203 protein-coding genes, 1 tRNA gene, 1 other RNA gene, 1 pseudogene and 1 riboswitch (2 of these 207 only partly in view) are annotated in these 230,686 nt (G+C 34.4%); of the genes and pseudogenes, 97 read left to right on the top strand and 109 right to left on the bottom strand.

Annotated elements, in window-relative coordinates; translation table 11 throughout:
• Together EKM02_RS00500 and EKM02_RS00505 are read right to left on the bottom strand one after the other, a co-directional pair.
• A protein-coding gene (locus EKM02_RS00500; protein WP_126451524.1) for a thiol-disulfide oxidoreductase DCC family protein crosses the window boundary here: on the bottom strand, positions 1-334 show its 5' portion. 83 nt of this gene lie to the left of the window's left edge; 334 of the gene's 417 nt are visible here — the first part of the coding sequence; its start codon is at positions 332-334; its stop codon lies off the left edge, out of view.
• A 93-nt stretch (positions 335-427) separates the two neighbouring features.
• On the bottom strand, positions 428-2,593 hold the full coding sequence (locus tag EKM02_RS00505; RefSeq protein ID WP_126451525.1) for an endonuclease MutS2: 2,166 nt from the start codon (positions 2,591-2,593) through the stop codon (positions 428-430).
• Positions 2,594-2,740: 147 nt separating this feature from the next.
• On the opposite strand from EKM02_RS00505, the gene EKM02_RS00510 reads away from it, so the two are divergent.
• Complete coding sequence (locus tag EKM02_RS00510; RefSeq protein ID WP_126451526.1) at positions 2,741-3,409, top strand: uracil-DNA glycosylase; 669 nt, start codon at positions 2,741-2,743, stop codon at positions 3,407-3,409.
• A 147-nt stretch (positions 3,410-3,556) separates the two neighbouring features.
• Here the strand turns inward: EKM02_RS00510 and EKM02_RS00515 are convergent, their stop codons facing one another.
• From EKM02_RS00515 to EKM02_RS14720, 6 genes are all read right to left on the bottom strand, one after another.
• Positions 3,557-3,931, bottom strand: coding sequence for a DUF4258 domain-containing protein (locus EKM02_RS00515; protein ID WP_126451527.1), 375 nt, complete (start codon positions 3,929-3,931; stop codon positions 3,557-3,559).
• A gap of 36 nt (positions 3,932-3,967) precedes the next feature.
• Positions 3,968-5,167, bottom strand: a complete 1,200-nt coding sequence (locus tag EKM02_RS00520; protein WP_197037185.1) for an alanine dehydrogenase — start codon at positions 5,165-5,167, stop codon at positions 3,968-3,970.
• 94 nt (positions 5,168-5,261) lie between these two features.
• A complete protein-coding gene (locus EKM02_RS00525; protein WP_126451528.1) occupies positions 5,262-5,735 on the bottom strand; it encodes a GNAT family N-acetyltransferase in 474 nt (157 codons plus the stop codon).
• 8 nt (positions 5,736-5,743) lie between these two features.
• A complete protein-coding gene (tsaE, locus tag EKM02_RS00530; protein ID WP_126451529.1) occupies positions 5,744-6,151 on the bottom strand; it encodes a tRNA (adenosine(37)-N6)-threonylcarbamoyltransferase complex ATPase subunit type 1 TsaE in 408 nt (135 codons plus the stop codon).
• A gap of 61 nt (positions 6,152-6,212) precedes the next feature.
• Positions 6,213-7,766 carry a PglZ domain-containing protein gene (locus EKM02_RS00535; RefSeq protein ID WP_126451530.1) on the bottom strand — a complete coding sequence of 518 codons (1,554 nt, stop codon included), beginning with the start codon at positions 7,764-7,766 and terminating at the stop codon, positions 6,213-6,215.
• A gap of 203 nt (positions 7,767-7,969) precedes the next feature.
• The gene (locus tag EKM02_RS14720) at positions 7,970-8,143 is read right to left on the bottom strand and encodes a hypothetical protein (protein ID WP_158614711.1); all 174 of its coding nucleotides are present in this window, start codon (positions 8,141-8,143) and stop codon (positions 7,970-7,972) included.
• 214 nt (positions 8,144-8,357) lie between these two features.
• On the opposite strand from EKM02_RS14720, the gene EKM02_RS00540 reads away from it, so the two are divergent.
• The 8 genes from EKM02_RS00540 (at position 8,358) to EKM02_RS00575 (ending at position 15,085) form a co-directional block, all read left to right on the top strand.
• Entirely contained in the window at positions 8,358-9,488 is a 1,131-nt protein-coding gene (locus tag EKM02_RS00540) for an XdhC family protein (protein ID WP_126451531.1), read from the top strand.
• 2 nt (positions 9,489-9,490) lie between these two features.
• The gene (gene moaA, locus EKM02_RS00545) at positions 9,491-10,471 is read left to right on the top strand and encodes a GTP 3',8-cyclase MoaA (protein WP_126451532.1); all 981 of its coding nucleotides are present in this window, start codon (positions 9,491-9,493) and stop codon (positions 10,469-10,471) included.
• The gene (locus EKM02_RS00550) at positions 10,471-11,058 is read left to right on the top strand and encodes an NTP transferase domain-containing protein (protein WP_126451533.1); all 588 of its coding nucleotides are present in this window, start codon (positions 10,471-10,473) and stop codon (positions 11,056-11,058) included. Before moaA ends, EKM02_RS00550 begins: the two co-directional genes overlap by 1 nt.
• The gene (gene glp, locus EKM02_RS00555; protein WP_126451534.1) at positions 11,055-12,233 is read left to right on the top strand and encodes a gephyrin-like molybdotransferase Glp; all 1,179 of its coding nucleotides are present in this window, start codon (positions 11,055-11,057) and stop codon (positions 12,231-12,233) included. The genes EKM02_RS00550 and glp overlap by 4 nt, the downstream gene beginning before the upstream one ends.
• 56 nt (positions 12,234-12,289) lie before the next feature.
• Positions 12,290-13,024 (top strand): sulfite exporter TauE/SafE family protein, encoded by a 735-nt coding sequence (locus EKM02_RS00560; protein ID WP_126451535.1) that lies wholly within the window; start codon positions 12,290-12,292, stop codon positions 13,022-13,024.
• A gap of 285 nt (positions 13,025-13,309) precedes the next feature.
• A complete protein-coding gene (locus EKM02_RS00565; RefSeq protein ID WP_126451536.1) occupies positions 13,310-13,537 on the top strand; it encodes a MoaD/ThiS family protein in 228 nt (75 codons plus the stop codon).
• A 1-nt stretch (position 13,538) separates the two neighbouring features.
• A complete protein-coding gene (locus EKM02_RS00570) occupies positions 13,539-14,645 on the top strand; it encodes a HesA/MoeB/ThiF family protein (RefSeq protein WP_126451537.1) in 1,107 nt (368 codons plus the stop codon).
• Entirely contained in the window at positions 14,645-15,085 is a 441-nt protein-coding gene (locus EKM02_RS00575) for a molybdenum cofactor biosynthesis protein MoaE (RefSeq protein WP_126451538.1), read from the top strand. Before EKM02_RS00570 ends, EKM02_RS00575 begins: the two co-directional genes overlap by 1 nt.
• A gap of 46 nt (positions 15,086-15,131) precedes the next feature.
• Here the strand turns inward: EKM02_RS00575 and EKM02_RS00580 are convergent, their stop codons facing one another.
• From EKM02_RS00580 to EKM02_RS00595, 4 genes are all read right to left on the bottom strand, one after another.
• Positions 15,132-16,271: a cysteine desulfurase family protein gene (locus EKM02_RS00580; protein ID WP_126451539.1), complete on the bottom strand. Its 1,140-nt coding sequence runs from the start codon at positions 16,269-16,271 to the stop codon at positions 15,132-15,134.
• A gap of 181 nt (positions 16,272-16,452) precedes the next feature.
• Positions 16,453-18,618, bottom strand: a complete 2,166-nt coding sequence (locus tag EKM02_RS00585) for a xanthine dehydrogenase family protein molybdopterin-binding subunit (protein WP_199878450.1) — start codon at positions 18,616-18,618, stop codon at positions 16,453-16,455.
• Between the two features lie 41 nt (positions 18,619-18,659).
• Complete coding sequence (locus EKM02_RS00590) at positions 18,660-19,238, bottom strand: hypothetical protein (RefSeq protein ID WP_199734571.1); 579 nt, start codon at positions 19,236-19,238, stop codon at positions 18,660-18,662.
• Between the two features lie 118 nt (positions 19,239-19,356).
• The gene (locus tag EKM02_RS00595) at positions 19,357-19,824 is read right to left on the bottom strand and encodes a (2Fe-2S)-binding protein (RefSeq protein WP_126451541.1); all 468 of its coding nucleotides are present in this window, start codon (positions 19,822-19,824) and stop codon (positions 19,357-19,359) included.
• Between the two features lie 377 nt (positions 19,825-20,201).
• On the opposite strand from EKM02_RS00595, the gene EKM02_RS14725 reads away from it, so the two are divergent.
• Positions 20,202-20,357, top strand: a complete 156-nt coding sequence (locus tag EKM02_RS14725) for a hypothetical protein (RefSeq protein ID WP_158614712.1) — start codon at positions 20,202-20,204, stop codon at positions 20,355-20,357.
• Between the two features lie 285 nt (positions 20,358-20,642).
• On the opposite strand, the gene EKM02_RS00600 is transcribed toward EKM02_RS14725, so the two are convergent.
• Genes EKM02_RS00600 through EKM02_RS00615 form a run of 4 tightly spaced genes read right to left on the bottom strand, consistent with a single transcriptional unit; the run spans position 20,643 to position 26,878 of the window.
• Positions 20,643-22,055, bottom strand: coding sequence for an efflux transporter outer membrane subunit (locus tag EKM02_RS00600; protein WP_126451542.1), 1,413 nt, complete (start codon positions 22,053-22,055; stop codon positions 20,643-20,645).
• Positions 22,045-25,215, bottom strand: coding sequence for an efflux RND transporter permease subunit (locus EKM02_RS00605; RefSeq protein WP_126451543.1), 3,171 nt, complete (start codon positions 25,213-25,215; stop codon positions 22,045-22,047). The genes EKM02_RS00600 and EKM02_RS00605 overlap by 11 nt, the downstream gene beginning before the upstream one ends.
• Positions 25,216-25,248: 33 nt before the next feature.
• On the bottom strand, positions 25,249-26,355 hold the full coding sequence (locus EKM02_RS00610; RefSeq protein ID WP_126451544.1) for an efflux RND transporter periplasmic adaptor subunit: 1,107 nt from the start codon (positions 26,353-26,355) through the stop codon (positions 25,249-25,251).
• A 13-nt stretch (positions 26,356-26,368) separates the two neighbouring features.
• Positions 26,369-26,878 carry a GbsR/MarR family transcriptional regulator gene (locus tag EKM02_RS00615; RefSeq protein WP_126451545.1) on the bottom strand — a complete coding sequence of 170 codons (510 nt, stop codon included), beginning with the start codon at positions 26,876-26,878 and terminating at the stop codon, positions 26,369-26,371.
• Positions 26,879-27,114: 236 nt separating this feature from the next.
• Between EKM02_RS00615 and EKM02_RS00620 the strand changes: the two genes are divergently transcribed.
• The 15 genes from EKM02_RS00620 (at position 27,115) to EKM02_RS00690 (ending at position 42,770) form a co-directional block, all read left to right on the top strand.
• Positions 27,115-27,909 (top strand): DUF1080 domain-containing protein, encoded by a 795-nt coding sequence (locus tag EKM02_RS00620; RefSeq protein ID WP_126767341.1) that lies wholly within the window; start codon positions 27,115-27,117, stop codon positions 27,907-27,909.
• A gap of 120 nt (positions 27,910-28,029) precedes the next feature.
• A complete protein-coding gene (locus EKM02_RS00625) occupies positions 28,030-29,259 on the top strand; it encodes an HD domain-containing protein (protein WP_126451546.1) in 1,230 nt (409 codons plus the stop codon).
• A gap of 39 nt (positions 29,260-29,298) precedes the next feature.
• The gene (gene lpxD, locus EKM02_RS00630) at positions 29,299-30,342 is read left to right on the top strand and encodes a UDP-3-O-(3-hydroxymyristoyl)glucosamine N-acyltransferase (protein ID WP_126451547.1); all 1,044 of its coding nucleotides are present in this window, start codon (positions 29,299-29,301) and stop codon (positions 30,340-30,342) included.
• The gene (locus EKM02_RS00635) at positions 30,335-31,723 is read left to right on the top strand and encodes a bifunctional UDP-3-O-[3-hydroxymyristoyl] N-acetylglucosamine deacetylase/3-hydroxyacyl-ACP dehydratase (protein ID WP_126451548.1); all 1,389 of its coding nucleotides are present in this window, start codon (positions 30,335-30,337) and stop codon (positions 31,721-31,723) included. The genes lpxD and EKM02_RS00635 overlap by 8 nt, the downstream gene beginning before the upstream one ends.
• Before the next feature lie 70 nt (positions 31,724-31,793).
• Complete coding sequence (gene lpxA / locus EKM02_RS00640; protein ID WP_126451549.1) at positions 31,794-32,579, top strand: acyl-ACP--UDP-N-acetylglucosamine O-acyltransferase; 786 nt, start codon at positions 31,794-31,796, stop codon at positions 32,577-32,579.
• A 30-nt stretch (positions 32,580-32,609) separates the two neighbouring features.
• Entirely contained in the window at positions 32,610-33,176 is a 567-nt protein-coding gene (gene efp / locus EKM02_RS00645; protein WP_126451550.1) for an elongation factor P, read from the top strand.
• A 72-nt stretch (positions 33,177-33,248) separates the two neighbouring features.
• The gene (locus EKM02_RS00650; protein WP_126451551.1) at positions 33,249-34,178 is read left to right on the top strand and encodes a UDP-3-O-(3-hydroxymyristoyl)glucosamine N-acyltransferase; all 930 of its coding nucleotides are present in this window, start codon (positions 33,249-33,251) and stop codon (positions 34,176-34,178) included.
• Between the two features lies 1 nt (position 34,179).
• Positions 34,180-34,542 carry a nuclear transport factor 2 family protein gene (locus EKM02_RS00655; protein ID WP_126451552.1) on the top strand — a complete coding sequence of 121 codons (363 nt, stop codon included), beginning with the start codon at positions 34,180-34,182 and terminating at the stop codon, positions 34,540-34,542.
• Between the two features lie 94 nt (positions 34,543-34,636).
• The gene (gene sucD / locus EKM02_RS00660) at positions 34,637-35,509 is read left to right on the top strand and encodes a succinate--CoA ligase subunit alpha (protein ID WP_126451553.1); all 873 of its coding nucleotides are present in this window, start codon (positions 34,637-34,639) and stop codon (positions 35,507-35,509) included.
• 215 nt (positions 35,510-35,724) lie between these two features.
• Positions 35,725-36,147: a hypothetical protein gene (locus EKM02_RS00665; RefSeq protein ID WP_126451554.1), complete on the top strand. Its 423-nt coding sequence runs from the start codon at positions 35,725-35,727 to the stop codon at positions 36,145-36,147.
• A gap of 126 nt (positions 36,148-36,273) precedes the next feature.
• A riboswitch (SAM-I-IV-variant riboswitch) is annotated at positions 36,274-36,370 on the top strand.
• Between the two features lie 54 nt (positions 36,371-36,424).
• Positions 36,425-37,747, top strand: coding sequence for a Na+/H+ antiporter NhaC family protein (locus EKM02_RS00670; protein ID WP_126451555.1), 1,323 nt, complete (start codon positions 36,425-36,427; stop codon positions 37,745-37,747).
• Positions 37,748-37,928: 181 nt separating this feature from the next.
• Complete coding sequence (fabG, locus tag EKM02_RS00675) at positions 37,929-38,675, top strand: 3-oxoacyl-[acyl-carrier-protein] reductase (protein ID WP_126451556.1); 747 nt, start codon at positions 37,929-37,931, stop codon at positions 38,673-38,675.
• A 98-nt stretch (positions 38,676-38,773) separates the two neighbouring features.
• Positions 38,774-40,801, top strand: a complete 2,028-nt coding sequence (locus EKM02_RS00680) for a hypothetical protein (protein ID WP_126451557.1) — start codon at positions 38,774-38,776, stop codon at positions 40,799-40,801.
• A gap of 19 nt (positions 40,802-40,820) precedes the next feature.
• Positions 40,821-41,717 carry a LysR family transcriptional regulator gene (locus tag EKM02_RS00685; RefSeq protein ID WP_126451558.1) on the top strand — a complete coding sequence of 299 codons (897 nt, stop codon included), beginning with the start codon at positions 40,821-40,823 and terminating at the stop codon, positions 41,715-41,717.
• A gap of 96 nt (positions 41,718-41,813) precedes the next feature.
• Positions 41,814-42,770 carry a YeiH family protein gene (locus EKM02_RS00690; RefSeq protein ID WP_126451726.1) on the top strand — a complete coding sequence of 319 codons (957 nt, stop codon included), beginning with the start codon at positions 41,814-41,816 and terminating at the stop codon, positions 42,768-42,770.
• Here EKM02_RS00690 and EKM02_RS00695 read toward each other — a convergent pair.
• Positions 42,754-43,503 (bottom strand): YoaK family protein, encoded by a 750-nt coding sequence (locus EKM02_RS00695; RefSeq protein ID WP_126451559.1) that lies wholly within the window; start codon positions 43,501-43,503, stop codon positions 42,754-42,756. The two genes, EKM02_RS00690 and EKM02_RS00695, sit on opposite strands and share 17 nt — an antisense overlap.
• A gap of 98 nt (positions 43,504-43,601) precedes the next feature.
• On the opposite strand from EKM02_RS00695, the gene EKM02_RS00700 reads away from it, so the two are divergent.
• Entirely contained in the window at positions 43,602-44,600 is a 999-nt protein-coding gene (locus tag EKM02_RS00700; RefSeq protein ID WP_126451560.1) for a zinc dependent phospholipase C family protein, read from the top strand.
• A 56-nt stretch (positions 44,601-44,656) separates the two neighbouring features.
• On the opposite strand, the gene EKM02_RS00705 is transcribed toward EKM02_RS00700, so the two are convergent.
• The gene (locus EKM02_RS00705) at positions 44,657-46,756 is read right to left on the bottom strand and encodes an alkaline phosphatase family protein (protein WP_126451561.1); all 2,100 of its coding nucleotides are present in this window, start codon (positions 46,754-46,756) and stop codon (positions 44,657-44,659) included.
• 372 nt (positions 46,757-47,128) lie between these two features.
• Here EKM02_RS00705 and kdsB point away from each other — a divergent pair, with 372 nt between their 5' ends.
• On the top strand, positions 47,129-47,866 hold the full coding sequence (gene kdsB / locus EKM02_RS00710; RefSeq protein WP_126451562.1) for a 3-deoxy-manno-octulosonate cytidylyltransferase: 738 nt from the start codon (positions 47,129-47,131) through the stop codon (positions 47,864-47,866).
• A gap of 13 nt (positions 47,867-47,879) precedes the next feature.
• On the opposite strand, the gene EKM02_RS00715 is transcribed toward kdsB, so the two are convergent.
• Positions 47,880-48,545 carry a spermidine synthase gene (locus tag EKM02_RS00715; protein WP_126451563.1) on the bottom strand — a complete coding sequence of 222 codons (666 nt, stop codon included), beginning with the start codon at positions 48,543-48,545 and terminating at the stop codon, positions 47,880-47,882.
• 62 nt (positions 48,546-48,607) lie between these two features.
• On the opposite strand from EKM02_RS00715, the gene EKM02_RS00720 reads away from it, so the two are divergent.
• Both EKM02_RS00720 and EKM02_RS00725 read left to right on the top strand, forming a co-directional pair.
• Positions 48,608-49,162 (top strand): 1-acyl-sn-glycerol-3-phosphate acyltransferase, encoded by a 555-nt coding sequence (locus EKM02_RS00720; RefSeq protein WP_126451564.1) that lies wholly within the window; start codon positions 48,608-48,610, stop codon positions 49,160-49,162.
• Positions 49,163-49,241: 79 nt separating this feature from the next.
• A complete protein-coding gene (locus tag EKM02_RS00725; RefSeq protein WP_126451565.1) occupies positions 49,242-50,243 on the top strand; it encodes a hypothetical protein in 1,002 nt (333 codons plus the stop codon).
• A 69-nt stretch (positions 50,244-50,312) separates the two neighbouring features.
• Here EKM02_RS00725 and EKM02_RS00730 read toward each other — a convergent pair whose 3' ends face one another.
• A complete protein-coding gene (locus EKM02_RS00730; protein WP_126451566.1) occupies positions 50,313-50,789 on the bottom strand; it encodes a helix-turn-helix domain-containing protein in 477 nt (158 codons plus the stop codon).
• Positions 50,790-51,099: 310 nt separating this feature from the next.
• Here EKM02_RS00730 and EKM02_RS00735 point away from each other — a divergent pair, with 310 nt between their 5' ends.
• The 4 genes from EKM02_RS00735 to EKM02_RS00750 all read left to right on the top strand — a co-directional run bounded on the left by EKM02_RS00735 (position 51,100) and on the right by EKM02_RS00750 (position 56,015).
• Positions 51,100-52,254, top strand: a complete 1,155-nt coding sequence (locus EKM02_RS00735) for a M14 metallopeptidase family protein (RefSeq protein WP_126451567.1) — start codon at positions 51,100-51,102, stop codon at positions 52,252-52,254.
• 76 nt (positions 52,255-52,330) lie between these two features.
• Positions 52,331-52,810 (top strand): Lrp/AsnC family transcriptional regulator, encoded by a 480-nt coding sequence (locus EKM02_RS00740; RefSeq protein WP_072943262.1) that lies wholly within the window; start codon positions 52,331-52,333, stop codon positions 52,808-52,810.
• A 93-nt stretch (positions 52,811-52,903) separates the two neighbouring features.
• Positions 52,904-55,489: a phosphoenolpyruvate carboxylase gene (locus EKM02_RS00745; protein ID WP_126451568.1), complete on the top strand. Its 2,586-nt coding sequence runs from the start codon at positions 52,904-52,906 to the stop codon at positions 55,487-55,489.
• Positions 55,490-55,499: 10 nt separating this feature from the next.
• A complete protein-coding gene (locus tag EKM02_RS00750; protein ID WP_126451569.1) occupies positions 55,500-56,015 on the top strand; it encodes a DinB family protein in 516 nt (171 codons plus the stop codon).
• 1 nt (position 56,016) lies between these two features.
• On the opposite strand, the gene EKM02_RS00755 is transcribed toward EKM02_RS00750, so the two are convergent.
• The 6 genes from EKM02_RS00755 to aroB form a co-directional block, all read right to left on the bottom strand.
• Positions 56,017-56,493 carry a DNA-deoxyinosine glycosylase gene (locus tag EKM02_RS00755; RefSeq protein WP_126451570.1) on the bottom strand — a complete coding sequence of 159 codons (477 nt, stop codon included), beginning with the start codon at positions 56,491-56,493 and terminating at the stop codon, positions 56,017-56,019.
• An 8-nt stretch (positions 56,494-56,501) separates the two neighbouring features.
• Positions 56,502-58,607 (bottom strand): DNA helicase RecQ, encoded by a 2,106-nt coding sequence (recQ, locus tag EKM02_RS00760; RefSeq protein WP_126451571.1) that lies wholly within the window; start codon positions 58,605-58,607, stop codon positions 56,502-56,504.
• An 87-nt stretch (positions 58,608-58,694) separates the two neighbouring features.
• A complete protein-coding gene (locus EKM02_RS00765) occupies positions 58,695-59,114 on the bottom strand; it encodes a DNA primase (protein ID WP_126451572.1) in 420 nt (139 codons plus the stop codon).
• A gap of 8 nt (positions 59,115-59,122) precedes the next feature.
• Entirely contained in the window at positions 59,123-60,094 is a 972-nt protein-coding gene (locus EKM02_RS00770) for a deoxyhypusine synthase family protein (protein ID WP_126451573.1), read from the bottom strand.
• Between the two features lie 84 nt (positions 60,095-60,178).
• A complete protein-coding gene (locus tag EKM02_RS00775; RefSeq protein WP_126451574.1) occupies positions 60,179-61,579 on the bottom strand; it encodes an arginine decarboxylase in 1,401 nt (466 codons plus the stop codon).
• A gap of 289 nt (positions 61,580-61,868) precedes the next feature.
• Positions 61,869-62,936 (bottom strand): 3-dehydroquinate synthase, encoded by a 1,068-nt coding sequence (gene aroB, locus EKM02_RS00780; RefSeq protein ID WP_126451575.1) that lies wholly within the window; start codon positions 62,934-62,936, stop codon positions 61,869-61,871.
• A 92-nt stretch (positions 62,937-63,028) separates the two neighbouring features.
• Between aroB and EKM02_RS00785 the strand changes: the two genes are divergently transcribed.
• On the top strand, positions 63,029-64,198 hold the full coding sequence (locus EKM02_RS00785) for a proline dehydrogenase family protein (RefSeq protein WP_126451576.1): 1,170 nt from the start codon (positions 63,029-63,031) through the stop codon (positions 64,196-64,198).
• A gap of 105 nt (positions 64,199-64,303) precedes the next feature.
• Here EKM02_RS00785 and EKM02_RS00790 read toward each other — a convergent pair whose 3' ends face one another.
• Positions 64,304-66,091 (bottom strand): ABC transporter ATP-binding protein, encoded by a 1,788-nt coding sequence (locus EKM02_RS00790; protein WP_126451577.1) that lies wholly within the window; start codon positions 66,089-66,091, stop codon positions 64,304-64,306.
• Between the two features lie 210 nt (positions 66,092-66,301).
• Here EKM02_RS00790 and EKM02_RS00795 point away from each other — a divergent pair.
• Positions 66,302-66,379: transfer RNA gene (locus tag EKM02_RS00795), tRNA-Val, on the top strand.
• 207 nt (positions 66,380-66,586) lie between these two features.
• On the opposite strand, the gene EKM02_RS00800 is transcribed toward EKM02_RS00795, so the two are convergent.
• Positions 66,587-67,951: a HAMP domain-containing sensor histidine kinase gene (locus tag EKM02_RS00800; RefSeq protein ID WP_317124968.1), complete on the bottom strand. Its 1,365-nt coding sequence runs from the start codon at positions 67,949-67,951 to the stop codon at positions 66,587-66,589.
• Positions 67,923-69,272 carry a sigma-54-dependent transcriptional regulator gene (locus tag EKM02_RS00805; protein ID WP_126451578.1) on the bottom strand — a complete coding sequence of 450 codons (1,350 nt, stop codon included), beginning with the start codon at positions 69,270-69,272 and terminating at the stop codon, positions 67,923-67,925. The genes EKM02_RS00800 and EKM02_RS00805 overlap by 29 nt, the downstream gene beginning before the upstream one ends.
• A 140-nt stretch (positions 69,273-69,412) precedes the next feature.
• Between EKM02_RS00805 and EKM02_RS00810 the strand changes: the two genes are divergently transcribed.
• From EKM02_RS00810 to EKM02_RS00845, 8 genes and pseudogenes are all read left to right on the top strand, one after another.
• Positions 69,413-70,651, top strand: a complete 1,239-nt coding sequence (locus EKM02_RS00810; RefSeq protein WP_126451579.1) for an efflux RND transporter periplasmic adaptor subunit — start codon at positions 69,413-69,415, stop codon at positions 70,649-70,651.
• A 50-nt stretch (positions 70,652-70,701) separates the two neighbouring features.
• Positions 70,702-71,403 carry an ABC transporter ATP-binding protein gene (locus EKM02_RS00815; protein WP_126451580.1) on the top strand — a complete coding sequence of 234 codons (702 nt, stop codon included), beginning with the start codon at positions 70,702-70,704 and terminating at the stop codon, positions 71,401-71,403.
• A 112-nt stretch (positions 71,404-71,515) separates the two neighbouring features.
• Entirely contained in the window at positions 71,516-73,957 is a 2,442-nt protein-coding gene (locus tag EKM02_RS00820; protein WP_126451581.1) for an ABC transporter permease, read from the top strand.
• Between the two features lie 44 nt (positions 73,958-74,001).
• Complete coding sequence (locus EKM02_RS00825) at positions 74,002-76,419, top strand: ABC transporter permease (RefSeq protein WP_126451582.1); 2,418 nt, start codon at positions 74,002-74,004, stop codon at positions 76,417-76,419.
• Positions 76,412-77,725 carry a TolC family protein gene (locus EKM02_RS00830; protein WP_126451583.1) on the top strand — a complete coding sequence of 438 codons (1,314 nt, stop codon included), beginning with the start codon at positions 76,412-76,414 and terminating at the stop codon, positions 77,723-77,725. The genes EKM02_RS00825 and EKM02_RS00830 overlap by 8 nt, the downstream gene beginning before the upstream one ends.
• A gap of 595 nt (positions 77,726-78,320) precedes the next feature.
• Positions 78,321-79,160: pseudogene (locus tag EKM02_RS00835) on the top strand (HAD-IC family P-type ATPase); the annotation flags it as partial.
• A gap of 41 nt (positions 79,161-79,201) precedes the next feature.
• A complete protein-coding gene (locus EKM02_RS00840; protein ID WP_126451584.1) occupies positions 79,202-79,750 on the top strand; it encodes a K(+)-transporting ATPase subunit C in 549 nt (182 codons plus the stop codon).
• A 241-nt stretch (positions 79,751-79,991) separates the two neighbouring features.
• Positions 79,992-81,068 carry a porin gene (locus EKM02_RS00845; protein WP_126451585.1) on the top strand — a complete coding sequence of 359 codons (1,077 nt, stop codon included), beginning with the start codon at positions 79,992-79,994 and terminating at the stop codon, positions 81,066-81,068.
• 136 nt (positions 81,069-81,204) lie between these two features.
• On the opposite strand, the gene EKM02_RS00850 is transcribed toward EKM02_RS00845, so the two are convergent.
• From EKM02_RS00850 to EKM02_RS00885, 8 genes are all read right to left on the bottom strand, one after another.
• Complete coding sequence (locus EKM02_RS00850; RefSeq protein WP_126451586.1) at positions 81,205-83,463, bottom strand: acyl-CoA dehydrogenase; 2,259 nt, start codon at positions 83,461-83,463, stop codon at positions 81,205-81,207.
• 212 nt (positions 83,464-83,675) lie between these two features.
• Entirely contained in the window at positions 83,676-84,608 is a 933-nt protein-coding gene (locus tag EKM02_RS00855; protein ID WP_126451587.1) for a transglutaminase, read from the bottom strand.
• A gap of 20 nt (positions 84,609-84,628) precedes the next feature.
• Positions 84,629-85,495, bottom strand: a complete 867-nt coding sequence (locus tag EKM02_RS00860; protein ID WP_126451588.1) for a substrate-binding domain-containing protein — start codon at positions 85,493-85,495, stop codon at positions 84,629-84,631.
• A gap of 70 nt (positions 85,496-85,565) precedes the next feature.
• Positions 85,566-86,021, bottom strand: coding sequence for a GNAT family N-acetyltransferase (locus EKM02_RS00865; protein WP_234423126.1), 456 nt, complete (start codon positions 86,019-86,021; stop codon positions 85,566-85,568).
• Between the two features lie 75 nt (positions 86,022-86,096).
• Positions 86,097-87,221 (bottom strand): SDR family oxidoreductase, encoded by a 1,125-nt coding sequence (locus tag EKM02_RS00870; RefSeq protein ID WP_126451589.1) that lies wholly within the window; start codon positions 87,219-87,221, stop codon positions 86,097-86,099.
• A 94-nt stretch (positions 87,222-87,315) separates the two neighbouring features.
• Entirely contained in the window at positions 87,316-88,185 is an 870-nt protein-coding gene (locus tag EKM02_RS00875) for a nucleoside phosphorylase (protein ID WP_126451590.1), read from the bottom strand.
• 125 nt (positions 88,186-88,310) lie between these two features.
• The gene (locus tag EKM02_RS00880) at positions 88,311-88,640 is read right to left on the bottom strand and encodes a translation initiation factor (protein ID WP_126451591.1); all 330 of its coding nucleotides are present in this window, start codon (positions 88,638-88,640) and stop codon (positions 88,311-88,313) included.
• 242 nt (positions 88,641-88,882) lie between these two features.
• Positions 88,883-89,833, bottom strand: a complete 951-nt coding sequence (locus EKM02_RS00885) for an isopenicillin N synthase family dioxygenase (RefSeq protein WP_126451592.1) — start codon at positions 89,831-89,833, stop codon at positions 88,883-88,885.
• A gap of 171 nt (positions 89,834-90,004) precedes the next feature.
• Between EKM02_RS00885 and EKM02_RS00890 the strand changes: the two genes are divergently transcribed.
• Positions 90,005-91,981, top strand: coding sequence for a thiamine pyrophosphate-dependent enzyme (locus tag EKM02_RS00890; RefSeq protein ID WP_126451593.1), 1,977 nt, complete (start codon positions 90,005-90,007; stop codon positions 91,979-91,981).
• Between the two features lie 192 nt (positions 91,982-92,173).
• Here the strand turns inward: EKM02_RS00890 and EKM02_RS00895 are convergent, their stop codons facing one another.
• The gene (locus tag EKM02_RS00895; RefSeq protein WP_126451594.1) at positions 92,174-93,718 is read right to left on the bottom strand and encodes a hypothetical protein; all 1,545 of its coding nucleotides are present in this window, start codon (positions 93,716-93,718) and stop codon (positions 92,174-92,176) included.
• Between the two features lie 154 nt (positions 93,719-93,872).
• Here EKM02_RS00895 and EKM02_RS00900 point away from each other — a divergent pair, with 154 nt between their 5' ends.
• The 18 genes from EKM02_RS00900 (at position 93,873) to EKM02_RS00985 (ending at position 116,302) form a co-directional block, all read left to right on the top strand.
• Positions 93,873-95,048: a 2-isopropylmalate synthase gene (locus EKM02_RS00900; protein ID WP_126451595.1), complete on the top strand. Its 1,176-nt coding sequence runs from the start codon at positions 93,873-93,875 to the stop codon at positions 95,046-95,048.
• A 38-nt stretch (positions 95,049-95,086) separates the two neighbouring features.
• Complete coding sequence (leuB, locus tag EKM02_RS00905; protein WP_126451596.1) at positions 95,087-96,205, top strand: 3-isopropylmalate dehydrogenase; 1,119 nt, start codon at positions 95,087-95,089, stop codon at positions 96,203-96,205.
• 61 nt (positions 96,206-96,266) lie between these two features.
• On the top strand, positions 96,267-97,940 hold the full coding sequence (gene ilvD, locus EKM02_RS00910; RefSeq protein ID WP_126451597.1) for a dihydroxy-acid dehydratase: 1,674 nt from the start codon (positions 96,267-96,269) through the stop codon (positions 97,938-97,940).
• Positions 97,941-97,997: 57 nt separating this feature from the next.
• Complete coding sequence (ilvB, locus tag EKM02_RS00915) at positions 97,998-99,692, top strand: biosynthetic-type acetolactate synthase large subunit (RefSeq protein WP_126451598.1); 1,695 nt, start codon at positions 97,998-98,000, stop codon at positions 99,690-99,692.
• Positions 99,693-99,843: 151 nt separating this feature from the next.
• Entirely contained in the window at positions 99,844-100,365 is a 522-nt protein-coding gene (gene ilvN / locus EKM02_RS00920) for an acetolactate synthase small subunit (RefSeq protein WP_126451599.1), read from the top strand.
• A gap of 108 nt (positions 100,366-100,473) precedes the next feature.
• Positions 100,474-101,943, top strand: a complete 1,470-nt coding sequence (gene ilvC, locus EKM02_RS00925; protein WP_126451600.1) for a ketol-acid reductoisomerase — start codon at positions 100,474-100,476, stop codon at positions 101,941-101,943.
• 528 nt (positions 101,944-102,471) lie between these two features.
• Positions 102,472-104,379: an acetate--CoA ligase gene (acs, locus tag EKM02_RS00930; protein ID WP_126451601.1), complete on the top strand. Its 1,908-nt coding sequence runs from the start codon at positions 102,472-102,474 to the stop codon at positions 104,377-104,379.
• 256 nt (positions 104,380-104,635) lie between these two features.
• A complete protein-coding gene (locus EKM02_RS00935; RefSeq protein ID WP_126451602.1) occupies positions 104,636-105,910 on the top strand; it encodes a mechanosensitive ion channel family protein in 1,275 nt (424 codons plus the stop codon).
• 128 nt (positions 105,911-106,038) lie between these two features.
• A complete protein-coding gene (locus EKM02_RS00940; RefSeq protein ID WP_126451603.1) occupies positions 106,039-107,169 on the top strand; it encodes an NAD(P)/FAD-dependent oxidoreductase in 1,131 nt (376 codons plus the stop codon).
• Positions 107,170-107,880, top strand: a complete 711-nt coding sequence (locus EKM02_RS00945; protein ID WP_126451604.1) for a methyltransferase domain-containing protein — start codon at positions 107,170-107,172, stop codon at positions 107,878-107,880.
• On the top strand, positions 107,877-108,929 hold the full coding sequence (locus EKM02_RS00950; protein WP_126451605.1) for a type III polyketide synthase: 1,053 nt from the start codon (positions 107,877-107,879) through the stop codon (positions 108,927-108,929). The genes EKM02_RS00945 and EKM02_RS00950 overlap by 4 nt, the downstream gene beginning before the upstream one ends.
• A 26-nt stretch (positions 108,930-108,955) precedes the next feature.
• Complete coding sequence (locus EKM02_RS00955; protein WP_126451606.1) at positions 108,956-109,429, top strand: 3-hydroxyacyl-ACP dehydratase FabZ family protein; 474 nt, start codon at positions 108,956-108,958, stop codon at positions 109,427-109,429.
• 124 nt (positions 109,430-109,553) lie between these two features.
• Complete coding sequence (locus EKM02_RS00960) at positions 109,554-110,828, top strand: beta-ketoacyl-[acyl-carrier-protein] synthase family protein (protein ID WP_126451607.1); 1,275 nt, start codon at positions 109,554-109,556, stop codon at positions 110,826-110,828.
• A 90-nt stretch (positions 110,829-110,918) separates the two neighbouring features.
• Entirely contained in the window at positions 110,919-111,194 is a 276-nt protein-coding gene (locus EKM02_RS00965) for an acyl carrier protein (protein ID WP_126451608.1), read from the top strand.
• Entirely contained in the window at positions 111,191-111,676 is a 486-nt protein-coding gene (locus EKM02_RS00970) for a 4'-phosphopantetheinyl transferase superfamily protein (RefSeq protein ID WP_126451609.1), read from the top strand. The genes EKM02_RS00965 and EKM02_RS00970 overlap by 4 nt, the downstream gene beginning before the upstream one ends.
• Positions 111,677-112,111: 435 nt before the next feature.
• Positions 112,112-113,779, top strand: a complete 1,668-nt coding sequence (locus EKM02_RS00975) for a tetratricopeptide repeat protein (RefSeq protein WP_126451610.1) — start codon at positions 112,112-112,114, stop codon at positions 113,777-113,779.
• A 1-nt stretch (position 113,780) separates the two neighbouring features.
• Entirely contained in the window at positions 113,781-114,110 is a 330-nt protein-coding gene (locus EKM02_RS00980) for a nucleotide pyrophosphohydrolase (protein WP_126451611.1), read from the top strand.
• Complete coding sequence (locus tag EKM02_RS00985) at positions 114,107-116,302, top strand: DNA/RNA helicase domain-containing protein (RefSeq protein ID WP_126451612.1); 2,196 nt, start codon at positions 114,107-114,109, stop codon at positions 116,300-116,302. Before EKM02_RS00980 ends, EKM02_RS00985 begins: the two co-directional genes overlap by 4 nt.
• A gap of 189 nt (positions 116,303-116,491) precedes the next feature.
• On the opposite strand, the gene EKM02_RS00990 is transcribed toward EKM02_RS00985, so the two are convergent.
• Positions 116,492-117,088 carry a 3'-5' exonuclease gene (locus tag EKM02_RS00990; protein WP_126451613.1) on the bottom strand — a complete coding sequence of 199 codons (597 nt, stop codon included), beginning with the start codon at positions 117,086-117,088 and terminating at the stop codon, positions 116,492-116,494.
• A gap of 2 nt (positions 117,089-117,090) precedes the next feature.
• Positions 117,091-119,007, bottom strand: coding sequence for a DUF294 nucleotidyltransferase-like domain-containing protein (locus EKM02_RS00995; protein ID WP_126451614.1), 1,917 nt, complete (start codon positions 119,005-119,007; stop codon positions 117,091-117,093).
• 183 nt (positions 119,008-119,190) lie between these two features.
• Between EKM02_RS00995 and EKM02_RS01000 the strand changes: the two genes are divergently transcribed.
• Positions 119,191-119,697: a DUF2911 domain-containing protein gene (locus EKM02_RS01000; RefSeq protein WP_126451615.1), complete on the top strand. Its 507-nt coding sequence runs from the start codon at positions 119,191-119,193 to the stop codon at positions 119,695-119,697.
• 208 nt (positions 119,698-119,905) lie between these two features.
• Here the strand turns inward: EKM02_RS01000 and EKM02_RS01005 are convergent, their stop codons facing one another.
• From EKM02_RS01005 to EKM02_RS01080, 16 genes are all read right to left on the bottom strand, one after another.
• Complete coding sequence (locus tag EKM02_RS01005; protein ID WP_126451616.1) at positions 119,906-120,781, bottom strand: sugar phosphate isomerase/epimerase family protein; 876 nt, start codon at positions 120,779-120,781, stop codon at positions 119,906-119,908.
• 19 nt (positions 120,782-120,800) lie between these two features.
• Entirely contained in the window at positions 120,801-121,694 is an 894-nt protein-coding gene (locus EKM02_RS01010; protein ID WP_126451617.1) for a hydroxypyruvate isomerase family protein, read from the bottom strand.
• Between the two features lie 9 nt (positions 121,695-121,703).
• Positions 121,704-122,936, bottom strand: coding sequence for a nucleoside permease (locus tag EKM02_RS01015; protein WP_126451618.1), 1,233 nt, complete (start codon positions 122,934-122,936; stop codon positions 121,704-121,706).
• A gap of 57 nt (positions 122,937-122,993) precedes the next feature.
• Entirely contained in the window at positions 122,994-123,731 is a 738-nt protein-coding gene (locus tag EKM02_RS01020) for a DUF1080 domain-containing protein (protein WP_126451619.1), read from the bottom strand.
• 32 nt (positions 123,732-123,763) lie between these two features.
• The gene (locus tag EKM02_RS01025) at positions 123,764-125,218 is read right to left on the bottom strand and encodes a Gfo/Idh/MocA family protein (RefSeq protein ID WP_126451620.1); all 1,455 of its coding nucleotides are present in this window, start codon (positions 125,216-125,218) and stop codon (positions 123,764-123,766) included.
• 101 nt (positions 125,219-125,319) lie between these two features.
• The gene (locus EKM02_RS01030; protein ID WP_126451621.1) at positions 125,320-125,694 is read right to left on the bottom strand and encodes a c-type cytochrome; all 375 of its coding nucleotides are present in this window, start codon (positions 125,692-125,694) and stop codon (positions 125,320-125,322) included.
• Between the two features lie 18 nt (positions 125,695-125,712).
• Positions 125,713-126,765, bottom strand: a complete 1,053-nt coding sequence (locus tag EKM02_RS01035; protein ID WP_126451622.1) for a sugar phosphate isomerase/epimerase family protein — start codon at positions 126,763-126,765, stop codon at positions 125,713-125,715.
• Between the two features lie 39 nt (positions 126,766-126,804).
• Positions 126,805-127,965, bottom strand: coding sequence for a Gfo/Idh/MocA family protein (locus tag EKM02_RS01040; RefSeq protein WP_234423127.1), 1,161 nt, complete (start codon positions 127,963-127,965; stop codon positions 126,805-126,807).
• Between the two features lie 10 nt (positions 127,966-127,975).
• Positions 127,976-129,679, bottom strand: coding sequence for a GMC oxidoreductase (locus tag EKM02_RS01045; protein WP_126451623.1), 1,704 nt, complete (start codon positions 129,677-129,679; stop codon positions 127,976-127,978).
• Between the two features lie 53 nt (positions 129,680-129,732).
• Positions 129,733-130,296, bottom strand: a complete 564-nt coding sequence (locus EKM02_RS01050; protein WP_126451624.1) for a gluconate 2-dehydrogenase subunit 3 family protein — start codon at positions 130,294-130,296, stop codon at positions 129,733-129,735.
• Between the two features lie 468 nt (positions 130,297-130,764).
• The gene (locus EKM02_RS01055; protein ID WP_126451625.1) at positions 130,765-131,955 is read right to left on the bottom strand and encodes a hypothetical protein; all 1,191 of its coding nucleotides are present in this window, start codon (positions 131,953-131,955) and stop codon (positions 130,765-130,767) included.
• A 12-nt stretch (positions 131,956-131,967) separates the two neighbouring features.
• Positions 131,968-132,798 carry a type 1 glutamine amidotransferase gene (locus EKM02_RS01060; protein WP_126451626.1) on the bottom strand — a complete coding sequence of 277 codons (831 nt, stop codon included), beginning with the start codon at positions 132,796-132,798 and terminating at the stop codon, positions 131,968-131,970.
• A 40-nt stretch (positions 132,799-132,838) separates the two neighbouring features.
• A complete protein-coding gene (locus EKM02_RS01065) occupies positions 132,839-133,948 on the bottom strand; it encodes a carboxylate-amine ligase (RefSeq protein WP_126451627.1) in 1,110 nt (369 codons plus the stop codon).
• 68 nt (positions 133,949-134,016) lie between these two features.
• The gene (locus EKM02_RS01070) at positions 134,017-134,958 is read right to left on the bottom strand and encodes a RimK family alpha-L-glutamate ligase (RefSeq protein WP_126451628.1); all 942 of its coding nucleotides are present in this window, start codon (positions 134,956-134,958) and stop codon (positions 134,017-134,019) included.
• Between the two features lie 18 nt (positions 134,959-134,976).
• Entirely contained in the window at positions 134,977-135,690 is a 714-nt protein-coding gene (locus EKM02_RS01075) for an esterase family protein (protein ID WP_126451629.1), read from the bottom strand.
• 290 nt (positions 135,691-135,980) lie between these two features.
• Positions 135,981-136,385, bottom strand: coding sequence for a glyoxalase (locus tag EKM02_RS01080; RefSeq protein WP_126451630.1), 405 nt, complete (start codon positions 136,383-136,385; stop codon positions 135,981-135,983).
• Between the two features lie 69 nt (positions 136,386-136,454).
• Between EKM02_RS01080 and EKM02_RS01085 the strand changes: the two genes are divergently transcribed.
• Positions 136,455-136,844, top strand: coding sequence for an acyl-CoA thioesterase (locus EKM02_RS01085; RefSeq protein ID WP_126451631.1), 390 nt, complete (start codon positions 136,455-136,457; stop codon positions 136,842-136,844).
• 34 nt (positions 136,845-136,878) lie between these two features.
• On the opposite strand, the gene EKM02_RS01090 is transcribed toward EKM02_RS01085, so the two are convergent.
• Together EKM02_RS01090 and EKM02_RS01095 are read right to left on the bottom strand one after the other, a co-directional pair.
• A complete protein-coding gene (locus EKM02_RS01090) occupies positions 136,879-138,135 on the bottom strand; it encodes a mechanosensitive ion channel family protein (protein WP_126451632.1) in 1,257 nt (418 codons plus the stop codon).
• On the bottom strand, positions 138,128-138,406 hold the full coding sequence (locus EKM02_RS01095; protein ID WP_126451633.1) for a DUF3817 domain-containing protein: 279 nt from the start codon (positions 138,404-138,406) through the stop codon (positions 138,128-138,130). Before EKM02_RS01095 ends, EKM02_RS01090 begins: the two co-directional genes overlap by 8 nt.
• Before the next feature lie 102 nt (positions 138,407-138,508).
• Here EKM02_RS01095 and EKM02_RS01100 point away from each other — a divergent pair, with 102 nt between their 5' ends.
• The 3 genes from EKM02_RS01100 (at position 138,509) to EKM02_RS01110 (ending at position 142,179) form a co-directional block, all read left to right on the top strand.
• Positions 138,509-139,036, top strand: a complete 528-nt coding sequence (locus EKM02_RS01100) for a DUF6155 family protein (protein ID WP_126451634.1) — start codon at positions 138,509-138,511, stop codon at positions 139,034-139,036.
• A gap of 106 nt (positions 139,037-139,142) precedes the next feature.
• Positions 139,143-140,687: a DEAD/DEAH box helicase gene (locus tag EKM02_RS01105; protein WP_126451635.1), complete on the top strand. Its 1,545-nt coding sequence runs from the start codon at positions 139,143-139,145 to the stop codon at positions 140,685-140,687.
• Between the two features lie 142 nt (positions 140,688-140,829).
• A complete protein-coding gene (locus EKM02_RS01110; RefSeq protein ID WP_126451636.1) occupies positions 140,830-142,179 on the top strand; it encodes a DEAD/DEAH box helicase in 1,350 nt (449 codons plus the stop codon).
• A gap of 21 nt (positions 142,180-142,200) precedes the next feature.
• Here the strand turns inward: EKM02_RS01110 and EKM02_RS01115 are convergent, their stop codons facing one another.
• Together EKM02_RS01115 and EKM02_RS01120 are read right to left on the bottom strand one after the other, a co-directional pair.
• Positions 142,201-143,427: a multidrug effflux MFS transporter gene (locus EKM02_RS01115; protein ID WP_126451729.1), complete on the bottom strand. Its 1,227-nt coding sequence runs from the start codon at positions 143,425-143,427 to the stop codon at positions 142,201-142,203.
• A 187-nt stretch (positions 143,428-143,614) separates the two neighbouring features.
• Positions 143,615-144,334 (bottom strand): sulfite exporter TauE/SafE family protein, encoded by a 720-nt coding sequence (locus EKM02_RS01120; RefSeq protein WP_199878451.1) that lies wholly within the window; start codon positions 144,332-144,334, stop codon positions 143,615-143,617.
• Between the two features lie 105 nt (positions 144,335-144,439).
• Here EKM02_RS01120 and EKM02_RS01125 point away from each other — a divergent pair, with 105 nt between their 5' ends.
• The gene (locus EKM02_RS01125) at positions 144,440-144,856 is read left to right on the top strand and encodes an Lrp/AsnC family transcriptional regulator (RefSeq protein WP_126451637.1); all 417 of its coding nucleotides are present in this window, start codon (positions 144,440-144,442) and stop codon (positions 144,854-144,856) included.
• Between the two features lie 137 nt (positions 144,857-144,993).
• Here EKM02_RS01125 and EKM02_RS01130 read toward each other — a convergent pair whose 3' ends face one another.
• Positions 144,994-145,440, bottom strand: coding sequence for a peptidylprolyl isomerase (locus EKM02_RS01130; RefSeq protein WP_126451638.1), 447 nt, complete (start codon positions 145,438-145,440; stop codon positions 144,994-144,996).
• A 469-nt stretch (positions 145,441-145,909) separates the two neighbouring features.
• Positions 145,910-146,905 carry a phytanoyl-CoA dioxygenase family protein gene (locus EKM02_RS01135; protein WP_126451639.1) on the bottom strand — a complete coding sequence of 332 codons (996 nt, stop codon included), beginning with the start codon at positions 146,903-146,905 and terminating at the stop codon, positions 145,910-145,912.
• Positions 146,906-147,060: 155 nt separating this feature from the next.
• Between EKM02_RS01135 and EKM02_RS01140 the strand changes: the two genes are divergently transcribed.
• Positions 147,061-147,897 (top strand): AraC family transcriptional regulator, encoded by an 837-nt coding sequence (locus EKM02_RS01140; protein ID WP_126451640.1) that lies wholly within the window; start codon positions 147,061-147,063, stop codon positions 147,895-147,897.
• Between the two features lie 44 nt (positions 147,898-147,941).
• On the opposite strand, the gene EKM02_RS01145 is transcribed toward EKM02_RS01140, so the two are convergent.
• The 20 genes from EKM02_RS01145 to EKM02_RS01240 all read right to left on the bottom strand — a co-directional run bounded on the left by EKM02_RS01145 (position 147,942) and on the right by EKM02_RS01240 (position 167,294).
• Positions 147,942-149,597, bottom strand: a complete 1,656-nt coding sequence (locus tag EKM02_RS01145; protein ID WP_126451641.1) for a M1 family metallopeptidase — start codon at positions 149,595-149,597, stop codon at positions 147,942-147,944.
• A gap of 59 nt (positions 149,598-149,656) precedes the next feature.
• Positions 149,657-150,703: an alkaline phosphatase D family protein gene (locus tag EKM02_RS01150; RefSeq protein ID WP_126451642.1), complete on the bottom strand. Its 1,047-nt coding sequence runs from the start codon at positions 150,701-150,703 to the stop codon at positions 149,657-149,659.
• Between the two features lie 146 nt (positions 150,704-150,849).
• Positions 150,850-152,064, bottom strand: coding sequence for an acetyl-CoA carboxylase biotin carboxylase subunit family protein (locus tag EKM02_RS01155; protein ID WP_126451643.1), 1,215 nt, complete (start codon positions 152,062-152,064; stop codon positions 150,850-150,852).
• Between the two features lie 3 nt (positions 152,065-152,067).
• A complete protein-coding gene (locus tag EKM02_RS01160) occupies positions 152,068-153,501 on the bottom strand; it encodes a leucyl aminopeptidase family protein (protein ID WP_126451644.1) in 1,434 nt (477 codons plus the stop codon).
• Positions 153,502-153,596: 95 nt separating this feature from the next.
• Positions 153,597-154,742: an alpha/beta hydrolase gene (locus tag EKM02_RS01165; protein ID WP_234423128.1), complete on the bottom strand. Its 1,146-nt coding sequence runs from the start codon at positions 154,740-154,742 to the stop codon at positions 153,597-153,599.
• A 121-nt stretch (positions 154,743-154,863) separates the two neighbouring features.
• Positions 154,864-155,469, bottom strand: coding sequence for a bifunctional phosphoribosyl-AMP cyclohydrolase/phosphoribosyl-ATP diphosphatase HisIE (gene hisIE / locus EKM02_RS01170; protein WP_126451645.1), 606 nt, complete (start codon positions 155,467-155,469; stop codon positions 154,864-154,866).
• A gap of 83 nt (positions 155,470-155,552) precedes the next feature.
• Positions 155,553-156,308, bottom strand: a complete 756-nt coding sequence (gene hisF, locus EKM02_RS01175) for an imidazole glycerol phosphate synthase subunit HisF (RefSeq protein WP_126451646.1) — start codon at positions 156,306-156,308, stop codon at positions 155,553-155,555.
• Positions 156,309-156,331: 23 nt separating this feature from the next.
• The gene (locus EKM02_RS01180) at positions 156,332-156,637 is read right to left on the bottom strand and encodes an NIPSNAP family protein (protein WP_126451647.1); all 306 of its coding nucleotides are present in this window, start codon (positions 156,635-156,637) and stop codon (positions 156,332-156,334) included.
• A 20-nt stretch (positions 156,638-156,657) separates the two neighbouring features.
• Positions 156,658-157,383: a 1-(5-phosphoribosyl)-5-[(5-phosphoribosylamino)methylideneamino]imidazole-4-carboxamide isomerase gene (gene hisA, locus EKM02_RS01185; protein ID WP_126451648.1), complete on the bottom strand. Its 726-nt coding sequence runs from the start codon at positions 157,381-157,383 to the stop codon at positions 156,658-156,660.
• Between the two features lie 80 nt (positions 157,384-157,463).
• The gene (gene hisH, locus EKM02_RS01190; protein ID WP_126451649.1) at positions 157,464-158,045 is read right to left on the bottom strand and encodes an imidazole glycerol phosphate synthase subunit HisH; all 582 of its coding nucleotides are present in this window, start codon (positions 158,043-158,045) and stop codon (positions 157,464-157,466) included.
• A gap of 89 nt (positions 158,046-158,134) precedes the next feature.
• Positions 158,135-159,271 carry a bifunctional histidinol-phosphatase/imidazoleglycerol-phosphate dehydratase HisB gene (gene hisB, locus EKM02_RS01195; RefSeq protein ID WP_126451650.1) on the bottom strand — a complete coding sequence of 379 codons (1,137 nt, stop codon included), beginning with the start codon at positions 159,269-159,271 and terminating at the stop codon, positions 158,135-158,137.
• Between the two features lie 23 nt (positions 159,272-159,294).
• Entirely contained in the window at positions 159,295-160,344 is a 1,050-nt protein-coding gene (hisC, locus tag EKM02_RS01200; protein ID WP_126451651.1) for a histidinol-phosphate transaminase, read from the bottom strand.
• Positions 160,334-161,626 (bottom strand): histidinol dehydrogenase, encoded by a 1,293-nt coding sequence (gene hisD, locus EKM02_RS01205; RefSeq protein ID WP_126451652.1) that lies wholly within the window; start codon positions 161,624-161,626, stop codon positions 160,334-160,336. Before hisD ends, hisC begins: the two co-directional genes overlap by 11 nt.
• 73 nt (positions 161,627-161,699) lie before the next feature.
• Positions 161,700-162,557 (bottom strand): ATP phosphoribosyltransferase, encoded by an 858-nt coding sequence (gene hisG, locus EKM02_RS01210; RefSeq protein ID WP_126451653.1) that lies wholly within the window; start codon positions 162,555-162,557, stop codon positions 161,700-161,702.
• 652 nt (positions 162,558-163,209) lie between these two features.
• A complete protein-coding gene (locus EKM02_RS01215; protein ID WP_126451654.1) occupies positions 163,210-164,652 on the bottom strand; it encodes a DUF3570 domain-containing protein in 1,443 nt (480 codons plus the stop codon).
• A gap of 43 nt (positions 164,653-164,695) precedes the next feature.
• Positions 164,696-164,908, bottom strand: coding sequence for a DUF4266 domain-containing protein (locus EKM02_RS01220; protein WP_126451655.1), 213 nt, complete (start codon positions 164,906-164,908; stop codon positions 164,696-164,698).
• Positions 164,909-164,923: 15 nt separating this feature from the next.
• A complete protein-coding gene (locus EKM02_RS01225; RefSeq protein ID WP_126451656.1) occupies positions 164,924-165,907 on the bottom strand; it encodes an FAD:protein FMN transferase in 984 nt (327 codons plus the stop codon).
• Positions 165,907-166,341: a thioredoxin family protein gene (locus EKM02_RS01230; protein WP_126451657.1), complete on the bottom strand. Its 435-nt coding sequence runs from the start codon at positions 166,339-166,341 to the stop codon at positions 165,907-165,909. Before EKM02_RS01230 ends, EKM02_RS01225 begins: the two co-directional genes overlap by 1 nt.
• A gap of 250 nt (positions 166,342-166,591) precedes the next feature.
• Positions 166,592-167,035, bottom strand: coding sequence for a ubiquinol-cytochrome c reductase iron-sulfur subunit (locus EKM02_RS01235; RefSeq protein ID WP_126451658.1), 444 nt, complete (start codon positions 167,033-167,035; stop codon positions 166,592-166,594).
• A 61-nt stretch (positions 167,036-167,096) separates the two neighbouring features.
• The gene (locus EKM02_RS01240) at positions 167,097-167,294 is read right to left on the bottom strand and encodes a hypothetical protein (protein ID WP_126451659.1); all 198 of its coding nucleotides are present in this window, start codon (positions 167,292-167,294) and stop codon (positions 167,097-167,099) included.
• A 440-nt stretch (positions 167,295-167,734) separates the two neighbouring features.
• Here EKM02_RS01240 and EKM02_RS01245 point away from each other — a divergent pair, with 440 nt between their 5' ends.
• The 12 genes from EKM02_RS01245 to EKM02_RS01300 all read left to right on the top strand — a co-directional run bounded on the left by EKM02_RS01245 (position 167,735) and on the right by EKM02_RS01300 (position 181,496).
• Positions 167,735-168,622 (top strand): AraC family transcriptional regulator, encoded by an 888-nt coding sequence (locus tag EKM02_RS01245; protein ID WP_126451660.1) that lies wholly within the window; start codon positions 167,735-167,737, stop codon positions 168,620-168,622.
• 281 nt (positions 168,623-168,903) lie between these two features.
• Positions 168,904-169,470, top strand: a complete 567-nt coding sequence (hxlB, locus tag EKM02_RS01250) for a 6-phospho-3-hexuloisomerase (protein ID WP_126451661.1) — start codon at positions 168,904-168,906, stop codon at positions 169,468-169,470.
• A gap of 42 nt (positions 169,471-169,512) precedes the next feature.
• Positions 169,513-170,154 carry a 3-hexulose-6-phosphate synthase gene (gene hxlA / locus EKM02_RS01255; RefSeq protein WP_126451662.1) on the top strand — a complete coding sequence of 214 codons (642 nt, stop codon included), beginning with the start codon at positions 169,513-169,515 and terminating at the stop codon, positions 170,152-170,154.
• 77 nt (positions 170,155-170,231) lie between these two features.
• Positions 170,232-171,638, top strand: coding sequence for an NADP-dependent phosphogluconate dehydrogenase (gndA, locus tag EKM02_RS01260; RefSeq protein ID WP_126451663.1), 1,407 nt, complete (start codon positions 170,232-170,234; stop codon positions 171,636-171,638).
• 17 nt (positions 171,639-171,655) lie between these two features.
• Complete coding sequence (zwf, locus tag EKM02_RS01265) at positions 171,656-173,266, top strand: glucose-6-phosphate dehydrogenase (RefSeq protein ID WP_233592221.1); 1,611 nt, start codon at positions 171,656-171,658, stop codon at positions 173,264-173,266.
• Positions 173,250-173,969 carry a 6-phosphogluconolactonase gene (pgl, locus tag EKM02_RS01270; RefSeq protein WP_126451664.1) on the top strand — a complete coding sequence of 240 codons (720 nt, stop codon included), beginning with the start codon at positions 173,250-173,252 and terminating at the stop codon, positions 173,967-173,969. Before zwf ends, pgl begins: the two co-directional genes overlap by 17 nt.
• 863 nt (positions 173,970-174,832) lie before the next feature.
• Positions 174,833-175,636 carry a LytR/AlgR family response regulator transcription factor gene (locus EKM02_RS01275; RefSeq protein ID WP_234423129.1) on the top strand — a complete coding sequence of 268 codons (804 nt, stop codon included), beginning with the start codon at positions 174,833-174,835 and terminating at the stop codon, positions 175,634-175,636.
• A gap of 83 nt (positions 175,637-175,719) precedes the next feature.
• The gene (locus EKM02_RS01280; RefSeq protein WP_126451666.1) at positions 175,720-176,130 is read left to right on the top strand and encodes a response regulator; all 411 of its coding nucleotides are present in this window, start codon (positions 175,720-175,722) and stop codon (positions 176,128-176,130) included.
• A gap of 478 nt (positions 176,131-176,608) precedes the next feature.
• Positions 176,609-177,151: a DUF4402 domain-containing protein gene (locus EKM02_RS01285; protein ID WP_126451667.1), complete on the top strand. Its 543-nt coding sequence runs from the start codon at positions 176,609-176,611 to the stop codon at positions 177,149-177,151.
• Between the two features lie 76 nt (positions 177,152-177,227).
• The gene (locus EKM02_RS01290) at positions 177,228-178,094 is read left to right on the top strand and encodes a molecular chaperone (protein WP_126451668.1); all 867 of its coding nucleotides are present in this window, start codon (positions 177,228-177,230) and stop codon (positions 178,092-178,094) included.
• 507 nt (positions 178,095-178,601) lie between these two features.
• A complete protein-coding gene (locus EKM02_RS01295) occupies positions 178,602-178,874 on the top strand; it encodes a hypothetical protein (protein ID WP_126451669.1) in 273 nt (90 codons plus the stop codon).
• Positions 178,875-178,961: 87 nt separating this feature from the next.
• The gene (locus EKM02_RS01300; protein ID WP_234423130.1) at positions 178,962-181,496 is read left to right on the top strand and encodes a hypothetical protein; all 2,535 of its coding nucleotides are present in this window, start codon (positions 178,962-178,964) and stop codon (positions 181,494-181,496) included.
• A 186-nt stretch (positions 181,497-181,682) separates the two neighbouring features.
• Here the strand turns inward: EKM02_RS01300 and EKM02_RS01305 are convergent, their stop codons facing one another.
• Entirely contained in the window at positions 181,683-183,104 is a 1,422-nt protein-coding gene (locus EKM02_RS01305; protein ID WP_126451671.1) for an ATP-dependent RecD-like DNA helicase, read from the bottom strand.
• 167 nt (positions 183,105-183,271) lie between these two features.
• Here EKM02_RS01305 and EKM02_RS01310 point away from each other — a divergent pair, with 167 nt between their 5' ends.
• Complete coding sequence (locus EKM02_RS01310; protein ID WP_126451672.1) at positions 183,272-184,078, top strand: DUF3822 family protein; 807 nt, start codon at positions 183,272-183,274, stop codon at positions 184,076-184,078.
• Positions 184,075-184,668 carry an RsmD family RNA methyltransferase gene (locus EKM02_RS01315; RefSeq protein WP_126451673.1) on the top strand — a complete coding sequence of 198 codons (594 nt, stop codon included), beginning with the start codon at positions 184,075-184,077 and terminating at the stop codon, positions 184,666-184,668. Before EKM02_RS01310 ends, EKM02_RS01315 begins: the two co-directional genes overlap by 4 nt.
• 15 nt (positions 184,669-184,683) lie before the next feature.
• Here the strand turns inward: EKM02_RS01315 and EKM02_RS01320 are convergent, their stop codons facing one another.
• Together EKM02_RS01320 and rnpB are read right to left on the bottom strand one after the other, a co-directional pair.
• Entirely contained in the window at positions 184,684-185,601 is a 918-nt protein-coding gene (locus EKM02_RS01320) for a ketopantoate reductase family protein (RefSeq protein ID WP_126451674.1), read from the bottom strand.
• 128 nt (positions 185,602-185,729) lie between these two features.
• Positions 185,730-186,061: RNase P RNA component class A (gene rnpB / locus EKM02_RS01325), an RNA gene on the bottom strand.
• A 121-nt stretch (positions 186,062-186,182) separates the two neighbouring features.
• On the opposite strand from rnpB, the gene EKM02_RS01330 reads away from it, so the two are divergent.
• The 3 genes from EKM02_RS01330 (at position 186,183) to EKM02_RS01340 (ending at position 188,424) form a co-directional block, all read left to right on the top strand.
• On the top strand, positions 186,183-186,491 hold the full coding sequence (locus tag EKM02_RS01330) for a hypothetical protein (protein ID WP_126451675.1): 309 nt from the start codon (positions 186,183-186,185) through the stop codon (positions 186,489-186,491).
• 167 nt (positions 186,492-186,658) lie between these two features.
• Positions 186,659-187,744, top strand: a complete 1,086-nt coding sequence (gene dnaX, locus EKM02_RS01335; protein ID WP_126451676.1) for a DNA polymerase III subunit gamma/tau — start codon at positions 186,659-186,661, stop codon at positions 187,742-187,744.
• Positions 187,745-188,049: 305 nt separating this feature from the next.
• Positions 188,050-188,424, top strand: coding sequence for a DNA polymerase III (locus EKM02_RS01340; RefSeq protein WP_231507343.1), 375 nt, complete (start codon positions 188,050-188,052; stop codon positions 188,422-188,424).
• Between the two features lie 23 nt (positions 188,425-188,447).
• Here EKM02_RS01340 and EKM02_RS01345 read toward each other — a convergent pair whose 3' ends face one another.
• From EKM02_RS01345 to EKM02_RS01360, 4 genes are all read right to left on the bottom strand, one after another.
• Positions 188,448-189,338 carry a Ppx/GppA phosphatase family protein gene (locus tag EKM02_RS01345; RefSeq protein ID WP_126451677.1) on the bottom strand — a complete coding sequence of 297 codons (891 nt, stop codon included), beginning with the start codon at positions 189,336-189,338 and terminating at the stop codon, positions 188,448-188,450.
• A gap of 81 nt (positions 189,339-189,419) precedes the next feature.
• Complete coding sequence (ppk1, locus tag EKM02_RS01350) at positions 189,420-191,495, bottom strand: polyphosphate kinase 1 (RefSeq protein WP_126451678.1); 2,076 nt, start codon at positions 191,493-191,495, stop codon at positions 189,420-189,422.
• Positions 191,492-191,977: a SixA phosphatase family protein gene (locus EKM02_RS01355; protein ID WP_126451679.1), complete on the bottom strand. Its 486-nt coding sequence runs from the start codon at positions 191,975-191,977 to the stop codon at positions 191,492-191,494. Before EKM02_RS01355 ends, ppk1 begins: the two co-directional genes overlap by 4 nt.
• Positions 191,978-193,313: 1,336 nt before the next feature.
• Positions 193,314-193,982, bottom strand: a complete 669-nt coding sequence (locus EKM02_RS01360) for a DUF4294 domain-containing protein (RefSeq protein WP_126451680.1) — start codon at positions 193,980-193,982, stop codon at positions 193,314-193,316.
• Positions 193,983-194,065: 83 nt separating this feature from the next.
• On the opposite strand from EKM02_RS01360, the gene EKM02_RS01365 reads away from it, so the two are divergent.
• Complete coding sequence (locus EKM02_RS01365; RefSeq protein WP_126451681.1) at positions 194,066-195,154, top strand: M42 family metallopeptidase; 1,089 nt, start codon at positions 194,066-194,068, stop codon at positions 195,152-195,154.
• 158 nt (positions 195,155-195,312) lie between these two features.
• On the opposite strand, the gene EKM02_RS01370 is transcribed toward EKM02_RS01365, so the two are convergent.
• The 3 genes from EKM02_RS01370 to EKM02_RS01380 form a co-directional block, all read right to left on the bottom strand.
• The gene (locus tag EKM02_RS01370; protein ID WP_126451682.1) at positions 195,313-196,266 is read right to left on the bottom strand and encodes a phosphoribosylaminoimidazolesuccinocarboxamide synthase; all 954 of its coding nucleotides are present in this window, start codon (positions 196,264-196,266) and stop codon (positions 195,313-195,315) included.
• Between the two features lie 98 nt (positions 196,267-196,364).
• Complete coding sequence (locus tag EKM02_RS01375; RefSeq protein ID WP_126451683.1) at positions 196,365-198,713, bottom strand: S9 family peptidase; 2,349 nt, start codon at positions 198,711-198,713, stop codon at positions 196,365-196,367.
• Between the two features lie 49 nt (positions 198,714-198,762).
• Positions 198,763-199,575, bottom strand: a complete 813-nt coding sequence (locus EKM02_RS01380) for a Cof-type HAD-IIB family hydrolase (protein ID WP_126451684.1) — start codon at positions 199,573-199,575, stop codon at positions 198,763-198,765.
• Between the two features lie 193 nt (positions 199,576-199,768).
• On the opposite strand from EKM02_RS01380, the gene hmpA reads away from it, so the two are divergent.
• Both hmpA and EKM02_RS01390 read left to right on the top strand, forming a co-directional pair.
• Positions 199,769-200,971: an NO-inducible flavohemoprotein gene (gene hmpA, locus EKM02_RS01385; RefSeq protein ID WP_126451685.1), complete on the top strand. Its 1,203-nt coding sequence runs from the start codon at positions 199,769-199,771 to the stop codon at positions 200,969-200,971.
• An 11-nt stretch (positions 200,972-200,982) separates the two neighbouring features.
• Positions 200,983-201,408: an Rrf2 family transcriptional regulator gene (locus EKM02_RS01390; protein ID WP_126451686.1), complete on the top strand. Its 426-nt coding sequence runs from the start codon at positions 200,983-200,985 to the stop codon at positions 201,406-201,408.
• A 47-nt stretch (positions 201,409-201,455) separates the two neighbouring features.
• Here EKM02_RS01390 and EKM02_RS01395 read toward each other — a convergent pair whose 3' ends face one another.
• A complete protein-coding gene (locus EKM02_RS01395; RefSeq protein ID WP_126451687.1) occupies positions 201,456-202,406 on the bottom strand; it encodes a PhoH family protein in 951 nt (316 codons plus the stop codon).
• Positions 202,407-202,589: 183 nt separating this feature from the next.
• Here EKM02_RS01395 and EKM02_RS01400 point away from each other — a divergent pair, with 183 nt between their 5' ends.
• From EKM02_RS01400 to dnaN, 5 genes are all read left to right on the top strand, one after another.
• A complete protein-coding gene (locus EKM02_RS01400; protein ID WP_126451688.1) occupies positions 202,590-203,417 on the top strand; it encodes an S-adenosyl-l-methionine hydroxide adenosyltransferase family protein in 828 nt (275 codons plus the stop codon).
• Between the two features lie 67 nt (positions 203,418-203,484).
• The gene (locus tag EKM02_RS01405; protein WP_126451689.1) at positions 203,485-203,781 is read left to right on the top strand and encodes a putative quinol monooxygenase; all 297 of its coding nucleotides are present in this window, start codon (positions 203,485-203,487) and stop codon (positions 203,779-203,781) included.
• Positions 203,782-203,849: 68 nt separating this feature from the next.
• Positions 203,850-204,575, top strand: a complete 726-nt coding sequence (gene gldF / locus EKM02_RS01410) for a gliding motility-associated ABC transporter permease subunit GldF (RefSeq protein WP_126451690.1) — start codon at positions 203,850-203,852, stop codon at positions 204,573-204,575.
• On the top strand, positions 204,575-206,260 hold the full coding sequence (gldG, locus tag EKM02_RS01415; protein WP_126451691.1) for a gliding motility-associated ABC transporter substrate-binding protein GldG: 1,686 nt from the start codon (positions 204,575-204,577) through the stop codon (positions 206,258-206,260). Before gldF ends, gldG begins: the two co-directional genes overlap by 1 nt.
• A gap of 103 nt (positions 206,261-206,363) precedes the next feature.
• Positions 206,364-207,482 (top strand): DNA polymerase III subunit beta, encoded by a 1,119-nt coding sequence (gene dnaN / locus EKM02_RS01420; protein WP_126451692.1) that lies wholly within the window; start codon positions 206,364-206,366, stop codon positions 207,480-207,482.
• Positions 207,483-207,695: 213 nt separating this feature from the next.
• Here the strand turns inward: dnaN and EKM02_RS01425 are convergent, their stop codons facing one another.
• The 3 genes from EKM02_RS01425 to EKM02_RS01435 form a co-directional block, all read right to left on the bottom strand.
• Entirely contained in the window at positions 207,696-209,468 is a 1,773-nt protein-coding gene (locus tag EKM02_RS01425) for a MutS-related protein (RefSeq protein ID WP_126451693.1), read from the bottom strand.
• 116 nt (positions 209,469-209,584) lie between these two features.
• Positions 209,585-210,418: a universal stress protein gene (locus tag EKM02_RS01430; RefSeq protein ID WP_126451694.1), complete on the bottom strand. Its 834-nt coding sequence runs from the start codon at positions 210,416-210,418 to the stop codon at positions 209,585-209,587.
• Between the two features lie 74 nt (positions 210,419-210,492).
• Positions 210,493-211,323: a universal stress protein gene (locus EKM02_RS01435; protein WP_126451695.1), complete on the bottom strand. Its 831-nt coding sequence runs from the start codon at positions 211,321-211,323 to the stop codon at positions 210,493-210,495.
• Positions 211,324-211,500: 177 nt separating this feature from the next.
• Here EKM02_RS01435 and mnmE point away from each other — a divergent pair, with 177 nt between their 5' ends.
• Positions 211,501-212,889: a tRNA uridine-5-carboxymethylaminomethyl(34) synthesis GTPase MnmE gene (gene mnmE, locus EKM02_RS01440; RefSeq protein ID WP_126451696.1), complete on the top strand. Its 1,389-nt coding sequence runs from the start codon at positions 211,501-211,503 to the stop codon at positions 212,887-212,889.
• 232 nt (positions 212,890-213,121) lie between these two features.
• Complete coding sequence (locus EKM02_RS01445) at positions 213,122-213,388, top strand: hypothetical protein (protein WP_126451697.1); 267 nt, start codon at positions 213,122-213,124, stop codon at positions 213,386-213,388.
• 406 nt (positions 213,389-213,794) lie between these two features.
• Here the strand turns inward: EKM02_RS01445 and EKM02_RS01450 are convergent, their stop codons facing one another.
• From EKM02_RS01450 to EKM02_RS01475, 6 genes are all read right to left on the bottom strand, one after another.
• On the bottom strand, positions 213,795-214,895 hold the full coding sequence (locus tag EKM02_RS01450) for a Fic family protein (RefSeq protein ID WP_234423131.1): 1,101 nt from the start codon (positions 214,893-214,895) through the stop codon (positions 213,795-213,797).
• Between the two features lie 1,412 nt (positions 214,896-216,307).
• A complete protein-coding gene (locus EKM02_RS01455; protein WP_126451698.1) occupies positions 216,308-217,363 on the bottom strand; it encodes a phytase in 1,056 nt (351 codons plus the stop codon).
• Between the two features lies 1 nt (position 217,364).
• A complete protein-coding gene (locus EKM02_RS01460; RefSeq protein ID WP_126451699.1) occupies positions 217,365-218,351 on the bottom strand; it encodes a metallophosphoesterase in 987 nt (328 codons plus the stop codon).
• Positions 218,352-218,417: 66 nt separating this feature from the next.
• A complete protein-coding gene (locus EKM02_RS01465; protein ID WP_126451700.1) occupies positions 218,418-221,231 on the bottom strand; it encodes a TonB-dependent receptor in 2,814 nt (937 codons plus the stop codon).
• Positions 221,232-222,249: 1,018 nt separating this feature from the next.
• Positions 222,250-223,104: an EamA family transporter gene (locus tag EKM02_RS01470; protein ID WP_126451701.1), complete on the bottom strand. Its 855-nt coding sequence runs from the start codon at positions 223,102-223,104 to the stop codon at positions 222,250-222,252.
• A 150-nt stretch (positions 223,105-223,254) separates the two neighbouring features.
• Positions 223,255-224,154 (bottom strand): MBL fold metallo-hydrolase, encoded by a 900-nt coding sequence (locus EKM02_RS01475; RefSeq protein WP_126451702.1) that lies wholly within the window; start codon positions 224,152-224,154, stop codon positions 223,255-223,257.
• A 173-nt stretch (positions 224,155-224,327) separates the two neighbouring features.
• On the opposite strand from EKM02_RS01475, the gene EKM02_RS01480 reads away from it, so the two are divergent.
• Positions 224,328-225,323 (top strand): metal-dependent hydrolase, encoded by a 996-nt coding sequence (locus tag EKM02_RS01480; protein ID WP_126451703.1) that lies wholly within the window; start codon positions 224,328-224,330, stop codon positions 225,321-225,323.
• Between the two features lie 18 nt (positions 225,324-225,341).
• Here EKM02_RS01480 and EKM02_RS01485 read toward each other — a convergent pair whose 3' ends face one another.
• The 7 genes from EKM02_RS01485 to EKM02_RS01510 form a co-directional block, all read right to left on the bottom strand.
• Positions 225,342-225,935: a 2OG-Fe(II) oxygenase gene (locus EKM02_RS01485; RefSeq protein WP_126451704.1), complete on the bottom strand. Its 594-nt coding sequence runs from the start codon at positions 225,933-225,935 to the stop codon at positions 225,342-225,344.
• A 210-nt stretch (positions 225,936-226,145) separates the two neighbouring features.
• Positions 226,146-227,609, bottom strand: a complete 1,464-nt coding sequence (locus tag EKM02_RS01490; RefSeq protein ID WP_126451705.1) for a magnesium chelatase — start codon at positions 227,607-227,609, stop codon at positions 226,146-226,148.
• Positions 227,610-227,690: 81 nt separating this feature from the next.
• The gene (locus tag EKM02_RS01495) at positions 227,691-228,809 is read right to left on the bottom strand and encodes a vWA domain-containing protein (RefSeq protein WP_126451706.1); all 1,119 of its coding nucleotides are present in this window, start codon (positions 228,807-228,809) and stop codon (positions 227,691-227,693) included.
• Positions 228,810-228,898: 89 nt separating this feature from the next.
• Positions 228,899-229,279, bottom strand: coding sequence for a YchJ family protein (locus EKM02_RS01500; protein ID WP_126451707.1), 381 nt, complete (start codon positions 229,277-229,279; stop codon positions 228,899-228,901).
• A 17-nt stretch (positions 229,280-229,296) separates the two neighbouring features.
• On the bottom strand, positions 229,297-229,539 hold the full coding sequence (locus EKM02_RS01505) for a hypothetical protein (RefSeq protein WP_126451708.1): 243 nt from the start codon (positions 229,537-229,539) through the stop codon (positions 229,297-229,299).
• Between the two features lie 12 nt (positions 229,540-229,551).
• On the bottom strand, positions 229,552-229,701 hold the full coding sequence (locus tag EKM02_RS14860; protein ID WP_199878452.1) for a hypothetical protein: 150 nt from the start codon (positions 229,699-229,701) through the stop codon (positions 229,552-229,554).
• A gap of 705 nt (positions 229,702-230,406) precedes the next feature.
• A protein-coding gene (locus EKM02_RS01510) for an IS4 family transposase (protein WP_158614715.1) crosses the window boundary here: on the bottom strand, positions 230,407-230,686 show its final stretch. Its footprint extends 635 nt past the window's final position; the window shows 280 of its 915 coding nt (coding positions 636-915); the start codon falls outside the window, past its right edge; the stop codon is at positions 230,407-230,409.

A 230,686-nucleotide genomic window follows, 5' to 3' on the forward strand; every position in this document is an offset into this window, starting at 1 on the left:
CGATATAATCATAAAAGAAATTGTTGAACGATGTGGGGAATATCGAAAATATAGTGACGAAATAAAATAGTCCGCCTAGGTTTTTAGCTATTTCTAAAGCAGCTTCTGATTTATAATAATAAGCAAAATCCGGCTGATATAGAATAATACTATCCATTTTTTGCGTATCAATTCCAAGTTGTTTGATAATTTTTTGACCCAAATCAGATTGTAAGGCGACAAATCGGAAAACATCTTTAGTGTCATGTTTAATAATCATTTGTACTGCCGAATTACACAGATTACAAACACCGTCAAAGAGTATAATTTTTTTGTCTTTAGGAATATGGAGCATAATTTAAAATTTAAAATTCAACCGTATTGAGATTTCTCCTTCGTCGAAATGACAAAACATGAGATGAGACTGAAAACTGCAAACTGAATACTTTTATTTTTTCCCGGCTTCCACAAATTCCAATGCTTCCAGACTGATTTTTGAAGTAAATATACCATAGTTTATGGTTGCTTTATTTTTTTCAATAAGATCAATAGTTCCCACCGCTTTTCCATCAAACATTCGCACGCGATCGCCTACTTTTAGGATTGGTTTTAGTTTTTCAATTACAACTTTTAATTTCTTGTCTTTCTTTTCTTTTCTTATTTCCTCCACCTGAACCGTAACTTCTTCAATGATTTCTTTTTTCTTTTCAATCAGCGCTTTCGACTCTTTGGTTGTGGCTTTCTTACGCTTTGAATTTTCAATTTCAATGATTTTCAAAAATTCGCCGAGCAGTTCTTTCTTATTTTTATTATTGAAATATTTCTCTGAAATATCTTCGATTTTTTGCCCAATGTATATCGTTTTCTGATTGCTGTCGTATAATTCCTGATAGCTTTCTAGTTTTTGCTTGATCTTTACATTGATAGTCTCCATTTTCTTGCCTTCTTCACGTGCTTTTATTTCCTCTTCTTTCAGTGTTTGCGATGTTTTTTCCATCTTAGAGCGCTCTTTCTGAAGGGTAGCAATTGTTTTATCGAAACGTACTTTTCCAACTTCAATTTTCTTTTTGGCTCGATTGATTAAGCTGAAAGGAATTCCGTTTTTCAGAGCGACTTCAAAGGTAAATGAACTTCCGGCTTGTCCCAAAGCCAATTTGTACATGGGTTCCAATGATTTTTCATCAAAAAGCATATTAGCATTAGTGGCAAAAGGCAATTCATTAGCAAGAATTTTTAGATTTGAATAATGCGTTGTAATAATCCCGAAAGCTTCCCGATGGTAGAACTCTTCAAGAAAAATTTCGGCTAAAGCACCTCCTAATTCAGGATCTGAACCCGTACCAAATTCATCAATAAGAAACATAGTTTTTCTATTACATTTCTTCAGAAAATAGTTCATGTTCTTTAATCGGTAACTATACGTACTCAAATGATTTTCAATAGATTGATTGTCTCCGATATCTGTTAAAATCCGATCAAATAAAAACGTTTCACTGCGTTCGTGTACTGGAATTAGCATTCCGGATTGCAGCATTAATTGCAGTAATCCAACGGTTTTTAAGGAAATGGTTTTTCCTCCGGCATTTGGTCCGGAAATTACAATAATTCTGTTTTCTTGGTCTAATTCAATAGTTTGCGGATGCGTGCTTGCGTTTTTCTGTTTGTTGTTCAAATATAAAATAGGGTGATAGGCTTCTCTAAAATAAAGACGGCGGTTTTCTGTAATGGTTGGTAAAATTCCATTGATTTTATTCGCATATTTTGCCTTTCCAGCAATGACATCAATATCACTCAGAAAATCCTGATATTTGATTAACAGCGGTAAATAGGGACGTATATAATTGGATAATTGTTTTAATATTCTGGTGATTTCTTCTTTCTCTTCGTATTCTAAATTACTCAATTCACGAGAATATTGTAAGGTAGCTTCCGGTTCAATATAAGCGATACTTCCAGTTTTTGAACTGCCCATAATAGAACCTTTAACTTTACGACGGTACATGGCTAAAACGGCCAAAACACGTCTGTTTTGAACAAAACTTTCTTTTATATCGTCTAAATATCCTAATGAGTTGTATTGTGTCAATGCTGTTCCAAAACTTTGATTCACTTTCCCGCGAACCGCATTCATATTCCTCCGGATGTTTAATAAATCCGGTGATGCATTGTCTTTTATTTCACCATATTTATCGACTACTTCATCGACCATCGTAATAATTTCTTTGGTCAGTTCAACTTGGTTTGCTCTCGCGTTTAAATTTGGATAATAATCCTCGAATTTTCTCAAAAAACTCAACAGGAAATTTACCGTTGATGAAATGGTGGCAATTTTTCTAAAACTCCCCACTTCCAGAAAACTGTCTTCAATAGCCAGAAATTTAATTTCATGCGTTATAGCGTCAAAACCATGATTGGGAATGGCATTGTTATTTTGGAAAGACGAAACATATTCTGAGGTTTGCATTAATGCTTGCATCAACGTTTCCTTGTCTTTAAATGGAGTGATTTCTAATGCTTTTTGTTTTCCAATGTCAGTATTACAAATAGTCGAAATTGTTTCGAGAACAGTTGGAAATTGTAAATCTTGTAATGTTTTTTCAGTGATGGATATCATTTATGGTTTGGTTGTTTTCTAGACAAAAATAGCTAATAGTTAAGACTATTTAACAGACTTTCACAAAGAATTAATGAATGTTTATTGTACTTTGCATGATTCAAAAAGAATATTCTCTCAGTATCTTTGCTTTGTAAATACTTAACTATGCAAATCAATCTGAATCCCGTTTGGCAATTCATTTTATCTGATGAAATCAATAAACCCTATTTTCAAGAACTAATGGAAATTGTTGATGAGGAATATAAAAATTATACTTGTTACCCCCCGAAAGAATTGATTTTTGCTGCATTTAATTATTGCAGTTTCAAAGATGTAAAAGTGGTTATTATTGGTCAGGATCCCTATCACGGCAGAGGCGAAGCGAATGGCTTGTGCTTTTCTGTGAATGATGGTGTCCGAATTCCGCCTTCGTTACGCAATATTTTTCGAGAAATAAGCGATGATTTAGGAACTGTTTTAATGCCTGTATCCGGTAATTTAGGAGCTTGGGCTAAACAGAGTGTTTTATTGTTGAATGCCTCACTGACCGTTAGAGAAGACAGTGCCAACAGCCATAAACATTTGAAATGGAATATTTTTACCGATGCAGTTATCCAAAAAATTTCGGAACAAAAAGAGCATGTTGTTTTCTTACTTTGGGGAAATTTCGCCCATAAAAAAGGACTTAAAATCGACCGAAATAAACATTTGGTTTTAGAATCTGGACATCCTTCGCCTATGAGTGCAAATCAGGGAAAATGGTTCGGGAATAAACATTTTAGTAAAACAAATTCTTATTTGAAAAGAAATGGTTTAGAGCCAATAGAATGGTAGTAGTCTTTTAAACTATTCTTAAATTATATTTTTCTGAACCAGTAAGAAATTACGGATTTAAAACTTAATTTTCTAAATTTTTTAATGGTTTAAAAGATTTTAATAGTACTGGTTTTAGAATTTGTTTTTGTTTGTATAAAAGAGTAATTATTTTTTTATTATATCTTCCAGAACGGCTCTGTCAGCATAATTAATGACTTTCAAAGTAACTTCTTGGTTTTTGATTGTTTTACCTTCTATAAGGTAGAGTTTTCCTTTCTTAAGATCAATATTACTTTGGTCAAAATCAACATCTCCAAATTGCAATGTATTTTTTATATCGGCAGTATCAATCCATTTTTCAGCTAAAATAAGTGAAGCTTTATCGGAATAATAAAAGGGTTTGTTTCTTAAATCATTTAGTACTCTTGCGTTTGGAAAATAATTGCAGCGGGTGTCTTTGCCGCTGAAAACTAACGCTACAAAAAACAGTCCTATAACTAAACCTACAAGATAATAGGCAAAACGATGTATAAACTTCATGAATTATATTTTTGGCAAAGGTAGCAGAAAGTTTTCTTAAAAAACAATTAAATTAATGTCGTTATTGGGTAAGTCAAACCAGTCACTAATAGCATTGTTTGTGAGGATTCCGTGGTACATATAGACGCCATTTTTTAACCCTTTATCACAACGGATAGCGCTCTCGATGCCTCCATCCTCAGCAATTTTCATTAGGTAAGGCGATATGATATTGCTTATGGAGAGCGAAGCGGTTTTAGAATAGCGGGACGGAATATTGGGTACGCAATAATGCAATACATTGTTTTTGATAAACGTTGGTTTTTCATGGGATGTCACTTCTGAAGTTTCAAAACATCCTCCGGTATCAATGCTTACATCTACGATTACGGCTCCAATTTTCATGTGTTCGACCATGGTTTCTGTCACTATCACGGGACAACGATCTTTACCTCGCATGGCGCCAATGGCGACATCACACCTTCTCAATGCTTTTAGCAAAGCTTTTGGTTGTATGGTAGAAGTAAAGATTCGTTGGTTCAGATTATTCTGCAAACGACGTAGTTTGGTGATAGAATTATCAAAAACTTTGACATTGGCTCCTAATCCTATAGCGGTTTTGGCAGCAAATTCCCCCACCGTTCCTGCACCCAGAATGACCACATCAGTAGGAGGGACGCCGGTAATATTACCGAATAATAGTCCTTTTCCAAATTCATTAGTAATCATCAATTCGGCAGCAATTAGGATAGAAGCAGTTCCAGCTATCTCGCTCAGGGATTTTACTGCAGGATAGGTTCCGTCTTCGTCTTTGATGTATTCAAAAGCCAATGCGGTAATTTTCTTTTTGGTTAAAGCCTCAAAATAGTTTTTTTTACGCGTTTTTAATTGGATGGCTGACAACAGAATGGTTTGCGGATTCATCATTTCAATTTCGGTAAGTGTGGCAGGTTCCACCTTCAAAATCATAGGACAACTGAATACTTTTTTGGTGTCATTTGTGATTTCGGCACCTGCATCACTATATTCTTTGTCGGTATAACTCGAACTCAATCCCGCACCCGCTTCAATCATTACGCGATGTCCGTGATACGTAATTGAAGTAACAGCATCTGGTGTAAGACAAATCCGGCGTTCCTGATAACTCGTTTCCTTGGGAATACCAATAAAAAGTTCACTTTTTTGTCTTGCAATTTCCAGTTTTTCCTCCTGAGGTAAAAGCTGTTGTTTTGTGAATGGTGTTATAGTTATTGACATTGATGTTATTAAATTAAGGGTACAATTTACGTAAAAAGTTTTATAAACGATACGAATTCAATCTTGATAAATTCGTTTATAAGACAACTAAATCTCAGTGAATGATTCTTTCCATTTTTATATCGGCTCGCTCATAAACGCCATCTTCTAACAGTACTTCTACGAAATCAAATTTTTTATACAAATGAATAGCCGATAGTAATTTCCGGTTCGAATATAAAATCAGTTTCTCCATTCCTTTTGTTTCGGCAACAGCAAGGCAATGCAGCATTAATTTTTTGCCAACTCCCAGTCCTTGTGCGCTATCAGTAACAGCCATTTTACTCAGTTCAAAAGTGGCATTATCAATTTTCATTAAGGAAACTGTTCCTACTATGGTATTCTTGTATTTTGCATAAAAAATCATTCCGCCTTTGTCAATTATCTGACCTTGCGGATCCGAAAGTATTTTTTCATCTTTGGGTTCAACCCAAAAATGTTTTTGTAACCATTCCAGATTTAATGTTTTTATCGCTTCTTTGAAAGCAGGGGCAAATGGTATTATTTCAACGGTATTATCTACACTCATATTTACTTTTAACTTAAGGTTAAAGAACGTTTTCCGTCAGGAAGCAGTGAAATAGTTATAACGGAATGTGTTTCCGGAATCAAATTTGGGATCTTCTCAGCCCATTCTATAAAGCACCAATTACCAGAATACAAATAATCATCAATCCCCATATCCAGCGCTTCGAATTCAGTATTTAATCTGTAAAAATCAAAATGATAAACTAACTGATTGTCAAATGCTTCGTATTCATTAACTAAAGAAAAAGTTGGGCTACTCGTTGCTCCGGTTACGCCAAGCGTTTTACACAATTGCTTGATCAAAGTTGTTTTACCAACGCCCATTTCCCCATGAAAAAGAATCACTTTTTTAGGATTCTTTGTAATGATTTTTTGTGTCACTTCCTCGAGTTCGTCAATAGAAAAAATGATATTCATTCTTGTGAAATTGTTTAAAGTTTAAGGTTCATGCTATACGTTAAAAACGGATACTGACTACTTATTTTGGGTTAAAAACCAAAAATGGAATAATCATTTCTTCTAATGAAATACCCCCGTGCTGATACGTATTTTTGTAATAACTCACATAATGATTGTAGTTGTTGACATAGGCCAAAAATAAATCATTTTTTGCAAAAATATACGAACTGCTCATATTTATGGTAGGCAAACCAATATTTTTTGGTTCTTTCACAGCATAAACATCTTTGTGTTCGTATGTCAAACTGCGTCCGGTTTTATACCGCAAGTTCAAACTAGTGTTTTTGTCACCTACCACTTTCGATGGGTTTTTTACGTTTATCGTTCCGTGATCCGTGGTCAAAATCAATTTGAAACCCATTTTTTGAGCTTGTTGAATGATTTCTAAAAGTGGAGAATTCTTAAACCAGCTCAAGGTCAGCGAACGATACGCTTTATCATCAGAGGCCAGTTCTTTTACGACATCCATCTCTGTTTTGGCATGGGAAAGCATGTCTACAAAGTTATATACAACAGTTACTAAATCATTATCTTTTAGTGCTTTAAATCCCTCTGATAATTTTTTTCCGCTGGCAAGACTTGTTATTTTAAAATAATCTTCCTTGATATTCAAACCCAATCTTTTTAGTTGCGCCGTCAAAAATTCGGCTTCAAAAAGGTTCTTTCCGCCTTCTTCCGGGTCGTTTTTCCAGTATTTCGGAAACTGTTTTTCCATTTCCAGCGGGGTTAAACCGGAGAAAATAGCGTTTCGCGCATATTGTGTCGCCGTAGGAAGAATAGAATAGTAAGGCACTTCTTTTTCCAGTTTATAGTAATTTCCTACTACACTTTCAAAGGTTTTCCACTGGTCATAGCGCAGGTTATCAATTACGACAAACAAAATAGGCTTGTCTTTTTTCTGGAGTTCAGGAAGCACTAATTCTTTGAATAAGGTGTGCGATTGAACCGGTTTATCGGCCTTTGGAGCAAACCAATCCTCATAATTGCGCTCTATGAATTTTCCAAACTGGGAATTGGCTTCTGTTTTCTGGGATTCCAAAATTTCAATCATACTCTGATCATCGATATTTTCCAATTCCAGTTCCCAAAAAATCAATTTTTTGTATAACTCAATCCAGTCTTCATAGGAATTCACCATCGCCATTTCCATGGTGATTTTTCTAAATTCTTTCTGATAATCCAGCGTTGTTTTTTGAGAAATCAATCGGGAATGATCCAGATTTTTCTTCAAACTCAACAAAATCTGATTTGGATTCACGGGTTTGATCAAATAATCGGCAATTTTTGACCCTATGGCTTCCTCCATAATGTATTCTTCCTCGCTTTTCGTAATCATAATCATGGGAACCGAAGATTTTTTCTCCTTCATTTCTGACAGCGTTTCCAAACCACTCATTCCAGGCATATTTTCATCCAGAAAAATAATATCAAAATTGTTTTCTTCAAAAATTCCAATGGCGTCAAGTCCGTTGTTACAGGTCGTAACCTCGTAATTTTTCTTTTCCAGAAATAATATATGTGGTTTCAAAAGGTCGATTTCATCATCTACCCAAAGTATTTTTATTTTATCCATAAGTTGTAGTAACAGGTGTTCGAAAGAACTAAATTAAAGTGGCAAATTACATTTTTTTGGAATTGCTATCTGCTAATGTTATTATAATTTTTTAACATATTTACGTTATAATTTTTAAAATTACAATTCACTTTAATTCTGTTTTAAGTTAATTTTTTGGGGTGCCTCATCGTTCGTAAACTCCGTCCGGGTCTGACTGTACGCTATATTTTAGATGAAATTTGAACTATATAATACATGTGTTTGGTATTGTTTTCGCCTAATCTAATGGCAAATTTATCATTTAAAACCAGCACACCACTTACCGTGTTATCTAAAAACTCCTTCGTGACAGGCTTTTTTAACCTAGATTCGTTGTGAATAGGTTTGATATCCATAATAAATTGATTAAATTTCAGAATTGATTAGTCAATCGGAGCGGTACATTCGGCTCGTATTGCTAAAAAATTGAAACTGATGGTTATACAATTGAATGTGATATTCTGTTGTACGATACTCCATTCATGTTGTGTATCGCTTACTCTGTTATTTCTTTTATTTTTAAGAGAAAATATTTTAAAAACAGAATCTAAGCCGTTAAAAAAAAGACTAATGAAAGAAGTTACAGATATTTTAAAAGCCTATTCAGCAGCCAAAGCGAGTGGAAAAAAAACAGCATTGGCAACAGTGGTCAAAGTAGAAGGCTCTTCTTACCGTCAGCCGGGCGCACGAATGCTTGTAACAGAAGACGGTATTTTGACCGGTGCTATTAGCGGCGGATGCCTTGAAGGCGATGCCTTGCGAAAAGCACTGCTGGCCATACACCAAAAACAAAATAAGCTAATTACCTACGATACCAGTGATGAAAGCGATTCTGATTTTGGAGTGCAATTAGGATGCAACGGAATTGTCCATATTCTTTTTGAATACATCGATGAATGTGCAGTATGTAATCCGATTTACTTGTTGGAACAATCGGTAGCAGAACGCAAAGAAGCCGTGGTTTTGACCTTGTTTTCCTTGGAGCGGAATACTGTACAAATAGGGACTGTATTAGTGTACCGAGAAGATCTGGTGATTAGTCAAAGAACTGATTTAAAGGCATTGCATGTAGCTTTCAAGGAAGTACTTTATAGCAAATCATCGATTATAAAAAAAATACAGCTAGAAGATCATGAACATGAAGCTTTAATCGAATACATCCCACTCCCAGTTTCGCTAGTACTTGCCGGTGCAGGAAATGATGCGCAACCATTAGTAAAAATGGCTAATTTATTAGGTTGGGAAGTACTTGTAGGTGACGGAAGAGCAACGCATTCAACCGCAAAACGTTTTCCAGAAGCCAAGCAAATACTTGTAACCAAGCCACTGCAATTAGTAGAAAACAGCAGCATTGACTCCCGGACTTTCTTTGTCCTGATGACGCATAACTACAAATATGATCTGGAAGTTTTAAAATTGCTTTTGGAAACTGATTGTATGTACATCGGAATATTAGGTCCAAAGACAAAACTGAACCGCATGTTTGATGATTTGAGCGCCGAAGGAATTGTGGTAACTAAAGCACAGCTGGATCGAATCTATGGTCCGATAGGCCTTGATATTGGTGCGGAAACATCAGAAGAAATAGCGCTTTCTGTTGTAGCAGAAATAAAAGCAGTGATGGAAGGAAAAACGGCGAACTCGCTCAAACACAAAAAAAATAAAATACACCCTGCTACGAATGGGATTAAAAATACTTGATTATGATAAAAGACACATTCGGACGCGTTCACGACTATCTCAGGATTTCACTGACTGATAATTGCAATCTACGCTGTTTTTATTGCATGCCAGAAGAAAATTATGCCTTTGCACCAGCCTCTAAATTAATGCAGGTTGAAGAGATCGAAACCATCGCCAAATTATTCGTGGCCAATGGCGTAAAAAAAATTCGCCTGACCGGAGGCGAACCTTTGGTACGAAAAGACGCTCCACGGATTATAGAATCTTTAGGAAAATTAGGGGTTGAACTCGCTATTACTACCAATGGCGTGCGGATAAATGAAATGCTAGACGAGCTTTTAGCGGCAAATATTAAGGCGATAAATATCAGCTTAGATACTTTGCAAGCCGATAAATTTTTGAAAATTACCCGAAGAGATTTGTATCATCGTGTCAGAAGTAATATCGAATTGCTGTTGCAGCACGGGATTCGTGTGAAAATAAATGTGGTTGTGATGAAAGGCCTCAACGAGAACGAAATTCTGGATTTTATAGCACTGACCCAACACAATACAATCGAAGTACGGTTTATCGAATTCATGCCTTTCAGTGGTAATAACTGGACGAGTAACCAAGTTTTTACCCTGCAAGAGATTTTGTTGAAAGTCGCTTCAAAATATGATGTCCTTCCGGTGCAGCCCGAACCCAACGATACCTCAAAAAAATATATGATTCCGGGTCATGTGGGTTCCTTTGCTGTAATTAGTACAATGAGTTCTCCTTTTTGTGAAACTTGCAACCGCATGCGACTGACGGCTGATGGAAAATTAAAAAATTGCTTATTCTCTAAAGAGGAAACCGATTTGCTTGGCGCTTTACGTTCCGGTCAAGAAATTTTGCCTTTGATAAAAGACACTATTATGGCTAAGGCCAAAGCTTTAGGAGGACAATTTAGTGGTGTTTTTGAAGATATAGATGCCAGTAAACTTAAAAATAGAAGTATGATTACAATAGGCGGCTGATGGAAAATAAAACAGGAATAGTACTATTGGCAGCGGGGGGGTCCTCGCGCTTGGGTCGGCCCAAACAGTTACTTGAATTTAATGGTAAAACCTTACTTTTTCATACTGTAGAACAAATACTCGAAGTAAGCACTAAAGCGATTGTTGTAATGGGTTCAAAGAACACCGCTATTGAAAAAGAAGTTAATTCGGTTTTAATTTGCCGAAATCCCGATTGGCAAAAAGGTATGGGGTCTTCGATAAGCAAAGGCTTGGAGATGTTGCTGCTTGTTAATTTGGACATTGAACACTGCATTTTGGCCGTTTGTGACCAGCCTCATATTGATGCTGCTGTTTTTGAGAGTTTAATTGAAAAGCAAAAAGAAACCGGAAAAGGTATTGTCGCCTCTTGCTATGCCAATACGCTGGGAACTCCCGTTTTGTTCAGCAGAAAATACTTTGCTGAACTAATGCAGCTTTCCGGTAATGCCGGAGCCCGGAAAATGATTGAAAAATACAAAAAAGATGTGGCTAGCATTCCCTTTGAAAAAGGGGCTGTTGATATCGACACTATAGAAGATTACGAACAACTGATCCATCCCAAATGATTTCTGTAAAAGAAGCAAAACAACTAATTATGGGAGCAGCTTTGACAAAAAAAAGTGAGCTCGTCGCACTCCAATATGCTCATGGACAAGTGACCGCAAGAGACATTCGAGCCATGATAGACATTCCAAATTTTCATCAATCTTCCATGGATGGTTATGCTATGAAATATGAAGATAAGGACAGTCTTCTTACCATTATAGGAGAAATGGCGGCTGGTACGAGTAGACAACTGGTACTTAATAAAGGTGAGGCTACGAGAATATTTACCGGCGCTCCTTTGCCGGAGGGAGCTGATACCGTAGTAATGCAAGAACGGATATGCCTTGAAAACGGGAAACTACTAGTTGAAGACCAGACGCTTTTCAAAGGAGCAAATGTAAGACTAAAAGGAGCAGAGGTTGAAAGCGGAGTCATTGCCATGGCGGCTGAAACTTATCTTTCCCCGGCAGCAGTAGGCTTTCTAGCCGGAATAGGCTGTGCGGAAGTTTGGGTATATTCACCTCCAAAAGTGGCTATTATCCTTACCGGAAATGAATTGCAAGAACCAGGTAGGCCTTTAGATTTTGGTCAGGTTTATGAAGCCAATTCCGTTCAGTTAAAAGCAGTTTTAAATAAAATTGGCGTCAGAGATATTACAGTGCAAACTGCTGAAGATCAGATTGAAGTATTACAGGACGTTTTGCAAAAAGCGCTTGACACTCATGATATTGTTCTTTTGAACGGTGGCGTTAGTGTGGGCGATTATGATTTTGTGCCTCTTGTGGCGCAGCGGTGTGGTGTCGAGCAACAATTTCACAAAATCAAGCAGAAGCCCGGGAAGCCTTTGTTTTTTGGATCAAAAAAAGACAAATTGATTTTTGGACTTCCTGGAAATCCTTCGTCTTCGCTGACTTGTTTTTACGAGTATGTGTTACCAGTACTTGAAAATCGTATGGGCTTGACTAATAGCTTGACGGAAATTACCGCTAGGGTTACACATGATTATCCTAAAGCTTCGGGATTAACACATTTTCTAAAGGCCTCGTATAGCAATGGAACAGTAACTCCCTTGCATGCACAAGAATCTTTCCGTTTGCACTCTTTTGCTCAGGCGAATTGCTTTATTGTTTTGCCGGAAGAATCAAAAGGTTGCCTAGCCGGAGAAGAAGTTACCGTTCATCTCCTGCCCAGATAGTACTTGCTTTTATAAAAACAGTACTTTTACTATTTATCCCTAATTCATTAAATAGAATGTCTATAGAAGTATTTTACATAATTCTTTTTTTTGTTGCTTTCTTATATGCTTCGGTCGGTCATGGTGGTGCCAGCGGCTATCTGGCGCTAATGGCACTTTATGGTATTGCTCCTGAAGAAATGAAACCGACTGCTTTAGTGCTCAATCTTTTCGTTTCTATAACTTCTTTTTCACACTATTATCGCGGTGGGTTTTTCTCAAAGAAAATATTTATTCCAATTGCAGCAATGTCGATTCCCATGGCCTTTATTGGCGGAATGATTACCGTTGAAGAAACGGTTTACAAGCGAATTTTGGGAGTGTTATTGCTTTTTCCTATTCTTCGTTTTTTCTTTTTCAAAAATGTAGAAGATTGTCAATTGAGGCCCCATACTGTTTCTGTAGCAATTATTAGTGGAGGAATCGTGGGCTTGCTGTCGGGAATGATTGGTATTGGAGGAGGTATTTTGCTTTCACCCCTTTTATTACTGTTGCAATGGACCAATCAAAAACAGACTGCGGCCATAAGTGCGGCATTCATATTTGTGAATTCTCTAGCGGGGCTAGGTGGTATGCTCACACGAGGTATTACATTCACGGGAGATATGGCTCTGTTTGTTGGTGTAGCTTTGGTCGGAGGATTTTTGGGTGCTTATTTAGGTTCTAAGAAATTTAATGCTACTATTCTGAAATATGTACTGGCTGTAGTTTTACTGTTGGCTTCCTATAAATTAGTGTTTTCAAAAGCTTAGTTATGTGTAAATTAGGAGTAATTATATTCTTAATAGGTTTAAGTATAGATATAGGATTTTTAAAATTAATTTTGCTTAAATTTAGACATTAGTATTAATGATGATTTATGGCTCATAAATGTTTGATAATTCAGAATCACAACGCGTAATTAAAAAAATATTCAGAACGTTTAGCGGAATTTTGCATTAAGATGTTTTGGATAAAGATAGATTTATTGTAATTTCCCCAAACGCCCGTATTTGAAAAAATCATAAAAAATCAGACTTAGCAAATATTATCTACATATGAAAATTAAAATTATAGCATTTGGTTCGATTACAGCGATTATGGGAAAAGAAATTTGCCTGCACGCTACTGACATCGTATCTATGAAAGAAGCTTTAGAGCAACTTTTTCCAGAATTGTCGGATCGTAAATATGCGGTTGCAGTCAACATGAAATTAGTAGGAACAAATGTTTTATTTGGTCAAAATGATATGGTAGCACTTATGCCACCTTATTCAGGAGGATAATATGGAAAACTATAACGCCCGATATGCCCGCCATTATTCACTTCAGGATTTTGGAACTAAAGGACAGGAAAAACTGGAGAAAGCCAAGGTGCTTGTGATAGGAGCAGGCGGTTTAGGATGTCCCGTCTTGCAGTATCTTGTTGCCTCTGGGATTGGTACCATTGGCATTGTAGATCATGATATCATATCCTTAAGCAACCTACAACGACAGGTTTTATACACGACGGATGACATTGGTAAAGACAAAGCCACAGTTGCATGCAAAAGACTACTAAGCCTCAATCCTGAAATTAGTATTACGGGCTATGCCATTGCACTTAGTTCTAAAAATGCAATAAAACTAATCCGTGCCTATGATATTATAGTGGATTGCACTGATAATTTTGCATCCCGCTATTTGATAAACGATGCCTGTGTCTTGTTAGAGAAGCCTTTGGTTTTTGGTGCTATTTATCAATATGAAGGGCAAGTGGCTGTTTTTAATATTGAAGATGAAAATAAGAACAAGACGAACTACCGCCATTTGTTTCCTAAACCTCCAAAACCGGATGAAGTTCAAAATTGCAATGAAGCGGGTGTTTTAGGCGTTTTACCCGGGATCATCGGGTTGATGCAGGCTGGGGAAGTGATTAAATTACTTACAGGAATAGGGGAGGTATTAATTAATAGACTCCTTACATTCAGTTTGCTTAATTATGAACTGTATGTCATTGAAATTAATATGGAAGTTTCCGTTTCTGATTTGATACCTCAAGATCAAAGTGGCTTTGAAGCGACAGATTATAATTGGCTTTGTGGATTTTCAATTTCTGAAATTGAAACCCTTTCTGCTATTGATTTTTTAGACCAAGTTTCCAACAATGACACTATTGTAATCGATGTCCGGGAAAAGGACGAGCTTCCTAAAGCGGATTTTAAATATTGTGCTCTTCCCTTATCCGAGCTGCGTGAAAAAATTCCAGAAATTAGTGAACGTACGATTCTATTATTCTGCCAAAGTGGAAAGCGAAGCTTGATAGCAGGGGCACTTTTATTAGAAAAATTTGGAACGACCAAAAAAATAAGCCACTTAAAAGACGGCATCAATGCATTAAAAGAACTTAAATAATGATCAAAAAAATCAAAAATATTTTCATTGAAGGAGCTATTCCTCCATTATTTATAGCAGATAGCATTGCAAAACATGCGACTAAAAAAGATATTGGAGCGCACAGTATTTTCCTGGGTCAGATTCGGGAAGATGTTGTTGATGGCAAAACAGTGAAAGCTATTGAATATAGTGCTTATGAAGCGATGGCGTTAGAAAAAATGCAGGAAATCAGGGAAGAGCTATTTTCTAAATATGAGTTGAGCTGTATGCATGTGCATCACAGTCTTGGAGTGGTCAATGCGGGTGAAATATGCCTGTTTGTTTTCACTTCTTCTAAGCACAGAAACATTGCCATGGAAGCCTGTAATGAAATTGTAGAACGCGTGAAAGCAGAACTTCAGATTTGGGGAAAAGAAATTTTTAATGACCAATCCCATCAGTGGAAAATAAATAGCTGAATTTAATTTTCGTACTTGGATTAAATCCGATTTAGAACATACTATTTTATGACTTTAATAGCCGTGTTAATTCGGAAACGGCAGCAATTGTCAATTCAATTTCTGCTAAAGTGGTGAATTTTCCTAAGCTAAATCGGATCGAAGATAAGGCATTTTCATCTGTAAGACCCAATGCTTTCAAGACATGTGAAGGTTCTGATGTAACAGCCGAACAGGCCGAACCATTAGAAACGGAAATATTTTGCAAAGCAAGAATAAGATTTTCAGAATTCACGCCTGGAAAGCAAATATTGGTCGTATTGTAAAGACGATTTGTTTGCGAACCATTGACAAAAGATGCGGGTATTTTCAATAGTTCCCTTTCAAGTAAGTCTCGCATTATTGTTATCCTATCTCTGTCCTTTTCCATTTCTAAGCTTGCAATTTCGCAGGCTTTGCCAAGTCCGATGATTCCCGGAACATTTAAAGTACCACTTCGTTTGCTGTTTTGCTGACCACCTCCAGTGATTTGACTCGTTAATTTTGCTTTTATTTTTTTGGAAACAAATAATGCACCGATGCCTTTTGGTCCATAAAATTTATGTGCAGAAAGAGACAGAAGGTCAATGCCTAAATCAACGACATTAATTGGAATTTTTCCTATAGCCTGAGTGGCATCGCACAGGAAATAGGCTTCTTTAGATTTAGCAATTTCCCCGATTTTTTTAATATCCTGGAGTGTTCCCGTTTCGTTATTTGCCATCATGACAATTACTAGTGCAGTTTCTTCGTTCACGGCTGCTGTAAGAAGGTCTAGGTCTAAAATACCATCCTTATTGACGCCCAAATAGCTGACTTGGTATCCGATGGTTTCTAGGTGAAGGCAAGTATCTAAAACGGCTTCGTGCTCAGTAATTACAGTAACAATATGTTTGCGTTTTTCGTTTGCAAGTCCTTTGATTGCAAGATTTATTGCTTCTGTTGCACCTGAGGTAAAAATAATATCGTTTGGTTTTGCTTGAATTAGTTCCGCTGTTTGCCATCTGGCCTGTTCGACTGCTTCTTTCACCGTTAATCCAGCCAGGTGGCTACTGTTTGCATTGGCATAAAAATTAGTGAAATAGGGAAGCATGGCATCAAGCACCCGATCGTCAATACGCGTTGTTGCATTATTATCTAAATAGATTTTTTCTTGGATAAGTGACATTTAAACTAGTGTTGTAAAGTAGGTTTTATGCTTATTTAGTTCTTTTGTGAGTTTTTAAGAATCTGCTTTTGCGGAGCATAGGAATTAAAAAAGAGCTTGTAATTGCCATCACCTTCAAAGGTAGAAAATTTAACCAGAATCATTTTGAAGTTTTAACGATTCTGGCTAAAAAAATAGGGCATTATACCGTTGCCAGACTAAACGGTAATTTTCGTATTCTTTTGCCTGTCAGGTCAAAAATGGCATTTGTCAACGCTGGTGCAAAAGGAGGAAGACCGGGTTCTCCAACTCCGCCTGCATCTTCTTCATTGTCTATAATATACACTTCTATTTGTGGAATATCCGTAATACGAGGCATTGGGTAATCATAAAAATTATTTTGTTCTACTATACCATCCTTAAATGTTATTTCATGTATTGTTGCCGCACCCAGACCCATGACGATGGAACCTTCAACCTGCGCGCGAATAATATCCGGATTTACATACCAGCCACAATCTATGACGGCCCAAACATTATCTATTTTTACACCTCCAGAGGCATTTTTTGAAACTTTTACAATGTGTCCTACCGTTGATTTGAAACATTCAGTGATGGCTACACCATAGCCTTCATTTTTACTTCTTTTTTTCCAGCCGGAGACTTCTTCCATTTTGTCAATTAGTTTTTGGCATCTTTCATCCTGTAGATGAGCTCTTCTAAAATCCAGCGGATCCGCGCCAGCTTCTACAGCCATTTCATCCATAAAACTTTCAAACGCAAATCCGTTTGTAGAAGCATACACTGAACGCCACCACATTGTTGGTAGTGGTGTTTCAAAGGGAACATCTGAAATGCTTAAATTTTTGATACTCGCATAATAGGGTTCAAGGAATCCTTCGCTGGTACTATCATTAGGAACGTCTTTCTTTCCTCCACTCCAGTGGTCGTTATTTTGGCCTGCCATTCTAAATTTAAGCGCTTCAATTTTCCCGCCTTTTACTGCACCTTCACAACGATAAGAGATTCCTGGTCGGTAAGGGCCCTGCTTAAGGTCATCCTCTCGTGTCCAAACTACCTGAACCGGAGCTCCAATTTCTTTTGAAATCAATACCGCTTCATGAGGATAATCGGTAAAGGCTTTTCTTCCAAAACCACCACCGAGGAAAGTCATATTTACAATTACCTTTTCTTTTGCAATTCCCATTTGGGTGCTTATAAAATCCTGAACCCATCCAGGTGCTTGAATCGGACCCCAAATTTCTACAGTATCTCCTTGGAAATTGGCAATACAATTCAGCGGTTCCATACAGCTATGGGATTGGTATGGGGTCTGGTAGATTACATCCAGTTTCTTATTTGATTTTTCTATGATTGCAGTAGGATCACCTTGAGATTTAAGAGGCAATCCTTCCTTCGTTTTTATAAATTCTTCCTGGCGTTTGAATATTTCGGGACTGTTTACATGTTCAAATCCAGTATCATCCCATTCAACTATTAAAGCCTTTTTTCCCTGCATCGCTGCCCAAGTCGAATCAGCCACAACGGCGACTCCTTCGCGAATGGTATTGTGCACCACCATTTTTACCACAAAAATCTGTTTTACCCCAGGAATTTTTTTTGCCACGGAATCGTCGAAGCTTTTTACAGTTCCACGAAGTCTTGGATTTCGTTCTACGGCTGCATAGAGCATGCCTGGAATCTTTTTATCGAGGCCAAAAATAGCAGTCCCATTTGTTTTCATGGGCGTATCCAAACGGTGTAATGGCTGGCGGATAAGCTTATATTCGGATATTTTTTTGAGTTTAGGATTTTTAGGAGCTTCTAATTTTGAAGCTTGGGTTGCCAGTTCACCATAGTGTTTATTTTTGCCAGAAGGCCTGTGAATAACATGTCCTGCTTCGGCATAGCAATCGTCAACGGATACATTCCATTGGAGTGCAGCTGCGGCAATCAGCATTTCACGTGCCGTGGCGCTCAATTTTAGTAATTTTTTGTACGCGGATCTTATGGTTGAGCTACCACCAGTAATCTGGTTTCCGTATTTTTTTTCATTTCCTTGGGCAAATACTACGTCTATATCTTTTAAATTTACTTCTAGTTCTTCGGCTATAATTTGCGGAATGGAATGATAGGCACCCTGACCCATTTCGGCACGGTGACTCACTATGGTTACTTTTCCGGAGGTATTGATGAGTATCCAGGCGCACATTTCAATATCAGCTGCTGTTAAATCGGATGGTTTTATTAAAGTTGGAACTGTATCGCCGGGTAAATAAAACCCCATACAAAGAGCAGCCCCACCCAAACCAGTAAGTTTGAGAAAGCTTCGTCTTGTATTTACTAAATTGTTTTTTGAATCCATCATACTTTAGAAATTATTTATTTTACAATACTCTGGTTTAGAAATTATTTGGCGGGAGCATATGCACCGTTATTTAGCCATGTCAGCCATTCTTTTTTAAACTCTGCATGGGTCAGTGGCGGTAGGCTGCGCCCTTCGCCCGGATTCCATCCTGCAAGAACAAAAGCATCATCAGCATGTTTTTTGAGTTTATTAATATCCATATGTCCGTTTTTAGATGGATCCATTAATTGTTTTGCCAGCTGGTGTGCTGTTCTGCCTTCAAAAACCATTTTCATATCAGCAGGTGGCAAGTGCCAGTCTGAATTTCCTGGTGGTGTATGTAATCCAGGTGTATTTTGAGTTTGGTGGCAATTCGTACATTTCATGGCATATAATCCTCTTCCGTCACTACCGCGTTTAGGAGCCATGACATGTAAATGACTGTCTTCTCCTTGCAACGGAACGTCACCAATAGGGTGGCAGTTCACGCAGCGGGGGCTCATTAAAACTTTATAAACCTTTTGGAATGCTTTTACAGAGGCAATGCTGTCCTTGATGATTACAGTAGGATTAATATTTATATATTCACTTTCATCCTCGGGTTTTAATGTCCAGCCTAATGCAACTGCACTAACGAGCAAAAAAAAGAGAATAGCAGCCGTTTTATTTTTTTGGAATGAAGCCATAGTAAATTGATTATGTTAAGAAAGGATTATCTTATAATAAGTTGATTTAGTATATTGAAGTATCTTTTATCTTTTATCTTTTATTTTTTTCTTGTAATTGCGCGGCTAAATGAATGGCTTTTCTTACACGTGGATAGGTTCCGCATCGACAAATATTTCCTGACATCGCGTCATCAATATCCTTATCAGTCGGTTTTGGATTTTCTCTCAATAACACTGCAGCTGACATGATTTGGCCGGAATGGCAGTATCCGCATTGGGGTACATCCATTTCATTCCATGCCAGTTGCGCTGGATGGTCATTATGTAAAGACAAGCCTTCAATTGTGGTTATTTTTTTTCCTTCGGCCCTGCTGACTTTTGTTACGCAGGATCGAACTGCTTCTCCATCAAGATGCAACACGCATGCTCCGCACTGTGCAACACCACAACCAAATTTTGTTCCAGTCAGGCCCAGTGTGTCCCTTACTACCCATAGTAGAGGCATGTCCGGACTTACATCAACTTGATAGGTTTTATTATTTACGTTTAATGTTATCATAAGTACTTGAAATTAGATTAAAGATCAATAGACAGTTTCATGAAAATAGGTAAAAAAATATCTAATGTCTAAACTTACTAAAAAAAATAAAGGGTTTCTAATATTAACACTAAATTTAACGAAAATTAAATACAGTATTATTATTATTAACTCGCTTTTACTATTGTAAAAACAGGTTTTATACCTGATAATGAGCTAATAAGTGTATTTTTTAGTTTTATGTTATGGTTTTGTTAATCCAAATTATGATTTAAAGGCGCAGTGCTAATTTATTGCTTGTATAATTAGTTACTTTTACCCAACAACAGATATTTATAAAACTTTGAAAGGGCGTATTTAAATACTAAATTCTATAAAATTTTAAAACAAATTGAACAATGAAGTTTACAACAATCACACTTGGTACTAACAAAATTGAAGTTTTTAATTCTTTCATCGGAAAAGAAACTATCGTATTGAACGGAAAAGTAGTTTCGGAAAAAAATTCGATAACCGGAGCTACACATCATTTTAAAATGATTGAAAATGAGTAAGAAGTAGCCTGTAAATTTATTTTTGGGTACGGTGCTAATGGAGTGGTGATGAGTTTATACAAAGACAACAAACCAGTAATTGAGTCCCAAAGAAGTATGTTCTTTGGATTCGTATTAATTACGCTTCTTACTTTTGGGTTTGTATTTTTTTATACTTTACTCTTTCACTGAGAAAGTCCACTACTTAAATATTGGAATCCGAATTAAAAGACAAAACCACTGCTTATACAATAAACAGTGGTTCTGGAACTAACAGAAATCAATTCTAATTAGTCAAGTAAATCTTTATTGCCACCCCCCACCAAGGGCTCTGTACAATTGAATTATGGCTTTGTATTGTTGGAATTTATTGTCTATCAAGCTTAATTCTGCATTCAAAGCATTGTCTTTTACAGTTAAAACTTCTAAATAATTCGCTAGTCCGTATGTCAATAATTCATCTGAATAATCAGTGGCTTTATTCAACGCAGCTACTTGTTTTTCCCTCACGGTGAGTTTGTAGGTTTCATTGTTGTATTGTGCCAATGCATCCGAAACTTCTTTTCCGGCGGTCAACAAAGACTGCTCAAACTGAAGATAGGCTTTTTCCTGATTTGCTTTTGCAATTTCAAATCTGGTTTTAATCTGTCTTTGATTGAAAATAGGTTGTGTCAAACCTGTAATTACATTAGCAAAAAGGGAATTAGCGCTAAACCATTCTTTCAAATCAATACTCTGAAGTCCACCTGTTGCGGTAAGTTTTAACGTTGGATAAAAATTACTTTTAGCTACATTGGTTTGCTCAAAACTTGAAATAAAGTTGTATTCTGCTGCAATCACGTCAGGTCTGTTTCTTAGTAACGTAGCAGGTACACCAAGTGTAATGGTTGGTTGTAAGGATTGTGTTTCAAAAGTGCTTCTTTCAATTTTGGCAGAAGCTTCACCCATAAGAATGCTCATCGTGTTTTCAAGAATGATACTATTATTCTTTAAATCAGCAAGGATAATTTCGGTAGCATATTTTTGCGCCTCGGTTTGCTTCACACCAACTTCGGTAACATTTCCTGCCGCCTTTAATGCTACAATTGTTTCAATACTTTGATTTCTGTTAATCAAGGTCCGTTCTGCTAATTTTATTTGTGCGTCAACAGAAAGCAATTGATAATAGGTTGCGGCAAGGGTAGCAATTAATTGTGTTTTGACCACTTGATTCGCTGCTGTAGTTTGAAGATAAGCCGCATTTGCTGCGCGCTTGTTGCTTCGTATTTTTCCCCAAATGTCTGCTTCCCAAGAGAGATTTCCTGTAAACTGGTATTGATCCACATTAGTTGCACCACCACCACGGCTTATTAAGTTACCTAATTGACTGTTTTTAGAAAGCTCTTGATGCGTCCAGTCGGCACCTACAGAAAGGGAGGGGAAATACCCGGCTTTTCCCTGTCGCATGGCAGCCTCGGCAGCTTGGATATTTTGCATTGCAATTCTGATATCCAAGTTATTGTTTAACCCTTTTTTGATATACCCTTGCAAAAGAGGATCGGTAAAAACGACGTCCCAAGCAACATTAGCAAGTGAAGTACTATCATTTGAAACAACTTCAGTTCTGTAAAGATTCTCGGTTTTTAATTCTGGCCTATCGTATTTTTTAGCAACAAAGCACGACTGCATTACGGTAGCGGTTATAACAACTACTGCTATTTTAATTAACTTATTCTTCATTTTCTTTATTTAAAAGTGCGATATCAGTTTCCTGATTTGTTATCGGAAGTGGTTTTGTAGAAATTTTTTCTTGTAAGGTTTGGAAAACGATAAACAATACCGGTATTACAAAAATCCCAAAAATGGTTCCTATTAACATACCGCCAATTGCTCCAGTTCCAATAGCATTATTCCCAACAGCTCCAGCTCCTTTAGCTAACATTAAAGGCAATAATCCGAAAATAAATGCAAATGATGTCATCAATATAGGACGTAAACGAGCAACTGCACCATGAATAGCCGCTTGGGTGATACTCATTCCTTTTTTTCTGGAATCTACGGAAAACTCGACGATTAAAATGGCGTTCTTAGCGAGTAATCCAATAAGCATAATAAGTGTTATTTGTAGGTAAATATTATCACTAACATTGAAAAAATAAGCAAATAAGTATGCTCCTGCTAAACCAATTGGTAACGAAATTAGTACCGCAAAAGGCAACATATAACTCTCATATTGAGCGGCTAACAAGAAATATACAAAAACCAAACACAATAGGAAAATATACAATGTTTGACCGCCAGCACTTATTTCCTCACGAGTCATTCCTGAAAACTCATAACCATAACCAATCGGTAAGGTTTGACTTGCCACTTCTTCAACTGCTTTAATGGCATCACCTGAGCTGAAACTTTCATTTGGAGCCCCTGTGACTTTTACAGAAGTGAATAAATTGAAACGCTCTATCGCTTGAGGGCCAAATACTTTTACTAAAGTCACAAATTGTGAAATAGGAGCCATCTGACCAGTATTATTTCTTACCAATACTTGATTTAACGATTCGGGATTACTTCTAAATTCGGGTTCAGATTGGTAAACCACCCGAAATTGTTTTCCAAATTTGTTGAAATTAGAAGCATAAACGCCACCATAATATCCTTGCATCGTGCCTAAAACATCCGTGACAGTTAACCCTGATTTCTTTATGGTAGCAACGTTCAAATCAATTCGGTATTGCGGATAATTTGGAGAAAACGAGGTAGTTGCATATTTGATTTCGGGACGACTATTTAAGGCTACTAAAAATTTACTTTTTACTTTATCCAATTCCTCAATTGTTCCTCCTTTTTGATCTTGTAATTGAAATTCAAAACCATTGCTATACCCAAAACCAACAAGTGTAGGACGAGCAAAATAGAGGACTTTTGCATCTTTAACAGAAGCCGTACGCTTAAACAATTCAGCTATTACTGCATTTATTTCCTGATTCGCATCTTTACGTTCAGCCCAAGTTTTTAATTTTACAATTACCATTCCGTAATTACTACCTGTACCACTTATTAAACTACGACCTGAAATACGAAGTACTTCTTTTATTTCAGGAATATCTTTTACTTTATTTTCAATTTGCAATAATACATCCTCGGTTCTTTCTAATGAAGTACCGGGCGGAAGAGAAACGTCTGAAAGAATTGCTCCTGTATCCTCACCCGGAACAAAAGCCTTTGGCGTAATATTTAATAATAAGATAAAAATCCCTGCAAAAATGGCAATTCCTAAAAAAGCCAACCATTTACGTTTTATAAAAAACTCAACAGATCTTTTATACTTAGCGGTTGTTGTTTCAAACCCAACATTGAATGCCGTATAAAAGCGTTCTGCAAAACCTTTTTTCTTTGAGTTTTTATCGTGTTCTTTCAAGAAAATGGCACACAAAGCAGGAGAAAGTGTTAGGGCATTAATAGCTGATAATACAATTGCAACAGCCAAAGTTATTCCAAACTGCTTGTAGAAAACGCCAGCTGAACCACTAATAAAAGAAACAGGAATAAATACCGCTGACATAACAAGTGTAATAGAAATAATTGCACTACTAATATCTTGCATGGCACTATGAGCTGCTTTTTTGGGATCATGTTCCCCAGCTTCCATTTTGGCATGGACGGCCTCAACTACTACAATAGCATCATCGACCACAATTCCCACGGCCAATACTAAGGCAAAAAGAGTTAATAAATTAATGGTAAAGCCAAATAAACTTAGGAAAAAGAAAGTACCTACAATTGCAACAGGTACGGATATTGCTGGTATAAGGGTAGATCTCCAGTCTTGTAAAAAGATAAAAACCACAATAAAAACCAATAAAAAGGCTTCAATCAAAGTATAGATCACTTTAGTGATAGATTCTTCTAAGAAGTCATTTGCATTAATTAAGGTGGCATATTTTACCCCTTTCGGGAAATTTACTTCCGCTTCATTTAACACTTTTAAGGAACCTTCAATTACTTCTTGTGCATTAGATCCTGCAGTTTGTGCAATAGCAATTGCAATAGATTTGTTTCCATTTGTGTACGCATTACTGGCGTAATTTACAGCCCCCAATTCAATTTTTGCAACATCCCCTAATTTAAGGATTTCTCCGTTTTGGGTTGAACGGATAATAATTTCTTCGAACTCTTTTACATCTTGCAGACGCCCTTTGTATTTTAATGTATATTGAAAAGATTGGTTACTACTTTCACCTAACTGACCGGGAGCGGCTTCAATATTCTGCTCAGCCAATAAAGCTGTAATATCCGAAGGAACAAGTCCATAAGCTCCCATTACATCTGGCTTGAGCCAAATACGCATCGAGTAGTCTTTTTGTCCAAAAATCATTGCTTCTCCAACTCCTGCAACACGTTTTATTTTTGGTAAAATATTGATGTTAGCATAATTTTGAAGGAAAGTATCATCATAATCCGGGTTGTCGCTGTATAAAGATAAAATCAAAATATTGTCGCTTTGTCTCTTTGAAGTAGTTACACCGGCTCTTGTAACTTCTTGAGGCAACAAAGGTGTAGCACGTGAAACACGATTTTGCACATTCACAGCTGCTAAATCTGGATTTGTACCTAATTTAAAGTAAATATTAATAGCTGCTGAACCGTCATTATTTGATGTAGAAGTCATGTAAGTCATGTCTTCAACACCGTTGATTTGTTCTTCTAATGGAATTACTACCGAGCTCATTACAACTTCGGCACTGGCGCCTTGATAGTTTGCTGCTACAGTTACCGTAGGTGGCGCTATTTCTGGATACTGTGAAACAGGGAGTGAGATTAACCCTAAAACTCCTAAAATTACGATGATAATAGAGATCACCGTTGACAATACCGGTCTGTCAATGAATTTTGAAAACATATTTTGTTATTTATTCAATAATTAGTTTCTGAATTATTTTTTTGTTGGATTGATGATAGTTTTAAAATCAATAATTTCAGCCTTAATGAGGGTTCCTTCAGTTACTATCCCCACTCCTTCAACAAGTATTTTATCGTTTACATTTAATCCGCTATCCACTACAAAAAATTGACCTCCAGGAATTGCGCGAACTTCAATTGGGATTGCTTGCACTTTGTTGTTTTTATCCACAACAAGTGCAATGCGTTTGTCTTGTAATTCTAATGTTGCATTTTGAGGAATGACAATAACATCCACTAAATGTGTAGGGATTTGTATCGTCCCACTTTCTCCAGAACGCAACAATTTGTTTCCGTTTGTAAAACGTGCTCGTACATTAAACGATCCTGTTTGTGTGTTGGCTTGTCCGCTAAAGGTTTCAATTTTACCCTTTAGTTCATATTGCATCCCATTGCTTAAAATTAAATTTACCGCTCCCATTTTGTTTATTTTTTCTTGAAATGACTTTCCTGGAGTATTCATCATGATATCCAATTGTTCTTTTTCATTTACTGAAAAATAAGCATAAATCGTGCTCACATCCGAAATTCGGGTTAAAGGTTCAACAGTTTGGCTGCTTACATAACTTCCAAGTCTTAAAGGTAAAGTTCCTACAATTCCGTTAACAGGACTTTTTATAGTAGCATAATTAATTCTGGCAACGATACTTTGATACGTGCTTTTAGCACTAGCTAAATTTGCTTTAGCCGTTTCTAATTGCACATCACTGATGATGTCACGCTCTACCAAAGGGATTAAACGATTTACCTCCACTTGAGCAGCCGCAACTTTTGCTTTTGCAGCACCAGCTTCCTGGGTTGCTGTTTGAGTCTCTAATTTAAAAAGCAATTGCCCTTTTTTAACTTCTTGTCCTTCTTGCACATATATTTTTTGAATATATCCATCTACTTTTGCACGAATATCTATATCGGTAACGCCTTCTAAACTCGCAGGATATTCAGCTAATAAAGTTGTATTAGAGGTTGCTATCTCAACCACTTTGTATGACATAACAGAAGGAGCCGTTTGAGCCGTTTCTTTTTTACAAGAAAGCAAGCTTATTGATAATAAAATTACACTTATAAAATATTTTTTTTTCATCTGGGACTATTTACTAAAATTGATTAATTATTATTTTACTGTTATTATTTTCTATTTCTTTGAATTTATGAATGGTTTTAATCAATAATTCTTCGACTTCTATTACATGTTTTTTGTATGCTTTTGTATTTTCCAGATTGCACTGCTCTTCAGGACATGAAATGTTTTTTTCACGGTACGACTGCAATTTTTCGATTATTTGTTTTTCAAAATTAAGTATTTTTAGATAATTAGTCAGTCTTTCGCTAAATGGACTGGATTTGAAATATTTTTTCCGATCACCAGTCAACGTATAATAATTTATTTTGTCCATTTTTAGCAGTAGATTCAAGTTTGTAGAAATCGAACTTTTACTGGCGCCCAGTTTTTCAACTATTTCTTCAAAGGTTAATCCTTTTTTGCAGCCATCAATTATTAATAGTCCCAGAATTCTGGAGCCAAGCGGAGATAAATTATACAGTAACTCAAAATGAATTCCGAACATTTCAATAAGTTCTTCTCTTTCTTTAATGATATTGTTCATAATTTTTTTTGCAAAAGTACTATTTAGTTCGGCATTTACCGAACTAAGCGAACTTAAATCTATGTTAATTTATTTAACAAATTGTAGTTAATGAAGTTACTGCTTCTACAATAAAAATCTAAAGTTTATTCCTCATTTAGTTATAATTAGATTAAAAGTTAGTTGCTGAAAAAAAAATGCTTAATATTGAAAAGCGAACATTTATCCGTATTTTATTAAACCAAATGAATTTTATTATGAAATCTAAAAACTTCAAGAACTCTTTATTAATGATTTCTTTATTCTCTGCAACAGCAGTTATGGCGCAACACAACTATGTAAATACTCCGCCAGAGGTTTCCCCAATGTCAATGAAACCAGAAATGACTGAAATTTGGGAACCAGAAGTAAAAGGTATTACCCCGGCTAAAACCCTTGGAAATGCGCCTTCGGATGCGATTATTTTATTTGACGGTAAAAATTTAGCGCAATGGGTGAGCCAGAAAGATATAAATAAGCCAGCCGGATGGAAAATTGTTGATCAAGATTATATGGAAGTTGTTCCAGGTACCGGAGCCATTCAAACTAAAATGGTTTTTGGGGATTGTCAGCTGCACCTGGAATGGAGCGCGCCGGATGTTGTTTTAGATGGGGGACAGGCAAGAGGAAACAGTGGTGTATTTTTCCAAAACAGATATGAATTACAAATATTGGATTCCTATAATAATAGAACCTATAGCAATGGCCAGGCCGGAAGTATTTATAAAGATCATCCACCTTTAGTAAACGCCGTGAAAACACCATTAGAATGGAATGCTTATGATGTAATATATACGGCACCTCGCTTCAAAGCAGATGGTAAAATTGATGCTCCGGCAAGAATTACCGTGTTTTTGAATGGTGTTTTAGTCCAAAATAATACTACAATAAACGGGTTGACACTTTACATCGGTTTGCATAATTATCCCTCGGCTCATGGAGAGGATGTTATTTCGCTTCAGGATCATGATTCTAAAAATCAATTCCGAAATATTTGGATCAGAAAACTATAAAATTAAATACCAACGGAGTGCTAAAACGCTCCGTTTTTTTTAGCGCTACAGCACAATTAGCATTGTTCTGTTTTTGAAATCTAAATTACTTATATTTGTTGACCTAAAAAAAAACTTATAGTGAGTCAAATCAATAAGCTAAAAATATTCAATGATCCCATTTATGGGTTTATTACCATACCCAATGCCTTAATTTACGATTTAATACAGCATCCTTATTTTCAGCGTTTGCGCCGTATTTCCCAGATGGGCTTGTCGTATTTAGTATATCCCGGTGCCAATCATACCCGTTTTCATCATGCTTTAGGTTGTATGCATTTAATGCAAAAAGCGGTTGATGTATTGCGTTTTAAGGGAGTTTCAATATCTCCTGAAGAAGAAAATGCACTCTATATTGCCATTTTGTTACACGATATAGGACATGGCCCTTTTTCGCATGCTATGGAAAGAAGTATCGTTGAGGATGTACATCATGAGGAAATTTCCTTATTGTTCATGAATCAGTTAAATGTGGAATTCAAAGGCCAGTTGAGTCTAGCCATTCAGGTTTTCAAGGGGGAATATGACCGGAAATTTATGCTGCAACTTATTTCGAGCCAATTGGATATGGATCGTATGGATTATTTGAAACGCGATAGTTTTTATTCGGGTGTTTCAGAAGGCAATGTCAATTCAGAACGATTAATCCAAATGATGAATGTTGCTGATGATGTTTTGGTTATTGAAGAAAAGGGAATTTACTCTGTTGAAAAATTCTTAATGTCCAGACGATTAATGTACTGGCAGGTTTATTTACACAAAACCAGTTTAGTGGCCGAGTTAATTTTGACGAAAGTCCTAAAAAGAGCTAAAGAATTGACCTTAAAAGGAGTACAGTTGCCTTGCAGCAAGCCGTTGTCCTTTTTTATGGAAAATAAAGTTACGATGGACACATTTGATGCCGGGAGGTTAGATTTATTTGCACAATTAGATGATTTTGATATTATTGGGGCTTTAAAAGCTTGGCAAAAAGAGGATGATTTTATTCTGTCGTCTTTGAGTAAAATGATTGTCAACCGTGATTTATTAAAGATAAAATTAACGAGTGAAAAAGTCACTTTGGAAGAATTACAGCCGTTGAAAGAACGTTTTGCAGCAGAGCATCATATTTCTTTACAAGAAACAAACTATTTTATTTTTAGAGGAAAAATAAAAAATCAGGCTTACAGTAAACAGGCAGAACCCATACGAATTTTGAATAAAGACAAAACTATTGAAGACGTAGTCGATGCCTCTGACCAATTGAATTTGAAATCATTATCTAAATCCGTTACCAAATATTACATATGTTTTCCAAAACAACTGTTATAAATTCAGTATTTAAAACCTATTTTTTATATTTTTGTCGGGATGAAATTTACAGCAGAACAAATAGCAGGGATTTTAGAAGGTGAAGTTGTAGGAAATCCAATGGCAGAAGTTTCTAGATTATCAAAAATCGAAGAAGGCATCGAAGGATCACTAACATTCTTGTCAAACCCCAAATATCAGAATTATATTTATTCTACTAAAGCATCTGTAACAATTGTTAATGATACTTTTATAGCAGAGGCACCAATCACTACAACTTTGATTAAAGTGATTGATGCGTATTCCGCATTTTCAAAATTATTAGAATTTTACAATCAGGTAAAATTAAATAAAAGTGGGATAGAACAACCCTCTTTCCTTTCGGACAGCGTTAAATATGGAGAAAGTTTATATTTAGGGAGTTTTAGTTATGTAGGTCAAAATGTTGTTTTAGGAGAAAACGTAAAAATTTATCCCAATTGTTTTCTGGGTGATAATGTAGTAGTAGGGGATAATGTAATTCTATTTGCTGGTGCAAAAATTTATTCAGAGACCATAATAGGGAATAACTGTACGATACATTCCGGAGCTATAATAGGTTCAGATGGTTTTGGTTTTGCACCTAATCCAGACGGAACCTATACGAAAATCCCGCAAATAGGAAATGTTATTATTGAAGATAATGTTGATATTGGGTCTTGTACTACAATAGATAGAGCCACAATGGGTTCAACTATTATACGCAAAGGCGTGAAGCTGGACAATCAAATTCAAATTGCGCACAATGTTGAAATTGGGGAGAATACGGTAATAGCGGCACAAACCGGTGTTGCGGGTTCAACTAAAATTGGCAAAAACGGGATGATTGGTGGCCAAGTTGGAATTTCTGGACACCTAACCATTGGCAATAATGTACGAATTCAAGCGCAATGTGGTGTAGGAAGGAATATTAAAGACAATGAAATCTTGCAAGGAAGTCCCGCATTTGGGTACAATGATTTTAGTAAATCGTATGTTCATTTCAAAAATCTACCCAAAATTGTTGCGGAAATTGAAGAATTAAAAAAACAAATTTTAAACCAAAAAAATGGAAAAAATGGTTAAACAGAAGACCATCAAAACAGAAATCTCTCTAACTGGGGTTGGATTACACACAGGTAAAGAAGTGAAAATGACTTTTAAACCTGCTCCAGTTAATAATGGTTTTACTTTTGTTCGTGTAGATCTAGAGGGACAACCTATTGTGGAAGCTGATGCAAATTATGTAGTAAATACACAAAGAGGAACCAATTTAGAAAAGTTAGGTGTCAAAATTCAAACACCAGAACATGTTTTAGCGGCATTGACGGGTTGTGACTTAGATAATGTCATCATAGAATTGAATGCTTCTGAACTACCAATAATGGATGGCTCCTCTAAATTCTTTGTTGAAGCTCTTGAAAAAGCGGGTATCGAAGAACAAAGTGCAAAAAGGAATGTTTATGTAGTAAAAGAAGTAATTTCATTTACTGATGAAGCCACAGGCAGCGAAATTTTAGTGATGCCAAGTGATTATTACTGCGTTACTGCGATGGTTGATTTTGGGACTAAAATTTTAGGAACTCAAAATGCGACTATGAAAAATATTTCTGATTTCAAAACGGAGATATCTGAGTCAAGAACCTTCAGTTTCTTGCATGAATTAGAATCTCTTTTAGAGAACGGTTTGATAAAAGGAGGTGATTTAAATAATGCTATCGTATATGTTGATAAAGAAATATCAGCCGCTACAATGGAAAGTTTGAAACTCGCTTTTGGAAAAGAGCAAATAACGGTTAAACCAAATGGTATATTAGACAATCTGACTTTACATTATCCAAATGAAGCGGCAAGACACAAACTACTTGATGTGGTAGGGGATTTAGCTTTAATTGGAACTAAAATACAAGGTAAGGTAATAGCTAATAAACCAGGGCATTTTGTCAACACACAATTTGCGAAGAAAATGGCTAAAATCATAAAAATTGAACAACGGAATTATGTTCCTGTTTTTGATTTACATCAGGAACCACTGATGGACATTCATAAAATCATGGCAGTCCTGCCTCATAGACCCCCATTTTTATTGATTGACAGAATTATAGAAATGTCTGAAACTCATGTGGTGGGAATGAAAAATGTAACTATGAATGAAAACTTTTTTGTAGGTCATTTTCCTGAAGCTCCGGTTATGCCAGGTGTTTTAATTGTGGAAGCCATGGCACAAACAGGGGGGATTCTTGTTTTAAGCACGGTTCCGGATCCGGAGAACTATTTGACTTATTTTATGAAAATAGATAATGTTAAATTTAAACACAAAGTATTACCAGGCGATACTTTGATTTTTAAATGCGATTTAATTACGCCTATCCGACGAGGTATTTGTCATATGCAAGCAAATGCGTATGCAAATGGAAAACTGGTTGCTGAAGCAGAATTGATGGCCCAAATTGCTAAGAAACAGTAATTTTTTTGTTGATTTGGTTAATCGTGTATTCGGTTAATCGATTAAACAGTTAAACGATTAAACAAAGAATATGAATCAACCACTAGCATATGTTCATCCTGGCGCTAAAATCGCTAAAAATGTTGTCATTGAACCGTTTACAACCATCCATAATAATGTAGTTATTGGGGATGGTACTTGGATAGGATCTAACGTTACCATAATGGAAGGCGCAAGAATAGGAAAAAATTGTAATATATTCCCTGGTGCAGTAATTTCAGCAGTTCCACAGGATTTAAAATTTGGCGGAGAAGATTCTTTAGCAATTATTGGAGATAATTGTACCATAAGAGAATGTGTGACCATCAATAGGGGAACAATAGCATCCGGACAAACTACCTTAGGTAATAATTGTTTGGTAATGGCAACGGCGCATATTGCCCACGATTGTCACATAGGTGATAATGCTATTATTGTAAACGGAGTCGCTCTGGCCGGTCATGTAACCGTTGGTAAATATGCCGTTATTGGAGGATTGGCTGCCATTCATCAGTTTATCCATATTGGAGATCATGCCATGATTTCTGGTGGATCTTTAGTAAGAAAAGATGTTCCCCCTTTTACCAAAGCCGCAAAAGAACCTTTGTCGTATGTAGGTATTAATTCTGTGGGATTGAGAAGACGTGGTTTTACAACAGAAAAAATCAGAGAAATTCAAGATATTTACAGAATTCTGTACCAAAAAAATTACAATACCACGCAAGCTTTGGGTATTATTGAAGCTGAAATGGAGGCCACGCCGGAAAGAGATGAAATCATTGATTTTATTCGAAACTCTTCAAGAGGTGTAATGAAAGGCTATTCAGGAAATTATTAAGAATCAACAAATCAACAAATAAAAATAAAAATGGCATCTACATCAGACATTAAAAACGGATTGTGTATTAAATACAACAACGATATCTACAAAATCATTGAATTTCTTCATGTAAAACCAGGAAAAGGACCAGCTTTCGTAAGAACTAAACTAAGAAGTTTAACAAACGGAAAAGTATTGGACAACACTTTTTCTGCGGGTCATAAAATCGAAGAAGTTCGAGTTGAAAATCATAAATTTCAATATTTATATCCGGAAGGTGATGAATTCCATTTTATGAATACAGAAACCTTTGAGCAAATTTCCTTGAATAAAAATATTTTGGATTCCCCAGGATTATTAAAAGAAGGCGAAAATGTAATGGTAAGCATCAATACAGAGACTGATTTACCTCTTTCTGTAGATATGCCGGCATCTGTAATTCTTGAAGTGACTTATGCGGAACCAGGTATCAAAGGAAATACTGCTACAAATGCAACAAAATCAGCAACTGTTGAAACAGGAGCCAATGTAAATGTACCTTTGTTTATCAATGAAGGAGATAAAATTAAAATAGATACTGCATCAGGTTCTTATATGGAACGAGTTAAAGAATAGTTTGCAGTAATTAGTGTTCAGTAATCAGATATACTGGACACTGGACACTGAACACTCAATACTAAATAATAAATGAAATTCCAAAAAGTTTACTCTTTAGAAGCAATTGCAAATATCATCGGCTGTGAATATGTTGGTGATAAAAATTTTCCAGTGACTGGAATGAATGAAATACATGTTGTTGAATCTGGAGATATTGTTTTTGTAGATCACCCTAAGTATTATGATAAAGCGTTAAACTCAGCGGCAACTATAGTTTTAATTAATAAAAATGTAGCTTGTCCTGATGGAAAAGCATTACTGATTTCTGATGATCCGTTTAGGGATTTCAACAGATTAACAAAACACTTTAGACCTTTTCAGCACTCAAATGTATCAATCCCTGCTTCAGCTTCAATAGGTGAAGGAACTGTAATACAGCCCAATACATTTATTGGAAATCATGTTGTTATTGGAGAAAATTGTGTGATACATTCTAATGTTTCTATTTATGATTATACCGTAATTGGTGATAATGTAATCATTCACGCAGGAACAATTTTGGGTGCCGATGCTTTTTATTATAAAAAACGTCCTGAAGGATACGATCAATTACTTTCCGGTGGAAGAGTGGTTATCAAAGACAATGTGGGAATTGGAGCGCTTTGTACAATTGACAAAGGTGTTACTGGCGACACTATTATTGGTGAAGGCACAAAAATTGATAATCAGGTGCATGTAGGTCATGACACCGTGATTGGGAAAAAATGTTTAATTGCTTCACAAACCGGAATTGCCGGATGCGTTATTATAGAAGATGAAGTTACAATATGGGGGCAAGTAGGAACTACCAGCGGAATCACAATAGGAGCAAAGGCTGTTATTCTAGGGCAAACCGGAGTTACAAAATCGGTAGAGGGAGGTAAATCCTATTTTGGAACGCCAATTGAGGAATCAAGAGAAAAATTGAAGCAACTGGCCAATATTAAAAAGATACCAGAAATTCTTACTAAACTAAAATAATATGTCTGCAAAAGAAATCGTTCAACAATTTTATAAATCAGATGCTTTAATTGACAGCGAAGTCATCAAAGATTATTTGCACCCGGAAGTAATAGTAGAATGGAATAGCAGCAAAGGATTCATTCAGTTGGATTATAATTCTTTATTAAATTTATCTAATGATTTAAGCAAAGCGTATGTTCGTTCTAAAGTTCGAATAAGCCATATTATTGGTGAAAATAATTTAATTTCCGTGCGCTATTCTCATTTTGTCAAAACAATTGAAAATCCTAGAGAAGAGATGTTATTAGCACATTTTATAGCTATTTGGGAAATAAAAGACAATAAATTATACAGAGGGTATCAAATGAGTCAATTATCCTAATTTAGTGTCAAAAAACTGAACACTGAACACTGATTACTGCTTACTATTTTATACTTTTGCATAACAATTTTAAAAACTACATAAAAAATATATCATGAGTGTTTTAGTTAATAAAGATTCCAAAATAATTGTTCAAGGTTTTACAGGAAGTGAAGGAACTTTCCATGCTTCTCAAATGATTGAGTACGGTACTAACGTTGTTGGTGGTGTAACTCCAGGAAAAGGAGGGACAACTCACTTAGACAGACCCGTTTTCAATACTGTAAAAGATGCTGTAGAACAAGCAGGAGCTGATACAACTATCATTTTTGTTCCACCGGCTTTTGCTGCTGATGCAATAATGGAAGCTGCAGATGCAGGTATAAAAGTAATTATTGCAATTACTGAAGGAATACCTGTTGCTGACATGATAAAAGCAAATAGTTACGTAAAAGAAAGAAATGCTCGTCTAATAGGACCTAACTGCCCAGGAATAATTACTCCGGGTGAAGCTAAAGTTGGCATTATGCCAGGTTTCGTTTTCAAAAAAGGAACTGTTGGTATTGTTTCTAAATCGGGAACATTAACCTATGAAGCAGCAGATCAAGTAGTTAAACAAGGATTGGGAATTACTACTGCTATTGGTATTGGTGGAGACCCAATTATTGGAACTACAACAAAAGAAGCTGTTGAATTATTGATGAACGATCCTGAAACAGAATGTATTGTAATGATAGGTGAAATTGGCGGACAATTAGAAGCTGATGCAGCTCACTGGATCAAAGCTGATGGTAATCGTAAACCAGTTGTAGGATTCATTGCAGGAGTTACCGCTCCAGTGGGACGCACAATGGGACATGCAGGTGCAATCGTAGGTGGGTCTGACGATACTGCTGAAGCAAAGAAGCAAATCATGAGAGAATGTGGTATTCACGTAGTAGATTCTCCAGCTGAAATTGGTAAAAAAGTAAAAGAAGTTTTAGGTTAATCTAAACTCTAACTAAATATTATAAAAGCCTCGCATTTTGTGGGGCTTTTTTTATTATAAATTCAATTAAAGAAATATCTTTGCACTTTAGTAAATAAATCTGTTTTTCAGATGTAATCCTAATAAAAGTAAACATAAACGAATGGTTTCTAATGGACTTCGCGGTATTGCTGGGTATTTTTTTGCTGAAGCCAATTCAAATTAAAATAAAAAAAATGTATAAAGAGTTAAAAAAATTCAAAGTTACCAATCAGTTTTCATTCACTACAGAAGATAGTTTAGCCGAAGTTTGTAATGCTTCAGAAGGATCTGGAATATTTTTAGTATATGCCGTAGCAGAAGAGAAAGAGTTGATTATGGTGGGTTCTACCGGAACTGTCCAAAATAACGGAACTTTGAAAATCAAAAATGGAGGTCTAAAAGAAAAGATTGTTGAAGGACACCAATTTGCTAAAACAGGAAGAAAATATTCTTGGCCAGCGCAAATGAAAATTGAAGAGATCAGCACGCTAGAAGTGGTTTGGTATGAGACATTCAACGATAAAACTAAAGTGATTCCAACATTCATAGAAGGACAAGTTTTACAAAACTTCCTAGACGAAAATGGAAGATTGCCAAAATGGAATGTAGCTTTTTAATTATTTAAAGACTGTTTTTCAATATCTTACTTATAATTGCGTCACATTTTTATGTGGCGTTTTTTTTGTTTTATTATTTTTTAGAGTAAAATTCAAAATATTTCATAAATAATTAATTACTTTTGCACCCGTTATCACGAATCCTTCAATAGGATAGCAACCTGCAGCAACAAGCAAGGTGCTAAAACGATAAGCCAAATCCTTTGGAAAAAATGTTGTCTACATTCCCATTTTTAGCTTTGTTTTTCGTCGTAATTTTTAATTTTAAATTATTTTTATGACTTTATTTTCAAAAGACAAAGGAAATGCCTTTGCATTAATTCCTTTATTTGTTTTTATTTTTACTTTTTTGGGAGCGGGAATTATTCTAAATGATTTTTATGCTTTTCCATCGCCAATAGCTGTTTTAGTTGGTATCATTGCTGCTTTTTTATTATTTAAATCTTCTACTGAGGATAAAGTGGCTACATTAATTGCAGGGTGTGGTGAGAGTAAAATCATAACGATGTGCTTAATATATTTGCTGGCGGGAGCTTTTGCTGTGGTAAGTAAAGCCATGGGCGGGGTAGATGCTGTTGTGAATCTTGGAATAAATACCATTGACGTTGCTTATTTTCCATTAGGAATTTTCTTGATAGCTTCTTTTTTATCAACTGCTACAGGTACGTCAGTAGGTGCAATTGTAGCGATTGGCCCGATCGCGGTGGCATTAGCTGATAAAAGTGGAGCTTCATTACCGCTCATAGCTGGCGCTCTTTTAGGTGGTTCTATGCTAGGTGATAATCTTTCCATGATTTCTGACACTACAATTGCCGCTACACAATCATTAGGGTGTGATTTAAAAGACAAGTTCAAAATTAACTTGTTTATTGCCTTTCCGGCTGCGGTTTTGACTATTTTGGTTTTCTTTTATCTTGGTTTAAACTCGGATATTATTACCGTTGCCATTGCAAAAAATAATTTTTCCTGGATCGCGATTGTACCCTATATTTTAGTAATAGTATTGGCGGTTGTGGGTGTTAATGTTTTTTCAACATTGCTTATTGGTACTTTATTAGCTGGTATTATTGGATATTTTAGTGGTTTATTTACGCTCATGGAGTTCACTCAAAAAATATATGAGGGATTTACCAGCATGACAGATATTTTTTTATTGTCAATGCTTACGGGAGGTTTAGCTGCGATGGTAGATAAAGCGGGCGGAATAACATATTTATTAGTCCAAATAAAAAAAAGAATTAAAAACAAAAAATCAGCACAGGCCGGAATTGGCGCTATAGTTGGATTTGCTAATTTGGCTATCGCCAATAATACTGTTTCTATTGTAATTACGGGACCTATTGCCAAAGAAATTAATGATGAATACAATTTAAATCCAAAAAAAACAGCAGCAATTCTGGATATTTTTTCGTGTGTAATTCAGGGGATCTTACCTTATGGCGCTCAAATATTACTTATATTGAGTTATGCCAATGGTAGCTTAAATTTCTTTGATTTAATTAGTAATGCCTGGTATCATTTGTTTTTATTAATTTTCACATTAGTGGCTATTTACAGTTCGTTTTGGGACAAATGGACTAAGCGTTTCTTTAAAATTTAAGAGTTGAATTTGACTGTTATTGCTTTTGAATTTTTTTTAAAAAGGGAAATATTATATATTTGACCATTGTAAGATAGCCCTGATAGTAGTGGAAATCCTTTTATGTGAGCGATAGCGGTCATAAAAGATTGAAGCGGATAGCAGGAATAGCTCCAAATAAAATTTAAACTAATTTTTGAATATGAAATTACTAGAAGGAAAAGTTGCCATAATTACTGGTGCGAGTCGCGGAATTGGAAAAGGAATTGCGGAAATTTTTGCAAAACACGGTGCAAACGTTGCCTTTACGTATAGTTCATCTGTTGAATCAGCTTTGGCTTTGGAAAATGAATTGAACGCTTTAGGGATTAAAGCCAAAGGATATCAATCGAATGCAGCTGATTTTAATGAAGCACAAACTCTTGTAGATGCGGTTTTAGCTGAATTCGGAACAGTCGATATTCTGATAAACAATGCCGGAATTACTAAAGACAACCTATTGATGCGAATGTCTGAAGGTGATTTTGATCAAGTTATTGATGTTAACCTGAAATCGGTTTTTAATATGACTAAAGCCATTCAGCGTACTTTCCTGAAACAACGTTCGGGTTCAATTATCAATATGAGTTCAGTAGTAGGAGTGAAAGGAAATGCAGGACAAACGAATTATGCGGCTTCTAAAGCGGGAGTTATTGGTTTTTCGAAATCTGTAGCATTGGAATTAGGATCTCGTAACATTCGTTGTAATGTAATTGCTCCGGGATTTATAGAAACGGAAATGACGGCTAAATTAAACGAAGATGTTGTAAAAGGATGGAGAGATGGAATTCCATTAAAACGTGGCGGAACAACTGAAGACGTTGCCAATGCGTGCCTTTTCTTTGCTTCAGATATGAGTGCATATATAACCGGACAGGTTATGAATGTTTGTGGCGGAATGCTTACTTAAAATTCAATTAAAAGATTAAAAAATCAAAGATTTAAAGATTTAAAGATTTTTAAATTATAATTTATTATTTAATCTTCGAATCTTTTAATAAAGAATAAATGACCACAAACATGCTACTATTATTATTGCTTTCATTACTAATAGCTGGTGGTTTGTCATTTTTTCAATATATCTACAATGCCAAAAACAAATCGAAAGTCGGTTGGTTTTTGGCTTTTTTACGTTTTTTATCCATTTTTGGAATTTTAATGTTGTTGATTAATCCAATACTCACCAAAAATACCTTCGAAACGGTAAAAACGCCTTTACCGATTGTTGTTGATAATTCGAGCTCTATTTCTTTTTTGAATGCTAATGAAAATGCTTTAGAATTGTATAAAAGAATACACTTAAACTCAGATTTAAAAGAGAAATTCGACGTGCAAACGTATCAGTTCTCAGATGATTTTGAACCTACGGAAATTTTTGATTTTAAGGGAACTCAAACCAATATCGATGTTGTTGCCAAAAATCTAAAAAGCATTTATAAAAACACCGTATATCCAACAGTTTTAATCACAGATGGAAACCAGACTTCAGGTAATGATTATGTATTTAGTTTTGACCCATTAAATAAAGTTTATCCGGTAATATTAGGCGACACGACAAAATTATTTGACTTAAAAATCAATCAAGTGAACGTTAATAAATATGCTTTTCATAAGAATAAATTTCCTGTAGAGGTTTTTTTGCAGTATTCAGGAACTAAAAGTATAAAAGCGAATTTTGTTATTTCACAAGGAAATTCAGTATTCAGTACACAATCCATTACCTTATCACCATCCAAGAAGACAGCAACTGTACCCGTACTTTTGCCGGCTGATAAAATAGGATTACAGGTTTTTAAAGTTACAATTTCATCAAAAGAAAAAGAAAAAAACACATATAACAACACCAAGAATTTTGCAGTTGAAGTTATTGATCAAAAAACAAATATTGCCATAATTTCAGCTATAAATCATCCCGATTTAGGGGCTATGAAAAGAGCTATTGAATCGAATGTACAGCGTAAAGTAATAATTGTTAAACCAAATGAAATCAAAACATTACAAGATTATAATGTTTTGATTTTATACCAACCAACGACTGAATTCAAAACTATTTTTGAAAGTAATAAAGTTGCCGGAATTAATACATTTATTATTACTGGAAACAACACTAATTTCAATTTTTTGAATCAGCAACAGGATAATTTAAGCTTTAAAATGAGCGGACAAAAAGAAGACTATTTGTCGGTTTTTAATGCGCAATTTAATTTGTTTGCAGCGGACAATATTGGGTTTGAAGATTTACCGCCTTTGCAAAACGCTTTTGGAACCGTAACTACAAAAGGAGTTGTGTCAGTTTTGCTTTCATCTAAAATCAGAACAATAGATACGAATGCGCCTTTACTGGTTTTTGCAGAAAATCAAGGCAGGCGAGCCACTTATCTTTTGGGTGAAAATAGTTGGAAATGGCGCTTGCAAACACATGTAAATAATCAATCTTTTGAAAAATATGACGTTTTCATGGATAAGATTATTCAATTTCTGGCTTCTAATAATTCTAAAAAATCATTGGTTGTTGAACATGAAAGTTTTTATAATTCCGGTGAAGCCATTGAAATAACGGCACAATATTTCAATAAAAATTATGAGTTTGATGAAAAAGCCCGTTTGACTATAGCGGTAAAAAATACCCAAACCAAGCAAACGAAAAATTACGATTTATTGAAAGAGAGTAATTCCTATAAAGTTAATCTTGACGGATTAAAAGCGGGTTCTCATACTTTTACGGTAAAAGAATTAAATTCTAAAACTACGTATTCCAATAGTTTTGAAATTCTTGATTTTGATATCGAAAAGCAATTCGTAAATCCAGATGTGGATAAATTGACGCAATTAGCCACGCAAACACAAGGAAAAGCGTATTTTTCAGATCAAGTAGACGTATTGATTAAAACGCTTTTAGAAAATGAGGAATACAAGACGATACAAAAGAGTAGTGTTACCAAAACTCCTTTGATAGATTGGATGTGGTTATTGGTTTTAATTTCAATTTTACTGACAACCGAATGGTTTGTTCGAAAACACAACGGATTACTTTAATAAAACACAATTAAACAACATGGATTTTAGACTGAAAGTATTTTATACTGTTGCCAATCGGTTGAGTTTTACAAAAGCGGCAACCGAATTGTTTATTTCACAACCTGCGATTTCCAAACACATTAAGGAATTAGAAGAGGATTATAAAATCAAACTGTTTGACAGAAATGGATCTAAAATAGCATTGACAACTGCTGGAGAAGTATTATTGAAACATACTAAAAACATTTTTGAAGTGTATCGCGAAATTAATTTTGACATGAGCACGCTGATTAATCAACGTTCCGGATTGTTGCAATTAGGTGCCAGTACTACAATTTCTCAGTATATAATTCCACCACTTTTAGCTCGTTTCCATCAAAAATTGGAAGATATAAAAGTGAGTTTACTCAATGGAAACACGGAACAAATAGAAAACGCTCTATTAAAAAAAGAAATTGAAATAGGAATTGTTGAAGGACAATCTAAAAATAAATCTATTAAATATACCGAGTTTTTAAAAGATGAATTGGTTTTGGTGTGTAAGAGTACCAATCCATTAGTAAATCGTGATGAAGTGACTCAGGATGATCTTAAAAAGATGCATTTTTTAATGCGAGAACAAGGTTCAGGAACACTTGAAGTAATTGAACATGCGTTGAAACCATTTGACATTAAAATATCCGAACTACAAATTGAAATGCAATTGGGAAGTACGGAAAGTATAAAATCCTATTTAATGCACTCGGATTGTGTCGCTTTTATATCGATTCATGCCATCAAAAAAGAACTTAAAAACAATGAATTGGCTATATTAGATATTGAAGACCTGATTATAGAACGATACTTTTATATTATTACGCTACAAGGAAAAACAGATTCATTATCCGATTTGTTTATCCAGAATATTTCCAATTATTATAATTTAAAGTTATAGCAGATTATAATTTGCGATTGGCATAAATAGTTTTATCGTTTCACCTTTGTACTGTATTAATTCAACAACTTTACATTGGAAACGAATCGAAAAGCAATTCAGAAGGAATCTTTTATTTTTTTTAAACTAAATGCCAAATTGCAGCAACTCATTTTCGTTGCATTGCTTTTGTTATGCACCACAATTTTTATTTCTCCGCCTTTTGCTTTGGTACTAGGATTGATTGTTGCTAACCTTTTTGGACATCCTTTTTTAGAATTGAATCATAAAGCCACTAATTATCTGTTGCAGTTTTCGGTAGTTGGTTTAGGATTTGGAATGAATGTTGACAATGCTATTTCTGTTGGAAAAGAGGGATTTTTTTTTACAATTGCTTCTATTGTGAGCACTGTAGTTTTAGGAACTTTTTTAGGAAAATGGTTTAAAACGGACACAAAAACATCTCATTTAATTTCTTGTGGAACTGCAATTTGTGGAGGAAGTGCTATTGCCGCTATCGCTCCCGTAATCCAATCGAATGAAAAACAAACCTCAGTTGCTTTAGGAGTGATATTTATTTTGAATTCGGTAGCACTGTTTTTATTTCCTGCAGTAGGTCATTGGCTGGATTTATCGCAAAAAGAGTTTGGATTATGGTGCGCCATTGCTATTCATGATACGAGTTCTGTGATAGGAGCAGCGAGTAAATTTGGTCCTGAAGCCATGCAAATAGCCACAGCAGTAAAATTAGCACGTGCGTTGTGGATTATTCCTGTAGCATTGATTACCGCATTTATTTTCAAAAATAAATCCGGAAAAATAAAAATTCCGTATTTTATAGGATTGTTTATTTTGGCAATGATCGCCAATACCTATCTGCCACAAATGAAGAGTGCAGGACCACATTTAGTTTCATTTGCCAAAATAGGTCTGACGGTAACTTTGTTTTTAATTGGTACCGGATTAAATAGGAATGTATTGAAATCAGTAGGATTAAAACCGCTTGTGCAGGGAGTTTTACTTTGGACATTCATTGCAGTTGCAACTTTAATTTCAATTATTTATTTAAAATAGTTTTATGACGGAAGGTTTTTCGTTTGATCACATGAAATTGTAATCTGATATAATCATACAAAAGTGCAAACAATAAAAAGGTTGCGGCAACAAAAAGTGTTTTCATGCCTAGTAAATTATACAAAAAACCACCTAGAATACAGCCCATGAAAAAGAATATAATAATAGACAATCTCAAATAAATACTAATCTTTAATTTTTTATTTTCTTCGGGTTTTTTATAAAAAAATAATTGTGACAGTTCGATTCCCAAATCAGTAAAAAGCCCCGTTAAATGGGTTGTTCTAACCGTAGATTGAGATATTTTTGTAACCAAAGAGTTTTGTATTCCCATGGCAAAAAGCATCGAAAAAGCAATCCATTTTCCTTCAATGCTGGATAATTCAGACGCTAATCCAAAAATACCAATACCAATCAAAATAATCATTTCCAGTGAAATAGGAATGACATGAGATAAATCAGGATGTTTTTTAGAAATTAATTCTGCCAAAAAATTAGAGGTAAAAGCGCCCAACAAGAAGAAAATAGTAAATACAAAAAAGGTAATAGCTGCTATATAATTCTGTTTCATTATTTCTTCGGCAAAATAGGCAAAATGTCCCGTAACATTTGTGGTCAACGTGTGTACGGATAAAACTCCAGTAACATTTACAATTCCGGCAACAAAAGATAGTAAAGTGGCTAAACGCAGGTTATGAATAAAAGTTCTGTTTTTTCCTTGATGTCGAAACATAGTTGTACTTTTCTTGTTTTAATTAACAGAATCTTAAACTCAATTTTTTCTAATAACGATTTAAAGAAATACATTTGTACTTCAAAAAAATAAATTTAATGAAAAATTTTAAAATTAGACCTACACTTATCACTTTATCTGCTCTTGGAGTTGCACTTTTTCTTTTGTCGTGGGGCGTTATTGGTCATGAACGAATCAATAGAGCGGCGGTAATGGCACTTCCAAAACCATTGCAGACCTTTTTTTACAATCACATTGATTTCATTACCCAAGAATCTACTGTTCCGGATTTGAGAAGAAATGTTTTGAATGATAAAGCAGAGCCGCCCCGTCATTATTTTGACATGGAGAATTTTGGAGCTGTGGAAACGTTTCCTAAAACTATGGAAGAAGCGAAGCTGAAGTACGATGAGAAGTTTTTGACTAAAAACGGAATTTTACCGTGGTATATTCAAGATATGATGGTCAAATTGACTAAAGCGTTCAAGGATAAAAGAAAAAATGAAATTCTTTTTATTGCGGGGGATTTAGGTCATTATTTAGCTGATGCGCATATGCCGTTGCATACATCAGATAATCACGATGGACAAAACACAAATCAAAAAGGAATTCATTCCTTATGGGAAAGCCGTTTGCCGGAGTTGTTTGCTAAAGAGTATAAATTAAATGTACCAGAAGGAAAATATTTAGAAAATGTAGAGAAAGCTACTTGGGATATCATTTTGGATACGCATGGTCTAGTGGAACCTTTATTGGCTGGCGATAAAAAACTAAGAACTTCAACTGCTGAAAGCAAAATGTACGTAACGGATACCGCTGGAAATGTTGTCAAGAACAAATACGGAGGAATGTTATATTCCGACGAATATGCTGCTAAATTGCACACGGAGTTGAACGGAATGGTTGAACAACAAATGAAAAAAGCCATTACAGCCACTGCAAGTTTTTGGTACACGGCTTGGGTTAATGCCGGAAAACCAGATTTAAGTACTCTTGATACTGCCGAACTTACAAAGCGCAATAGCAAAACTTTAAAAAAGGATTTGAAAACTTTTGAAAAAGGAAATCTTTTTGGTTTAACAAACGAAAAAGAGTAACGATATATTTCCAAATAAAAAACGGGTGAGACTTCAATTTCACCCGTTTTCTTATGCTAATTAATTTTTTGATATTTCTTTTTTTTCAACATATCCGAGGCAGTTTGATAATACGAAATCGTTTCGTTTACTAAATCCGTTCTTTCTTTTGTGAGCGGTATTTGATCATAAAATATTTGAAAATCAGAAGCTACTTTTTGATTGGGTTTCAAAGTTAATCGAAATTGTTTGACGGTTTTTTTGGGTGAAATAATTGTCAACACATTGTCTTTAATCAATCCTAAATCCTGATAAGTAGCTATCAAAGCTCTTGGTTTATAGTCCGGTTTTAAAACATTCTGACCAAAGAATTTACTTTGGTAATCAAAATTTAATAACCCAAAAACTGTTGGCATAATATCAATTTGTGACATGAGATTAGTGTATTTTCTTGGTTCAACTAATTCTGGACTGTAAATCATTGCTGGAATTCTGTATTTATCTGCCGGAAGTTCTGTTTTTCCTGCACTCGAAGCACAATGATCGGCAATAATAACAAAAACGGTATTGGTAAACCATGGTTGTCTTTTGGCCATTTCAAAGAATTTTTTTAGGGAATAATCTGTGTATTTTACACCGCCGTCACGAGATTTTGCATCTCCGGGAATGTCAATTTTCCCATTTGGATAAGTAAATGGTCTGTGATTGCTCACGGTCATAATGTGATTAAAAAACGGTTTATTTGCGGCTGCTTCTTTGTTCATTTCCTTGATCGCTTTGTTATACATATCCTCATCGCAAACGCCCCAAATATTAGCAAAGGTGATTTCGTTGGGTTCAAATGTTTTTTTGTCCACAATTTCATATCCATTTCCTGAAAAGAAATCGCCCATATTATCAAAAAAGGAATCGCCGCCATACATGAATTTTACAGTATAGCCTTTTTGTTTAAAGAGCGTTCCGGTAGAGAATTTATTTTTATTGTCTTTCCTTTTTATAACACTTTCGCCGGGAGTAGGGGGAAAACACAAAGTAACAGCTTCAAGACCGCGAACTGTTCTGTTTCCCACGGCATAGAGATTTGTAAATACTAAACTTTTAGTGGCCAGACTGTCTAAAAACGGAGTGATATTCTTCTCGTTTCCATACATTTTCATAAACTCCGCACTGTAACTTTCAATAGTGATCAAAACTACATTTTTATGATTCTCGGGAGCTTCATTCTTTATTTTTCTCCAAGTTGATTCTCCTGAAATAGAAGAAATTTGTTGTTTTAATTGGGCAAAGGCTTCACTGTTAGGAACTGTTCTATAGAATTTAAAATAATCCAATTCACTTTTCATAAATGCAACATAAAATTTATAGAGCCCATTGGCTTGCAATTCATTGGCAAACATATTTTGAGAATTTTCTTTAGTCGATAAAGCGGGAATTGCCAATAATGAAAGTGCGAAGAAAAGCAGGTAAATTCCTGAAATTTTGATTTTTTGTACAAAAGAGGGAATGCTTTCAATATAGTTTTTTGATTTCTTTACAATAAAATAAGTGACTAATCCTGCACAAATAAATAGTGCAGAAAATAAGGGAATCACAGGATAAGACTGCATAATATTACCTATCACTTCATTAGTGTACACTAGATAATTTACTGCGATAAAATTGTATTTGACCCCAAATTCATTCCAAAAAAAGTATTCACTGATTCCATTTTGTAAAATTAAAACAACATACAAGAAGATGACGAAGGAAAATAACCAGTACCTGATTTGGTTTCGGTATTTTGGTAAAAAAAGTAATAATCCAAATAAAATTGCTTTTATGGAAATAAAAGCTGTTGCAATTTTTGGCAAAGCACTGCCATATTCGTTGAGTATCGTGTTTCCAAATGATACATAAAGTAATAAGGCTACTAATAATCCAAAAATAATGTACCCGTAAGGTTTAAAGTATTTTGTGTTGGAGATCAAAATAAGATAGAGCCACAAAAAGCCACTGACCAAAACAAAAACAAAAAAATCAGATAAAAATCCAAATATAAATAAGTTTAACGTATCAATCCAAGTAAATGAGGCTTGTGTGATGGGATGAAAAAAAAGTATAATTCTTAAAATAAAACTTATACTAACGTAAAACGCCACTAAATATAAGAATGGCGAAACTTTTTTTATAACCTCCATAGATTTTTTTGAACAAATATAGAGTTTATTAGTGCACTTTAATTTTAAGATTCACTTAAATTTCAGATTTAGATTCCGTTTATAATGTAATTATTTTAAATTTTTTTATTGTGATAAAACACCCAATTTCAGAATAAAATGCTTTAAAAATTGGAGATTTAAGAGGAAAAGATTAGTTGTTTATTGAAAAAGAACACACTACAATTAAGCACTGAGATTGTAGTACCGTTTTCCTAATTCATAAAAACAGACTAACTTAGTAGCCTGTTAGCAAGACTGGATTAGGATAATGGAGTAGTTTTATACTATAAAGAGCCTAGCTGTAGTGGTTATGAAAGTTTTAAACGCAAATAAAAAAACAAAAACAAAAAAATGAAAATAATAGCAGTCATTCCCGCGCGATACGCCTCTACACGATTTCCTGCTAAACTGATGCAGGATTTAGGCGGTAAAACGGTAATCTTAAGAACTTATGAAGCAGCTGTAAATACTAAATTATTTGATGCTGTATTTGTAGTAACTGATTCCGATTTAATTTATGACGAAATACGTACTCACGGAGGAAACGTTATTCGAAGCATCAAAGAACACGAATCCGGAAGTGATCGAATTGCAGAAGCAATAGAAAATCTTGATGTTGATATTGTAGTTAATGTACAAGGAGATGAACCTTTTATTGATGCGGAACCTTTAGCTAAAGTGATTGAAGTTTTTAGAAATGATTTGGATAAAAAAGTAGATTTAGCTTCGTTGATGCGCGAAATCACAAATGAAACCGATATTAATAATCCCAATAATGTAAAAGTTGTAGTGGATCAAAACGAATTTGCATTATACTTCTCGCGATCCGTTATTCCATATCCTAGAGACAAAAGTGTAGGCGTACGGTACCTGCAACATATTGGTGTTTATGCATTTAGAAAACAGGCGTTATTGGATTTTTATAGTTTGCCCATGCAATCATTGGAAGCATCTGAAAAACTGGAGCAATTGCGTTATCTTGAATTTGGGAAACGCATCAAAATGATTGAAACCACTCATATTGGTATTGGTATTGATACCCCAGAAGATCTAGAAAAAGCAAGGAAAATGTTGAAAATTGAAAGCTAAAAAATCCTTTTAATTAGGCAATTTTCTCGATAACAATAAGTTCGTTATGCACTTCAACTCTTGGAATAGTTCTAATTTTAAATTGATTTTTGTAAAATTCGGTCACATATTTTTTATTTCTTTGATTTTGATTCTCATCTAATAACATCGTATTAAAAAGAATAAAACCATGACTTTTTAAAAGCGAGCAGACCCTATTGGTAAAAAAAGGTTCAAATAAGAAATTAGGCATTGTAGTGTCCTGAAAAATATCAATGATAATCAAATCGTATTTAGTAGGGGTTTTTAACACAAATACAAAAGCATCCTCAATTACAATTGTAAGATTTTTTGTTTTATTCAAGTCAAAATAAGCATTGGCTATTGTAATTATTTCAGGATCAATTTCAACACCGGTAATTTTTCCTTTGTATTTTATTTCTTCCACCAATGTTTTGATGACACTTCCACCTGCAACGCCTAAAACTAAAACATGCTCCATGGACATAATTTTTTTGTATCCAATGTTTTTTAAGCCTAACCTCAGAATCCGTTGCAAACTGCCATAGGAATAATTTGTGCTTTGCGAATCCATGACCAGTTCCCCATTTGTCCAAGTCACCTCAATCGATTTGCTCAAAGCAGATTTGGTTTGATAAATAGTTAAAGGAATTATGTAGCTGAATATTTTTTTTAGCATTAGTCACTGTTTTACCCAAAAATAAGATATTAATTATTTATTTTGTACGAAAGCAAGCAAGAATGAAGAAAAAATTATACAAATGGATATTTACCAGACTAATGAGTTGGAAAGTAGTGGGTAGTATTGATCCCAATATCACGAAATGTGTCATGATGGTTCTGCCACACACCAGCGCTCATGATTTTTATTTAGGGATTTTTATCAGAGGAATAACCGGTTTACAAATGAATTGGGTAGGCAAAAAGGAGTTATTCCGTTTTCCTTTGGGATTTTATTTTCGATACATGGGTGGAGAACCGCTTGATAGGACAGGAGGGTTGAATAAAGTGGATACTATTGCGGCTATTTTTCAAAGAAAAAAGGTTTTTCGTCTGGCAGTAGCTCCGGAAGGAACCCGTAAAAAAATTAGCGAACTTAAAACAGGATTTTATTATATCGCTTTAAAAGCAAAGGTTCCTGTAATTCCTATTGCATTTGATTTTGGAAAAAAAGAAATTAATTTAGGAAAACCTGTTTTTCCTTCGGGAGATATTGAGGCTGATATAACCGTTTTGAAAAAACATTTTATTGGAGTAAAGGGTAAAATTCCAGAACTAGGATACTCATTTGAATAACTCTTAAAAAAAACTTAAAAATGTTAAAACCAATATAATTGATTTCTCGTAAGTGTATTAAAACTCTAAAACATACAACATGAAACATTTAGTTATTAGTACCACATTTTTAGTTTTATTTTTCGCTTCATGCGATAATAATGACTCTGATACTAGCCCGGCAGAATTAAATTTGGTGACATCCAGCAATACCTCTGGGAAAATTACGCTGACCAATTTATTAGCTACATCACCAATGGTCAAATCGTTTGCCATTGCTTCTTTGGATGCTGAAGGAGTTTCATACGATGCCGAAACCGATGCAGTCACTATCGCTTCAAGAACCAACAATCAATTAGAAACCTATTCCGGAATAAAAACAGCATTTACAGCCGGATCAACTAGTTTAACTGTTGCATTAAGCAGTGCAACTGGGGAATTTACAAATGCCAGAGAAACCGCTGTTTCAGGTAACTTAGTTGTAGTAGCCCAAGACCAATTGGCATCTAATGGCCTAATCAACAAGCTTTTTGTTTATCAAAAAAGTACCACAGGCTTTTCTTTGATAAAAACCTTTACTACTACATTTAAACTTTGGGGAATACACATCGATGGTGCTGATTTGTATGCAGTAGCGGATCTGACTGGTGATCTTGTACAGTTCAAAAATTTTATGACTACTGTTTCGGGTACAATTACGGCAACTAAGCGTGTGACTATTGCAGGGTTGATTCGTACTCATGGGATTACATATTCTCCAGCAGATGATGTTATGATTTTAACAGATGTTGCCAGTGCCGCTTCGGCCACTGATGGTGGACTAATTATAATTAAAAATTTCTCAACTGTTTTCGCTTCAACTGCTGCTGCGGGAACAATTGCAGTAACGAATCAAGTACGGATTTATGGTTCTAATTCACTTTTAGGCAATCCTGTGGATGTGGCTTATGACAGTGTTACAAAAAACATATATGTTGCTGAAAGATTAAATGCAGGAGGACAAGTGCTAACGTATAGTTTTCCTGTTGCTTCGGGTGATTTTGCTCCCGTAAATGCGAGAGCGGAAGCGGGTGTAACGTCAATTTTTGTCTTAAGAAGATAGATTTTTGTTTTCAAAAATGCTTTTTTAATCGATAACCCCAATTCTAAAATAAGAATTGGGGTTATTTATTTAATTTGGAACATAACTCTTGAAAGAGCCATTTTTATAAAAGATAACAATGGTGTCAATTTCAGAAGCAACAGATTCACCAGGACTATTTATTGGATCACTTTTTTTAGTTTCCAATGCAGGAATCAAAACAGTATTTTTTAGTTCAGAAAATAAATTCTCAGGGATTATATGATCACTGGCCGGAGCAGGAATATTTTGTTCAGGGACCTGATTAATAATTCTTTCTCTAGTGTTAAACTCTTCTGCGTTTTTTGGAAGGGTTCCTTTTCCATTCAGAATCCAATACAAATCAACATCAGGAAAAACATCTAAAATTTTAAGTATAAAATCCAAGCTTGGTTTGTTTCTCCCAGAAAGCAGGTGAGACAGGCTGGAGCGTTGGACACCAATTTTATCAGCAAAAGAAGAGGCATTTAAATTGTAGTAGTCCAGTATAATCTCTAACCTTTTTATAAAGTCTTCTATGTTTACCATTGTAAATTAATGTAAAAATTAACTAGTTACAAATGTAATCAAAAGAAGCTTACGTATCAAAATTAAAGTTGTAAAATGTATTTAAAAAGTGCAAATAACTAAAGTTAAACTATTAATAAATACACTCAAATAATTGATAATATATATTTTAAGTATTATAAAATAAATTAGTAACAATTGTTAACATTTACCGAATTTCCTAACTGGCTTAACTGGCGAAAAGTGTTTACAGTATTGAAATATGCTTTGTTTTAAATGTTTACAAATGTAAATACAAAGATGTTTACTTTTGTAAATCAAATAAAATGGTATGAATTTAGAAGAATTATTCGATCAGTTTAAGGAAGAATCCGTTCGTGGACGGTACGTCACTTTAACATCAATCGAGCCTTTGTTGCAAAAATTAAACACTAACAATCAACTTCAAATTATAGGAAAATCAGTTCTTGGAAAATCTATTTATTCGTATGAAATTGGAAAAGGAAAAACGAAAATTTTTCTGTGGTCCCAAATGCACGGAAATGAAAGTACAACTACAAAAGCGCTATTCGATTTTTTTAATGTACTGCATAGTGGTTCTGCATTAGCACACCAATTATTAGACTTCTTTACTTTTTACACCATTCCGATGTTGAATCCTGACGGTGCAACATTATACACAAGAGAAAACGCCAATAAAGTTGATTTAAATCGCGATTCGCAAGCGCTGACACAACCAGAAAGCAAGCTGTTAAGGGCAGCTTTTGATTCCTTTGAGCCTGATTATTGTTTTAACCTGCATGATCAGCGTACTATTTTTGGTGTAGATGATACCGGAAAACCTGCAACAGTATCTTTTTTAGCACCTTCCTATAATGAAAATCGAGATATAAATGAATCTAGGTTGAAAGCGATCAACTTGATTGCCGGAATAAATGAGGATCTACAGCGTTATCTTCCCAATCAGATTGGGCGTTTTGATGATTCGTTTAATATAAATTGCATTGGAGACACGTTTCAGTTTTTAGGAGTGCCCACTTTATTGTTTGAAGCGGGTCATTTTGAGAATGATTATCAAAGGGAAGAAACACGAAAATACGTTTTTATGAGTTTAATTTCAAGTTTTAGGATACTCTCCGAAAACGTTATAGTTGATAATGGAATTGACAAATATTTGAGTATTTCTCAGAATAAAGTCGTTTTTTATGATTTTATGTATAAAAACATCAAAATAAATTATGATGGTATCGAAATTATCACCAATTTTGCAGCACAATACAGAGAAGAGTTAATTGAAAATCAGGTCTGTTTTAATGCCTATGTTTCACAAATAGGCGATTTAGAGGATTATTTTGGTCATTTCGAATATGATGCTAAAGGAGCTTTATACAAAGATGGTTATAATGATATTCCTAAATTAAATCAAAAAGCTGATTTTTATTTAGATAATAACATGAAATTTGTTAACGGAATGATAAAAATATAATATTTACGTCTTTTTGTTGTTTTTATGTATATTTTTATACTTTGTTATAGTAATTAATAATATTAATTAAAGAATTATGAGTAAGTTTCGTTTAGATGAAGTAGATCACCAGATTTTAGATATGTTGATAGACAACACAAGAGTTCCATTTACGGATATTGCAAAAAAATTATTGATTTCAGCAGGAACTGTGCATGTTAGAGTAAAAAAAATGGAAGATGCCGGTATTATCATGGGATCCTCATTAGTGCTTGATTATGATAAATTAGGCTATTCTTTTATTGCTTATGTTGGTGTTTTTCTAAATAATACGTCTCAAACAAAGTTTGTTTTAGAGCGTATCAATGAAATTCCATTTGTAACTGTAGCCTCAGTCACCACTGGAAAATTTAATATTTTTTGTAAAATTAGAGCTAAAGATACCAAGCATGCAAAAGATGTGATCTTTATGATTGATGATATTGATGGTGTTTATAGAACCGAAACAATGATTTCCCTTGAGGAAAGTATAAATGATAAGAAGCGTTTGATGCATACTATTTTCAAAAATATGTAATTACTCTTGAATGCACTATATTATAAATATAACCTCAAGTTAGTTCTTGAGGTTTTTTTATGAAAAATTAACTAAACCAACTACAACAAAATTATGTACACACTACCCAAACTTGAACGTTTTAATCAAGATGTCCTCTCTAAATATCACATTTACAATAGTGTTTTTATAACATTGCCATTTCACTCCATAGATAATACGGGAGCTTTACTTCCTTTGTTTACAGATATTTGTGATACAGGATTTAAAAAGCAAGAAACTCCAAAAGAAATTTTTGATTTTTTTGCCAAAAGATATTTACATGATCCTTCAGAAACAGAAAAAATTGATATTATGTTTCGTTTTATTCAATATATCGAACGCCAAATTGTTTTGTTTGATGCTATTGAAGATGCTGCTTTTCCGGTTGTTAATAATATGGAAGGACGAGGATCTTTGAGAGATATCAAAGAAAAATCAGATGCGAAAGACAAGGAAGAGGAATTGATTGCTTTTCTGGAGGATTTCAATGTAAGGACAGTTTTGACGGCGCATCCGACGCAATTTTATCCCGGAGCAGTTCTTGGAATAATTACTGATTTGACTGAAGCGATTCGGAAAAATAACTTACTTGCAATTAAACAGTTACTGGCTCAATTAGGAAAAACACCTTTTATTCAAAACGAAAAACCAAATCCTTTTGACGAAGCAGTAAGTTTGATCTGGTATCTTGAAAATGTTTTTTATCAAACTTCAGGCGAGATCGTACAGTATTTGCAAAAAAACATTTTTAACGGCAATTCCATAAAGAATCCTTTGATTAAACTTGGATTTTGGCCAGGCGGCGACCGTGATGGAAATCCATTTGTGACTACTGAAATAACGTTAAAAGTAGCTGAACGTTTGCGAACCTCCATTTTAAAGTGTTATTATATCGAAATTAGGAATTTAAAAAGAAAGCTAACCTTTTCAGGAGTAAATACTTTAGTGACTGAACTGGAACAAAAACTTTATAGATCTGTGTTTTATTCTACAGGAGAAATTTTCATTACTTTAGATGAATTCAAATCACAATTAAATAAAATTAAACAAATAATTATCGACCAGCATCAATCGTTATATTTGGATGAATTGGACGCACTTTTAATAAAAGTGAATTTATTTGGATTTCATTTTGCGTCATTAGACATACGTCAGAACAGTAAAATTCATGATGCTGTGTTTAAAGATATAGTGGATTTTTATTTAAAAACAAATCCCTCTGTTTTTCCGAAAAATTATTTTGAATTAACAGAACAGGAGAAATTTACGATTTTAGGAAATGTAAGTGGGAATCTTGATGCTACTGTGTTTTCAAATGAAATGTCGCGTTTGACAATCGAATCCATTCAAACGATAAAAACAATTCAGGAAAAAAACGGAGAATTTGGCGCTAACCGGTACATTATCAGTAATAATGAAAGTGCACTTAATGTTATGGAGACCTTTGCGTTGTTTCGTTTGAGCAATTGGGAAAATCCTCCCGTTGATATTATTCCGCTTTTTGAATCGGTTAATGATTTGCAAAATGCACATGCTATCATGGAAAAATTATATACTAATCCTGGTTATGCGAAACATTTAACGAACAGAGATAATAAGCAAACCATCATGCTTGGTTTTTCTGACGGTACAAAAGACGGAGGATATTTGATGGCGAATTGGAGTATTTACAAGGCCAAAGAAGAACTTACTACAATTTCCAGAAAATATGGTGTAAAAGTAATTTTCTTTGATGGTCGAGGCGGTCCACCAGCGCGTGGCGGAGGGAAAACACATAAGTTCTATGCTTCATTGGGGCCTAATATTGAAAATAACGAAATTCAGGTTACTGTACAAGGTCAAACGATTAGTTCTAATTTTGGGACTTTGGATTCCTGTCGCTACAATTTAGAAAATTTATTGAGTGCCGGAGTAACCAATCAGGTTTTCAGCAAAGGTCAAAATGAATTGACTTTGGACGAAAAAAACATAATGGATCAATTAGCTGGTTTAGGATATGAGAAATATTTAAGCTTTAAAAATCATCCAAAATTTATTCCTTATTTGGAGCAAATGAGTACACTAAAATATTATGCTAAAACAAATATTGGAAGCCGCCCTTCTAAGAGGAGTAAATCAGAACATTTAGATTTTGCTGATTTACGCGCAATTCCTTTTGTAGGTTCTTGGAGCCAATTGAAGCAAAATGTACCCGGATTTTTTGGTGTAGGTACGGCGCTAAAACATTTTGAAGATACTGATCAGTGGGATAAAGTTCAGGATTTATATGATAATTCGTTGTTCGTTAAAACCTTGTTAGAAAATAGTATGATGTCATTGGCCAAATCATTTTTCCCTTTGACTGCTTACATGAGGAAAGATCCCGAATTTGGAACATTTTGGCAAATTATTTATGATGAATTTTTAGAAACAAAAAGATTACTTTTGAAAATTGCAGGTCATAAAGAGCTTATGGAAAATTATCCTGATGGTAAAGCATCTATACAAATTAGAGAACGTATAGTATTGCCATTGTTAACAATACAACAATATGCTTTATTGCGTATCAATGAATTAAATAAAGAAAACATTCCCGACGAAAGTTTGATAAAAGTATATGAAAAAATTGTAACTCGTTCTCTTTTTGGAAATACTAATGCCAGTAGAAACTCTGCTTAAACAATAAAAAATGAAATTATCACAATTGCCCACAAACGAATATGCCTCTTTTTATTCTCCGTATTTAAATGCTTTGGGAGACGTAACTTTGATGGAAGAATTAGAAATTTCCTTGCATGATTTTATCCGTTTCGTACAAAATATCCCAATGGATAAATTTGATTATAGATATGAGCAAGGGAAGTGGAATATCAAGGAAATTATTCAGCATGTAATTGATACGGAGCGCATATTTGCCTATCGTGCGTTGCGCATTTCCAGAAATGACCAAACAGCTTTGCCTGGTTTTGATGAAAATGATTATGTAAATAATACTGAAGCTGCCAATAGAAGTATTCAGGATTTACTGACTGAATTTTCAGCTGTGCGACATTCGAATTTGTTTCTTTTTAAAAGTTTATCTGAAGAACAATTAAAGAGAATCGGAACCGCTTCGAATGCTACAGTATCGGTTCGGGCCATTGGTTTTATTATGATTGGACATCAAAAACACCATCAAAAAGTTTTTCAGGAAAGGTATTTATAATTTATTCGAAACAAGTTGACCAGATTTCCAACTTGTTTTCAAATGACATGGTATTTGCAGGACTGGTGGAAGGCATCACATGATACGTGATGCCTTTTATTTGTCCAAATTTTTTCATAAAATATTTATGACTTTCTTTTCCGTTAAAAATGATTTTATTAATTCCTGGGAATTCTTTAAATAAGGTTTCAAAATCATTTTCTTTTTGGTTTTTGACGTGAATATCCAAGCTTCCTTTTCTTTCGCAATTTTCTAAAACATCCCATAATCCAATTTTATTTTCTTGAAGTAATTTAATCTTCTCTCCGAAGATTTGATCTATTGGCAAATTATTTAACAGCGTGTACATAATTTTCCAGAAATGATTTCTTTGGTGTGCATAATATTCCTGCTTTTCTAATGACGCGATACCTGGCATAGTTCCCAAAATCAAAATTTCAGTTTCAGAATTTATAAAAGGCGGAAAGGAATGTATCATAGTAAAATTTAAAGAACTGCTTTTTCTTTTTCGAGTATGGCCAATGCCAACCGGATTTTTCCATACTCTATTTTTTCTTCAAAATAATCAAAATAAGGTTTTAAGGCATTTGGTGATTCCAGTTTTATTTGCGCTTCAGCAATTTGAGAAACTTCTGCATCAGATATAAATGGTCTTAAATCGATGTCCGCACCATCAACATACAGTTTAGCTAAATGGGACATAATTGTACTTAATCCTAATTTTCTTTTTTGGGCAATTTCCTCTACAGAGAATCCGGTAGTATAAAGTTCTAATGTTTCTTTGTAGGTTGTGGCTTCTTTTTTCTTTTTAGCGCCTTTTGCTTTCTGGAAATCTTGGATAACTTTTATAAAAGCATCGCCATATTTTTCTAGTTTTGCTTTACCAACGCCGTCAATTGCCAATAATTCTGTTTCGCTCATCGGTCTTTCAATTTCCATTTGGCGTAAAGTCGCATCACTGAAAATAACATAAGCCGGAACAGATTCTTCCTTAGAAATTTCATAACGTAATTTTCGTAAGGTTTCAAAAAGTGAATTTGCAACGGATTTGCTTTGTTTAATTTCTTGCTTGTCGATATTGATTTTTTGAACTGTGGTCAGTTGTACTTTCTCACCTTCAAATAATACTTTTTTTGCAAAGGCTGTCAATTTGATTTTGTTTTGCTGGTGAAAAGCAATTTCACAATAGCCCAAATTGATCAATTGTATCAAATATTGATTCCAGTCATACCATGATAAATTAGCACCAACACTGTATGTTTTCAGGTTTTGGTATCCCTTTTCATAAATATAAGCATTTTTTGAACCGCGTAAAAAGTCAATGATTACTGGTAATGGTTCTATTTCCTTCAACCGAATAATTGCCGATAAAGCTTTTTGAGCGATGACCGTTCCATCAAAAAAAAGTGGTGGATTTTTACAAATATCACAGTTTCCACAATTCTCTGTAACAAGTTCGCCAAAATAGGAAAGCAATATTTTTCTTCGACAACTCAATGCATCGGCATATTGTTTCATCCGTTCTAATTTGGCGAGTTGCACTTCAGTATTCAAACCTTGAGAGGCAAATTTTTGCAACTGAATCAGATCGCCATAACTTTCGAATAATACCGTTTCTGAGGGTAATCCATCGCGACCGGCACGACCAATTTCCTGATAATAGCCTTCAATATTTTTAGGTAAGTTATAATGAATGACCCAGCGCACATTGGATTTATCAATTCCCATTCCAAAAGCAATGGTAGCGCAAACCACCTGGCAATCATCATTGATAAATTCATCCTGTGTTTTAGAACGAATTTTCGTGTCTAAACCTGCGTGATACGCTTTGGCATTCACGCCTGTTTTTTGTAGTTTTTCAGCCAATTCTTCGGTTGTTTTTCTGCTTAAACAGTAGATAATTCCCGATTCATTGGGCTTTTCTAGGATGAAATCTGTAATTTGTTTGACTCTGTCCAAAGCGGGACGCACTTCTAAACTTAAATTTTTTCGATCAAAAGAAGCAACAAATATTTTTGGAGTTATCAAATTTAATTGTTGGCTAATATCTTTTCGTGTAGCCTTATCAGCCGTTGCAGTTAAAGCTAATATTGGAGTAGAAGGAAAGCGCTTTTTGAGGTATCCTAAATTAGTATATGCAGGACGAAAATCATGTCCCCAAGCTGAAATGCAATGTGCTTCATCAATAGCAATTAAACTTATGGTCAAACTATTGAAAAGATTATCCAGAAACGACAGGCTTTCCGGAGCGATATACACTAATTTAATTACATTCAATTTTAACCTTTCGATATAAAACTGACGTTCATTTTCAGTTTGGCTACTGTTAATGAAACAGGCTTCAATACCATTTGCTTTCAGACTATCGACCTGATCTTTCATCAAAGCAATCAGTGGAGAAATTACGATTGTAATTCCCGGAAAAACCAATGCGGGCAATTGAAAACAAATTGATTTTCCTCCACCTGTAGGCATAATTGCCAATGTATCCTGTCCGGAAAGTACACAATTTATTATCTCTTCCTGGTTTGGGCGAAATTTTTCAAAACCAAAGTTTTCTTTGAGTTTGGCATATAAAATTTGATTAGTCATTTTGGCGTATATTTAGAAGTCTAAAGTTATAAAAAAAGGAACTCGTGAATGAGTTCCTTTTAATAAATATATTTGAGAAGGGATTAATTAATCCTCTTCATTGTCATCGTCATCATCTGAAAAATCTTTTTCGTCAGCATCTTCATCATCTCCATCATCTCCATCTTCATCACCTCCTGAATCAGCATCTGGGGTGTCATTAGCATCATCCTCGTCATCATCATCCATATCATCCTCTAAATCAAGTCCTTTAATTGGTTCAACAACGTCATCGATGATTATTTCATCATCTTCATCATAATTTTCAATTCTATCAGCCAGTTTTGTGCTCACTTTTACTAAATAAATGGTATCTTCAGTTCGTACTTCAACTGCTTCAACTAATTCATTTTTAGCGTTTCTAAAACTAATAATATTTGAATCATCATAACCATCTGGAAATTTATCAACCAATAGGTTTAAAATTTCATTGGTAAGTTTGGCGTAATCAACAATTACTCTTTTCATAAAATATTCTATAAATCTAATAAATAAGCGAAAATTAAAGGCGCTACAATGGTAGCATCGGATTCAATAATGAATTTGGGGGTTTTTATATCTAATTTACCCCAAGTAATTTTTTCATTTGGCACCGCCCCAGAATACGAACCGTAACTGGTTGTTGAATCTGAAATCTGACAGAAATAACTCCAGAAAGGAATGTCGTGCATTTCCATATCTTGGTATAACATTGGTACTACACATATTGGAAAGTCTCCAGCAATACCGCCACCAATTTGAAAGAAACCTACTCCATTTGTACTGTTTTTAGGATACCAATCAGACAAGAATACCATATATTCGATACCAGATTTCATTGTTGAAGCTTTTAAATCTCCTTTTATTACATAGGATGCAAATATATTTCCCATGGTACTGTCTTCCCATCCCGGTACAATGATAGGTAAATTTTTCTCAGCGGCTGCATACATCCAGCTGTCTTTTAGGTCAATTTCATAGTATTCTTCAAGAACACCTGAAAGCAACATTTTGTACATAAACTCATGCGGAAAATATCTTTCGCCTTTATCATCCGCATCTTTCCATATTTTGTAAATGTGTTTTTGCAAACGACGGAAAGCTTCATGCTCCGGTATACAAGTATCCGTTACTCGATTTAATCCTCTTTCTAATAAATCCCATTCGTCCTGCGGAGTCAAATCTCGGTAATTAGGAACTCTTTCATAATGAGAATGAGCGACTAGATTCATCACGTCTTCTTCGAGATTTGCACCAGTACACGAAATAATATGCACTTTGTCCTGACGAATAATTTCAGAAAAAATCTTACCAATCTCGGCAGTACTCATAGCTCCAGCCATGCTCACCATCATTTTTGCACCATTGGCTAATTGTTGTTCATATGCCTTAGCGGCGTCAACTAAAGATGCAGAGTTGAAATGCAAATAATGCTTTTCTATAAACTGACTGATTGGTCCTTTGCTCATTTTTTTTTATTTAAATACTTAGAAATCAATTTGTTAAAATTAGTATTTCAAATTTAACGAATTTTTATATTGAATAATTGTTGTTTATTTTTTGTCGTACCCTAATATTTTCAAAACATCGTCAGAGGTTTGTTGTTCGGAGAAAACCTCAGTGGCTAAAATACCATTTTCGTCTCTGTCTATTAATATATGTTTGGGTTGCGGAATCAAACAGTGATGCAAGCCACCGTATCCGCCAATCGTTTCCTGATAGGCCCCAGTATTAAAAAATCCGATGTATAACGGTTTTTCTTTGTTGTATTTGGGGAGATAGATCGCGTTCATATTTTGCTCGGAGTTGTAATAATCATCACTGTCGCATGTCATTCCTCCTAATAAAACTCTTTCGTAAGTTTCATTCCAGCGATTCACAGCCAGCATGATAAAACGTTTGTTTATAGCCCAAGTGTCCGGTAGCGTTGTAATGAAAGAGGAATCAATCATGTTCCACTTTTCTCTGTCATTTTGTTGTTTTTGATACAATATCTGGTATATTGCACCGCCACTTTCTCCTACTGTGAAGGAACCGAATTCAGTGAAAATATTTGGAACGTCAACCTCGGCTTCATCGCAGGCAATTTTGATTTGATTGATAATTTCGTCAATCATATATTGATAATCGTACTCGAATGCTAATGAATTTTTGATCGGAAAACCACCGCCAATATTGAGTCCATCAAGTGTAGGGCACTCTTTTTTTAATGCAATATAAACTTTGATACATTTTACTAATTCATTCCAGTAATAGGCATTATCATTTATTCCTGTATTGATAAAAAAGTGCAACATTTTTAGTTCCAATTTTTTATTTTCCTGAATTTGTTTTTTGTAAAAATTGACAATGTTTTTATACCCTATGCCTAATCTTGACGTGTAAAACTCAAATTTAGGTTCTTCTTCAGCAGCAATACGAATTCCGATTTTGAATTTCCCTTTTATTTGCTCTTGTAAAAGATCAAGCTCTTCATAATTATCAATAATTGGAATTGCATTTTTATGACCATTATTTATTATGCGGGCTATATTTTCAATGTACTGATCTCTCTTAAAGCCATTGCATATCACATAGGTGCTTTTATTAATTTTTTCGTTTGCCAGTAAGTTCTCAACAATATTGATATCAAAAGCAGATGACGTTTCAATATGGATGTTATTTTTAAAGGCTTCATTCATTACAAATTCAAAATGAGAACTTTTAGTACAATAGCAGTAATAATATTTTGCCTCGTATTTGTTTTTCTCCATCGATTTACGAAACCAGCTTTTGGCTTTGTTTATGTTGTTGGAAATTTGAGGTAAGTAGGTGAATTTTAATGGAGTGCCATATTGTTCTACCAATTTCATTAAATCGATATTATGAAACTGAAGGTTGTCTTTGTTTAAAGTAAATTCTTCCTGTGGAAAATAGTAAGTTTGATTGATTAAATCAGAATATTTTGTATTCATTAGATGTCATAAATTTATAGATTAAAGTATTGTAAAATAAAGAAACCTATAATTCAAACCCGAATATTTGCATAGATAATCTGAAGTTTTTCGTGATCTGCTTTCATGTATTGAAAAACATCAAAACTAAAGTTTCCTTTGATTGAATAAAAACGCTTCAATATTCTTAGAAAAGAGATATTGTTTCGGGTTTTATTACAACTATAATTTTGTTTGTTTTGACTTTTTTTCATTACTGCAAATGTAAAAAATATTATATACGCAATGCAATCCTTTTTATAAAAAATAATTAAGATTTATAATCCTGAAAGGCTTTAAGAATTAATTCATTTTCAACCATTTGATTGATTTTTATTTTTCCGATACCTTCTATCAATGCGAACTGGATGTTTCCATATTCGTTTTTTTTGTCGTGAATCAGTAATTCTAAGATTGGTTTGATATCATTTTCTTCAAAAACGATGTCGGTATAGATAGCCTTTATACTGGATTTTATCTGAGAATATTCTTCTATATTGATCAGTTTTTTATGTAGTGAAAGGTAACTCTCTAATATCATCCCAACGGCTATGGCTTCACCGTGTAATAAAGTTGTTTTGTTATCATTTTCCAAAAAATAACTTTCAATGGCATGACCCAGTGTGTGACCAAAATTCAACGCTTTTCGGATATTTTTTTCGGTAGGATCTTGCAGTACAATTTCATTTTTTATCTCGACTGAACGGTAAATTAATACATCAAAATCCGCAAAATCTATGGTCTTTAAATCTAAAAATTGTTCCCAATATTCTTTATCATAGATCAAACCGTGTTTCAGCATTTCGGCAAGACCGGAACGCATTTCGTTTTGTGGCACTGTTTCTAAATATTGAGTATCAATAAGCACCATTTGAGGTACATTAATAACGCCGATTTGGTTTTTTAAATTTCCTAAATCTACTCCGTTTTTGCCACCTACAGAAGCATCAACCATTGCGAGTAAAGTGGTTGGAACGTGAATAAAATCAACACCGCGCTTGAAGGTTGATGCTACAAAACCACCTAAATCAGTGACAACGCCACCGCCTAAGTTAATGATAAGGCTTTTTCTGTCAGCCCCAAGTTCCGTGAGTACTTTCCAAATTTGGACGCAAGTCTCAATATTTTTATTTTCTTCGCCAGAATCAAATTCAATAATTTCAATAGTAAGATCAGTTTCCAGAACAGGGAGAAAATGGGGCAGGCAAAACTCATTAGTATTGCTGTCAACAATAATAAATAGGTTAGAGTATTTATTTTCTTTTAAATGAAGATTTATTGCTTCATATCCTTTTTCGTTGAAATGTATCGGGTAACTGTTGGCTTGAATTGATTGCATCTGTATGGATTAATTGGAACCGCAAAATAAGGCATTTTTTGCTAAATAATATTCAAAACTCTGTCTATATTTGTACAAAAATCTAACAAATAATGGAAAAAATATTCAATAATACTCAAGTTGCCTTTTCATTAAAAAGTGATACGGAACTTGACAGAGCTTATTTTCTTTTCAAAATGATTGCTAATCAGCCTCTGGTACGTATTGGAACTGCAGTTACAAATTTTGCCCTTAAAGCCAATCTTCCTGTTGAAGGTTTGATTCGCGCTACGGTTTTTGACCATTTTTGTGGTGGGATAAATGAAGTGGACTGTCTTTCGGTGGTAGATAAAATGTATACCAAAGGCGTTTCCTCTGTTTTGGATTATTCTGTAGAAGGAAAAGAAGCCGAAGATCAATTTGATGCCGCGCTTGAAATGACTTTAAAAACTATTGAATTTGCCAAAGAACGCCAAGCCATTCCCTTTGCCGTTTTTAAACCAACCGGTTTTGGACGTTTTGAATTGTATGAGAAATTAGGCGAAAAACAATCATTAACTCCAGAAGAACAAGCAGAATGGGATAGAGTGGTAGCCCGTTTTGATTTGGTTTGTAAAGATGCCCATTCTAAAAATGTAGCTCTTTTGATTGATGGCGAAGAAAGCTGGATGCAGGATGCGGCTGATGATTTAGTGACCGAAATGATGCGCAAATACAATAAAGAAAAAGCCATTGTTTTCAATACATTGCAAATGTACCGTTGGGATCGTTTGGATTACTTGAAAAAATTACATGAACAGGCTATAAAAGAAGGTTTTTTTATCGGAATGAAATTGGTTCGTGGTGCGTACATGGAAAAGGAAATTGTTCGTGCCGAAGAAAAAGGATATCCATCACCTATATGTGCGTCTAAAGAAGCTACGGATGAAAATTATGATACAACTGTTGGTTATATGATTGAGCATTTAGATACGATGTCAATTTTTGCAGGTACCCATAATGAGTCCAGCACTTATGCGCTAATGGAATTAATGGAGGAGAAAGGAATAAAAACTAATGATGACAGAATCTGGTTTGGACAATTGTATGGTATGAGCGATAACATCAGCTACAATATGGCCGCTAATGGCTATAATGTTGCTAAATATTTGCCTTTTGGTCCAGTTAAAGATGTGATGCCGTACTTAATTCGTCGTGCGGAAGAAAATACTTCCGTAGCGGGACAAACGAGTCGTGAATTAGAAATGATAAAAGCAGAACGCAACCGAAGAAAAGGGAAATAAAGTCCGCAGTGTTCAGTTTTTAGTATTCAGTAACATTTAAGTCCATAAAAAAACTCCATTCAATAAGCTGAATGGAGTTTTTTTATCTCAAATTATTTATGAAATCTAAAAATTGCTGAATTGTAAATTACTTAAATTTTTATAAATCCCATTTTCTAGAGCGATTAGTTCCTGATGTGTTCCTTGTTCCGTGATTTTTCCTTTATCCAAAACCAAAATTTGATCCGCACTGCGAATCGTCGATAGGCGGTGCGCTATTATAATACTAGTTCTTCCTTGCATTAAAATCTCTAAGGCTTCCTGAACTAGTTTTTCACTTTCGCTGTCTAATGATGATGTGGCTTCATCCAGAATTAAAATACTTGGATTTTTCAATAATGCTCGGGCTATGGCAATACGTTGTCGTTGTCCGCCGGAAAGTTTAATACCTCTTTCTCCCACAATTGTTTCAAATTTTTCAGGGAAACTTTCGATAAAATTATAGGCATTGGCTTGTTTTGAAGCAGTAACAATTTCTTCTTCGGTAGCATTGGGATTTCCGTAAGCAATATTCTCTTTGATTGTTCCTCCAAATAATATTACGTCTTGCGGCACAATACTCATGTTTCCACGAAGACTTTCTAAATCAAAATCATAAATATTTTTTCCGTCAACCAATATTTCTCCTTCATCAATAGTATAAAAACGCAATAATAGGGAAGCAATAGTAGATTTTCCGGTTCCGCTTGGTCCGACAATAGCAATTTTTTGACCAAAATTAGCGGTAAAACTAACGTCTTTTAATACTTTAATTTCTTTTCTGGAATGGTAACTGAACGCTACATTCTTGAAAGTGACATTGCCTTTTATTTTTTCAATTGCAGCCGGATCACGCACCGAATTAATTTTTTCAGGAGTTTCATCTAATAATTCAAAAACACGTTCGGTTGCGCCAATCGCTTTTTGGATTTGGGCATATAGTTCCGCAATTCCGCCAAAAGAAGCACCTACAAATGTAGAATACAACACAAACGAAATCAATTGGCCTACGCTCATTTCTCCACTAATACTCAGTCGGACACCAAACCAAACTACGGCAACAATAGCTCCAAAAAGACAGAAAATAATAAATGAAGCAAAGTACCCTCTGTATTTTCCGCCTTTGATGGCAATTGCAACCACTTCTTTTATTTTCCCGTTGTAACGGGCAATTTCATACCACTCATTGGCAAAAGCCTTAACAATACTGATGCCTTGCATTGTTTCTTCAACAATTACCTGACTTTCGGCCACTTTATCTTGAACATTTTTTGAATATTTCCTGATAAATCGCCCAAAAATAACCGCAGCAACAGCCACTAGCGGCACTACGGACAACATCAATAATGTCAATTTGATGCTTTCATTGGCCAACAAAAGAACGCCTCCAATAATTAAAATGAATTGTCTTAAGAATTCGGCTATAGTAGATGTTAAAGTATCTTGTATCTGGGTAATATCTGAACTGATTCTACTATTTAATTCGCCAACACGCTTTTGCGAGAAGAAAGACATAGGTAGTTTTACCAAATTGCTGTACAGTGATAATCGCAGATTAGCTAAAGTATTCTCAGTAAAATTGACAAATAAATACAATCTAAAAAACGAAAAAATGGACTGAAGAAATAAGATTACAATTAAACCACCCGCAATCATGTTAGCTTGAGCATTATCTTTGTTTTTCACACAATCAATAAGCATTCCCATCAACTTAGGAAAAGCAAGAGCAGTCGCTCCAGTGAATAATAAAAAAACTAATCCTACATAAAATTTCCAACGGTGATTTCCTGCATATTGAAATATTACAGTTGCTTTTTGGAGTGAACTTGCAGTAATTTTTGATTTTGGTAAATCGTTTTCTTTGAACCTAGCCATTATCTATTGTTTATGTCGCAAATGTAAGACTATAGCGAATGAATACAAAAAAATACTAGTATTTCATTACAAAGATAAAGTGCTATTATAGAGCACGAAAGAAAATAGAGTCACTATTTTATTGATTTTTTTTACTTTTTTGCTTGCAGATACGATTTCTAGCAGTATATTTGCACTCGCAATAAAGATTTCAAAATCTAAAGTGTACTAGGGCAATTAGCTCAGCTGGTTCAGAGCACCTCGTTTACACCGAGGGGGTCGGGGGTTCGAACCCCTCATTGCCCACCATAATTTGCAAACCTTCAAAGTCATTTGATTTTGGAGGTTTTTTTTATGGTTCGAAAAATTGACTGATATTTTATAAATCCCTCAACACCATTGATTACTAACAATTATAGGTTCGAATCGTGTAAGGTGAGACATAATCCAATAGAAATGATGGTTTTTATATCCTACATTTTCTTCCTTTTTTTAGCATTTTTCCAAAACAGAAATTTAATTATCAACTAGACAAATGACAAAAGCTGTTTCTTCACCTTCATTTTGATATGCCAGATACCCTCCGTGCGCTTCGACTATACTTTTAGATAAAGTCAAACCTATTCCGGCTCCTTCGTTACGAGTGGTAAAAAAAGGTAAGAATATTTTGCTTTCTATTTCTTTTTCAATGCCTTTTCCGTTATCGGTAATCTTAATAAAAATTCTTTTTTCTTTAACTTCTGCCGAAATAATAATCCGCTTTTTTTCTGTATCTGCCAGGGCGTAAATACAATTCGTCAAAAGATTAATCAATACATGTTCCATTTGTTGCATGTCAACATTTAGCCTGTGGTCGAAAGCAATCGTGTTTATGACTTCTATTTGTTTTATTTTGAAAATTGGAGCCATAATTTGGAAACTGTTTTCAACCATTTTCAACAATTCTGTTTTTTCTTTTTTGGGAGAAGGCAGCATGGCCAGTTTGCGGTAACTTTCAACAAATTGCTGTAGATGGTCGCTCCGCCTTAACATCGTGGCAACACTACTTTTCATATCGTCCAAGTCTTCCGTTGAAATGGTTTCCTGCTGAACTAAATCCTGTAGATTCTGAGAAAGTGACCGAATGGGAGTAATCGAATTCAACAATTCATGAGAAATAACCTTCATCAGATTGACCCAAGCTTCTTTCTCTTTTTTCTCGATTACATTTTGAATCGAATCCAGCAAAACGATAAAATAATCCTGATTGTAAATTTCACTCCTCGAAGTCTGCAGCACAAATGTTTGTCTGTCTTGTTGATTCACACGGATCTCTAATGACGTTTTAATTTCCTGAAAATCTTGCTCCTCGATAACTTCACACAAAGAAGGCAACTGATTTTTCAGATATTTCCATTTGGAAACTTTTGGAACGTTAAAATGTTTGGAAAAATAATCATTCATCAAAAATATATTCCAATCGGTTTCCTGTTTTTGCAGGATAATAATTCCAGTTTCAATATTGTTCAAAATAGAACGGTAAATAATGTCTTTTGAAACTTCTTCGTTTTGTTTGTTTTTTAGATTTTCATACAATTTGAATAAGTTGGAATAATTTTCATACGATTTATGCTTTGAAAAATCGGAGGTGAAATCATTTTGCAAAATAGAAGTAATCGTTCTGTCGAAAAGTAAAAAGGCCTGCTTCACATAAAAATACATTTCAACGAGCAGTATAAAAATCATAAGGACACCAAATACGGCCGTGAAAACCAATCCTTTTTGAAAAAGAAAGAAGGAAATTCCGGTAGTTAAAAGAATAAGTAGCAATCTTATAAAAAGGAGATGGTATATTTTCCAGGATGTAAACATATTAGTTGGTGCTGATGTTATATTTTTCAATTCTTCGGTATAAAGCACCTCTTGACAATCCCAATTCCTCTGCCGTTTTACTGATATTGTTATTGTTTTTCAATAGCATCTTTTCGACGGCTGATTTTTCGATAGCCGACAGCTGAATATCGTCTGGATTATCCTCGTAAGTTGTTATTTGTTCTAAATCTAAGTCGGAAACCTTAATATGATTGTTCTCGCAAAGAATCACGGCGCGTTCTATTCTGTTTTCCAATTCTCTGATGTTTCCGTTCCAAGCATGTTTTTCGATTTGTTCCAATGATTTTTCATCAAAAGCGATTTCATCTCGTCCGTACTTAGCCATCATTTTTTGCAAGAGATAGTGAGCCAAAGGAATTTTATCTTCGTTGCGTTCCCGCAATGGAGGCAAAACAATTTCCATGGTGTTGATGCGATAATATAAATCCTCTCTGAAATTTTTGTCTGCGACTTCTTGCTTTAAATTTAAGTTGGTGGCGGTAATAATGCGAACATTCAAATGTCTGGCTTTGGATTCGCCCAATCGGGTTATTGTTTTGGTTTGGATAACCTGCAAGAGTTTAGCCTGCAGATACAAAGGAACATTTCCTATTTCATCTAAAAATATAGTTCCATTTTCAGCCAATTCAAAACGTCCCGGAGTATCTGTTTTGGCATCGGTAAAAGCTCCTTTGGCGTAACCAAATAGTTCGCTTTCAAAAATATTGGCATTCAAGGAACCCAAATCAACGGGAATAAAAGCATTATTTTTTCTTTCGGACTGCAGATAGATGTGATGTGCCAAAACAAATTTACCGGTACCATTTTCTCCAAGGATTAAAACATTGGCTTCTGTTATTGCGACTTTATCAGCCAGTAAATAAGTCTTTTTTATAGCCTCTGAATTACCAATAAAGAAATCGTCAGTAGTGGCAACATCAATTAGTTTCTTTTGTTCTTTGCGTGATTTACTAACAGCTTGTCTAACAATATTAAGCAATTTTTCGTTGTCCCAAGGCTTTAAAATATAATCAAAAGCCCCTGATTTTAATCCTTCAACAGCTGTTTCTACTTTACCAAAAGCGGTCATTAAAATAACAATGGTTTTTGGCGAAAGCGTTTTTATTTCCTTTAACAGATACAAACCTTCTCTTCCGTCCTCGAAACCTATTCTGTAATTCATGTCGAGTAAAACCACATCAATGGTGCTTTTTGACAATAATTCAACCACATTTTTTGGATTAGTGAGTGTATAAATGTTCTCAAAATGTTTTTTAAGCAGCATCTTAGCAGCAAAAAGGATGTCTTCCTGATCGTCAATCACTAAAATGCTTGCGTTTGTCTTTTTCATTAACTGTTCATTTTTGGACAAAAAGTGTTCAATACTGAACACGTGAAATTTGTATTAAAAGTAAAATATTTAAAAATGAGGTGATTGCAAGGTTTAAAATTTTGGCACGAAATTGCTTTATACACCTGAAAATAACAACAATGGACACCATCCTTCCTCGTAAAAATAATAAAAATAAGTATGTATTCATCGCATTGCCACTTTTTTTGGTTTTTGGTTTTTTGGTTTATTCTTCAGTGACTAAAAAAAGGAGCCTGAATGTCAAAAGAGCAGAAATTACTATTAAAACAGTCGAAAATAATTTTTTTGAAGATTTTATCGTGTTCCAGGCAAAAGTAACGCCATTGAATTCTATTTTGATTAATATTACCGAAGGTGGCGCTGTTCAGGAAATTTATGTTGAAAATGGGGCGATGGTAAAAAAAGGACAAGCTTTGGCCCGACTTTACAATCCCAATACCGAATTGAATTATATGCAACAAGAAACTGCCATTATCGAACAAATCAATAATCTGAACAAATCAAAACTCGATTTAAGAAACCAGGAGTTGAATTTGGCCAAAGATTTAATTGCAATAGAGCACGATTATTTGGATTCTAAAAATTTATACGATTTAAATAAGAAATTATTTGAGCAAGAAATCCTTTCTATAAATGAATGGGAAAAAACAGTAGAAAATTTACGTTTCCAGAAAGAAAGAATGAAAATCATTAAGGAAAGTGTTACCAAAGAGAAACGGGCGAATCAAATCCAAATTGGACAACTGAATCAATCTATCGCTTTCATGGATAAAAGTTTGGGGATTTTGAGAACAAACAAGCAGCATTTTTTAATCTCAGCCCCGCTTTCAGGAAGACTTTCTTCTTTTGAACCGATCCTGGGGAAAACATACATTCAGGGACTAAGTATTGGGACAATTGATGTAATGAAAGGCTATAAATTGCTTGCCGATGTGGATGAGTTTTATTTGAACAAAATCACTGATGGCCAAAAAGGAACAGTTGATTTTAATGGAAAACCAATCCGTGTTCAGATTACGAGAGTCATTCCCGAAATAAAAAATGGACGATTTGTGGTCGAATTGAATTTCACTTCCTCAGAAAGTTTGAATTTACAACAGGGATTGAGTTTTGGGGTTAAATTAAATTTGTCAGAAAAAACAAAAACAGTAGTGCTTTCCAAAGGAAGTTTTTATGAAGAAACCAATGGAAAATGGATTTTTGTTGTCAACGGCAGCAAAGGAGAACGAAGAGCAATCAAACTTGGGAAAGAAAATCCACTATATTATGAAGTTCTTGGCGGATTGAAAGCTGGCGAAAAAGTAATCACGTCATCGTACAAAGATTATAAACGGGCGGAAATATTAAATTTAGAATAAGAAATAGTAGGAAACATAAAAATAGCATCAATCAAAAAACGAACAATAGTATGATTCAAATTAAAAATCTTTCAAGAGTATTTAGAACCGAGGAATTAGAAACGAAAGCATTAAGTGAAGTTTCTATAACCATAAATCAAGGTGATTTTGTGTCCATCATGGGGCCTTCGGGAAGCGGAAAATCCACTTTATTAAATATTGTTGGATTGCTCGACAGCGCTTCCAGTGGAAGTTATCAATTGTTAAATCAGGAAATGATTGGATTGAAAGAAAAAGGAAAATCGAAAGCCAGAAAAGAAAATATTGGTTTTATTTTTCAGAATTTCAATTTGATAGACGAATTATCGGTTTATGATAATATCGAATTGCCATTGATTTATAACAAAGTTCCTTCTTCAGACAGAAAGAAAAAAGTAGAAGCAATTGCCGATAAATTAGGGATTTCACACCGATTAAAACATTATCCACAACAGCTTTCCGGAGGACAACAACAACGTGTGGCCGTGGCAAGAGCTTTAATTAACGATCCGAAAATCATCCTTGCCGATGAACCTACAGGAAATCTAGACAGCAAAAACGGAAATGAAGTTATGGAATTGCTCACTGATCTACATTCCAACGGAGCAACGATCCTGATGGTTACACATTCTGAGTACGATGCGTCTTTTTCCCAAAAAACAATTTTGATGAAAGATGGAGTTGTCATTTCTGAAAAGGTAAATCAAAGAAATGTTGATGTTTTTAAAGTATAAAAATGATAATTATTCTCATATCAATTATCACAATCATTTTTAAGTTGCTTTGCAAAATACTTTTGTAAACCACTTAAACTTCATCAATCAAAATTAAATCAATCAAAAAGTTATGATTCTCAATTGGATAAAAATATTTCTCTATCATTTAAAGCAAAATAAATTGTTTTCTTTTCTCAACGTTTTGGGTTTGAGCATTGGTATTGCAGGCGTGATTTTCGCCATTTTATATTGGAATGACGAACATAGTTATGATAAATGGAATCCTGAAAAGGATAACGTTTATATGGTTATAAATACTTTGAACAACAATAAATGGCCTTATACAGTTGCTCCCATAGGACAATATTTGAAAAATGATCCCAATGTAGCAAGTTACAATTACAGCTATAATTGGTATGATTCAGATTTGTTTAGCTATAATGGGAGAAAACAAAAAATAGCGAAGGCATTTAATACTCAAAACAAATTTTTCGATTATTTCCCCTTTCCTTTTATTTTCGGAAATGCTAAAAATGCTTTAAAAGATGATTCTTCTATTGCTATTTCTGAGAAAATTTATAATACTTTTTTTAACAAAGAAAACCCAATAGGTAAGCAAATAAAATTTGGAGAAAACTTTTATACCGTTAGTGGTGTTTATAAAAATGAAATGAAAAGCTCTTTTGCTCCTGATGTTGTGATGACAGATAACTTTAAAAAAGTTATAACACAGAGTTTAGACCAATGGGAGACTTTTAATTTTTGTTTACTTATAAAACTTAAGGATAATTCTAAAAAAGAGTTAGTAGAACGAAAAATTGAGCAACTTTTTATTGATAATGTTATTAAACCCGAAGCTAAAGAAGCCAATATTAGTTTACAACAGCAAATAAAAGAAAATGGGATAGTTGCTATAAATCTAGAACCACTTAAAGAGGCTCGTCTCAATTCTTCATTAGTAGGAGGTTGGGGATATCCAGAAGGAGTGGGAAATTATCAATATTTAATCATAATGGCAGGATTGTCTATTTTAATAATGATTCTTTCCATTATTAATTATATAAATTTAGCTACTGCCAGTGCTATTAAGAGAGCAAAAGAGGTAGGAGTGCGCAAAGTACTGGGTGCAAGTAAAAGGAATATCACATTTCAATTTATCTCGGAAACACTAGTAATTGTTCTCCTTTCTATTCTTTTCGCATTAGTAATTGTCGAGATTTCATTGCCTTATTATAATGAACTTTTAGACAAAGATTTGAAAATTTATGGTAGTCAATTCTATTTGCAATTGTTATTTATTTTCGGAACAGTGGTTTTATTAGGAGGATTTTTCCCAGCGCTATATATTTCAAGTTTTGAAGCACAAAAAGTCTTAAAAGGGAATTTTAACAGAAGTAAGACTGGAATTTGGTTGCGCAACAGTATGTTGGTTTTTCAATTTGCTATAGCTGTTTTTTTTATTATCGGCACAACGATTGTCTACCAACAGGTAAATTACTTAACCAATAAAAACCTTGGCTTTAAGGGTGATCAAGTTATTGAAATTGATTTTCTGAAAAAATTTGACAAACAATCTGAGGCAAGTTATAAGAACGATTTTTTTAAGAACTATTTGGCAACAAAAGATAGATTGAGCAGAATGAAAGGCGTTAATCAAGTGGCTACTGCAAATTTCTCTTTTGGAAATGGTGCACGTTCTTCAAGCGATTATGTTTTTCAAAACGCTCGCATTCAAGGGCTAAACATGGCTGTTGATTTTGGAATGATGGAAATGATGAATATCAAATTAAGTGAAGGAAGGTATTTCAATTCTCAATTCGCTTCAGACACCATCAATAATGTAATGGTTAATGAAACAGCTGTAAAAATATTAGGAATCAAACAGCCAGTAGGAAAAGAAATTGTTTCTCGTGATGGTGAGAAATTCAAAATAATCAGCGTTGTCAAAGACTTCAATTTAAGAGGACCTCAAGAAAAAAACGCACCAATGGTGTTTACGCATCTAAAGACAATGCCATTGATGTTGCAAGGTGTAAATTCAATTTTTGTAAAAGTAAAGGGAGAAAATATTGAAGAAACGATGAGCGATATTGAACAATTTTGGAAGACTAAAGTTGATACCGAATATCCGTTCTCGTATGAGTTTGTAGATAAAAAATACGCACGATCTTTTAAGGAATATGTAAAACAAAAAAATCTATTTTCAATCCTTAATGTGGTGGTTGTTCTTATTGCCATTTTCGGTTTGTTCGCTTTGGCTTCTTTCTCTATGGAGCGAAGATTACGAGAAATCGCTATTCGAAAAACCTTGGGTGCCGAAACCAATGTTTTACTCAAAGAATTATCAAAGCAATATATAGTTTTTTGTGCAGCAGGTTTTGTCATTGGCGTTGTTCCAGCCTACTTATTATTAGAAAAATGGCTCGAAAATTTTGCATACCGAATTACAATTCAAATTCTTCCTTTTGCAATTGCTTTTCTGTCTTTACTGTTTTTAACATTAATTGTTGTTTTGGCAAAAGCTTTTCAAGTAACCAGAATGGATGTTTTAAAATATTTAAAATACGAATAATTAAAAAGATTTATACCCTTTTATAACTAACCAAAACCTAAATAATGTTATTAAACTATATAAAAATATTCATCTATCATTTAAAGCAAAACAAACTGTTTTCATTTCTCAATGTTTTCGGACTAGCAATAGGAATTGCAGGCTTAATTTTCGCTTTACTATATTGGAACGACGAACAAAGTTATGACGCCTGGAATCCCGAAAAAGACAAAGTGCATCAGGTTTTAGTAGAGTTAACAGGAATGCCCGTTTTTTCAGATTGTGCTTTATTCCTAAAACCTATTTTAGATAAAGATGCTAATGTAGAAAAGATCGTTTATGCTGACAGTTGGTATCAAAAGGATAAAATTATCTACAAAGGCAAGAAAGAAATAGTTGATAAAATTATCAATGTTGAAGCTGATTTCTTTTCGCTATTTCCATTCGAAATTATTAAGGGAGATGCTGTTTCGGCATTAAAAGATGATTCAAGTGCTGCTATTTCAGATGATATTGCTAAACGAGTTTTTGGTAACGAAAATCCAATTGGAAAACAAATAAAATGTTTGGATCAAATGTTTGTGGTACGCGCTGTGTATAATATTCCAGGGAATTCCTCAATTGCTCCAGATGTCGTGATGAATAAAATGAAAGAATGGACGAGTGGGAATACGACATCTCCTTTTGTCCTTAAATTACTTTTAAAAGTTAAAGATCCGTCAAAAATTGAGAATACTCGAAAGAGCTTGGAAAGAATGTATAATGGCGATTTCATTGAAAGAATAGCTAAGCTGGAGGGGTTTACTCCCGAGGAAATGGCTAAGAAAATAGGTTATTTTAATGTAGTTATAGAGCCACTTTCAGAAGCGAGATTACATTCTATTGCAGATGGATATCCTGAAGGCAGAGGGAATTATCAGTTTTTGTTGATTATGGTCGGGTTATCTGTTTTAATACTCATTCTTTCGATTGTAAATTATATCAATTTGGCTACAGCTAATGCAGTTAAACGTGCTAAAGAAATTGGGGTTCGTAAAGTTGTGGGTGCTTCAAAAAGTACTATTGTTATTCAATTTATTTTTGAAACTGCTCTAATAAGTTTGTTTTCGATTTTACTAGCATTGGTTATTGTTGAGTTGACTTTGCCGTATTACAACGATTTTTTAAATAAGCGTTTACGAATAATTGGCAGTCAGTTTTATTTGCAATTAATTCTGATTTTCAGTATTACAGTTTTGGTGGCAGGAATACTTCCAGCCGTTTATGTTGCTAATTTTGAAACTTTAAAAGTTCTGAAAGGCAATTTTGGAAGAAGTAAAAACGGAACCTGGTTGCGTAACGGAATGTTGATTTTCCAGTTTATGGTGGCTACTTTCTTTATTGTTGGTTCTTATATTGTGTATCAGCAAATCGATTATCTAACCAATAAAGATTTAGGTTTTAAAGGAGATCAAGTGATTGAAATTAATTTGAATTTTCCTAATTCCGATTATGAAGTGAAAAAGGTTGGACAAAATATTTACAACAAATACAGTACTATTAAACAAGAATTGGCTAAAATAAAAGGAGTTGAACAATCTTCTACAGGTCTGGTTTCATTCGATGGTTCAGACGATTCATTAGGTGGAGTATTGTATAAAGAAGAGCTTTTTAAAGGACGAACAATTGCGGTAGATTACGATTTGCTTGAAATGATGAAAATTAAAGTCATAAAAGGTAGGGGACTTGATAAAAAATACGCTACAGACACCATTACTTCTGTACTAATTAATGAAACAGCCCAAAAACTAATGGGTATGAAAGAGCCAATAGGAAAAGAACTTATTGTTAAAGAACGAAAGTTAAAAATCATAGGAGTTGTTAAAGATTTTAATTTATTAAGTCCTGAAGTAGAGGTGTCAGGAATGTATTTCTTTCATCTTAAAACCGTAGATATTGCTCAAAACATCAATAAGGTTTTCGTAAAACTAAAATCGGATAATATTGAAAATACGATTGCTGATATTGACAAATTATGGGTAACGGTTGATACTGACTACCCATTTAAATATGATTTTGTAGACAAACAATATGCAAGAACATATGAATCTTATGTAAAACAAAAGAACCTATTTTCATTGCTAAATTTTGTGGTGATTGGCATTGCTCTTTTTGGTTTGTTTGCTTTGGCTTCGTATTCGATACAAAGTAGGATGAAAGAAATAGCCATCCGTAAAACCCTTGGTGCAGAAACGAATGTGCTACTGAAAGAATTGTCTAAACAATATATTTTGTATTGCATTATTGGTTTTTTAATTGCTTTGTTTCCTACTTATTATTTGTTGAATATGTGGTTAGAGAATTTTGCTTTTAAAATTGAAATGACCTTGTTTCCATTCCTTTTTGGTTTTATTATACTATTGGTTTTAACGTTAATCATTGTTTTATCAAGAGCCTATCAAGCAACAAAAACAGATGTTTTGAAATATTTAAAATATGAATAAAGAAACAGTGATAACACTTTTATTTTTAATTTTTAGTGCTTTTGCCAGCGGTCAAGAAAATTCTTGGTCGCTAACAAAATGCATGGAAACGGGTTTGCGGAATACTATCGAAATAAAAATTAGGCAGCTAGAAATAAAAAGAACAGAGCGATCACAAAATTCGGTTTTAAATCGAATGTTGCCAACTATCAATTTAAATGGACAACAAGGCTACATTTTAGGTTCCACGATTGACCCAGCCACTAATGCAAGGGTAAGTTCTAATTTTCAAAGTGATAATTTTTATCTCAATGCCAGAACGAATCTGATTGATTTCGGCGCATTTGCGAATGCTCAAAAAGATAAAATCAATATCGAACAAGCCAAAGCCGAAAAAGAAGTTTTAGAAAACGAATATAAACTGCAGCTTTTGGAAAGCTATTATCAGGCACTTTATACTCAGGAATTATCTAAAATCCAAAATGAACAACTGAAACAAGCTGCTTTTAATTTGGACAGAGTAACTAAAGAAGTAGCAATTGGTAGCAAACCTCAAAGCGATTTGTATGATATGCAATTGAGCTTTTCGGAGGAAGAAAACCGAAATTTGGAAACCGAACAATTGTATGCTATTAAAAAAATGCAATTGTTCCAACTCATGAATGTTAGCGATACGAGCCTTTATGATGCAATTGTATTGGTGTCTTATTTTAACGAAAGAGCCACCGAAGATTTTGATCAACAAATATTTAATCCTAAAATAAAGCTTGCGGAACTCCAATACGAAAACAGTTTGAAATCGATTCGTGTAGAACGCGCTTTCAATTTGCCAGTGTTATCAGCCTATTACGGGTTTTCCTCTTTTTATTATAAAACTTTAAACCAGATGAATTCAAACACGGATGCTTTTTTCACTCAATTAGAAGCGAATAAAAGTCACCAGATAGCAATGCAATTGACAATTCCGGTTTTCAACGGATTTAGGAATGCTAAAAAAATTAGTGTTTCAAAAATAGTTAGTGAAAAGACAAATCTGGTTATCGAACAGACAAAACAAGTCTTGCGCAATCAAATTGAATTAGAAAATCAAAACAAAAGAAATTATACGGAGTTTCAAGATAAATTGAACCAAAAACAGTCTTATGCGAAGGCATCTCTGGCCACTACCCAAGCCAAATTTGAAAGTGGAAAAGTGGAAGCTATTTTATATTCATCAGTAAAAAATCAGTTTATTTCTGCAGAATATGAAGTGCTAAAAAACAACCTTCGGCTGCAATATGTAGACCTGAAGATTAATTTGTTAAGAAAGGATCGGTTGTATAAATAAAGACTGATATTTAAAATCATTCACAATCTTTTAGAAACAACTTCTTTATATCCTGCATGAAATGGTTCGTAAACAGTTTCGGATGGACCACCATAATTTGCAAACCTTCAAAGTCATTTGATTTTGGAGGTTTTTTTCTAAAAAAAAATAGTTTATATCATTTATCTCAAATCATTTTTAGTTTCATAGCCGATAATTTTATAGGCTAAACAAGTATTCACAAGAAGCAAAAAATATATGTTTCATGTAAAGTATAGACCTACACGATTTTTAAAACCTCAGGTCAGTCACTCCTGCAAGGTTTATAAAATCGTATACGCCTTTTTTTTTACCTAATGAAACCCTATTTTTTTGAGAAAAGTCTATCATTTTGATAGGCTTTTTTTATGCCCTTTTTTGGTACGTAAGCCGTAAGTTGTTTGCTTACTTGACATTATTTGTGATTGTGATTTCTTGGAACACCTTTTGGCATAAGCGATGAAGAACATAAAATTCATTCTAATGAAAAATCAAGTAAATACTATTTACAAACAGGCAGAACGATTTGCCGAAATCACAAAAACCGCAATCCTTAGCGGAAACATTGTGCGGGCAAAAAAACATTGCGCTTCAGGCAGGGAACGTTTTTCCTGAGGATACGGCGCAACGAGTGATTGCTATTTCATCTAAAGGAGGAACGCCGTTGGTGGTGGTCAAAAACAACCAAGTGCAAGGGGTTATCGAATTGCAGGATATTATTAAAACGGGAATGAAAGTACGTTTTTAGCGTTTGCGTAAAATGGGGGTGAAAACCGTGATGGTTACCGGAGATAATCCGCTTACCGCCAAATTTATTGCAGAAGCTGCTGGTGTTGATGATTTTATTGACGAAGCCAAGCCTAAGGATAAGATGAACTAAATCAAAAACGAGCAACAAAACGGGAAACTCGTGGCCAAGATGGGCGACGGTACGAATGATGCACCTGCTTTAGCACAAGCCGATGTATGTGTTGCGATGAACAGCGGAACACAAGCTACCAAAGAAGTCGGAAACATGGTTGATCTAGACAATGATCCAACCAAGTTAATTGAAATTATTGAAATTGGTAAACAATTGTTGATGACCTGAGGGACGCTTACTACTTTCTCGATTGCGAATGATGTTGCCAAATATTTTGCTATTGTCCCAGCGCTTTTCATTACGGCGATTCCCGCACTGGAAGGTTTGAATATCATGCGTTTGCATAGCCCGGAAAGTGCTATTTTAGCAGCGGTAATATTTAATCCGATTACAATTCCGATATTGATTCCACTGGCATTAAATGGAATTGATTATAAGCCGATTGGCGCGAGTTCCATCCTAAAAAGAAACCTGTTGATTTACGGTTCAGGTGGATTGATTGTTCCTTTTATCGGAATTAAATTGATCGATATGGCAGTGGCTTTATTTATGTAAAAATACAATGAGACGTTGCAATGCAACGTCTCTACAAAAAAATGAAAAATATATTTTCAATATTAAAATTGACCTTATTTATGGTCGTTTTATTAGCGGTTATTTATCCAATGGCGATTTTTGGAATTGCTCAATTAGCCTCAAACAAAGGAAAAGGAGAAATTATTTTAATAAACGGAAAAGTAGTAGGCTATCAAAAAATTAGACAAAAATTCGATAAATCCAATTACTTTTGGGGTAGACCGTCGGCGGTGGATTATAACGTGGCAGGAAGCGCTGGAAGTAACAAAGGACCCAGTAATGCGGAATATCTGGTTTTGATACAAAAGAGAATTGATACGTTTTTGATCGTTCATCCGTATTTGAAAAAAGGAGCAATTCCTGCCGATATGGTTACGGCTTCGGGAAGTGGATTGGACCCGAATATTTCCCCGGAAGGAGCTTTAATTCAGGTGCAACGAGTGGCCAAAGAAAGAAAGTTATCAAAAGTAAAAGCTCTGGTAGAAACTAAAATTAATAAGCCAACAATAATGGGTACTTCAACAGTTAATGTTCTGGAATTGAATGTAGCTTTGGATGCGTTGAAATAATGTTCCCTCCCTCATCAAAATGACAAATTGGAACGGAAAAAAATTAATACCTACAAGGTTTTTAGAATCCTTTCAGGAAAATAAAAAGCTTTTTTACCCCAAAAGGCCTAGCCCCGATAGAAGGGAAAATCCTTTTGTCTCGTTTTTTTTAACGAGATAAAAGATTGGAATGATAGCGGGATTAGCTCTTAAAATAAATAATGAGGATGAGATTGCTTCGTTCCTCGCAATGACTAAAACAATGAAAAAAATAATAGTTACTGCTTTAATAGCTTTAGGATCTACAACAATTAATGCTCAAGAAACCTGTAAAAGTCCATTGACGTTCTCAGGATATTTAGAAACGTATTACAGTTTTGATTTTGGGAATCCAAACCATCATGTGCGTCCGGGATTTTTTTACAGTCATAATAAGCACAATGAAGTCAATTTGAATTTAGGTCTTTTGAAATTGAATTATTCCAAAGATAATATTCGTGCTAATTTTGCTTTAATGGCCGGAACGTATGCCCAATATAATTTAGCCTCAGAACCAGATTTGTTGAAAAACGTATATGAGGCGAATGTTGGGCTAAAAATTTCGAAAGGCCACAATCTGTGGGTTGATGCGGGAATTATGCCCTCACATATTGGTTTTGAAAGTGCTATTGGGAAAGATTGTATGACTCTGACTAGAAGTATTTTGGCTGATAATTCTCCATATTATGAAACGGGAGTGAAAATTGGGTATACCTCTAAAAGTGAAAAATGGTATTTGGCGGCAATGTATCTAAACGGCTGGCAACGCATTCAGAAAATTGACGGGAACCAGACTCCGGCTTTTGGAACACAAATTACTTACAAACCAAATGCTAAAATGGCATTGAACTGGAGCACGTATATAGGGAACGAACAACCGGATACCGATAGAAAATGGCGTTATTTTAATAATTTTTACGGGCAATTTAAAGTATCTAAAACGACAAGTCTGATTGCTGGTTTTGATATTGGTGTGCAACAAACCGCAACAAAAAATGGCCAATATGACATTTGGATTTCACCTGTTTTGATGGCGCAATACAAGCCAACCCCTAAAATTCAATTGGCTGCAAGAGCGGAATATTATCAGGATGAAAAAGGGGTTATTATTGCTACAGAAACAGAAAACGGATTTAAAACGTATGGTTTTTCGGCTAATTTTGATTATTTGGCAGCAGACAATATGATGTTTAGAATAGAAGCCAGAACTTTGAACAGTAAAGACGATATCTTTTTGAAAAACCACAATCCAATAGATAGTAATGTGTTTTTGACGACTTCTTTGGCGATTTCGTTTTAGATTTTAAAAATAGAATTTTACCATTAAGAGATTAAATTTCATTGAGCACATGCATAATTCTTCTTAATTTCTCCTATGTTAGGGTGTTTTACAAGAAAAATCATTTTTGCCTATGAAATAAAATGTTTTTAGTTCTTTATAATGCAATTGGTGCTGCAAGACAACTATCCGGAATGTCAAATGCTTTTACTAATGAGACAGCATCCGGCCTTATTTCCCAGCAAAGCTGATTGACCATCTTGCGTATGGCTTTTGTTTTTATCCCCTCCATGTAGCCATCTTCAAGATACCAGCCTTTATTTTTCTCCATTTGTGAAAGCGCATACAACTGGCATAATTTTGTCACTATTTCCTTGTTTTTCTGATCTTCAATAGCTTGTACGGCTTTTTGAAACTGCTCCAGAACAATTCGATCCAGATATGCCTGAGCCACATCAATCATGTGGTGCTGCACCACATTAAAGGCATCATAAGGTTCAAGTCCACCATCAATCAGTTTTTTTAATCGTTTTGCTGCCGATGCCAATATCGTTTTTTCCCTATATTGAAAGGCATCCAGATGAAAGGCATCCTCTAATAAATGATCCTCATCTGTTTTTCGGGTTATAATAGGATTTTTTTTAGCAATAGCAGTTTTAGCAGTCTCAAAAACGTAATTTATTATACCCATAGCATCCATTTCTCCAAATGTCTTGCGGAATTCCGACAACCTGTTTTTAGCAACTAATTGCATTAATACCGTATTATCCCCTTCAAAGGTTGTGTAGATTTCGGTATCATTTTTCAAGGCATCGATCCTGTTTTCTGATAGGTATCCTTTGCCACCGCAGGCTTCACGGCATTCCTGCAAAACAGCAGTAGTACTCCAGGTTGAATACGCTTTCATTCCGGCAGCCAAGGCTTCAATTTCTGGCATTTCAGTTTCTGTTCGTTCTAGGTATCTATTTGTCACGTATTGCAACGCAAAATGAATGGCATACGTTTTTGCCAGCAAAGGAAGTAGCCTGCGTTGGTGTATTCTGTAATTTAAGATTGGAACTTCTGAACCGCCTTCGGGTCCAAATTGCCTGCGTGAGTCGCTATACTGTATTGCTATTGTTAATCCGGATTTGGCTGCCGCCAAAGCAGATCTCGGAATCCCAATTCGGCCGCCAACTAAAGTGCCTAACATCGTAAAAAAACGGCGATTGTCACTTGGAATTGGACTTTCAAATTTTCCTTCATCATTTACCGAAGCAAATCGATCCAACATGTTTTCTTTTGGAATAACGACATTTTCAAAACGAATGGTACCGTTATCAACGCCATTAAGTCCCATTTTATGTCCGCAATCACTAATAGTAATGCCTTTCAGGATTGTACTATTAGTATCCCGTATTGGAACAATAAAGGCATTTACGCCGTAATCCATTTCATCAATAATCAATTTAGCAAATACCGTAGCCATTTGACCGTGTACTGCCGCATTGCCAATGTATTCTTTCTGCGCCTTTTCATGTGGTGTATTAATGATAAACGTTTGGTTGTCGTGGTTATAAGTAGCAGTTGTTTCTAATCCTTTTACATTTGAACCGTGATTGGTTTCGGTCATGGCAAAACAGCCGGGCAACTTTAGCGAACCAATATCTTTTAAGTATTTGCTGTAATGTTTTTCGGTACCTAGTGATTGTATGCTCATTCCCCAAAGCCCGAATTGCACTCCAAATTTAATAACCAGGCTCAAATCATGGTAGCTTAATGTTTCCATTATAGCAAAATAATCGGCACTATTTTCACCGCCGCCGTATTGCTTAGGATACGCCATATTCCCCAGATTTTCTTTTGCAAGAATTGTGCACCAATCGTACACTTTTTCACGATATACCGCTGTATCAGTTGAAGTTTCATAGGCAAAATCTGGTCGACTGATGACCGTTTTCACTTTTTTAATAATAGCAGACTGTTTGCCATCCAGAATCTGAGTTAGTTTTTCTATGTCGAATGTGTTGCTCGTATGATAATTTGAAGTAACGGTTTTTGCCGTTTTTTTTAAATTTGAAACGGCTTCTTCACCTAAAATTCCCAAATCGTTTTCCAGTTTCATAAAATCAGTTGCAAGATCTTTGATAACAGAATTTTTTTCTGCAAGTACCATTGAAACATCAAATATAGATTTCAGCAAAGGATTCTGATCAATAGCAGTATCTATTTCAAATTTCCACTCCGCAAGTTCTATTCTTGAAGGAGGTGCTGAAACCATTACTTTTGTAAGTAGAAAATCCTGCTCTTTTCTGGAAATCCATTTTTGTGAGCGTATGAACTCTTGCAAAGTGACAAACTCTTTTTGAGTTAAGAGATCGTCTGACCAAGCAAGGTAAAAAAAAGGGATAAAGGCTTTGAGTTTTGAATTTTCCATAGCACACTTTAATTAAAATAAAATTTTCAGTTGGGTTAAGATAGAAAAAATTAATGAATAAAATGACGTAACAACGGGATACTTCTGTATTTAGAGCGGAAAATAACTCTCAAAAAGTATCAAAAAAATTAGAAAATACTGCAATTGGTTTTTCTTTAAGATTCAATAATTTTTATCAAATGAGAAGTACCAGTACTAAAAAAAGCTTTTAATTAATTCAAGGTCAAAGCTCCTAAAATTTCTTCTGATAAAAAAGGACCTCCGGGATATCTGGCCGTATAATCTAAATTCATCCAGATTTGGCCGCGTTCATCAACATGATAAAAGAGTTTTTTTTCTTTGCTTTCATTTACAAAAAGGATATTTTTAATTAGAAAATTTACTTTTTCTAAATCAGTAACTGAACCAATCAAAATTTCCGGATAAATGTGCCCTTTGGTATGAATCAATCGCGGTGTACCGCCAATAGCTTTGATGCTGGCTGCCATTAATATTGAATGGTCATCGCAATCACCCGAAAAATAAAGTAAGGACTCCGTGGCTGTTGCTATATAATCCCCGCCTTTTGGATCGCTGACGTAGTTCCACCGATTGTTAATTTCTTTGAAAACTGCAAAACACTGGATAATAGTCCTGTAATCCGAATACCCTTTTATATCTTTAAAATGTTTTGACGTTGCCATAATTGCAAAATTTCTAATTTTAGGATTTTGATATTCTATCGCATTAATAATCTTAGATTTACTAGGGAAAGGAAGTAGCTTAGCTATGATAATATCTTGCGGATATGGATTGTCTGACATGGTATACATGATAGAATTGTAATCTTCAAAAACGCTGTTAAACCCATAATTCCCTATTGTAGAACCATAAATTAAAATTAAAAAATAAAGGATAATACAAAAAAGAATAATCGTTCTCATGAACCGCAAGAGCACTTGAATAACGACTATCATTACTATAAACAGAACGACTCTATCAATATTAAGAGGCCAATTTGGGTTGATTAAATTCTGATGTAAGATGATAAAAACCGGAATGGCAATCAATATGTTCAGGACAAAAATAATAACGTCGTCCCAAGGTTTTGCAACCTGAAATTTTTGTTTAATTCCTTGAAAATTGATTTTTTTTATTTTTATCATGGTAGCATAAAAACAATAATCTAGACTGCTTTTACAATGTCTTCAAAAGTACCTTTTTTCTCGATAATTTTAAGTTGAAAAAGCTGATTTTGAATTTTGTTTAACATTTCAACAGTTAATGGTTTTTGTGACCACTGTGTTAACGACAGCCATTCTTGAATATCTTCTATTTTTTGATGGTAATTTGAAGCCAACGTTTTGTCAATGCTTGGAATATCTTTGAAATCTTCTGTAGTTTGATTAATGATTGCCAGAATTTTTGAAATAAGGACTGGATTATTTTCCAAAAATTCTTCTCGAACCGCAATTACAAAACAAGGCCAAGGTGTTGGGCAATCCGCAATTCTACGAAAAATACCTTTGTCAACTAATGGTTTGGTCATGAAACGTTCCCACATAAAATAATCTGCAGTTCCGTTTGTCAAGGCTTCAACGGCTCCATCGATAGTATTTACAATTTCAAACTGAAGAGTATCTGTTTTCCATCCTGAATGCAGTCGGGACTGATTATCGGCATTGACATACGCCATTAATTGGGAACCGGAACCCAACCTAGATATGGCAACTTTGGTGTTTTCTAAGTCTGCTACTGTCTTATAATTGGAGTTTGCAGCTACGTGAATTCCCCAAATTAATGGACTTTCCACATACAGCTGCACTATTTTACTTGGGTTTCCGGCAAGGATATCTTTTACAATTCCTTCGGTTAGGATTATGGCGATATCCGTTTCGCCATCACGGAGCATTTGACACATTTTTCCGGTTCCTTCAGGAACATCAGTCCATTGTAAATCGATATTTTCTTTTTCGAAATCTCCGCTTTCTATGGCTAAATGCCAAGGAAGATTAAAATGTTCCGGAACTCCGGCTATTTTTATTGTGTTCATTATAGGTTAGGATTTTTTAATTCGTACCAATTCCAAGAAACGCCATCTTCCAGATATTGTTCCGTCATTTTTAGTCCAATTTTTTTAATATTCTGTTTGAGGCAATATTATCCGTGTGTGCTGCGGCTTCCATAATTTTTATTTTCATTACATTAAAACCATAATCCAGCCAGGCAAAACTGGCTTCGCTGGCGTATCCTTTGCCCCAGAATTTTTCATTTAACCGATAACCAATATCATAGAAATGAACTTTGTTATTTACCATTTCAGTGTTGTATTTTAATCCGGCCCAACCCATTAATTTATTGGTTTCTTTCAAAAGAACCACAAATCGCCCAATATTATTTCGAAAGTATTGTGCTCTAACAAGTTCTATATAGGAATGTACTTCGCTAATATCTGTCAATGGTTTGTTCCAAAGATATTGATGTACCTTAGGATTGCTGTCCATTTCAAATAATGCGTCGGCATCTGAAAATAGCATTTCTCTTAAAATTAATCGGTCGGTTTCTAAAATAAGATTCATGTTTTATTAGAAATTTCATGGTTAACGATTTAGCCTGATAGCAGTGGTATTATGTCATTGCGAGGAACGAAGCAATTACACATTAATATCTTTAAAATTATTCAATTTTGCATACCGAATCATATTGGTGAAGGCTTCCTGATCTAGTTTGGGTATTTCCAGAATGGAGTTCAACAAAGTGGTATCGTATTCGTTGGCAGCTGTAGTAAAATAAGGATTTAAATGTTTGCCAATGCTTTCATAATACAGTTTTTCGATGGTGTTTTTATATGCAAAATCCAGTGAATTTTGTATCAAAGTAAAATTAGTGTACCCCACTTCCCTCATGATTAACTGTAATCCATCTGCCATATTGAAACTTTTATGATGTACAATATTAAGCTGTTCAATATCGTCTCTTTGAAACGTATTTACAATCACTTTTGCCACATAATCCACCGGAATAATGTTCAAAACGGTGTCTTCGTTAACGATAAAACGCACATTTTCTTGTTCTCCTTTTCGTTGGGAAGTAAAATGAAAAAATTTTGCCAAAAGATAAAAAACCATATATTTTGAAATAAAATACGGATTTTCAGTTCCTAACATTTTGCCTCCAATCACACTTGGACGCAGAATTTGAAAAGGCAAACCAATTTTTTTACATTCTTGTGCTATAAAATTTTCCGAATGGAATTTAGCATTTTCATAGGCATTGCGATGCTCGGGTTTGAATCCTAAACTATGAAAATCATTGTCAATTAGTCCTTTTCGGTTTCCAGATGAAAAAGCAGTTCCGATGTAGATAAACTTTTTTATGAAAGGATGAAATAGATTGAAAAGGGATTTTGTGATTTTAGTATTCTCTTCAAAAATCTTTTCGCGTTGTTCTTCATCGGTAGATAAGTTCACGAATCCAGCCGAATGAATGAAATACGCATCTTTTATTTGGCTTGAAAAAGTGTCCTGAATGACAGCCAAATCAGTATCAATGATTTCAATGTATTCGTGCAGTTTTGCTATCCCTTTGTCTTTTATGATTTGTGGTGTATAACTGCTGGATAAAAGTTCGTTTATTCTATCTAAAGCGGAGTTTTTTCCTTTGTTTCGTGCAATAATAAATAGTTTTCCATCAATTTTAGTGTTGATGAAAAGCTCCAGAATTTCATACATAATATGAGATCCCAAAACTCCTGTTGCACCTGTAAGTATTATTTTCATTATCGTTTTGTTGTAAAAACAAATGTAGTTTTAAAAAAATTAAACAGCACTTTTTTAAAACTACAATTGGAGAAGATTTTGAAAATTAATTTCTCTATCCTAAAGCAATTTTTTCTAATGTATACGCAATCAATTCATCAACGGCTTTGTATGGATCTTTGCTAAATGTTCCCGAAGCACGATTGGCAATGATGGCGTTTAATGACAATGCATTGTGCCCTAAAAGTGCCGATAGTCCATAAATAGCTGCAGTTTCCATCTCCAAGTTCGTGATTTGGTTGTCACCGAATTTAAAATTATCCATTTTAGAATTTAATGCTTCATCTTGAATATTCAAACGCAACACGCGACCTTGAGGACCGTAAAAACCACCGGCAGTTGCGGTAATTCCTTTGTGCATTTTATTGCTTTCGATTATTTTTTCCAATTTTTCGGAACATGCGATTACGTATGGTTTTCCTTTTCGTAAATCCCAATTGGTGTGTTTTACAAAAGCATCTTCCATTTCAAGATTCGAAACTTCGTCAATCAAATAGGAGCGGAGCATATTATCCAAACCTAATCCGAATTTTGATAGTACAAAACTGTCCACAGGAATATCCGCTTGTAAAGAACCCGAAGTTCCAATTCGGATGATATTCAATGAAGTTAGCTTTTCTTTTGGCTGACGGGTTTCTAGATCAATATTGACCAAAGCATCCAGTTCGTTAATAACGATATCAATATTGTCAGGACCAATTCCTGTGGACATTACAGTAATTCGTTTGCCTTTGAAAATCCCTGTTTGGGTTTTGAATTCTCTTTTTTGTGTCGAAAATTCAATACTGTCAAAAAACTGTGTGATTTTCTCCACGCGATTTTGATCTCCTACAAAGAGGATATCGTGTGCAATATGTTCTGGTTTTAAATTCAAATGGTAAACGCTACCGTCTGGATTTAATATTAATTCTGATGATTGTATCATAGTTTTTTTGTTTGATCTTTTAAGCTAGTCATTGCGAGGAACGAAGCAATCTTGCTGGATAGATTACTATTATAGATGAAGCGCGGTTTAGCCTTATGAGATTGCTTCGTACCTCGCAATGACATCTAACCTCCCACACGTTTTACTTTAAAGCCTTTTTCTTTTAAAATAATCATTATTTTATCGCGATAATCACCTTGAATAATGATAGAATCATCTTTAAAAGTACCGCCAACGCTCAATTTGGTTTTAATTTCCTTAGCAAGAATTTTAAAATCGGCGTCGGTTCCTTCATAACCCTCAATTATAGTGGTTGCTTTTCCTTTTCGTTTTTCGAATTTGCAAATCATAGGCTCTTTTTGAACGTATAATTCGTGTGCCACTTTTTCAATCGGCTCTTCAGGCGATGGTTCGTGATCTGGAAAAAGGTTTTTTAATTGGTCTTGTAAGTCCATATTATATTTAAATTATTTTTTACCACATAGAATCATAGCCATATTTCATAGAATGATGCGTTTTACTTTTTTACAGTAAAACATTGCTATGTAAATTCAAAAATGGTTTGTATTATTCTGTTCTATCTATGTTTTTATGTGGTTAAAATTATGCTGTTTTCTTTAAGTCTCCACCATTAAAAAAAAACAAAAGACATTAAGCATACACTTAATGTCTTTTGGTATCTGAAGTAAATTTAAGTTTATTTTTTAATAAGTCCCAAATCTACTAAACGTTCGTATAAATAGGCTCCCGAAGTAATGTCTTCGAATTTTTTTGGATTTTCTGCATCAATACAGTTTTCCAAACAATTCAATTTCATATCACTCACCGGATGCATAAAAAACGGAATAGAATACCGTGAAGTTCCCCATAACTCTCTTGGCGGGTTTACCACCTGATGAATGGTCGATTTCAATTTGTTATTCGTATGACGCGATAACATATCCCCCACATTGATCACTAATTCATCCGGTTCTGCAATGGCATCAATCCATTCTCCGTTATGATTTTGCACTTGTAACCCTTTACCTTGCGCACCCATCAACAAAGTAATCAAGTTGATATCACCGTGAGCAGCAGCACGAATAGCATTTTCTGGTTCAGACGTGATTGGTGGGTAGTGAATAGGTCGTAAGATTGAATTTCCATCTTTGGCATATTGGTCAAAATAAAATTCATCCAAACCAAGGTGAATTGCCAAAGCTCTTAAAACGTAAACACCGGTTTTCTCCAGCATTTGATAGGCCTCCTTACCGGCTACATTAAAACGAGGCAATTCTTTTACTTCGACATTTTCAGGATATTCAGAAGCGTATTTTGAACCTTCGGATACGTATTGTCCAAAGTGCCAAAACTCCTTCAAATCGCCTTCTTTTCTGCCTTTCGCATGCTCTGTTCCAAAAGAAATATACCCTCTTTGTCCGCCAATACCAGGAATTTCATACCCGTGTTTTGTTTCTAAAGGTAAAGCGAAAAAATTTCTGATTTCACCATACAATTCATCAACCAACTGGTCGTTTAAAAAATGCCCTTTGAGTGCTACGAAGCCAATATCTTCAAATGCACTTCCGATTTCATTTACAAATTTTTGTTTACGTTTCGGGTCGTCCGAAAGGAAATCACGCAAGTCAACACTAGGAATGTTTTGCATACTTTTAAATATTTTTTAATAACTTGAAGGTTAAAAACCTTGCAGATACAAATGTAAAGAATAATTTTATATCTGAATTTTAAAACGTACAAACAATGTAAAAAAATATAACAAAACAATATCAAACTGTTATATTTTTTTATCTTTGAACCATATAATAAAACCGGAAAAATGACCTTTGACAAAAAAAATCTTACTGACGATCAATTATTAGATTTATATAAAAGAATACTGAAACCAAGACTGATAGAGGAAAAAATGCTGATTCTTATCCGTCAGGGAAAAGTATCAAAATGGTTCTCTGGAATAGGTCAAGAGGCAATTTCTGTTGGTGTTACGGCAGTTTTAGATTCGGATGAATACATTTTGCCAATGCATAGAAACCTAGGAGTTTTTACTGGAAGAAACATTCCGTTGTACCGTCTTTTTTCGCAATGGCAGGGCAAAGCCAACGGTTTTACTAAAGGACGTGATCGTAGTTTTCACTTTGGAACACAACAATACAAGATTATAGGAATGATTTCGCATTTAGGTCCGCAATTAGGTGTGGCTGACGGAATCGCTTTAGCCAATAAACTAAAGAAAAACGGAAAAGTTACTGCCGTTTTTACAGGCGAAGGAGCAACAAGTGAAGGCGATTTTCATGAAGCGTTGAATATTGCTTCGGTTTGGAAATTACCGGTTTTATTTGTGATAGAGAATAACGGGTATGGGCTTTCAACACCTACAAATGAACAATACCGTTGCGAAAACCTGGCCGATAAAGGAAAAGGCTACGGAATGGAAAGCCATATTGTTGATGGAAATAATATTCTGGAAGTCTATAATTTATTATCTAAATTAAAGGCTTCGATGAAAGAAAATCCACGTCCTGTTTTATTGGAATTTAAAACCTTCCGGATGCGTGGACATGAAGAGGCGAGTGGGACTAAATACGTTCCGCAGGAATTAATGGACCTGTGGGCGATTAAAGATCCAGTAGAAAATTATAGAAAATACTTGTCAGAAAATGGGGTTCTTACCGCGGATTTTGACGCTGCTTTACATGCTGAAATAAAGAAGGATATTGATGAAAGTCTGGCTCTTGCCAATGCGGAACCTGAGATTGAAGCTTATTTAAGTGAAGAACTAAATGATGTTTATAAAACGCATGTATTTGAACAAGTTAACCCTTCAGAAGAAAAAGAAAATATTCGTTTTATTGATGCGATTTCTAGTAGTTTGAAACAATCGATGGAACGCCATGAGAACTCAGTAATTATGGGCCAAGACATTGCTGACTATGGTGGTGCTTTCAAAATCACAGATGGTTTTGTAGCGCAGTTTGGCAAAGAGCGTGTCATCAATACGCCAATTTGTGAAAGTGCAGTGGTTTCGGCAGGAATGGGATTGTCTATAAATGGATACAAAGCGATTGTGGAAATGCAGTTTGCAGATTTTGTTTCGACAGGATTCAATCCAATTGTGAATTTATTAGCCAAATCACATTACCGATGGTTAGAAAAAGCAGATGTTGTAGTCCGAATGCCTTGCGGTGGCGGAACACAAGCTGGGCCTTTTCATTCGCAGACCAATGAGGCTTGGTTTACTAAAACACCGGGATTAAAAGTGGTTTACCCAGCATTTCCGTATGATGCGAAAGGATTGTTGAATACTTCTATAAACGACCCAAATCCGGTACTGTTTTTTGAACACAAGCAATTGTACAGAAGCGTTTATCAAGAGGTTCCTTCTGATTATTATACGATTCCACTAGGAAAAGCGGCTTTGTTGAAAGAAGGAGATCAGGTTACGATCATCTCGTTTGGTGCCGCAGTGCATTGGGCTTTGGATACTTTAGCAAAAAATCCTGAAATTTCAGCGGATTTATTGGATTTAAGAACTTTACAACCTTTGGATACCGAAGCTATTTTTGCTTCGGTAAAGAAAACGGGAAGAGTAATTATTTATCAGGAAGACAGTATGTTTGGTGGAATTGCCAGTGATATTTCGGCAATGATAATGGAAAATTGTTTCAAATACTTAGATGCTCCTGTAAAACGAGTGGCAAGTTTAGACACACCAATTCCGTTTACTAAAGCATTGGAAGATCAATATTTGCCGAAAGGCCGATTCGAAAATGACCTAAAAGAACTATTGACGTATTAATTTTTAAATTATAAGTAGTTTATTTTTAGCGTTTTAATTCTAAAAATAACCTAATATCCAATAGATAATTATGAAAATTAAAATTGTACCAAAACAGCCGCCGCCTAGTTTTTTGGCACCGTAACCTGCGAGAATTGTTTTAAAAAATCCGTTCATCCGTTTAAATTATTAAGGGCATAGTTCCACTTTATTTTATCGATTATTCAATTTTGCTTTTTCCTTAATGATATCGCTTATTTTTCGATTTTCGATTTTGCTCTCTAGCCAAGAAATAATATCCAAATAAAGGAAAGCTCTTTTTTCATAGGTGTTTTTCTCCAGTTCTATAAATCTTGTTCTCATTTTTACAAATTCTTTTTTGATATCTGTTGGATAAATGGAGTTTAAATTTTTCAAAAACTTAATAATTTCTTTTTGCACTTCATGCAAATCATTCATTTTGATTAGGAATTTATAGGTGTTTTTCAATTGATTTTCCAAATAATAATCTTTTCCTAATTCATAATGAGCTATCAAACAGAGTAATCTGGCAAAACACATTAAATCTTCTCGCATGGAAAGATTTTTATTGTTTATGATTTTCTCCAAATAAAAAATACAATCTGTATATTTTTCATTCCCAAAATATATAGAAGCAAATTTATAGTAAAACAGCATTTCGTGGTGTTCATCAAGATGATCCGTATGTATTTTCAACTTGCCTAGAACTTCAGGAATTAAGTATTCTCCTTCTGCAAAAGTACCTTCCAGTATATGATAATTCAATTTATTATTATATAAATACAGAAATGATAAAGATGCAATATTATCATTTACAGGAAAATGGGAATCTTTTATGGTATTTTCCAGCAGTAATAAATATTTTTTGAATTTTGATTTGTACTTCAGCATGTATAGAGACTCCAATAAATAATGATTGCCTTTCAGGAAAAACACCGGATTTAAATGAATCATACTTGGGTTGTCATAAAAAAGAGTCACCCACTTTAAAGCATATTTGTAACAGGATAAAAAATCCTGAACTAAAAAGCTTCGCCAAAGATTGGCATTGTAAAACCAATATTTCTCTCTGAAACCGAACTTTTTCTCGTCAAATCTTGAAATATGCTTGTTGAAATAATCATCTATATAGGTGTATTCTTCGTCACTTTTTACATATCCGGTTTTAAGCATAATACCGTACAATTGCAAGGATAAATTAGATAATTTACTGGAAATGGTATTGCGATAATTCAGTTCTTTAGCCTGAATAACCAATTCATCTGCGCGTCCTTGAATACTTCGGGTTATGTATTGGGATTCAATGAGTTTCTCAAATTCTACAATTTCATAGGCCATGAGTTTTTCGTCATTTTCCAACGCTAAAATCTTTGTTTTATCCAAGATTTTTAAACTTTGCTTGTACAGCCCTTTATTGTACAAAATAGCAGCAAAATCAATTTGTTCTCTAAGCTGATATCGAATATTCTGACTGGGAATATTCAATCGGATGCTTACTAAAATTTGTTTGTATAAATACGATTTCAGATTGGATAATTGTACTTTTTTGATAATCCCACTTTTCAAAATAAGCTTCTCCTCATAGACTTCTGATTTGTCTAAAACATTAAATAATTCGATGAATTTTGTATTGGAACTGGTTTCTAATCGGCTGGCAAAAATCTTAAATTGTCTTTTTTCAGATTTTGAAAGCGATTTAATTAATACGAACAAGAAATCTTTTTGATGGTTAGCCATTGTAGAATAGTGTAGCTTAATGTTTTGTAATTCAATTGTTTACTAAGTTTTTTATTGCTTTATAAACAGTATATTTCATTAAATTGAGTTTTATATTAACGTAATGAAAGATATTTTTGTTATCAAGTTGTGAAATTACATTAAATAAATGAAAATGAATAGAGAGAAAGTTCAAATTTTTGATACCACCTTGAGAGACGGCGAACAAGTTCCGGGATGTAAATTAGATACCAATCAAAAACTAGTCATAGCCAATCGACTGGACGAAATGGGTGTTGACGTCATCGAAGCGGGTTTTCCGGTATCTAGTCCAGGTGATTTTTTATCTGTTTCAGAAATAAGTAAAATCGTTAAGAATGCAGTTGTTTGTGGATTAACCAGAGCGATAAAAAATGACATAGATGTTGCGGCACAAGCCTTAAAACATGCAAAAAGACCAAGAATACATACCGGAATAGGAACTTCGGAGTCACACATTGTACACAAGCTGAATACTACCAGAGAAGATATTATTGCCCGAGCAAAATTTGCCGTTTCCCATGCTAAATCGTATGTTGAAGATGTGGAGTTTTATGCGGAGGATGCTGGCAGAACGGACAACGAGTTCTTGGCTCGAGTCTGTGAAGCAGTCATTAAATCAGGTGCTACCGTGCTTAATATCCCAGATACAACTGGCTATTGCTTGCCGGAAGAATATGGCGCAAAGATTAAATATCTAAAAGAAAACGTCACAGGAATTGATAAAGTAATCCTGTCATGCCACTGTCATAATGATTTAGGAATGGCTACCGCAAATTCAATTGCAGGAGCGGTAAATGGAGCCAGACAAATTGAATGTACCATAAACGGAATAGGCGAAAGAGCCGGAAATACAGCACTGGAAGAGGTAGTGATGATTTTCAAACAACATCCGTATTTGAATTTAGATACCAATATCAATACCCGCCAGCTGAATGAAATGAGCCGATTAGTATCTGAAAGTATGGGAATGATGGTGCAACCCAATAAAGCAATTGTTGGAGCTAACGCTTTTGCACACAGCTCCGGAATTCATCAGGATGGGGTAATCAAAAACAGAGCGACTTATGAAATCATGGATCCGTTGGAAGTCGGTGTCAATGAATCATCAATTGTTCTTACCGCCAGAAGTGGCAGAGCAGCATTGGCCTACAGAGCCAAAAAAGTTGGATATGAACTTTCAAAAGTGCAATTAGATGTTGTCTATGTTGAATTTTTAAAGTTTGCCGATATCAAAAAAGAAGTCCTTGATGATGATATTCATCAAATAATTGAAGCCTGTAAAATGAGTAAGGAATTAATCCTCAACTAAAATATTTTGATTTCTATTATAATTTAAATCGCACTATTATGAATTTAAAAATAGCAGTACTTTCAGGAGACGGAATAGGTCCTGAGGTTACCTTACAAGCAAAAAAAGCGTTGTATGCAATTGGTGTGGTTTTCGATCATGAGTTTGTATTTGAAGATGCACTAATAGGTGCCGTTGCGATTGAAAAAACAGGAAATCCATTGCCGGAGCAAACATTGAATCTTTGTCTGAATACAGATGCTGTATTGTTTGGCGCTGTTGGCAATACAAAATACGACAACAATCATGATCCAAAATTGCGCCCTGTAAATGGCTTATTGAAATTGAGACAAGCATTAGGATTATATGCCAATATAAGACCTGTTAAACCGTATAAGGATTTATTAGATTTATCCCCTTTGAAAAGAAAAATCATTGAGGGTACTGATTTTGTGATTTTCAGGGAGCTTTCCGGGGGATCTTATTTCAGTGAAAAAAAGACGAATGCACAAGGCACATTAGCCTCTGATTTATGTGAGTATTCCGATGAGGAAATTATTAGGGTTAGTCATTTAGCGTTTAGAACAGCTCAGAAAAGACAAAAAAAAGTGACTCTGGTAGACAAAGCTAGTATTCTTGAAACGTCACGATTATGGCGAAAAGTAGTCCAGGAAATCAGCGAAAATTACCCTGATGTAACTTTAGATTTCCTTTATGTTGATAATGCCGCGATGCAAATCATTATTAATCCAAAACAATTTGATGTCATTTTGACCGAAAATTTATTTGGCGATATTTTATCGGATGAAGCTAGTGTAATCACAGGAGCCATTGGATTATTGCCATCAGCATCTCTAGGGAATTCCAGTGCTCTTTTTAAACCGGTACACGGCACTTTTTCTCAGGCAAAAGGCAAAAATACGGCCAATCCAATTGCCTCAATATTATCTGCTGCTATGCTTTTAGAACATTTTGGACTTCAGTTAGAAGCTAAAAAAGTATATGAAGCGGTAGAAAAAGCAATTGAATTAAATGTCGTCACAGCAGATTTGAATCCCTATTCTAAATTTGGCACCAATGAAGTAGGTGATTTTATATCCAATTATATTTTGAGCAAAGATGAATTATTGTATTTCAATAACGACAATGTTTACATAGGACAATCGACTATTGTTTAGGCAACACTAGTTGACTTTCAATAATTTTAAACAGATAAAAACCGACACAAATAAACAGACAATGGAATTAAATAAATACAGCAAGACCATAACACAAGATGAAACACAACCTGCAGCACAAGCAATGTTGTACGGTATTGGTCTGACTGAAGAAGATTTAAAAAAAGCACAAGTTGGAATTGTTAGTATGGGATATGAGGGAAATCCCTGTAACATGCACCTGAACGGCTTGGCTAAAAAAATAAAAACAGGAGTCTGGAAAGAGGACTTAGTAGGGTTGATTTTTAATACTATTGGTGTAAGTGACGGTATTTCAAACGGTACTGATGGAATGCGTTTTTCTTTAGTTTCCAGAGATGTAATTGCAGATTCTATTGAAACCGTAATGGGAGCACAATGGTATGATGCACTAATCGCTATTCCAGGCTGTGATAAAAACATGCCAGGTTCCGTCATGGCTATGGGAAGAGTCAATCGCCCTTCTATCATGGTTTATGGAGGCTCAATTCATTCTGGAAAATGGAAAGGGGAATCGTTAAATATTGTGTCTGCCTTTGAAGCATTGGGAAAAAAATTTAACAATACAATCGCTCCGGAAGATTTCAAAGGAGTGATTCAAAACGCTTGTCCCGGCGCAGGAGCCTGCGGAGGTATGTATACGGCCAATACGATGTCTTCGGCTATTGAAGCTTTAGGAATGAGCTTGCCCTACAGTTCTTCTAATCCGGCATTAAGTGACGAAAAACAACAAGAATGCATTGATGCTGGAAAAGCAATCAGAATTTTGTTAGAAAAAGATATAAAACCTCGAGATATCATGACACGTAAAGCATTTGAAAATGCGATTACCATGGTAGCTGTTTTAGGCGGTTCTACGAATGCAGTAATGCACTTAATCGCTATGGCACATGCTGTAGATATTGAAATTACACTTAAAGATTTTCAAGATATAAGTGACAAAACACCATTACTTGCCGATTTGAAACCGAGTGGAAAATACCTGATGGAAGATCTCCATGAAGCTGGAGGAGTTCCCGCAGTAATGAAATATTTATTAAAAGAAGGATTGTTACATGGAGACTGTTTGACAGTAACTGGAAAAACTTTAGCTGAAAATTTAGCTGCTGTTCCGGATTTGAACGACGGTCAGCAAGTAATACACGAAATCCAAAAAGCACTAAAAGCAACAGGAAACATTCAAATTTTGTATGGAAATCTTGCTGAGGAAGGCTGTGTGGCTAAAATTAGCGGAAATGAAGGGGAGTATTTTGAAGGAGATGCCATTGTTTATGAAAATGAACATGATGTAATAACTGGGGTTCGCGGGGGTGAAGTCAAACCAGGGAATGTAGTGGTCATCCGGTATTGTGGTCCAAAAGGTGGCCCCGGAATGCCTGAAATGCTTAAACCTACTTCAGCTATCATGGGTGCTGGTCTTGGAAAAAGCGTAGCCCTGATTACTGATGGCAGGTTTTCTGGTGGTTCACATGGATTTGTTGTGGGACATGTTACACCCGAAGCTTTTGAAGGAGGCGGTATAGCGCTCGTCAAAAATGGAGATATTATCACTATTGATGCAGTCAAAAATACAATCAATTTAAAAATATCGGATGCAGAGTTTGCACATAGGAAAGCAAATTGGATTCAACCTGAATTAAAAGTAAATAAGGGAGTTTTATTAAAATACATCAGAGCGGTCTCGAGCGCTTCGACAGGATGTGTAACTGATAAATAACTTCAAAATCAACGCCAATAGCAATAGCAAAATTGACATAAGCCTAAAAAAATAATAATGAAAAATAATACAATATCCGGCGCCGAAGCCGTTATTAGATGCTTATTAGAAGAAGGAGTAAATTTGGTTTACGGCTACCCAGGTGGCGCGATTATGCCCGTTTACGATGAATTATATAAATTTAAAGATCAATTACACCATGTTTTAGTACGTCATGAACAAGGCGCTACCCATGCTGCACAAGGTTTTGCAAGAGCGACCGGTAAAGTAGGAGTAGCGATAGCCACTTCAGGTCCGGGAGCCACAAATTTAGTTACCGGAATTGCAGATGCACAGATTGATTCGACTCCCATGGTGTGCATCACGGGACAAGTAGGGAAACATTTATTGGGATCTGATGCCTTTCAGGAAACAGATATTATTGGGATATCGACTCCGGTTACCAAGTGGAATTATCAAATTACCGAAGCTTCTGAAATTCCGGAGATCATGGCAAAAGCTTTTTATATTGCTAAATCAGGTCGTCCAGGGCCCGTATTAATTGATATTACAAAAAATGCTCAGTTTGACCAAATGGAATTCAGCTATAAAAAATGTACCAGCATCAGAAGTTACAATCCAAAGCCGATTTTAAATCTGGAAAAAGTTAAGGAAGCAGCTGCAATTATTAATACGTCCAAAAAACCTTTTATCGTATTTGGTCAAGGAATTATCCTTGGTGAAGCCGAAGAACAACTCAAAGCATTTGTTGAAAAATCAGGAATTCCCGCTGCTTGGACTATTTTAGGACTTTCGGCATTGCCTACTGATCATCCGCTGAATGTAGGGATGTTAGGGATGCACGGTAATTATGGTCCTAACGTTTTGACGAATGAATGTGATGTTTTGATTGCCCTTGGAATGCGTTTTGATGATCGTGTCACCGGAAATCTGGAAACCTATGCAAAGCAAGCAAAAGTAATCCACTTTGAAATTGATTCAGCCGAAATCGATAAAAACGTGAAAACAACAGTGGCCGTTTTAGCAGATGTCAAAGAGTCTTTAACCGCTTTACTTCCTTTTATCGAAAATAACACACATGAATCCTGGCACAATGAATTCAAAGAAAAATATGAAATTGAATTAGAAGCCGTAATCAATGACGAGTTAAAGCCTAAGAAAGAAGGAATTTCTATGGGAGAAACGATTGAAATGATTAACAAGCATTCTAAAGGAGATGCCATTATGGTTTCGGATGTAGGACAACACCAAATGTTTGCCTGTCGGTATGCCAAATTCAATTCGACCAAAAGTAATGTCACTTCAGGTGGTTTAGGAACCATGGGATTTGCATTGCCTGCTGCGATTGGTGCCAAAATGGGAATGCCAAATCGAGAAGTAGTAGCCATAATTGGAGATGGAGGGTTTCAAATGACCATTCAGGAATTAGGAACTATTTTCCAGACTAAAGTTCCTGTGAAAATTGTGGTCTTGAACAATGAATTTTTAGGTATGGTTCGTCAATGGCAACAATTGTTTTTTGACAAAAGATATGCTTCGACCGAAATGATCAATCCTAATTTTATAGCCATTGCTGAGGGTTATTACATCAAAGCAAAAAAAGTAACCAAAAGACAAGATCTTGATGCGGCTGTGGCCGAAATGATGGCTTCAAAAGAATCCTATTTCCTGGAAGTTATGGTAGAAAAAGAAAATAACGTATTCCCAATGATTCCTACAGGAGCATCGGTTTCAGACATAAGATTGAGTTAATCCCCATCCCAACCCTCCCCGAAGGGGAGGGAGATTGAAAGAGAAATTGTTAATAGATTATATTTTTGAATTAGTAATAAAAATTATAAACATACCCTAAGCTAGTTTCGGCACTCCCTCTTTTGGAGGGGGCTGGGGGAGGATAAAAAACATGGAAAATAAAACATTCACCATTTCTGTTTATTCAGAAAACAACGTTGGCTTATTGAACAGAATATCTGGAATATTCTTGAAACGCCATATCAATATTTTGAGTTTAAATGTATCCGAATCGGAGATAGAAAGTGTTTCCAGATTTATTATCGTGGTGAATACTACCGAAAAATGGGTACATAATATTGTAGGACAAATCGAGAAACAAATTGAAGTCATCAAAGCTTTTTATCATATTGACGAAGAAACTATTTTCTTAGAAAATGCATTATTCAAAATTGAGTCGAGCTTGCTATTTGACGAAAAACAAATTCAGAATATCATCAAAGAAAGCCATTCCGAGATAGTTACAGTGGCCAGAGACTTTTTTGTGATTTCAAAATCAGGACAACGTGCTGAAATTGAATCATTGTACGATAAATTAAAACCTTTTGGAATCATGCAATTTGTTCGTTCCGGTAGAATATCAGTTTCCAAAGCAAAAATGGAGATTTCAACATTATTAGAAAAACTTTCTTAAAAGTGTTCAGTCGCTATGTAGCTTGTCATTCCGACGAAGGAGGAATCTCAATCTTATCAGAATTAATTATTACAAATATTAAATTTTACAATCATTAAACAATAAAAAATGGCAAATTATTTCAATTCATTACCACTCAGATTACAATTAGAACAATTAGGTGTTTGCGAATTCATGGATCAGTCTGAATTTGTAGACGGAATTAAAGCTTTAGCAGGAAAAAAAGTAGTCATTGTAGGGTGTGGAGCACAAGGGTTGAACCAAGGGTTGAACATGAGAGATTCTGGTTTGGATATTTCTTATGCTTTACGCGCCGATGCAATTTCGGAACAAAGAGCTTCGTTTAAAAATGCGTCTGATAATGGATTCAAAGTGGGAACGTATGAAGAATTAATTCCAACAGCTGATTTGGTATGCAACCTTACACCAGACAAGCAACATACAGCTGTAGTTACGGCAATCATGCCTTTGATGAAAAACGGATCAACGCTTGCTTATTCTCATGGTTTCAATATTGTAGAGGAAGGAATGCAAATTCGCAAAGACATCACTGTAATTATGTGTGCACCAAAATGCCCTGGATCAGAAGTACGTGAAGAATACAAGAGAGGTTTTGGTGTACCCACTTTAATCGCGGTTCACCCCGAAAATGATCCAAACGGAGCTGGTTTTGAACAAGCAAAAGCGTATGCGGTTGCTACTGGTGGTCACAAAGCCGGGGTTTTAAACTCTTCATTTGTAGCCGAGGTAAAATCAGATTTAATGGGAGAACAAACCATTCTTTGTGGCATGTTACAAACCGGTTCTATTTTATGTTTCGATAAAATGATTGAAAAAGGAATCGAGCCTGCTTATGCTTCAAAATTAATTCAATATGGTTGGGAAACAGTTACAGAAGCTTTAAAGCATGGTGGAATTACAAATATGATGGATCGTTTGTCTAATCCCGCAAAAATTGAAGCGTATGAATTAGCAGATGAATTAAAAGACATCATGCGTCCGTTGTTTCAAAAACACATGGACGATATTATCTCTGGCGAATTTTCCAAAAATATGATGATTGACTGGGCTAATGATGATATCAATTTATTGACTTGGAGAGCTGCAACTGCAGAAACTAACTTCGAAAAAACAGCGCCAACAGCTGCTCATATTTCAGAACAAGAGTATTTTGACAATGGTGTTTTGATGATTGCCATGGTGAAAGCGGGTGTCGAATTGGCTTTTGAAACCATGACTCAAACAGGAATTATTGAAGAATCAGCGTATTATGAGTCTTTACACGAATTGCCTTTGATTGCTAATACTGTGGCAAGAAAAAAATTATATGAAATGAACCGAATCATTTCGGATACTGCAGAATATGGTTGTTATTTATTTGATCACGCCTGCAAACCATTGTTGATTAATTTTATGAAAACGGTAGAAACTAATGTGATAGGGAAACCTTTTTCAACTTCAAATGGAGTTGACAATGCGGTTCTTATTGCAGTAAACAAAAGCATTCGTCAACATCCAATAGAAGAAGTTGGGGAGTGGTTGAGAGAATCCATGACTGCGATGAAAAAAATTGGATAAAAAAATTAGATATTACCACCCAAGAGAGGGTGTGTTGGGATTAGCGCTATATCATTGGTTTTATAATATTTTGAATTAGTTAAAATTTATTAAAGAAATAGTATGAATATAGTCGCTTCTACATTCACTTAACGTCGAGCGAGATTGAACGTTAAGTGAGGTAATCCCTAATAATTTATAAAATTGTTAAAGTATAATCGCAATCGATCTTAAATAAATCAATACGAAAGTTTTTTAGTGATTGGTGTTTTATTACAACTGTATAGGTTGGTTAGTCATAGTTCAAATAAAATACTATTTGTCGTTGCTAAATTAATTGTTAGGGATTTTTTGTTGTTACAAAAGGCGGAGGTATTTATATCTTTCCGCTTTTTGTGTTTTACATATTTCCTCAAAAAAGTAAAAATTAGCCATATTACTAATTAAAAACTATTTATATTGAATAATCCATTTTTTTTTCCGGGTATTTATAGTTTAAATAGTATTAGTAATAGACTTAGATTTAATACTTTTATAAAAAATTAAAACATGAGCTACTATAAAATTGAAAATTTAGAACAATATTTTAAACATTACAATAAATCAGTTCGTGAACCTCGAAAATTTTGGGGAAAAATAGCAGAGGAAAATTTTACGTGGTACCAACAATGGGATAAAGTTGTTGATTTTAATATGGCTGAAGCCGACATAAAATGGTTTACTGAAGCCAAAGTGAATATTGTAAAAAATTGTATCGACAGACATCTTGCAAAAAGAGGCGAAAAAACGGCTATTATTTTTGAACCCAATGATCCTTCAGAAGCAGCATTACATATTACCTATAATGAATTGCATCAACGGGTCTGCAAAATGGCAAATGTGTTGCGTGAACAAGGCATAAGTAAAGGAGATCGCGTTTGTATTTATTTACCTATGATCCCAGAATTAGCCGTTTCAATATTAGCATGTGCCAGAATTGGTGCCATACATTCTGTTGTTTTTGCTGGTTTTTCAGCTTCTGCGGTATCAGCTAGAATTAATGATAGTGAATGTAAAATGGTTATTACTTCTGATGGCGGATTTCGTGGTAACAAAACAATCGACTTAAAAGTAATTGTTGATGAAGCGTTGGAAAAATGTCCTTGTGTTGAAAAAGTTTTAGTAGCCAAAAGAATTCATTCAAAGATCAATATGAAAGCAGGTCGTGACCAATGGCTGGAACCACTTTTGGATCAGGCTTCGGATAATAATGTAGCCGAAATCATGGATGCTGAGGATCCGTTATTTATTTTGTACACTTCTGGTTCAACAGGAAAACCCAAAGGAATGGTTCACACCACTGCAGGGTATATGGTGTATACTGCCTACACTTTCAAGAATGTATTCAATTATGAAGAAAATGATGTTTTTTGGTGTACCGCTGATATTGGCTGGATTACCGGACATTCCTATATTCTTTACGGCCCGTTATTGAACGGAGCTACGACCTTAATTTTCGAAGGCGTTCCGTCTTATCCTGATTTCAGTCGCTTTTGGCAAACCATCGAAAAACATAAAGTCACACAATTTTATACCGCTCCAACTGCTATTCGTGCCCTTGCAAAAGAAAATATAGATTTTGTATTAAAGTACCCATTGAAGTCCTTAAAGGTTATTGGGTCAGTTGGTGAACCTATAAATGAAGAAGCTTGGCATTGGTACAACAATCATGTTGGAGACAGAAGATGTCCTATTGTAGATACTTGGTGGCAAACTGAAACAGGAGGGATTATGTTATCACCTATAGCATTTGTTACCCCAACAAAACCTACCTATGCTACGTTGCCTTTACCCGGAATTCAACCCGTACTAATGGATGAAAAACGAAATGAAATAGAAGGGAATCAGGTCGTTGGTAGTTTGTGCATCAAATTTCCATGGCCAGGAATTGCCAGAACAATCTGGGGTGATCATCAGCGCTACAAAGACACCTATTTCTCTGCCTTTCCAGGTAAATTTTTCACAGGAGATGGTGCTTTACGCGACGAAGTTGGGTATTATAGAATCACTGGAAGAGTAGATGATGTGGTAATTGTTTCCGGTCATAATCTGGGAACAGCACCTATTGAAGATGCTATAAATGAACATCCTGCTGTATCAGAATCAGCTATTGTAGGTTTTCCTCACGACATCAAAGGGAATGCATTATATGGTTTTGTAATCCTCAAAGAAACCGGAGAAACTAGAAATAAAGAAAACTTAGCCAAAGAGATTAATCAGCATATTTCAGATCATATTGGGCCTATTGCCAAGTTAGATAAAATTCAGTTTGTTAACGGTTTACCAAAAACGCGCTCCGGAAAAATCATGAGACGAATCCTTAGAAAAATTGCAGAAGGAGATTATTCTAATTTTGGAGATATTTCTACCTTATTAAATCCAGAGATTGTAGAAGAAATAAAAGAAGGAAAGTTGTAATACCATTTATGTCAAAATAACAATTAGAACTTTGAACCTATAAAATAGCGTCTTTTAATTCAAAACCCTTTCAAATTATAAACTTTGAAAGGGTTTTTTAGTTTAAAATGCAATATGGCAAGAGGTTGAATTTCATTCAAAGAAAATAAAATAGCTGTAAATACTAGTACAAGATGTTAATGTAAACACAATGCGGTGTCAGTCTTTGACTGCTTAGAATAGGTAACCTATCTTTACCTATAAAGCTAAAATTACTATGATTCAATTTGAAAAAAAATACAACATCGCACTCTGGTTAGACAAATGGTTTATTGAAGATTTTGGTTTAGATCCAATAGTGGCTTTGTATTTAAAACTTTTGACGCTTATTTTTGTATTGTTTATAATAAGTTTTTTGTCTTGGTATTTAACGAAAATAATTATAGTTCGTTTTGTGCACAAAATTTTTTTAAAAACAAAAGTAGTTTGGGATGATGTCCTGATAGAAAGAAAAGTTTTTGAAAAAATAGCCTATTTAGTCCCTGCTTTCATCATTATCATGGTTGCTCCATACATCTTTGGAGATTTTCCAAAAGCAATTGAGTATATAATTATTCTATCAAATATCTTTATAATTTTAGTAATAATACGTTCTGTTATTACTGTATTATCAGTCTTTGATGAAATAGTGTCCAATACCTTAATTTTAAAAGACAAACCGATTACCAGTTACATTCAGGTACTTAAGATTGTAGTCTATTTTATTGGAGGAATACTAGTTTTATCCATCATGTTAGGCAAAAGTCCTTTCTATTTTCTTGGGGCAATGGGCGCAATGACGGCTATTTTACTTTTAATTTTTAAAGATACCATTCTGGGGTTTGTTGCCAGTATTCAAATGTCTGTGTATGATATGGTTCGAATAGGAGACTGGATTTCGATGCCAAAATATGATGCGGACGGCGATGTGATGTCAATCAATTTAAATACTGTAAAAGTTCAAAATTGGGATAAAACGATCACTACAATACCCACTTATGCTTTTATCACAGACTCTTTCAAGAACTGGCGTGGTATGAGTGATTCTGGCGGGAGACGAATAAAAAGAGCTATTTATTTAAAAGTCAGTAGTTTTCAGTTTTGTGATGAAAAAATGCTCTCGCAATTCAAAAAATACAAACTAATTCAAAATTACATCACTCAAAAAGAAAATGAGGTACACAAAACTAATTCGGAAATATTGGACAATGAGATCGTTTCAGTAAATATCAGGAGGCTGACTAACATAGGCGTTTTTAGAATCTATGCTGAAAAATACATTACGGCTCATCCCAATATTAATAAAGACATGACCATAATGGTGCGTCAGCTAGAATCTACATCGAAAGGATTACCACTAGAAATTTATTGCTTTAGCGCAGAAAAAGAATGGCTAAAATACGAGACTATTATATCTGATATTTTTGATCATCTATTTACCATCACTTCTGAATTTGAACTCGAGGTTTTTGAGGAACCTACAGGAAATGATTTTCGGAATTTCAACCGGTAATTTCATCGGTACTGTTTAAAGCTATTGATTAATCAACCATATTTTTTTTAATAAAAATTAAATAATCAGTCTTTTTTTATCATTTGTTATACCCACAGTAGCAAACAAATCCATAAATTTACTTCCAGATGAAAGATAAACAAGTAGTAATTATTGGTGGTGGGTTAGCTGGACTGACTTCGGCTATTCATTTATCTAAATTAGGGCTTCAGGTGACGGTTATTGAGAAGAATAGTTATCCAAAACATAAAGTGTGTGGAGAATACATCTCTAATGAAGTGATGCCATATCTCAATTGGTTGGATTTAGATATAGCCCATTTAAAGCCGACACACATTACAAAACTTGAGTTTTCTACTGCAAGAGGAAAAACAATACAAAGTATTTTACCTCTTGGTGGTTTTGGCATCAGCCGTTTTGTTTTAGACGAATATTTGTATAAAAAGGCTATCGATAACGGGTGTACAATACTAAAAGATCAAGTTGAAAATGTTCATTTTGAGCAGGATAAATTTATGATAACCACGACAAATTTAATGGTTTTAGAGTCCCAAATGGTGATTGGTGCTTTTGGCAAACGTTCTATTATTGACCAAAAAATGAACCGAGAATTTATTCATAAAAAATCACCTTGGCTGGCCGTAAAAGCACATTATTCTGGTAAATTTCCAAATGATGTAGTGGGTTTGCATAATTTTAAAGGAGGCTATTGCGGAGTTTCTAAAGTTGAAAACGAAGTGATTAACATGTGTTATCTAGCCGATTATAAAACGTTTCAGCAGTTTAAAAACATTACTGAATATCAAAATACTATTGTTTCTCAAAACCCACACTTAAAAACCCTTTTTGAAACCAGTACATTATTGTTTGAAAAACCATTGACCATAAGCCAAATCTCTTTCAAAAAGAAACACGCCGTGGAAAACCATGTTTTAATGATTGGCGATACAGCCGGATTAATTCATCCTTTGTGCGGAAACGGAATGGCTATGGCAATTCATAGCGCCAAAATCGCATCAGAATTAGTAGTTCAATTTTATAACACCGAGATTAAATCCAGAGCCGAATTAGAAAAGCGATACCTGCAAGAATGGAATTTAAATTTTAAGGGAAGACTTAAAATGGGACGGTTTTTATCCAATATTTTACAAAAACAAAAACTTTCAGCAGTATTGATGCGGATATTAATTATATTTCCATTTTTATTGCCAAAAATTATAAAAAAAACACACGGAAAACCAATCACTCTTCACTCGTAAATGATACTAGATACCAAATATAGAACTGATAAACCGGAAATCATGGATGATTTTGCCATGGAAGGTGAGATTTTACGTGATGCCTTAGATAAAATTGCCCGGATTAATCAGCTTTTAGGAGGAAACCAGTTGACTCTAAGAGGAGTACAAGAACTTGTTCAGGATTCCAAATCTAAAGAAATTGTTATTATAGACGTGGGTTGTGGTAATGGGGATATGTTGCGAACCCTGGCTGATTTTGGTCTTAAAAACAACCTAAATTTCCAGTTAATAGGCATCGATGCTAACAATTTTACAATTTCACATGCACGACAATTATCAGATAAATATGCTAATATCAGTTATCGCTGCGAAGATATTTTTAATGAATCATTTAATGATCTAAAGTATGATATTGTTTTGTGCACTTTGACGTTACATCATTTCAAAGACGATGAGATTATTCGATTATTGAAAGTTCTTTATAACAATACATCCATCGGAATTGTAATAAATGATTTACATCGTAGCGCCATTGCCTATCGATTATTTCAGGCATTATGTGTTGTTTTTCAGTTGAATGCTATGTCACGAGAAGACGGATTAACATCAATTTTAAGAGGTTTTAAGAAAGAAGAATTGATAGCGTTCTCAAAAAAATTAAATTTTAAAAACTATAAAATTCATTGGAAATGGGCTTTTAGATACCAATGGATAATTTCAAAAATATGAGTGTAAAAATTAAAAACGTAACCAAACAGCTGCCTAAATATTCCAGAACAACAGCTGAAATAATTCCTTTTTTGGATGCTTGGCTAGTGGGACAAGACGAACGATTCATCAGAAAAGTAAAGAAAATTTTTGAAGGTGCAGCTGTAGACAAACGCTATTCCATAATGGATCCGATAGAGGTGTTTACCAAAACTTCATTTGAAGAAAGAAATGCTATTTATGTTCGTGAAGTCATTGATTTAGGTGAAAAAGTATTAGCAAAAGCTTTAAAAAAAGCAAATTGGAATCCGCAAGATTTAGATTATATCATCACGGTAAGCTGCACCGGAATTATGATTCCGTCTCTCGATGCGTATTTAATCAATACATTGAAGTTGCGTCAGGATATAGTAAGGCTTCCCGTGACCGAAATGGGTTGTGCCGCCGGGATTTCAGGAATTATTTATGCTAAAAATTTCTTGCAGGCCAATCCCGGAAAACGAGCTGCGGTAATTGCCGTAGAAAGTCCCACGGCTACGTTTCAACTCGATGATTTTTCGATGGCAAATATCGTAAGTGCTGCGATTTTTGGTGATGGTGCCGCTTGCGTTTTACTTTCCTCGCATGAAGATGACGAAGGTCCTGAGATTGTAGCAGAGGAGATGTATCATTTTTATGATAACATCCACATGATGGGTTTTAAACTCACCAATTCTGGATTGCAGATGGTACTTGATATTGAAGTACCGGAAACGATTGTTTCTCATTTTCCGGATATTATTCATCCTTTTTTAGAAAAAAATAATTTAAAAATGGAGGATATTGATCATCTTATTTTTCATCCCGGTGGAAAGAAAATTGTGCAAACCGTTGAGGCTTTATTTTCTGGTTTGGGAAAAAATATTGATGATACCAAAGAGGTTTTACGCTCCTATGGAAATATGTCCAGCGCCACAGTTTTGTATGTTTTAGAACAAATCATGGATAAGCAGCCTAAAAAAGGAAAAAAAGGATTAATGCTGAGTTTTGGACCCGGATTTTCGGCACAACGAATTTTATTGGAGTTTTAGCTCCCAAATGGGGGAATAGAAAAACTATGAAAAAAGAAGAAATTATAGCCAAATTACCGTATTCTAAATCCTTTTTGTTTGTGGATGAAATTCTCCAAATCGATGAAAACGGAGTGGAAGGAACCTTTACTTTTGATGAAAATCTTGATTTTTACAAAGGTCATTTTAAGGAATTTCCAGTTACTCCAGGTGTAATTTTGATAGAAGTCATGGCGCAAATTGGATTGGTTTGTCTTGGCATTTTTTTGTTAGATGATTCATTTACTTCTAGTACTTCAATTGCCTTAACATCAAGTGAAATAGAATTTTTAAAACCTGTTTTTCCAAATGAAAAAGTGATCGTAATTTCAGAAAAAATATATTTTAGATTTGGAAAATTAAAATGTAAAGTCATCATGAAAAACGAAAAAGGAGAAAATGTTTGCACAGGAACAATAGCGGGAATGATCCTCACCCCAACCCTCTCCAAAGAAGTGGGACTCAAAACCGAATTAAAATAAATTAAGCAATAGTATAATTTGATTCTTTTCAATATTTTGTAACTGTAATACTCTATTTGGTAGTATTAAAATTATTATTTTTTTGCCATTGTTATTGAAATTGAATATTATTTAACATTAAAAAATGAACAAAAGAGTAGTTATAACGGGTCTTGGTGTAGTTGCTCCAAATGGAGTAGGTCTCGATGCGTTCACTCATGCCATCAAAAACGGAATTTCCGGGATCAGGCACGACGCTGAGTTGGAGCGATTGCAATTTTCTTGTCAAATTGTAGGAAAACCCGAAGTTTCTGCAGAATTAGCAGGGCATTATTTTACGGAATTAGAACTTAGAAACTTCAATTCAACAGGGATTTTATATGGCGTAATTGCCGGAATTGATGCCTGGAAGGATGCCGGATTATCATTGGAAATTAACGAAGAACCGGATTGGGACAGTGGAACTATTTTTGGAACAGGAACTTCCGGAATTGATAAATTTCGCGAAAGCATTTATAAAATAGATAATTTACAAACGAGAAGACTGGGAAGTACAGCCGTAGCGCAAACAATGAATAGTGGTGTGAGTGCGTATCTGGGTGGAAAATTAGGACTTGGAAATCAAGTCTCTACTAATTCTTCGGCCTGCACGACTGGCACCGAAAGTATTTTAATGGCGTATGAACGCATCAAATCAGGGCAGGCAAAACGTATTTTAGCCGGAAGTACCAGTGATTCCGGCCCGTATATTTGGGGCGGATTTGATGCTATGAAGGTATGTACTTTTAAACATAATGAAACACCAAAACAGGGTTCTAGACCAATGAGCACAGCTGCTTCCGGATTTGTTCCCGGAAGCGGAGCAGGTGCTTTGGTCTTAGAAGATTTAGAAAGTGCGATTGCACGTGGCGCACGAATTTATGCGGAAGTTTTAGGTGGAAATATCAATTCAGGAGGGCAGCGCGGTTTAGGAACCATGACTGCACCAAATCCGGTTGCGGTGCAAAGATGCATTCAAAATGCTTTGACAAATGCCGGAATTTTAGCCAGTGAAATTGACGCAATCAACGGACATCTGACAGCCACTTCCAAAGATAGTCTTGAAATTCAGAATTGGAGTGAGGCTTTAAATCGAAAAGGAATTGATTTTCCATACATCAATTCTTTAAAGTCGATGGTGGGACATTGTTTAAGTGGCGCCGGTAGTATTGAAAGCGTGGCTTCGGTACTGCAATTGCATCACGGATTTATTTTCCCGAATATCAATTGTGCCGATTTGAATCCAGAAATAACAGCACTAATTGATGAATCAAGAGTTCCACGACAACGACTTGATATAGAAATAAATACATTAGCAAAAGCCAGTTTTGGTTTTGGTGATGTGAATGGGTGTGTAATTTTTAAAAAATTTAAAAAATGAAAAAATGAACCGTAAATTCCCCAATTTGTGGTAATTTTTTTGGCGTTAGAAAACGAAATGTACTTAAGTGCTGTAAAATCAATATTAATTATGAACAAACAAGAAACTATTCAGGAGCTAAAAGCCATTGTAAAACCATATATTCTGAATCAAGAAGCTTTTGACTCACTCACTGAAGATACGGATTTCATCAATGATTTAAAGATAAACTCCGCTAATTTAGTAGATGTTATTTTGGATATAGAGGAAAAATATAATATTTTGATTGATAACGAATCAATGGAGCGCATGATAAATGTAAAAGCAGCTATGGCCATTATTGAAACCAAATTAGCTGAAAAAAGTAGTGAATCACCAGAAAAATGATAGGAAATGACCTTGTCGATTTGGCTTTAGCCAAAAAAGAAAGCAATTGGCAACGCAACCGCTTTTTAGATAAAATATTTACTAAAAACGAACAGCTGTTAGTTTCTAATGCCGTAAATCCAGAAGTAATGGTTTGGAATTTATGGTCCAGAAAAGAGGCGGCTTATAAAATCTACAATAGGGAAACAGGAATTCGAGGTTTTTTTCCTTTGCAACTGGAATGTTTTTACGAAAACACAACATTAGGAACTGTTTGTATCAAAGGAAAAATATATTTTACTCAAACTAAAATAGATCAGGATTGCATTCATACCATTGCTGTTGCCGGGAAAGAGTATTTCAAAAAAATTGAAAACTTGAATTCCGCCGATGCTATCTTTAAAAAAAATGGAATTCCTTACCGTATTGATGCGCATTCTAAAATGGAGAAACCCGTTTCCATCAGCCATCACGGTCGTTTTTGGAAAGGAATAACCCTATGATTTTTTTGCAAAAAGCACTTTTTTTTTCATACAATAGGGCGAGATTTATAAACAATGGTTACATTTGAACTTGTTGCAATTTTAAAAACAACAAAAAGTATCTTTTATAACGTATAGCAATTTATATTTAATGCAAATCATTCATAAAATAGACGATTTTCTATTTACGCTTTTCCCGAAATTAGTTGGGGGGGGGGTAATTCATTATTAATCAGTGAATTAGAATCGTATTACACTTTTGGTTCTTTTTCCCCAAAAGTTTCCATTACTGAGGATTGGGTTACCATAACCATTGACACTTCGGCAATCCTGCTTCAAGAAAATGATTTCCGCAAAACGGTAGCCCTTTGTGAAAAAGGAAACTATCAAGAAGCAAAACCCATTCTACAAAATCTTATCGAGAACAATCCTACCAATTCGGAATTCCATCGAATTATGGGACAAATCCTGTCTGATCAAGGTCATCAGGATGCAGCGATAAATAGTCTGATTGATGCATTGCGCTGGGATTCTAAGAATCATTGGGCGTTGCTGATGATGGGAAATATTTTTGCTAAGTTCAAGAATGATATTCCTACGGCAATGTTGTACTATGATCAGGCTTTGGTGGTGAATCCAAAAGATGCTATTACAATGAATAACATTGGAGCAAACCTTATGCAACAAGGGAAGTTGGATGAATCCAAAAAATATTTTTTGGAAGCTATAAAAATAAATGATCACTATCCAAATACTCATTTTGCTCTTGGAATGTTAGCCGAAATTCAAAATGATTTAGAATCCGCTTTTGACAGTACTTTGAAAGCTATAAAATGCAATCCAAATAAAGATATACTGTACAAGAATTCAGTAAATCAGGCTTTTGATGTTGCCAATAAAATTATTTCTAACACTGATGGGAATTCGCTTTTTGCAGAATACAAGCATCAATTAGAATTTGATTGCGGAAAAGAAATTGATGTTCTAGTAGATTCTGAAATTCCAACGGCAGCCAAGATTGAGTTTGCTGAAAACTACAATCGGATTAAGCACATCGTTCGGTATAAACCCAATTATCCTGCCGTAGCACACTTGGTTCTGCACGAATTAGCACATCTTGATTTTGTAATTCAAGCGAGAAAACGGGGATTAAATCAGCTTTTTACGGCTACTCCACAAAACAGAGCTGTTTTTTTGAAAACGGTACAACCTACTATTGCCAAGTTGCATGAAATGAATATTCCAGAGCAATCGATTACTCAATTCTGTACTGGTTTATTTGACGGGTTAAATTTGCAAGCCTACAATACTCCAATAGATTTATTCATTGAGGATTTTATATACAACGAATTTCCCCAATTGAGATCGTATCAATTCCTGTCGCTTTACGCTTTGATTCAAGAAGGCTTGAAAGCCGTAACCGATGTGACTGTTATTGAACTTTCGCCTGCAACACTACTTTCGAAATCTAAGATTTACAACTTAGTAAATACCTTACAGTTTAAAGCATTATTTGGTTTAGATTTTATAAACGATTTTAATGCCACTCCAGCCGAATTGCGCAAAGCCGAAGGTTTTTATGCTGAATTTCTCGAATACAAAGACAATCGTAAACCTGCCGAAGAATATGAATTGGTACAACATTGGGCCGAAGATTTACAGATTGACTCTTATTTTGAATTGGAAAATGAGGACGAATACCGCAAACGATCTGATGTAGATACTTTTATTGAAAAATTAGAAAAAGATCCTTTTGGTCTACACGACAATGCTGCTTTCAAAGAGAAGGAAATGGAACAGTTTCTCAAAAACCAAGAACATATTGGGACTAATATGGCAGTCACGATGTTTATGGTTGATGCTTTGCAGTATTTTAAGGATGTACCGCTAGAGGAAGTCAAGAAAATAGCCTTTGAAATCGCAATGCAAGGGACACAAGGTTTTGACCCAAATCAAAAAAACTACATCGTAGGTAGCATTCCAAACAAACGGTTTTCGGGTTATCACATTTTAGCATATTATTATGTGAGTTGGATGTTAGCTATTCCTGAAATGGTTTCTCAGTTGCAATTGCCTTTTGAAGAGGAATATAAAGTAGCATTGACACTTTTTAAATCGAAATAAAATGAATGATATTTTTAGCATTATTCAAGAATTAATAAAATTTAGAAATGAAAGAGATTGGGAACAATTTCATAATTCGAAAGATTTGGCTTTAGCTCTATCTATTGAAGCAGCGGAATTAAATGAATTGTTTCTGTGGAAAAAAGCAGAAGATGTAAATATTGATAAGCTAAAACAAGAATTGGCAGATGTTTTTGCATACGCTTTTTTGTTAGCCGAAAAATACAATTTAGATGTAAAAGAAATTGTACTTCAAAAGATTACGCAAAATGCAGCTAACTATCCAATAGATAAAGCAAAAGGGAACGCAACCAAATATGATGAATTATGATGCAATCATTTGAATTGTCTATTGAGGTTTCTGAACAATATGATTTTAATAAAGATTCATTGCCTAAAATAGCTCAAAATCCTTGGGTTAAAAATCAATGGCCTTTGGTTTACTTTATACAAAATGAAACTAAACGAATTGCCTATGTAGGAGAATCAACAAATGCCTCTAGTAGAATCAAAAATCACCTAGCAAATCCAAAAAAAGCAGATGCATTTACAAAAATTTCAATAATTGGGAGTGATAAATTCAATAAATCAGCAACTCTTGATATTGAATCAAACTTGATTCAATACATTACTTCTGAAGGAACTTACGAACTTCAAAATGGAAATTACGGTTTGGTCAATCATAATTATTACCAACAAGATTTGTACAAAGATCTTTTTAAAGAAATTTGGAAAAAACTAATTGATAAAAAGATAGTTAGCAAGTCACTGGAAGATGTTGAGAATTCAGAACTTTTTAAATATTCCCCTTATAAATCTTTAAATGAAGATCAATATAGTTCTATTCTTCAAATTCTTGATGGATTGTGTATCAAAAAATCCAATAGAATTTTTATAAAAGGGAGTGCTGGAACTGGAAAAACAATTTTGGCTACTTATTTAATTAAATTACTTAATTCAGATATTTCGGATGCTAATTTTGAAGATTTTAGTGATGAAGAGCTCAAGGAGATCAATTTCATTATTGCTTTTCAAAATAAATATCCAAAAGCAAAAATTGGATTGGTTATCGCCATGACTTCTTTAAGAGAATCATTACAAAATGTTTTCAAAAAAATTCCTGGTTTAAAAGCGTCTATGGTTTTAAATCCATCGGATACCTTTAAACTCAATGACAAATATGATTTATTAATAGTAGACGAAGCGCATCGGTTACGGCAATATAAAAATATAAGTTGGATGGGAGCCTTCCGGAAAAATAATCAAAAATTAGGATTAGATGACACCGGAACAGAGCTAGACTGGATAATTGCGAATAGTAAGAATCAAATTTTCTTTTATGATTCAGCGCAATCAGTAAAACCTTCCGATATAAATGAGGATCAATTTACCAGACTTTTGAATCAAGATAATACTTTGAAAATCGAGTTAACTTCTCAGATGAGAGTTAAAGGCGGAAATGATTATATTCGTTTTGTAGATCAATTACTTCATGTAAATCGCTTGGATAAAACTATTTATTCACCAAATGAGTATGAGTTAATTGTTTTTGATTCTTTAAAAGATCTTTATAGCGAACTTGCAAAGAAGGAAGAAATAAATGGTTTGTGTCGTTTAGTTGCTGGATATTCTTGGCCTTGGTTATCCGAAAAAGATAAAACTGTAATGGATATTGAAATTGATGGTTTACAATTTCAATGGAATCAAACCCCTAAGGACTGGGTTAATTCACCAAATGCTTTTAAAGAAGTTGGCTGTATTCATACGACACAAGGATATGATTTAAATTATACAGGAGTTATTTTTGGGAAAGAAATAATTTTCAATGAATTCACACAAGAAATTGAAATTAATCCGAAGTTGTATTTTGATAAAAATGGAAAAAAAGGGATCTCAAATAAAGATGATCTTAAGGCTTACGTAATAAATATATACAAAACTATAATGTATCGAGGAATCAGAGGTACTTATGTTTATGCTTGTGATACTTCTTTAAGAAACTATTTAAAAAAGCATATTGATGTTTATAAAAAAGATTTTCCGTTCAGAATCGTACCTTTTGAGGAGGTAAAACCGTATGTGAATTCAGTTCCATTAGTAGATATTTCAGCTGCAGCAGGTTCATTTAGCGATTTACAAGTTCATTCTGATTTTGAATGGGTCGAGTTACCCTTTAATACTTCAGTAAAAGAAGGCTATTTTGTATGTAAAGTAGTGGGCGAATCCATGAATAAAATAATTCCTAATGGCTCCTACTGTTTGTTTCAAAAAGATAGTGGTGGCAGTAGAGAAGGAAAAATTGTTTTAGTTGAAAGCACTGACATACAAGATGCAGATTTTGGTTCGGGATATACAGTAAAAGAATATCATAGTAAAAAGAAAATTAGTAATGAAAATTGGAGCCATGAATCCATAACCTTGAAGCCATTATCTTTTGAATCAGAATATGAAAACATCGTATTAGATTCAGAAAATTTAGTTGATTTTAGAGTTAAGGGAATTTTTATTTCGGTATTGTCTTAAGATTATGAATTAGAAAGTTTCATTCCTCCAAAATGCGCTAAAAGGACAAAATTGAAATGCTATAAATGGAGCTACATATGTGATTCCCCCTTCGTCGGAATGACAATACTTTATAGAAATAGAGGCAAACCTAGTAATAATAAGATGTTTAAAATCAGTTGTATGCAATATAGCAACCAAAATTTAAAATCACTTAATCCCCAGTCTTGATTTTAATTTCAAAAACAACAAAGCGGTTTTATAAGCATCCTCAGCAGCTGAATTCCGTTCACTTACCGGAATATTATAAGCCGCACAAAGTTCCTCCAGAGAAAATTGTTTGTCATTGATATCAAGTAGTTTTCTGTGCATGACATCAATATCCAGCGCCTCATTTTTTAATCTGCCACAGTCTAGTCTTTCCAAGACCGCATTGATCATTTCCACATCAAAATCAATGTGATGCCCAACTAAAATGGAGTTCCCAATAAATTCAATGAATAATTTTATGGCATCTGCTTCTCCTAATTTTTTCATTTTACTTTCTACCAAAAACGTATTAGAAAGTCCATTATCATGAAAAAATTTATACTGTAATAAAACAGCTTCAAAATTATCACCTATGACAATACTATTATCAATTACTGAAAAAGAGCCTATTGATAAAATAACATCTTTATCTGGATTCAAACCAGAAGTTTCTGTCGATACCACCACAAAGCGGGATGACTTTTTCTCAAATTTAGAAAGATAGGTTTTCCAAAAATCAGGATATTCTTTATTAATCTTTTTTATCCAGTCTAACATAATTATGAAAATTGAGTAAGTTGAAATTTACTTTTTATTAATTCTTCCAGTTCTCTCATAGGGAGTAAAGCGTTTTTCAGTTTTTCTCGGTCAATTTTTGATAATTCCTCCAAATTTATAAATTGGCCTGAATCATCATTTTTTAACCCTTCTAAGGTTCGGAATTTTGATAAAGTCAAAAAAGCTTCGGCACAATTGAGATAAATTTCAGCATGTTTGGGATCCGTAATTGATAATTGTTTGAATCGTTGAAACGTATTGTTAATTCCTCGGATGTCGAAACTCAAAGTAAACAAACGGGCGCCATCAATCAATGGCATTAAAGCCTTAGTTTTAATATCAAATTTATCTTTATTTCTACCTTCTTCTTCGACATTGAATTTTTTGAAAAAACTAAGTGGAGCGTTTTTTCTTAAGGCATCATTTCCTAAGAAATCAAAAAATAACGTATTGTTTTTGGCGTTTTTAAAGACTACATTACTTATCGCATCTTCAATTTTTTGCTCTCCAAAAATAATTTCATAATCAAAGAAAATACTGCTCAAATCAGTGCTGTTCTCACCGGGAGTATTCATCCAGCTGTCATATTGTTTGATCCAGTCCGTCAATGATTTACACCAAAGCATAGTACTTCCCATGTGACCATTTGGACAGAATTCATAGCCGATTTTTTCTAGAGTGGCTGTGGTTTTTTTTCCAAGTTTAAGAAAATAGTCTTTTACGTCACGATATTTATCAGCAGCCACATCTTCAAAAATCAAAATACTATCTTGATCCGTTAATAAAAGCTGTTCTTTTCGTCCTTGACTGCCAATACTTAACCATGCAAAACGGGCAGGAGGGGAACCTAAATCCAAAATGGATAATTCCACCGAGCGTTTAATGACTGCCAAATTAATTTCGCTGGCAATATTAAAAACGTGTGATAGCGGAATATTTTTAGAAATTGAAGTCTGAATCAGATCTGTTAATCGTTCCCGTATTTGTTTTAGTTCTTTTGGTGATTGACACCGTTTGATTTCTTTTATTAAAACTCCGGGATTATTTGCTTGAGCCACAATCAAATCGTGCTCAGAAATGATTCCTTTCACACTGGATTTATCTGTTCCATCCTGAGTTACACACAAATGAGTCACATTGTGTTTTAGCATCAGCAACTGTGCTTCTGCCAGAGAAACGTTTTCAACCACCGTGATAACAGGGGAGGACATAATTTTATCTACTGTAACGGTTACTGGATATCTGCCGGTAGCAATTTTTGATCGCATATCCGCATCAGTAATAATGCCCAAAGGGATAGTATTATCACATACGAGGATATTGTTTTTTAACGATTCGGTCATTATTTGAGCCACGTCTTTTGCAATTGCTGTACTTGTCGTTTTTAAGGGAGCTGTATTATAGGCTAGCGATTGAAAATATTGCATTTCAGATTGCTGATCCGAATAGAATACATTATCAGAAATTAATTTTCCAATTAAATTTTCTTTATCTTTTGGGTTTCGGGTGTTTACGGCAAAACTTTCTAATAAAAAGTTTAAAACTTCAGAATTATTAGCTACAAAAGGCCTGAAAGTAGCAATGGGAATAGCATAAACAATGCTTTCTTCTCTTGCTTTGGCCGTCATCATATAATTATTTTTGGCAAAAAAGGGACGCAGGCCAAAAATATCGCCTTCGGTACATTTATTTAATAGCGTTTCCTCAGCATCTGCTATGACAGATAAATTGATAACACCGGAAGCCACCACATAAAAACTGTCATGCAAAAGATCATTTATTTGAAATAATGTTTTGTGTTTTTCTAAATTTACAACGCGAATATTTGCTGCTATTTCAGATAATTCTTCAAAAGTTAAGTAGTTAAACGGTGGGTATGCTTTTAAAAAGTCAGCAATGTGCTCAGCAATTGAATTCATAATTTATGGAATAAATAAGTATCGATTGTAAAAATAACAAATTTAAAAATTATAACACCGCCATTATTGCGGCAAAACAATTAAATTATAAAATCCTTAATCTTTTCATAAAATAAGTATGGATTTAAAGGAATTAAAAGCTACTTGTTCTACTTTTATACGATAACTAAAACATTTTAAATCATGAAATTATTTAGAAAAATGCATTTTTCGTTTATTGCCTTATTAATTGTAAATTGTATAGCTGCTCAAGGAAAACCTACCAGCAGCAAAGAAGTAGCCACAGGGGAAATTAATGGTGCTACAATTACCCTCAATTATGGGAGTCCATCAGTCAACGGAAGAGAAATTTGGGGAAAATTAGTTCCGTTTAATCAAGTTTGGCGTGCCGGAGCAAATGATGCTACAACATTTGAAACAGATAAAGAGTTGACGATCGAAGGTACTAAATTGCCAGCCGGTAAATACTCTTTTTTTGTTATACCAAATGAAAAAGAATGCGTGCTTATTTTTAATAAAGAAGCCAAACAGTGGGGAGCATATAAGTATAAAGAAAAAGAAGACCAACTACGTATTTCCGTTAAGCAAGAAGTTGCTGCTTCAGCTGCTGAAAAATTAGTTTATACGATCCGTGCTAATACTGTTGTTTTGAGCTGGGGCAATTGGAATATACCTTTTTCTGTAAAATAAAATATGACTAAGTAATAACCATGGTATAATGTCGTATTTTAAAATCAGGATAAAATTATGTAACAATCTGATTTAAAGCTGTTTTACTTAAAGTTAATTCTTTTGACTTTACGACTTTTAAACTTTCGACTTACTTAAAATTACTTTTAAATAGGAGGCTGTCTCAAAAAGACAGCCTCTTTTTTTTATAAAATATTTTCTAAAATGTTTAGATTAAGTTTTTCTTAATGTAATTGAAACTGGTTACAGCAGATTCTATTGGATTTGGTTTGTAGTTAGATTCGTGTTCCAAAAAGAAACGTTTCAGTCCGGCACGTTCCGCCTGAGCAAAAATCCCCTTGAAATCTATTGTTCCTGTGCCAATTTCTGCATTCCAATCCGGATTTACTTTATCCATATCTTTTACGTGCCACATTTTGAAACGTCCCGGATATTTTTTGAATAATTCCAATGGATCATGTCCAGCACGAATTACCCAGTATAAATCCATTTCAAAATCAACCAAGTTTTTATCCGTTTCGTTTAATAAAATTTCATATCCATTCGTTGAGCCGAATTTAGTAAATTCGAAATCGTGATTGTGATACGCTAATTTTAAACCTCCAGCTTTACAAAGCTCACCCACTTTATTAATTTGTAAGGCTAATTTTTTATAGGCATCACCAGTAGTTCCGCGCAATTCTGAAACGATGTAAGGTACTGTTACATATTCACTTCCTAAATAGTTGGCTGTTTCAACATAGGATTGTACAAGATCAGTTGAACCATCTTTGATCATCGAATTAAAATCAAAATGATTACTCGTGGCTTTTAGACCATTATCATCTAATATTGATTTAAAATCGCGGACCGAAGTTCCAAAAAAGCCTTTGTCTACTGAATAACCAAAAGTTTCTACTTCAGTAAATCCAGCTTTTCCAACTTGTGCTAAAACACCTTTAACATCTTTGGGTAACGTATCGCGCAGTGTCCATAATTGAATCCCAATGGCTCTTTTTTTAGAGTCAAAAGCAAATGAAGGAGCAATGGCTAATGCGCCTAATGCTAAACCAGCATTAATTAAAAATTCTCTTCTTTTTATCATGGGTTATTTTTTAGAGTAGTTAAATATCACAAATTGCTATGGCCTGTTTCAATGAAGCGAGTTTGTCCGGGTTTTTAGGTACAAATTCTTGACCCACAAATCCATTAAAACCAGTTTTTGCAATTGCTTTCATAATTGCAGTGTAATTTAGTTCCTGAGTATCATCAATTTCATTTCGTCCTGGAACGCCGGCGGTATGATAATGTGTAATGTAGTGATGGTTGTCTCTTATGTTTCTAATCACATCTCCTTCATCAATTTGCATGTGATAAATATCGTAAAGCAATTTGAAATTCTCAGAGTTCAAACGTTTCGCTAATTCCACTCCCCAAGATGTCCGGTCACATTGGTAATCTTTATGATCAATTTTGCTGTTTAGTAATTCCATTACTAAAATCACATTATGCTTTTCAGCCAATGGAATTAGTTTTTGCAAACCAACAATACAATTGTTCCAACCTTCTTCATCTGTTTTGCCTCTTCGGCTTCCGCTAAAACAAATCAGATTTTTATAACCGGCTTTTGCCACCAGTGGAATCATTTCCATATAATTTTTCAAGAGTGTCTCATGAAATTTAATATCATTAAAACCATCCACTAAATTAATTTCTGCACCGTTGCACATTGTAGAAACAAGATCATATTTCTTCAATGTTGGCCAATCTTTAGGACCTACTAAATCAATCCCAGTAATCCCTATCTTTTTGGATTCAATGCAAAGCGTATCTAAATCGATATCATTAAAACACCACCGAGAAACGGAGTGATTTATATTTCCTTTCAATTTACCCAATGGTGTTGCTGTTTCCTTTTTTGGCATAGCCAAAGCAGAAAATCCAGCAGGAATTCCCATCGCAACTGTTCCGGCTACTATTCCTTTTATGGCAGATCTTCTATTTAAATTAGCACTCATTTTTAATTTTTATATAGCAGAAGTGGATTCTTCTCCTTTGTTTTTTTCATTAAATAAAAGGGCAAAAAGTAAGAATACAGCAAACGCAATTCCAGCAGGAATAATCCACACCATTTGCCAGTTTACAGCCCCATCTGCCATTTTATAATTGTCCGTTATCCATCCTGCAACTGCAAAACCAATTAACATACCAACTCCGTAAGTGGCTAAAGTTATTAAACCCTGAGCAGCACTTTTGTATTTTTCTCCCGCTTTTGAATTGGTGTAAATTTGGCCCGAAACAAAAAAGAAATCATAACAGATACCGTGCAGCGCAATACCTATAATAAGCATAAAGCTTAAATCATTGCCATAAGCGAATAAAACATAACGAATTGCCCATGCTAACATCCCGATTAAGATCGTTTTTTTGAAACCAAAACGGGTAAAAAATACAGGAATCAATAATAAGAATAATGCTTCGGATATTTGACCTATTGCCATTTTTCCAGTAGGATTTTCAACGCCTGATTCTGTCAAAAATGGATGTGCATTTTGGTAATAAAAGGCAAGAGGTATACAAATCAGGATTGACGATATAAAAAAGATGGCGAAGTTTTTATCTTTCAGCAATTTTAAAGCATCAAGACCTATGATATCTCCAATTTTTATTTTTTCTTCACTTACTTTTGGTGGTGTTTTTGGTAAAGAAAAACTGAATATACCTAAAATTAAAGCGGCTATTCCTGCTAAAAGGAAGGTGTTTTTAAGAAATCCTTGAGAAATTGCTTCCGCAGTATCCCAATGAAATATAAAGCTAATAGATAATCCTGCTAAAATCCAACCTATAGTTCCCCAAACTCTGATATTTGCGAACTCTTTCTCCGGATCTTTCATTTGATTAAAAGAAACTGAATTGACTAATGCTAATGTGGGCATGTATAAAATCATGTAACTCAGAACGTAGGTGTAGAACATCCCAACTTCTTCTGACTGATACATTTGGTACATTAAAAATGCCCCAACAAGATGAAGTATTCCTAAAATTTTCTCCGCATTAAAATAACGATCCGCTATTAAACCTATAATAAAAGGAGCAATAATTGCGCCCCATGATTGTGTTGAAAAAATTGCAGCAGTTTCTGATCCTGATGCTTTTAGATTATTACCCAGAAAGGTACCCAGGGTTACAAACCATGCGCCCCAGATAAAAAATTCCAGGAACATCATTATGGATAATTTAATTCGGATGGTACTATTCATTAGTCAGTGGTTTTTTATTTTTTGGTTTTGGTTGTTTTTTTATTTTTTAGAGATCAATTACATACCCGCTTCACATCCGGTTGTAATTTTCATAGTATTCCATTCTTTGATCATAATGTTTCTGAACCATACATTATCTCCATGATCTTGTAGTGCAATTTTACCTTTTTTGAATGCAGCAAAACCTGGCCAAGTAGCAAATTTACTTCCGGCTACCAATGTTTTAAAATTAGCATCCCAAAGCGTAGTTTCAACTACTTTTACGCCATTCAATAACATTGTCAGTTTTCCAAATTTACATACTATGTCAACAGAATTCCATTCTCCTACTGGTTTTACTGGTTCTGAGGTGCTTTTTATTAAATCATATAAATCCCCTGAACGGTGTTTTTCAATTTTTCCGTCAGAATGACCGTCATTGTCCAATACTTGCATTTCCAGACCCGTTTCATAAGTATTTTTGAATTTTGTCAAATCCTCGTTTACATAAAAAATAATACCGCTATTGGCATTTTCCGCGACTTTCCATTCTAGTTTTAGATGAAAATTCTCGTATTCTGCATTAGTTACCAAATCGCCTCCTTGACCGTTTTGGGCAGCTGTAGGATCAAAATGCAACACACCCTCTTCCGCTTTCCAACCGGAACCAGCTGTTGTTTTTCCGTAACTGTGCCATCCCGTTGTGGATTGTCCGTCAAATATGGATTTAAATCCTTTTGGTATGGGCGCTTGCTGTGCATTTGCGGTTTGAATCAGTATCATAACAAGTAATGAAGTACAAATATTTTTAATCATTTTTGAATTTTTGAATTAATAATTAATCTTGCTTATAAAGTTAAAGCTTTCCAACCTTGACGATAATCCCGTTTCACAAATTGGTTCACTTCATCAAAATTTGTAATTCTCATGGCATCATTATCCCATAATAATTTTGCGGAACGTCCTGGGTACACTTCTTCTCCAAGCTCTTCTCGCATCACATCGTATCCTCTGATCGCAAGATTTGCCATCAATAAAGCTTCAGTTAAAGGACCGGCAATTTCAAAAGGAGAACTTAATTCTTTTTTTCCATAACCAGCAATAGCAGCTTCAATCCATTGCTTGTAATGTCCTTCTGAACCATCGATCACCCTTGCATATTTTTGAGCAACTTGGAGATTTTCATTTTTGCTTAGAGGAAGCAAACGCGGATTTAAACCGTAGGTATCACACATCATTTTTCCTTTTGTTCCTGTAAATAAGGTACCATTTCCACCGTCTCCAAAAATTTCATTCGAACCTAATTCGGAAGGTCTTTCCGGCTGAATTCCACCATCCATCCAGTGTACTGCAACGTCACCGTTTGTTTTCTCCGTTTTTGGAAAAGTTAAGGTAACATGACTTGAGGGAGGACAACTCTCAGGAAAATATCCTCTTTGAAACTCATCTACATATACAGAACCTACACTACATTGAACATCTTTAGCATATTTTAAATTTAATACACTAAAAGGTGCTTCTAACAAGTGACAGCCCATATCGCCTAATGCACCTGTTCCATAATCCCACCAACCGCGCCAGTTAAAGGGCACTAATTTATTTACATACTCTTTGTAAGGAGCTGTTCCCAACCATAAATCCCAATCTAATTCTTTTGGAATATCCGCTTTATTAGCAGACCAAGGAATCCCTTGAGGCCAAACCGGACGGTCTGTCCAAGCATGAATCGTGTGAACATCGCCTATTAAACCTGCTTCATACCATTCTTTCATTATTCTGGTACCATCATTCGAGGCACCTTGATTTCCCATCTGGGTTACCACTTTATATTTTGTAGCAGCTTGTGTCAAAATTCGAGCTTCGTAAATATCATGTGCCATAGGTTTTTGAACATACACATGTTTTCCTAATTGCATAGCAGCAAGTGCTTGAATAGCATGATTATGATCTGGAGTTGAAACTGAAACGGCATCGAAATTTTTATGTTCTTTGTCTAACATTTCACGCCAATCGGTATAAAATTTAGCTTTAGGAAATGCATTTACACTTGCAGCGGCTCTTCTGGTATCTACATCACATAAAAACGATATATCCGCTTTTCCACTTCTGGCAAACATACTGACATCAAATTTACCTTGTCCACCAACACCAATACTGGCTATTGATAAACGATCACTTGGCGCAACAAATCCTCTTCCTAGAACATGACGGGGAACAATCATAAAAGCTGCTGCAGCTATGGCGGTTGTTTTTATAAAATCACGACGGTTATTTGTAATTTTATCTTCTTCTTTTTGTTTCATTATTTTAATCCAGTTTAGTTTATAGCAAAAAATTGTGTAACATCATGATTTTATTTTCGACATTCTAGAATTATATTGACTCTTTAAAAGCGCTTTTTAATTTACTTTTTTAAGGATAAAATATACTTTGCCATAGAATTTGCCTCATTCTTTTTCAGTGAAGCATGCGCAGACATGGGAATTGAACCCCAAACCCCAGAGCCACCTTTTATTATTTTACCGGATAAATAGGCAACATTTTTATCATTTAAAGCATATTTTTTAGCAATGTCTAAGTAAGAGGGACCAATTAGTTTTTTGTCTAATTTATGACATCCAATGCAATCGGATTTAGCTATTAATTTCTCTCCTTCAGAAGTTTGAACAACAAGGTTTGAATGCGCAGTAGTTTCAATATATTTTTCTTCTGAATTATCATTGGAAAATGAGGTTAAACTAATTAGTGCAACCCCAAAAAAGAAATATTTTAATTTCATTTTATTGTATTTAAGTTTTTATAATCCTAAGTTTTTTTTGTTAAAAGCCTGATTTGTTTCTACTGCAGCAAAATCATCAAATGCTTTATCAGTAACTTTTATAATATGATTTTTTATAAATTCAGCACCTTCACGCGCTCCATCCTCCTGATTTTTAATGCAACATTCCCATTCCATTACTGCCCATCCTTTGAAATCATATTGGGCTAGTTTGCTGAATATAGTTTTAAAATCAATCTGACCATCGCCTAGAGAACGATAACGTCCAGCACGATTTGCCCAGCTTTGATAGCCTCCAAAAGTCCCTTGCTTTCCTGTAGGATTAAACTCGGCATCCTTTACGTGAAATGCTTTAATCCGTTCATGATAAAAATCGATATATTGGATGTAATCTAATTGTTGTAAAACAAAATGCGATGGATCGTACAACAAGCAAGCTCTGGAGTGATTATTCACCGCTTTCAAAAACATTTCATAGGTTTCCCCATCAAATAAATCTTCTCCGGGATGAATTTCGTAACAAAGGTCAACACTATTTTGATCAAACTCATTTAAAATGGGCAACCAGCGTTTAGCCAATTCGGCAAAACCATCTTCTACTAAACCCGGAGGTCGTTGTGGCCAAGGATGAAAGTACTGCCAAAGTAGAGAACCACTAAAAGTGGCATGTGCATTTAACCCTAAATTTTGAGATGCTTTAGCCGCATATTTCAATTGTTGCACAGCCCATTCTTGCCTTGCTTTAGGATTTCCATGAACATTTACAGGGGCAAAGGAATCGAAAAAATCATCGTAAGCAGGATGAACAGCCACTAACTGCCCTTGTAAATGGGTTGATAATTCAGTGATTTCTAGTCCGTAAGAAGCAATTGTTCCTTTTAGTTCATCCGCATAGGTTTTACTTTCTGCCGCTTTTTGTAAATCAATGAAACGGGTATCTAATGTTGGCATTTGAATCCCTTTAAAGCCTAAATCAGCAGCCCATTTACAAATCCCATCTAAGGAATTAAAAGGAGCTTTATCATCAATAAACTGTGCTAAAAAGACCGCAGGCCCTTGAATTGTTGTCATAATATTTGGTATATAAGAGGTCTACGAATTCCTAATAAATTACAAAACGTAGGGAGTCCATTTTTTATCCGATTGTGATGATGCGACTACGTTATCTATAAATGCCATTCCTCTCACTCCATCTTCAACAGAAGGAAAGTCTAACATTTCAGCAGTAGGTGCCGTGCCCTCTAATTTACAACCAAGCGTTAAGGCAAAGTTGCGGTAAATATTAGCAAATGCCTCTAAATATCCTTCTGGATGTCCGCCTGGAGTTCTACAATTATGTGTTGCAAATGAAGATAAATGTGCATAGTTAGATCCAGCTCTTAAAACCTGAGTTGGTTTATTTAACCACCTAACCGTTAAAGTGTTTGGATCATGTTGAAACCATTCGATTCCACCTTTTTCGCCATAAACTCTGATTTTTAAAGCGTTTTCTTCTCCAGCTGCTACTTGCGATGCTATTAAAACGCCTTTAGCACCATTGTCAAATTTCAATAGTACAGCTCCATCATCGTCCATTACGCGGCCTTCAACTAATGTGTTTAATTCTGCACAAACATCGGTAATTTTAGCTCCGGTGATATATTCGGCTAAATGAGAGGCGTGCGTACCAATATCTCCCATTACAGAACTTTTTCCGGATTTTTTAGGATCTGTTCGCCATGCAGCTTGTGCGTTTCCCTCTCTTTCGGATAGTGTACTTAACCATCCTTGGGGATATTCTACTAAAACTTTTCTAATTTTACCCAATTTTCCTTCGCTGACCATAGCTTTCGCTTGTTTGACCATTGGATACCCGGAGTACGTATGTGTTAAACAAAGTAGTAATCCTGTCTCTTCTACTTTTTGTTTCAATAGTTTTGCTTCTTCCAATGAAAAAGTCATTGGTTTTTCAATTACTACATTAAAACCATGCTCTAAAGCCATCATTGCAGGTGCAAAATGGGCAAAATTTGGAGTAACAATAGTAACAAAATCGATTCTTTCGTCAGCAGGTAAAGCCGCTTCCGCTTTAATCATTTCGTCATACGTTAAATATGTTCTTGATTCCGGAAGAAACAAGGCTTTACCAGATGCAATTGCAGTTTCTGGTTTTATACTTAATGCACCACACTTTAATTCAATTAGTCCATCCATATTGGCGGCTAAGCGGTGAATTGCACCTATAAAGGCATCTTGACCACCACCGACCATTCCCATTCTTAATTTTCTCATAATGATGAACCTAAATATTTCCTTTTTTTAATTCTTTTACTGCATAATCGCAGGCACGAGCCGTCAAAGCCATAAATGTTAATGATGGATTTTGACACGCAATAGAAGGCATACAAGAACCATCGGTAACAAATACATTACTAACTTCGTGCAATTGATTCCATTTATTTAAAACGGAATCCTTGGGGTCATTACCCATTCTGGCAGTACCCATTTCGTGTATAGCCATTCCAGGATAACAATCGTTATCATAGGTTTGCACATTTTTGATTCCAGATGCTTCCAGCATTTCTGCAGCATCATTCATCATATCTTCCCGCATTTTTGCTTCATTTTCTTTGTATTCACAATCAATAGCTAAAACTGGTTGTCCCCATTTGTCTTTTTTGCTATGATCGATGTACACTTTGTTTTCATAATACGGCAGCATTTCTCCAAAACCACCTAATCCCATACTCCAGGAATCAGCAGGTAATGACATAGTCGATTTAAAGTTTTCACCAAAAGCCAATTCGGCAACTTCTTTATGCCATGATCCTCTGCTGGCACCTCCTTGGTACCCAAAACCTCTTAAATAATCTCGTTTATCACCACCTACATTCTGATATCTTGGAATATAAATACCATTAGCTCTTCTTCCGTACGTGTATTTATCTTCAAAACCTTCAGCTGTTCCTTCTGCACCACAACGGAAATGATGATCCATAAGATTATGGCCTAATTGTCCGCTGGCATTACCCATTCCATTCGGATGCGCTTCTGAAGTTGAATTTAATAAAAGGAATGTTGATCCTAAAGTGGATGCGTTTACAAAAACAATTTTAGCATAAAACTCCATTGTTTCATTTGTTTCTGCATCAATAACCATAACACCCTTTGCTTTTTTAGTGTCTTTATCATAAATAATATGATTCACAATTGAGTAGGGTCTCACGGTCAATCTATTGGTTGCCATTGCAGCAGGTAGTGTAGAGGATTGGGTGCTAAAATAGGCTCCAAATGGACAGCCTCGACTGCATAAATTTCTGTACTGACAGCTGCCACGCCCTTTGTGGGGTACAGTTAAGTTAGCAGTACGACCAATTGTAAGAATACGGGTTTTATTATAATGTTTTTCTAATCTTTCTTTAACTGATTTTTCAACACAATTTAAATCCATTGGAGGCAAAAATTTACCATCCGGTAATAGGGGCCAATTTTCAGCTTGCCCACTTATTCCTGCGAATTTCTCTACATAATCATACCACTTGGTAAGGTCTTTATATCGAATAGGCCAGTCATTTCCATGACCATCTTTGGCATTATCTTCAAAGTTATGGTCACTAAAACGGTAACTTTGACGGCCCCACATTAAAGATTTTCCACCCACATGAAATCCTCTGTACCAATCAAAACGTTTGTCTTCTGTGTAGGGACATTCCAAGTCATTCACCCACCATTTTTCGGTAGCTTCATTGTATGGATAATCTCTTGTTTGAACCGGATGGGTTCTTTTTTGTTCTTCGGTAAGCTTGCCAGCGCGTTCAAATTCCCATGGTGCTTTCATGGCGGATTCATAATCTTTAATGTGCTCAATATTCATTCCGCGTTCTAACATCAAAACTTTTAATCCTTTTTCGGTAAGTTCTTTTGCAGCCCAACCACCACTAATTCCAGATCCTACAACAATAGCATCATACGTATTTTCCTCTTTCAAATTGGTATTTATATTCACGGGTAGTATTTTTTATTTAATAAAATAGTTTCTAACAGTAGGTTCTAATAAGACTAGTTGGTTGCCCAAGCTTTTTGTCCGGGTTTGTAGTCTGCACTACCATCGTAGCGTCCCGGAACTGGAAGGTATTCGCGTGCTTGTGTACAACCTATTTCTGAAGAATAATAGCCAAGAAGAGTTAAATCTCTAGCAATCAAAAAGAATGAAGGTGCTTTATCAGTTGCAATTGCCTCATCTCGTAATGAAGTCATTAATTGCTGACGCTCTTCAACTGACATTGATAAGAAATTTTTATTGAAATCTTTAACGCATTTTGCTTGCATTTCCTGCATCCCGGAAGCAAAAATTTCTTGCATTTTTGCAGGATAACATTCTCTAATAATCATTGGAATAAAAGCACCCAGTCCTGCAGCTTTTGCTCCTGCCGAAGAGGCTGTAGTAGGTATAATGATATCGGCAAATTCAGCCAAAATTTCTTCATCTGCAGCAGAAAAAGATACGCTGTTTTTTTCTTTTTCGGGCAAAGTAAAACTTTCAAATAAAACGCCCATTGTTGTTGCTGAGATTGCGCTTCCCATCAAAAATGCAACGCTTTTAAGTGCTTCTCTTCTATTCATTTGCTAATTATTAAAATTATTGATTCTTCTTAATTTATTATAACATTACAATAATAAAGAAAAAAAAAACAGGTTAATTTTTTTTATGTTAAAATATTGAATAATTCCATATTTTTCAAATTATTAAGGGAATCACTTTCAAAAATTCATTAAACAGTAGTTGGAATCAATGAAATCAAGAAAAAAAAAATGTTTGAAGAAGCAAAAAAAAATAAAAAACGATTTTTAAATTGTTTTTAATCTAAAATTAACAAGTTTTTAATTATAAAATATAGCTGTATTTTCTTCTCACAGTATTTCAATGCGTTAAAATGACAGTATTAGTTAAAGAACCATTTAAATAATCTAAAATATATTTCCTGTTTTGTAGTAAAAAAGAAGTTTTTATATTTTAAAAATAGGAAGTAATTCAAATGTGCAACCCGCTAAAAAATGGAATTTTTGAAAGTTACAAAGGGGAAGTATTGTCTACCTTTCAAATAAGCCTAAAGTGCCTCCAACCCAATCTTTATCTTTATTGAATTTCACGCCAATCATCTCGCCACGACTCAAGCGGACTAAGTTGCAGAGTAGAGTAGGTGCGGCATCACCTTTTTTCCAAACACACAAGATTCGGACTTCAGCTTTTACTTTCCCTTCAGGAGCGTGTACAATAGGAAGATAATTTACTTTTTTTTGAAGAATATATAATTCTTTATCTACAACGGCTTCAATATCTTTTTTTGTGACATGAAAAATAACGCCCGTTCCTGAAAAAGAAAAAAGCGGTTTCAAAACATAGTTTTCTAAATCCTGAGGAATTACTGCCAAGTCACTTAATAGTGTCGTTTCAATACAATATTTTCCTTTTAAGAAAGGTAAAATAAATTTACTGATTCTGAAAAACCAGTTGGGATGTCCCGCCCATTCCACATCCAAATCATCTGAAAAACTAAAATTAAGTCTTAAATCTGTTCTCAAATCCAATTCATCAAAAATAACCCGATTGTAAATTCTTTTTACCAATATTTCATTGCCTGTTGCATTTTTGTAAAACAGTTGTTTTCCTTTTTTTATGAGTTCAGTAACACAAACGATAGGGATGCCAATGTCTCTTTTGCAGTAATAAAAATCAATCTTGGTATTTTGTTTTTCGGGTTCTATTTCAAGAAGAATAACATTTTCTTTTGGATGATGGTTGCAAATCGCTTCTTCTAAAATAGTAAGATATTCCTGTGGTTCAACAGCATTAATAAATGGAGTTAATTCGTTAAGAAATGGATAATGCTTTTTGAATTTTTCGTACAAATGCATTTGATAATTGTACAAAGAGGGGAATCCCTGTACTTCAATTAGTTTTGGAATAAGTACTCCGTCTTCTTCACAAATTCCAAAATCAATTGCTAAAAAAGTAGTATGTATATCCTCATTAGGAACAGTATTATTTAGCTCTAATGATTTATTTGTAAGTGATTTAAAGTCATTTTTCTGAATGAAAGCTATAACATCATTACAGCCTTCAATCAATTGTTCTTTAAGCTCCTTCGAAATAAAAAAGGGGGTTTCGCCTAACCGGAAAGTAGGCAGGTAATTAAAATCGGCAGCAATATCATCTTTGAATTCCTGATATTTTTTTTCTGTAAATTGAGTATTAAATAACTCCCGATATTTTGAAATCATTTTGAAATCGTATTAATTAGAAAGTGTCTTCTTTGTTTTCAGCAAGTCATTAATTGCTATTCGAAGGAAATTAGGAATCAAAGTTTCATTAGTTCTGTATATTTTATCATCATCTAATAAATCCTCCAGCATGTTTCTGAACTTCTTTTTTCCTTTCATATTCTTGATCTTTTCCTTTGCTTCTTTATTTCTTAAATGAGAAACAAAACTAATGGGATCTGCTTCCGGGTGAAATTGAGTACCCACAAAATAATCGGTAAAACGCACGGCCATAATTGCGCGTTCGTATTGTATATGATCCCTAATTTTCTCTAATGAAATAATTTTCGCTCCTTTTTTTGCAAAAATACTTAACTTGGGTTGAACCACTTGATAGTCTCTGGAATCTATCGCATAAAAAGGGTCTGCTAATCCCTCGAACAAGGGATCCACGAGTCCTTCTTTGGTTTTATGAATGGTCATCACCCCAAAAGAAGTGTCATTTCGTTTGGTTACCGTAGCCAATCCAAAATGCAAACACGCCATTTGAAAAGAATGACAAATGAATAAAACATGTTTTTTAATACTATTTTCAGTATTCCATTTATTCAAGGAATCGATAAATTCATAGTATTTTACATCCCAGTTTCCATCACCAATTAACGGATTTCCTGGTCCTCCAGTTGAAATATAAATGTCAAATTTATTCTTGTCCGGCAATTCACATTTTCCCCGAACATCAAATATTTCAAAACTAACAACGGGACTAAACCTATTGACTACATCAATAATACATCGCATTCCCTGGTTGGGTTCACCATTGTACATGTCCAGAAGGGCTATTTTTATAATTTTATTAGACATACTTTTTTTTTAAAAATAATGAACAAAGGTACTTTATATTTTATAATCCTTTCGTAAATTCTCCTGTTATGAAGTCAACCACACAGGAAAGATCGCCAGTCTCTTGAAAAATAGCCAGTTGCTTATCAGCACCGGTACCGTTTTTTAAAATTTCATGGACATAATTTATATCAGCACGACTTCCCAATTCATCCACCACATCATCAATAAAATCAAGCAGTTCTAGAATAAGCATTTTTGTTTCTACTTCTTTTTGCAAACCAAAATCGATCATATTATTCTCAATGCCGTAACGTGCCGCCCGAAATTTATTTTCTTTTATCAAAGCCAGTCGATACACATTAAAACTAGTATTGTTTATGTTCAATTTGTAGAGTTTAGCAACAATTGCCTGAATAATGGCAACAATGCAAATGGTTTCATCCACTGTCAATGACATATCACAAATCCTGAATTCAATCGTATTGTAAAAAGGATGCAACCGTAAATCCCACCAGATTTTCTTTGGATTATCGATGCAATTAGTCTTTATTAATGTATCCAAATAATTCTCATACGAACTCACCGAATCAAAATATTCCGGCAAACCTGTCCTTGGAAACTTGTCAAAAACTTTCGTTCTAAAGGACTTATAACCTGTTTTTCTTCCCTCCCAAAAAGGAGAGTTCGTTGAAAGCGCAAAAATATGCGGCAAAAAATATGTGGCCTGATTCATTAATTGCAAGCCAATCTCCCGATTTTCAATTCCTACATGACAATGCATTCCAAAAATTAAATTAGAACGTGCTGCATCTTGCAATTCATTGACAATATCGTGATAGCGAGGATCATCAGTTATTGGTTGATCTTGCCATTTCGAGAAAGGATGCGTCCCGGCACCCCCCACAATAAGATCTTGTTTTTCCGCTAATTCAACGATTTTAGAACGTAAAAACCGAATCTCATTTTTGGCATCATTCACATTATTGCAAATATTGGTACCCACTTCGACCACAGATTGATGCATTTCAGCCTTTACTTGCTCATTTAAAATGATCTTCGCACCATCTACAATTTTAGATAAATGCGACCGTAAATCTCTGGTTACAGGATCTATAATTTGATATTCTTCTTCTACACCGAGGGTAAAAACAGGTAATTTCTTTAACATAATTATTGTATTAGTGTTCAGTCGCAGTCAAAGTTTACAGTCTGTTTACTGAACACTGTGAGTGAAAACTATTTTACTGCATCTTTCATAAATGTTCCCCAAGTCAAATTCATCTTTCCGGATTTCTGTTTTTTTGCAGCAGCGATTGCCATTTTTGCAGCTTCCTCTACAACCCACTCAAAGTTTTCTGCGCCTACCGAAGTTAATTCAGCATCTGGTGCGGGATTTCCAAAATCTATCGCATAGGGAATACCATCACGGACTGCAAATTCAACCGTATTAAAATCATAACCCAATCCTTTGCAAAGACGTAAAGTATAATCCTTAATAGTAGCTAATAATTTTTTATCCACAGGCGGCCCATCAAGTACATAACGCAAATGATGCGGATTTGTGGGTTCGTATTGCATAATCCTAACGGCTTTGCAACCCAAACAATAGACTCTGAAATACTCTGTAAAAACAATTTCTTCCTGTAGCATCATCACCAGTTTCCCCGTTTCCCTATGTTTCTCCCAAAATTCTTCTACATTTTCTAATCGATACACATTTTTCCAGCCACCTCCAGCATACGGTTTCATATAAGCTGGAAAACCAATATAATCAAAAATTCCTTCCCAATCCATTGGGTATTTTAGATTTCGGAATGATTTTCCGGTCGTATCCGTAGGATGTTCCGCCGATGGGAGAAGTACCGTATTAGGTAGCGGAACTCCCAGAGTATCGGCCAATGCGTTATTGAAAAATTTATCGTCGGCACTCCACCAAAAAGGATTGTTGATTACATTTGTCCCTGTTAAAGCAGCATTTTTCAAATATGCACGATAGAAAGGGACATCTTGCGAAATGCGATCAATAATTACGGCATATTCACCATCTTGATTTTGAACTACTTTATCAATAACCACAGCTTCAGCTATAATTTCTTTTTCGTTTTTTGAATTGACACGATCTATGAAGGCTTGTGGAAATGTATCTTCCATTCCAAATAAAATTCCAATTTTTTTCATCTTGATATGTTTATAATTTTAAAATAATTTTATTCTGGATAAATAATGTGGAAACATTTCGTTCCATACCGGCCAGTCGTGTTTTCGTTCCTGACGAATATCCAACCAATGATGAATGTTTCTGTCGCTCAACACTTTACTTAATTTTAAATTTGCATCAAAACAAATATCCCAATTAGACGTCCCAAGCACAATATCCATTTTCCATAATTCTGGATCATTAAGTCCATATAAATAATCTTCCGGGCTGTTGTAAAACACATCATCGTTATGAAAACCATCCATAAAACTCTTGATATTAAAAGCGCCACTCATAGAAAACAAATGACTTACATAACCAGGATGTCTAAAAGCAAAATTTGCCGCATGATACCCGCCAAAACTGCAACCAGCAAGAGCCACTTTGCCTGAGGAGGTATTATTCTTTACTTTTTCAACGATTTCGTGACAAATCATTTTATCGTACCTGAGGTGGTTTTCTATTCGATGTACAGGATATATGTTTTTATTGTAAAAACTGTCTTTATCAATGCTATCAGGACAAAATATTTGGATCAAACCTTGTTCCAGATACCATTTTGCAGCATCAATTAATCCCATATCTTTATTTTCATGGTAACTCCCCATAGAAGTAGGAAATACAATTACAGGATATCCGGCATGTCCAAAAACCAACATTTCTATCTCTCTATTTAAATTAGGGGAATGCCATTTGAAATACTCTTCCTTCATGAAATTAGTTTTAACAATTATAATGAAAAAAATAACACAAAAATCAGATAAAATTATACTTAACACATATTTATTGTAAAAAAGATTAGGATTAATAAATTGGATCTAAATGGTAAAATTTAGATAAATAAAGAGCCGTTTTTTAAATTATAAACAACAAGTCAACGTATTTTAACAACGCTGTACTCTAAATTTAAAGGTTTTTAGACCTAAAATAAGTGTTTGGAGCTGTCCTGTACTTACTCTTTGGTTAGGAAATCCTAAATTTCTAAAATAAGGAAGAAATAGCTCTAGTTGCTTTTATTAATTTCATACAGTGATACATGACTTTTTAATCGTTCTACAAGCATACTCATCATTCTTTTATTGATATTTGAGGAGTTTTGTACATAAAGAGCATATTCATCGGCTGTAAATAAACCAATGATCATTCCTTTCAGAGAATTTCTAAACTTGATGTCTTTCTGGATTGCATTTTCCATGACGGATACTTTTTTATCAAGTGTATAACTGTAGAAATCAATTTTATTTTTGTTGACATAATTGAGGAAGGATGCTGCAAATAAGTCATTTTGCAACTTTAGAATGGGGCGTAACACCTCATTTTGAAATGATTCTTCTGTTGTGGATTGTATGGTTACGGAACCTATTGTTTGTCCTCGGAATTCTTTTAAAAAAGTATCGCGTTCGTTCATGATTTTTTCTTTAAAAATAGAGAAAATAGCCGTAAGAAAAGTTTAATTTTACATTTATAAAGAAAAAATATGAAATTTCACACTAGAAAATGGGTAAAACCCGAAGATCTAAATCCTAACGGAACTTTATTTGGCGGTAAATTATTAGCTTGGATTGATGAAGAATTGGCTTTGTATACCATAATTCAATTAGAAAATACCAGAATCGTAACCAAATACATGTCGGAAATCAATTTTCGAAGTTCGGCCAGACAAGGTGATATTGTCGAAATTGGAATTGATGTTTTAAAATTTGGCACAACCTCACTCACGCTGAAATGCGAGGCACGAAATATGATGACACGCGAGACAATCATTACAATTGATCACACCACAATGGTTAACTTAGATGCGGATGGAAAACCTAAGGCACATGGAAAAACAGCAATTGAATATGTGAAAAACAGATTATTAATTTGATACGAAGTGCATTTATACTTTTTAAGTAAAAAGATTAAACCTGAGATTCACTTTCTGCAGTTGTTTCAAAAATTTCTAAATCAAAATATTTTATGGAAGCAATGATGTGATCAAATATATCCGACATGATGTATTCATAGTTTTCAAATCGCTTGTCATGTGAAAAGGCATAAACCTCAAGCGGTACACCATGGGAAGTTGATTGTAACTGACGGCAAAGCATCAACATGTCTTTGTTTAATCCTGGATAATTGAACAGGTATTCCGTGATGTATTTTCGAAATAAACCTAAGTTTGTCAAATTTCGCCCATTAATAGCAATGGATTTGTCAATTTTATGTTTAGAATTATAGTCGTCTATTTCTAATTTGCGAGTGCCTATATAATCCGATATTAGATGAATTTTTTTTAAGTCATTTAATTCTGATTCCTCTAAAAACCGAATGCTGCTTGTTTTTATCAGAATGTGTCTTTTGATGCGTCGGCCATCTGAATTCAGCATTCCGCGCCAGTTTTGAAACGAATCTGAACTCAAACTATAGGTTGGAATTGTGGTTGTGGTATTATCGAAATTTCGAACTTTTACCGTTGCCAGATTGATCTCGATGACATCTCCATCGGCACCAAATTTATCCATCGTAATCCAGTCGCCAATTCGAACCATATCGTTTATGGATACTTGAACACTAGATACAAAACCTAAAATGGTATCTCGAAAAATTAATATGATTACCGCTGAAACAGCTCCTAAAATAGTTAAAAGCTCTTTTTTATCAATCTCAAATAATTTTGAAATGATTAATGTAATTCCAATTACCCATAACATAATCATGATTACCTGAATGAAACTGTCAATAGGTTTGTCGCTGTATCTTGGTTTTAGTTTTAAGTAATCACGCAACGCATTGAAAATAGTTCGTATAATCCATAAAATCAGAATGATGATATAGATTCCAACCAATTTCCCGAAAAAGCCTTCCCAATATTCAAATCGTTCTAAAATTATTGGAACAGATTTGTAAATAAACAATAGTGGAATTAAATGTGCAATGTATTTAGCCGTTTTGTTAGTTACCAGCAAATCATCAAATTTGGTTTTGGTTTTTTGGGCAATAACGGCCATAATAGTAACTAAAACAAGTCTAAAAATTGCGTAGATGACATACGCCAATACACACAAAATAATAATGTTCAGCACCAAACTAAAATAAGAAGCCAGACTGTTCCCTAAACCCCATTTCCTGAGTACTAGATATAGAAAAGTGAATATTTTTTCTATTAATTTATACATTTCGCAAGTATTTCTTTTCTATGTAAAAAGTCCCAAAAGGAGGAATTGACGCAATACAAATGATAAAATACTTTTTAAAATTCCACTTTTCACTAAACTTTAAAATTGTTGCCAAGATAATGTAAGCAGTAAATAATACGCCGTGAGCCATTCCAATGTGTTTGACATAAATAGGATCATTAAAAATGTATTTCATTGGCATGGCAAAGAAAAATAACAATAAGGCGGATATACCTTCTACTATTGCTGTAATTTTAAAAATCTTAAGCATTTATTTTTTTTTAAGTGATAATTGACAAAATTAAGGATTATCATTGATTTACCACGCATTGATTCCTAAAGTAAATTACTTTTGTAATCTTAAACTTTGATAATGAGCAAACGCGATTTAAAAAAATATGTAGCCGAATTGAATAAAGAACAACTCGAAGAGCAAATACTCGAATTGTACGACAAATTCAGTTCTGTAAAAGTCTATTATGATTTTGTTTTTAATCCAAAAGAAGAAACGCTTTTGAAGGAATGCAAACTCAAAATTTCCAATGAATATTATCCTCTGAAAAAATCCGGAAGACGCAGTAAACCTAAAATGAGGCGTTCCGTTGCCCAAAAATACATTAAGCACTTTACGCTTTTGGGAGTAGATCCTTTTGTAATTGCGGATGCAATGCTTTACAATATTGAAATAGCACAAACATTCTCATCAGAACAGGATATAAAGCAAGAATTATTTTTCAAAAGCATGTATAATTCCTTTCAGCAAGCCGTGGTTTTCTTGATTGCAAATGGAATACTTGCTGATTTCAAAAAAAGAATTAGTGCCATACATACTGAAACTATTTTGCAAAAATGGTACAATGAACCAGAATTTAATGCCATTTTAGAACGATTAGAATATTAAATCCTCACATAATTCAAATTTATTTAATCATTCCGTTTATTTTTAATAAAAATTGATACTTAAACTGTTTTTTAGGCGTATTTTTGCAAAAACCCAACAATAAGCAATGTCCCAAAACACTTTAGAAATAGAAATAGAAGACAAAAAAGAACTTTATGCGTACCAAAAAGGCGATATAGATGCCATCTTTGAGCGCATTGATAATGCACCGCCACAACACCATTTGTTATACCAATTGCCCACCGGTGGTGGAAAAACAGTGGTTTTTTCTGAAATTGTGCGCCGTTATTTATCGCAACATGATAAAAAAGTAGTTGTTTTGACCCACAGAATTGAGTTGTGTAAGCAAACCTCAAAAATGTTGAAGGGTTTTGATGTGAAAAACAAAATTATCAACAGTAAAGTAAAAGAACTTCCGGATCAAAACGATTATTCCTGTTTTGTAGCCATGGTGGAAACTTTAAAAAACCGAATCAACGATGAAAAACTGCATTTAGATAATGTAGGATTGGTCATCATTGATGAGGCACATTACAATTCCTTTCGCAAATTATTGAGCTCTTTCAAAAATGCTTTTATTTTAGGGGTAACCGCAACACCTTTAAGCTCAAATATCAAATTGCCAATGCATGAAAGCTACGATGAATTAATCGTAGGAGACACCATTAGTTCCTTGATTACAAATGGCTTTTTGGCCAAAGCAGTTACCTATAGCTATGATGTGGGTCTGACCTCCCTGAAAGTAGGGATCAATGGCGATTATACCGTAAAATCATCTGATGATTTGTACACCAATATGGCCATGCAGGAAAAGTTATTGCATGCCTACACGGAGAAATCATTAGGCAAGAAAACCTTGATTTTCAATAACGGAATCAACACCTCCTTATATGTATACGAAACGTTTAGAGAAGCCGGTTATGCCATTCGCCATTTAGATAACACCAGTAATAACGAGGAAAGAAAAGATATTTTACATTGGTTCAAGCATACACCTGATGCCATATTGACATCAGTGGGAATTCTTACTACCGGTTTTGATGAGCCTACCGTAGAGACCATAATCCTGAACAGAGCAACAAAATCGTTGACCTTATATTACCAAATGATCGGTCGTGGTTCCAGAAAATTACCCAACAAAGATATTTTCAATGTGATCGATTTAGGGAATAACGCCGCCCGATTTGGCCTGTGGAGTGAGCCGGTAAACTGGCAGCATATCTTTAAATCTCCGGAGTTTTACCTGGAAAACTTACGAGACGATACAGAAATAGAATTGTATTTTAAATACAGCATGCCACCGGAATTACGTGCTAAATTCAGTAAAACAGAAGTAGTAACCTTTGATGTGGATGAAGAACACAAACTCATTATCAAACAAAATTTACGTTCCAAAGTAGTGCTAGAAAAATCCCTAGAGCAACATGCCGCCATGTGTGTGGATAATTCTGAAACCTTACAAGAAGCAAAAGCGCTGGGAAAAGAACTGGATGATGACATCGATTGCCGCATCAAGCGCTATTCAAAATGTTTGAGCCAGTGCAGTAAAAATTACCGCGAATGGCTAGTAGATGATTACAAATTGAAACTGGTATTATTGACCGGGAAAAAATACCGGGAAAAAATCATGAACGAACCGGATGAAGAGTAATATTTATTTTTCAAGGAGCTAATCCCGCTATTCGTTTCAATCTTTTATTTTTAAAGAAAAAATAAAAGGATTTTCACTGCTATCGGGGCTAAAATTACCGTTACAAAACAACTATTTTTTATAAAATATAAAATTCAAAAAAATGCCAAAACAATTCTCTGATTTAGGAATTTCAGCACCAATAGTAAAAGCGATTACCGAATTGAAAATTGTTGTACCAACAGAAATTCAGCTAAAAACGATTCCGTTACTTTTGTCAAATACAACGGATTTGGTTGGACTTGCTAAAACAGGTACCGGAAAAACAGCTGCTTTTGGATTGCCAATTTTACAATTAATAGATGTAAAATCACCTTTGATACAAGCAGTAATTCTTGCACCAACTCGGGAATTAGGCCAACAGATATATAAAAATTTAGAGTCTTTTGCTACCTTTTTGCCTGAAGTTTCCATTGCAGCAACATGCGGAGGAATTCCAATCAAACCGCAAATAGAACGCCTTGCAACACCTACACATATTGTAGTGGCAACGCCCGGAAGATTAATTGATTTAATTCAGCGCAAAGCCATAAACTTAAAAGAAACCAGATTCCTCGTGCTCGATGAAGCCGATGAAATGGTGACTGTATTAAAAGAAGGCTTAGATGAAATTATTGCTGAATTGCCAGCAGCGCATAAGACTTTTTTATTCTCGGCCACCATGCCCGGAAGCATAAAACAATTGATTCAAAACTATTTGAATAAAAATGTGGTACATGTCAGTGCCAATATGGAAACCGTAGGAAATCAAGGAATTGATCATCAGTATATTGTGGTAAATCCTATTGAAAAACTGGACGTTTTGATGCATTTTCTGAATTCTAAAGAGGGTGAACGCGGTATCATTTTTTGTAAAACAAAAGCAGCAGTCAATAAATTAGCTAAAAACTTGGCAATCAATAGGTTTTCTTCTGGTGCATTACACGGAAGTTTATCACAGGGAATTAGAGACCGAATCATGGAGCAATTCCGCGAAGGACATATCAATATATTAGTCGCAACAGATTTAGCAGCAAGAGGAATTGATGTAAAAGAAATTTCTTATGTAGTCAATTATCATTTGCCTGATGTGTATGAAGCATACGTACATCGTAGCGGTAGAACTGCAAGAGCAGGAGCAAAGGGACTTTCATTGACGGTATTGCAGCCGGAAGAAGTAGTTGAAATTGCTGAATTCGAAAAAGAATTGGGAATACAATTCAAAGAATTCAAAAAACCAACTCTTGCCAGTATTGAAGAAAATAATACGTTGTTATGGGCGAAGCAAATCTTCAAGACAAAACCCAATCATGACATCGCTACAGAATTAAAAGATAAAATAAAAACAGTTTTTCATCATTTGACGAAAGACGAACTAATAGAAAAGGTCCTGGCCAATCACTTGCTTCAAGCAAAAAATGAAGTCCTTTCAAAAACGGAGAAACCAATAAAAAAACAAAAAAGAATGAATTAATTCATTCTTTTTCATAAACTGTTAATGAGCTATTATAATTTCATCACCTGAAGTTGTAATGGTTTTTTTTATGTTTCGTTTTCCGATAATTAAAATAATCAATGCCAGTATTGTTGATGTTGTCATAATCAAAACCATTGGTAACATAGAGCTTTTTACAAAAACACCAACCGCAAAAGAGGCCAAAGCACCTAATCCCAATTGAATCGCACCCATCAAGGCAGACGCGCTTCCTGCATTTCTTGAAAAAGGAGCAAGAGTCAGTCCTGCTGTATTAGGATTAGAGATTCCTAAACACGCCAAGAATAAAAACAGCATGGCGATTGTTTCATACAAACCTAAAAGACCATTGATTGCTAATGTCAGAAATAAAACACTGATTACCGACTGTGTAATTAAGGCCCCAAAAATAATTTGTTCACTGGTAAATTTCCGCAATAAAAAAGAATTAAGCTGACTGGCGCTTATAAAACTCAAAGACATAAAGGCAAAAATCCAGCCATACGTTGTACCATCTACTTTGAAAATATCCATAAATAAAATAGGAGAGGCTGCTACATACGTGAATAAACCAGAAAAAGCGATTGCTCCTGTAAACGCATAGGTGTAAAATTGAGGCACTTTAACAATGCGTATAAAATTAGAAATAATTGGTTTTGGCTTTAATGATATAGAAGTGTCCGGTTTGTAAGTATTAGGCAAAATAATTTGAGCCGCTACAAGAATTACAATTCCCATGCACATCAGTATAAAAAATACAGTATGCCAACCGTAATAAGTAGTAACATAACCGCCTACAGTGGGTGCCAGCATTGGCGAAAGCCCTACAACCAACATCAATAAAGAAAAGACTTTAGGTATCTCTTTTACAGGAAATAAATCCCGAACCATTGACACTGAGGCTACCGTAGCAGCACAGCTCCCAACAGCCTGAATGAATCTCAGCCCTATAAAAGTATCAATATCAGTGACAAATGCGCAGCCCAAAGAGGCTAATATGTAAACCAATAATCCAATAAAGAGCGGTTTTTTTCGGCCAAAACGATCTAATAACGGACCATAAAGCAATTGTCCAGCAGAAATTCCAATAAAATAACTGGATAATGTCATGGACACATTGGCAACAGAAGTATTCAAATCTTTAGCAATTCCGGCAAAACCAGGTAAATACATATCAATTGAAAATGGGCCAAGTGCGGTAAGAGAACCTAAAATGAGGATTAATTTAATGTATTTTTTTTTGTTCATTTCGGTATTATTCATTTAAGTCGCAATTTTTAATTTTTTGCAAAGGTAAATAATTAAGATGCGAATCAAACCACTTTCCACACTAATGTGATTTATGATAATGGACAAAGAGCTGCTAAATAAAATAAATTTAGCACCGTCATTGACCAGTAATGTGATAAAAGCAGAGTCAATACAATTTCTATAATTATACTTTAAAAACCAGCAATACTCCTGATAGAAATAATAGTCCTAAAATGATTCTTTTTATAAGCGCTTCATTAAGTTTTAAATAGACTTTTTTGCCCAGAAATAAAGCAAGAATAAGAAAAGGCACAACATAGAGGGAATTGTAAATTTGGTTCATAGTAATCACGCCACCTAAAACCAAAACAGGCATTCGCATCAGCGTAACCAGGCCTAAAGTACCAAACATGGTAGCCCTAAATGTCTTTATATCGTTAGTTTCATTCTGAACAATTATTACATATAAAGGACCTCCGGTAGAAAATAAACCAGAGAAGAAACCTCCTAGAAAACCCAAAAAGTGTTTCGTTTTTTTTAAAATCACTACTTTTTTTTTGACACGAAGACTATTTAATACAAATAGGATAATAAAAACACCCAACGCCTGCTTTAAGATCAGAGGTTTTCCATAAACTAGAACCACTATTCCGGTAAGCACTCCAAAAAAGGAAGAAAAAGCAATTTTTTTTAATAAGCTTTTGTCTATATGTTCCCACTCTTTATACATATAAATAGGAGAGGAGACCAGATAAAAAATAGAAAGATACGAAACTGCTTCAGATAAAGGCATAACTAACAACAAGAAAGGTAAAGCTATTAAAGCACCGCCGAAACCGATCATAGTTTGAATAAAAAATCCTGTAAAAATTCCAATTGTAAGCAGTAATAAAGTGTTATCCATGGTTCAAAAGTACTATTAGCACTATAAATATCTAAATTTAATCCATCAATAAACAAGTGATTTTCCGTTAAAAAGTTGTAATTTTAAGCGTTTAAAACTTTTTTAATGGTTGATACTCTAGATTTAAAAATAATAAAGCAATTAGAAATAAACTCAAGAGCTTCCTATGTAGAAATTGGGAAACAAATTGGACTTTCACCTTCTTCCGTAAGAGAACGCATTCAAAAACTGGAGGATGCTGCTATTATACAAGGATATAAACTTCAGCTGAACAACCAAAAACTGGGATTTGGATTAGAGGTTTTTATTCTGTTCAAGCTATTTAGTGGAAAACTACAGCTGTTTTGTAATCAGCTGAAAGATTTTCCAGAGATAAATGAGGTTTTTAGAATTACTGGACCCCAAAACATTATTATGAAAGTCGTTCTAGTTGATCAAATGCACCTACAACAATTTATTGATCGGCTTTTAGTTTATGGAGAGCCTACAACGCACTTGATTTTATCTGATTTAAAAAAATAATATAGGATCGTCTGTTTCTTAAATCAAAAAAATTTACAGCGTCGTCTTTTAAAACAAAAATCATAAAAAAACCGGACCGCTTCAGTTGAAAAATTTCAATTAAAGCGGTCCAGTTTTAAGAAAGTAGCTAACTAATATTATTCCGTTACAACTATATCTTTAATTTCTACTACTTGCAGATCAAAAGTGAGATCTTTTCCTGCCAAAGGATGATTTCCATCTAAAACGATGCTTTCCTCTTTTACTTCAGCTACCAGTAAATTCATTTCCTTACCATCCGACGATTTGGAAACAAGTCCCATTCCAACTTCCGGAATGATATCTTTAGGAAGATCCGTTTTTGGCACCTCTTTGATTAGATCATTCCTAACAGCACCATAGGCTTCATCAGCAACAATTGTAATGGTTTTTTTTTCATTTAATTTCATGTCAATTAAGCCTTTTTCAAACCCTGAAATCAAACGCCCTTGTCCTAAAGTAAATTCTATCGGTTCCTTACCTTCTGAACTATCAAAAACCTGACCGTCAGATAATTTTCCAGTGTAGTGTACTTTAACCGTGTTATTCTCTTTAACTTGACTCATACTTTTATTTTTAATTTTAAAAAATTCTTTGCATAATTTTTACGCAGTAAATAGTTTAGTTTAAATCTATATTTAAGGAAGTCTCCAAAACCAAGCCAAAGCATCGTAAAAATAAAAAAATATTTTAAAACTATTAAATTGAGCTATATTTAGATTTAAACAGCATAAATTTGAATTAAATAATGTGATTTAAGCTTTAGATATGTATTTCTCTGAAATTTGAAATTGCGTTAGCTAATAGCAAAATTATTTATAGCAAGAGACTGTAAAATGAATATCCTTCATATTAAATAATTTATGGAAGGATTGAAATCGTTTAATGTAAATAAACATTGTGAGTTTTTTGATCCAAATAAGAGGAGTCTTTTTGCGCTATAATTTATATTATGTAAAATAGATTATTTAAATTACGGTAAAAATAGTCTGTTTTAGAAATAATAAAGCATTACCGTTAGGTAATGCTTTATTATTACCACTTCTCTGCTCCTAGTAATTTTTTTCCCAAGTCGCTAAGCGCTGCCGTCTTATATTTGGTTTGTTCCCATTTACGGGGATCTCCAGGAAAGGCATATCCTTCAGGTGCAATTCTGTCTTTCCAGGAAATCACTCTCCATTGTCGCAATTCTTCATTTTCTTCTTCCGATGGCATCATAGAAATATATTGTGCCATTCTCACTTTATCTTTTGTAATATTAGGGCGAATGCCATGCGGTTGTAAACTGTTAAAAATCAATAAATCTCCCGCTTCCATTTTTACTTTAACAAATTTGCCTTCAAATTCGGAGGTATCCGGTTGAAATCGATTCCTGTCTTCCGGTTGTGTCAGTTTCCAAGTATCATAATTTCGGTATAAATCAGGAATACATTGAAATCCTCCCATATTTTCATCCATTTGGTCTGCCAAAGCGAGAACTCCTTGTACGTTTTGAGGTTTTGTTTCAGGATCATAATCCCAATGTATGAATCCTTTGAAATCAAAATCCGGACGGACTGGTAAATTTAGATTTGCTCGGTCAATGGTTACCCATAATTTTTCCGTTCCCCAAATATCTACAAATGCATCGTATACTTTTTTCATTTGTCGATTATCCCATTGGTATTGATGATTGTACACTTCAACCATTCCGCTATTGGTAAGTTCTTTCATTTGCATTTCGGCTCTTGGTGGCGCATACCAAGTTTCTGGATCGTTTTGATTTTTCTCTTCAAATTCCCACAGGAAATCGGCCATTTTTTTAGCGTTTTCTTTCGGAACAGCATTTTTTATTACAATATATCCGTTTTCAATCCAAAACTTCCAATCGGCTTCAGTAAGCAAACGCAGCGGTTTACCATTAGAGCGATCATTTAATTTTGTTGTGCTGGATTTTGCTGTCGATGGATTCCCCGGAATATCTTTGTGGGCATTGTTATGTGCCATTGTGGGAACCATTGTTGGTACCTTTGATTGCTTATTTTTTTCCATAATTATCTATTTCGTGTTATTACTATCCCAAAATTAGAAAAAGTGAACCTTAATTACTTTCACAAAATGTACTGCTATTTGTACAATATTGATTTATTTTAGTAACTTTAGACAAGTATATGTATTATATTGAACAATTATAGCAGTAACGAGGTATGAAAATAGTTTTTGAGGATATAAAAAGATTAGCCGGTAGTTCTTTTAGAATATTGGTCAATCCAAAATTGAATAATTTTTATTATTGGCATTTTCATCCTGAATTTGAATTGACTTTCATTGTAGCACCAAATGGAACACGACGCGTAGGTGACCATATTGGGGATTTTGAAGGAAGTGATTTGGTTTTTATAGGTTCTAATATTCCGCATTTGAATTTTGATTATGGAATTAAAACCGAATATGAAAAAGTAGTTTTACAGATAAAAGAAGATTTTTTCAAAAATGACTTTATCACCACTCCTGAACTAGCCAGCATTAATCAATTATTTGAGAACTCTAAAAAGGTGGTTTGTTTTCATGGGGCTCTAAAAGATGAAGTTGGCAAAAGGCTTCAAAAAATTCATCTTTTATCACATTTTGAACAATTTATAGAAGTGCTATCCATATTTCAGATTTTAGCAACAGCAAATGAAAGAACACTGTTACATGATAAACCATTTGAAAATCTGTACAATAACAAAGAACAAGTGCGATTAAAAGTAGTACATAAATTTATCGAAGAAAACTATCAAAGGACCGTTTCTATTGAAGAAATCTCCCTTTTGACTCACTTATCCAAAGCCGCTTTTTGTCGTTATTTTAAAAAAATGACACGATTGACTTTTACTGAATTTTTAAATCAGTATCGAATAGAACAAGCTAAAATACTTTTAAAAACTGATAAAAATGTAACAGAAACGTGCTTTGAGTGTGGTTTTGAAAGTCTGTCATATTTTAATAGAATTTTCAAAAAAGTAGTGGGTGAAAATCCAATACAGTTTAAGAAAAGATAAAAAAAAGTATGTTTCCTAAATTTCAGAAACATACCTTTTATAATTTATTCCGTAATATTAAAACTGGCTACATAAAAGTTTTTATCTATTTCCAATTTTGAATTTTCAGTATTTACAGAAACACGTTGCCATTCTGTCTCTGGTTGTAGCAATTCTTCATTGCCATTCAGTGTTACTTTAACAGGCATGTTAAAACCTGACACACAATTTGTCCAGCGATATCCTAATTGATTATCTTTGAAAAAATATTCTACTGTAGGAATTCTGGTATCTCTTAAATACTGATTAAAAAAGGTAGCTAAATCGATTCCAACTTGCTGACTTAAATAATCTTCAATTTGTTTAGTCGATACCGTTTGATGGTAAAAAGTACTGTTCAAACCTCTTAATATTTTTCTCCATTTTTCATCATCATTTACAATTTGGCGTAAAGTATGTAGCATATTCCCTCCTTTTGGATACATATCACCAGATCCTTCTTTGTTTACACCATAGTTTCCTATAATCGGCTTATCATTGTTTATTCCCTTTCTGGTCCCTCGGATATATTCAAATCCAGCTTCTTTCCCATAATAATATTCTACAAAAAGGCTTTCAGAATAGTTTGTAAAACTCTCATGAATCCACATATCAGCAATATCTTTGTACGTAATATTATTGGCGAACCATTCATGTCCGGATTCATGGATAATGATAAAATCAAATTTTAATCCCCAACCCGTTCCGCTTAAATCCCTTCCTAAATAACCATTTTGAAATTTATTTCCGTAGGTCACTGAACTTTGATGTTCCATTCCTAAATACGGAGCTTCAACTAACTTGTAACTGTCTTCATAAAAAGGATATGGTCCAAACCAGTGCTCAAAAGCTTTCAACATCTTTGGAACATCCTGAAATTGTTTTTTGGCTTTCGCCAAATTGTCTCTCAAAACATAATAGGTACAGTCTAAATCGCCTTTTTCTCCCTTATATTTTTCTGAAAACGAAACATAATCTCCTATATTTATGTTTACACCATAATTATTGATAGGATTTGAGACATACCAATTATAGGTTTTGGTTCCGTCCTTTAATTGCTTAACACTGATCAGACGACCGTTAGATACATTTGTCAAATTTTCAGGAACATTTACACTGATCAGCATATTTTCCACTTCGTCATACATGTGATCTTTGTTTGGCCACCAAACACTCGCACCCAATCCCTGACAAGAAGAAGCAATAAAAGAATTCCCATTAGCATCTTTTTTCCAAGTAATTCCTCCATCCCATGGCGGATTTACAGCAACTTTAGGCTTGCCTCCGTAAAAAACAGTCAACTTTTTTATGGCTCCTTTTGTTTGAGATGCAATCAATTCAATAAAAAATGCATTTCCTTCTCTTCTATATTTTAAAGCTACTCCATCCTGAATGACTTTATAAATTTCCATAGGATTTTGCAAATCAATTTGCATACTATTGTATTCCTGAACAACTTGATATTTTATTGTATTGGAACCTGAAATAGTACTGTCCGCAGGATTTACTTTAATATCAAGATGGTACTGTTTTACATCCCACCACGCTCTTTCTTTGGTGATGCTGCCGCGCAAAGTATCTTGTCTGGTAAATATTTCCTCTTTTTTTTCCAAAAGTCCTTGTGCATTTACACCATTAAAAAAAAGGAAAGAGATCAAAATAAGACTGAATTGTTTTTGCATGGTGAATTTACTTTAGACAAAAATAAACTTTAAAACTCTATAATTAAACTTCCTGGAATTTATTTTCCAGGATAGATTTGGACATATTCTTGCAACAGCGTATTTTCTTTTCCACGAATTTCCATGATCACCTTATTGTTTTCAAAATCAAACTTCAGCAACCCAAAATTAATATCTTTGATCACTTCTCCTTTTACATAAGGATTTTCTTCGCCAGAAAAAGAAGCATAGGTATGGGTTAGTCCACTCGAAGTAAAATCGACTAAAGGATACGACAATCCGCGAATTTTTTTGGAAGAAAAAGTAGCAATATGGCGGTCACCAGAAATTATAAAGGTACCTTTTGCTTTCGTTGAAACAATCAATTGCTCTAGTTTTTCAATTTCATGGGGAAAATTTCCCCAAGCTTCAAAACCATGTTTATTTGATAAAAATTGAATGCTGCTGACAATAACATTAAACTGTGCCTCAGAAGTTTGAAGTTCATTTTCCAACCATTTCCATTGTGCATTTCCTAACACCGTTCCTTCACCTGCTGTATTAGGTTGAAAACGTTTTTTTAAATCGGTGGCTTTAGTCAGTGCCGTTCTAAAAAAGCGAGAATCCAATACAATGACTTTTATTTTATTTCCATTTACCTCAATAGTTTTAGCAGTATAAACTCCGTCTCTTTTTCGCTCAGAAGCGTTCTTTGAAGTGCCTAAAAAATCCAATAATAACTGTTGGCTTTTTCTTTTAAAGGGATATTCTTCCCCAGCGTCATTTGCTCCATAATCATGATCATCCCAAGTTCCTAAAACTATTTTATCTTTAATAAAAGTTAGATAATCCGCGTCTTGTTTTTGAATTTCATAATTATTTTTAAGAAACTGCATATCTTCTGTATCGGAGTACACATTATCTCCTCCCCAAATCCAAACGGAAGGATGATTTTTGTCTATCGCTGGCCAAAGTTCATTTTTAATCTTTTGATTGTCGCAGGAACCAAAAGCAATCGTAAAGTAAGTGTTTTGAGTAGGTTTATTAGTTTCAAGTACCTGTTGTGTATTCTGAATTTTACAACTAATAAGGGCAAAAAAACTAAAAATAAAAAGTATTTTTTTCATGTGAAGGTATTATAAAATCTATTTAATTTAAAAAAATTTGTTGCTAAGGTATACTAATATGCTCAATTGAACTTTAAGTAAAGATTAATAAAAAAGCGACTATTCAATTAAAAGAGTCGCTTTTTTATTAGATTAAAACACAAAAATTAATGCAGGTGGGTTACTTTGCTTTGTTCTACTACAGCAGTAAAATCATTGGCTAAACGTTTGCCATACTCCTCTAGCAATTCTAAAATTCTTTCTTGATTATCTGATTTGACAATAAGTCCTGCATGATATTCTAAGGGTATTCTAAAGCAAACTTCCGGATCTGAAAACGAAGATAAATTAGGATGCTGGAATTTTGTTAAAGTCAAAACGATTCCGGCATATCCTTTTTTTACTTTTGGTAAACTGTACTTCGTTCCTTTGACCAAAGCGTCTTCAATTGCCGCCCACTCTTTCCATAAATTAATATTCGAAGCTTCAGCAACCATTTCGGCCAAATGCGCTCCTCCTACTCGTGAAGAAGTTTCCAAGAAATAAATCTGTCCATCTTCATTACTTTTGATGAACTCTGTATGAGCGGCTCCATGTTTCAACCCAAAACCTTTCATCACTTGTTCATTTAATTTTTTTATCGCAATATCATCCTCTGATTTGTATTTACTATTTGCCGAACGGAAAACGCCGCCACCTTGAGATATTTCCATTGGTGTAGCTAAATATCTAGAAGTCAAACTGAAGATTACTTTGCTATCCGAAATCAAACTGTCACAATGATACACATCACCAGGTTTGAATTGTTCCAATAGATATTTGAATCTGTTATTCCCCATTTCATTAATATGGATCCACAAACGCTCTTTGTCCTCTATTTTTATAATTCCTGTTGCAGAAGCTTCTGAACGTGGTTTCAAAACCCATGGAGCAGGAATAGCATCTGCAAAAGTATTGATGTCATGGTCATTAAACAAAGAACAAAAAGCAGGAATAGAAATTCCACAACTTTTGGCTCTCATTCGCATCGCTAATTTATCTCTAAAATAACGTCCCGTAGTTTGCCCCATCCCATCAATACGGAGGTTTTCCCTTAGATACGTGGCTTTTTCTACATCATAATCGTCTAACGCAACAATGGCATCTACTTTAGTAGCTTTCATAAAATTACCAACACCTAATAACAGATGTTCTAAATTCCAATCGACATCTTGGCCTTCCATATAAAAAATTTCATCAATATGTTGGTGTGGCCATGGCTTGTCTCTGAGTTTTTCGCTTGTCACTAAATAGACTTTGTTGCCTAATTTTTTTAAATTAATTAAAAAATCGGCACCTTTGAAATAATTTGAAATACAAAGAAAGGTTTTAGCGTTTTCCATAGGTTATAAATTTTCTATGAATTTAGTTAATAAATGAACACCATACGCTGTTGCATGCTTACTATTAGCAAATTCATCATCACCAAATGCCACTCCAGCTACATCAAGGTGCGCCCAAGCGTTGTGTTCTTGGGTGAAATATTCTAAAAATTTGGCGGCACTTATGGCTCCGGCAACTGGTTTTCCACTATAATTTTTCACATCGGCAATATCACTTTCTATGTCTGATTTGTAAACATCCCAAAGCGGTAAAGGCCACAAACGCTCTCCTATTGCATCTCCGTTTTCTTGCAATTTCTTAGCCATTTCTGCATTGTTGGTAAACAAAGCACCACATTCATACCCAAAAGTACCCACGCTGCTTCCAGTAAGTGTGGCGATATCCACAATATATTCCGGTTTGAAATTTTTAATCAAATACGATAATCCATCGGCTAAAATGAGTCTGCCTTCTGCATCAGTATCAATTATTTCTATTGAATGTCCACTGTAACTGTGAATTACATCACTAGGTAAAAAGGACTTGCTGTCAACCGAGTTTTCGGCACAAGGAACAATAGCAGTTACTTTGACTGGCAATTGTAAATCGGCTATAAGTTGCATCGCCCCAAATACTGCCGCACCACCAGCCATATCACACTTCATGTGGACCATTCCTGCCGTTTTTATATTTAATCCACCAGTATCAAAGGTGATTCCTTTCCCCACCAATCCAACATGTTTTAAGTGTTTTACTTCAACAACAGGAGTATACTTCATAATGATAAATTGAGGTTCATTCTCGCTTCCTTTTCCTACGGCTAAAAAAGCGCCAAGACCTGCAATTTTAGAAGCTTCATAACCCAGGACTTCCACATCAAATCCATAGTGATCCCCGGTTTCTTTAGCCCAATTCGACAAGTATTTTGGATTGATCGTGTTGGGTGGTAAATCGACTAAATTATAGGTTGCTAGTTGTGCTTTGGCAATTTTAATTCCTTTTTTGGCTGTAGCCAAATGCTCTTTTTCAGATAATAAACTCAAGCTAAAATCTGGTTGTAAAAAAGGATGTACGCTTTTCTCCGATTTAAAATGACCTAAATCATACGTTCCCAAAAACAATCCTGAAATCATAGCTTCAACCTGATCCTCAGTAAATTGTTCTGGTATAACTAAAGCTACACTCAAACTTAAATTTTCTTTTTGTTTCGATGAAATACGGCGAAAAATAGTTTTTAACGATTTATAATCTATCGTTTTTCCCAAGCCAATAAAAACATACGTATTATCATTTTTTTCGGCCAAATAGTGTGTGTCTTTTTTACCAAAAAAAACTTTGGAAGCAATTTCCAATCCATTAAATGTAATGGGAACAATACTTTTTGAATAGGTTTCAAAAACCGGAATTAAAATTGTACCTGAAAAATCATCTGAATTTGTTATTGTACTTGTTCTCATTTATTCTTTTTTTATGGCTGTTGTTATTGGATGAAATTCAACATTAATGTCGTTTTTTTAGCTATACTCTGTAATAGACGCGATAAATCGCATCTCTACACCTCTTTTTCATTAAAAAACAACCATTCAATTGCTTTTGGAAACTCGTCACTCCAATAGGTTTCGCTATGTTTTCCTTGCTTGTTAATACTTAAATTAATATTCGATTTTTCTTTTACAAATTCAGTTGAAATCAAACTATCTTTAAAACTTTTGATATGTTCAATCATCTTTATACTTTCATCGCCACCGGCATATAAATAGATTTTTGTATCTGCTGAATTAGATTTTTCAGTATTGATTTTTAATTCAGGAACGACCCAAAGCGAGGGCGAAAAAATCATTAATTTCCCATACACTTCAGGATTTCTTAATCCACTAAAAATACTAACTAATCCACCCATTGAGCTTCCTCCAATTCCGGTGAATTCCCGTTCTTTTTTGGTTCTAAAATTGCAATCTACGTAGGGTTTTAATGTATCAGTCACAAAGCGAATGTATTTCTTGCCTTGTCCCTTTCCTAGAACAGTTTTCCCTACATTGTATTCTTTGATGCGATCTTCTTCGGCGTGTTCAATAGCAATAATTATAATTTTTCCAATTTTATATTCTGACATAACTGCCAGTTTTTTATCAATTTCCCAATTGCCAAATTCAGCTGATTCATTGAATAAATTTTGAGCATCCTGCAAATACATAACCGGATAACTTTCACTCGATTTGTCATAATCATGGGGTAATAACGCCCATATTTTCCTGGTTTTATTGAGTTGGGGAATTTCAAATTCATCCGAAATCAATTGCACTTGAGGTAAAAAAGATTGTTTAAAAGGCAACCAGTTTTTTCTCCATCTCTCAACGTGTTCTTTTTGAATGCCAGTATGTGCAAATGTAGAGCGATTTTCGGTACGATTCCCATGACTGTTAATCTCAACATCGCTCCAATCTCCTTTCGTAAATTTATACAAAAGCATCTCTGGATAATCAAAATCATGTGAGAATTTGTAATGATACGAACGGTTCCCTATCTTCTCCATCAGAAATTCGTTGTCTTGTGTGCGCCAATTATTAAAATTCCCTGAAATATAAACCGGCCGAGCATCATCTTCATCAGTAGTTAGAATTATGTGTAGTCCAGTATTTAGTATAAAATTGTTTGCATCAGGATTAAAGGTGGTATTGTCTGAATTCATTACTTGCATGTGCTGCTTTAATTTTAAAATAAAAGTAAATATAGTGGATTGCTATTGGAAATAAAAGAAAAAAGAAAACCCAATAGCAAATGAATTTTCTATTGGGTTTTATGTATAAAAAGTAAGTATGCTAATTTTTCTTCTGACGGCTTTTTAAAACTGTTACCACATCATCTAACTTAAACCCTTTGGCTTGCAATAAGATAAGATAATGAAAAAGTAAATCAGCACTTTCACTCAAAAACAAATCATCATTGTCATCTTTGGCTTCAATAACCACTTCAATCGCTTCCTCACCTACTTTTTGGGCAATTTTGTTCATCCCTAATTTGAATAAAGAAGCAACGTAACTTTTTTCTGAATCTGCATTTTCTCTTCGAAGTTGGATTGTATCTTCTAAATCCGAAATAAAGCCATAATCTGCTTTGTTTTCGTCAGCCCAGCATGTATCTGTACCTTTATGACATGTTGGCCCTTCTGGTTTTACCTGAATCAATAACGTATCATTATCACAGTCGTTTTTGATGTCAATCAGATTTAGAAAATTGCCACTTTCCTCGCCTTTTGTCCAAAGCCTTTGCTTACTTCGACTGTAAAAGGTTACTTTTTTAGTGTCTATCGTTTTTTGATACGCTTCGGCATTCATATAACCCAACATCAAAACCGTTTTGGTTTCACTGTCTTGAATGATTGCTGGAATTAATCCGTCTGTATTTTTTGAAAAATCTATGTTCATGTTTTTAATTTAAAGATTGAAAATTTAAAGATTGAAAGATTATCTAATCTAACTTTCTTTTCTCTTTATTCTATTATCTATTTCTATATTCTAATCTCGATATTGTTATTTTTAAGGACTTTTTTTAATGTTTTGATTTCAATTTCTTTAAAATGAAATACACTTGCGGCCAATGCTGCATCGGCTTTTCCAACTACAAAAGCGTCTACAAAATGTTGAATATTTCCTGCTCCTCCTGAAGCAATTATAGGAATATTAACTAACTCAGAAAGTCTAGCCAAAGCTTCATTAGCAAAACCGTTTTTAGTTCCGTCATTATCCATTGACGTGAATAAGATTTCACCTGCACCACGCTCTTCTACTTCTTTGGCCCAATCAAATAAATTCAATGCTGTAGGTACTTTTCCTCCTACTAAATGAACAATCCATTGCCCGTCGATTTGTTTAGCATCAATTGCAACCACTACACATTGACTTCCGAATTTTTGTGCCAAATCATTAATCAACTGCGGGTTTTTAACTGCCGAAGAATTAATAGATACCTTATCGGCTCCATTTTGTAACAACACTTCAACATCACTAACTGATGAAATTCCACCTCCTACAGTAAATGGAATATTGATGGTAGCTGCCACTTTTCGGACTAAATCAATCAATGTTTTTCGTCGTTCTTCTGTTGCAGAAATATCTAGGAAAACCAATTCATCAGCTCCTTCATCTGAATAGATTTTAGCTAATTCCACTGGATCTCCTGCGTCACGCAAGTCCACAAAATTAACACCTTTTACGGTACGTCCGTTTTTTATATCAAGACAGGGAATAATTCTTTTTGTAAGCATTTTGATTGTTGTTAAAAGTCTTATTATTCAAATACTGGGCGCAAAAAAGTTCGTTCATAACTCAATATACATTTCGTGTCTTCTGCAATTTTAAACGTATCTATACATTCTTGATCGAGTAAAATTAATGATCTGTATTTTTCGTATTCGGATAAACTAGGAAATGAAAACATTGCAAATGCAACGTTATTTGCACCTTCAGATGGCAAAAAATAACCATGATGCTGTCCCCCAAAACGATTAACTAATTTAATCCATCTTCTACCATACTCTTCAAAAATATTCAATTGAAATGGGTCTATACTATATTTTACGTGACAAGTTATCATAATTTAAACTTTTTGTTTGACTATTTACTAATTATAAACTGTTCCAATTGTTTCAACGAAATTCGTCCTTCATAAATGGCCTTACCAATTATTGTTCCTTCACAACCTAATTCGGCTAGCCTTGGCAACTCATCAAAAGTTGAGATCCCTCCGGAAGTAATTAATTTTATTCCGCTGGCGTTTTTCAAAATTTTAGCATATAAATCAAAACTTGGTCCTTCAAGCATGCCATCTTTTGCAATATCCGTACAAATTACATACTGAATTCCTTTATTTTGATACTCTTGTATAAACGGAATCAGATCTTCATTAGAATCTTCTAACCAACCCGAAACGGCTACTTTTTCATTGTTGGCATCTGCTCCCAAAATAATTTTATCAGCACCGTATTCTGCAATCCATTTTTCGAATAGTTTTCTATTTTTTACGGCAATACTTCCGCCTGTAATTTGATTGGCACCACTTTCAAAAGCAATTTTCAAATCGGAATCCGACTTTAAGCCACCGCCAAAATCAATTTTTAAATTTGTTTGAGTCGCTATTTGTTCCAATATTTTATAATTCACAATTTGGCTTGATTTGGCGCCATCCAGATCAACCAAGTGCAAATATTCGATTCCGTGTGCTTCAAATGATTTCGCCACTTCCAGTGGGTTTTCATTGTATATAATTTTGGTACTGTAATCGCCTTTGGATAAGCGAACACATTTTCCGTCAATGATATCTATTGCGGGTATTATTCTCATTTTATTTGTCATTGCGAGGAACGAAGCAATCTCATTCCGCTGATTTTTTAATATTAAAATTTATTTTTTGCTATTGAAATTTATAATTTCAAAAAGTTGCCAAGTATTTGTTCCCCAACATCACCACTTTTTTCCGGGTGAAATTGCGTTCCAAAGAAGTTGTTTTCTTGTAAAGCAGAAGCATACTCCAATTCATAATTGGTTGTAGCAATGGCCTCAGGACAAAGTGGTGCATAAAAACTATGGACCAAGTACATGTATTCGTTCTCTGCAATTCCTTTGAATAAATCTGATTTCAAGTTGTAAATTTGGTTCCACCCCATTTGTGGTACTTTTACTTTTGGCGTAAACTTAATCACATCAATATCAAAAATTCCCAAACCTTTGGTATTCCCTTCCTCCGATTTGTTGCACATCAGTTGCATTCCCAAACATATTCCCAAAACAGGTTGTTTCAAGGTTGGAATCAAAGTGTCTAAACCACTTTCTAAAAGCATTTTCATTGCGGAACTTGCTTCTCCAACGCCTGGAAAAATCACTTTGTCTGCTGCTTTAATTTCGTCCGGATTATTGCTCAAAACAGCTTTGAATCCCAATCTTTCGATGGCAAACATAATACTTTGAATATTGCCTGCACCGTAATTTATGATTACTGTTTTCATTTATATTGGTCTTAATGTTGTAAAGTCAAAAGTCATAAAGTCAATGCCGGAGCACTTTAAGACTTTAAGACTTTTGTCTTTCGACTAAATTAAAGCATCCCCTTTGTACTTGGCAAAATCATTTTTTCTGTATCCCGCTTTACGGCTACTTTTATTGCTTTGGCAAAAGCTTTAAAAATGGCTTCAATCTTGTGATGTTCGTTCGTTCCTTCTGCCTTTATATTGATGTTGGCTTTCGCTCCATCGGAGAAAGATTTGAAGAAATGATAAAACATCTCCGTTGGCATTTTTCCGACCATCTCCCGTTTGAATTCGGATTCCCAAACCAACCAGTTTCTGCCTCCAAAATCAATAGCTACTTGCGCTAAACAGTCGTCCATTGGCAAACAAAAACCGTAACGTTCTATTCCTAATTTATTTCCTAATGCTTTCGCAAAAACTTCTCCAAGTGCAATTGCTGTATCTTCAATTGTGTGGTGTTCGTCTACTTCCAAATCACCTTTTACAAGAATTTCTAGATCCATTTGTCCGTGACGCGCAATTTGGTCGAGCATGTGATCAAAAAAAGCAATTCCAGTTTCAATTTGACTTTTTCCAGTTCCGTCTAAGTTTAAATTGATATAAATATCAGTTTCATTCGTCTTTCTCGAAATGGTTGCAGAACGTTCTTCTAATTTTAAAAACTCATAAATTGTTTTCCATTCTGTAGTTTGTAAAGCAATAACTAAATCGAGTTCTTCTCTTCTAGAAGCAATTTCGTCACCTCCTAAAGCTTCGTCTGTATTAATAAAAATAGCTTTTGAACCTAAATTTTTGGCTAATTCTACATCGGTTATCCTATCTCCTATTACAAATGAATTTACTAAGTCATACTCGGGATTATCAATGTATTTAGTTAGTAGACCGGTGGCGGGCTTTCGTGTTGGTGCGTTTTCATGCGGGAACGTTTTATCAATTAAGACTTCACTAAAAACCACGCCTTCATTAGCAAATGCTTTCATAACCAAATTATGAACTGGCCAAAAGTTAATTTCCGGATGCGAATCCGTACCCAAACCATCTTGATTGGTCACCATAACGAGTTCAAAATCTAATTCTGCAGCAATTTTTCCCAAATATTGAAAAGCGTTTGGATAAAATTCTAATTTTTCAAAACTGTCTAATTGATAATCATTTGGTTCTAAAACCATTGTTCCATCACGGTCTATAAAAAGTATTTTTTTCATTAAAAAAGTTTAAAGTTTAGGGTTTAAAGTTGCTTTAACACCTCAATTAATTTTTTATTTTCTTGTTCAGTTCCAACAGTAAAACGCAAACAATTATTGCATAACGGTTGGGTTGTTCTATTTCTGATTACAATTCCTTTTGCAATTAATTCAGCGTATCTTTTATTGGCATCATCCACTTTTACCAAAATAAAATTGGCTTCTGTAGGATAAGTTTTTTCGACAAAATTAATATCAAGTAACACTTTAAGTAATTCCTCTCTTTGCGCTATAATAGATTCAATTTCAAATTTTATCTTTTCCGGCTTGTCTAATCGTTCCAAAGCTCTTTTTTGAGTCAGTTCATTCACATTATACGGTGGTTTTATTTTATTCAAAACCGAAATTACTTCAGCAGATGCATAACAAATTCCCAATCTGATTCCTGCCAAACCATACGCTTTTGATAGTGTTTGAGTAATGACCAAATTTGGATATTCGTCTAATTCATTAATCCAACTTTCTTTTTTTGAAAAGTCAATATACGCTTCATCAATTACTACCAACCCCTTAAAATTTTGAAGAATATACGCCACACTTTCATCCGAATAAGAATTTCCGGTTGGATTATTTGGTGAACATAAAAAAATGATTTTAGTGGTTGCATCAACAGCTTTAATAATTTTTTCTATTTGCGGTTGAAAATCTTCTGAAAGTAATACTTCTCTGTTTTCAACTGCATTGATATTAGCCAAAACACCATACATTCCGTAGGTTGGCGGTAGGGTAATCACATTATCTGTTTTTGGTTCACAAAAAGCTCTGAATAATAAATCCAATACTTCATCACTGCCATTTCCAAGTAAAATTTGGTTGGTCTTTACATTTTTTTGTTTGGCCAAAGCTGCTTTCACACTCATTTGTTGTGGATCAGGATAGCGATTTACGCCATTCTCAAACGGATTTTCATTGGCATCCAAAAAAATCATATCAGCAGTATCAAAACCCTCAAATTCATCGCGAGCAGAGGAATACGCCTTCATTGTTTTTACGTTCTCTCGAACCAAATTATTGATATCAAAACTATTTCCCATCTTCCAGTGCTTTTAATCGTAATGTAACTGCATTTTTGTGTGCTTGCAACCCTTCGGCATCAGCCATTATTTCAATAGCTTTTCCTATATTTTGGATTCCTTTTTCCGTTATTTTTTGAAAAGTCATTGTTTTTGTAAAACTATCTAAATTTACACCACTATAGTTTTTTGCATATCCGTTGGTAGGCAAGGTATGATTGGTGCCCGATGCGTAATCACCGGCGCTCTCCGGTGTATAATTCCCTATAAAAACCGAACCTGCATTTTCAATTTCGTCAATATAAAAATCATCGTTGGCAGTGCATACAATAAAGTGTTCCGGTCCGTATTCGTTTATTAAATCCAAAGCGATTTTATCATTTTCGACAAAAATTAATTTGGAGTTAGCGATAGCTTTTTCGGCAATCTCTTTGCGGGGTAATTGCTCTATTTGAAGCTGAATTTCTTCTTCAACGGCATCCATAAGTTTTTTAGACGTCGAAACCAAAATTACCTGACTGTCTGCTCCGTGTTCTGCTTGTGACAGTAAATCAGAGGCTACAAAAGCAGGAACTGCAGTATCATCAGCCACGATTAACAACTCAGATGGACCTGCGGGCATATCAATGGCAACGCCAAATTGAGTTGCTAATTGTTTTGCAACAGTAACAAACTGATTTCCTGGTCCAAAGATTTTATATACTTTAGGAATCGTTTCGGTACCAAATGTCAATCCTGCAATAGCCTGAATACCACCTACTTTTAAAATTTTTGTAACTCCGCATAAATTAGCAGCAAACAAGATCGCAGAATTTATGTTTCCGTTTTTATCTGGTGGCGAACACAATACGATTTCGTTGCAACCTGCAATTTCTGCAGGAACAGCAAGCATCAATACTGTTGAAAACAAGGGTGCTGTGCCTCCCGGAATATACAATCCAACTTTTTGAATCGGTCGTTTTTCTTGCCAGCAGTTTACACCTTCGATCGTTTCTACTGCTACTCGGTTTGTTTTTTGTGCCTTGTGAAATTTGGTTATATTTTCTTTTGCTAAAGCAATTGCTGCTTTTAATTCCTCTGATACACTTGCAACAGCTGCATCAATCTCCCCTTTTGAAACTTCGATATTGTTAACCGTAACTCCATCAAAAAGTGACGTATATTTGGCTACAGCCTCATCCCCTTTTTTCTGAACTTCCTTGAAAATTTCTTTTACTGTAGCTTCAATGTCATCTACCGTTTTTGTGGGCCGTTCTAGAATAGCAGACCACGTTTCTGGTTTTGGATTGTATATTTTATTCATTTTTAATTTTATTCAAAGATTAAATGATTTAAAAATTGAAAGATTTTACTTTTAAATCATATCATTAATAATTCTACAAAACCATTTTCTCAATTGGACAAATTAAAATCCCTTCGGCTCCAGCTTCTTTCAATTGATCAATCACATCCCAGAAAGTGTCTTTGTCGATTACCGAGTGTACGCTGCTCCACCCTTCTTGTGCCAAAGGCAAAACGGTTAAACTTCGTAATACCGGAAGAATTTTTCCAACAGCATCAATTTTGTCATTTGGCACATTCATCAAAATGTATTTTGACTTTCTAGCTCGTAAAACAGATTCAATTCTGAATTTTAAAGTGTCAATTATCTTTTGAGACTCCGGACTTACTTTTGGGGAAACCGCTAAAACTGCTTCGCTTTTAAAAATAACCTCTACCTCTTTTAGATTATTTTTAAATAATGTGCTTCCACTGGAAACAATATCAACAATAGCATCAGCAAGACCGATGTTTGGAGCTATTTCAACCGAACCTGAAATCTGGTGAATATCGACTGAAACTCCCTTAGAATTAAAGAAATCCAGTACTGTTTTAGGGTAGGAAGTTGCAATACGCATACCATCTAAATCCTGAACGGATTTGTAATCAAATGCTTTAGGTACAGCAACAGATACTTTACATTTTGAAAAACCTAATTTTTGAATAACTTCAATATTCCCGCCTTTTTCAACTAATAAATTATCACCCACAATAGCAATATCTACAACTCCATCAATCAAATATTGAGGAATATCCGAATTTCTTAAATATAAAACTTCTAAAGGAAAATTAGAAGCTTCAGCTTTTAATTGGTCGATTCCGTTATCAATTGAAATGCCGGCATCTTTTAGAATTTGAATGCTGTCTTCGTTTAAACGACCTGATTTTTGAATTGCAATTTTTAATGTACTCATTTTTTGTTTTTTTGTTTTTTTTTAGAATGATAATGTTTGAGTACAATTTGAGGCAATAAAAAACCCGTTTGATGTACTCAAACGGGTTTTTAAATATGATGATTTACATACATATCATTAACACATCGCTTGAGAGCAATAATGGGAATGATGATGATGCAATTGTTTTGTAAACATTTTTGTCAGCTTTGTTTTAAATCTTGTGCAAATATACGAGTTAAATTCTTTAGAAAGCAATTTTTATTTTAACTTAAATGCTAATTTTTGTTAAATGAATATTATTTTTGGTTTTTATTATATTCTTTTTTCACAGCTGTATTCTCATTCAGGGGTGCAAAACAGCGCTGTCTTCCCCAATTACTGTATGACGAATTCCATCCCCAGAAGTCCCTACTTTTATTGACAAAAATTGACGCTATCACAAACAAAATATACGCCGTGTTTTTTAACGAATCTTTCTTTAAAAACATTTCAGCTATCAAAATTCCAATTCCGAAAAAGATTCCGCGAATTGGAAAATGGTTTACAACCATTTACAAATGAGTGTAATATATATTTTGGTCTTGATTCCGTTTTCGGTCTCTGAATAAAAATAGTGAAGTTGAAAAGAATTAACATATGCATCTTTATTGTTTTTTTACAAATTCAGGGTTTATTGCATTACAAATTTAAAAGCAATGGTAGCAATATTAGCCGTCAAATTATCGCTTCGTTTGTAATGATTGAATCTAAAATCAATATTTTTTAGGCCAAATTTCCAAATTTTTCCTGCAGTAAAAATATCTGTATAATTAATGCCAAAACCGTATTGATTGGCATCAAATGTCGCTAAATCAGCATCTGAAGTATAAAATTTTTCTGTTGACAAATGCGTTTCATAAGGCGCATAATATTTAGAAGCCGCTTGTGTATAATAGCGGTACATTGGAAAAACAGTAAACTTATCGGACAATTTCACAGGAAGTTCAATACTGGCGGTATGCGATTGTATGTCCCAGTTATCTGAATAAAAACGATAATAGGTTCGTACTATAAATCGGTCATTGATGTAATAATTAAAACGCGCTCCAACGGGAAGTTTAAAACGTGAATCCGGTAATCTTTCGATATCATCTGCTAATTTGTAAACTCCGATGTTGCTTGGACTTTCGTAATTGCTTATGTATTGCGCTTGTCCAATGTAAAAATTGGCTTTGTCTGCAAAATAAATTCGGTGATACGGAGAAGACAATAATCCTTGTTGTTGCAATACATCAAAGAAAACTGAAACCTGTAATTTCTTAGTCAAAACCTGAGAAAACCCTACAGAGGCTGAAAATGAATTTCTGTTAACAGTAGTAACCGGTTTAAATGCAGACGGCAAGTAATCTGTTGAGGGTACACCGTTCTGATCCAAAACTGATACACCAAAAAAATAGCCTTGATTTAAAAAATTTGAACCATACAATGAATATTCGTGCAGCTCCGTTGGATATATAGGTCTCCATTGATCTATATATGCATTTACTTTCAAACTCAATTCTGTATTTTTTTCATTAAAAAGACCAGTGATTCCACCACCAAAACCAACTGAAGTGTAATCATATTCATTTGAAAAAGAAACATCTGTATTCCAAATAAAATTCCTGGAATCGCTACTATGACTGTAATTAGCAACAACGGATACTAACTCATCACTTCTTGAAGCACCAGATGAAGCTTGCCAAGGCGTTCCACTGGGTCCTGTAGCCTCCGCATTACTGCCTACTGTTGGATCATTAGCGCCTCCGCCACGAGAAGCACCCGTAGAATTAAATGGATTTATATTACTGGACGAAGCTGATGAATAGGCCGATATTCCTAAATCAATAGTCAAGACATCATCCTCATTCAACGGCATTGCAACCACAATATTAGAAGCGACATCTGTTAGTTTCTCTGAACCAATACCCCCAGAAACAGCTGATCTTGATCCATCTTGCTCGTAATAACTCGCTAGAAAGTCCACTTCTGTACTTTCTAACACTCTTTTTTTAAAAACGGGTTCTTTACTATTTTCTTGAGAAAAAGCAGTTACAGTGATTAAGATAAAAAGAGATAAAATTTTTATTTTCATTTTCTAATGGATTGGAATTTACAATCTGAATTGATGCTTTACATTAATTGCACCCGCAACCGCCACCTGATTTTCCACCATTGGCTCCGCCAGCAGCTTCACGATATACTTGAAAAGAAGTTTCATACCGTTCCGCTGTTCGGGCAGAAAGCTTCATATCAGGATCAGTTATTTTCTCTTTTTCGTACTCTTTTATTGAACTGCACGATTGCAAAATCAAAAGTGTAAAAAATACAAAGGCTATTTTATGTTTCATGAGTGCATTTTGTTATTAATTATATTTTTTGATATCAATTCCATTTGAAGAGTGAATTTTGCCTTTATCGTCAACAATAATACATTCAATACCTTTAATTTGATTTACTAAATCCAAGCCTACTTCTACTCCAACTACAAAAATTCCTGTAGCCAAAGCATCAGCAATTTCAGTCTGCTTGGCAAAAACAGAGACACTGACCACACCATTTGCCGGATACCCCGTTCTGGGATCAATAATATGCGAATAACGAATACCATTAAAAATCACATATTTTTCATAACTGCCGGAAGTTTCCACCGCACTGTCTTCTATTGGGAACGTGGCAAAAATTTTATTCTTGTTCAAAGGGTTTACTATTCCTACAGTCCAAGGTTTTCCGTCCGGTTGTTTCCCCCAGGCATTAATATCTCCCGAAACGTTTATAATTCCGGAAAGACAGCCTTTAGAAAACAATAAATCTTTTACTTTATCAGCAATATAGCCTTGTCCAATGCCGCCCAAACCTAATTTCATTCCTTCTAATTTTAGAAAAATAGTCTGTTCTTTCTGGTTTAGAATAATATTTTTATACCCAATTTTCGCGACTGATTTTTTTATGGCTTCATCGGTTGGCATTACTTTCATGGAACCATCAAATTTCCATATTTTGTCCATGGAAGCATACGAAATATCAAAAGCACCATTGGTAATTTGGGAGATTTTAATGGCTCTTTCGACCAATTCAAAAACTTCAGCATCCACTTTTACCGGCTGTATTCCTGCATTGCGATTAATTTCGGAGATTTGCGTTGTTGGAATCCAATCGGAGATTAAATACTCAATTCGTTTTACTTCGGCTACAGCCAAATCAATATATTCGTTGGACTTTATAGTATCACTTGCAACAGCGGTAACCTCAAAAGGACTCCCTAACATAAACAGCTTTCTCTTATGCGTAATTTGCGAAGTCGCTAATGCCGTTATGAATATAAAACTGAGTACGAGTATTTTTTTCATTATTTCTCAAAGGAATGAATGATTTGAATGTATTCTTGCGGAGTCACATTTTTGTAACCAGTAATTCCTAATACGGTCCCTGTTTTATCCAGTAACAGCACTAAAGGAAAATTTCCAGATTTGTTGTACCGCTCAGCTAATTTTTTATTGCTAGCTGTTAAATTAGCAGCCAGTAAATTTGCTTTTTTCTTTGGAAAATCAGCTTTGTATATGACCCATTTTTGCTCTGCCTCATTTTTAAAATCTTCTGACTTCCAGATTGTATTTTCTAGTTTAATACAAGGCGCACACCAATCAGATCCTGAAAACACAAGAAGGATATTTTTGTTTTCTTTGATTGCTTGTGTTTTTGCATCATTAAAATCAGATTCCCAATTTTGAGAATAACCAAATGTTCCTAATAAAAGAAACAAAATCAGCGTGTATTTTTTCATTTTAGGGTTGTTTTTATCTCTATAAAAGTATTTGTTTTCTCTAAACAACGATTTAGCAGAGAACAAAATTAAGACAGAATTAATTTAACAATAAGAGAATTAAGTAATAACCATGGTATAATGTCGTACTTTAAAATCAGGATAAAATCATGTAAAAATCTGATTTAAAGCTGTTTTACTTAAAGTTAACTCTTTTGACTTTACGACTTTTAAACTTTCGACTTACTTATAGCTCTTTGTTTTAATTTTATTACACAAAAACAGTCAGTGCTGTTCCTGTTAATGAAGTCTTGTACTCTTTTAAATTAGATGCTGCAGGCCCAATTGTAACTACTCCCTTACTGGTAAATTGAGAATTATGTCTTGGACAAACAAATTTGTTACCTGCTTCATCATAATTAACAATAACTCCCTCATGAGGGCATGCAGCAGAGACTGCTAGAAAATCACCTGCGTTGGTTCTAGCGATAATTATTCCTTGGGTTACTAAAAAACCTCCGTTTTTAGCTAAAGTCCCCATGCTTACATCAACTGTGAAATTTGAACTTGCTGAAGGTGTCGGGGGGGTGGTACCTGATGAATCTGAATTTGTATCATCAGAGCTACAACTCACGGCCATACCAGCAATACAAGCAGGTAATAAAACTGTCGCTGCTCCAAATCCTACTCTGGAAAAAAATTCTTTTCTAGTCATAATTATTTATGTTAGTTTTTAATAATTATAGTTACGTAAAAAACTCAAGTTTAGTTTTTTATTAAAAGAAATTATCAACCATCGCAGCATAATTATCGATAGACTTAGAAATAGCATCTCCTTTTTCAAAACCACCAAACGGACAATAATCCGGGGGATAGAATTTTATATTATCATAATCCATCGCAAAATTTTGATGCGTTTCTGATAACGAAAACCAAACTGGGTTATCTAATTTTTTATCGTTTAGTGCTTTCACAGTAATTTAGTTTTTAAAGTTGGCCCTCAATTTTACGTGCTTGTTGCACAAGTTAAAATTAAGGTATTTATGTTTTACTCTTTTTACGGGTAATGTTAGTTCCTTCAATATAAAAATTAAAATTCATTATTAGTGCTCTAAGAACCGTACTGAATCTAGTTTTGAGCCTAATTTCAAGCTGAATCAATATCTTAAGATAAGAAAAGAGTATATTTGTCCTTGATCTTTAATGTTTAAAATTACTGACACTACCTTTTACAATTAAAATCCCTTGATTATTAAGCTATTATTGAAAAGCTACTAATAAAAATTGTACTAAAGAAGTGTTTTAAGTTTAATAAATTAGGTTTACAAGCATCATTTAAAATGACTCTATAATAAACTTGATGCATTAAAGTCGTTTATTAGAGCGCACTCAGCACTTATATAAAAAATATCCTATGTACTTAGAGAGGTTTGAGATTAAAAAAAACATTCAAAAAACGGATGATAAAAATTTGTCCTTCCGGGTTTTTGACCTTGGGACAGCAAGTGCTGAAGATTATTTGAAACCACATAAAAAAGATCATTTTTGTATCATACTTGTGGAATCAGGAAGTATTAAAGTACATATCGAAGACAAAATTCATTTATTAAATTCAGGAAAAATTTCTATTCTGTTTCCGGATCAAATCCACTTTTTGTCAAATTTATCAACTAATTTATCTGGTAAAATTATATTATTTGAAGAAGTATTGTTCTGTTCAGATATATTGAAAAATGAGCTCAGTGCCTATAACGTAAACTTATCTGCCCACCTTAATTGTACCGCACTTTCTAGCCTAGAATTTGAACAAGTCCTACCTATTATAAAGAACATACAGGATATCTATAATGCCCCTAGCCTAGTTAAAAAAGAGCAGGCCCGTTTTTATATCAAAATCTTCCTTTTGGGACTCATCGAATCAATCCATGGCCAACATCCTGTTTTACATCAGGACACTCAAGGTCCTGACCAGAATACCTATATAGCCTTTAAAAAACTTTTGAACCATCAATATAAAATGGAGCGCACTGTACAATTCTATGCCTTAAAACTGGCTATAAGTACTAAAAAGTTAAATGCACTAAATAAAAAATATTCTAGCGAAACCGCAATAAATGCAATCCACAACCGGATCCTTACCGAAATTAAAAGACAATTACTGTTTACGGATCGCTCTCACAAAGAAATCGCATTTGACCTTGGGTTTAGCTCTCCATCAGCTCTTAATAAATTTGTAAGAGCTAAGCTAAAGGAAACGCCAACGGACCTTCAGAATGGCCTGGCGCAAATTTATACCGCATAGTCTTGTATATATAACATCCCTCCTTTCCTTCTGATCTATCTTTGCATCAGTAATTAATACTATTCAAAATAGAGATTAATTACTGTTGCAAAAAATCGATTACAGCTTTATTATTCTATTTAATTCTGAATAGAAAAAATTAAAATTATAAAGGCATCCTGTAATTTCAATCACGCAATACCTCACACACTCGAAAAAAATCGATCAAAATTACCCAATTTCATTGGTGTACTAATTTGAATGATAGTAGGAGCGTATGGCTTATTTAAAAATAAAACAAAATGAATAGTAACACTTTGACAAACAAAAATCTGCATGTTATTTTGGAGGAAAACCTAAAATTAGCAAATGAGATTAATCCAAAAGAGATAACGGTTTTGGTTAACGAAATTAAAGCAGCCAAACGAATTTTTGTAATGGCAGCTGGGCGAAGTGGACTTGCATTAAAAATGGCAGCCATGAGATTTATGCATTTAGGCTATACCGTATTTATAGTAGGAGAAACGAATACACCCGCCATTCTTGAAGGAGATTTGTTACTGCTGGCATCAGGATCCGGCACTACTTCTTCAGTACTCTCATCAGCGGTGAAAGCGAAGGCTCAAAAAGCCACAGTTATTGCGCTGACTGCTGATGCAGAAAGCAAATTAGCCGAAGTGGCAGACCATATCCTATTCATAAAAGCGGCAACAAAAACTGACTTCGGGATTTCGGTCTCCAAGCAGTATGCCGGCAGCCTTTTTGAACAGTTTACATTATTTATCCTGGAAGGTGTTTTCATGTCGCTTTGGCAAGAATCAGAATTGACCAAAGAAGATTTATGGCCGAAACACGCCAACCTGGAATAACGATTTTTTTTAATATTATTAATTTTTTTAAACATTTTAGACATGACAAAATTACAAGTCGCAATTGATTTACTTACTACAGAAGCAGCATTAGAACTAGCACACAAAGTAGCACCTTACGTAGATATTATAGAATTAGGTACTCCGCTTATTAAATCGGAAGGACTTAGTGTTGTAACAGCAATGAAAACTGCTTTCCCTGACAAATTAATTTTTGCAGACATGAAAATTGCAGATACCGGTTTTCTAGAAGCTGAGATTGCATTTAAAGCTGGAGCAGATCTAGTAACCGTTATGGGTGCTGTAGATGATGCAACTGTAAAAGGCGCGGTAGAAGCTGCAGCAAAATATGGTAAAAAAGTAGTAGTTGATACTATTGGAGTTAAAGATAGAGTACAAAGAGCAAAAGAAGTAACTGCTTTTGGAGTTGCGTTTGTTGAACTACACGCTGGTCTTGACGAACAAACATTAGCAGGATATTCTGTACAAACACTTATCAGTGAAGGTAGACTAGCAAAAGTTCCATTCTCTGTAGCAGGTGGTGTAAACATTGATACAATAAAAGATGTTGTAGCTGCTGGTGCAGATGTAGCTGTTGCTGGTGGTGCCATTTATGGTGCTGAAGATCCAGCTGCTGCTGCAAAAGCATTAAAAGAAGCTATAAATAGTGTTACTGTAGCCTAATAATTGACTAATTTTGGCTGGACTTTATAAATAAAGTCCAGCCTTTTTTTTTCTAATAATAAATTTACATACTAATTATGAATACATTCGATTTTGGCATAGTGGGCCTAGGAGTAATGGGTCGTAATCTACTTTTAAATATGGCCGACCAAGGTCATGCTGTAGCAGGCTTAGATTTAGATGCGGATAAAGTTTCTTCACTTTCAAAAGAAGCGAATTCCCAACACCGAATCAAAGCCACAACAGCCGTCGAAGATTTTGTTGCACTTATCAGACAGCCAAGGGCTATCATGATATTAGTACCTGCAGGAAAACCTGTTGATGCTGTCATTCAAAACCTACTGCCCCACCTGGATAAAGGAGATATTATTATCGATGGTGGAAATACTTATTTTACTGATACTGACCGTAGATATACAGAATTATCGGCCAAGGGAATCCACTTCTTTGGAATGGGAATCTCAGGAGGCGAAAAAGGAGCCCGTTTTGGCCCTAGCCTTATGCCTGGGGGTAATAAAGAAGCCTATGAAAGGCTACGTCCTATTTTTGAATCCATTGCTGCTAAAGTAAATGGAGAACCTTGCGTAGAATACTTAGGCAACGGATCTGCAGGAAACTACGTGAAAATGGCGCATAACGGAATTGAATATGGGATTATGCAGCTTATTTCAGAGGCATACGATCTTATGAAACGCGGATACGAACTAGACGACACTACAATTCAAAAAGTATTTGAAGACTGGAATAACACCGAACTCGAATCCTACCTGATTGAAATAACAGGACACATCCTGAAGAAAAAAGATACCGACGGCCAGATATTAATAAATCTAATCTCCGACTGGGCTAAATCCAAAGGAACAGGAAAATGGACTTCTCAAAATGCCATGGACTTAGAAGTTCCCCTTTCAACCGTAGATGCTGCCGTTGCAATGAGGGAAATGTCTAAAAATAAACCGGAAAGAATTGAGGCTTCCTCAAAATTAATTTGGAATGCAGAACAAACCAATACTGACTTGCCTTTGGCTATTGAATCACTTAAAGGGGCTTTATATTTTTCCATATTAATTACTTATGCCCAAGGATTAGCCTTATTAACGAAAGCTTCAGAAGAATATAATTACGAGTTGAACTTGGAGACAATCGCTAAGATTTGGCGCGGTGGATGTATTATTCGTTCCACAGTTCTTGAAGATTTCAGAAAAGCTTATGCCAAAAATGGGAAACTGAAAAACATACTGCTCGACGATAGCATAGCTAAAACGTTAAACGAGAATCAATCGAATATTAGGTCTACGGTACAATTTGCCGTTCAAAAAGGGATACCTATTGCCGGACTCATGAACTCCTTAGCTTATTTTGATGCTTACCGATCAGAAAAACTTCCGACCAACCTGATACAGGCACTGCGCGACTACTTCGGGGCTCATACTTATGAGCGTACTGATACTAACGGTATATTTCACACCGAGTGGAATGACTAAATTTTAAATGGAACATAATGGATAATCTCAATACTATAAACCCAACCATCATTCTTGTTTTCGGGGCTACCGGTGACTTAGCTAAAAGAAAGCTTTTCCCCGCTTTTTATAATCTTTATCTTGATGGTCGTATGCCGGAAAAGTTTGAGATCATTGCCTTAGGAAGGGCCGAAAACAGTGATGCGCATTACCGAAATCATGTCAGTGAAAACCTAAATGAGTTTTCGAGAAATAAAATAGCCTCCGAAAAAGAGTTCGAACAATTTGCTTCTCATATTTCTTATTTGCAAAATGATATCGACAAAGAAGAATCATACGTGTTAATGAAACAAAAGTTGGACGCCATAGATGCATCTTTTGGGGTACGTGCCAACCGACTTTTTTACCTCTCAATAGCACCTTCTTTTATTGAAACCATATCCAATAATATTAAGAAATTAGATCTTGCCGCGAATCCGGAACAGGATCGTATTATTATTGAAAAACCGTTTGGTTACGATAAAAGTTCTGCCGAGCTCTTAAATAAGCTACTGGCAAAAACCTTCGAAGAGGAACAAATCTACCGCATAGACCACTATTTAGGCAAGGAAACCGTACAGAATATCCTAGCTTTCCGCTTTGGAAATTCAATGTTTGAGCCGCTCTGGAACCGTAACTTTATTGATTCGGTACAGATTACGGTTGCCGAAGAAGTGGGTGTTGAAGAGCGTGGTGGTTTTTACGAAGGTGCCGGAGCATTAAGGGATATGATACAAAATCACCTAATGCAAATTTTAACGATGGTAGCCATGGAAGCCCCCACTTCCTTACAAGCAGATGAGGTCAGAAACCGTAAAGCTGACGTTTTAAAAGCAATACGCCGTATAACTCCTGATGAAGTAGAACACTACACAGTGAGAGGTCAGTACGAAAAAGCTTCGATAAAAGGAAAACCGATAGCCGGATACCTACAAGAAAAAGGGGTGAAGGATAATTCCATCACAGAAACATTTGTAGCCATGAAATTTTATTTGGATAACTGGCGTTGGCAAGGTGTTCCCTTTTACGTTCGAACAGGTAAAAGAATGAAGGAAAAACAATCCTCTATCGTTATACAATTCAAACCGGTACCGCATTCTACTTTTTCTTTTGGAAAAGAAGGAATGATGCCAAACCGATTAATCATAAACATTCAGCCCGCAATGGATATTAGGCTGCAGTTTATGACTAAAAAACAAGGCTTGTCTCTTTCGTTAAAACCTGCTGAAATGGTTTTTGACTATTTTTCATGCTCTACCCAAGCAACCGAAGCCTATGAAACCCTTCTATTAGATGCTTTACAAGGAGACCCAACTTTATTCATGCGCTCCGATCAGGTCGAAGAAGCCTGGGATGTTGTAACATCCATTCAGGATGCTTGGGAAAACGATAAATTTTCAAGTCTACACAAATACGAAGCTGGAAGCTGGGGTCCTGAAGCGGCAAATGAATTACTTGCTCGTCAGGGGCATTCTTGGGCATCAAATACACTAGATGCCGAAGAAGAAAAGCTACGAAAGAAAGCAGAGAAAGCGGACAAGGCAGAAAAAGAAAAGAAAGCAGTACAAACAAAACAAGTAGAAATAGCAGCTGATGGTAAGAATTTTTAATACTAAAGAAGAGATAACAATTCAAGCCGCAGATCTATTTGTAGCTACTGCACAAAATGCAATACAGAAACACGGTCGCTTTGTGGTAGCGCTTACTGGTGGTTCCTCACCTGCAGCGCTATATACTCTTTTGGCATCAGCTCCTTACGAGACAAAAATTGATTGGAATTCCGTATTTATCTTTTGGGGTGACGAACGCTGGGTACCGCTTGATGATGCACTTAGCAATGCGAAAATGGCTAACGATACCCTGCTAAATCATGTAAGTATACCAAAAAACAATATATTTCCAATGTATAGAGAAGGTGTTTCAGCTGAAGATTATGCTTTGGAATACGAAAAATCTATTAAAAATATAACAGGCGAGGACGGACAATTTGACCTTATTTTATTAGGAATGGGCGATGATGGCCATACTGCCTCTCTTTTTCCAGGGCAAGCCGTATTGCAAGAACAGGATAAGTGGGTAGCAGCCTATTATCTTGAGTCTCAGACGATGTTTCGAATAACTCTAACTGCACCTCTTATTAATAAAGCGAAGCAGATTGTAGTAGTGACTTTTGGAGAAAATAAAGCCTATGCCCTAAACGAAGTTTTATATGGAGCGTATAATCCCGGAAAATATCCTATGCAGTTAATTAAACCATCGGATGGCGAATTATTGTTCTTGACCGATAAAGCTGCTACAAGTAAGGAAAAATAAATTAGTACTAAATTACATTGTATTATTAAGTTGAGTACTCTTGTTTAATTATCTTTAGCTACCACAATGCAAAAAAAAGTTTTTAATTTTATGACTTTCTGTAGTTACTCCTATTAAAAGAAAACTGGCGCGGATTCTTGAGTTATGCATAGATTTTTTAAAATGGATAAGCGTAAAATCCATAGTAAAAAAATATACTTTAGGTACCAGATCCCTAAAGTATATTTTTCGTTTAGAATCAAACAAAACCTTCAATAAAAAGCCAAATTCAAAATCCGTTTTTCATTCAAATTGTTTCTTTTTTGATAAAGATCGTGTAGCGCTCTTACACGGTTAGATCAAATAAATTTCAGATGATTTTGCGATCGTACGAATTAGCTTAAATAAGTTTATCCTTTTAGTTATTTTAAAAAAAAATTAAAATAATCTCAGATTATAACTAACTGACACTCTAATGAGAGGACTAAAAAGAAAATATATACTTTTAAAAACAGTTCTTTTTATCAAAATTCAGTAGTACCTTGCCTAAAAAAGTTAAATAGAACAATCTAAAATCACCTCCAAAAGAATTAACAAAGTGCAATTCGACCGTGAATTCTTAATTATTTTAAAAGCACTAATACAAAAACATGAAATACCGCTTTGTTTCTTAAAACACTAGAATTAACAAAAAATGATACTGTTTAAACAAAAAAATTAAAAACAAAGAATACAAGAAATAAAACGAATAATACTTTTGTCACTAGAAAAAGAAATACTGCACATTACAGCTAATTATTTTTTAATTTTCGAAACACAAAATCATCCTTTTACCTATCATCTATTACCCTTAAAATGAATACTCTACATTAAAATTAATGGTATTGGTTGATTTTAAAAATAAATTATCCCTTAAGTACACGTCTATGCCCTCTATAAATGCCATAATTATAACGGAAGAAAAAGAGACTTTACAAATCATAAATAAATTTGAAAAAGAAAACTTCATGATTCTGAAAATAGTTTGCGAAACTGCTTCCATAATTGAAGGAATAAATGCTATAAAATTAAAAAAACCGGATCTAGTGTTCTTAGATATTTCTTTTAACGAGGATACCTTTTTTAATATGCTCGGAGAATTAGAACTGAGCATTCCTAAACTGGTATTTATTTCTGCCAATAAACAGGATGCCGAAATCGCATTTAAACAAAATGCGATTGATTTTATTTTAAAACCAGTCTCTTTTAATACCATTATTCTAGCTGTTTATAAAGTAATCAAAAGAATTAAAATGGAGCGTTCCTATCAAACTCAAAAGATTAATGCCATTCAGCTTTTAAACTCTTTTAATCAGCCAAACGATTATGTTGCGGTTTCCTCCTTGGATAAAATTGAACTCATTTCTATGTCACAAATTATTTACTGTAAGGCTGAAGGAAGGTGCACTACTTTTTTTCTGCTAAACGGTAAAAAAATCGTATCGAGTAAAAATTTAGGAGAATACAGTACAGTTCTTGATCCAAATTATTTTTTTAGAATTCACCACTCGTATATTATCAATCTGCGTCAAGTGGTAAAAATTTGTAAAAAAGAAGGGTATTTCTGCGAATTTCCTAATGGTGTACTTTTGGCTGTTGCCAAAAGACGACAAGAAGATTTTAATAAATTTATTAAACTAAAAGAATAACAATTTCATATTTAAATCGCAGCGCTTTTTTCGTTGTAAACTAATAAATATTTCCTGTATGACTGCATTTAAATACTAAAACCATGAAAAACGAGTTGAAAACAAAATTCGGAAAAGTGTTATTAATTGATGATAATCCAATCGAACGCTACATTTGTTCTCAAATTATTCTCCATAATAATTTTGGAAAAAACGTTGTCGAGTTTGCTCTTGCAAGTGAAGCACTGGCATATTTAAAAGAAAATCAAGAAAGACATGGCCAGCTGCCAGAGGTAATATTTATAGATTTATACATGCCGCATTTTTCGGGTTTTGAATTCCTGGAAGCTTATGATAAACTCCCGCTTACTTTAAAAAATAAGGTTAAGGTATTTATTGTTTCAAACACAATTAATAATCATGATATTATTCGTGTTTGCAGGGATCCAAATGTAGTTTCCTTTCAGCAAAAACCTATTACACAAGAATTTTTAGATCGAATTATACTCAAATGAGGCTAATTTTGAAACGTTTAAAAACAACTTGTTTTAAACCGCAAAGCACTCTTTTTTAATTATCTAAACTAGTTCTATTCGTTTATAAATTATTTTTTAAATATTTTAAGAAAATACAATAAATGAACGCATAACTGTAGCAATAATACATTTTTAAAAAAACTTTAATTATTAAAAATTCAAGTCCTTTTAGTTAATTTTAACTTTTTAATGTTTCTTTAAGGCCTTAAAAAAACACGAACACAATAAAAATTAAGCTTTTCTTACTTTTTATTAAATAATTTTTACTTCGGTTCCTTTTCACTTATGGCCTAGTAGACATCAGTTGTTACTTCTCGTTTTACATATATTAACGAACTAAATACATTTGCTCCGGAATTGGCACTTTTGCCAATACAAAACAAATTATTTAAACTGATTAAGGACCAGGGCAAAACCTGCGCTTGCTTCTTAATTTTAACCCCCAAATTATTTTATTATGAAGAAAATTACTTCAATTTTATCTATTATGGCTTTGACTGCTGTGTTTAGTACAAGTTCCTTGGCGCAAAATGCACCAGCATCTGCAACTTCAGCTAATACCACTACAACTATTGTAGCGCCAATTGCAATTAGTACTACGACCCCATTAAATTTTGGTTCTTTTGCAACTTTATCTACTGGAGGGACACTTGCTTTAAGTCCTCTAGGTGTCAGAACAGCTACTGGCGGAGTTAAATTAACTTCAGCTACTGGATCTCCTACTGCTGCTATATTTACAGTAACTGGTGAAGGAGCTTACGCTTATACAATTACATTGCCAAATAATCTTACTCTTACAAATGCAGCTGCAGCTACAGGATTAAAAACAATGTCAGTTGGTAGTTTTTTAAGTTCAATTGGAGCAACCGGATCGACCGGAACTTTATCTAATGGATCACAAAGTCTTACTGTTGGAGCTACGTTAACCGTAGGTTCTGAACAACTTGTTGGAACATATACAAATGCTACTGGTTTTGCAGTTACTGTAAATTATAACTAAATTAAATAAAAAAGGTGCTTAGAAATGAGCACCTTTTTTATTTAATTTAATGATTGTTAACTCATAAAATACTCTCATGACTAAAAAAAGTATTCTTATTCTAGTCCTTTTAATAAATTTTTCGTTTCAATTACTGGCCCAAGGAGATTTAATGGTATTCCCCAAACGCATTGTCTTTGACGGGATTCAAAGTCGTGTGCAAAATGTTAATTTATCTAATACCGGAAAGGATACTACAACCTATAGATTATCCTACAATCAGATTCAAATGGATGAAGACGGTAAATTTAATATGATTGAAGAACCAGAAGAAAATCAAAATTTCGCCTCTCCATATCTTCGTTACTATCCCCGCACCATAACTTTAGCTCCCGATGAATCTCAGATTGTAAAAATTCAACTCATCAAAACCAGCGAATTAAAAGAAGGTGAATACCGCTCCCATCTTTACTTTAGGGGGGTTCCTAAAATAAAACTTTTAGAAAATAAAGTAAGTATAATCGATACGCTCCAACCAAAAGATATTGACATTCAGATAACGCCTATTTATGGAATTTCAATTGTAAACATTATTACGATAGGAGCATCCACTGCAGCGGTGAGCTTCTCTAATTTAGCATTACTGCCTTCACAGGTTTTGTCTCTGGACATAAACCGCACAGGCAATCAATCGGCTTATGGGGAACTCCATGTCAATCATATTTCTCCAGAGGGAGTTAGCACGAATGTAGGACTAATAAAAGGTTTTGCCGTGTACACGCCAGGAAATTTGCGCCGAACTAAAATTAAACTTAATACTATTCCATCGGTAGATTATACCAAAGGAAAATTACAGGTAATTTATTCTACCCCAAATCAAGAAACTACTTATGCTGAAGCCTTCCTTAATTTGTCAGACAACGACGAATATTCACTTGAAACGGAAATTAATAGTAATAAATAAGAATCATTTGTTTGTTAATTTTATTTGTTTTTTGAAAAACCTTGTGATAAAAAATACCATACCAAAACATCAAAATATCTTCAGATAAATTACGCCATGAAAGACATCGTTCTTTTCTAAAACAAAGCATGATAATGAGATAGGTGCAATCGCAAAAAAATTATGTTACATAAAAACGTTTTTATATACATATTATTTAATAGAACGGAAAAATTATTAATGCCAAAAATTCTTACAACAAGTATCGTTCTAATTATATTCGTAGTAGACTTAATAGTACCTCTAGGAGTAGCAATAGCTGTTTTGTATATAATTCCTTTAGTTATTTCATATACTTTAGACAAATATAAAATAATAAGGCTTTCCATAATATGTACTATTTTAACACTTATTGATACCACCGATTACTACCATATCGAAATGTATTATAGTGTTTTTACTAACAAATTCTTATCAATCCTTTCTATCTGGATATCGTGCTTTATTATTCTACGATACAAAGATATCTTGTTACAAAAAGATACAGAAAAACAGAAATACCTAAAATCCATTACTGAAATGCTTTTTCAAGTTTCCCATCAAGTTCGAAGTCCTATTTCTAGAATGCAAGGTTTGACAAATCATATTGATTCTAAAGCGATATCAAAAGAAGAGTTAGAAAGTTTAAGTATCTATTTAAAAGATTCTGTTACTGAACTTGACATCTTCACAAGAACTTTGACAGCTAGTTTAGAAAAAATCCGAATTCAAAACACTATTGATCAAACAAATTCTAATTAATATTCATAGACGCAACTCAGGCAGTTCTCTAAAAAAATAATTCCCTTTAGCAAAAGTACTTGCTACTCTTCGTTCTTTATGACTAAATTGTACAACATCATATCTCTATTCCTTTTATCCATGATAGCCTTTTCTGCTGCTGCACAAGAGGAAGATTGCGATGAAGTTTTAGTGCTGCTTCAGGTAAAATACATTGGTGCCACCGAAATTTCCTCGGTAATATGCGGATCTAAAATCTATCTTTCGGTATCCGAAGTTTTGGATTATATTAAAATACGAAATATACCCAATTCTAATTTTACTACTATTGAAGGTTTTTTTATTAATCAAAATAACACCTTCAAAATTGACCAAAACACCAACACCATTAGCTACAAAGAGGAAGTTTACACCCTGAAACCAAGCGATTTTATTCGTACCAAAACAAATTTATTTTTAAATGCTTCTTATTTCAATCAAATATTTGGGCTCGAAAATAATTTTAGCTTTAGGAGTTTATCCGTTGAAATGGTATCAAAACTCGAACTTCCCGCCATTAGAGAAGCCCGATTGCTAGAAATGCGCGATAACATCAACAAAATGAAAATGGAATTTAAAGCGGACACTACTATCGTACGTGACAAACCACTACTTCATTTTGGAACAGCTAATTGGGCTGTTAATACCATACAACAATCTGAAGGAAGTCATTCAGAACGATTACTCCTCAATTTAGGCGACATTGTAGCTGGAGGTGAATTGACCACTATGCTAAATTACACCAGCAACCAACCCATAGTGGCCAAAAACCAGTTTTATCGATGGCGCTATGTGAACAATGAAAACAAATATATTAAACAGTTCACTTTAGGAAAAATTTCAGCTCCTTCCAAAGCGACAATTTTGTTTCCCATTATCGGAGCTCAGATCACGAATGCCTCTACCCAAATCAGAAAATCTTTTGGCACGTATATCTTGAGCGATCATACCCAGGCCAATTGGACGGTGGAACTCTACATCAACAATGTATTAATCGATTATCTTCAGGCAGATGCCAACGGTTTCTTTTCGTTCAACGTTCCTTTAATGTACGGTCGTACCGAAGTTACACTCCGATATTATGGACCTTGGGGTGAAGAGCAGTTATTTAGCAATCAATTTGTAGTTCCGGCTCTTTTTCTTCCAAAAAAGGAAATAGAATACACAATCAGTTCTGGAATTATTGAGGATAGCAAAGGCAGTATTTTTACGAGTGCAAAAGTAAATTATGGACTTTCTAATCACGTCACTTTGGGAGGTGGAATAGAATATGTATCCTCATTAGAATCGAATAAAAGTATTCCGTTTTTGAACTCATCCTTTCGACTCTCGTCTCAATTATTTCTTACGGCAAGCTATTATTCAAAAGTGCTGTATGATCTCAATTTGAATTATACGACACCCAAAAACCTTCGTTTTGACTTTGATTATAGTAAATACGATAAGAACCAACAAGCCGTTCGATTCAATTATTCCGAAATGCGGAAAGCAAGTATTTCCATGCCACATCGCAGTTCTTTTTTTTCGGGAACTTCCCGATTTACCATTCAAGAAAACCTATTTAGTACCACTAAATTTACCACTTCTGAATTTTTACTCTCGGGAAATTCATTTGGATTTAATTTTAATTTTACCACCAATGCCTTTTTTACCAAAAACCAAAAACCATCAGTATACAGCAATATTTCTACCTCATTCCAACTTCCTAAAAGATTTGTCCTTGTTCCCCAATTTCGCTATGGATATGATGCCAATGCCATGACGACATTGCAAACACAATTGAGAAAGCCAATTTTTAAAAAAGGCTATATTCAAGCCTCTTTAGATTATAATTTTAAGAATCAAAACAGTAGTTTTCAAATTAGTTTTACACATAATTTCGATCATATCAATACTGGATTTTCAAGTGTTTTTTATAAAAATAGTGCTTCTTTTTCGCAATCTGCCAGCGGAAGCTTAATCTTTGAACCCCAAGCTAATTTTGTACGTTTTAATAACCAAATAAGTGTGGGCAGAGCGAGTGTAAAATTTGTTCCGTTTTTAGACATCAACGGAAATGGAAAAAAAGAGGCCAAAGAACCTCTGGTAAAAGGAGTCCAGATCATAGTAATGGGCGGTGACCGTCAGCTCGTTAATCCCGATGGCACCACCATTATAACCGGATTAGAACCCTATATTAATAATTATGTGGAACTTAATACCGCCAAAGTTAATTCTATTGCTTGGCGCATAAATAACAAAACTTTAAATTGTACACTAAATCCCAATCAATTAAAAATAATTGAAATTCCGGTTGTGGTTGTGGGAGAAGTTTCCGGAATGGTGTATCGAAAAGAAAATGAGCAACTTCTGGGAACTGGAGGTCTTAAAGTCGCAATCTATGATTTACACGATACATTAATCGCCAGTATTCTTTCGGAACCCGATGGTTATTTTAGTTATTTGGGTTTAAAATCAGGACAATATGTTGCGAAAATGGATTCACTTCAATTGGAAAATTTACAGATAAAGGCAAGTCCCTCCTACCAGACTTTTGAAATCGATAATGGTATCGATGGTGCTTTTATAGATACTTTGGAATTTGTACTCGAAAAAACAAAATAAGTAGATCTACATAATCTTTAACGGCGTCATACGAGAAGAATCCACAATAACTTGTATTCAAAAAAGAGCCAAAAATTTTAAGCAAGTCGTTTAGTGTGTTCATAGCTATTTTTTTACCTCAAATTCGCAAATTATATACTTTAAAATTAAATTGAAAAATTTGCGAATTTGCGGTTATTTTTAAAATTACTCCACAAAATTCTCATCTTTAAATCCGATCAAATATAATTTATTTTTGGCTCGGGTCATTGCGGTATACAACCACCGAATGTAATCTCTGTTGATGCCGTCCGGCAAATACGGTTGTTCTATAAAAACGGTATTCCATTGCCCGCCTTGTGATTTATGACAGGTTATGGCATACGAGAATTTTACTTGTAAGCCGTTGAAATATTCGTTGGCTTTTACTTTTTGGAATTGATTGAATTTTGTTTGACCTTCGTAATCTTTCAGCACTTCCTGATACAATCGGTTGGATTCTTCGTAGGTTAATGATGGCGATTCGCTTTTTATGGTATCTAATAACAATACTGTTTCAAACGGAATCTGATTGGGATAATCAATCATTCTTATTTTTACTTTGGCAAACTTAAAACCATACAATTCTTTGATATTGAAAATTTCCAAGACCTCGATAATATCACCATTGGCAATAAAACCTGCTTCATCAGAATCTTTTAACCAAAAATAATTGTTCTTCACCACCATCAGAAAATCGCCTGTAGAAAGTTCGCTTTCTTTATCGAGAATTTTGGTTCTGATTTGTTCATTGTATTGATTGGCTCTTTTATTGGAACGAACAATAAAAGCGGTATCTTCTATACTGTAATTACTGTAAGCAGAATTGATGGCATCCTGAATATCGTAACCATCAGTCAACCGTACAATATCTTTGAATTTCTTAAGATCAAATTTGAATTCATCGATGAAGGAATCTTTTAATAATTCCCGAAGCTCGGTTGCATTATGTAAAATTCCGGAATTTTCTTCCTGACGCATGACTTCATCCAGTTCAATATGTGCTACTTCTTTATCATAATTCATTCCCAAAGTTTGAATATCTAATGCAGGACTAATATCTAAATTTACTGGAGGCAACTGAGCCGTATCTCCTAATAAAATCATTTTGCAATTGGTTCCCGAATAGACATACGAAATCAAATCATCTAATAAGGATCCGTTTTCGTATAATTTCGAATCCGAATTGGTATCTGAGATCATAGAAGCTTCATCGACGATAAAAATGGTGTTTTTGTGTTTGTTTTGTTGCAATGTAAACGAAACACCGCCACCAGAAGATTTCTTGGGAAAATAGATTTTTTTATGAATTGTAAAAGCCGGTTTATTTGAATAATTGGCAATTACTTTGGCCGCACGACCTGTTGGCGCTAATAAAACATACTTTTTATTGATTTCTACTAAACTATTTACAATCGTAGATATTACTGTAGTTTTTCCGGTTCCCGCATATCCTTTTAAAACAAAAATGGTATCGTTATGCGTGTCCGTTAAAAAAATAGCTATTTTTTGAAAAAAAATATCCTGTTTGTATGTCGGTTGAAAAGGAAATTTTTTTTGTAAAAGACTATAAAAAGAGGAGGAATTCATTTGGTATAATTTACATGCAAGGTAGAGAATGTTTTTTCAATTTCAATGTCAATAGCAATTTCAATTTTCAATTATTACTATTGATTTTGGCCATTGACATTGCAATTGATATTGTTATTGATTTTAAAATTTGTAAGTTTGCGTTGTTTAGAAAAAGCAATCTTATTATGAACATAGTCGAAAAAAATTATAAAAAACTTTCCATTCAAGTTTCATTGAAGGGACTTTCTTTTTGTACATTTGATACGCTGAACAACACTGTTATTTCATTCAATGAGATACATTTTGATCCATTTGACACCACTACCAAAATTGAAGATTTGTTTGCCAATGCCTTTCAGAATTATCCAGAATTAAAGGATACCTATGACGCCGTTCTGGTGATCCACAACAACAATCTTTCTACGTTTGTACCTACAGCACTTTTTGATGAAAACTTTTTAGGAAGTTACTTACAATACAATATAAAGGTTTTTGAAACTGATTTTTTTGCGTTTGATGATATACCAAACTATCAAATGAATGCCGTTTATATTCCATACGTAAATATCAATAATTTTTTTATTGACCAGTTTGGCTCTTTCGATTACAAGCATGCTAATAGTATTTTAGTTTCGAAACTTTTGGTTGTCTCCAAAAACATTGACCAAAAAAAGATGTTTATTCACTTCAATTCGGGTCATTTTGAAATCATTGTGGTTCAAAACCAAAAATTATTGCTTTTCAATTCTTTTGAATACAGCACACCTGAAGATTTCATGTATTATATCTTATTCACAGCCGAACAATTGAATTTAAATCCCGAGAACTTTCAACTGGAAATGATAGGGAATATTGATACTGAAAGTGATTATTTCAAAATAGCTTACAAATACATTCGCAACGTTTCCCTAATTGAGGTAGAGGATTTGCGATGGAACAATTATTTTTCTGAGGCCGAAAACAGAAATCATTTTATACTTTTCAACTCATGAGAATCATTTCAGGAAAATACAAAGGAAGACGCATTTTTCCGCCAAAAGGACTCCCCGTTCGTCCCACAACCGATATGTCTAAAGAAGCATTATTCAATGTTTTAAACAACCATTTCAGTTTTGAAGGACTAAAAATATTAGATTTATTCTCCGGAACCGGGAATATCAGTTTCGAGTTTGCCTCTCGTGGCAGCACCCCAATTACCTCTGTTGATGCGGATTTTGGTTGTGTGAAATTCATCAAACAAGTGGCAACCGAATATGATTTTAATATAGCTGCTACAAAAAGTGATGTTTTTACCTATTTAGAACGGTGTAAAACTTCGTACGATATCATTTTTGCAGATCCACCGTATGCATTAGACCAGAATACTTTTGAAAAAATTGTTTCTTTGATTTTTGAAAAAGAACTGCTCAATGAAGAGGGAATGATGGTAATTGAACATTCTAAATATACCAAACTGGATCACATGATTCACTTTTCATTTAAAAAAAGTTATGGTGGCTCCATTTTTAGTTTCTTCGAAATCGGCTCCGGTGAAGAAGATTCTGAAAACGAATCAGACCAAAACGATAGTGACGAAGAATAATTCAGGATCCGATTTTTAAGACAATTGCTCCAATATTTGCTTATATATTGGAGTATCAACCCCGTATTTCAAACCTTCATTAACTACATATTCCGTCAAGGAACCCACTTCCGTTTTATTCCCTGCTAATAGATCTCTGTGCATGGATGATGTATTGTCCTGTGGGGACTTCTCTAATTTAGCAATAGTTTGAGCAACAATGTCAATTGGCATCGCTAATCCTTTTGCTAAAGCAACAGCAGAAATCTCGTTTAATAATGAACTATAAACTGCCTTATTTTCAGGATTATTTAAAATTCCGCCAATGTTTTGGTTCAAATATGAAGTTGCTGAAGCCAGAGCTGAAATAAAAATAAACTTTTCCCAAATCGTTTCTTCTATATTTTCAACAAGATAACTTTCGATATTTGCTTTTTCGAAGATAGATTGTAATTCCTTTAATTTAGAAACTGGAGCGTTTTGTGAACCAAAGAATAATTTTTCATAAGCACCAATTTTTTTGATCGCACCGGGAGCAACAATCATCGAAACAATATACACACAACCCTGTAAAACATCATTTTCAGGAAATAGTATTTGTATGCGTGTCGTGGCATCAACGCCATTATATAAAGGAAGAATTACCGTATTTGGAGTGATACAGTTTTTTATAGATTCAAAACTTTTTTCGATATCATAGGTTTTAGTGGCGCAAATAAGGTAATCCAGCTCCCCAATTTCTTCTGGATCGTTAGAAACTAAACTAGGGAAAACAATGGTTTCACTCCCCTCATAAATAATTTTCAATCCTTTTTGGGCTATTGCTTTTTGGGTTTCGCCACGAGCAATAAAGACAATTTCGATTGCATCCGATTCAGAATAAGCTTTGGCTAATAATCCTCCGAAATAACCGCCTACTCCACCTAATCCTAAAATTCCAATTCGTGTTATCATAAGCACTATTTAAAAAGTAAACCATTAAGGAATTTAGAAAATTAAGCCCGGGAACTTAATGAAAATTAATATCTTAATGGTTTCCTTTTAGATTTCACAATCCTAAATTTTATTAAATCTTTTAATAAAAAAAATGCAGACCTATAAGCCGGATTCTGTCTCCTAATCCCGATAGCTATCGGGTCGGAGCCTTATCATTTATCTAGATCCCGCATTACTGCGTGACTCAAGCTATCTACCCTTCAACAACGGACGAGAAGCCCTTAAATGCTGATATACTTGATATTTCACCGCATAGAGTTTACCTGGTTTCACTACAGCATTATCTGTACATACTTTCTGTTGCACTTGTCCTAATCCAATTACTTGAACCGACGGGTGTTACCCGCTATGCTTCTTTTTGGTGTCCGGACTTTCCTCTCTTTTGATTGCTCAAAACAGCGATAAGGCGGTCTGCGGTGCAAAATTACAATATTTTTTCATGTATCGCCATTTTAGATTATTTACTTTAACATCCTTTTCGCAATGACCTAACAACAAATTAGTTACCTTTATAAGTAACAATAAATCTTTCATTAATCATGAAACCAACGTACCATTATACCACCGTAATAGAAGCCTTAGAAGATCTAAAAGAAAAAGGTTTTACTTATGATTTTAATATTCATCAAGATGATATTAAATCTAATCCACATAAATTTGCAGTAAATCATGTCTACCGCTACGAAGGGGATACTGATCCTGGCGAAGAATCTGTAGTATATGGAATCAGCTCTGATTCTGGTAAAAAAGGAGTTTTTGTAGCTGGTTTTTCGGCAAATTCAAATAATGACGCAGCAATTGTTTTAGAAAAATTATGCATCGAAACCGGTGGACAATCCAAACTTTAGGTAACACATAATATCGTTAAAAAAAACACTTAAAAATCTGATTTTCTCTTCTATCTGGGCTAGGGAATTTGGGAAATAAAAACCATTTGAAAAATTATAAAATCTTTCAATACTTAAATTTTTCCATCTTTAAATTAAAACCTATATTTGCTTTCGAATAAAATTCTATGGAACAATTTGTAGTATCGGCCCGTAAATATCGTCCTCAAACATTTAAAGATGTTGTAGGACAAAAAGCCATTACCAATACTTTATTGAATGCCATAGAAAGCAATCACTTGGCTTCTGCCCTATTATTCACAGGGCCTCGTGGCGTTGGCAAAACGACATGCGCTCGTATTTTGGCTCGAAAAATAAATCAGCCCGGATACGATGATCCAAATGAAGATTTTGCCTTTAATGTTTTCGAATTAGATGCTGCATCAAACAACTCTGTTGATGATATCCGTAATTTGATTGACCAAGTTCGGATCCCGCCACAAACGGGACAATACAAAGTGTATATTATTGATGAGGTTCACATGTTGTCTTCGGCAGCTTTTAATGCTTTCTTGAAAACATTGGAAGAACCGCCAAAACACGCCATTTTTATTTTGGCTACGACCGAAAAACATAAAATTATTCCAACGATACTTTCTCGTTGTCAGATATTTGATTTCAAAAGAATTACCGTAAAGGATGCCAAAGAACATCTTGCTGAAGTTGCTGCCAGTCAAGGTGTAAATTTTGAAGATGACGCTTTGCATATCATTGCTCAAAAAGCTGATGGTGCCATGCGAGATGCGTTGTCTATTTTTGACCGAGTAGTTTCTTTTTGTGGAAAAGAGTTGACACGTCAGGCCGTTACGGAAAACTTGAATGTGTTGGATTACGAAACCTATATTAATGTAACAGATTTGATTTTGGAAAACAAAATTCCGGAATTATTAATCGCTTTCAACGAAATTCTTGCCAAAGGATTTGATGCACACCATTTTGTATCCGGATTAGCCTCTCATTTTAGAGATTTACTGGTTTCTAAAACACCTGCAACTTTATCTTTATTAGAAGTTGGAGAACAAGCACAACAAATGTATGGCGTGCAATCACAAAATTGCAGTCAAGATTTTCTCTTGAAAGGAATCGAAATAGCAAATGATTGTGATTTAAAGTACAAACTGAGTCAAAATCAACGACTTCTTGTTGAGCTTTGCCTTATGCAACTGGCCTCTATCACTTTTGATGGAGAAAAAAAAAAGTTGACCAATTTATAATTCCACCTACTTATTACAGGAAGAATGATTACGCTATAGTAGAAATTCAAAAAAACAATGACAATAGCAATGAAAATGGCAATGTCAAAAATCAAGTTCCAGTTTCCAAATCTGAAACTGTTTCCCAGAACTCAGCCGAAGAGTTTAAACTTGAAGTTGTTCAACCTGAAACCCAAAACCCAAAACCCATAACCCATAACCCATCAGGAAACGAGCCTAAGATTTCAGCTTTTTCGTTATCCAGTATTCGGGCAAAAAAAGCTTTAGAAGAAAGCAATAAAGGAATAATAAAAGAAGTTCTTAATTTGCCTACAGAAACTTTTAGTGAGACTGAAATGTTGCTGTATTGGAATAAATATGCACAACGCTTAGGAGAGAAAGGGTTTCGAATTATGGAATCACTCCTGCTCATTAATGATCCGGTATTAAGTGGAACTGCCATCACAATTGAGTTGCCCAATGAAGGATCAAAACTTGATTTTGAAAAAGAATTAAATGGGCTTTTGGGATATTTAAAAGGGCATTTACACAATCACGACATTACAATTGAAGTGATTGTAAATGAAAGTATTCAAAGCAGAAAAAATTTTAATGACCAAGACCGTTACAACAGACTTCATGAAATAAATCCAAATATTGATCTGTTACGAACAACATTTGGATTAGATTTAGATGCATAATACACATAATTTAGATTGGAAACTTAAATTTTATTGTAGTACATGGCTTTTACAATACCATCTGAAAGTCCAATTTTAGGAACATAAATATTTCTGGCACCACTCCATTTCATAGCATTCAGATATATTCTTGTTGCAGGAATAATTACATCGGCACGATCCGGATTTAATCCCAACTCAGATATTCTTTGCTCATAACTAAGGGAATTCAGGAAAGCGTATTGTGAATTCATATAAATATACGATAAGGGCTTTTCTTGTATTTTTCCGGACATTTTAAAAAGCTTATTAATGTTTCCGCCAGAACCTATTAAAGTAACTTCATCGAATTCCTGCGTATTTGTTTTAATCCATTTTTCTATTTCATCCCAGACTACATCGCAAACCATGTCATTTAATAAACGTACGGTTCCGGCTTTGAATGATCTTGAATTTTTCATTTTTCCATTCGAAAACAATGTAAACTCGGTGCTTCCCCCACCAACATCTACAAAAAGATAGGTTTGATCCGTCTTTAATAAATGATGTAAATCAGTAGAAGCAATTATGGCTGCTTCTTTTTTGCCATCAATAATTTCAATTTTTATATCGGCTTTTTTCTTTATTATTGCCACAACTTCCTTACCGTTATAGGCTTCGCGCATGGCTGAAGTAGCAAAAGCCTTGTAGGATTCTACTTTGTGAACTTTCATCAGGAGATTAAATGCCTTCATAGCATCACACATTCTTTCAATATTTTCTTCTGAAATTTCACCAACGGTGAAAGCATCTTGCCCAAGACGAATAGGAACACGAACTAAGGAACTTTTATTAAACTGTGGTTCTTTGCCTTCTTGTTCTACTATATTTGTAATCAGCAACCGCATTGCATTAGATCCAATATCGATTGCTGCATATTTTTTTATTTTAATCATTTTGCTTGGATTCGTTATTCCTTATAAAAGATCATTATTCGATTTAATGTATCAAACAAATGACACTCGTGATGACACTACTTATTTTCTGGATGCTAATTCTAACTTATTTTGGTAATACTTATAGGTCTCTAATTGTGCCCTAAAAATAGGATTATGATTTCGTCCTCTGTATTTATTATCTAATTTATAGGAATGAAAACGCGCTTTTACATTTCCTTTCCATCCGATATCAAAATTATCGATTAATTCATTTTTTATTTCCTGATCATAAATGGGACAGGTTACTTCGACACGGTCATCTAAGTTTCTAGTCATGAAATCCGCGGATGAAATATAAACTTCGGTTTGACCAGCATTTCCAAAAATATAAACTCTAGAATGTTCTAAATAATTATCCACAATGCTTATGGCCTCTATGTTATCGCTCATTCCGACAATACCGGGTATCAAGGAACAAATTCCTCTCACTTCAAGTTGAATTTTTACTCCAGCCCTGCTGGCTTCATATAACTTATCAATCATCTCAAAATCAGACAAACTATTCATTTTTAGTTTTATATGTGTTTTCCTCCCGGCTAATGCATGTGTAATTTCACGGTCTATTAATTTTACAAATCGGGTTCTTGTGTAGTGAGGCGAAACAATCAAATGTTTGTAACGATTCACCCTGTAGTTAATGTCAAAAAACTCAAAAATCCTCATGATATCTTTCAATATTTGTTGGTGACTGGTAAAAAGAGTCACGTCAGTATAGACCTTGGCGGTAGATTCGTTGAAATTTCCTGTTGAAATAAAACCATATCGTTTTATCTTATCATTTTCATTTCTTTCGATAACACATATTTTACTGTGGACTTTTAGCCCTTTTATTCCAAAAATAAGTTCAATACCTTCTAATTGCATTTGTTCAGCGTAGGAAATATTTGAAGCTTCATCGAAACGGGCTTGTAATTCGATTTGAACCGTTACTTTTTTTCCATTTTTAGCAGCATTAATCAGAGAGCTAATAATTTGAGAATTTTTAGCTAAACGATATAATGTGATTTTAATCGAAGTCACTTTTGGGTCCAATGCCGCTTCACGCAAAAATCGTGTCAAATAAGAGAAAGACTGATAAGGAGCGTTTAATAAATAATCTCTTTGGCTAATTTTTTCTAAGATACTTCCTTCGAGACTTAGCCCAGGAATGGGTAAAGGATCATTTGTTTTGTACAATAAATCAAATCGCCCAAGATTAGGAAAATTCATATAATCCCTTCTGTTATGATATCGCCCTCCTGGAATAATACTATCTGTTGATTCAATTTTCATTTCATCAAGAAAAAACTGCAAGGTATCTTTTTCAATCAATTGGTCGTAAATAAAGCGAACCGGTTCTCCAATTCTTCGGTCTTTTACACTCAAGGATATCTTTTCGATCATACTTTTACTTAAGTCACTATCGATATCCAATTGCGCATCTCTGGTAATTTTGATCATATGTGCCGAAACACTTTTATAATCAAAAATATTAAAAATGCTGCTTAAATTATGTCGAATCACGTCATCAATAAGAATTACATATTGTTTTTCATTATCAGAGGGCAAAACGACAAAACGGTTAATTGTTTTAGGGATTTCGATAACTGCATAGCGAATCTCTGAGGTGTGATTCATCACCAATTTGACTGCCAGGTAGCCGGATGTGTCTTTTAGCAATGGAAATTCTGCTAAATCATTTAATATAATAGTGACTAATTCAGGACTTAATTTTTGGATAAAAAAGTCCTTCAAAAAAATTTCTTGTTGTGTGGAGATATCATTTTCAGTAATGATAAATATATTTTTTTTCTCGAGTTCCGATTCAATTACACTCAAAATTCGCAAACTTTCGGATTGCTGCTGGATAACAATTTCAGTGATATCTTTGACTAATTGTTGTGCGGAAATACCCCCAAGATATTTTTCTCCGGTTATCCCTGTTAAACTTAATCGTCTGATGGCGGCAAAACGAACTCTAAAAAACTCATCTAAATTATTTGAAAAAATACCTAAAAACCGCAATCTGTCTAGTAATGGAACTGAATTATCTCCAGCTTCCTGAAGCACTCTAGCATTGAATGCCAACCAACTTTTTTCTCTATCAATATATTTGTGTGCTACTACTTTATTCATCTTAAATCTTTGGGGAATATAATTTTTTTAATTTTACCTTTTTTTAATTTTTTCCAATCATCGGTATCAAATTCTAAGGATACAAATCCGGTTGTCGGAATGTTTTCAACGAAAACATTCCCAAATTTATTAACAAAATTTGTAACTGCCTCGTTGTGTCCAAAAAGAATAATATTTTCGAAACTGTTACTGCAGGATTTAATAGCTTCCTCAAGCTTCTTTTCATCAAAGGTATAAAGGTCGTCTTTGTAAACGATACATTCAATGGGATAGGCAAAATTTTGAGCAAAAATTAACGCAGTGTCTGTTGCTCTTTTGGCAGTGCTCGACCAAATTAGATATGTTTTAGGCATAAAATGAATTATATCCGAAGATACTAGATGCGCATCTTGTATGCCCCTCTTCGTTAAAGCACGATCCTTATCGTGTAACGGTGCCTCCCAACTTGATTTTGCATGACGTACAATAATTAAATTTTTCATAATGTAAAATAATTTGGGGTCTCTAAACATAAGAAATCACATAATCAAAACAATTTACAAAAACTAAGTCTATTATTTAAATAATTTTGTTAAAATCTATGCTATTTATATCAAAAAAGCATCAATGAGTAACTTTTTGGTAGGTAAAATATTTTTAGTAGACAGTCTACAAAACAAGTTGTCGTTAATAAGTTTACCAGTAAATTGATCGTTAAGTTATTAACAAAAATTTTAGTACTTAACAAAAATATTTTACTGTCTATCACAGACGACTTGATGCTAGTTTGGGATAGAGCTAATTGGAAGTTTGGATCGAAAAATATCAATAGACTAACGCTTGGTTTCAGTTATAAAAACGTAGCTTTTCCGTTACTGTTCAAAATGTTAGACAAAGCAAGGAATTTAGGCACAGAAGAGCGAATTATTTGATTAAGAAATATATCGAGTGGTTTGGAAAAAAAGTGTTTACTGCTTATAATTTGTTGGTAGCAAATGGATGGATTTTTGAACAACGAAAATATTAGAGATTACATCGAAATTAGAAATAATTTCAAAATTTATTCTTTCAAAAAACAGGGAGAAATAAAAGCATTTTGGTTCTTTATTAATTTGAAATTCGGAGAGTTTTATCACGATCCAAAAATAGTAGAATTGCATGGACAACAATGTTATCTCTCTGGAAATAAAAAAATTGGCAGAGATGGAAAATAGGTAGTTTTTAATTATAGTTTCATTCATTAAACCTGAACAAGCACTGATATATTATCGACAACGCTTGCAAATCAAAACACTTTTTAGAGGATTAAAAAGACAGTGGATTTAATATAGAAGACACTCATGTAACCGATTTAGAAAGATTAGAAAAACTCTTTTTCCAAACGATGATTGCTTTTGTATAGTTATAAAATTGGTGAGTATTTAGATAAGAACATCCAAAAAAAAACGATAGAAGAACAGCAAGTGCGTTTAAATACAGATAAGATTATTTGTCATAATTTCTTTTGAATGGTTTTAAGTCAATAAAATACAGTCTCTGTGGTTTTTTTGTCATGTACTTAATACTAATTTATAAAAAAAATATCACAATAGCGCCTACACTGCTGACAATATAATTGAATTTTCTTTCTTTAAATGCTTGAATGGAACACTGATGTATTTAATTATAAAAAGTTTTTCTCGCTAATTGAACCACTTCCGTCGCATTTTTGATTTGATGATCAATATTATTTAGGACAAAATTTATTTTTTTGTGGGTGTTATTTTAATAATTTCGTGTTCGCGTGCTAATTATGCTGCAACATTATCTTTATAGAAATAGGAACAGAAAACGATGGTATTATTTAATTGCCCTGCTAACCCAAGCATCGTTCAAGCTGTCATAATTAATAGGCTGTGCCGGAGTTTGATTTTGTAATCTTCCTGAATCAAATCCTCGTACTAGTATAGTTTCTATTAAATAATCCTCGTTGACATAGTAGGGTTCGTATTTTGTTTTTAGATTAATGTCAAACATGCTTGCTGCAGTATTGGACCAAAAAGCTTTCCAGCCACTTTTAAGGTTTTTTACTAACTCATAAGTGGTAGTGCCTGTTTGACGGTGAATTAACTTTACCAATATTTGACCTTGTTTACGAGATAGCTTTTTAAGTTTAGCTTCGAACTCCTCACTCAAATAACTTTCTACTATCTTAAAGTATTTTTTTTTCTCCTTATTTGTTTTAAGGTTTGCCATTCCTTTATTAAGAATCGTCAATCGCTCCGAAGCTAATTTTGCATAAGGATACGTTTTATAAACCCGACTTTGAAGTAATAAAAATTGCTTTCTTGCTTCAGGATCCATTTTTCCCTTATAAATTATTATTTCTGGTAATTGAATGGTGTCATTAAGAATCAATTCGTCATCTTCTAACTCATGCCCCATTTTTGTAGTATCCTGCGGTATTACCTGTGCATTAACAGACAAAGTTATCAATAGAAAAAACAACAAAAATTTAATTAGCTTCATATTAGGAAAGTTTAATTGCCAAAATTATACATTATATACGCAACTGTAATGCCAAATTTATAATTTAGCAAAAAAATAATTTTATGAGCACAAAATCAATATTAAACAAGTCGTCACTTGAGTTTTTAGAAAACTATCTAAATAATGCCTCGCCTACCGGTTATGAAAGTGGTGGACAAAAATTATGGATGGATTATTTAAAACCTTACGTTGATACTTTTATAACAGATACTTACGGCACAGCGGTAGGAATTATAAATCCTGATGCACCTTATAAAGTAGTAATTGAAGGTCATGCGGATGAAATTTCATGGTACGTAAATTACATTACAGACGATGGATTAATCTACGTGATCAGAAATGGTGGTTCCGATCACCAAATAGCCCCTTCAAAACGCGTCAATATTCATACTAAAACAGGAATTGTAAAAGGTGTTTTTGGCTGGCCAGCGATTCATACCCGCAATCGAGGAAAAGAAGAAGTGGTTAAAGTAGACAATCTATTTATTGATATCGGCTGTGAAACAAAAGAGCAAGTAGATAAAATGGGGGTTCATGTAGGCTGCGTGATTACCTATCCTGATGAATTCATGATTTTGAACGAAAATAAATTTGTTTGTCGCGCCATTGATAACCGTATGGGTGGGTTTATGATTGCCGAAGTGGCTCGTTTGCTACACGAAAACAAAATAAAACTTCCTTTTGGATTGTATATTACGAATTCAGTTCAGGAAGAAGTAGGGCTTCGCGGTGCCGAAATGATTACCAAAACCATCAAACCAAACGTAGCGATCGTAACCGATGTTTGTCATGACTCTACTACTCCAATGATTGAAAAGAAAATTGAAGGAGATACAAAAATTGGTAAAGGTCCTGTAGTTACTTACGCTCCTGCTGTTCAAAATAATTTGAGAGAATTAATTTTAGAAACCGCCATGGCAAACGAAATTCCGTTCCAAAGATTAGCTTCATCTCGTGTTACGGGTACTGATACCGATGCTTTTGCGTATAGTAATGGCGGCGTAGCTTCTGCATTAATATCGTTGCCGTTGCGATATATGCACACCACGGTTGAAATGGTGCATCGTGACGATGTTGAAAATGTAATTAAATTAATTTATGAAACCTTATTGAAGTTAGAAAACGAAGAAACATTCTCTTATTTTAAATAGTTTTAGGAGCTAATCCCGCTATCCGTTTTAAATGAAATTCACTGAACTCAAATAAAAATAAAAGTATAGTGAAGTAATCTTTTCCTTTTTATCGGGGCTAAAAAACCGCAATTCAAAATTATGAATTGCGGTTTTCTATTTTACTTTTATTAAAATAATTATCTATTGGCTAGATATTCCAAAACATTTTTCTCGATTCGTTCATCAATATTACTGATGTCTGCTTTTACAAATTTCTCTCCTAAGATATTTTCATATAATTCAATATATCTTTCAGAAACGGTTTGAATGTATTCATCCGTCATATCAGGAATTTGTTGTCCTTCTAATCCTTGAAAACCATTTTCGATTAACCAGCGACGAACAAACTCTTTCGATAATTGTTTTTGTTCCTCACCGTTGTTTTGGCGTTCCTGATATCCTTCAGCATAAAAATAACGAGAAGAATCCGGCGTATGAATTTCGTCAATCAAGACAATTACCCCTTCTTTGGTTTTTCCAAATTCATATTTGGTGTCAACCAAAATCAAACCACGACTGGCTGCAATTTCAGTTCCCCTTTGAAACAAATCTCTCGTGAATTTCTCTAAAACCAAATAATCTTCTTCAGAAACAATTCCTTTCGATAAAATATCCTCACGAGAAATATCAGCGTCATGTTCGCCATTATCCGCTTTGGTAGTCGGAGTAATAATAGGTTCCGGGAATTTATCATTTTCTTTCAAATAGTCAGGCATTGAAACTCCGCAAATTTCTCTTTTTCCAAGAGCATATTCTCTGGCAGCATGACCAGAAAGATAGCCCCGAATGACCATTTCTACTTTAAAAGGGACGCATAAATGCCCTACCGCCACATTAGGATCAGGAGTTGCAATTAACCAGTTAGGCACAATATCCTGAGTCAGCTCCATGAATTTAGTAGCAATTTGGTTTAGAATCTGACCTTTATATGGAATTCCTTTTGGCAAAACTACATCAAAAGCCGAAAGCCGATCCGTAGCTACCATTACCAAAAGTTCATCATTGATATTATATACTTCTCTTACTTTACCGCGGTAAACAGATTGCTGGTTTGGAAAATTAAAATCAGTAGTTGTGATGGTGTTGCTCATTATACTAGTTGTGTGTGTTTTTGTTCTTGCAAATTTAAAACTATTTCATAGAGTTTTGCAAAGAAGCGAACTCATAAATTTAACTTTTATCTCTAAAATTATTTTTTAAGCAACGTATCGTTGAATAAGTTTAAGATTCGGCCGTATTCGTCAACCCAAGAATAGGTTTCTTTAAAACCATGTGCCTCCACTGGAAAACTGGATAAACTCCATTTTTTCTTCCCTAATTCGATAAAACGCTGAGACAAACGAACAATATCTTTGTACTCTACATTATCATCTACCATTCCGTGAAGCATCAATAAATCTCCTTCTAAATTATCTGCAAAATAGATTGGAGAACTTTTTTTGTAAGCATCCGGATCCGTTTCTGGAAAATTAAGAATATTTCCAGTATAACCATGATTGTAATGCGCCCAATCTGTAACGGAACGCAATGCAGCTCCAGAAGCAAACTCTTTAGGCGTAGTCAACATTCCCATCAACGTGATGAAACCGCCGTAAGAACCGCCATAAATCCCAACTCTTGTCGCATCGATTCCATGATTTTCAACTAGGTATTTCTTTCCGTCAATTTGATCTGTTAAGTCCTTCCCGCCCATAAAACGGTAAATTCCTGTTCTAAAATCACGCCCATATCCATCGCTGCCTCGATAATCAATATCTAAAACAGTATAGCCTAAATCGACCAATAAATTATGAAACATGTATTCTCTGTGGTAGTTACTCCAATAGTTATGGGCGTTTTGCAAATAACCGGCACCATGAACAAACAAGATAGCTGCTTTATTCGCATTGGCAGTTTGCGGCTTATACAATCTCGCATTTACGGGAGTTCCATCCTGCGCTTTGAAAGTAATCACTTCCGGTTCACGCCAAGAATATCCTTTGAAACTTTCCGATGTTGAAGCCGTTATCTGATTTAAGCTTGTATTCTTTTTATTAGGCGCTACATACAATTCCCAAGGTTTATTTTTATACGAGTAACGAACCAATAATTTGCTTTCGTCTGGAGACAAACTCACTTCATGAGCACCATCTTTAGTCAAAATTGGTTGTAAAACCGGATTTATAAATTCCAATTTATAAAAGTTTCTGTTTCCGGGATGCGTAGTCGTTGTGGTTAAATAAAAAGACTTTTTATCTTTTGCTAAACTCACGTTGCGCACTTCCCAATTTCCTTTAGTCAGTTGAGTTTTCTTTTTTGATTTTAAATTATAGCTGTACAAATGCGAATAACCAGTTTCTTCGGATTGAAAATAAGCAGTTTCATTGTCTCCCAAAAATCCCAGCGTTCCTCTTCCATACGAATTAGAAGGAATTCCGGGCCCGCCAATCCAAGCTTCATCATGTTGATGGTCTAATTCCTGAAAAGTTCCTTTCTCTAAATTTAAACTGACAATCCATCTATCTTTGTTGTCCTGGCTTCTTATTTCACTAATTGCATACGAACCATTTTCATTGTAAACAGGTTCCTGAACTACAATCAGTTTATTCTTTTTTTCTGTCGTTTTTGATTTTTCATACCATTCAAAATACTTAGGAACATCCTGAATATGACTTAATGTTGAAAAATTTACGAAATAAACAGAATCTTTAATAATGTTATAGACTCCAAATTTAGTTGCCAACAAATTATCTACAGAAACTTTCTCCTTTGTATCTTCAATTTGGTTGTAGCCATCAGCAGTTATGAAAAGTTCCATTTTTTCACTTTTACGTTCTGAATCTTCTATTAATCTGAAGGTGGCAAAGTTTCCTTTTGGATCCACTTTTAAGCTTCCAAAGGTATTTTTTCCATAATAATAAGGCTTTGGAAAATCAGATTTTGTAGTTTTTGATTTTGCCAAATTCCATTTTTTCAGTGCTTCCTGATCTCTGACAAATTGGAATAATTCTGCTTGTTGGCTTTTCAAAAAAGACTCTTTTTCAGTGGTTTTCTCATCTGATTTTCCTTTACGAAAGTTTGTGATTTGAATGATAGAACCTTCATTGGTATTGAACTGAAAAAGATTTTCATTTTGCCTGAAATAAAGCACTCCTGGTACAGAACCCATTTGTAAATTAGCAATCGGACTGCTTTGTTGGTACAGTTTTTTCGAGATTTTACTTTTTACAGCATACGAAAATAATCTTCCCTTATCGATGTAATAATATAAATCCGGATTAGTTGTTTTTTTAAAATCTAGTTTTGAAAAAGCAGCTTCATCTGGAGAAGCTAATTCTGGTTTTGTTAATCCATTTTTCCAAAAATAAGTACTTGTGCCCAACTCATTGTTTGGATTCCAATCAAAATACACTTTCTCACCATCTAAAGACCATCTTTCATTTTCAGGCGAAACACCAATAAAAGTGTTGCCTTTCATGATTTCTTCCAGTTTTAGCGTTTGACTTTGAATTGTTATGAAAAATAAGATACAGATAACGAAGATTATTTTTTTGTTCATTTAGTTTTAGTTTTTTTTGAAAATGGGAAAATATGGTTAGTTAAAAACATTAATTATTCAATAATTCCTGCGCTATATATTTGGCGACTCCGTCATTATCATTAGTTAAAATTACCTCTAAATGAGATAATTTATTTTTCAAACTATCAGGTGCATTCCCCATCACTAAACCTTTCCCGGAAGAATTAAGCATCTTTTCATCATTGTAGCCATCACCAAAAGATAGTGCTTGCTGAAAAACAAAATTTTCCAGTTCCAAAATTCTGGCAATCGCAACACTTTTATCTACGGATTTGTCCATAAATTCCAGGCAAAGCGGAAGACTAAAAGCATGGCTAAAAAGTCCGGTATGATTTTCTAAAATTTGATCTCTTAATTCGATTAATTTTGAATGTCGATCGTGCGTAAAAAATACTTTTATAGCACTCAAATCCTCTAAGTTTTCAAAATCAACGAGTTCTGGATGATAATTTACTTCTGGTTGAAACTCATTTAATTTTTCATTGTGCTTGTTCGTTTGCCAAACATTTTCTCTGAATAATACGGTTGTAATTTCAGGATCAATATCTAAGGACAAGACGGATTTAACGGCCTCACTTTCCATATTATAAGAAAAAATCAGCTCTTTTTCAGGAGAATGTATCCGTGCTCCATTTGAAGTGACTAAATAAACAGGAACATCCAATCCTGCTACAATAGGCATTGCATCCAGATGATGACGACCAGTTGCTATAATTATTAGGTAATTTTGATTATGGAGTTCTTGAAAAACAGTTTTGGTGTATTGGGATATTTTGTGATCTGAGTTGAGTAACGTTCCGTCTAAATCGCTTATTACGACTTTTATTTTTTCTTGTAGCATCTTTCGGTTTTCACTATCATTTTTAATATTTCCAAATTTATTCAATTTTAAAGAGAAACGCAAAAATTTATAAAAAGTTTAGGTTATCCTTTCTTGACGATATTTTGATAAATATAGCTATTTTATTTGTTGTATTTAAAATACAACAAATAGAAAATGATTGCTATCTTTGTAAAAAATAAATTTCAATACCATGAATGCAAGTCAAAAAGAATTAATAAAAGCAACTGTGCCAATTTTAAGAACAAATGGAAATGATTTGATAACCTATTTTTACCAAAGAATGTTATCCAATAATCCAGAGTTGAAAAACATTTTTAACATGGCAAATCAAGCTAGTGGAAAACAACAAAATGCTTTAAGTGGAGCTGTACTTGCTTATGCTGAAAACATAGAAAATCCTACTGTTTTGATCAATACGTTGAAATCAATTGGAAATAAACATGTAAGTTTAAATATTCAACCAGAGCAATATGATATTGTTGGAAACCATTTAATCGGATCGATAAAAGAAGTATTAGGTGATCTCGCAACAGTAGAATTAATTGAAGCCTGGACCTGTGCTTACAATGAATTGGCTCAGATAATGATTAATATTGAAGCTGAAATGTACCAAAAAACAATTAATAAAAAAGGAGGATGGAATGGCTGGAGAAACTTCATAATCTCCAAAATTGTAAAAGAAAGCGACGAAATTAATTCATTTTACCTTAAACCAGAAGACAACAAAGAAATTGCTGATTTCTATCCGGGTCAATATATATCTGTGAGTACTTATATTCCTGAATTAGGTCATAAACAGCCTAGACAATATAGTCTGTCGTCTTATTCTAATAATGAATATTATAGAATTTCAGTAAAAAAAGAAATTAGTCAAAACACATCTCCCGATGGTATTGTTTCCAATGCTTTACATAACAAAAAGGAAGGTGGTAGTATCGAAGTTAGTGCACCAGCGGGGGTGTTTTTTGCAGATCCAGACGCAAAAAATCCTTTAGTACTGGTTAGTGGCGGTGTTGGACTTACTCCTATGATGAGTATGGTTGAAACCAATAAAAATTCACTTCAAAAAAATAAAACAGTTTGGATTCACAGTTGTCGCAACGAAAATGTTCACGCGTTTAAAGATACTATCGAGGAATTAAACAACCAAAATGAGTGGTTAACTTCTTTCGTTTTTTATGAAACTTTGCCCGAATCAGAGACAAATGCTATCGAAGGAAGAATTGATTTGCAGCAAATAAAAGAAGAAATCCTTATTGAGGATGCAAAATATTATATTTGCGGACCGGCTATTTTTATAAAAGTTCAATATCAATCTTTGGTTGCGCTTGGCGTAAATAGAGAAAATATTCTGTATGAAGAATTTGGTCCTCAATTATTAAGCCTTAATTAGTAAATTTTAATATGAAATTGAATCACTTTACCGATTTTAGTATGCGCGTTTTGATGTATCTAAATCAAAAAAAAGATACTCCACAAAGTTCTCTAGATGATTTAGCGACTACATTTAAAATCTCGCGAAACCATCTTATAAAAGTGGTTCAATTTTTATCGGCAAATCAATTAATTCTCACCAAAAGAGGAAAAAATGGTGGAATAGTGATTTCTGAAAAAGCAAGAGAAATTCAATTAGGCGATTTGATTCACCTATTAGAACAAGACGATACGCCCATCGTCAACTGCGATTCAAAACCTTGCATCTTTCAATCACACGATTGCAAACTAAAATCATTGTTCAATACCGCTTATCAAGCTTTTATTGAAAGTTTAAATCAGTACACACTTTCTGATATAGAATTCAAGAATTGGAGTGCTATGTTTCAGGATTAATAAAAAAAATTACAAAAGGAGGCTTTTTCACAAAGCCTCCTTTTGTTTTAATCATTATTCTCAATCATTTTGTAGGCATCAATTACTTTTTTAACTAATCGGTGTCTCACAATGTCTTTATCATCCAGATAAATGATTCCAATTCCCTCAACGTCTTTCAAAACCAATAGCGCTTCTTTGAGTCCGGATATGGTTCTTCGCGGTAAATCGACTTGTCCGGGATCCCCTGTAATCATGAATTTAGCACTTTTTCCCATACGGGTTAGGAACATTTTCATTTGAGAATGCGTTGTGTTTTGGGCTTCATCCAAAATTACAAAAGCATTATCCAGTGTTCTACCACGCATAAATGCCAATGGTGCTATCTGGATAATTCCCTTTAAAATATAATCTTCCAGTTTTTCGTTGGGTAACATATCGCGTAAAGCATCGTAAAGTGGTTGCATATACGGATCTAGTTTTTCCTTCATATCTCCGGGAAGAAAACCAAGGTTCTCCCCTGCCTCTACCGCTGGTCTTGTCAATATAATGCGTTTGACTTGCTTTTCTTTTAGCGCTTTCACTGCCATAGCAACTCCGGTGTACGTTTTTCCTGTACCGGCAGGTCCTACTGCAAAAACCATATCATTTTTTTCCATGGTATCTACCAACAATTGCTGATTGGGCGTCATAGGTTTGATGATTTTACCACCTACTCCATGTACTAATATTTTATCTTGTCCCTGAAATTTTTTGTCTTCCTGAACATCACCACGAATAACACGCTCGATTACATTATTATCAATGTTATTGTATCTTGAAAAGTGCACCATTAATCGTTGAAAACGTTTTTCAAAGTCGTCTAAAACTTCTTTTTCACCAAAAGCTTTTAAGGTTGTTCCCCGGGCGACAATCTTTAATTTTGGATAATATTTTTTAATTGTTTCAAGATGAGTGTCTTGAGCGCCCCAAAAGTCTGTTGGAGCGATGTCTATGAGCTCGATTATTCTTTCGTTCAAATGAGGTTGTTTTTAAATTAAATTAAGTAAATCAATAAATTTGTTATCAATGCGAATAATTGTAGTATTAATTTGAATTTGTCTTTTGTTTTTTGCTTTTTTGAATTTACTATTATTAGCTTTGCGTTTCTCAAATTTAATGAAAATTAGGTTTACAAAACACCAATAGTTATAAACAAATTTATGTCAATAATTACCCTAACTACCGATTATGGCTTGAAAGACCACTTTGTAGGTGCGCTGAAAGGGAAAATTTTGTCTGAGTATTCCGAAGCTGTAATTATTGATATTTCACATGATATTGATCCATTTAACACGTTAGAAGCTAGTTACATTATTGGAGCATCGTATGCGAGCTTTCCAAAAGGAACCGTTCACCTTGTAGGAGTAGATATGGAATCCAATAAAGAGAATCAACACATTGTCATGCAATGGAACGATAATTATTTTATTGCTGCCGATAATGGGATTTTAAGCATGCTGTCGCAAAAAATTGTTCCGAAAAAAATGGTGGCAATTAATATTCATGATCGTTTACCGAGTGAAGCTACTGATCTGGATGTTTTTGTAAAAGTAGCCTGTCATTTAGCCAAAGGGGGATTAATGAATGTCATTGGTAAAGAAATCAATACGATTAAGCACGTTACAAATCTACAAGCCACAATTTCAGAAGATGGGAATTCACTAAAAGGAAATGTGATTTACATCGATCATTTTGGGAATGTAATTACCAATATCTCTAAAAAATATTTTATTGAAGTTGCCAAAGGAAGGCCATATGAAATTGTTCTGAAAACTAAAAATATCAAAACAATTTTGCCCAACTATTCAGCGATTGCGAGTTCTGAAAAATATCCGATTAAATCGTATGAAGGCGAAAAATTAGCCATTTTCAATGAAGCCGGTTTTCTTGAAATTGCAATTTTCAGAAGCAATCCTTCTAAAGTAGGTTCAGCGAATAGCTTATTGGGATTGAATTATAGAGATATAATAAATATAGTATTCAGATAGCAGTGTTCAGTAATCAGTAAAAAAAATCTGAAATCATAAATCGTTAATCTAAAATCATAAATCCAAAATGCTTGTACGAATAGTAAAATTGAGTTTTCACGAGGAACATATTCCTGCATTTTTAGAAAACTTTGAGTTAATGAAAGATAAAATACGAAATGCGCCCGGAAATCGTTTCTTAGAATTGTATCAGGACAAAAACAACAAAAGCATTTTCTTTACCTATAGTTATTGGGAAACAGAAACTGATTTAGAAAATTACAGGAATTCTGAACTTTTTTACGATGTTTGGACATTCACCAAGAAATTATTCAACGACAAACCAGAAGCGTGGAGCGTGGATAAATTAGTTACTTTGGTTTAAAGTTTTTTAGTTTAAAGTTGAGCAACGTTAAACTAAAAAAACTTTAAACTTTAAACAAAAAATAAAACATGAAATCAATAGTTTTACGAGAGATAAAATCCTTTTTCGGTTCGCCCATCGGCTACTTAGTTATTGCCATTTTTTTAATTATTAATGGATTGTTTCTTTGGGTTTTCGAAGGAGATTATAATATTTTGAATACCGGCTTTGCTGATTTGACTCCGTTTTTTACCTTAGCGCCATGGATTTTGATATTCTTGATTCCTACAGTAACCATGCGCAGTTTTTCGGATGAAAAAAAGCAAGGAACATTAGAATTATTACTGACGAAACCATTGAGTATTTGGCAAATTGTAAATGGAAAATTTCTTGGTGCTTTACTTTTAATTGTCATGGCGATTATTCCAACATTCATTTATGTAGCCGTTATTTCTAGTTTAGGAATGCCGGAGGGCAATATCGATATGGGAAGCACAATTGGTTCTTATTTTGGATTATTATTTTTAATTGCAGCCTATTCTGCCATTGGGATATTCACTTCAACATTATCGGATAACCAGATTGTGGCATTTATTATTGCCGTATTTTTATGTTTTTTCTTCTATTTTGGGTTTGAAGGGTTAGCTGCTGTTGTTCCAAATGTATCTTCCATAATCGCGTCATTAGGAATGCAAGATCATTTCAAAAGCATGAGCCGAGGCGTATTAGATACCAGAGATATTCTTTATTTTACCAGTATAACCGTTGTCTTTCTTTCATTTACTGTTTATAATCTAAAATCTTTCAAATCGTAATGACTACTTCTAAGAAAAACAACCTAAAATCGGTATTGATTGTCCTTGTCCTTGTAGTTCTTGCGAATGTCATAGGAAATTCCTTTTTTCATCGTTTTGATTTAACAAAAGACAACAGATATACTCTTTCTCCTACTTCTTTGACTATCGTAAAGCAAGTCCAAAATCCGTTGTCTATAAAAGTATATATGCAAGGTGATTTACCGGCTGAATTCAAGCGTTTACAACAAGAAACAAAACAATTACTCGAAGAATTTCAGGCGTACAACTCAAATATTATTTTTGAATTCGCAGATCCATTGGAGAATGATGACACCAGCATGGACAATATTAAAGACTTGTATCGAAAAGGGCTTACGCCAATAAACATAACCGTTGACGATAAAGGAAAGCAATCTCAAGCGATGGTTTTTCCTTGGGCCACAGCCGTTTATGACAATAAAGAAGTTAATATCCCCTTGCTGAAAAACATTATGGGTGCGTCAACTACCCAAAAAGTCATTGGATCTGTTCAGCATTTGGAATATTCTATTGCTGAAGGATTGAATAAAATTACCAAAGCCAAACAAAAGAAAATTGCTGTTATCAAAGGAAACGGTGAATTGCAAGATATCATGATGGCTAAATTTCTTTTGCAAGTGCGCGAAAGTTACCATATTGGTCCTTTTACTTTAGATTCGGTTGCCAAAAACCCTATTGGAAGTTTAGAAGCTTTAGAAAAATATGACTTGGCAGTTATCGCTAAACCAACTGAAACGTTTACCGATGCGGAGAAACAAGTTTTGGATCAATTTATCATCAACGGGGGAAAAACATTATGGTTGATTGACCAAGTTACGGCTGAAATGGACAGTTTGTACAATGCTTCAGGAGCTACTTTAGCGTATCCAAGAGATTTAAATTTAAATGATATGTTCTTTAAATACGGCATCCGAATCAATCCTGATTTAGTAAAAGACGAACAGGGAAGCTCCATAAAACTAGCCACTGGAGAACAAGGAAGTGCGACACAATTTCAGGAATTCAACTGGAAGTTTGCGCCACAAGTGTATCCAAATAGTGTACATCCGATAGTTAAAAATTTAGGAGGAATCAAATTTGATTTTGCGAATCCAATCGATACTTTGAAAAATGGAATTAAGAAAACTATTCTGTTGGAATCGTCTCAATATTCGAAAAAAATAGGAACTCCAACAGAGATCAACCTGAATAGTGTTGCCGAAGAAACTTCGCCAAATGATTACTTGAACAAAGGAAAGATTCCGCTTTCTGTTTTATTGGAAGGTTCGTTTCGTTCTATGTTTGAAAATCGAGTGTTGCCATTTGAACAAAAAACATTTCAAACGACAGGAAAAGAGAACAAAATGATTGTGATTTCGGATGGAGATTTGATAAAAAACCAATTGGATAAAAACTTTCAACCCGTAGAATTGGGTTATGACCAAAGGTCTGGAAATTTGTATGATAATAAAGATTTCCTGATAAATTGCGTGAATTATTTACTCGATGATACGGGACTTATTAACATTCGAAGCAAAGATCTTGATTTACCTTTATTGGAAGAAGAAAAAGTTTATGAAAACTATACCCGAATACAAATCCTAACTATCGGACTTCCAATTCTTATTTTGGTACTTTTTGGGATCTTATTTACTTTTCTTCGAAAAAGAAAATACAGCAAATAGATGTTAATAAAAAAGTTTCGAAACTAGAATAGTTTACGATATATTTGTAAAATGTAACGTATTTCGAATTTAGAGAAATACCTTAAAAAATAAAACAAAACAGATGAAATTTATAGTATCGAGTTCGTACTTATTGAAGCAATTACAGGTTTTAGGTAACGTTATCAACAGCAGTAATACTTTGCCTATTTTAGATAATTTTTTATTTGATTTAGACCATAATGAGCTAACAGTTTCTGCTTCTGATTTAGAGACAACCATGTCTGCGACGTTAGGAATTGATTCAGAAAGTAAAGGAAGCGTTGCTGTGCCTGCGAAATTGCTTTTGGAAATCCTTAAAACATTTCCGGAACAACCGCTAACTTTTACAGTTGAAGAAAATAGTACGATAGAAATCAGTTCTAATTCTGGTAAATATGCTTTGGCTTATGCTCCTGGAAATGAATTTCCAAAATCGGTTAACTTAGACGATCCATCTGTAACGCTTGTTCCTGCTGATGTTTTGGCAACTGCTATAAGTAAAACTATATTTGCAGCCGGTAACGATGATTTACGTCCGGTAATGTCTGGTGTATTTTTTCAGTTTTCGCCACAAGGGTTGACATTTGTTGCAACTGATGCGCATAAATTAGTAAAATATGCGCGTACCGATGTAACCGCCTCTCAGGTGGCTGATTTCATCATGCCAAAAAAACCTTTGAATATCTTGAAAAATATTCTAGGTACTTCAGATGCTGAAGTGAAAATTGAATATAATGATTCGAATGCTACTTTTTCTTTTGACAATTATATTTTAATGTGCCGCTTAATTGATGGAAAATATCCAAATTACGAAGCAGTAATTCCAAAAGAAAATCCGAATAAATTAATGATTGACCGTTCTCAATTTTTGAGTTCTGTACGTCGTGTTGCTATCTTTTCGAATAAAACTACACACCAGATCCGTTTGAAAATAGCAGGTGCTGAATTGAATGTTTCTGCTGAAGATATTGATTATTCAAACAAAGCCGAAGAGAGATTGACTTGTGATTATCAAGGTGATGATATGCAAATAGGATATAATTCTCGTTTCTTAACTGAAATGTTGACTAACTTACAATCGGATATGATTATGCTTGAAATGTCATTGCCAAACAGAGCCGGAATTCTAACTCCTGTTGATGGATTAGAAGAAGGAGAAACGGTAACGATGCTTGTAATGCCAGTAATGTTGAACAGCTAGTTCAGTTTAAAATACGCTATTAACCAAACCATTTTTATATTTAAAAAACCGTCCCGATAAATCGGGACGGTTTTTTGTCTATGTTCATCACTCTTTTGTTATCAGAACGAAAGAGGAATCTTATAGTATTTCAGTTTCGACGATTACCTATAATTATCAGTTAGTGGGTTTGCTTCGTTCCTCGCAAAGACAAACTGAACACTGAATACTAATTTAAATCACTCCCATTTTCTTCATCAGGAAAGTAGCACTTCTATTTTTACAAATTCCGTCCCGAAGTTTGTAATCAAAATGGAGTTCATTATTGATAATCTCAACTTCAAAACATTTATTGATTAGTGTATTTGGAAAGTCATTTGTTGTCAAGCAAACTTCAATATCGTGCGTTGCAATAGCTCCAACAGCTTTCTTACCTATCACTTTTTTGACCACTTCAATTGTTCCGTTGCGTTTATCATCTGAATTGGTACCACGTAATATTTCGTCCAATAAAACAAATGCCGGTCTATTTTCCAATTCGTCCATAATTTGCTTTAAGCGTTTGATTTCGGCAAAGAAATACGATTCGCTATCGGACAACGAATCAGATAATCGCATGGAAACTAAAACGGGTAACGGATGTACACTAGCCTGACGAGCACAAACCGGCGAACCTATTCCTGACAAAACCATATTGATTCCTAAACTTCTTAGAAAAGTACTTTTACCGGACATATTAGAACCCGTTAAAATCATAAACGATTCGGGATGAAAACGCACGTCATTTCCTACTCTAGTTTTTTCATTTAATAAAGGATGGCTTAAATCCTTGAAATCTATTTCGAAATTACTGTTCAATGTTGGATATACAAACTCCGGATTGTTATACGAAAAATTGGCCAAACTGTTCAATAATTCGAATTCACCAATAACTTCCAACCAATTTTCTAAAGCTTGGGCATGATCTTTTTTCCATTGAATTAATGATTTTAAAACATGTAAATTAAAAAGGAACGTTCCATTGAATACGATAGCCGTAACAAAATTTGAGATACTGTCCATATTAGAAAACAAACCGGCTAACTGTTTCAAATGCACGCTGGCATTTTCTTTTTTGAACATTAATTTTTGTTGTAAATCGATTAATTTTTTCGACTGAAAAGATTCATTTTCTATTTTTTGCAACAATAAACTATATTGATGAATGGTTTTATCTATATTCGTGGAATTAGCAATTTCTGCCTGGATACGCTTCATAAACCGACCCAAAACAATTAAATTAAATACAAATAAATACGATAAGACGGAAGCAAAAACAGTAGTCGAAGTTACTAAATAGGCAATCAAAACTCCCAGAAAAAGAAGTGGTGAAAAATAAGAAATGAAAACACTCATTTTAGCCAAGGGCGTACTATTAAATGTACACCACTCGAGCAGAGTCTCATAATTCGATTGATTGTCGTTGCTTATTTTGGCGAAAGCCAAAAATTCCTGACGCCAGTCTAATTTTTTGGTTAATTCTTTTACCGCTTGATGATTTCTAAGAATATCTTCATTGGGCAAAATTGATAAAAGCTGGTTTGCGAATGTTTTTTTACCAATAAAAGTAGCGGTTCTATTCAAGTTTTGGAACAAAGAATGCTCGCCAAAAATATCTAAATCATAGGCATACGGATGGTGAAAATCATTAAATTCCTGTCCGTTTTCAAAAGGGATTTTATTTCTTTCCAGGTAGGAAATTTCATTTTCATTAATATCAAGTAAGGCTTGATTGACATGTTTTTCGAAAACTAATTTAGAATGAATGCGCATAAATACTACGAATAGTCCAAAAAGAAAAATGGCAGCAATTATGAAAATAATTTCGCTGTTTTTGATGTAGTAATAAATAGAAACCAAAAAAAGTACAATAGAAAGAAGTCTTAAAATACTTATACTATTGTACTTTTTATTGATTGCAGTCAATGCTGTTGAAAAGCGTATCTTTTTTGCTTTGTATATTTCCATAATTCAATTAATGAATTGCAAATATAACGAAATAGATTACTTTGAAGGCTAAATTAAAAGGCAATGGTGATGCCGCAGTATATAGAATTCAAGATTTCAATTGAATTAAAACTGAATCAATCAATAGGAATCGCTAAAATTGGGATATCAAAATTCGTAGCTATTTTTTTTGTTAAACTAGGTTTGAAAATCCCTTCAAAAAAACCTCTTTTATACGTAAGCATAGTCAGTACATCAATTTCTTTGTACATTATAAAATCCAGAATTGTTTCTTTGACTTCGTCACTATTGATCACAAAAAACTCAACGGGTTCATTAATAAATTCTTCCTCCCAAGCAGTTACTGTATCATTTGAAACATCGGAATCACTAGTTTTTACATACAAGCATTTTACTTTAGCTTTCGTTTTTTTAGCGATATCTAACACCATTTTCAATGCTTTTTTATCTTTAGTTCTAAAACGGGTTGTAAATCCAATAATTTCTGTTTTTTTGAATTTTGCTTCTAACGGAACACACAACATAGGAATATCTATTCCAGAAATAACAGCACCTGTATTGGTACCCATAAAAAAAGCTTCCCATCCTGTAGCTCCTGAAGTACCCATGATCAAAAAATCTATTTTATCTTCTTTAATTGATTTTTTAATATTATAAAGTAAATTTCCATCCATGAGCCTATGAGACATTTTTATTTTGTCCAAATGCCGTTCATCGGCTATGGCGCGCAATTTTGGGATTTCATCTTTAAACATATCAAATTGAGCTAAGGCCAAGGAATCATAAATGACGGCGTAATTTTCGGGAAAAAACTGATTGTCATAAATGGGCAATTCAAAGGTGTGCAATAAAACGAGTTCACCCTGAACTATTTTTGCAAATTCTAAAGCATGTACAAAAGCATTAGTAGCCACTTCAGAAAAGTCGGTTGGAAATAGAATTTTTTTCATTTTATCTTTTATTAAAATAATTGGTTTACTAAAATAAATTATTGATGTCTTTACGTAATCAAATCAGAATATTTTTATTCATGAATAGCAAGAATGGGTACATTGATATGAAAGGATAATTTTTTTGAAAGACTAATTTTGAAAAGTTTTTCAAATAAATTTCTGTGATACACATGCATTGCAATCAAATTAATTTTATACAAATCGATAAAATTTAAAATAATTCCTTCTACATCTTCTCCTTTAATGGAGTGGAATGTAACTTCATTATTTTCAACTAATACCTTCCAATCCTCTCTGCTATCCTCCTTAACTTCATGATGCGGGGATGCGGCACGCAGGCAATCAATATGTGATTGAAATATTTTAGACAAAGACAGAACTCTTACAAAAGACCCTGTGTCCTCCAATTTATATTGCGTAATGAACAGTATTTTTTCAATAGGATGATATGTACAATGCGCCGGTATTGCCAAAACTAATGCTTTGACATCATTCATTACTTTTGTGGCTGTCGTACCGAAAAAAGTTTCCTTTATACTTGTGGCGCCTTTAGTCCCCATAACTACGAAATCAAAATTTTCATTCTCGGTTATTTTTTTTATTTCGGGAACCAAATTTCCCAAAATCAAAACATGGCTTATTTTGATATGACCTAAATTATTTGCTTCCGCAATTTTTCTTAAAAGTGGCACTTCATCTTTATAATTTTCAAAATTACTGAGTTCTGTAACCTCATAAATTTCATGTAAATACTCAGAAACATTTACATAATTGGCTTGTAAAAATTGGTACACATGAATTGTAACTATTTCAGCATTAACGGATTCTGCCAATTTTAATGCATAGATAAACGCATTTTTAGACACTTCTGAAAAGTCGGTAGGAAATAAGATTTTCTTCATACTATAGTTAATTTATTGCAAATTAATTATTAATATAAATTTACAAAACAAAAAACAAAATAGTACGATAATTATCACTTTGGCTAATTTTTAACAAAAAATAGCGTCAATGGTTTAGTACAAGAGACTTGTAGCCATGTCAATTTTACTTACTTTTACACCAAATTGACTTTAAATATGATACTTCACGATTCCATAGTGGCACTGGCAACTCCTTCGGGGGCGGGTGCTATAGCCGTAATTCGGATTTCCGGACAAGATGCCATTACTATTGGAAATTCTGTTTTTAAATCCATCAAAAACAAAGAATTAACAACCCAAAAAACGCATACGTTACATTTAGGGCATATAATGGATGGTTCCAAAACTTTGGATGAAGTCCTGGTCTCCATTTTTAAAGGACCAAATTCCTATACTGGCGAAAACACGATCGAAATTTCCTGTCACGGTTCTACTTATATACAACAACAAATTATTCAATTATTGCTTCGAAAAGGGTGTCGAATGGCAGATCCTGGCGAATTTACGTTGAGAGCATTTCTAAACGGAAAACTGGATTTGTCCCAAGCAGAAGCTGTTGCCGATTTAATTTCATCAGATAATGAAGCTTCGCACCAAATTGCAATGCAGCAAATGCGTGGCGGTTTCTCAAATGAAATAGCAAAATTAAGAGAAGAACTCTTGAATTTTGCATCACTAATCGAACTCGAATTAGACTTCGCCGAAGAAGATGTAGAATTTGCTGACCGAACCCAATTTCATGAATTACTAAACCGAATCGAATTTGTCCTAAAACGATTAATCGATTCATTTGCCGTAGGAAATGTGATTAAAAACGGAATTCCTGTAGCTATTGTGGGCGAACCCAATGTAGGGAAATCGACACTTTTGAATGCTTTATTGAATGAAGAGCGCGCCATTGTTTCGGAAATTGCGGGAACCACGCGTGATACCATTGAAGATGAGTTAGTGATTGGCGGCATTGGTTTTCGATTCATTGATACGGCTGGAATCCGGGAAACGGAAGACGTGGTAGAAAGCATCGGGATTCGTAAGACTTTTGAAAAAATTGAACAAGCGCAAGTTGTCGTTTTTCTATTTGACAGTTCTGAGTTTAAAGTTTCTGGTTTAAAGTTAAAAGTGGAACTGGAAAAAATTAAAAACCAGTTTCCGTTGAAACCTCTTGTAATCATTGGTAACAAAGCCGATAAATTAGAAGAAAGTGAAATAGGAAATTTGAAAGCTGAAATTCCTGAAATCATACTAATTTCTGCAAAAGAAAAACTAGGCGTTGAGGATTTAAAAAATCAATTACTTTCATTTGTCAATACCGGAGCATTAAGAAATAATGAAACAATAATCACTAATACAAGACATTATGATTCATTACTGAAAGCTTTGGATGAAATACAAAAAGTAAAATTTGGTCTTGAAACGAACTTGTCCTCCGATTTGATGGCATTAGATATTAAAGAAGCTTTGTACCAGTTTGGAATGATTACGGGACAAGTAACTAACGACGAATTGTTAGGGAATATTTTTGCTAATTTCTGTATCGGAAAGTAGGTTTCACAAAACATCACAAAATAAAACAAAGAATCCCAGTTAAAATGTCATAAAAAGGCATTTTAACTGGGATTCTTCTTTCTGTTTATTTAGCTTTATTTGCAGATAGTTTGTTCCTTTTTGTACCATTATTGTACCACGAAAATAATTTTCCTTATTGGATTTTTTTTTGGCGAAATTATGACACACAGAGAGACACATAAACACAATGAGACACAAAATTAGTCACATTATGAGTTCTAATATTGAGGTTATCAGAATTTGTGAGCACTGCAAAAAACAGTTCACAGCCAGAACAACGCGCACACGATATTGTTCGCACATTTGCAACAGCCGTGGTTATAAATCACTGGTACGCAAAGGAAAAGTAGAAAAAAGCAATAACGAGATCGTTCAGCTTTTAAATACAGATTTGGAAAAAATAAAGCCACTTGAGTTTTTAAAAATTACTCAGGCAACCCTTTTTTTAGAATCAGCAGAAGTACGCTTTACAGGTTAGTTAACAATGGATAGCTGGACATTGCAAAGTTTGGCAAACGAACTGTTATCCGAAGATGCGATCTTGAAGCTTTTTTTGCAATTCCTATACAGGATGTAACCTTGAAAACTGGACAGCAATTTCCTGGTTTTGACAATTGCTATACTATAACGGAAATTCAAGAGAAGTATAATATTTCTTCAGGAGCGCTCTATCTATTGATTCAACGGCAGGGCATAGTATGTCAAAGGCAGATTTTATTTTGATGCATGAATTTTCACGTAATAACTGAACCATGGATTACTTATTTGAACAACTTTTCCAGAAATTACTATAATTTTTGGGTTTAGGACCTGTTACCCTTAATATCATAGCGCAAAAAGCCCTCAAAATGAGAGCTTGATTATCTGCAATGACGCATAACTATTTATATTGTTGCGATTGGTTTTCCCTTTAAGCTTTCACTTACCAGTTTTGAAAGAAATATTGTAAAGGGCTCTATATCACCTCTCACACTTGCGCTTTCTAGAGCTGCCATGTAAGGATCACGTTCTTGAACAGGAATAACAGTCCAAGGGAATCCTCCCGAGGCCAGCATCACATTCATTAGGAATCTTGCCATCCTGCCATTGCCGTCCATATAGGGATGTATGTACACAAATATAAAGTGCCCTAGCACTGCACGCACTGCGGCACTGCTTTCGTTTTCGAGTAATTCAAAAAGCGTGGGCATTGCATCTCTCAGAGCATCTCTGTTTAGAGGTACGTGCAGAGAATTAGAAATATAGACCTGATTGGTTCTGTATCCTGCCAAATCCGAAGCTTTTAAAATTCCAACGGCCACACTGGGCGCAAATAATTCCTGATACCAATCTCTATGGTCATCGTCAGCTACTTTTCCTGCATTGTCGCCTTCTAAAATTTTACCGAGACTTTTCTTTACAGCTTTTGTAGCCTGCCAGTAACCTCTTGCTGCCATTGCATTCCTGTGGTTTCCATCATTTTCATTCCCCTTGATGTCCCAATCGCCAATGCGGACTTTTTCAATCAACTCGACCGATACCACGTATCTTTCGATAGAAAGGGAATGATAGGCATCGGTGACATAAATCTGTTCTACAGCTTCAAGGTATTTTTCTTTGTCTTTTGGAAGACCTGGTTCATCGGGAAAATACTTTATAACAACTTTTCGCCATTCATCCCACATGAGCTTGATACGGTTTGCATAGGGTGATCTTTCTCTGAATGATAGAGCAACAGGAGATTTACTTTGGAAAGGATCTGTTTCGCGTACATTGTAATCAGCGGCTTTCATTGTTTTCAAAATGTCATCAGCGATACGGTCTCGTCCGATATTTCGAAACGCACCGGCTAACCTTCCGGCTACTACTGAATGTGAGCCTTCGAGAAGTGAGCCGAGAATTTCGGATGCATCCTGAACCAGTGCCAACGCGGCCCGCACATCGACCGCATTCCTTTCGAACATTGCTATAGAGCAGTTTATTAAAGCGGAGTGCAGTGGTAACATTCTGATACCATTTATCTCCACAATATCGGGCATATATGGAAGTGGTGACTTCATTTCCAGTAATGACGTATTATACAACAATGGTATGACTTTGTTTGAAGCTTGCAATGCACGGATAATTAACTGTGTAGGTACAGTACTATTTCCTGTATGTATCATGAGGGACTGATCAGCTGAAATGCAGTAGGCTTCTCCATATTTATCCCTGAGATAACGTGAACAGAATTGCCAATAAGATGTATACCATGAAGTAGTGTCACCTGCGGTTTCGTGGGGATTTGATACAATGTACCAACCTCTGGATACTCCCTTCAAGAAGCCATTTTTTATCAGACGCTCTATGAGTCCTGTTTATTTCCGATGATTTTATTGCGACAATATTCTGATCTTCCTGAAAATTACGAAGTGTCTGAAGGGATGCCGCCAATTTTTCTCCAGGTGTCGCCATTTATTCTTTTTTTTGAATTATTTACCTACTATTTTTTAAAAGCAAAAGATTACCAGTTTCGCATCGTAATTAACCTATTGTGTCGCACATAAATTAGTCTATTGCGTCGTATTTAAATTAGCTTATATTGTTGCGCGTAAATTAGCCTACAATGCAAATGTAATAAATTAATCAATATTTTTGCTAATAATGATTGTGAGGTTTCCTAAAGGATGATTGTGAATCATCATCAGAGATACAACATTTGCCTGCTCATTCATCTTGTTCAAATTATACTTACGTTCACGAAAACGTAAACACTTCATATTGGTGAACAACGATATAATTATTTAGCAGCACCAACAACAGCAGCACCAACTATTTGTGCTGTAACTACATCTAATACTATCAATCAATAACTTCCTCGGCAGCAGTTTTTAAAAAAAATCTTAAACATCGATTTATAGATTTTGTTATATTGATGAAATTTTCTGATCATTAAAGCTTAGAAATAATAGCGGGTTCTTGTTCTACGTGCGATAAGTTCTTTTTTGTAGCATTCACGGATGCACGTAATCTTCATGTTTGTACTCATAGAAATGTCACTTTAGGTGTCTCACTGTGACTATTTGTGTCTCTGTGTGCCATAATTTGGCAAAAAAATATTTTTTATACCTCAAATTTTGAGGTATAAATGAGGTGCAAATTTAATCAAAATAACGCCTACGGCTTTTAATCGACCGTAAGGCGGTCAAAGACCACACAAAACGACAAGCAGACCGAGATTATCAAAAATTCTAAACTTGCGATAGTACGAGTAATAAATTTCTTTAGTGTAAGCCAAGCGAGCTTTTTACTTGAAACAAGCCGAAGAATATTCTACAGAATTATTTCTAGAGGAGAACTTGATATTGCAAAATTTATTATTAGCACAATACGTAGAAGAAGAGTACCAATTGACCTTGTAACTAAATCCAAACTCTATTTACTTTATCTTTTTTTTGTCAATTAAGGCCTGAATGAGATTCCACTCATACAGATGAAAGGTCATTCCGTTACTCATTGCTACAAACATTCCATTAGGAAAACTAGTGCCTAAATTCAGAGCCGTCACATCTGCTCCGTCAGATTCAACTGTAGCAGTTGGAATTTCTGCCAATAGTGGATACACATTTGAGTCGCCTTTAGAACCCTCTCTCGGGTATACCATAAACGTATTATTTTGCTGATTGCTAACCAAAATATAGCCGGTTGTATCCGTTGTTTTGTAAATCGCAATTCCTTCGTTGTCCGATTTAAAATCTTTTTGACCAAAAAGAGCCTGTTCTTTATTATTCTTGACATCCGGATCGGCTAGGTATTTTTTGATTCCAAATTGTTCGTCACTATAATAGACAAATCCCAACTCATTGTCAACAGCGATAGCCTCAATTTCTTTTTTTCCGCTAAAGCTCCCAAACTTGCGAACCAATTGTGCTTTTACCGTTCCGTTTTTGAAGGCTGTCAATTGATATTGCCATAAATAACCGTTTCTAGGTCCTGATTTTCGGCCTACAATGGCAAAAATAGCCTGGTCACTTGCTCTGGTATACAAAGCAATTCCCATTGGGTCACGTTCTTTTTCTCCTTCAAATACCGGAATACCGCCATTATCAATTGGTTTTAAATCAGGAAGTGAAAAAATTCTGATTTTATTGGTTTCGCGTTCGGTAACCACAGCGATATCTACTTTTTTAGTTCCAATCTGCAATCCATAAGCAACATCGACATTGTTAGGTCTACGCATTATGTCCGTCTTATTTACTATTTTTCCCTTCAAATCAAACACATAAAGCGCTCCATTACTGTCTTTATCCGTCCCTAAAATTAGACTTTTTTGAGCATCATGAGGATGAATCCAAATGGCTGGGTCATCAGTATCGTGAGGAGTGGCTTGGGTTACTACTGCAGGTTTAAGCGCATTTTCTTTTATCGCCGTTAGTTTGTCTTTACAGGAAGTCAAAAGACCAAAACTTAGGAGTACAAGGACTATTTTTTTCATCTTATTTCTTGATTTCCTTTTTATATAGTACTATTCCTTTTTCATTGATTGCCTGAACCACAAGTTTCGTATCGGTTACAGAAAATGTCATAAATCCAGGTTCAGCTGCTGCAAACACCGTACCTTCTCTTTTCCCTGTTGGTCTTACTTCACAAGCTGAACCTGTAAGAAATTGAGTGGTATAGCGTCCTTTAGGCTTTATGATTTGAAAATCATGTTCATGACCGCACAAATAAGCATCTACCTGATATTTGTCAAAAAAAGAGGCGAATTTTTTTTCGAAAGATTTAGTATCCGGACTGTCTTTTCGTTTTCCACCGGAATACAAAGGATGATGCCCCACGACCATTTTCCATTTGATCGATACATCAGTTGTATTTAAGGTTTCAGTCAGCCATTTTCGCTGTGCCAAAGTGTCCTGAGCAATTATATTTTCATACATATCCGATCCTTTTTTATAATAGCCATCTATAAACGGATTCGTATCCATGACCACTAATAGCAATTTATTTCCGTCCTCCAAGGCTATTGTTTTAGAATAATAATTACCGGGTAAAGTCCATCTGCGGCTCACTTTTGAATAATCAATTTGAGCTTGAATATTGCCCCTATAATCGTGATTCCCCAGAGCTATATACCAGTTGTCATACAAACTGTGATTGGTATATATGTTTTCAAAAGAAGAATTCCATTGACTGTCCTGCGTACTTTGTACTCCATTTGGATAAAAATTATCTCCCATCGAAAGTGTAAATTCGGATCCTAAGGTCATAGCTGCTTTCCCCATTTGATCGGCTACTTCTTTTTGGAAATACTGTCCGTTTCTACCAAAATCTCCCATAACAATAAAGTTAAGACTTTTGTCCACTATTTCTAATGCAGGAATAAACCCTCCTGTATAACCTGATTTTTGTTCTGATAAATAATCCTGGCCAAAGAGTGGTAAACTAAGCAGCAAGGATATCGTAAGTACTCGAATTTTTTTCATGACAATTATGATTTAAAGCATCCAAATAATGCTTGATTACTTAGTGCTATTAACTATTAATGAGATTTAAAGATCAAATTTGACACCAAAATTATATCTAGCCTGATAGTATTCTAATTGTTTGGTTCTTTCAGAAGTACCCTGATAATAACGCAAAGGCTGGTTGGTAATATTATTAGCTTCCGCAAAAATACGAAGGCTTTTTGTAATTTTATATGATACATTCATATCCAGGAAAAACTGTTTGTCATAATAGCTGTCTTGGAATTCAGATGCACCCAGCTCATCTAAATAATCTGCAGCAAAATTAGCAGAAGCTCTGGCCGAAAATTTACTGTTTTCCCAAAACAAAGAACCGTTAATCATATGCGGAGCAGTGCCGGGCAAACTAACATTACTTCTTTCATTTCCGTCTGCATCTGAAATTCCTTTGGCATCTGATTGCGTATAGGTGTAATTAGCATACACTCCGAAACCTTTTAAAAATTTACCTGGTAGAAAATCCAATTGCCTTTGAAAAGCAAATTCAAATCCATAAACAGCAACATTATCCCCATTTCTGGATTGGATAAAATTCCAGTTTTCTCCCATGGGTACCGGATTGGATTGGGTTGGAAAATCGTTAGCAAAATCAGCCGTAGTATACTGATTATCACTGTAGGTATAAATGAATTTATTGAGGTTTTTGTAGAAAAATCCGGCAGATATCAAACCCACAGACTCAAAGTAATTTTCGGCCATTAAATCAAAATTATGAGAAAAGGTAGCGTCTAATTCCGGATTTCCAGCTTGTATCTCCGCATCGGCAGCGATGTTATTGACAAATGGCGCTAATGCATAATAATTAGGACGGGCTAAGGCAGTCGTAAATGCAGCTCTTAAAATTAAATCTTTGGTCGCATCATATTTAAAAGCAACACTTGGAAGAACATTCGTATAGGTATTAGTATTATTAATTTTACCTTCTAATTCTGATTCGTCTAAAACTCGGTTTCCGGTATAATCAATATGAGTTGTTTCAATACGTGCCCCCACAATCATAGAAAGCTTATCATTAAAATCCTGATCCCATCGTACATACCCAGCATAAATATTTTCCTTAGCAGTATAATTGACCGCTAAAAATTCAGAGGGATCGACTTCTTGCCCATAAAGTACGGGATTATTTAAGTCTAAATTGCTAAGATATGAAACTGAAGCCTGCGTACCCGAAACGTATTGGCTTCCGGGATTAAATCCATTTCCTCCAAAAAAAGTAGCTGGAACATCTGCCAAAGTAAAAGCAGTGTTAGGAGTATAGGAATAGAAAATATTGTTTCTTTCTTTATCCTTCAATCGGACACGAAGCCCCGTTCTGATTCTTCCTTTTTGATCTTTAATAACCGAAAACGGAAATCGAAGATTCACTTTGGCTCCCAATTCGCTTTCATCAGTACGGTCTCTATTTTCTGAAAGTGCTGTTTGAGCAAATAGATTTAGATTTTCTCCGCTAGTGCTAATCAAGGGCAGTCTATTATTGCTTAAATCCTGCGTAAAAGCCAATCCTTCCTGTTCAAATTCAAGGTAGCGTTCATTAGGGCGAAATTCACTGGCGGTTGCATAATTTACGGACCAGTCTAAATCTAATTTTGAATTCAAAAGATGTTCTCCTTTTAAGGAATAATTCTGAACGCGCTGATCTTCTAATCGAGTACTTTTATTGCGATTGTTGTCAATACCCCCTTTAGTCTGTCTTCGAACTCTTCCTGTAAAACCAGTTATGGATTCATTTTCATAAATGGGTGCAATATCATCATAACGGGTTCTAAAACGGGTTTCTCTGTCATCTCTCCAATTGTATATTGCATTAGCAAAAATTCGGTTATTTTCATTAAATTCATAATCTAAAGCAATGGCCGCACTTCTTCGGATGCGTTGTACATTATAAATTCTGATATCAGATTCCTCGACATACACATTATCAAAATCATCGCGTACCCAAACCGCTTCAACATTATCAGAACCGTAGGTGTTGTTATTATAGGAACCACTGACAACCATTCCTAATTTATTGTCTAAATACCGGTTTCCATAAACCAATCCCGCCGTATAATTGGCTTTATCTCTTATTGGACTAAAACCACCGGCCATAGTAGCCGAAATTCGTTCTCCGTTTGGAGAGGCACGGGTAATCAAATTTACAGAACCTCCAATAGCATCGGCATCCATATCAGGAGTCAGGGTTTTGTTAACTTCAATAGTTGCAATCATATCCGAAGGAATCAAATCCATTTGAACATTTCTGTTATCCCCTTCAGCTGACGGAATTCGATCCCCATTTATAGTAACTGAATTTAAAGACGGTGCCAATCCCCTTACAATAATGTTTCTGGCTTCGCCCTGATCATTTTGCATGGTAATCCCCGTAACCCGTTTTAAAGCATCTCCAATATTCGCATCTGGAAAACGGCCTACCTGATCGGAGGAAATAATATTAGTAATGTTACTATTGTTTTTTTGCTGATTCAAAGCTCTGGCTTGACTTCGAATCCGGTCTCCTTTTACAATCACCTCATTTAAATTTTCAGAACCACTGGACAATACCATATTCACTATCGTATTCTTGCCTTCCAACACAACGACTTGTTGCTTTAGGGTTGCATACCCTATATAATGAACTTCTATTTGATAGGTTCCGGCAGGAACATTCAAAAATTCATAATCTCCAATTTGATTGGAAAGCGTATTTCGATTTGCTGCATTCAATAATTTTATAGAGGCAAAAGGCAAGGAAATATTACCATTTGTGTCCGTTATCTTACCGGAAACGATACTGCTTTTCTGAGCAAATACAGATTCGCTGATGCTACAAATTAAAAATAATAAGAATAATTTTTTCATAAGATATACTGTTGTTTACAATATTGCTAATATAAACGCAGTCGTATTAAGAAGAGGTTAACTGTTGATTAGGCTATTGGTTTCAGTACTTGAAGACTAGTTAATTAACTTTTTGCTCTTTTTTACGTAAGAAATTAAGATGTTGTAGTAAAAATTAAGCTAATTTTAAGAAAACTATCTATGAATTTATAATTTGAAAATAATAATAAATTTAAAATCTATAAAAAAAGACCATTACGTCCAATAATTACACTTTTATCTGCAACAAAGGGATGTGATTTATTGCAAAAATCAAGCTACAGATACAAATTGCAAAAAAGGGAAGCTCTTTTATTGTTTTGTGTCCAATTATTAAATCCGTATAGTTCATTAAAAATAACATTAGTTTGTAGTATTCGAAGTCACATTTTTTAAGTGTGATTCTTCTCTTAAAAAATTAAAATCATACATTTTGCTACAATTTTATAATCATCTGGCAGAAGCAAAATAAGGTTTAATCAGTGCTGATGCCGTTTTCTAACAATAAATTAGAAATATTTTTTCATAAGTTATTGTAAAACAGTTAATTAAATTATTTAATAGTGTGAATTAATTCGAAAAATTATTAATACAATCTCGATATAGTACAAAATAATTCGATTTTTATGGAATTATATTGAATCTATAATTGATATAACATGCACTAAAAGTCAAATTAAGTACTAAAAACAGATTCTAAGCCTATAAAAAAGGTAACTTTAAGATATGAAAAAGCATCATACTATAGTAATCGCCGGGGCGGGGGAATTGCAGAAGCAGTTGGTTTGTTACTGATGGAATGGAGTGAAGTAACTCCTACTCTTTTTATTGGTGATAGAACCCATTTTCAAAAGCAAAAAAAATCACTTTTTCTGCAATCCTTTCTTACGGAATTTTAACTAGACTGTAGATCTGTTTTTAGATCGGATACTTTTGCCTTAAATGCAATCAAAAAAACCAAAAATTGTATAAGAAAACTCTTTTAGTTGCAACTTATTCTTTAAATGATTTGCGAGATTACGATTAAAACGATCGCTATTAAAGCTAGGAAAAGTCCAGCGAAATTCATTTTAGTTAGTTTTTCCTTAAAAATAAAAATCCCAACAAGACTTCCCATTACTATTACACCCATGTTCATACCAGCAAAAACCGTTGAAGGATTTTCAGCGAAAGTCTTATGCGCTTTTAGATAGAAGAGTATGTTTCCAAAGTTGAAAACACCTACCATACCACCAAAAATAATATTTTTGAAGTTTAATGAGACTTTAGTTATCATCACGTTATAAATAACAGCGCCAATCATAATAAACAACGCAATTCCAAAAACTACAAATAATGACGTTGTATATGGCAAAGTGGTGTGAAGGGCAATTTGCTTGAAAAGGATGTCTATAATTCCAAATCCTAATAGCACTACTGCAGGATAGACCCATTTATTTTTTGTGTTTTCAGAAGGTTTAGCAAGGATTAGCAACAGCGCTGGAAATGCTGCCAAAAGCGCCGCTATTTTTAGGATAGTAAAATCCTCTTTGAAGAGCAGCCAAGCAGCTAAAATAGGAATAAACAAAGATAGCCTTTGAGCAGCATCCGTTTTTACAATCCCTACTTGTTTGATTGAAGCCGCCAAAAAAAGGAAGATTGCTGGTAACAAAATCCCAAGAGGAACATAAATTCCCCAAGGTGCGAAAGTGCCAATATTGGTAAGATCCGGACTGAAGAAGAAATAACAAAGAATAAGCGCAAATAAATAATTCCAAGCAACAATTTGAATAGGACTGACTTCATATCCGCGAGCCACTTTAAACAACACTCCCACAGTGACACTGCAAATAATACTTAAAACAAGAAATAGCATAGCGAATTTTTAGAGGGTAAAACTACCATTTATTGTCTTTCCTTTTGCTCTTTTATAAAAGTATTGAAACTAATATTTCCAGACCAAGAATAGTACGCATCCGGTTTCAGTAGAACAAAAAGAGAATTTAGCCCTCAAATTATGGCAATCTTAGATCCTTCCTTGTTCTTTGAGTTTCCAATACCGCAATAAACCATTTACAGACATCCAGCTTGGATTAGCAAACTCATAGGTTTGAATTTCATCCGAATCCAGTCCTTTATCTAAAAACTGCTTTCTGGTGTAGTCCATAAATTGAGGAACTATACTTTCTGGCGGAGTTTGATTGTCATAAAAAGGTTTGATAAAACTAGCCCAATCATCCAGAACTATTTCTAATCCTGATAGTAGTTCATCTGGATTTTTTTGCAAATCAAAATGAGTTAAATACAAGGCTCTAGGCTTTAAATCTTTTAGTTTTTTAAGGGATTGTTTCCATAATTCAATATTAATATCCGGGGGAGGACAAGGAGGAACAACGGGACCATCTCCTATTTTTACTCCGGCCACATCCCCAGTAAATATCACATCCTCAATTTGATACGAATTATGATGCACGGCATGACCCGGTGTATACCATACTTTTATTTGAATATCTCCCAGGTCTACAACATCACCGTCAGTAACCCCAATCAATTGTTGCTCAGGTATAGATTCCATTTTCCCCCAAAGGAGCTCCATCTTATCGGTATAGATCATTTTGGCTGAATTCCATAATTTCTCCGGATTAGCTAAATGTGGAATTCCAATGGGGTGTACGTATATTTTAGCGCCATTTTGTGCCAATTTCCAAGCTGCTCCGGCATGGTCAAAATGAATGTGCGTCAGGAATACATGCTGAATATCTTTGATCTCATACCCTATCTTCTGGATTCCTTTTTCAAGATACTCCCAAGTAGATTCCGGTCCGGTTTCGATAAGTATTGGACCTTTTCCGGTTTCAATTAAAAAAGCACCAATAGAATGTTTTTCGGATTGAAAGTGTAAATCAATAGTATGAATTTTATACATAGCTTGGTTTATTTATTATGGGACAAGATAGTACATATTTATTTTAAAATCTCTTCAGATCGATATAGTTTTATTTTAAGATACTTTTTCAATTACAATAAAAAAGTGTAATTCACACCAAACATTTACTACTGGTCATCAAGATATCTATTGATTTCAGCTACTTTTACAGAATGGATTCTTTTACTCAAATTGCTTTAGGAATTGGCATTGCAGAAGTATGCGCAGGCAAAAAGCTCAAAAATAAAACAATTTTATATGGTTCAATTCTGGGCACAATTCCCGATTTAGATATTGTAGTAGGTTTATTTTTAAATCCTGTAGATGCAATCCTAATTCACCGTGGCATCAGTCATTCTCTTTTTCTTTTTCTATTTTTATCGCCTGTTTTGGGTTGGATTATTTCGAAAATAGAAAGAGACAAAATCAACTTTTTTCAGGCAACTCGTATGGCGTTTTGGTGTTTGTTTACCCATGTGCTCCTGGACATGTTCACTTCATGGGGTACACAAATTTTATGGCCTTTAGACTATAGATTTGCATTAAAAACCATTTTTGTAATTGACCCGTTGTACACTATTCCATTAATTATTGCATTGATTGTGACTTGGAAAACAAAAAACGCAGTACTTCGCAAAAAATATATAATTAGAGGATTATCCATTAGTACTGCGTATCTGCTTTTGTCCTGTTTCATCAAAGTATATGCCTTGAACCAATTTGAAAAAGCATTAATAAAACAAGGAATTCAGTATTCGGAAATTATCGTAAAACCCACCGCTTTCAATCTCATTTTGTGGAACGCTAACGCAGCCACAGCAAACAATTACGCATTAGGCGACTACTCTCTTTTTGACACGCAACCCATTTTATTTACTGCTTACAGCAAAAATAAATTTCTAGAATCGCAACTAAAAGGAAATTCAGATTTTGAAAAACTAAAAAAAGCGAGCGAAGGCTGGTATATTATTTCTAAAAAAAATCAATCTTTATATTTCAATGATTTGCGCTTTGGACTGTTAAATGACGATTCAAAAAACCCTCAATTTGCGTTCAGCTATCAATTTATTGCAAGCAAAACAGAACTAAAAGCGGTTGAAGTTCCGAAAGACAAAAGGGACGGAAAGCGATTACTTCAAAAAATAGTTACGCGGATAAGGGGAAACTGAGTATTTTTTTTAGAAATATTAATCACTCTTCAACCATCCCGTAATACTCATTCTGGTATTTTGAGTGACCAAAACTTCATGAACTAATTCGTCACTCTTAAAGAAAACTGTTTTACCTTGAGTTGGGGCTATCTTTTGATTGTTATTAGCTTGATGAATCAGCAACTCACCACCGTCACTTTCTTGCCAATTGCTGTTCAGATAACTGATCATAGAGTATTTTCGGCTGGGATTATTCTTGAATTGATCCAAATGTTTGAGATAAAAATCGCCCGATTCATACAACGAATAATGAAATTCATATCCTGTTATTCCAGCATAACAACTTTCATTCAAATAAATAATAAAAGCTTCTATTTGAGCAAAAAACTCATTTTCGAATGCGTTGTTGTGTTTTTTATCCAGCCAATAAATGGAATCGCTTCGTATTGCACCATCATAAGAAACCTTTTCTGCGTTGCCAATTCCTGCTTCCGTCAACAGACTATTTTGGTTTAAAACAATCAAATTTTGTTTTAGATTATTAGCTAAATCGGCACTCAAAAAATGTTCGGATATGCCTACCTTATTTTCAATATAAGTAGCAATCAAGGCTTCAAAGCTATTTTCCATGTCTTTCTTTTTGACTGCTTAGACAATCAATGAGGCAAGGTAGACTAATAAAAATCAGTAACGTCGATAAAGAAATAAATAAATGGGACGCTTATTTTATTCTCTAGAAAAAAACGCCAAAATAGATCAATTTTCAAACAAAAAAGTCATTTAAGGAACGACACAATAGTGATTCCTTAAATGACTTATAGTGCAAAAAACGTATGTTATTTACAATTTACTAATAAAGCTTCCGTAAATATCCTTGAACTGATACCCTTTAGAAAAACGGTCTTTGCTTAGTTTTTTATATTCAACCAATCCCCAAAGAATAAATTCCTTCATGAAAAATTTATCTTCTTTTTCCAGTTGCGGTTGGTATTTTTTGATTAAAATTTCAAGAGGAACAATACTTTCTAATATTCTTTCGTATTCTTCATCAGAACAATCATCTGATAATTCGAAACCACTTTCGGCAAAAAACCATTCGATGATATCCGTGTAGGCATTTTTGACACCTTCTTTCTCTAATTTTTCGATTTTTGGAAAATATGCAGGAAAAAAAGTATGGATCGCATCGCCCAATAAATGTTGTGCTACAGCGGCGGCTCCCTCCTGCTCTCCTTCGTAAACCAATTCGACTTTTCCGGTAATAGCAGGAATAATTCCCATAAAATCAGACAATCGCAACGTTGTTTTATCTATTCCGGATCTCAAAGCCCTTCTTTCTGCAGTACTTAATAAGTTCTCAAAAGCGGTAATACTCAATCTGGCGCTCACCCCACTTTTGTTATCAATATATTCGCTTTCTCTTGCTTCAAAACTGATTTGTTCTAATAAATCTCTCGCTAACGAAGGCACGTAAACCATATTATTTTGTGTGGCGTCCAGTTTTGCTTCCTGCTCTGTAATGGTTCTGGCAATTTTAATGGTTTCCGGGTAATGCGTCAGGATTTGAGAACCTATCCTGTCTTTTAATGGGGTTACAATACTCCCACGATTCGTGTAATCCTCTGGATTTGCTGTAAATACAAATTGCAGATCAAGGGGCATTCTCAATTTGAATCCACGAATCTGGATATCGCCTTCCTGCAAAATATTAAATAGTGCTACTTGGATTCTCGCTTGTAAATCCGGTAATTCGTTAATAACGAAAATACAACGATTCGCTCTTGGAATCATTCCAAAATGTATCACGCGATCATCCGCATAGGACAGTTTTAAATTTGCTGCTTTTATTGGATCGACATCTCCAATCAAATCTGCAACGGTTACATCCGGCGTAGCTAATTTTTCGAAAAAACGGTCGCTTCGGTGTAGCCAGGAAATGGGAGTTGCATCGCCTTTGGTTTCAATAATATCTTTGGCAAAACGAGAAATGGGCTGCAACGGATCGTCATTAATCTCGGAACCTGTCACAAACGGAATGTATTCGTCCAACAATTCGATCATTTTGCGTGCCAATCGGGTTTTGGCTTGACCACGAAGCCCTAATAAATTGATGTTGTGCCGCGACAAAATAGCACGTTCTAGTTCCGGAATTACGGTATCTTCAAAACCGTGAACACCTTCAAAAGTTGGTTGTCCTGATTTAATTTTATTTCTTAAGTTCGTACGCAACTCATCTTTGATGTTTATACTTTTGTAACCTGATTTTTTTAATTCTCCGAGAGTTTTTATATTTTCTATTTTCATATTGCTTTTAAAATTATTATTGTTAACTGTCAATTTGTTCTTGACTGCGCTCGAACTGACAACTGAGACTGTGACTAATTACTATTTTATTCTCTTTTTACGATTGGTCTCATAATCCTCAAAAATCATTTCACCCAGTCCTTTTAATCCGGTATAAAATGCTTTTCCTTGATTTGATTCGGTGAATTTATTGACGAATTTTTGCAAATACGGATCATTCGCAATCATAAATGTGGTGATTGGAATGTGTAGTTTTCGAGCTTGCTGCGCCTGATTGTAGCATTTATCCACAATATATTCGTCGAGTCCGTTACTGTTCATATAATAGGAACCATCTTTTTCGCGGACGCAACTTGGCTTCCCATCGGTAATCATGAAAATTTGCTTGTTGGTGTTTCGTTTCCTGCGCAGGATATCCATGGCTAGTTGTAAACCGGCAACTGTATTGGTGTGATAAGGACCCACTTTTAAATACGGTAGATCCCGAATTGCAATGGTCCAAGCATCGTTTCCAAAAACTAAAATATCTAAAGTGTCTTTTGGATAACGGGTCGTAATCAACTCAGCAAGAGCCATTGCTACTTTCTTGGCAGGAGTAATTCTATCTTCACCGTACAAAATCATACTGTGGCTAATATCGATCATCAAAACGGTACTCATCTGTGATTTATATTGCGTTTCTTCAACAACTAAATCATTCTCGGTCAACATAAAATCTGCTATTCCGTTATTGATTTGGGCATTGCGTAAACTTTCGGTCAAGGAAATTCGTTCGAGTCCGTCACCAAAATGAAATTCCCGAAATTCCCCGGTATGTTCGTCACCGTTTCCGGAATGTTTAGTCTTGTGATTGCCGCTTCCGGAGCGTTTCAGATTACCAAAAATATTGTCCAATGCTTGTTGCCGAATGGCACGCTCCGTCTTGGCAGTAATACCAATTCCAGCAGTGCCATCCTCTTTAAGTTCATCGCGGATGTATCCTTTTTTCTTTAAATCTTCAATAAAATCATCAATACTGTAGTGTTCATCAGTGAGTTTATATTCTTTGTCCAATTCCCGCAACCAGTCGATTGCTTCATCAAAATCTCCTGAAGTATGTGTAATTAATTCTTTGAAAATACCAAAGAGCTTATCAAACGGAGACTGAAAAGGGGCTTCGTATTGCTTGAAATAAAAACCTTTTTTAGTGTCATTTTTCATAGCCAATAAAATTACACCAATAAAAAATGTATGCTATACAAACATTTATTAATTTTTAGTTAAAAACGATAAAATCCAAAAAAAGCTACCTAAAAAAATTGTCCGTCCACATAAAACCAACATCCATTTTCAAGTTTGAAAGTAGAAAATTCATGATGAATTTGTTTGTGAAGTTTGGTGTCTAAAAAATGAGCTTTGAATTCTACCGTGTTCTCTGTGGATTCTATAATTTCCAATTGCTGCCATTTATTTGAGGTGGCCCAATTCAGAATTTCACATTTTGAATACTGCTTTCTCACCGTAATATGGGTTGTGGCCAACAAATAATCTACCTGATGTGTTGCATAGGCTGAATATCTGGAACACATTAAAGACTCAGCAGTTGTCGCTTTTTTTACTCCATTAATAATGGGCTCACAACAATCCTGGAAATTTTTATCGAAACCGCAATAACATTTGTTTTTGATCATTCTTTGATACAATTCGTTTAAATGGATTCAGTTGCCTGTCCATTTAACCCTGCTATTTTTTGATGCAACTGGTTCAACAAGACTTGATAACGGCTTACCTCCATCAGGTCTTCATCCTCTTCGGCAAAATCCAAGAGTTCATCTAATTGCTCACTAACTTCTGCTAATTTAGTATTGGCTTCCCGGGCATTTTTTTTAGCAATAAAATCGATTATTTGCTGAACGCCACTTTTTACTTCGCTAAATTTATTTTTTTCCATGATGTAGTTACATTATTTTTCTGAAGCCTTATCTTCATTAAATTTTTTAGTAATTTGCTTTAGTTTTTCTTTGCGCAGCATTTCAGCTTGCTTAACTTTATCCTGCGCTTTGTGTAACTTATCGTTGTGTTTTTTAATATTTCTTTCGTTATTTCTACTCATGCTCTTGCGCTCTAAATTATCAAATGTTGAATCAATTTTTCGATTCAAAAACTACTGCAAAGTTCGGTTTAATTATTGAAATTAAATTTTTTTTTAGTTTGATCGTACTTTTTTTAATTGTCAACAGGCTTCTCTATGCTTTAAATTTCCACAATGGGCTTTGAAATATCTTCTCCATAGGGTTCGTTTCTTTTAAAAAATCAATTTTTTTAATATTAAAGATCGTGCGCCAAATATAATAAAAAACGTATAAAACACAAAAATTAACACTGCAACTAAACCCAAATAAAAATTTACTTTAATCTTTAACACTACTAACCGACTAAAATATAAATTAGACAAAAAACCTCCTGCATCCCTTTATTAGTCACGGAAATTCTTTTATATTTAAAAGACTTACCTCCCTGTATTTTAGAACAATGCGGTTTGAAGGTTTGGCGATTTAGCCCTTTTTAATCGTATCGTGTACGTTCTGCGAGTATTCTCAATTACCCAAAAAACATCCAAATTGCTTATTAAATGAATTTTTATCAATGCAGCTACTATCGAAAACGCTTTTTTTGTTTGCGATTTTGCCTTTAGAACCATCAAAAGTAATTGAGCTATGAGTGTAATCCAGATTTGGGTCTTGATTCCGTTTTCGGTTTCTGAATAAAAATAGTGCAGTTACAAATTTTGTTTAAGTTTCTTGAAAAGTAACTCAATCTACCAACGAATTTTATAAATCAAAGCCACCTCTTGAATGCTTATCTCAAAGTTATTGGTAATAAATTCGTAGATTCTTCCTTTGTCATCTCGGTAGACAACTTTTCGTAAACACAGGTTTTTTTCTTGATTTTCTTCTTTGTATTTTAAGTGAATATGTTCTTCTTTTAATACTCCAAAACCAGTTCTCCCTTGGATTTGACAAAATGATTCTTGTACCACTTCGTAGACTGCATTGGACTTTAACCGGAACGTAAAATTGATTTTATTTTGGGTAAAT

The organism is Flavobacterium sp. RSP49 (assembly GCF_003968735.1).
Taxonomy (GTDB): domain Bacteria; phylum Bacteroidota; class Bacteroidia; order Flavobacteriales; family Flavobacteriaceae; genus Flavobacterium.

Excerpts from the sequence above, each read along its gene's own strand:
- mnmE (WP_126451696.1), top strand. The coding sequence starts at position 211,501 with ATGATACTTCACGATTCCATAGTGGCACTGGCAACTCCTTCGGGGGCG.
- EKM02_RS01485 (WP_126451704.1), bottom strand. The coding sequence starts at position 225,935 with ATGGAAAATAGCTTTGAAGCCTTGATTGCTACTTATATTGAAAATAAG.
- EKM02_RS00965 (WP_126451608.1), top strand. The coding sequence starts at position 110,919 with ATGAACAAACAAGAAACTATTCAGGAGCTAAAAGCCATTGTAAAACCA.
- EKM02_RS00525 (WP_126451528.1), bottom strand. The coding sequence starts at position 5,735 with ATGAGTGTAGATAATACCGTTGAAATAATACCATTTGCCCCTGCTTTC.
- moaA (WP_126451532.1), top strand. The coding sequence starts at position 9,491 with ATGATAAAAGACACATTCGGACGCGTTCACGACTATCTCAGGATTTCA.
- gldG (WP_126451691.1), top strand. The coding sequence starts at position 204,575 with ATGACTACTTCTAAGAAAAACAACCTAAAATCGGTATTGATTGTCCTT.
- EKM02_RS00755 (WP_126451570.1), bottom strand. The coding sequence starts at position 56,493 with ATGATACATTCCTTTCCGCCTTTTATAAATTCTGAAACTGAAATTTTG.
- EKM02_RS00615 (WP_126451545.1), bottom strand. The coding sequence starts at position 26,878 with ATGAACAATATCATTAAAGAAAGAGAAGAACTTATTGAAATGTTCGGA.
- EKM02_RS00520 (WP_197037185.1), bottom strand. The coding sequence starts at position 5,167 with ATGTCAATAACTATAACACCATTCACAAAACAACAGCTTTTACCTCAG.
- EKM02_RS01130 (WP_126451638.1), bottom strand. The coding sequence starts at position 145,440 with ATGAGTCAAGTTAAAGAGAATAACACGGTTAAAGTACACTACACTGGA.
- EKM02_RS01500 (WP_126451707.1), bottom strand. The coding sequence starts at position 229,279 with ATGATCAAAAACAAATGTTATTGCGGTTTCGATAAAAATTTCCAGGAT.
- EKM02_RS00665 (WP_126451554.1), top strand. The coding sequence starts at position 35,725 with ATGTATAAAGAGTTAAAAAAATTCAAAGTTACCAATCAGTTTTCATTC.
- EKM02_RS00770 (WP_126451573.1), bottom strand. The coding sequence starts at position 60,094 with ATGAGCAAAGGACCAATCAGTCAGTTTATAGAAAAGCATTATTTGCAT.
- EKM02_RS00855 (WP_126451587.1), bottom strand. The coding sequence starts at position 84,608 with ATGATAAAAATAAAAAAAATCAATTTTCAAGGAATTAAACAAAAATTT.
- EKM02_RS01360 (WP_126451680.1), bottom strand. The coding sequence starts at position 193,982 with ATGAAGCTAATTAAATTTTTGTTGTTTTTTCTATTGATAACTTTGTCT.
- EKM02_RS01370 (WP_126451682.1), bottom strand. The coding sequence starts at position 196,266 with ATGAGCAACACCATCACAACTACTGATTTTAATTTTCCAAACCAGCAA.
- EKM02_RS00735 (WP_126451567.1), top strand. The coding sequence starts at position 51,100 with ATGAATTTAGAAGAATTATTCGATCAGTTTAAGGAAGAATCCGTTCGT.
- ilvB (WP_126451598.1), top strand. The coding sequence starts at position 97,998 with ATGAAAAATAATACAATATCCGGCGCCGAAGCCGTTATTAGATGCTTA.
- EKM02_RS01435 (WP_126451695.1), bottom strand. The coding sequence starts at position 211,323 with ATGAAGAAAATCTTATTTCCTACCGACTTTTCAGAAGTGTCTAAAAAT.
- EKM02_RS00580 (WP_126451539.1), bottom strand. The coding sequence starts at position 16,271 with ATGTCACTTATCCAAGAAAAAATCTATTTAGATAATAATGCAACAACG.
- EKM02_RS01010 (WP_126451617.1), bottom strand. The coding sequence starts at position 121,694 with ATGAGTGCTAATTTAAATAGAAGATCTGCCATAAAAGGAATAGTAGCC.
- EKM02_RS00840 (WP_126451584.1), top strand. The coding sequence starts at position 79,202 with ATGAAAAATATATTTTCAATATTAAAATTGACCTTATTTATGGTCGTT.
- sucD (WP_126451553.1), top strand. The coding sequence starts at position 34,637 with ATGAGTGTTTTAGTTAATAAAGATTCCAAAATAATTGTTCAAGGTTTT.
- EKM02_RS01215 (WP_126451654.1), bottom strand. The coding sequence starts at position 164,652 with ATGAAAATAAAAATTTTATCTCTTTTTATCTTAATCACTGTAACTGCT.
- EKM02_RS00680 (WP_126451557.1), top strand. The coding sequence starts at position 38,774 with ATGACCACAAACATGCTACTATTATTATTGCTTTCATTACTAATAGCT.
- EKM02_RS01000 (WP_126451615.1), top strand. The coding sequence starts at position 119,191 with ATGAAATTATTTAGAAAAATGCATTTTTCGTTTATTGCCTTATTAATT.
- EKM02_RS01145 (WP_126451641.1), bottom strand. The coding sequence starts at position 149,597 with ATGCAAAAACAATTCAGTCTTATTTTGATCTCTTTCCTTTTTTTTAAT.
- EKM02_RS01140 (WP_126451640.1), top strand. The coding sequence starts at position 147,061 with ATGAAAATAGTTTTTGAGGATATAAAAAGATTAGCCGGTAGTTCTTTT.
- EKM02_RS01095 (WP_126451633.1), bottom strand. The coding sequence starts at position 138,406 with ATGCTTAAGATTTTTAAAATTACAGCAATAGTAGAAGGTATATCCGCC.
- EKM02_RS01110 (WP_126451636.1), top strand. The coding sequence starts at position 140,830 with ATGCCAAAACAATTCTCTGATTTAGGAATTTCAGCACCAATAGTAAAA.
- EKM02_RS14720 (WP_158614711.1), bottom strand. The coding sequence starts at position 8,143 with ATGGATATCAAACCTATTCACAACGAATCTAGGTTAAAAAAGCCTGTC.
- EKM02_RS00765 (WP_126451572.1), bottom strand. The coding sequence starts at position 59,114 with ATGAAAAGAGTAATTGTTGATTACGCCAAACTTACCAATGAAATTTTA.
- EKM02_RS01015 (WP_126451618.1), bottom strand. The coding sequence starts at position 122,936 with ATGAATAGTACCATCCGAATTAAATTATCCATAATGATGTTCCTGGAA.
- EKM02_RS00570 (WP_126451537.1), top strand. The coding sequence starts at position 13,539 with ATGGAAAACTATAACGCCCGATATGCCCGCCATTATTCACTTCAGGAT.
- hxlA (WP_126451662.1), top strand. The coding sequence starts at position 169,513 with ATGACAAAATTACAAGTCGCAATTGATTTACTTACTACAGAAGCAGCA.
- EKM02_RS01315 (WP_126451673.1), top strand. The coding sequence starts at position 184,075 with ATGAGAATCATTTCAGGAAAATACAAAGGAAGACGCATTTTTCCGCCA.
- EKM02_RS01405 (WP_126451689.1), top strand. The coding sequence starts at position 203,485 with ATGCTTGTACGAATAGTAAAATTGAGTTTTCACGAGGAACATATTCCT.
- EKM02_RS00705 (WP_126451561.1), bottom strand. The coding sequence starts at position 46,756 with ATGGAGGTTATAAAAAAAGTTTCGCCATTCTTATATTTAGTGGCGTTT.
- EKM02_RS01075 (WP_126451629.1), bottom strand. The coding sequence starts at position 135,690 with ATGAAGGAAGAGTATTTCAAATGGCATTCCCCTAATTTAAATAGAGAG.
- EKM02_RS00585 (WP_199878450.1), bottom strand. The coding sequence starts at position 18,618 with ATGATGGATTCAAAAAACAATTTAGTAAATACAAGACGAAGCTTTCTC.
- EKM02_RS00575 (WP_126451538.1), top strand. The coding sequence starts at position 14,645 with ATGATCAAAAAAATCAAAAATATTTTCATTGAAGGAGCTATTCCTCCA.
- EKM02_RS01455 (WP_126451698.1), bottom strand. The coding sequence starts at position 217,363 with ATGAAAAAAATAGTCCTTGTACTCCTAAGTTTTGGTCTTTTGACTTCC.
- EKM02_RS00655 (WP_126451552.1), top strand. The coding sequence starts at position 34,180 with ATGTCTGCAAAAGAAATCGTTCAACAATTTTATAAATCAGATGCTTTA.
- EKM02_RS01080 (WP_126451630.1), bottom strand. The coding sequence starts at position 136,385 with ATGAACGAACGCGATACTTTTTTAAAAGAATTCCGAGGACAAACAATA.
- EKM02_RS01065 (WP_126451627.1), bottom strand. The coding sequence starts at position 133,948 with ATGTTAAAGAAATTACCTGTTTTTACCCTCGGTGTAGAAGAAGAATAT.
- recQ (WP_126451571.1), bottom strand. The coding sequence starts at position 58,607 with ATGACTAATCAAATTTTATATGCCAAACTCAAAGAAAACTTTGGTTTT.
- EKM02_RS00595 (WP_126451541.1), bottom strand. The coding sequence starts at position 19,824 with ATGATAACATTAAACGTAAATAATAAAACCTATCAAGTTGATGTAAGT.
- EKM02_RS01445 (WP_126451697.1), top strand. The coding sequence starts at position 213,122 with ATGAGTTCTAATATTGAGGTTATCAGAATTTGTGAGCACTGCAAAAAA.
- ilvC (WP_126451600.1), top strand. The coding sequence starts at position 100,474 with ATGGCAAATTATTTCAATTCATTACCACTCAGATTACAATTAGAACAA.
- EKM02_RS01280 (WP_126451666.1), top strand. The coding sequence starts at position 175,720 with ATGAAAAACGAGTTGAAAACAAAATTCGGAAAAGTGTTATTAATTGAT.
- EKM02_RS01050 (WP_126451624.1), bottom strand. The coding sequence starts at position 130,296 with ATGAATAGAAGAGAAGCACTTAAAAGCGTTGCATTTTTGATGGGAAGC.
- EKM02_RS00885 (WP_126451592.1), bottom strand. The coding sequence starts at position 89,833 with ATGCAAAACATTCCTAGTGTTGACTTGCGTGATTTCCTTTCGGACGAC.
- EKM02_RS00510 (WP_126451526.1), top strand. The coding sequence starts at position 2,741 with ATGCAAATCAATCTGAATCCCGTTTGGCAATTCATTTTATCTGATGAA.
- EKM02_RS01465 (WP_126451700.1), bottom strand. The coding sequence starts at position 221,231 with ATGAAAAAATTATTCTTATTATTTTTAATTTGTAGCATCAGCGAATCT.
- EKM02_RS01180 (WP_126451647.1), bottom strand. The coding sequence starts at position 156,637 with ATGATAACTTGTCACGTAAAATATAGTATAGACCCATTTCAATTGAAT.
- EKM02_RS00975 (WP_126451610.1), top strand. The coding sequence starts at position 112,112 with ATGGGACAAATCCTGTCTGATCAAGGTCATCAGGATGCAGCGATAAAT.
- EKM02_RS00820 (WP_126451581.1), top strand. The coding sequence starts at position 71,516 with ATGATTCTCAATTGGATAAAAATATTTCTCTATCATTTAAAGCAAAAT.
- EKM02_RS01165 (WP_234423128.1), bottom strand. The coding sequence starts at position 154,742 with ATGCAAGTAATGAATTCAGACAATACCACCTTTAATCCTGATGCAAAC.
- EKM02_RS14860 (WP_199878452.1), bottom strand. The coding sequence starts at position 229,701 with ATGAGTAGAAATAACGAAAGAAATATTAAAAAACACAACGATAAGTTA.
- EKM02_RS01020 (WP_126451619.1), bottom strand. The coding sequence starts at position 123,731 with ATGATTAAAAATATTTGTACTTCATTACTTGTTATGATACTGATTCAA.
- EKM02_RS01505 (WP_126451708.1), bottom strand. The coding sequence starts at position 229,539 with ATGGAAAAAAATAAATTTAGCGAAGTAAAAAGTGGCGTTCAGCAAATA.
- EKM02_RS01380 (WP_126451684.1), bottom strand. The coding sequence starts at position 199,575 with ATGCTACAAGAAAAAATAAAAGTCGTAATAAGCGATTTAGACGGAACG.
- EKM02_RS00785 (WP_126451576.1), top strand. The coding sequence starts at position 63,029 with ATGGAAAAAATATTCAATAATACTCAAGTTGCCTTTTCATTAAAAAGT.
- EKM02_RS00865 (WP_234423126.1), bottom strand. The coding sequence starts at position 86,021 with ATGAATCTTATTTTAGAAACCGACCGATTAATTTTAAGAGAAATGCTA.
- EKM02_RS01310 (WP_126451672.1), top strand. The coding sequence starts at position 183,272 with ATGAACATAGTCGAAAAAAATTATAAAAAACTTTCCATTCAAGTTTCA.
- EKM02_RS01055 (WP_126451625.1), bottom strand. The coding sequence starts at position 131,955 with ATGATTTCAAAATATCGGGAGTTATTTAATACTCAATTTACAGAAAAA.
- EKM02_RS00955 (WP_126451606.1), top strand. The coding sequence starts at position 108,956 with ATGAAAAAAGAAGAAATTATAGCCAAATTACCGTATTCTAAATCCTTT.
- EKM02_RS01025 (WP_126451620.1), bottom strand. The coding sequence starts at position 125,218 with ATGAAACAAAAAGAAGAAGATAAAATTACAAATAACCGTCGTGATTTT.
- EKM02_RS01005 (WP_126451616.1), bottom strand. The coding sequence starts at position 120,781 with ATGATAAAAAGAAGAGAATTTTTAATTAATGCTGGTTTAGCATTAGGC.
- EKM02_RS00505 (WP_126451525.1), bottom strand. The coding sequence starts at position 2,593 with ATGATATCCATCACTGAAAAAACATTACAAGATTTACAATTTCCAACT.
- EKM02_RS00540 (WP_126451531.1), top strand. The coding sequence starts at position 8,358 with ATGAAAGAAGTTACAGATATTTTAAAAGCCTATTCAGCAGCCAAAGCG.
- gndA (WP_126451663.1), top strand. The coding sequence starts at position 170,232 with ATGAATACATTCGATTTTGGCATAGTGGGCCTAGGAGTAATGGGTCGT.
- tsaE (WP_126451529.1), bottom strand. The coding sequence starts at position 6,151 with ATGAATATCATTTTTTCTATTGACGAACTCGAGGAAGTGACACAAAAA.
- EKM02_RS00535 (WP_126451530.1), bottom strand. The coding sequence starts at position 7,766 with ATGGATAAAATAAAAATACTTTGGGTAGATGATGAAATCGACCTTTTG.
- EKM02_RS01220 (WP_126451655.1), bottom strand. The coding sequence starts at position 164,908 with ATGAAACATAAAATAGCCTTTGTATTTTTTACACTTTTGATTTTGCAA.
- EKM02_RS00880 (WP_126451591.1), bottom strand. The coding sequence starts at position 88,640 with ATGGACTTACAAGACCAATTAAAAAACCTTTTTCCAGATCACGAACCA.
- EKM02_RS01060 (WP_126451626.1), bottom strand. The coding sequence starts at position 132,798 with ATGTCTAATAAAATTATAAAAATAGCCCTTCTGGACATGTACAATGGT.
- EKM02_RS00935 (WP_126451602.1), top strand. The coding sequence starts at position 104,636 with ATGATTCAATTTGAAAAAAAATACAACATCGCACTCTGGTTAGACAAA.
- efp (WP_126451550.1), top strand. The coding sequence starts at position 32,610 with ATGGCATCTACATCAGACATTAAAAACGGATTGTGTATTAAATACAAC.
- EKM02_RS01305 (WP_126451671.1), bottom strand. The coding sequence starts at position 183,104 with ATGAATTCCTCCTCTTTTTATAGTCTTTTACAAAAAAAATTTCCTTTT.
- ilvD (WP_126451597.1), top strand. The coding sequence starts at position 96,267 with ATGGAATTAAATAAATACAGCAAGACCATAACACAAGATGAAACACAA.
- hisD (WP_126451652.1), bottom strand. The coding sequence starts at position 161,626 with ATGAATAAAATATACAATCCAAAACCAGAAACGTGGTCTGCTATTCTA.
- EKM02_RS00870 (WP_126451589.1), bottom strand. The coding sequence starts at position 87,221 with ATGAAAATAATACTTACAGGTGCAACAGGAGTTTTGGGATCTCATATT.
- EKM02_RS00810 (WP_126451579.1), top strand. The coding sequence starts at position 69,413 with ATGGACACCATCCTTCCTCGTAAAAATAATAAAAATAAGTATGTATTC.
- EKM02_RS00695 (WP_126451559.1), bottom strand. The coding sequence starts at position 43,503 with ATGTTTCGACATCAAGGAAAAAACAGAACTTTTATTCATAACCTGCGT.
- ppk1 (WP_126451678.1), bottom strand. The coding sequence starts at position 191,495 with ATGAATAAAGTAGTAGCACACAAATATATTGATAGAGAAAAAAGTTGG.
- fabG (WP_126451556.1), top strand. The coding sequence starts at position 37,929 with ATGAAATTACTAGAAGGAAAAGTTGCCATAATTACTGGTGCGAGTCGC.
- EKM02_RS01375 (WP_126451683.1), bottom strand. The coding sequence starts at position 198,713 with ATGAACAAAAAAATAATCTTCGTTATCTGTATCTTATTTTTCATAACA.
- EKM02_RS00860 (WP_126451588.1), bottom strand. The coding sequence starts at position 85,495 with ATGAACACAATAAAAATAGCCGGAGTTCCGGAACATTTTAATCTTCCT.
- EKM02_RS00790 (WP_126451577.1), bottom strand. The coding sequence starts at position 66,091 with ATGGCTAGGTTCAAAGAAAACGATTTACCAAAATCAAAAATTACTGCA.
- EKM02_RS01400 (WP_126451688.1), top strand. The coding sequence starts at position 202,590 with ATGTCAATAATTACCCTAACTACCGATTATGGCTTGAAAGACCACTTT.
- dnaN (WP_126451692.1), top strand. The coding sequence starts at position 206,364 with ATGAAATTTATAGTATCGAGTTCGTACTTATTGAAGCAATTACAGGTT.
- EKM02_RS00745 (WP_126451568.1), top strand. The coding sequence starts at position 52,904 with ATGTACACACTACCCAAACTTGAACGTTTTAATCAAGATGTCCTCTCT.
- EKM02_RS01155 (WP_126451643.1), bottom strand. The coding sequence starts at position 152,064 with ATGGAAAACGCTAAAACCTTTCTTTGTATTTCAAATTATTTCAAAGGT.
- EKM02_RS00900 (WP_126451595.1), top strand. The coding sequence starts at position 93,873 with ATGAATAGAGAGAAAGTTCAAATTTTTGATACCACCTTGAGAGACGGC.
- EKM02_RS01235 (WP_126451658.1), bottom strand. The coding sequence starts at position 167,035 with ATGACTAGAAAAGAATTTTTTTCCAGAGTAGGATTTGGAGCAGCGACA.
- EKM02_RS01135 (WP_126451639.1), bottom strand. The coding sequence starts at position 146,905 with ATGGAAAAAAATAAGCAATCAAAGGTACCAACAATGGTTCCCACAATG.
- EKM02_RS01490 (WP_126451705.1), bottom strand. The coding sequence starts at position 227,609 with ATGAAAATAGAAAATATAAAAACTCTCGGAGAATTAAAAAAATCAGGT.
- leuB (WP_126451596.1), top strand. The coding sequence starts at position 95,087 with ATGAATTTAAAAATAGCAGTACTTTCAGGAGACGGAATAGGTCCTGAG.
- EKM02_RS00980 (WP_126451611.1), top strand. The coding sequence starts at position 113,781 with ATGAATGATATTTTTAGCATTATTCAAGAATTAATAAAATTTAGAAAT.
- EKM02_RS01460 (WP_126451699.1), bottom strand. The coding sequence starts at position 218,351 with ATGAAAAAAATTCGAGTACTTACGATATCCTTGCTGCTTAGTTTACCA.
- EKM02_RS01470 (WP_126451701.1), bottom strand. The coding sequence starts at position 223,104 with ATGCTATTTCTTGTTTTAAGTATTATTTGCAGTGTCACTGTGGGAGTG.
- EKM02_RS00750 (WP_126451569.1), top strand. The coding sequence starts at position 55,500 with ATGAAATTATCACAATTGCCCACAAACGAATATGCCTCTTTTTATTCT.
- EKM02_RS00830 (WP_126451583.1), top strand. The coding sequence starts at position 76,412 with ATGAATAAAGAAACAGTGATAACACTTTTATTTTTAATTTTTAGTGCT.
- EKM02_RS01105 (WP_126451635.1), top strand. The coding sequence starts at position 139,143 with ATGTCCCAAAACACTTTAGAAATAGAAATAGAAGACAAAAAAGAACTT.
- EKM02_RS00945 (WP_126451604.1), top strand. The coding sequence starts at position 107,170 with ATGATACTAGATACCAAATATAGAACTGATAAACCGGAAATCATGGAT.
- EKM02_RS01040 (WP_234423127.1), bottom strand. The coding sequence starts at position 127,965 with ATGAGAAAATTAAGAATGGGAATGGTCGGTGGTGGTCAAGATGCCTTT.
- EKM02_RS01125 (WP_126451637.1), top strand. The coding sequence starts at position 144,440 with ATGGTTGATACTCTAGATTTAAAAATAATAAAGCAATTAGAAATAAAC.
- lpxA (WP_126451549.1), top strand. The coding sequence starts at position 31,794 with ATGAATCAACCACTAGCATATGTTCATCCTGGCGCTAAAATCGCTAAA.
- EKM02_RS00620 (WP_126767341.1), top strand. The coding sequence starts at position 27,115 with ATGAAATCTAAAAACTTCAAGAACTCTTTATTAATGATTTCTTTATTC.
- EKM02_RS01245 (WP_126451660.1), top strand. The coding sequence starts at position 167,735 with ATGTACTTAGAGAGGTTTGAGATTAAAAAAAACATTCAAAAAACGGAT.
- EKM02_RS00875 (WP_126451590.1), bottom strand. The coding sequence starts at position 88,185 with ATGATACAATCATCAGAATTAATATTAAATCCAGACGGTAGCGTTTAC.
- EKM02_RS00715 (WP_126451563.1), bottom strand. The coding sequence starts at position 48,545 with ATGCTAAAAAAAATATTCAGCTACATAATTCCTTTAACTATTTATCAA.
- EKM02_RS01320 (WP_126451674.1), bottom strand. The coding sequence starts at position 185,601 with ATGATAACACGAATTGGAATTTTAGGATTAGGTGGAGTAGGCGGTTAT.
- EKM02_RS01120 (WP_199878451.1), bottom strand. The coding sequence starts at position 144,334 with ATGGATAACACTTTATTACTGCTTACAATTGGAATTTTTACAGGATTT.
- hisIE (WP_126451645.1), bottom strand. The coding sequence starts at position 155,469 with ATGAACATAGATTTTTCAAAAAATACAGACGGATTAATTCCAGCAATC.
- hisA (WP_126451648.1), bottom strand. The coding sequence starts at position 157,383 with ATGAGAATAATACCCGCAATAGATATCATTGACGGAAAATGTGTTCGC.
- EKM02_RS01150 (WP_126451642.1), bottom strand. The coding sequence starts at position 150,703 with ATGAAAAAAATACTTTTTATTTTTAGTTTTTTTGCCCTTATTAGTTGT.
- EKM02_RS00950 (WP_126451605.1), top strand. The coding sequence starts at position 107,877 with ATGAGTGTAAAAATTAAAAACGTAACCAAACAGCTGCCTAAATATTCC.
- dnaX (WP_126451676.1), top strand. The coding sequence starts at position 186,659 with ATGGAACAATTTGTAGTATCGGCCCGTAAATATCGTCCTCAAACATTT.
- EKM02_RS01290 (WP_126451668.1), top strand. The coding sequence starts at position 177,228 with ATGACTAAAAAAAGTATTCTTATTCTAGTCCTTTTAATAAATTTTTCG.
- EKM02_RS00730 (WP_126451566.1), bottom strand. The coding sequence starts at position 50,789 with ATGGTAAACATAGAAGACTTTATAAAAAGGTTAGAGATTATACTGGAC.
- EKM02_RS01345 (WP_126451677.1), bottom strand. The coding sequence starts at position 189,338 with ATGATTAAAATAAAAAAATATGCAGCAATCGATATTGGATCTAATGCA.
- EKM02_RS01070 (WP_126451628.1), bottom strand. The coding sequence starts at position 134,958 with ATGAAAAAAATTGGAATTTTATTTGGAATGGAAGATACATTTCCACAA.
- aroB (WP_126451575.1), bottom strand. The coding sequence starts at position 62,936 with ATGCAATCAATTCAAGCCAACAGTTACCCGATACATTTCAACGAAAAA.
- EKM02_RS00515 (WP_126451527.1), bottom strand. The coding sequence starts at position 3,931 with ATGAAGTTTATACATCGTTTTGCCTATTATCTTGTAGGTTTAGTTATA.
- lpxD (WP_126451547.1), top strand. The coding sequence starts at position 29,299 with ATGAAATTTACAGCAGAACAAATAGCAGGGATTTTAGAAGGTGAAGTT.
- EKM02_RS01495 (WP_126451706.1), bottom strand. The coding sequence starts at position 228,809 with ATGAAAAATGACACTAAAAAAGGTTTTTATTTCAAGCAATACGAAGCC.
- pgl (WP_126451664.1), top strand. The coding sequence starts at position 173,250 with ATGGTAAGAATTTTTAATACTAAAGAAGAGATAACAATTCAAGCCGCA.
- EKM02_RS01365 (WP_126451681.1), top strand. The coding sequence starts at position 194,066 with ATGAGCACAAAATCAATATTAAACAAGTCGTCACTTGAGTTTTTAGAA.
- EKM02_RS00565 (WP_126451536.1), top strand. The coding sequence starts at position 13,310 with ATGAAAATTAAAATTATAGCATTTGGTTCGATTACAGCGATTATGGGA.
- EKM02_RS00995 (WP_126451614.1), bottom strand. The coding sequence starts at position 119,007 with ATGAATTCAATTGCTGAGCACATTGCTGACTTTTTAAAAGCATACCCA.
- EKM02_RS00985 (WP_126451612.1), top strand. The coding sequence starts at position 114,107 with ATGATGCAATCATTTGAATTGTCTATTGAGGTTTCTGAACAATATGAT.
- EKM02_RS00650 (WP_126451551.1), top strand. The coding sequence starts at position 33,249 with ATGAAATTCCAAAAAGTTTACTCTTTAGAAGCAATTGCAAATATCATC.
- EKM02_RS01035 (WP_126451622.1), bottom strand. The coding sequence starts at position 126,765 with ATGACAACAATTCAAGGGCCTGCGGTCTTTTTAGCACAGTTTATTGAT.
- ilvN (WP_126451599.1), top strand. The coding sequence starts at position 99,844 with ATGGAAAATAAAACATTCACCATTTCTGTTTATTCAGAAAACAACGTT.
- EKM02_RS00600 (WP_126451542.1), bottom strand. The coding sequence starts at position 22,055 with ATGAAGAATAAGTTAATTAAAATAGCAGTAGTTGTTATAACCGCTACC.
- EKM02_RS01285 (WP_126451667.1), top strand. The coding sequence starts at position 176,609 with ATGAAGAAAATTACTTCAATTTTATCTATTATGGCTTTGACTGCTGTG.
- EKM02_RS01480 (WP_126451703.1), top strand. The coding sequence starts at position 224,328 with ATGGATTCTTTTACTCAAATTGCTTTAGGAATTGGCATTGCAGAAGTA.
- EKM02_RS01425 (WP_126451693.1), bottom strand. The coding sequence starts at position 209,468 with ATGGAAATATACAAAGCAAAAAAGATACGCTTTTCAACAGCATTGACT.
- hisF (WP_126451646.1), bottom strand. The coding sequence starts at position 156,308 with ATGCTTACAAAAAGAATTATTCCCTGTCTTGATATAAAAAACGGACGT.
- EKM02_RS00815 (WP_126451580.1), top strand. The coding sequence starts at position 70,702 with ATGATTCAAATTAAAAATCTTTCAAGAGTATTTAGAACCGAGGAATTA.
- EKM02_RS01090 (WP_126451632.1), bottom strand. The coding sequence starts at position 138,135 with ATGTATAAATTAATAGAAAAAATATTCACTTTTCTATATCTAGTACTC.
- EKM02_RS01355 (WP_126451679.1), bottom strand. The coding sequence starts at position 191,977 with ATGAAAAATTTAATTATTGTACGTCATGCAAAATCAAGTTGGGAGGCA.
- EKM02_RS01225 (WP_126451656.1), bottom strand. The coding sequence starts at position 165,907 with ATGAAAAAAATACTCGTACTCAGTTTTATATTCATAACGGCATTAGCG.
- hisH (WP_126451649.1), bottom strand. The coding sequence starts at position 158,045 with ATGAAAACAGTAATCATAAATTACGGTGCAGGCAATATTCAAAGTATT.
- EKM02_RS00850 (WP_126451586.1), bottom strand. The coding sequence starts at position 83,463 with ATGGAAAATTCAAAACTCAAAGCCTTTATCCCTTTTTTTTACCTTGCT.
- EKM02_RS00805 (WP_126451578.1), bottom strand. The coding sequence starts at position 69,272 with ATGAAAAAGACAAACGCAAGCATTTTAGTGATTGACGATCAGGAAGAC.
- EKM02_RS01160 (WP_126451644.1), bottom strand. The coding sequence starts at position 153,501 with ATGAGAACAAGTACAATAACAAATTCAGATGATTTTTCAGGTACAATT.
- EKM02_RS01450 (WP_234423131.1), bottom strand. The coding sequence starts at position 214,895 with ATGTTACCACTGCACTCCGCTTTAATAAACTGCTCTATAGCAATGTTC.
- acs (WP_126451601.1), top strand. The coding sequence starts at position 102,472 with ATGAGCTACTATAAAATTGAAAATTTAGAACAATATTTTAAACATTAC.
- EKM02_RS01390 (WP_126451686.1), top strand. The coding sequence starts at position 200,983 with ATGAAATTGAATCACTTTACCGATTTTAGTATGCGCGTTTTGATGTAT.
- EKM02_RS00725 (WP_126451565.1), top strand. The coding sequence starts at position 49,242 with ATGAAACATTTAGTTATTAGTACCACATTTTTAGTTTTATTTTTCGCT.
- kdsB (WP_126451562.1), top strand. The coding sequence starts at position 47,129 with ATGAAAATAATAGCAGTCATTCCCGCGCGATACGCCTCTACACGATTT.
- EKM02_RS14725 (WP_158614712.1), top strand. The coding sequence starts at position 20,202 with ATGAAGTTTACAACAATCACACTTGGTACTAACAAAATTGAAGTTTTT.
- EKM02_RS00610 (WP_126451544.1), bottom strand. The coding sequence starts at position 26,355 with ATGAAAAAAAAATATTTTATAAGTGTAATTTTATTATCAATAAGCTTG.
- EKM02_RS01230 (WP_126451657.1), bottom strand. The coding sequence starts at position 166,341 with ATGAAAAAATACACGCTGATTTTGTTTCTTTTATTAGGAACATTTGGT.
- EKM02_RS00560 (WP_126451535.1), top strand. The coding sequence starts at position 12,290 with ATGTCTATAGAAGTATTTTACATAATTCTTTTTTTTGTTGCTTTCTTA.
- EKM02_RS00700 (WP_126451560.1), top strand. The coding sequence starts at position 43,602 with ATGAAAAATTTTAAAATTAGACCTACACTTATCACTTTATCTGCTCTT.
- EKM02_RS00740 (WP_072943262.1), top strand. The coding sequence starts at position 52,331 with ATGAGTAAGTTTCGTTTAGATGAAGTAGATCACCAGATTTTAGATATG.
- EKM02_RS00960 (WP_126451607.1), top strand. The coding sequence starts at position 109,554 with ATGAACAAAAGAGTAGTTATAACGGGTCTTGGTGTAGTTGCTCCAAAT.
- EKM02_RS00990 (WP_126451613.1), bottom strand. The coding sequence starts at position 117,088 with ATGTTAGACTGGATAAAAAAGATTAATAAAGAATATCCTGATTTTTGG.
- EKM02_RS01085 (WP_126451631.1), top strand. The coding sequence starts at position 136,455 with ATGAAATTTCACACTAGAAAATGGGTAAAACCCGAAGATCTAAATCCT.
- EKM02_RS00940 (WP_126451603.1), top strand. The coding sequence starts at position 106,039 with ATGAAAGATAAACAAGTAGTAATTATTGGTGGTGGGTTAGCTGGACTG.
- EKM02_RS00775 (WP_126451574.1), bottom strand. The coding sequence starts at position 61,579 with ATGAATACAAAATATTCTGATTTAATCAATCAAACTTACTATTTTCCA.
- EKM02_RS00550 (WP_126451533.1), top strand. The coding sequence starts at position 10,471 with ATGGAAAATAAAACAGGAATAGTACTATTGGCAGCGGGGGGGTCCTCG.
- EKM02_RS01030 (WP_126451621.1), bottom strand. The coding sequence starts at position 125,694 with ATGAAATTAAAATATTTCTTTTTTGGGGTTGCACTAATTAGTTTAACC.
- EKM02_RS01100 (WP_126451634.1), top strand. The coding sequence starts at position 138,509 with ATGAGCAAACGCGATTTAAAAAAATATGTAGCCGAATTGAATAAAGAA.
- EKM02_RS00845 (WP_126451585.1), top strand. The coding sequence starts at position 79,992 with ATGAAAAAAATAATAGTTACTGCTTTAATAGCTTTAGGATCTACAACA.
- EKM02_RS00605 (WP_126451543.1), bottom strand. The coding sequence starts at position 25,215 with ATGTTTTCAAAATTCATTGACAGACCGGTATTGTCAACGGTGATCTCT.
- EKM02_RS00895 (WP_126451594.1), bottom strand. The coding sequence starts at position 93,718 with ATGGCTAACCATCAAAAAGATTTCTTGTTCGTATTAATTAAATCGCTT.
- EKM02_RS00890 (WP_126451593.1), top strand. The coding sequence starts at position 90,005 with ATGACCTTTGACAAAAAAAATCTTACTGACGATCAATTATTAGATTTA.
- glp (WP_126451534.1), top strand. The coding sequence starts at position 11,055 with ATGATTTCTGTAAAAGAAGCAAAACAACTAATTATGGGAGCAGCTTTG.
- hisG (WP_126451653.1), bottom strand. The coding sequence starts at position 162,557 with ATGAGTACATTAAAAATTGCAATTCAAAAATCAGGTCGTTTAAACGAA.
- zwf (WP_233592221.1), top strand. The coding sequence starts at position 171,656 with ATGGATAATCTCAATACTATAAACCCAACCATCATTCTTGTTTTCGGG.
- gldF (WP_126451690.1), top strand. The coding sequence starts at position 203,850 with ATGAAATCAATAGTTTTACGAGAGATAAAATCCTTTTTCGGTTCGCCC.
- EKM02_RS01330 (WP_126451675.1), top strand. The coding sequence starts at position 186,183 with ATGAAACCAACGTACCATTATACCACCGTAATAGAAGCCTTAGAAGAT.
- EKM02_RS00635 (WP_126451548.1), top strand. The coding sequence starts at position 30,335 with ATGGTTAAACAGAAGACCATCAAAACAGAAATCTCTCTAACTGGGGTT.
- hisB (WP_126451650.1), bottom strand. The coding sequence starts at position 159,271 with ATGAAAAAAATACTTTTTATAGACCGTGATGGAACAATGGTTTTAGAA.
- hxlB (WP_126451661.1), top strand. The coding sequence starts at position 168,904 with ATGAATAGTAACACTTTGACAAACAAAAATCTGCATGTTATTTTGGAG.
- EKM02_RS01430 (WP_126451694.1), bottom strand. The coding sequence starts at position 210,418 with ATGAAAAAAATTCTATTTCCAACCGACTTTTCTGAAGTGGCTACTAAT.
- EKM02_RS01115 (WP_126451729.1), bottom strand. The coding sequence starts at position 143,427 with ATGAACAAAAAAAAATACATTAAATTAATCCTCATTTTAGGTTCTCTT.
- hisC (WP_126451651.1), bottom strand. The coding sequence starts at position 160,344 with ATGGGAAATAGTTTTGATATCAATAATTTGGTTCGAGAGAACGTAAAA.
- EKM02_RS00970 (WP_126451609.1), top strand. The coding sequence starts at position 111,191 with ATGATAGGAAATGACCTTGTCGATTTGGCTTTAGCCAAAAAAGAAAGC.
- EKM02_RS00670 (WP_126451555.1), top strand. The coding sequence starts at position 36,425 with ATGACTTTATTTTCAAAAGACAAAGGAAATGCCTTTGCATTAATTCCT.
- hmpA (WP_126451685.1), top strand. The coding sequence starts at position 199,769 with ATGAATGCAAGTCAAAAAGAATTAATAAAAGCAACTGTGCCAATTTTA.
- EKM02_RS00825 (WP_126451582.1), top strand. The coding sequence starts at position 74,002 with ATGTTATTAAACTATATAAAAATATTCATCTATCATTTAAAGCAAAAC.
- EKM02_RS00720 (WP_126451564.1), top strand. The coding sequence starts at position 48,608 with ATGAAGAAAAAATTATACAAATGGATATTTACCAGACTAATGAGTTGG.
- EKM02_RS00685 (WP_126451558.1), top strand. The coding sequence starts at position 40,821 with ATGGATTTTAGACTGAAAGTATTTTATACTGTTGCCAATCGGTTGAGT.
- EKM02_RS01475 (WP_126451702.1), bottom strand. The coding sequence starts at position 224,154 with ATGTATAAAATTCATACTATTGATTTACACTTTCAATCCGAAAAACAT.